Here is a 225461-nt window from a genome sequence, read left to right on the forward strand (position 1 = left end):
CCCGTGCGCCTGGTGCGCGACGACAAGGAAAAATCCGTCTTCGTGCAGGACATCGTCAGCCTGGCGCCGAACTGGAAGCTGCATGGCGGCTTGCGCCATATCGACGTCGATGGCTACCAGTATGTGCTCAAGGCCGACACGGAAATCCGCGCCAGGCACGACTTCCTGCTGCCCAACGTCTCGCTCGTCTACACCCCGCTCGACAATGTGTCCGTGTATGCGGCCTATTCGCAGGGCATGGAGCATGGCGGCACGGCCAGCATCTATGAGAATAACGCCAACGTGGAACTGTCGCCGAGCCGCTCGAAGCAGATCGAATTGGGCGTGAAGATGGATGTGACGCCGGACTTCATGCTGGCGGCCAGCCTGTTCCAGATACGCAAAGGTCTCGAATATGTGAATGCCGAGAATTATTTCGTCCGCAATGGCCAGGCCCAGCACCGCGGCCTGGAATTGTCGGCCCAGGGCAAGGCAACAGCCAACTTGAGCCTGGGCGCGTCCGTGACGGCCCTGAACAGCCAGCAGTCGGGCACGAGCGATGTGAATTACGATGGCAAGCGCGTACCGAACGTGCCCGCCTTCAAGGCGGCCGTACATGCGGACTACGCCGTGCAGCAAATGGCGGGCTTAAGCGTCAATGGCAGCTGGGAATTTGCCAGCAAGAAAGCGTTTGAGTACAACAACACCACTTTCGTGCCGTCGTACAACGTGTTCAACCTGGGCGCCGCCTACGCCATGCGCGTTGCCGGCAAGACAGCCGTGCTGCGCGCCGCCGTCAACAACGTGGCAGACAAGTTCTACTGGCGCGACGTGACGCCGGAAGCAGGTGGCTACCTGTTCCCGGGCGCCAGCCGCACCTTCAAGCTTTCCGCGCAGTTCGACTTTTAATTGAGGGAAATGGCAGGCGCTGCAGCTAGCGCCTGCTGCAGCAAAGGCGTCGCCTGTTCCAGGCGCGCCTCCAGGCTGTCGTGCAGCACGTGGTACACAATGCCGCGCGCGTCAAGCTCGTCGAGCAGGTAGCGGTAGATCAGCTGGCGCACGGTTTCCGACTCGCGCTGCAAGCCGTCGGCTACCCACGGGCTGTCGGGCGCCGTCACCAACGTCAGATCGTACCGCGTGGCATCGGCCAGCGCCGCCAGCTGCGCGTCGGCGCCATCAAAATAATGGCGGCTGTAGACGGCCGTCATCAGCGGCGTCGTGTCGCAAAACAGGAAGTTGCGCGCTTGCGCAGTGGCTGCCGCCTCGCGCTCGACTTGCGTGCGCGCAATGCCATACTGGTCGGCCGCGACGGGCACCCTGCCCTCGGTCTCGACAAATTCACGTAAATATTCCGGTACCCAGACGCTGCCATAACGCTCGGCCAGGGCGGCCGCCAGGGTCGACTTGCCCGACGATTCCGCGCCCAGGATGGCCACGCGCACGCAATGCGCCATCACTTGAGGACCATCGCGCCCGGCGCGGCCGGTGCCGATTTTTTCCACGCCAGCAAGCCGATGATGGCCATCACGACGAAGAAGCCATACAGCACGGCCGTCAGGGTCAGGCCCTTGTGCAGGTACAGCCAGACATACAGCACGTCGACGACGATCCAGGCGATCCAGTTTTCCAGCTTCTTGCGCGACAACAGGAATTGGCCCACCAGGCTGCCTGCCGTGAGAAAACCGTCCGCGTGGGGCACATCCGTGTCCGTCGTCGTCAGCAGCCAGGCGATCAGCAGGAAACCGATCAGCCAGCCCGCGGCGCAAGCCAGCCAGCCGCGGCCGTTCAGGCGCGTCACGGGCAGCGTCTTGCCGCCGCTGGCTGGATGCAGCCACTGGTACCAGCCCCAGAACGAGACGCTGATGAACAGCAGTTGCAAAGCCATGTCGCCGTACAGGCGCGACTCGAAAAACACGACACCGTAAGCGGCCGAGGAAATGATGGCGAACAGCCACGCCCAGTGGTTCTGGCGGATGTTCAGCGCAACGGTTGTCAGTGCCAGGACAAAGGAAATCAGTTCAAGCGGCGTGGTGGCAAAACCCAGCAGGAGAAGCGTATCGTTCATGGGAATCGTGATGAGGCTGGTGGTGCAGTATGCAATACCAGCCCTGAATAAGCAAGATTGCCCGCTCAGTGCGCTTAGGCGAAGCCGCCCTTGACGGCGCGCGCCAGCGAGCGCTGCACGATCAGCTTGTGGAAAGGCCGGATCACCAGGATGTAGGCGCGCCCCACCGCATTATGGCAATGCACGACGCTGGACATGGTGATGCGGCCATGCGGTCCCGCGTCGCGGTGGCGCAGCACCGACAGGCGAAAATCGAGGTGGCTGTCATCCTCGCCCACGATGATTTCATCGTCGCTGACGGCAAAGATGCGGAAGATGCCGATGCGCTTGCCTGGCCGGGCTTCCATCTGCTTTGCCGTGCGGATACCGAAGCGCGCCACGATGGCGTCGCGCACCACCATCAGCTTGCGCGCCCAGCCCGGCTGGCTGCCCAGCAGGATGCGCGCCAGGCTTTCCATATCCATCTGGCGCGCCTGCGCAGTCGGCAAGTCGACGGCATACGCATCGGCCAGGTTGCTGCCAGCATAAAGCGGGGCGATGCTGGCGCCGGGTGGCATGGCCACTGCGCGTACAGCGTTGTTCATCTCTTGCATGTGCTCTCCATGTGTTCAGTGATAACATGGTCATCATACACGACAATGTGAACAGCGATAACATAGAATGGCAACAACGAGCACCTATCATCACGGCAACTTGCGCGACACCCTGGTCGCCACCGCCATCGCGCAACTGGCGCAGCAGCACGACGCCGCCCTGTCGCTGCGCGAACTGGCGCGCACGGTGGGCGTGTCGATCGCCGCCGTGTACCGCCACTTCCCCAGCAAGGAAGCCTTGCTGGCCGACGTGGCGGCGGCCGGCTTCGCCAGCCTGATTGCCAAATGGGAGACAGAACTGCCGCCGCAGGGCAGCCTGCCCGCCGAGCAGCGCTTTCAGCTGCTGGGCCAGCAATACATCGAATTCGCCCTGGCCGCGCCGGCCCACTACCGGCTGATGTTCGAGCACCAGGACGTGCGCCAGTTCCCCGCCCTGCAGCAAGCGGCGCAAGCATGCTTCCAGTATGTGCTGCAGACGGCTGGCGCGGCCGTGCGCGAAGCGGGCCTCGATGCGCGCTGGGACAAGGCCGCCGCCAGCGCCGGATGGTCGCTGGGCCATGGCTACGTGATGCTGCTGCTGAGTGGCCGCCTGGCCATGGCCGACGGCGGCGACGAGCTGTCGCCAGCGATGGTGCCGCGCTTTTTTCAGTTGCCGGTCGAGGCGCTGCGGCAGGCTGCCTTGCCTGGCGGGACCACCGCCATCCAGTCAAATTGAAGCAGTTATCGGCAGGCGCCACCTTCAGGAACTTTCATGCACAACATATCGATAGATGCACTCTCCGTGATTGCCAGGCAATGCATGGCCGTGACGTGCCTGCAACGCTTTTGCCAGCGCTTTGACATTCAGCATCCGGCCCTCTCAGCGTTCACCGTGCATGTGTGGAAAGTGGCGCAGGTCGGGCCTGGGGATTTTGCGGCCTGGGAAAGCGGCTTTGCGTCCTTGCCCGTGACGGGCATGGGCGATCCCTGGCCGGACGAGGTACGCATGGCCATGCCCGGGCACCTGCTCGGCGCGCTGGAGCAACTTGTACAGCATGTGCTGGAAACGAGCGCCTGTACCTGGCATGGCGATGACCTGCCGGCAAGTCGGCGGCAGCTGGAAGCCGTCTTTGCCATCTGCATCCGGCACGACGTGGCCGCGCCGCAGCTGGAACACTATGTGCAGCACGATGCGGCGCTGCGCGGCGGCTGGGGACCAGTACTGACGGACGCAGAAGTCCGCGCCTGGCAAGCCTTGCTATAGCGCTTACGCCAGCAGGCTTTGGCGCACCTGTTCGAGCAGGCGCTCCTCTTCGTCCGTATCGGCATCGACTTGCGTGACCACGGTCCAGAACGGCGCGCACGTCTTAATCTGCTCGAAAGCATGGCTCGCTTCCAGCCGCACCATGGTTTTCCTCAGGCTGTGCAGATAGCCCTCTTCTATGGCGTCGAGCAATTCGTCATCGGCAGCGTCGATCAGCTCGCGCAGCGCGCCTTCGATCCCTGCATGACCCTCTTCCCACAACTGGCCAATTTCAGGCACATCGGCTTCCATGCACTCGTTCGACCAGTCCGGCGGGTAGCCACCGCGCTGCCGGTTATCGGGATCGGTGTCAAAGCTCAGCGAAATGGAGGGAAACGATACGGCATTGAAGGCAAAGGCTGAAAATGCCTGATCCTTGAATGGGGACGCGCCCAGCAGCGCCAGCGATGCGTTGGCCAGCCTGAACCAGCTTGCTTCAACGTCATAGGCCGCTTCAAACGCGTGCCAATCCGGCGGCAACTCGGGAGTCTGTGGCATGGGGGCCTGTCGAAAAAGAATAGCGGTGGATAGTGGTGGAATTATACGTGGCACAGCCAATGCCGCAGGCGGTGGCGCGTGAACAGTGCGCGCATGGGCGCCAGGGGACGGCTTATCTCTGTGGCAGACTGAATGACTTGCTGTACTTGCTCATGATCTGTTTGATCTCGCCGCTAGCCGAGAGTTGATTGAGCGCCTGTCTCAGTGCCCGAGTCGTTTCCGGCTTTGCGGTTTTCTTGGAAACAAACAAAATGAAATCGTTGCTGCCCAGGACGAGCGGAACGCCTATGTCTTCCGGTTTCACGCCGGCCATGTACGCGCCGTAAAACAGGCCCAGGCTGGATCCCACTCCCGCGTCCAAACGTCGCATTGCCAACATTTTTGCCATGGTGACATAATCATTGACGGGATACTTCTGGATCGCATTGTCGGTGTCGAATTGCTCCACATACTTGCTGGTGCGTACCACGCCGACGGTCTTGCCGCGCAATTCGCTCAGCTTGCTATAGTTTTTGCCGGAGGGGCCCACGAGGATGACAGGCATGGACACGACGACGCCTGCCGGCACGGCGCCGCGCGTCATTTGATCGTTGCCGAAGCGTATGGTCATGTCGGCGCTCCCGTTTTCAATATCGGCGGCGGTTCTGGGATAAGGGACCAGGGAATTGGTATGGCGCAGCCCGGCAACTTCCGCGATGCGATTGCCGATTTCGTACATCATGCCGGTGGGCTGGCCGTCACGCCCAATAAATCCCCATGGCGGACCGAGGATGGTGGCAATCCTGAGTGGTTCGCCGAGCGCCTGGCCAGGCAGCGCCAGCAAGGTCGCGAGAATGGCAAACAACCTGACAACTTTCATTTCGATTACTCTTTTAGATGCGTGGATTCAGCTGATCCCGCGCATAGTGTATGCCCGATTGGCCTGGATGCCTTACATGCCGATCAATTTTCCATCAGCTTTGTGCTGCTGGAAGGGACATATCCATCAAATGCCACGTCACCTCGTCGTCAGGCAAATCGAGCAGCCAGTCGCGGCGCGGTCGCGGGAATGGCGCGCCCTGGGTCAGCCAGGCCTGGCGCCAGTACTGGTTGACGATCGCCTGCAGCGGATCGTCGCCCGCTACCCACGGTTGCCAGACGCCGCTGACCGGACAGGCTTGCCCGCAAGCACAGCTCAACCATGGCTCGGGCCGCGCCACATCGCGCAGCAAGCCGCGCACCGCGCGCGGTTCCACTGCCCCTTGGTTATGCCGTATCGTCAGGCACTGTTCCCACGTCACGGGGCCGTAACGGCTCTTGCCAGCGGCATCGAGCACGCTGAAATGTCGGAACTCTTCGCCTTTGCGCAGCAGCCGGGCCGGCTCCGTCAAACCTTGCCCAGCGGCGGGTTGCCAGTATGCGGAAAATGGCGCGGTCGGCGCGTCGCTGTGCAAGCCGGTGGGGCGCAGCGCATAGTCGGCTGCCAGGAAATACGGTTTTTGTAACAGCGAGGCGGCACTTGGCTGCGGGATGGCGGGCGGCGGGCGCACGCCCATGGCAGCGTCGAGCAGGCTCTTTCGTTGACCATCCCACGCCGGCAGATCGGCCGGTGGCAATGGCAAGATTTTATCGAGGTTGGGGAAGCGGCGATTGGGGTTGAAGCCGAGGGCATTACTAATTACCCAACGACTGGCATTTCGGACTCAAGGCGCATATCGGCGTGGACTCGGCATCGGGCCTTGTGCATACCCTCATCGGCACGGCCGGCAACGTGTCCGACGTGGCGCAAGCACACGCGTCGCTGCATGGCGACGAAGTCGCGGCACTGGGTGATGCAGCTACCAGGGCGTCGAAAAACGCGAAGAAAATCTTGGAAAAAGCGTGACCTGGCACGTCGCGATGAAACGTTCCAAACGCAAGGCGCTGCCCAACAACAAACTGGGCCGCATGGCGGAAAAGCTAGAGCACTGAAGGCCAGTGTCCGGGCCAAAGTTGAGCATCCGTTTCATGTCGTGAAGAACCTCTTTCGTCATCGGAAGGCACGGTACCGTGGCCTGGAAAAGAACACGGCACAACTGTTCACGCTGTTCGGCTTCGCCAATCTGGTGCTGGCTGGCCGACAATTTACTGTCTCAGAAACCCGAGCTCCGTCTTGAGGGCCGTCTTGAGGGCGAGAAATGGCTAAAAATAGGTCTGAATTGGCAAAATTTGCCAGTCTAATTGCTTAAAACTGAACTTTCCGTTTGCTGGAAAAGCTCGGCGCAGCTGACTGCATCAGTTGCGCAGAAATCATTGATTGATCAGCGTTTCCTTAAGGGAAACTATACTTGTAGAAGAAGAATATATTCCATGAGTCAACAATTTTTCTTTGATGACGCTCAAATCAATATCACATTGAAAAATATTCGACATAGATTAGCCTATACTTTCGATAATATTTAAGTGGCACCTCATGGATTCTAGCAAACGAAAGTTGGCACATAATAGTTTGTTTGGCGCATTGAAAACTGTGCTCCCGGTTATCATACTTGAGGCGATGGCTGCTGATGCTCCAACTCCTGAAACTCTTGCTGATACAGTCGCCGCCCTAAATGTTAACCGTGCAAAACCTTCTCCGGTTGTATTCGACGATGATAGACCAGGAAAGATTTCTTTCGAGAAAACCGGAGAAAAATTAAAGGCATTTAAATTACCTGCTGTCAATAATGGCCCTAAGGAGCGACTATCTGATGGTGAATACGTTTTAGGGAAAATGGGGAAATTCTCAGTGCGGGATGGGCTTGTAAAATCTTCAAAGATCAATCCACTGGCACTAGAGGGAAAGTGGTCAGAACACGCTGAGGTTACGGTAAAGTGGCGACAAGCACAAGACTTAATAAAAACAAATCAATTAAAGGTTTTGAAGAATATAGAAAAACTTGAAAGAGAACATATTGCGTTTAATTTCATTTCTGCAATTGCCCCCACACTGCTTTGAAATCTCATGAATTGTACGACTTCTTTTCCTTAAGCGGCATTGACTTTCGTGCTTTAGCACTAAAGTCCGGCCCGTACGAATATGAAAATCCGTCAGCTATCTTCACCAACGAGGGCATATTTGAAGGATTGTATAATATATTCGTTCGAAAAATGGAAAGCAACAACCAAGTTAATGTTGATCCGATTAACGGATATTCACAAACTGTCTTACTAAAAATGGCAGGATTAGCCAGACAGAAATATTTTAGAAGTGAACATGGCGACAAGGTTATTATCGTCAATACAGATGGAAAGCTCTACCTGCGCCGGGATGCTTACACCACGACAATAGGGGATTTGAACGGTACATCCATTGAATATATGTATTAATTTAAAAATAACGTTCCATTGCATGTTCATAACCTACTTCTAAGCTTGTATTGTTTTTTTGAACACGTATTTATTTTTCTGCAAGCATGTCATCGTACAGCTTGCGTACACGCAGGCTTTCATCCATTTTTTAGCCGAGGTTCGCATGAATCGACACAGTTCACCGTTCAAACGCCGTCAGTGCGGCCAGGGAATGATGGAGTACGTGATCATCGTTGCCCTGATCGCCGTGGCCGCGATTGGCATTTATTCCGCCTTTGGCCGCACCGCGCGGGTCCAGACCGCCGGCATGGCCCAGGAAGTTGCCGGCATCAAGGCCAGTACCGAGAACGCGACCGACGCTTCCAACGCGGCGGCCGGACGCGCCAATGACCCGAAAAAATCGGGCATGGGTCAATACAACTACAGCAACGACCAGAAGTAAGAATATGTCGGCGAACGCCGGCGACGACGTTCGGGCATTTGCAGTGGCAGTCCCTGTGTAGTGGCAGTCCCCTTAACCTCACCTTTAGGAGAAACACCATGAAATTGATCAGCAAACGCAAGCAACTTGGCCAAGGCATGATGGAGTACGTGATCATCGTTGCACTGATCGCCGTGGCCGCCATTGGCGTCTACAGCCAGTTCGGCACCACGATCCGTAACCAGACCGCTGGTCTGTCGAAGGAAATCTCGGGCGAGAAGGCCGATGGCGCACTGGCCAACGCCGTCAAGTCCGGTAGCGAAGCGCAAACCCGCGCCAATGAGAAAAAAGGCATGGGTACCTACAACGCCAAAAACGATCAGAAGTAAACGGGTAACGCGATGACTCGGACCGCCGCCTGGTTGCCAACATCACGCACACTGCGCCGTGCCGGACAACGGGGGCAGGCGATGCCGTTCACCCTGCTGTTCGCCGGCGTGACGGCGCTGATCTGCCTGGTGCTCTACAACAGTGGCATGCTGGCCAATACCAAGACACAGTTGCAGAACGCCGCCGATGCAGGGGCGTACAGCGGCGCGGTCTTGCTGGCCCGAGATCATAATTTTTCCGCCTATACCAACCGCGCGATGGTCGCCAATCAGGTGTCCGTCGCGCAGTTGGTTAGCCTCAAATCGTACACGATGGACGCTGCGGCGACCCACAAGCGCATCAACAGCGCCCAGCACAGCGGCTGGGCCAAGGTCATTCCGGTCTTCAAGCCGACCTGGGAATTTGCCCGCATGCTGCCGATGCAGCAACTGGCCGCGGCCTACGCCAACGTCGCGCCGAAGGTGGTGGTCGGCCTGGACAAGCTGATCCGCGCATTCGAAGCGGCGCAGCAGGCGCACCACACCGCCACCGCCCTGAATGTCGCCTTCACGGCCAATGAGGTGGTCAAACGCAACGACCCCAAGGCGAACATCGAGGTGCTGTCGTTCCAGACCGCTTACACCGCCAAACAGATCACCGCCTGGAAAGCCTACGCCGTCCAGCACCGCGCCAACGATCCGTCCAAAGTGGCCGACCGCTTCGCCAACGTCGTCGTCAGCGACCAGTCCACCGATGAATTGGTGCGCAAGCGCAGTTCGGCACTGGTGGCAGGCTGGGCATCGTTGCCTACCTCGATCGCCTGTCCGCCGCCCTCGATTCCCATCTTCACGATCTATGGCTTTGCGCAAGCCGGCGGCACCATCCTGAGCGCCAACAAGCAGCGCTGGATGGCGCTCGACGCAACCCAGGGCGCGGGCGGGGTCGCTTGCATCGGGCCACCGCCGGCATCGATTCCGTTTGGCTATCTGCTGGTGCAGGACCTGAACGGCGGCTCGGGCGGCGCCCTGGCCGGCAGGAACGGCGGCTACGGCAGTAAAGTCGGTTTCAAGGGTAACCCGGACGAGGCCAAGCACTACGGCGACGCCTTGAACGGCCTGACCGCGCTGCCTGCCGGCAAGCGCTACAAGCAGGGCCCGGGCGCCAGCATGGACGCCGCGACTGGTGGCTTGCAGAACTATTACCGCGACGTGGTCGATCCGCTCGGCGCCAAGCCGGCCAACCAGACGGCCAACGAAAATGGCGGCAAGATGGCGTTCACCATCGAAGTGCGGCATGACGCAGCCGATATCCGGACCTCGTCCAAAGTGCTGGGCAACGCCGCCGCCACCGTCAAGGCGCAGGAGACGCTGAAGAACGACACCATGAAAACGCTGGCCTCGGCGCATGCCTATTTTTACCGCGCCAATACCGATTCGACCGCCTTCACCAAAACCGGGTGGGCGCGCGACGACAAGAAGACCGAGCTGGCCAACCTGTTCAATCCGTACTGGCAGGCGCAGCTGATTCCGAATCCCGATTCTGCTTACATTTTGTCGAAGGCACCATGAACCTCACCCTTGCGCGCCACTGCGGGCGCGCCACCGAGCGCGGCCAGGCAATGGTCGAGTTTGTCGTGGCGGCCACCTTCTTCCTGGTTCCGCTGTTCCTGGCCATCGTCGCCATGGCCAAGTTCAGCGACGTCCAGCACACCACCAACATGGCCGGGCGCTATGGCGCATGGGAACGCACGGTCTGGTATGACGACGCCGGCACCAAGTTCGGCGCGATCAACGGTTCGAACCAGAAGAGCGCGGCCCAGATCGACAATGAAATCGCGGTTCGCCTGCTCAATGACCGCTCGCAGCCGACCAGCGTGATCAAAGATACCGACCGCGCCGCCACCACCTATGCCAACGGCACCGATCCGATGTGGCGTGACAACCAGGGCAAGGCCTACCTCGACCAATACGACCAGCACACGCTGGCCGTGTCGAAACAAGGGGCCAAGACCGACATCGCCGGGCAAGCACTGGCGCTGATCAGTAAGGTCTCGATCGACGGCTTCACCGGCAATATTGTGCCGCCAGTGCATGCCGACACCCTGGCGGTAGCCGACGTCCAGTTCAAGCGGATTGCCCAGAACAGCGAGGCTTACCAGCGGCTCTGGCCGAAGGGCACGGTGTGGGGCGCCAACTGGACTGGCCTCGATTTCAAGTCGACCGGCGCGATCCTGTCGAATACCTGGTACGCCAACGGCTCGGGCGCCACGCGCGACATGGTGAAGGAATCGGTACCGATGGCCAATGGGCTGGGCAACGTCGTGGGCAACGCGGCGGTGCTCGGCATGAAGGCCTGGGTCGTCGACAGTCCGAAAGCCGAAATCGGCAAGATCACCCCCGATGTGGTGCCTGAGGATCGCCTGAAATGAGGGCCGCACTGGTCTTCCTGGCGGGCGCGGCGGCGCTGTGCTTGACGAGCGGCGCGGCCCTCGCCTGCCCGCAAAAACTGCCGAGCGGGATGGCGGCGGTGACGGTGGCCGACGCCCTGGTCGTCAACGGCATGGGCCTGTCGATCCTGCAGGTGGAAAGCCGCGAGGACGGCGCCAAGCTGCTGGAGCGCCTTGAGAAAGAGTGGAGCGAAGCCGGCTTTGCCGTCAAGCGCAACCAGGCGCAAGGCTGGACGGTCCTGTCGGCGCTCAGCGACAAGTGCCTGACCACGCTGCAACTGACCGGCCAGGGCGCCGCGGCCGGCTACCTCGCGGTCAACCGGTTCGACAAACCGCGCCTCTCCAAACTGCCGACAGCGCCGCAGCCGAGCGGGGCCAAGGTGCTCTCGAGCGTACTGAGCGACGACGCCGGCCGCATGGGCAGCACCACCATGCTGTCGGCGCCGCAGTCGATCGATGAACTGGCCGATTTCTACACGCGCCGCCTGCGCTCGGAGGGCTGGGAGGCGGTGCGTCCCATGGGCATGATGGGACGCGGCAACAAGTATTCCAGCATGACCGTCAGCGCCCAGCGCGGGCGCGAGCGCATCGATGTCGTCATCGTCAACAACGAAGGCAGCAAAGTCGCGGTCAACCTGGCGAGCGCGTTATGAGGCGCCAGCGTGGGCAGGCCATGTCGGAATACCTTGTCGTGGCCGCATTTTGCGTGATGGTGCTGGTGCTGATCTCTCTTGGACCGTCGCCGATCCAGGAACTGATCGATGCCATCAAGAAGTATTTCTCTGCTTATTCCTATGTCATTTCCATCACACCTTGAAAGTGAAGAAGAAACACATGGCGACGTCTCCCTCGGCAAAACTTAAAAGTCCCCTGGTTCTCCTGCTGATCGCGGCCCTCATGGCCGGCGCAGTTTCGTGGGTCGCATACTATTACCTGCAGCAGCGTGAAGCGGCGATGAAAGAAGAAATCGTGGCCAGGGACAAGGCCAGCGAAGTGGTCAGGGTGGAGGTCGCCGTGCCGGTCGCGGACGTGCCGATCGGCACCGTGCTGAACCAGACCAACTTCGTCGCCCGCCCGGTCGAGGCCGACCTGGTGTATCCCGACACGGTGCTGGCGGCCGACTTCCCGGGCTTGGAAGGGCTGCGGCTGGCGCGCCCCTTGCTGCGCGGGCGCCCGTTGCGCCTGTCCGACCTGGTCGCGCCCGAAGTCAACGATGTGGCGTCGATCCTGCCCGCAGGCAAGCGCGCACTGACCATCGAGATCGACAACATCAACTCCATCTCGCAGACGCTGCGCCCGAACCACCGCATCGACCTGTTCCTGCTGAGCAAAGGCGTCAAGCGCGAAGGCGCGCCCGAGCAGGAGGACGGCACGCTCGAACAGGCCAGCCTGTACATGCAAGACATGCTGGTGCTGGCCACCGGCACCGAGTTTCATGACATCAGCAAGGGCGAGGCCGCCGCCGCCACGAAGATGGTGCGTCCGGGCCAGGTCGAGGGCAAGGACAAGAGCTACGATACGGTGACCTTGCTGGTCACGCCGAAAGAGGCGGCGCGCCTGATGATCGGCCAGAAAATGGGCTCCTACCGGGTGGCGCTGCGCGGCAGCGCCGACCGCGCGCCGGTGGCGCTGGCCACGCTGCGCGCGGGCGACCTGCTGCCGTCGAACGGCAGCAGGGGCAACCGCGGCATCGAATTCATCGTCGGCGGCAAAGACCAGATCGTCTCGGAATTGGCCGTGCCGCCTTCCCAGCAACAGCAGCTCATACGCGCCTTCCAGGGCGCGCGCCCGCCGCCGGTGCCCGGCGCGGCTCCCGTTGCCCAGGCCGACACCGTCCCGGCCGGCATGCCGCTGCCGACCCAGCGCGCCGGCAACCCGCGCTCCGAGCCATTCTGAGACGACCACCCTCTCCGCATACTCACCAAGCAGCCAATGAAAAACGTCGCCCTGTCGTCCCCTGTTGCCAGTACCTGTTGCCTGACCCTGTTCTGTCTGGCCACCGCCCACGGCGCCCAAGCCCAAAACGCCGCCGCGCCGCCGCCGGTGGTGCTGAGCGTGACGCCCAAGACCGCGGTCCTGGTGCCCGCCTCGGCCAAGCCGGCCGTCGTCATCGCCGCCCCGGCCAAGCCCGCCGCACCCGTGGTCACGCCCGCGCCGGCGCGCCTGGCGCCGCCGGCCGGCTCCGACCTGGCCTGCGGTCCGGCGGTGGCCACGCCGCTCAACGGTTGCGCGGCCCCTGCCCCGGTGCGCCGCGTGGCGCGCGTGCGCCGTGCGCCAGCGCCGGCCCCGGCCCCGGTGGTCTACGGCGAAACCCAGCAGCTGACCATCGCGATCGGTGAAATCAAGCTGCTGCCGGTGAGCGGCAAGGTGACCCGGGTCGCGCTCGGCAGCGGCACCGTGCTCAGCGCCACCTCGATCGACAAGCACCTGCTGCTGATCGCCGAACAAGCCGGCGAGACCAGCCTGATGGTGTGGAGCGGCAATACGGTCCAGAGCTACCGGGTGCAGGTGGTCCCGGTCGCACTGCGCGCCGTGCGCGACAAGGTCGAGGCGCTGATCGGCGACAACAAGAGCATCACGGTCAAGCAGGTCGGCCCGAACCTGATCCTGTCGGGGGTGGCCCACAGCGACGTGCTGGTGCGCCTGAACACCATGCTCGCCGGCACCCCGAACGTGATCAACAATATCGCCGAAGACCAGGGCAGCTCGGTGACGCGCTCGGTCCTGTTCCGCCTCACCTTCGTCGAGGTCAAGCGCTCCCTGCTCGAACAGATCGGGGTCGACTGGGCCAAATCGGCGCAGGGGCCGACCTTCGGCGCCAGCAAGGTGCTCAATGCCAGCGGCAAGTTCCGCGGCATTCCGCCGTCCGAGCCCGGCGATAACCTGCTCGACAACGAACCCAAGTTCATTTCGCGCAACGGCACCTCCGGCGGCGTCTTCTTCGGCCTGGCCACCACCATCACCTCGCGCCTGAACCTGGGCGTCAACGACGGCGACGCCCGCGTGCTTGCCTCGCCCGAACTGACCGCGCGCAGCGGCGGCAAGGCCAAGCTGCAAGTGGGCGGCGAAGTGCCGATCCCGCTGGCCGGCGCGTTCGGCGCGACCTCGGTCGAATTCAAGCCCTATGGCATCCTGTTCTCCATCGAGCCGCATGTCGACGCCAGCGATACCATCACCGCCAAGCTGTCCACCGAGTTGTCCCAGATCGATCCCTCGGTGTCGGTCAGCGGCTTTCCCGGCTTCATCACGCGCAACACCTCCACCGAAATCAGCGTCAAGCCGGGCGAGATGGTGGCCCTGTCGGGCCTGATCAACAGCGAACTGTCGAGCAGCATCGACCGGGTTCCCGGCCTGAGCCGCATTCCCCTGTTCGGCCGCCTGTTCCGCTCCGACGATTTCCGCAATCGCAAGACCGAACTGGTGGTGTTCGTCGAAGCCGAAATCATCAAGGCCGGCGATGGGCTGGCGGCCCAGCTGCGCGAGCGCGGGCTGCAGTCCAAGCGCGAATTCGAAGCCAGGCTCAAACAGGAGGCGCGTCCCGCCTTCCCGCCGGCCCAGGCCACCCCTGACAACAAGGAGCCATGATGATCCGCGTACAACTGTTTCGCCGTGAAGAACTGATCGGTGACGTCACCAGCGACAGCGATACCTGCTTTCTCGGCAAAGATGGTGACAGCCTGCTGCCCCTGTCGGGCTGGCGCGTGGGACGGCGCCAGCTCCAGCTGAGCGTGCGCGAGGGCCAGCTGTTCCTCAAGGATGGCGGCGGGATCGCGCCGCTGCGCGTGAACGGCGACGCCATCAACGAGTACGGTCCGGTGACCAGCACCGACGTCATCGAACTGAACGACTACAGCGTGCGCGTCAGCCTGGCCGAAGCGACGTTTACGGCGCCGGCCCCGGCGCCGGCGGCCGCACGCGCCGTGCCCGCCGCCGGACCGGTCGCCGTGCCCGCCCTGAGCGCGGTTCGGGTCGAACGGCGCCTGGTGCCGCGCGCCACGGCGGCCGAGGCCGGAGAGTGTCCGCTGGAGAAGCCCGAAGGCATCGCCGCCCGCGGCGCGCTGCACAAGAAGCTGATCGGGGCCATGGATTTGCGGCGCGTCAACGTCTCGCGTATGGGCGACGGCGAACTGCGCGGCACGGTGCACAAGATCATCGACGAGATCATCGACACCGACCCGGTGTTCCGCCCGATGCGCCACTGGCGCAGCATGCTGCGCGACGTGGTGCTCAACGAGGTGGTCGGGCTGGGGCCGCTCGAGGCGCTGCTCAACGACGACTCGGTCACCGAGATCATGGTCAACCGCCACAACGACATCTTCATCGAGCGCGAAGGCCAGCTGACCCGCTCGACGGTTTCGTTTTCGAACGACGCCTCGGTTCTGGCGGCGATCGAGCGCATCGTCTCGCCGCTGGGCCGGCGCATCGACGAGAGCTCGCCGATGGTCGACGCACGCCTGAAAGACGGCTCGCGCGTGAACGCCATCATCCCGCCGCTGGCGATCAAGGGCCCGAGCGTGACGATCCGGAAATTCGCCCGTAAAAAGCTCACCGGCGACGACCTGATCGGCTTCGGCGCCATCCATCCGGCCATGATCGCCTGCCTGCGCGTGGCCGTGGAAAAACGCGCCAACATCGTCATTTCGGGCGGCACCGGCTCGGGCAAGACCACCTTGCTCAACGTCCTGTCAAGCTTCATTCCGGACGACGAACGCATCGTCACCGTGGAAGACGCGGCCGAGCTACAGCTGTCCCAGCCCAATCTGGTCTCGCTCGAAGCGCGCCCGCCCAACATCGAAGGGCGCGGCGCGGTCACGATCCGCGACCTGGTCAAGAACTGCCTGCGGATGCGGCCCGACCGCATCGTGGTGGGCGAGTGCCGCGGCGGCGAGGCGCTCGACATGCTGCAGGCCATGAATACCGGCCACGACGGCTCGCTGACCACGGCCCACGCCAACAACCCGCGCGACTGCCTGTCGCGCCTGGAAGTGATGACGCTCATGAGCGGACTGGATATTCCGATGCAGGCCATCCGCGAGCAGATCTGCTCGGCGGTCAACCTGATCGTCCAGCAAACGCGCTTTTCGTGCGGCACCCGGCGCGTGACCTACATCACCGAAGTCACCGGGATCGAGAACAACATCATTTCGATGCAGGATATCTTCCGCTTCGAGCAGGATGGCTTTACCCCCGAAGGCAAGGTGCGCGGGCGCTTTTCGCCGACCGGGCACGTGCCCGACTTCATCCAGGACCTGGTCACGCGCGGCATCGAGGTCGACATGTCGATCTACTCGCGCGAGGCGCCGGCGCTGCCGCAGTCGGTCAAGCGGATGTTCTGAGCATGGACAATCCCGCCATCATCATCGCCGTCTTCTTTATCTGCGGCCTGGGCCTGATCTGGATGCTCCTGTACTTCGGCAGCCGCTGGTTTTCCAAGCGCCAGGATCGCCAGGCCAAGAACGCCAAGTCGGACCTGGAAGACATGTTCATCTTCACCGACGCCAACCGCCTGATGGTGATCAATGTCAGCGTGCTGATCGCGCTGCCCGTGGTGGCCTGGTTCGCGACCGGCAATATCCTGATCGTCGGCTTTTGCGTGGCGCTGGCCTTCATCGCGCCGCGCTACGTGGTGCGCTTCATCGCCTTCCGCCGCCTGCGCCTGTTCGAGCAGCAGCTGCCCGACGCGCTGATGATGATCACCGGCGCGCTGCGGGCCGGCGCCAGCCTGCCGATCGCGCTCGAAAGCGTGGCCAACGAAGGCAAGCCGCCGGTGTCGCAGGAGTTCGAGCTGCTGTTGCGCGAGATGCGGCTGGGGATCGACTTCGGCGTGGCCCTGCAAAACCTCGAACGCCGCGTGCCGCTGCAGGACCTGGCCATGGTCACGACCGGCATGGCGCTGGCGCGCGAGGTCGGCGCCAACCTGGCAGAAACGCTCGAATCGATCGCCAGGACCATCCGCGCCAAGCTGCAAATGGAAGGCAAGATCCGCAGCCTGACGGCGCAGGGCAAGATGCAGGGCGTGGTCATGTCGGGCCTGCCCGTGTTCCTGATCGTGATCTTGCGCATCATGGAGCCGGAAGCGATGGAACCCATGTTTACCGAGTGGTACGGCTGGTGCACGCTGGCGGTAATCGCGCTGGCGGTGGGCGTGGGCTATCACTTCATCAGCAAGATCACCAAGATCGATGTGTAATTTCGCGCCGAAAGGGAGTCAATGGGACAATTAGCCGTTGCCATGCTGGTCGGGCTGGCCTTTGTCAGCTTTGCCGCCGCCGTGATCTATAGTGCGGTGCGCCTCAAGGAGGAAGTGCCGGACGAGGACCGCGAATACCTCGACCCCTTGCCCAAGGGCCTGCGCCTGCTATGGCCGCTCCTGCGGCTGGTCGACTACCACGTCTGCCAGCGCCTGCCGCAGCGCCTGCTGGCCGGGCCGGCCGAGTCCCTGCGCCTGTCAGGCCTGCTGTACCTGATGAGCCCCACGCAATTCCTGGCGCTGTGCTTGGTGAGCATGGCCGGTTTCCTGGGCCTGGCCATCGTCGCCTTCCACGTCATCGACTTCGACAGCGCACTGGCGCTGGCCGCGGCCGCCGGCTTCGGCTTTATCTACCCGCGCGTGTGGCTCAAGGATTCGCTCAAGAAGCGCCAGAAGCTGATGGTCAAGGCGCTCCCGGTGTATCTCGACTTCCTGACCATGGGAGTGGAAGCGGGACTGAACATGGCCGGCGCGATCGGGCAGGCGGTGGCCAAGGGGCCCTCCTGCCCGCTGAAGAACGAATTCGCCTTCGTGCTGCGCGACCTGCGTTCGGGCCTGACCCGCGCCGAGGCGCTGCGCCGCATGGACGAGCGGGTGCGGATCGCGCAGGTGACCAGCTTTATCAGCGCGGTGATCCAGGCCGAGCGCATGGGCGCCAGCCTGGGACCGACCTTTCGCAGCCAGGCCGACCAGCGCCGCACCGAGCGCTTCCAGCTGGCCGAAAAGCTGGCCATGGAAGCGCCGGTCAAGCTCATTTTCCCGCTGGTTGCCTTCATTTTTCCCGTGACGTTCCTGGTCCTGATGTTCCCGATCGCAGTCAAGTTCATGCAGTCGGGCGCCTTTTAAGGAGTACAAGATGCATCACTACACGCTGAGCTTTACCGGGGCCGCCGGCCCCCAGGCGGTCGAGGTGCAGGTCGCCACCACCGCGCGCGAGCGCATGCGCGGTCTGCTCGGGCGCGCGCCGCTGCAAGCCGCGCAGGGCATGCTGCTGCTGTCGTGCCGCCTGATCCACACCTTCGGCATGACCTACCCGCTCGACCTGGTCTACCTGGCGCGCGACGGGCGCGTGCTCAAGGTCACCAGCGCGCTGGCGGTGCGCCGCATGGACGGCCACTTGCGCGCCCATAGCGTGCTCGAAATGGCGGCCGGCCAGGCCGGCGCGTGCGGCATCGTGGCCGGCCTGCACCTGCCGCTCGACCAGGCGCGCCAGCGCGGCGCGTGTCCGGCATGAGCGCCGGCGGCATGGCGCCGGCGCGGCGCGCGGCGGGACAGTCGACCACCGAGTTCCTGATCGTGTTCCCGCTGCTGGTGATGCTGGTGTTCGGGATCATCCAGTTCGCGCTGATCTACCAGGCGCGCGCCACCCTGAACTACGCCACCATGCTGGCCGCGCGCGCCGGCGCCCTCAATAACGGCGACGAAACCAAGATGCGCCTGGCGCTCGGTTCCGGCCTGGCGCCCCTCTTCGCCACCGACCCCAGCTATGCGGGCTATGGCAAGGCGCTCGGGCTGGGCGTGATCGAAACCTCCAAAATCAGCAACATGGTGCGGGTGGACGTCCTCAATCCGACCAAGGCCGCGATGTCCGACTTTGGGCGCCAGCGGCTCGATGGCCTCAAGGGCATGGAGCTGCCCAGCGACACGCTCAGCTACCGGACCAGCACGGCGGGGGCCAAATCCAAAATATCGGTCCAGGACGCCAACATCCTGCATGTGCGCGTGAGCTACTGCTTCCGCCTGGTGGTGCCGGTGATGGACCGCATCATCTACGCCGGCTACCGCGCCATCACGCCGAATGCCGCGGTGCTGTCGGCCAACGGCATGAGCGATCCGTTCGGCACCGGCGGCTTCCAGCTGCCCACCACCGAATGCCTCAATCCGCTGATGCGCGGCCCCCGCATCACCATTCGCAGCGAAGCGATGGTGCGTATGCAGTCACCCTTCTACGAAACCAACATGAAATGACCAAGTTCCTTTGCCTGCTACTTTTGCTGGGCGGCGCGGGCAGCGCCAGCGCCCAGATTTCAGCCACCCGCTACATTGACGCCCAGGGCGTGGAAGTGATCCAGAGCCGCAGGGCCGCCGTGCGCGGGACGGAGGCGGGCGCGCCCCCCGCGCCGGTGCCGGCGGCGCCCGCCGCACCGGCCAGGAAAGTAAAAACCGACAATCTGATGTACGATCCGAAACTGCAGGTCAGCGCCGCCGAACAGGCACGGCGCGATCGCGACCGGGTCGCGATCCTGCAGCAGGAACTTGATGTGGAAGCGCGCAAGTACGAAGCGGCCTTCCAGCGCGCCCAGGGCGGCGGACCGGATAATAAACCCAACGCTGACGATGCGCAGCGTATCAATGAGGAGTTATATGAGCGTCAAAAAAATATCCAGGCACTCACCGCCGAACTGCGGCGCGCGCGCAGCGAGCGCTAGCGTCCTCGCGCTGATGGCGCTGCTGGGCGCGGCAGCGCAGGCGGCCGACACCTACAACAGCGACCGCCCCGGCGGCGCCGACCACCGCCTGCTGTCGCGCTACCAGGGTTCGCTGCTGTACATGTACGGCGAAGAAGCGCTCGGCAAGGCCGACATGCTGTTCGATGACAAGGGCAAGCCGGTCATGCGCCCGGTGGAAGGGCGCATCAGCAACCGCATGTACTGGGGCCCCAAAAAGAAAAGCCCGCTCGAGGTGTACCGCAATTACCGCCACGCGCTGGAAACGGCCGGCTTCAAGACCATTTACGCCTGCGAAACCAAGCAGTGCGAAGCGGGCGCGGTGCAAGACGCGGTGCAGGACCTGCCGCGCAAGGTGGTGTGGAAGGACAGCGACATCTTCGTCGAAAATACCTTCAACAGCGCCAACCAGCCCGGCTTTCACTACTACAGCGGACGGCGCACCGGACCGGACGGCGACACCTATGTGTCGGTGGCGCTGGCGGGCGGCTACGAAGATGAGCCGGTGTTCGGACGGGTGCGCCAGTTCGTTCAGATCGTCGAGCCGGCCACTGCCGAACTGGGCAAGGTGAGCGTCGACGCCAAGGCCATCGGCGGCGCGCTCAAGCGCGACGGCAGGATTGCGCTGTACGGCGTCAAGTTCGACACCGGCCAGGCGGTGTTGCGCCCCGAGTCCACTGCGCAATTGGCCGAAATGGCCGGTGCGCTCAAGGCGGCGCCGGCGCTGAAGGTCTACATTGTCGGCCACACCGACAACCAGGGCGAGCTGCAGGGCAATTCGACGCTGTCGCAAAAGCGCGCCGACGCCGTCGTGGCCGCGCTGAGCAGCAAGTACGGCATCGCCCCCGCGCGCCTGCTCGGGCGCGGCGTCGCCAACCTGGCGCCGCTCGCTTCCAACGACAGCGAAGCGGGACGCGCCCAGAACCGCCGCGTCGAGCTGGTTGTTCGCTGAGCCGCATCCGTTTTTTCTCTAGGAGTCACCATGCCATTGCCGTCCATTTTCCTGCCGCGCGCCGCACTGCTGGCAGCCGCCCTGCTCCCCTTGAGCGTGCGCGGCGCGCCGCACGACCCGCTCCCGCCGCCCGGCCTGTACCAGGTATCGACCGACGCGACCATCAAGGTCGGCGAACAGCAAGTGCGCATGTCGCCGCAGGCTGGCGGCAATGCCACTTTGCTCGAAGGCAAGCGCGCCGGCAAAGCGCCGGAACAGCGCATCATCCCAGGGCTGGCCGGGGGCACCGTGTGCATGGCCGCGCGCCAGCCCAACGCCGCCTTCGTCCCGCCCACTGGCAGCTGCAGCGGGCCGCCTGGCGTGTCCGGCCCCGACGGCACGACTTTCCAGCTCAGCTGCGGCAGCATGGACATGACCACTCTGATCCGCAAGATCGACAGCAAGAACTGGGAATACCGGGTCACCACCGTCGAGTACCAGGGCGGAGCGGGGTCCGCTGGAGGGGTTGATTTCACCACCCAGAAAGCGATCATGAAGCTACAGGCCAAGACCGGCGCCACTCCGGAAGACCGCGCCGAGGCGGTCAAGGCGCTGGCCGACTGGCCCGCGTACGAGGCAGAGGTGCGCGCCATGCTGGACCACAGTGACGACGAGGATGGCGCCCCGCCCAAGAAAGCGGCCACGCCCGCCACCCGCAAGGTGCTGCGTAAAAGCACCTCGGTGACCCGGCTGACCCGTGTCGCCGACACCTGCAAGCCGGCCACCGACGCATTGCCAGCGCCGCGCTAGCGCGCGGCGCCGCCGGCGTCGCCCCCCTCTCCTTTTTTTGAAAGAGTCACGCATGAAAAAAATTCTGATCGGCGCTTGCGCCATGGCCCTGCTATCGGCCTGCGGTCAGCGCGGCGCCGCCGACACGGCCGCCGAAGCGCCCGCCCAGGCCGCGCCCGCGCCGGTGTCCGGCGCCAGCCCGGAGGCGAACGCCAAGCGCATGCTCGGCTACGCGGCAGCGCTGTTTCCCCTGGTCGCCGGCACCTATGGAGGCAACTGCGCGACCGTGGCCGGCCCTGCACCCAAGGAAGGCATTGTCATCAGCGGCGCCGGGCAAGCCAGCGCGCCAGGCTTCGCGCGCAACCTGGCGGACGCTGAACACTCGTTCGGTGTGTCACGCACGGCACAGGGCGGCACGACCGAGACGGCAATCTTGTACGCGGAATCGACGGAGCCGAAATGGGCCGTGCACATCAGCAGCGGCCCGCGGTCAACGGCCATGTTCGGCGATGGCGATGCGCAGACCAGTTGCCAGCAAGTGCCGCCGCTGGGCCTGATGCAGGCCAAGGACATTTATACGACGGTCGCCCCGTTGTTCACTGGCGAAGCCGTCACGCTCAGCTGCACAGTCGAGCTCTTGAGCGTACGCGACCTGACGGTCAAGGCCGGGCCGGACGGGGTCAGCGTGGACGGCAAGCTGATTTCGCTCAAGCGCCCGATGAAGAAAGAAGTTGCGGACGTCGAGTGGCGCGCCGGGAAGCTCACCTACAGCGCCCTGTTCGACGACGGCAGCCAGCTGAACATGAGCGTCGACGACAGCGGCAAGATCACCGACCTGTCGTCGTCGAGCGCCGGGAAAGTGGCGTATATGTGTTCCAAGGGATCAGCCTAACCGGTGCGGCAGCGATCAAGGCTGTGCGGCACTGGCTCCCCCGCCGGTGCCAGGTCTGACATTCGCGAGGCTAAACGGTATACATGGTATTCAACGTTTCAAGTACAAATGAACGCCATCGCGCGGCTTGCGGCCCGCTTGGTTTGGTGTTGATGTTGATGCGACTAGCATTTATTTTCGAGCGGGTACTTAGATCCACAGCACTCTGCGGTGGTCAAGTAATTTCGGACACAACGATAGGTTCACGTTCTGCCATTTTCTGTTCGTAGACAGAGGGTGGCAGATTGCCCAATGCTGAATTGATGCGCTTGCAGTTGTAGAAGCCGACGATGTAGTCGGTGATGTCGGCTTTGGCCTCGGCGTGGTTAGCGTATTGACGCTGCCAGACCCGTTCCATCTTGAGGTTCAAGAAGAAGCGTTCAGCGACGGCGTTGTCCCAGCAGTTACCTTTGCGGCTCATGCTGCAGACGAAGCCGTGGCTGGCCAGCAGGTCCTGGTAAAGCTCGCTGGCATATTGACTGCCCCGGTCGGAATGGACGATCAATCCGGCTGCCGGCCGGCGCTGTTGGATGGCCATCGTCAACGTATCGCAGACCAGCTTGGCTGGCATGCTTGGCGCCATGGCCCAGCCCACCACTTTGCGCGCGTACAGGTCCAGCACGGTTGCCAGATACATCGCTGTCAGGGGAACGTGGAGATTGTCGGACAGCAGTTCGACGTCGAAGCGAAAGTCGCGTGACATTTCCTCGTGTGCCCGCAAACTGTTGACCAGCAACGCGGTATCGGGCGGAGCATCGTCGCGCGGAAAATCCATGCGCAGCAAGCGGCTGTCCTGGGTTCTCCAGCTCGCTCAGAAAAGGCGCGCCAGATCGGCTGCCAGCTCGCCATCATCCATATCGGCTCCTTAGTTTCCCAGGCTTATGCTAACCATGGCGAACGCTGGCATATTGATGGAACTCAAACTAGTTGCCCAAACGTAAAAAAGCCGCATCGGCCCTGCGGCGGATGCGGCTTTTATCCCAGCTGGGAAAAATTACTTCTTCGCAGCTTTCGGATACTTGATCGTCATTTCCTTGAGCAAGTTATCCGCGTGGTCCACTTCCTTCATCACCCACAGCATGTAGCGGATGTCGAGGTGGATGGCGCGCGTGATGGCCGTGTCGAAGTACCAGTCCTTGGTGATCGATTCATACGTCGAATCGAAGTTCAGGCCGATCAGCTCGCCACGCTTGTTCATCACGGCCGAGCCGGAATTGCCGCCCGTGGTGTCGGCGCTGGTCAAAAAGTTGACGGGCACCGTACCCAGGGCCGGGTCGCGGAACTGGCCGTAGCGTTTTTCCTTGACGGCATCAATCAAGCCTTGCGGCGCTTCGAACGGGGCCTTGCCCGTGACTTTTTCAACGATGCCTTCCACGGTCGTGAATGGTCCCTTGGTCAGCCCATCGCGCGGCGAATACGGCGACACCGTGCCATACGTCACGCGCAGAGTCGAGTTGGCATCAGGATAGACCGGCTTGCCTTGCGACTTCTTCCACGCGACCACGGCTTGCATGTATTGCGGAATCACGCGTTCCAGGTTGCCGTCGATTTCCTTGCGGCGCTCTTCCAGCGCCAGTTCCACTGGCTGCAGCTTGACAGCCAGCGCCATGAAGGCGTCGTCGGACCGGGCAACGGCGGCCTGGTCCTTTTCCAGCCAGGCCAGGCGCTTGGCCGTGTCAGCCAGATGCGTCTGCTGGTACAGGGCCGCCACGGCGCTTGGGGCCGGCAGCAGCGCGTCGAGGCCTTGCGGATGGCTCTTCGCGGCCAGTTGCGCGTAACGCTTCAGGCCGGCTGCAAAACGCGCCTGGTCGACCTGGTTGACGTACGACTGTTCCAGGCGGGCCAGACGGGCCTTGATAAAGGCCAGGTCGCGTTGCTGGAAGCCCGATTCGCGCTCGGCGTCCGGCTTCTGGCGCTCCAGCGACAAACGGTAGATGGTGCGCGCGCTTTTCAGCAAGTCGCTGTTGGTGGCCACGGACCAGGCGAACTCTTCTTCGCTCAAGGCCATGTCGCTGGCGATCGCCGCGTCAAGTTCGGCCAGCAGGGTCGTCGACACATTCGGCTGCTTCGCATACCAGGCGCGGAATTCGGCATCCTGCACGTCCTTGATGGCGGCGATGTCCTTGCGGGCGAAACCGTCGAGCAAGCCCTGGGTTTTCTTCAGCACGTTGTTGATGCTTTTGACCACGCTCGCATAGCGCACGGCAGCGGCAGCGTCGCCCTGCGTCGCCTCGGCCATCACGGCCAGGTCGGCTTGCAGTTCGGATACTTTCAGCGGGAAAGCCGTATCGCGCGCGAAGCGGATTTCCGCCGGCAGCTTGTAGCGGCTGGTGCGGCCGGGGTAGCCCGCCAGCAAGATGCCGTCGCCGGCTTTCAAGCCTTCGGCCGAGACCACCAGGAAGTCCTTCGATTTGTACGGCACGTTGTCGGGCGACGGGTCGGCCGGACGGCCATCCTTGCCCACGTAGGCGCGCAGGAACGAGTAGTCGCCCGTGTGGCGCGGCCATTCGTAGTTGTCGATGTCGCCGCCGAAGTTGCCGATCTTGTCCGATGGCGCGTAGACCAGGCGCACGTCGCGTATCATCATCTGGCGGATGCGGTAGTACTCGAGGCCGCGGTGGAAGGCGGGCACGGAGCAGCGGTACATCTTGTCCGTTTCGCATTCGGCGATCAAGTCCTTGACGCGCTTTTCCACCGCTTCGTGGCGCGCGCGGCCCGTCATATCGGCCGTCAAGCCTTTCAGCACGCGCTCGCTGACGTTCTCGACCTTGTCCGTCACATACACGAGGCTGTTCGGACCGCCCGGCAGCTCGCTAGCGCGTGTCTTGGCCAGGAAGCCGTTGGTGATGTAATTGTGTTCCGGCGTGGAATTGCGCTGCACGGCGCCATACGCGCAGTGGTGGTTCGTCACCACCAGGCCGGCGTCGGAGACGAAAGCGGCCGAGCAGCCACCGAGCGAGACGATGGCACTCATCGGGTGCTTGCTCAGGTCAGCCAGTTTTTCTGCAGGTATGTCGATACCGACCCGTTTCAGTTCGGCTTTCAGCTGTGGCAGTTGGTGTGGTTGCCATTGCCCTTCGTCGGCGTGTGCGCCGGCGAACGCGCCCAACAAGGCGACTGGTAAAACGATTGTTTTGAACAAGATATGCCCCTCCATAAATAGCAGGCGAAAGTATAGCCTGTCACAGGGGGCCTGAGTCGGCAAAAATTAACGCATTGCAATTTCTGTATCAGGCGGCCGGCCGCCCCGCTCCCGGCAAGGGAATCTGCAGGGACAAACGGCAACCGGCGCCCGAGGCCGGCATGCCCACCTCGAAGTGGCCGCCCAGCGCCGTCACCCGCTCGGCAATGCCGATCAGGCCAAAGCACTGCTTCTTGCGCTGCTGCAGCGGCGTGATGCCGATGCCGTTGTCGCTGATGACCACATACACGGCGCAGGCATCCGAGCTGAGCTCGATCTCGGCCTGGCTGGCCTGGGCATGGCGCATGACGTTGCTGAGCGCTTCCTGCACGATGCGGAACAGCACGATCTCGACCTGGCTGCCGATGGCGGCAAACAGGGCCTCGTCGCGTATCAGCAGGCGGCAAGCGACGCCGCTGCGCTTGCGGAAGTCGCCTACCTGCCACTCGATGGCCGCCTGCAAGCCCAGGTCCAACGCCATCGGGCGCAACTCGTTCATGATGCCGCGCACGCTCTTGATGGTGGTGTCGACGTTGCTGAGCACGGCGCCGACCCGGCGGTGCAGGCGCGGATGGGAGCCTTCCGTGCGGGCGCTGAGCATGGAAATATCGATGCGCAGCGCCAGCAGGTTTTGCCCCAGTTCATCGTGGATATCGCGCGAAATGCGCTTGCGCTCGTCTTCCTTGGCCGTTTCCAGGTGCAGCGCCAGCTGGCGCAGCTGCGCATGCGACTGGCGCAACGCGCCATCCATCAGCTTGCGCTCGGTAATGTCCGTGTGCGCCACCACCACGCGCAGCGGCCCTTCACCGAGGAAACGGCTGATCCTGGCCTGCGACCAGCGGGGGCCTGAGCGCGTGGCAAATTCATACTCGAGCGCAAACGTGTCGGCCGTGCCGGCAATCACGGCGCGGATGCCGGCGGACAGCTCGCGTCCCGCGCTGCGCTGCCAGCGCGGGTCCGTCTCACAGAATTCCAGGTACTGCAGCGGCCGTGGCGTTTGCCCGACGAAAGCCAGGCAAGCCTGGTTGGCATGCACGAGGCTGCCCGCCTGGTCCAGCACCAGCACCCGGTCCGTCAGCGAATCGATGGTGGCGTGAAAGAAACGCTCGGCATCGCGCAAGGCTTCCTGTGCCCGCTCGCGCTGCTGCACTTCCAGCTGCAGATGCTGGTTGGCGCGCAGCAATTCAGCCGTGCGGTCGATGACGCGCTGATCCAGTTCGCGGTGCAGTTCGCGCAAGTCCGCTTCGGCCAGCTTGCGTTCCGTGATATCGGAAAACACGCCGACAAAGTGACTGATGCTGCCATCCGGGCTGCGCATGGGCGTGATCGACAGCGATTCGACGAAGCGCTCGCCATTCTTGCGCCGGTTCACCAGTTCGCCATACCAGCTGCCATCCTGGTGCAGGCTGCGCCACATGGTTTCATAAAAATGCGGCAAATGCGTGCCGCCGCCGAGGAAGGACGGATCGCGCCCGATGGCTTCCTCCGCCTGGTAGCCGGTGATGGCGGTGAAGGCGGGGTTGACGGAAATGATGCGGTTGGCGCTGTCCGTCACCAGCACGCCTTCGCGGATGCTGTCGAGGATGACGAAGGCGCGCCGCAAGGCCGATTCGCGCGCATGCTCGTCGCCCAGGTCCGTCACTAGCATGCGCGCCGTGGCGCTGGCCGCATCGAAATTGGCTTCGATGCGCACCATGCGGCCCATGCCGCCCGCCTCGCCTTCGAACAGTTGCGCCTCGAACACCTGGCGCGCGCCGCTGGTAAAGACGGCATCGAGGAAGCGGCGGAAGCCGCCCTGCGCCTGCGGCGCGACGAATTGCTCGAAGCGCAGCCCCAGCAGCTGGTTCTTCTCGCGCTGCAACAAGCCGCAGGCCGCCACGTTGACACGCGTGATGACGCCCTCGCGCGCCAGCGAAAAATAGCTGACGGGCGCCTGTTCATACAGCTGCGCATAACGGTCGCGGCTGCTTTCAAACTCATTCTTCAGCTGTTCCAGCTCGGCCAGGGCCGCACTCTGCATTTCCAGCTCGATCTGGCTGACCTGCAACTCATGCAGCTGGCGCATCACCTCTTCATTCGACCGCGGTGGCGCTACGGACTGACGCTGCTGCGCCGCCAATTGCTCGGCCTGCTCTCGCAACCTGGCCAGTCCGCCCCCGTCGTCGAATGGTTCGCTCATGACACGCTATCTCCCGCTTTCCCGTCGGCCACGGCGCCGAACTGGATCTGGCGCAACTGGGCTTCCAGCAGTTTCGATTCCGTGATGTTGATGAAGGTCACCACCACGCCATCGATCACGTTTTCGATCGTGCGGTACGGCATGATGCGTACGTTGTACCAGCGTCCCGTCTTGGTTTCCACTTGCCGCTCGCAAAACACGAGGCTGCGGATCACTTCCAGTGCGTCCACTTCCAGGTTCGGGTAGGCCAGGTCGTTGACGATGTCGCTGAGCGGGCGGCGCAAGTCGGTCTGGATCAGCTTGTAGATTTGCGTGGCCGGCGCCGTGAAGCGGCGGATGCGCAGGTCGCTGTCGAGGAAGATGGTGGCGATGTCCGTGCTGTTGAGCAAATTCTTCATATCGCTGTTGACCAGCGACAAATCATCGACCTTCGATTGCAGCTCGGCATTGACGGTGTACAACTCTTCGTTGAGCGACTGCATTTCTTCCTTCGACGTCGTCAGTTCCTCGTTCGTCGATTGCAATTCTTCATTGGTCGACTGCAATTCCTCGTTGGCCGATTTCAGTTCCTCGCGCGAGGTCTGCATCTCGTCGCGCACGGCCTGGATTTCATTGCGCGCCTGGATCAGCTGCTGCTCCAGTTCCAGCACCTTCGGGTTCGGCGAGCGGCCGCGGCGCACTTCGGCCACGAGCGGCACGCTGGAAAACGTGACGAACACCATGCCACGCAAGGATTCAGGCTGGCTCAGCGCTTCCGCGCTCAGGTCCACGCCCAGCGATTGGCCCAAATGGTCCCTGACCACCAGGCCCTTCAGGCGCACCACGCTTTCGCTTTGCAGCGCTTGCTTGATGAGTCCTGCCAACTCATAGCGCAAGCCTTCGCGCGCCATCGCATGGATATTCCAGTTGGCCTTGCCAGCAGCCGGCTCCAGAAACGCGCCCGTGCGGCCGTTGATGTACAGGATGTCCCCATCCTGGTTCAGCAGCGCGGCAGCCGGTGAATATTTCTGGAGCAATAATTGCTCGACATGCGATTGTATCTTTCCGGTCATGCTGACTTCTCTCGTGTCGCTAGGTGTAGGGGGGGATGCCAACGATACCTTGGTAGGAAAATACGTGGGCAGGCGCTGGCGCGCCAGGTTGTCGAGGCGGCGGTACAGCCGGGTCGACGTGGTCAGGGGCGAAAACAGGTCGGAAAAATGACCGGGCGTGTCTGCGCTGCCCAGCAACAAAATTCCGTCCCGGTTCAGGGCGTAATGAAACAAGGGTATCAAACGCTGCTGCAGCTTGGCATTGAGGTAAATCAACAGATTGCGGCAGCACAAGATGTCGAGCTTGGTGAAAGGCGGGTCGGAAATGATGTTTTGCTGGGCAAAGATGATCGAATTGCGGATCTCTTTTTTCACGTGGTAGTCGTTCTTGTCGCGCAAGAAGAAACGCTCCAGGCGCTCGGCCGAGACATCGCTGCTGATACTGTGCGGAAAACGCCCCTGGCGCGCGCGGTCGATGGCGTCGCCCGACAGGTCAGTGGCAAAAATCTGCAGGCTGTACTTCGACGGCGGGTTGCTGCTGGCCACCACTTCATGGAAGACCATGGCCAGCGAATAGGCTTCCTCTCCCGTCGAACAGGCGGGCACCCAGGCCTTGAAGGCGCGCCCGTCCGGATGGGCCGCCAGCATTTGCGGCAAGACCACCATCTTCAGGTACTCCCACACCTTCTGGTCGCGGAAGAAGCTCGTCACGCCGATCAGCAATTCCTTGAACAATAAATCGATTTCAGCGGGATTGGCGCGCAAATACGGCACGTATTCTTCCATCGACGTCATTTGATACAAGCTCATACGCCGCTCGATGCGGCGCAGCACCGTATTGATCTTGTAGTCGGTAAAGCTGTTGCCCGTGTGCGCCGACAGCAAGCCCACAATTTCCTGCAGGGAATTGCGGCCGCCCGGTTCGTGACCCGGCAAGCTGAGAAAGCTGCTGCGGAACAGATAGCTGATGATCTTCTCCGGCATCTTGTCGGGAAAGTCGATCAGGTCCACCACTTCTGCGGAAATTGCGCTCTGCGGCATCATGTCGAACTTGGCCGTATCCGGGTGCTGCGCCAGAGTCAGGCCGCCCACCTGCTTGATCGCCTGCAAGCCGCGCGTGCCGTCGCTGCCCATGCCGGAAAAAATCACGCCCACGGCCAGTTCGCCCAGTTCACTGGCGAGGCTCTCGAAAAAAGTATTGATGGGCAGGCGGTGCCCGCGCAGCTGCAGCGGCTCGCTGAGCAGGAAACGCCCCCTGGACAGGCTCAGGTCCGCGTTCGACGGTATCACATAGATATGGTTGGGCCGCAATTCCGCCTGGTGCGTGATTTCCGTGACGGGGATGCTGGTGGCGCGCTGCAGTAATTCCGGCAGCATGGCCTTTTGCGTGGGATCAAGGTGCTGGATCACCACATAGGCTATCCCGCTTTCCTGCGGCACGTTCGCCAGGAAGGCGACGATGGGATCGAGTCCACCGGCGGATGCGCCGATGGCCACCACAGGGAAAACGATGGCGGCCAACTCGGGAACGGAAGTATTGCTGTGTTTGCTGCGTGTCATCTTCGGCAAGAATGCAGCGCGGCACGTGCGCCAGGCTGGCGGATGGATAATATTCCATTCTAGCATCCAAGACGCACGGCAAAACGCGAATTTGGCGCAGGGATTTCACCTGCGCCAGCCTGCCGCGTTGCTACTTCCCTTACTGCGCCTGCGGCGCATGCCAGCCGCCGCCCAGCGACTGGATCAGGGCCACGGCCGTCGTCTGGCGGTCCGCCTGCGCCTGCACCAGCGAACGGCGCGCCGACAGGGCCGTCACTTGCGCCGTCACCACATCCGTGTAGCCGACCTGGCCCGCGTTGTAGCGGTTCAGCATCTGCTGCTCGACCTGATCGGCGGCGGACGACGCCTGCTGGCGCAAGGCCAGCTGCTCGGCCAGCGCGCGCGTGGCCGACAACTGGTCTTCCACGGCGCCAAAGGCACTGAGTACCGTCTGGCGGTAACGGGCCACGGCCGCTTCATGCCCCGCCTTGGCCGCATCCACGCTGGCCGTGGTGGCGCCCGCGTTGAACAGCGTTTGCGCGGCCGACACGCCCAAGGACCACAGGCTCGACGATGCATTGAACAGGTCGCCCACACGGCTGGCGCCGGAACCGTACGATCCCGTCAGGTTCAGGCTCGGATAATAGGCCGAGCGGGCGATGCCGATCTGCTCGTTGGCAACGGCCACCCTGCGCTCGGCGGCCGCGATGTCGGGACGGCGTTGCAGCAGGGTCGACGGCACGCCCAGCGGCACCTCCGGCACGGTCATGGTCCACGGCGCCACGGCCAGGCTGAAGTCGGACGGCGCGCGGCCCAGCAGGATGGCGATCGCGTGTTCGAGCTGGGCGCGCGCACGCGTCTGGCTCGACAGGTCGATCTGCGCATTGGCCAGCTGCGTCTGCGCCTGCAGCAGATCGGACTTGGCGGCGATGCCGGAGTTGAAGCGGTTGCTGGTGATCTCGAGCACGCGCTTGTAGCCGTCGATGGTGGCAATGAGCAGCGCGATCTGCGCATCGCTCTGGCGCAGCGAAAAGTAATTGGTGGCCAGTTCGCCCTGCGCCGACAGGCGCGCTGCGGCCAGGTCGGCCGCGCTGGCGGCCGCGCTGGCGTCGGCCCCCGTCACGCCGGCGCGCAGCTTGCCCCACACGTCCGGTTCCCACGAGGCGCCGATGGCGGCCTTGAAATTGTTGTTCGTCTGCTGCTCGCCCCCGCCGCCGGAGCGGGCGCCGCTGCCCGTCAGGTTCACCGTCGGGAACAGCGAGGCGCGCTGTTCGCGCACCAGTGCGCGCGCCTGCTCGTAGGAGGCGATGGCGGCGGCCACGTTCTGGTTCGATATGTCGATGCCTTCGGCCAGCTGGTTCAGCTGCGCGTCGCCGAACAGGGTCCACCACGGCCCCCGTTCCAGGGTATCGGCCGGCACGGCGGGCTGCCAGCCGGCCGCCTCCTTGAACGTTTGCGGCGCGGCGGCCGTCGGCGTCTCATACGCGGGGCTGACGGCGCAGCCGGCCAGGAGAACTGCAGCCGCCGCCAATGCCAGCAGGTGGCGTGCGGGGACGGCGGATGGAATAGGTTTTACTTGCTTCATGATTGTGTGCTCGGGTTATCTGGCCCAGGAATGCGGCTCAATTGCTGCTCGTCGGCGCTGCGCGTGCGCAGCTTGTCGAGCAGGATGTAGACCACCGGGGTGGTCAGCAATGTGAGTAACTGGCTGGCAATCAGGCCACCGATGATGGCGACCCCCAAGGGCTGGCGTAGCTCCGACCCCTCGCCGAAACCGATCGCCAGCGGCAAGGCGCCAAGCGCCGCCGCCAGGGTGGTCATCAGAATGGGGCGGAAACGCAGCAAACATGCCTCGCGCACCGCCTCCACCGCTGTCAGGCCGCGCGAACGCTCGGCCTCCAGCGCGAAGTCGATGATCAATATAGCATTTTTCTTGACGATACCGATCAACAGGAACACGCCGATCAGGGCGATGATGGAAAACTCCATGCGGAACAGCAGCAGCGCCAGCACGGCGCCCACCCCTGCCGACGGCAAGGTCGACAGCACGGTGACCGGGTGGATCAGGCTTTCGTACAAAATGCCCAGCACGATGTAGATCACCACGATGGCCGCCAGGATCAACAGCGGCTGCTCCTTGTTGCTGTCCTGCGCGCTCTTCGCCGAACCCTGGAAGCTGCCGCGCACGTTGACGGGCATGCCGATTTCCGACTCTGCCTGGGCCACGGCCGCCTGGCCGTCGCTGAGCGGATAGCCGTCGGCCAGGTTGAACGACACGGTGGTGGCCAGTTCGCCGCCCTGGTGGTTGATGGAGGTCGCCGTCGAGCTTTCGGCAAAGCTGCTGAACGACGACAGCGGCACCATGTGCGCCAGGGTCGTGGACAGGGCCGAGCCGCTGGACGGATCGCGCGCTGCCGTCGTGCTGGACGACGTCGCAGCGACGGCGCTGGTGGTGGCGGTCGTGGCGGTGGCGGCAACGGCCGCCGCATTCGACGCCGGCACATACACGGAGCGCAGCGCTTCCGGGCTTTGCGCATAGCGCGGCGCCACTTCCATGATCACGTGGTACTGGTTCAGCTCATCGTAGATGGTCGCCACCTGGCGCTGGCCGAAGCTGTTGTACAGCGCATTGTCGATGTCGCGCACCTGCACGCCCAGCTGCGTGGCACGGTCCTTGTCGATGCTGACAAAGGTTTCCACGCCGTTTTCCGCCTGGTCCGTGTCCACGTCGATCAGGGCCGGCTGCAGCTTCATCTGGTCGGCCAGTTTCGCCGCCCATTTCTTCAGGTCCGCCTGGTTATCGCTGATCAGGGTGTACTGGTAGGTCGAGTTGCTGGAGCGCCCGCCCATGCGCAAGTCCTGCACGGGGTTGAGGAACAGCGAAATGCCCGTCACCTTGGCCAGCTGCGGGCGCAGGCGCGCGATCACGGCCTGGCCCTTGTCCGTGCGCTGCGACGCCGGTTTCAAGTCGATGAACATGAAGCCGCCGCCTGCCCTGCCGCCGCCCGTAAACCCCACGACGGTAGCGACGGCCGGATCGTCCTTGATGATGTTGACCAGCTGGCGCAATTTACCCTGCATGGCCTGGAACGAGATGCTCTGGTCGGCGCGCATGCCGCCATTGATCTGGCCCGTGTCCTGCTGCGGGAAGAAGCCCTTGGGCGCGGCCGCGAACAGGTACACGTTCAGGCCGACGACGAACACGAGGATGGCCATCACGAGCGCGGCGCTGGACAAGGCCCAGTCCAGGCAGTGCTCGTAGACTGTCAGCATGCGTTCGAAGCCGCGCTCGAACCAGCGCGCGACAAGACCTGGCGGCTTGTGCTGCTGCCCGCTTTTCAGCAGCCAGGCGCACATCATCGGCGTGGTGGTCAGTGAAATGACGAGCGAAATCATCACGGCGGCCGACAGGGTCACGGCAAACTCGCGGAACAAGCGCCCCACCTGCCCGCCCATGAACAGCAGCGGGATAAAGACGGCCACCAGCGACAGGCTGATCGACAGCACCGTAAAGCCCACTTCGCGCGCGCCCAGCAGGGCCGCCTTGAAGCGGTCCATGCCCGCCTCGATGTGGCGCTGCGTGTTTTCCAGCACCACGATGGCATCGTCGACGACAAAGCCCGTGGCCACCGTCAGCGCCATCAGGGACAGGTTGTTCAAACTGAAGCCCAGCACGTACATGACGCCAAAGGTACCCAACAGCGAGACGATGGTGGCGACGGCCGGGATGATGGTGGCGCGCACGCTGCGCAAAAAGGCGCTGACCACCAGCACGACGAGCACGATGGACAGGATCAAGGTGAACTCGATCTCGTGCAGCGAGGAGCGGATGGAATTGGTGCTGTCGGACGCCACCTGCAGCTTGATGTCGCCCGGCAGCTGCGCCTGCAGTTGCGGCAGCAGCGCGCGCACGCCGTCCACCGTGGCGATGACGTTGGCGCCCGGCTGGCGCGTGATCAGCACGATGACGGCCGGGTCGCCATTGAACAGGCCCAGGGTATTGTTGTTTTCCACGCCGTCGACCACTTCGGCCACGTCATCGAGGCGGATGGCGGCGCCGTCGCGCCAGGCCACCACCAGGCTGCGGTAGTCGGCCGCGCTGCGCCCGCCCGAGGCCGTGCTGGCGCCCGAATAGATCTGCAGGCTGCGCGCGTCGCCGGAAATCGCCCCCTTGGGACGGTTGGCGTTGGTCGCCTGGATGGCCGCGCGCACGTCTTCCATCGACACGCTGTAGTGATTGAGCTGGTAAGGCAGCAGTTCCACGCGCACGGCCGGCAGCGAGCCGCCGCCCAGTTCCACGTCGCCCACGCCTTTGACTTGCGCCACCTTCTGCTGCACCAGGTTCGACACGGCATCGTAGATCTGGCCTGGCGTGCGCGTTTTTGACGTCAGCGCCAGGATGATCACGGGCGCGTCGGATGGATTGGCCTTGCGGTAGGTGGGGTTGCTGCGCAGGGTGGCCGGCAAGTCCACGCGCGCGGCGGCAATGGCCGCCTGCACTTCGCGCGCGGCCGAATCGATCTTGCGGTTCAGGTCGAACTGCAGGTTGATGCGCGCCGAACCCGTGCCCGACGACGACGTCATCTCGTTCACGCCCGAGATCACGCCCAGGCGCCGTTCCAGCGGCGTGGCCACCGACGTGGCCATGGTCGCGGGGCTGGCGCCGGGCAGGCTGGCGCTGACGGAAATGGTCGGATAGTCGACCTGCGGCAGCGGCGAGACGGGCAGCACGAAGAAGGCGCCGATGCCCGCCAGCGCGATGCCGATGGTCAGCAGCACGGTGGCGATGGGACGCTTGACGAACGGTTCGGACAAGTTCACGCGGCGCTCCCCGCGTTATCGGCCGGCTTGTCCAGCTTGACGCCCCGCGTTCTGGAGGCGAAGCGCTGGCCCAGGCGGTCGAAGCCCAGGTAGATGACGGGCGTGGTAAACAGGGTCAGCACCTGGCTGACGATCAGGCCGCCGAAAATGGCCAGGCCCAGCGGACGGCGCAACTCGGCGCCCTCGCCCCAGCCCAGCATCAGCGGCACGGCCGCGAACAGGGCCGCCAGGGTCGTCATCAAAATAGGACGGAAACGCAGCAGCGCCGCCTGGTGGATGGCTTCCTGCGGGCTTTTCCCTTCATCGCGCTCGGCCTCGATGGCGAAGTCGATCATCATGATGGCGTTCTTTTTCACGATGCCGATCAGGAGGATGATGCCGATGATGCCGATCACGCCCAGGTCCTGCCCGGAGATCATCAGCGCCAGCAAGGCGCCCACGCCGGCCGACGGCAGGGTCGACAAGATCGTCAGCGGGTGGATATAGCTTTCGTACAGCACGCCCAGCACGATGTAGACGCAGACGACGGCGGCCAGAATCAGCCACAGCTGGTTCGACAGCGAATTTTCATACGCGCCGGCCGCGCCGAGGAACGTCAACGTCACCGATGGCGGCAAGGCGATGTCTTTCGCCGCCTGGCGGATGGCGTCGACGGCGCTGCCCAGCGCCACGTCTTGCGTCGTGTCGAAGCCGAGCGTCGTGGCCGGGTATTGCGCCACGTGCGTGATTTGCAGCGGCGCCTGTTTTTCGCTGACGCTGGCAAACGCGGACAGCGGCGTCGACTTGCCGGACCCCGTGCGCACCTGCAGTTCCGACAGGTCGGCCGGCGTGGTGACGATGCCCGGTTGCGCTTCGAGAATCACGCGGTACTGGTTGGTTTCCGTGAAAATGGTCGAAATGATGCGCTGGCCGAAGGCGTTGTACAGCGCGTCGTCGACGGTTGCCGTGGTGACCGACATGCGCGCGGCGCTGTCGCGGTCAATCGCCACCGTGACGGCGGCGCCCGTGGCGCCCGCATCCGTGACGACGTTGCGCAGCTGCGTTTTTTCACGCATGCGCGCGGCCAGCTTGCCGGCCCACTCGGTGACGGTGGCCGTGTCGGCCCCTTCGAGCGAGACGCGGTACTGCGTCGGGCCCGATTCCGCATCGATGGTGAGATCCTGTGTAGGCTGCAGATACAGGGTCACGCCGGCCACCTTGGCCACGCGGTTGCGCAGGCGCTCCATGATCTCGTCCTGGCTGCCGCTGCGCGGACGCTTCAGGTTGATCAGCATGCTGCCCGTGTGCAGCATGGTGTTGTTGGCCGCATCGACGCCGACGAGGGAACTCAGGGTATCGACAGCGGGGTCTTCCAGCAGCGCGCTGGCGGCGGCCTGCTGCAAGCTAGCCATGCGTTCGTAGGAAACGGCTTGCGAGGTTTCGATGCGCGCCTTCAGCTGCCCCGTGTCCTGCGTGGGGAACAGGCCTTTCGGAATGGTGACATACAGGATAACGGTCAGCAGCAAGGTGGCCAGGGCGACGAGCAGGGTCAATCCCTGGCGTTTCAATACCCACACGAGCGCATGGTCGTACTGCACGATGACGCGGTCGAGGAAAGCCTGGATGCGCTGGCCCGTGGCGCTGACTTTTTCATCGGCGTGGCTTTTCAGCCAGCGCGCCGACATCATCGGCACCAGGGTCAGCGAGACCACGGCGGAAATCAGAATCGTGATGGCCAGGGTCATGGCAAATTCGCGGAACAAGCGGCCCACCACGTCGCCCATGAACAGCAGGGGAATCAGCACGGCGATCAATGACACGGTGAGCGAGATGATGGTAAAGCCGATCTGCGACGCGCCCTTCAGGGCGGCGGCCATCGGCGTTTCGCCCTCCTCGATGTAGCGGGCGATGTTTTCGATCATGACGATGGCGTCATCGACGACAAAGCCCGTGGCGATCGTCAGGGCCATCAGGGAGAGGTTGTTCAGGCTGTAACCGAGCAGATACATGACGCCGCAGGCGCCGATCAGCGAGATCGGCACGGACAGGCTGGCGATCACGGTGGCGCGCATGCTGTGCAAAAAGGCGAAGATCACCAGCACCACCAGCAGCACGGACAACAGCAGTTCCATTTCCACGTGTTCGACCGAGGCGCGGATGCCCGTCGTGCGGTCGCTCAGCACGTCGAGCTTCATGGCCGCCGGCAGGCTGGCCTGCAGGTCGGGCAGCAGGGCCTTGATGGCGTCGACCGTCTTGATGACGTTGGCGCCGGGCTGGCGCTGCACGTTCAGGATGATGGCTGGCTGCTTGCCCGACCAGGCACCCAGGCGCGTGTTTTCCGCGCTGTCGACGACGTTGGCCACATCAGCCAGGCGCACGGGCGCGCCGTTTTTATAGGTGATGATCAGGCGCTTGTAGTCTTCCGCCGTCACCAGCTGGTCATTGGCATTGATGGTAAACGAACGCGTGGGGCCGTCGAAACTGCCCTTGGCGCTGTTGACGTTGGCCGCCGCGATGGCCGTGCGCAGGCTGTCGAGGCCCAGGCCGTACGAGGCCAGCAATTTGGTGTCGCCCTGGATGCGCACGGCCGGACGCTGGCCGCCCGACAGCGAGACGAGGCCCACGCCGTTGACCTGGCTGATTTTCAGCGCCAGGCGCGTGTTGACGATGTTTTGCACCTGCGTCAGCGGCATCGTGTCCGAGGTAATCGCCAGGGTCAGCACGGGCGCGTCGGCCGGGTTGATCTTCGCGTACACGGGCGGCGCCGGCAAGTCGGTCGGCAGCAGCGAGCCGCCCGCGTTGATGGCCGCCTGCACTTCCTGCTCGGCCACGTCCAGGGTCTGGCCGAGCGTGAATTGCAGGGTGATGAGGGAGACGCCGGCCGCGCTGGTGGAACTCATGCGCTGCAGGCCCGACATCTGTCCGAACTGGCGCTCCAGCGGCGCCGTGACGGTCTGCCCCATGACTTCCGGGCTGGCGCCCGGGTACAGGGTCTGCACCTGGATGGTGGGGAAGTCCACCTGTGGCAAGGCGGCCAGCGGCAGGAACTTGAAGCCGACCAGCCCCGCCAGCACGATGGCCAGCATCAGCAGCGCCGTGGCGACGGGGCGCTGGATGAATGGCGTCGATGGACTCATTGCGCTGCGCCCTTCGCTGGCGCGGTAGCTGGCACTGCGGCTGGCGCGGATGCGGAAGCCGAGGCCGAAGCACTGGCCGCGCCGTCAGCCGGCTGGCGGCGGTGGCGGCGTTCGCCATTCGCTCCGGCGCCACCGGCGCCTGCACCGCGCGCGCCGGCCGGCTTGTCGCCCGCCAGCGTGACTTTCGCGCCTTCCTTCAGGCGGTCGGCGCCTTCCGTGATGACTTGCTCGCCCGCTTCCAGGCCGGCGCGGATTTCCACCATGTCGGTGGTGGCCTGGCCCCGCGTGACCATGCGCACGGTGACGGTTTTATCCGCTTTCAGCACATACACGAAGTCGCCGTTGTTACTGTGGCGCAGGGCCGTCACGGGCACCAGCACGGCGCCCGTGATGTTGCCCAGTTCCAGGCGCACGTTGACGAACTGGCTGGGGAACAGCGCCATCTTGTCATTCGCGTAGCGGGCCTTGGCGCGCACGGTACCCGTCTGCACGTCGACCTGGTTGTCCAGCGCGCTCAAGCTGCCCTGGTCCAGCGTATGCGTGCGCGTGCGGTCCAGCGCCAGCGCCGCCAGGGCCGAACCGGCATTCAGGCGCTCCTGGATGGTCTGCACTTTATCCTGCGGCACGGAAAACTGCACGTCGATGGGCGACAGCTGCGTCACCACCACCACGCCGCCCGCGTCGCTGGTGCTGACCAGATTGCCGATATCGACCACCTTCAGGCCTGCGCGGCCACTGATCGGCGACACCACTTTCGTATAACCGAGGTTCAGTCTGGCCGTGCCTTCGGCGGCGCGGTCCGTCATGACGGTGCCTTCCAGCTGTTTCACCAATGCGGCCTGCGTATCGACATCCTGGCGCGCGATGGAATCCTGGCCCAGCAGGGTTTGATAGCGTTTCAGGGTCAGGCGCGCGTTTTCCAGCTGCGCTTCATCGCGCTGGCGCTGGCCCGTGGCCTGCATCAGCGCCATCTCGAACTGGGCCGGGTCGATCTGCGCCACCACCTGGCCCGCCTTGACCATGCCGCCTTCCTTGAATTTCAGCTCTTTCAAAATACCCGACACTTGCGGGCGCACCGTCACGGTGGATGCGGCCGTCACCGTGCCCAGCGCATCGAGCACCACGGGCAGGTCGGACTTGACGGCCGTGGCCACGCCGACGGTGGTCGAAGGGCCGCCGCGGCGCCCGCCCGGGCCACCGGGCCCGCCTGGGCCGCCCATGCCGGGGCCGCCCTGGGCGCTGGCGCCCGAGTGGGTCAGGTACCAGGCACCGCTCCCCAGCGCCGCCATCACGGCCAGCGCGATGACCGTGCCGACGATTTTCGAACGGCGGCTGCGCCGTGGGGTATTGGGTGTTGTCTGCGAATCCATCGCTTATCCTTGTATATGCCGCTGGCACGGCGAGTCTGTGGCGCCGGCCGAGGTGGGACACACTCAGGCCGGACGACCGTTTTTCGGGGTTGAATGAGCTACAAAGCGTCAGGGAGTCAAGAGCTGAAAATCAGCTGAAAAAACATCGTTCCCCAAGGTGAAACGACTCTAGCATAGTCATGTATCTGTTTCATTTCTGCTTGAAACAATTACACACAGCCAGGCTGGGATGGGAAGATCAGGAGGACCGGCTGGCGTGCCTGCGCCGTGAGGGAACGCTGGAAAAATCAGGCTTGCGGAGCCTCGCGCCCCGGCGCCAGCGGCGCGCGGGTGACTCGCATGCAGATACAAACTCGCTACAAATCTCCCGCCATCGGCCTTGACCTGGCGCCACGCGGGCCGTTTGCGCTTACAAGGTCATGCCGAGGATGACATCCTGGTAATCGGTGCGGCCCACGCGGAAGGTGCGCCGGCCCAGCTGTGCAAAGCCGCAGCGCGCATAGAACGCCAGCGCATCGTGGTTTTCCGCGTACACGCCCAGCAGCACGCGCCCTGCCCCGCCGGCGCGTGCCTGATCGAGCGCCGCCTGCATCAAACGCTGGCCCACGCGCAGGCCCTGGAAGCGGTGCAGCAGGTAGATGCGCTTGATTTCCAGGTCTTGCGGATGCGGGTCCGCCACCGGCAGGCTGGCGGGACTGAGCACCAGGTAGCCGACGGGTGCGCCGCCGGGCGTGGCTTCGGCCAGCCACAAGCGCATGGCCGGCAGCGCCAGCCAGTCGCGGTACAGCTGCACGTCGTGCTGGCGCTGGCAATGGGCGATGACGTCGGCGCCGTCGAGGATGCCAGCGAACGCTTCAAGAAAAGTGGCTTGCCCCACCAGCGCCAGCGCTGCTTCGTCGCCTTTGGCGCAGGGGCGGATGGTGATCGCGTTGTCGGTGTGTGTGCTCATGTCGCTTGCCATGCTGTGCTTCAGTATGGGGTCGGACCCGTCGGGTCCGACCCCGGCCGCTTTACCTTACTTGCCGCCCAAAGGCACCTCGCACAGGCAGTGCGTGAGGGCCATGAACGGTTTGTGTTCGCGCGTGATGCCCGACAGCCAGGAGAGATCCTGCGCCATGCCCAGCGCCGCGTCGGCCGGCAAGCCCGTCGTGGCCAGGCCCAGCTTCACGTGCTCGCCCAGGCCCAGCGAGGCCATGGCCTTGGAGCCGAACATGCCGATCAGCCGGTCCACGTTCGACGTTTCCTGCTCCAGGTACGTCACGCGGTAATCGCTGCCCAGCTTGGCGCGCCTGGCGGCCGAAGCCAGCGCATCGCCATAGCTGCCGATGCGGTCGACCAGGTTGCGCTCTTTCGCCTGCAAGCCCGTCCAGACGCGGCCCTGCGCCACTTCATCAATCTTTTCCGGCGTGGTCTTGCGCGCCTTGGCGGCCAGGTTCAGGAAGTCGCCATACACGTGGTTGATCGAGCCCTGAATCACTTGCGCGAAGCGCGGGTCGAGCGGACGCAATGGGTTGCCCGCGTCGGCCAGCCAGGTGGTCGGCGAACCGGCCGTGTGGATGCCCAGCTTTTCCACCACCTTGTCGGCCGTCGGCAAAATCGCGAACACGCCGATGGAACCGGTGATGGTGGCCGCGTCGGCGATCACTTCATCGGACGAGGTGCTGATCCAGTAGCCGCCGGAAGCGGCCACGTTGCCCATCGAGACGACCACCGGCTTGCCGGCGGCGCGCGTCAGTTCCAGTTCGCGGCGGATCAGTTCCGAGCCGAAGGCGCTGCCGCCCGGCGAATCGACGCGCAGCACGATGGCCTTGATCGATTTGTCTTCGCGTGCCTGGCGGATCAGGCGCGAGGTGGACAGGCCGCCGATGGAACCCGGTGCCGCGATGCCGTCGCCGATTTCACCGGAGGCGATGACCACGCCGACGGCGTCGCCGATATGCACGGGGCGCAGGCGCGCCAGGTAGTCCGTGTAATTGATCTGGCGGAAGTTCGTGCCTTCCGTATTTTTGGCGCCGCGCGCCATCATGAACTGGCGCAGTTCATCGCGCGTTTTCAGGCCGTCGACCAGCTTGCCATTGAGCGACAGCTTGGCAATATCGCCACCGGCGGCCGTCATCATGGCGGGCAGGTTATCGATCGTTTGCATGATGGCGCCGGCCGGCAGCTTGCGCGATTTTTCCACGTCGGTGGTGTAGGTGGTCCACAGGCCGTTGTTCAGGTAGCGGTCCGCTTCGGCCGCCGCTTCGGACGGGCCGTTGGCGATGAACGGCTCGGCCGCGCTCTTGTACGTGCCCACTTTCAGCAGGTTCACCGTCACGCCCACTTTGTCGAGCGCGTCGCGGTAGTAATTGCGGTAGCGGCCAAAGCCTTCCAGCATGACGCCGCCCATCGGGTGCAGGAACACCTCGTCGGCCTTGGCCGCCACCAGGTACTGGCGCTGGTTGTAGCTCGAACCCCAGGCCGTCACTTTCTTGCCCGTGGCGCGGAAGCGTTCCACGCCAGCCGCCACTTCGCGCAGCGACGCCAGGCCGCCGCCCTGCAGCTCGTCGAGCAGGATCACCATGGAGCCGATGTTCTTGTCCTTGGACGCCGTGTCGAGCACCGCCAGCACGTCGCGCAACTGCACGTTTTTCTTGACTTCGCCGCTGACATTGGCCAGCACCGCCTCGCGCACGCCGCCCGGGGTTTCCTCAACCAGCGGGCCCTGCAAGTCCAGCACCAGCGTGGTCTTTTCCGCTAGGGGCTTGGCGCCGCCGCCAAAGATGGCGATCAGGATGGCGATGACGATCAGCAGGAAAATCAGGTTGATGACCGCGCGGCGGGTGGCGTCCAGCGCGCGCCAGAATGCGCCAAAGCCGCGGCGCAGCGGCGGGAAGGGGTTGAGTGACATTGATGCTCCGTGGGGTTATGTACCGAAAGGAAATCAATATAACTGAAAACGGGCTGAATCGTCTTATTTTGACAAGTGTGCCGCGCCTTGGCCGCCCTGCCCTGCCGGTGTGGAAATGAGGAACAGGCCGCCCAGCACCAGGGCGCCATTCAGGATCAGCAACTCCAGGCCGATGCGGTAATGTTCGAACAGCCGCGCCTGCTCCTGCTCGACCAGCGCGCACAGCAGTGGCCCCGCCACGGCCACCAGCGGCACCCAGCGGTCGCGCACGCCGCGCTGGCTCAGCAGGCCGAAGGCGAACAAGCCCAGCAGCGGACCATAGGTATAGCTGGCCAGCTTCAGGATCACGCCTATCATGCTGGGATCGTCGAGCCACTTGAAGGCCATGATCAGGATCAAAAACAATGCGGCAAACCCCAGGTGCACGCGGCGGCGCCAGCGCATCTGCGCGGCCGCGCTCAAATCCGGCCTGCGCTGCACGCCCAAAATGTCGATGCAAAACGTGGACGTCAGGGCAGTGAGCGCCCCGTCCACGCTGGGAAACAGGGCGGAAATGAGGGCGATGAAAAAGATCAGCTGCACCGCGGCCGGGAAGTGCCCGAGCACGACGGCGGGGAAGAGTTTATCCCCCGTGGCCGTCACGCCCGCCTGCGGCGCGTACAGGTGCAGCAAGCCGCCGAGGAACAGGAACAGCAGCAGCACGCCCGTCAGTACCACGGTCAGGCTGAGCATGTTCTTTTGCGAGTCGCGCAAGGTCCGCACGGAAATGTTCTTTTGCATCATTTCCTGGTCCATGCCCGTCATGGCGATGGTAATGAACATGCCGGCAAGAATGTGCTTCCAGACATAGGCAGGGCTGTCGGGGTCCGTGGTGAAGATGCGCGTGAGGCCCTGCGCGCGCATGCGCTCCAGGCTGTCGACGAGGGACAGGTCCATTGCGCGCAATAAAAACACGCTGCAGATGACGAGACCGGCCAGCATGCACGCCGTTTGCAGGGTATCGGTCCAGACGATGGTTTTGACGCCGCCTTCATACGTGTAGAGCAGGATCAGCAGCAGCACGGCGCACGACGTCAGCCAGAACGGCACGCTCAGGCTGTCGAGGATGGTCGCTTGCAAGATATTGACCACCAGATACAGCCGCGCCGTGGCGCCCAGCAGCCGCGAGACGATGAAAAACGCCGCCCCGCTCTGGTAGGAGCGCCGTCCCAGACGCAGTTCCAGAAAACGGTAAATCGAGGTCAGCTGCAGCCGGTAGTACAGCGGCAGCAAGATGAAGGTGATGGCCAGGTAACCGAGTACATAGCCGATCATCAGCTGGATGTAGCCGAAACCGTTGCTGCCCACGGCGCCGGGCACGCTGATGAAGGTCACGCCCGTAAGCGTCGTGCCCACCATGCCGAAGGCCACCAGCATCCAGTTGCTGTCTTTGTTGCCGATGAAAAAACTGTCATTGGTCGCATGGCGCGAAGTGCGCCATGCCACGCCCAGCAGGATCAGGAAATACGCGAGGACGACGGCAAACAGGATGGCTGGGGACATGGCAGATACGGCACTGAGCTAAGGTGGGCGGCAATATACACCGGATTGCCGCGCCCGTTGCTGGAGACGGCTAAAAGCGCCCCCAACCAGCCGCCACGCTAGCCGCCCGAGGCGCGCCGCGCGGCATGCAGCGCGGCCAGCGCCGTTCTGAAGTGCACATTCGGCGTTTCCTGGCAGAAATTGTCCACCGCGCCGCTGCCGCCCAGCAACGGGCTCACCAGCGGCGCATAATGCATGCCATGGCGCAATGGGCCAAGCTGGCTTTCCACGGCCTGCAGGCGCCGCGCATCGACCAAGGCAAAGCGCTCGGTCAGCACCTGTGCAAACAGTTCCTGTGCGCTATGCGCAAGCACAAACGATTCGAAGGTATCGATGGCGAACAGCAAATAGAGCACGCTGTCGCCATCGTGGCGGTAGCCGAGCTGATCGCCAAAACAGGTCTCGGCAAAGAACACGGGACCGCCCTCGGCCGGGCACGGGAAAATCTCCGTCCAGAAATCTTGACGGTTCCACTCCTGCAGGCAATCGCGCGGTGCCGGCGTTGCACCGTCACCAAAAAAATACAGATCGTTGCGGCCGAAATAGCCGCCGCCCACCTGCCGCAGGAATGCCGCGAGGTCGTCGGGCAAGGCCACGCCCAGTACGTGCTCCGTAAAGGCGGCCAGCTTGCCGGCATCGGCGCTCACGCGCTGCGCCGGTGGAAACGCGTGTAAAAACGCTTGGTATTCGACATCCATGTACATTACTCCATTAGTTTTCGGTACGGTCATTGACGGTGGACAACTCAACAGCCGCTCGGCTTGACTTTCTCCACTTCCAGGCCGAACCACGGACGCAAACGCGTGCCAATGACGTTGCCCAGGAAAGCGCAGACCAGCCACAGCCAGCCGTGCAAGCTGCCCGAGACGATGCCGCTGAAATACGCGCCGATATTGCAGCCGTAGGCCAGGCGCGCGCCGTAGCCGAGCAGCAAGCCGCCGACGACGGCGGCGATGATCGAGCGGCGCGGGATGCGCCACACGGGTGCATAGCGGCCGGCCAGCGCCGCCGCCAGCATGGCGCCGAGCACGATGCCGATGTCCATCACGGAAGTCTTGTCTTGCGTCAACGGCGCCGCCAGCGCGGCCGCATTCGCCTTGGTTGACCAGTAGGCCCAGCTGGCCGTGTCGATGCCGACCACGGACGCCGCTTTCGCGCCCCACAGGGCAAACGCGGACGTCACACCCCACGGCTTGCCCGACAGCGCCAGGGTGGCGAAGTTCAGCACAACGAGGGCGACGGCGCCCGCCACCAGCGGCCACGGGCCGTGCAGCCAGGGCGACGACAGCGCCGGGCGCAGCGGCGTCGCGACAAGCTTGCCATGGCGGCGCTTTTCAACGAAAACCGTGAGGCCGGCGATCAAGGCGAAAACGAGCCAGTTCAGGGCCAGCGCAGGCACCAGGCCCAGGGTCGTGACGAGAGAAATCGGCTGGAGCTGCGGCAGCGCCGTCCAGAACGGCATGTGCGCCGTGCCGATCACGGAGCCGACGATGAAGGCGGCCAGGGTGATGAGCATGCGCGTGCTGCCCCCGCCCACCGTGTACAGGGTGCCGGACGCGCAGCCGCCGCCCAGCTGCATGCCGATGCCGAAGATGAAGGCGCCGACGATGACGGAAGTGCCGGCGGGAGACACCAGGCCCGCGACGGGCGTGCCGAACAGAGTACCGGCCGACAGCGCAGGGAAGAACAGCGCCACGCCGACGGCCAGCATCAGCATTTGCGCGCGCAAGCCGTCGCCGCGGCCATCGGCGATGAAAACGCGCCAGGCGGACGTAAAGCCGAAGGCCGCGTGATACAGGGTGACGCCGAGCAAGGCGCCCACCACGTACAGCGCGGACAGCGTGGCGCCGACGGTTTGCGCCAGATACCAGGCGCCGAGCACGATGAGCACCAGCGCGACGCCCAGCGGTTTCGGGTTGATGGCGGCGCGCAGGCGCAGCGGTGACGTTGCTGTATCGGACATGGGGAGTATGGGCCAGAGAAAGGTAAGCACTATTGTAAACCCTGGCAGATCAGGCTGGCTTAATGCCCCACCGCATGCATCGACTTGGGTCAGCGCGAGCAAGGCAATGGGCAGGGCAAACTCCGATCAATGATGTTGGCATGCAGTATCGGGGTTTCTTTATGACGAAAAATACCTCCATGGGAAGAAGATATTTGCGAAAAAATCAACAATGCAATGGTCTGCTACACTGGCCGCACCAACACGGGGTCACCACCATGAATTCAGAAAAACTGGCGCTGCTGCTCACGCGCGAAATGCCATATGGGAAATATCAGGGGCGCTTGCTGGCCGATTTGCCGGGACACTACCTGGGCTGGTTCGCGCGCGAGGGCTTCCCCTCGGGCGAACTGGGCAGTTTAATCGCGCTGATGTACGAGCTCGACCACAACGATCTGCGCGGCTTGCTCGACCCCTTGCGCACGCGCAAATCGCAGTGGCGGCCGGGAGAGTAAGGCGGGTCTTAAAACTGGCGCACCTTCTTCGCCAGCATGGCGCTGAACTCGCCATTTTCCACCAGTTTTTGCAGCTCACTGGCGCCACCGATCAGCACGCCATTGATAAAGACCATGGGGAACGTGGGCCAGCCCGTCCACATTTTCAAGGCATTGCGGCGGTGCCACTGGTTCAGATAACTGCCGTACTGCAAGTACTGGTAGGGCGTGCCCAGCACGTCGAGGATCTTGCGCGCCTTGCGCGGGAACGGATTGAGCGCCATGCCGACCACCACCACCTGGTGCGCGGCGATGGCCGCCTGCACTTCGCGCACGATGTCCTGGTGCTTGCTGCCGATCAAAGGGCGGGCGGCGGGATGGATCTGGGCTTCGTCGAGGATGGCGCGGGTCATGAAAGTCCTGGGATGAGTGGCACGTGGCGTGCGGGTCACGCATTGTGACACGCACTTGTGCCACGCGCACAGGTCGGCGTGGGCGACACGGGCGCGCGGGACAGATAGCCCTGCAGCGCCGATCACTCTATCCCAGCGGCACGTGCAAGCCCATTTTGAGGCAGGTCAAGGCCACCGAGGTGCGGTAGCGGCGGATATTGTCGTCGCCGCCGAACAACCGCTCCGTCAGCGCCTCATACTCGGCCATGCTGCTGGCCGTGATCACCAGCAGGTAATCGGCCTCGCCCGTAATCCCATAGCACTGCTGAATGGCGGGCTCGGCCATGATGCGCGCGCGCATGCCGGCCGTGCGCTGCGGGTGCTCGTCGTGCAGATGCACTTCCACCGTGAGTATCAAGGGGCGGCCCAGGCGGCTGGCGTCGAGCACGGCCACTTCCTGACGGATCACGCCGCTTTCGCGCAGGCGGCGGATGCGCCGCTGCACGGCCGGCGCGGACAAATGCACGGCCTGGGCGATTTCGCGCTGCGACGTCGTGTTATCGCGCTGCAAAATGTCGAGGATCGCCAGGTCGAAGGCATCGAGGTCGGGGGAAGGCGTGAGCGAAAGTTGCGTCATGAGGGTCAAAATGCAGTACAAAACTCGGAGCAGACACAATAAACTTTCACTATTCCGATATCAAGCCTTTTATCACCATGCCATTACGCCGCTATTCCTCGCTGATTCCCCTGCTCGCCATCCTCGGCTCTGTCACCTGCCTGGGACTGGGCACCTCGTGGGCCAAGCACAGCCTGTTCCCGCTCGTCGGCGCACAGGGCACGACGGCCGTGCGCGTGGGCTTTTCCGCCCTGCTGCTGTTGCTGTTCTGGCGCCCTTGGCGCTGGCAGCTGAGCCGCGCCGACCTGCGCACGGTGGCCCTGTACGGCGGCGCGCTGGGCTTGACCAATCTGTGTTTTTATATGGCGCTGCGCACGATTCCGTTCGGCATCGCCGTGGCGATCGAATTCTCCGGCCCGCTGGCCGTGGCCCTGCTGGCTTCGCGCCGCCCGCTCGACTTCGTCTGGGTGGCCCTGGCCGTGGCGGGACTGGCGCTGCTGCTGCCGCTGGGCCACGACGTCAGCAAGCTCGATCCCACGGGCGTGCTGTTCGCCCTGGGCGCGGCCGTCTGCTGGGCTTCGTACATCGTCTTCGGCAAGCGCGCCAGCCATCTGCATGCGGGCCATTCCGTGTCGCTGGGCCTGGCGATGGCCGCGCTGGTGGTCGTGCCCGTGGGCGTGATGCACAGCGGCGCCGCCCTGCTCTCGCCCGTCGTGCTGGCCGTGGGGCTGGGCGTGGCGCTCATTTCCAGCGCCATCCCGATTTCGCTGGAAATGGTGGCCCTGAAGCGGCTGACGCCGCAAGCGTTCGGCATCATGAGCAGCATGGAACCGGCCGTGGCCGCCATGCTGGCCTACCTCCTGCTCGATGAGCGCCTCGGTGCCGGGCAATGGCTGGCGATTGCCATGATCATGGCCGCGTCGATGGGCAGTTCGTACATGGCGCAGCGCATGAAGAAACCGCCGTCCAGCCAGTGCGCCCTGCACTCATGAGCCAGCACGCACGGCTCACCTTGTCTGCGACCCGTGCAAGCGGGAAGTCCACAGGGCCAGCAGCGCCGCCAGCACGAGCAGCGCGGCGCTGGCCGTGAAGGTGGCGCGAAAACCGTAGCCGTCGAGCAGCATGCCGCCCACGGTGGAACCGAAGCCGATGCACAGCTGGACGACGGCCACCATCAGGCCGCCACCGGCTTCGGCATCATCAGGCAAGGTCTGCGCCAGCCACGACCACCAGCCCGTGGGCGCGGCCGTCGCCAGCAATCCCCACAAGCCCAGCAGCACAAAGACGGGCGTCAGCTCGTCGCCGAACGCCAGCAGGGCCAGCGCGATGGCCGCCATCAGCAAGGGAATGGCGACGAGCGTGCGGTACAGGCCGCGCCGCAGCACGACGCCGATCAGCGCCGTGCCGATGAAGCCGGCCACGCCGATCGCCAGCAGCAGCATCGACAAGGTGGGCACGCCGACGCGCGTGACGTTTTCCAGGAACGGCCGCACATAGGTAAACAGCACGAACTGCCCCATGAAAAACGCGCCGACGGCCAGCATGCCGAGTGCCACCTGGCGGCGTTTTAGCAGGCGCAAGAGCTGGCCGAAGCGGGCCGAATGCGCCGAACGCAGCGAACGAGACGGCGCTGGCATCGATGGCAGGCTGCGCCACTGCCAGGCCAGCGCCAGCAGCGCCACCGGCGCCAGGCACAGGAAGGCGCCGCGCCAGCCGATGCTGGCACCCAGATAACTGCCCAGCGGCGCGGCCACCACGGTCGCCAGCGCATTGCCGCCATTGAAGATGGCCAGCGCCCTGGGCACGCTATCGCTGGGCACGAGGCGCATGGCCACGGCCACCGACATCGACCAGAATCCCCCCACCACCACGCCGATCAGCGCGCGCCCAGCCATGTACATCGCATAGTTCGTCGCCAGTCCCACCACCAGCGCGGACGCGCACATCAGGCCCGTCAACAGCAGCAGCAAGGTCTTGCGGTTCATCGCTGCCGCCAGGGTAGCGATGGACAGGCTGGCCAGCACGGCAAAGGCGCCCGAGATGGCGATGCCATAGCCGGCCAGGCCTTCGCTGACGCGCAAGTCCGCCGCCATCGGCGTGAGCAGGCTGACGGGCATGAATTCGGAAGCGATCAGGGTGAACACGCACAGGGTCATGGCAAAGATGCCGCCCCAGAACGCGGGCGCCGCCGCCTCGCTGCGGACCGCGCTCATGCCGCCAGGGCGCGCTGGAAGAACGACGCCAGCTTGTTCCATGGGATCAGGGTCACGCGGTCATACAGGTCGACGTGGCCGGCGCCGGCAACGTAGTGCAGTTCCTTCGGCTCGGCGGCGCGCCGGTAGGCATCTTCGCTGAACTCCTTCGAGTGCGCCTGGTCGCCCGTGATGAACAGCAGCGGACGGGGCGAGATCGTCTCGATATCCATGAAGGGATAGAAATTCATGAACTTGACATTGCTGCTCAAGGTGGGACGGGTGGCGCGCTCGGGCAGCTGGCCGGCCGGGACGTAGGCGCCGCGCGGCGTGCGGTAAAAGTCGTGGAATTCGCGCTCGATGGCACTGGGGTTGGCGCTCAGCTCGGGCAAGGTGCCGCTCGTGTACGCGGTGGCGCCGCCGGCAAACTCCACCTGGCGCTGGCGCGCGGCCGCGGCGATATAGACCTGGCGCTGCGCCAGCGTTTGCGACTGGCGCAAGCCGTGGCGGCTGGCGCTGCCCATGTCGTACATGCTCACCGTGGCGACGGCCTTGATTCGCGGGTCGATCTTGGCCGCGCTGATGACAAAGCTGCCGCTGCCGCAAATGCCGATGGCGGCGATGCGTTCGCTGTCGACCAAGGCTTGTGCGCCGAGAAAATCGACGGCCGCGCTGAAATCCTCGGCGTAGATATCGGGCGAGACGGCGTTGCGCGGCTGCCCTTCGCTGTCGCCCCAGAACGACAGATCCAGCGACAGGGTGACGAAGCCCTGCTCGGCCATTTTGGTCGCATACAGGTTCGCGCTTTGCTCCTTGACTGCGCCCATCGGGTGGCCAACGATGATGGCGGCGTGCCGGCGAGCGGGGTCCAGCTGCGCCGGCAGGAACAGATTGCCGGCAACCGTCATCCGGTACTGGTTGTGGAAGCGCACCGGCTGCACCGTCACCTTGCGGCTCTGGTAGAAATTGTCGGCGCCATCGGGCATGGCTGGCAAGGCCGGCGCGGCGGCGGCGAAAATGGGTGCGCCCAGGACGGACAGGACGCCCAGTGCCGCCATGCCCGTGCCGGCGGCCTTGACGAATTCGCGGCGGCCAGCGGTCGTTTTCATGCGTGTTGTCTTCATGCCCATGCTCCTTTAAAAGTCAGGGCACCATCTTGACGCAGGCAAGCTCTTTTGATTAGCGGGTACAATCTTGATGTAGTTATGAGAAAAATTCAGCAATGAGCCAAAACAAAGTCAACGACCTGCAAGCCTTCCTGGCCGTGGCGCGGGAACGCAGCTTTACCAAGGCCGCCGCCAGGCTGGGCATCACCGCGTCCGCCCTCAGCCACACCATCCGCACCCTGGAAGAACGGCTGGGCGTGCGACTGCTGGCGCGCACCACGCGCAACGTGGCGCCCACCGATGCGGGCGAAAAGCTCATGCTGGCCATCGCGCCCCTGTTCGAGCAGATCGCCGCCGAGGTCGAGGCGCTGGGCGCGCTGCGCGACAAGCCGCGCGGCACCATCCGCGTCACCTGCACGGACGACCATATCGAATTGCTGCTGCGGCCCATGCTGGCCGGCTTCCTGCGCGACTATCCCGACATCACCCTGGAACTGGTGGTCGACTATGGCTTTACGAACGTGGTCGAGCAGCGCTTCGACGCCGGCATCCGCCTGGGCGAAGCCATCAGCAAGGACATGATCGCCGTGCGCATCGGTCCCGACTGGCGCCTGGCCGTGGTAGGGTCGCCCGCGTTTTTTGCGCGCCATGGCGCGCCCGCGACGCCGCATGCGCTGACGGAATACGCCTGCGTGAATATCCGCCACCGGCCCGCCGGCGCCATCTACGCGTGGGAATTCGAAAAGGATGGCCAAGCCTTTGCCGTCAAGGCCGAGGGCCAGCTGGTCTTCAACAGCATCATGCACGTGCTCAATGCGGCGCTCGACGGCATCGGCCTGGCGTATGTGCCCGAGCCGCTGCTGGCGCCCTACCTGGCCGATGGACGGCTGGTCGAAATCCTCGCCGACTGGTGTCCCACCTTCCAGGGCTACCATCTGTACTACCCGAACCGGCGCCAGGCCACGCCCGCGTTTTCAGCCTTCGTGGAGGCGCTGCGCTACCGCGCCTGACTTGGGCACGCTATGGCCACATTTTTGCGCGCCAGCCAGGCCAGCGGCAGCAGCGCCAGCAAGGCAGCCGCCACGCCTGCCCACGGCGACGACGCCATCAGCTGGCGCGACACCATCAGCGCACCGAGCAACGAGCCGAAGGAAATACCAAGATTGAACGCGGAAATATTCAGGCCCGAGGCGAAATCGACGGCTTGCGGCGTGTAGCGCTCGGCCGTGGCCAGCATGCCGGCCTGCAAGGCGGGCGACAGGCCGAAGGCGAACACGCCCCAGACGAACAGCATCACCGTCATCATCCAGGGCGAACTGATGCTCAGCGCCACGCCCGCTTGCGTGACGGCCAGCAACAGCAGCATCACACGCAAGGCCTTTTGCCAGCCCAGGTGGCTGGTCAGGTAGCCGCCCGCCAGGTTGCCGGCAAAGGTGGCGGCACCAAAGACGATCAGCAAGGCGCTGGCCACGGTGGCGGAAAAACCCGTCACGTCCGTCAGGATGGGCGTGATGAACGTGAAGGCGGCAAAGCTGCTGCCGAAACCGAACGTCGTCACGGCCATCATGGTGATAATGGGACCGCTGCCCAGGGCCGCCAGTTGCGTCATGGCCTTGCCGCCCTTGCCCTGCTGTAAGCCGGTCGGCAGCCAGCGCGCCATCGCGCCCAGGCCCAGCGCGGCCAGGACCACCACGGCGAAGAAGGGCAAGCGCCAGCCCATCAGGTTGCCCAGAAAACTGCCGAACGGCACGCCGATCACCATGGCCAGGGTCAAGCCTGCAAACATCACGGAAATCGCCCTGCCCGCCTGTGCCTTGCTGACCAGGCTGGCGGCCACGGTGGCGCCGATGGCAAAGAAGGTGCCGTGCGCCACGGCCGTGATGACTCGCCCCAGCAGCAACAGTTCAAACGTGTGCGAGAAGGCGGCCAGCAAGTTACCGGCCAGGAACACGCTCATCAGCCCCAGCAAAGCCGCCTTGCGCGGCAGGCGCGACATCAGCAGCACCAGCAGCGGCGTGCCGATGGCCAGCGCCAGCGCATACAGGCTGACCAGCGAGCCGGCCGACTCGATGGAAATCCGCAAATCTTTCGCAATGGTGGGCAGGATGCCGACGACGATGAATTCGGTGACGCCGATGGCAAAGGCGCCGACGGCCAGCGCCAGCACGCCGGGCGGCATGGTGCTGGCTGGAGTGGAAACAGGGCTTGCGGTGGTCATGGTTTTTCTCCGGCTGAGTTCAAGCCAGCCAGTGTATCGATGCAAACGCTTTTGATATAGACTCTAATAATGGAAACACCTGTGAAATGGATTCAATAATGGCCAGGCAAGACATCAACCGCGCGTTCGAGATGGGCGTGTTTGTCGCCGTGGTGGAAACGGGCGCCTTTTCCGCCGCCGCGCGCCGCCTGGCCTTGACGCCGTCGGCCGTCAGCAAGCTCGTCAATCGCCTGGAAGCGCGCCTCGGCGCACGACTGCTTCAGCGCAGCACGCGCCAGCTGCACACGACGCCCGAGGGCGACGCTTTCTTCGTGCAGTGCAAGCGCATTCTCGACGATATCGATGGCGCCGAGCGTGAAGCATCGCAGGGCGCGGCGCCGCGCGGACGCTTGCGCATCAACTGTTTCGTGCCGTTCGGCGTGCGCCACCTGCTGCCCATCCTGCCCGAGTTCGCGCAGCGCTATCCCGACATCGTGCTTGACGTCGTCGTCAGCGATGCCATCGTCGACTTGCTGGAAGACCGCACCGACATCGCCATCCGCACGGGCAAGCTGAAGGAATCGAACCTGGTGGCGCGCAAACTGGGCGAAGACGCGATGGTCGTCGTGGCGTCGCCCGCCTACGCGGCCCGGCACGGCTTGCCGCGCACGCCGCAGGAGTTATCCACGCACAATCTGCTGGCCTTCAATTTCCGCTGCCAGAACGAAACCTGGCCCTTCCTCGATGGCGCGGGGGGAACGCTGCAGGTGGCGCCGCAGGGCAATACCTGCGTCAGCGATGGCGAAAGCATGCGCCAGCTGGTGCTGGCAGGCATGGGACTGGGACGCTTTTCACGCCAGCACGTGCTGCGCGACATTGCGCAAGGTCAGTTGCTAGAAGTGCTGCAAGACTACAATCCCGGCGACAAGGAACTCGTGCATGCCGTCTTCGTGGGACCGGGCCTGCAAGTGCCGGCCAGGGTGCGCGTGATGCTCGATTACCTGCTGGAAAAGGTCAGGCTGGGGTGAGCGCCGCGTGCCCGCATCGCGCCTTATAATCGGCAATATCATTGAACTTCCAGTGAGGCGCACCATGCATGATGACTTGATCCACACCTTGCAAACCCGCTTTTTCCAGCACATGCCTCGCCATGCGGGATTGGCCTGGGACCAGGTGCTGGCGCGCCTGCACGCTGCGCCAGCCAGCCTGGCGGTATTGCAGCAAATGGAAGACACGGGCGGCGAACCGGACGTCATCGGGCACGCCGGTGACACGGGCGCCGTCACGTTTTGCGATTGCTCGGCAGAAAGCCCCATCGGCCGGCGCAGCCTGTGTTTCGATGCGGCGGCCCTGGCCGCGCGCAAGGCGAACAAGCCGGCCGGCAGCGCCATGGCCATGGCGCAAACGATGGGAGTCATACTGCTGACGGAAACCGAGTACCGCCAATTGCAGGAACTGGAACCGTTCGACCGCAAAACCTCGAGCTGGATCGCGACGCCGGACAGCATCCGGGCGCTGGGCGGCGCCCTGTTTGGCGACCGCCGCTATGAGCAGGTCTTCGTCTACCACAATGGCGCCGAATCGTATTATGCGAGCCGGGGTTTCCGTGGGCGACTAACCGTCTGACAATCGCCGGCTCAGGCCAGCTCTTCCAGCCGCAACTGGCGGCCTTCATCGAGCATCAGTTCGAACTCGGCCGCCGTCACGGCAGGACTGAACAGATAACCTTGCAGCTGGTCGCAGCCGAGTTCGCGCAGGAAGCGCATCTGCTCGGCCGTTTCCACCCCTTCGGCAACGATTTCCTGGCGCAGCTGCTGCGCCATGGTGACGATGGCGCGGGCGATGGCGCAATCGTTTTCTTCGAACGGCAAGCCGATGACGAAGGAGCGGTCGATTTTCAGGGTGCTGATGGGGAATTTCTTCAGGTAGGCCAGGCTGGAATAGCCGGTGCCGAAGTCGTCCAGCGCCAGCGCCAGGCCCATGGCCACGAGCTGGTTCATGATGTCGATCACCTTGTCGGCGCCGCGCATCAGCAGGCTTTCCGTAATTTCCAGCATGATCTGGTCGGGCCGCACGCCGTAGCGTTCCAGCACGGCCGCTATGCGCGCCGGCAACTGTTCATCGAACTGGCGCGCCGACAGGTTGACGGCGATGGCCGGCATGTGCAAGCCGCGGTCCTCCCAGCTGCGGATCTGGCGGCAGGCCTCGTCCAGCACCCAGGTGCCCAGCTCCAGGATCAAGCTGGTTTCCTCGGCGACGGGGATGAAGAGGCCGGGCGAGACCATGCCGCGCATCGGATGCTTCCAGCGCAGCAGGGCTTCCGCGCCCACGATGCGCCCGCTGGCCAGGCTCACTTTCGGCTGGTAATGCAACTCCAGCTCCTTGTCGCCCAAGGCCAGACGCATTTCGCTTTCCAGGCGCAAATGCTCCTTGGCCCGCCGGTTCATGTCTTCGCGGTAAAACAGGAAGGTTGATTCAATCGTCTGGCTTGCCTTGGCCACGGCCACGTCGGCAAAGCGGAACAGGGCCGGCGCTTCCAGGCCGTCTTCCGGATACACGGTGATGCCGATGCTGGCGCCCACGTGCAGCGCGTGCGCATCGATATTGATGGGTGCTTCGAGCAGGTTGAGCAGCTTTTGCGCCACGTTCGCCGCATGTTCGCGCTTTTCGATATGCAACAACGCCACGACGAACTTGCTGTTGTCGACCCGCGCCAGGATGTCCGCGTCGCGCAAGGCGCCACGGAACAGCTGGCCGATGGCGATCACCAGCTGGTCGCCCACTTCGTGGCCCAGGGTGTCGCTGATGGAACCGATGCGGCTGATGTCGATGACCATCAGCGCGCCATGCGTGCCTTGCCGTTTCGCTTCGGCCAGGCCCTGGCCCACCAGCTGGTTCAGCAGGCAGCGGTTGGGCAAGCCCGTCAGGCTGTCGTAATTGGCCATGCGCTGCATGCGCGCCTCGGCATCCTTGTGCACCGAAATATCGGAAAACAGGGAAAACACATGGCTGATCTCGCCATACTCGTCGCGCACGACGCTGATGGTGACGTCTTGCGGGAACAGTTCGCCATTCTTGCGCTTGCCGATGATTTCGCCGCGCCAGGAGCCGTGTCCGCGCATGGCGGCGCGCACCTTGGCGCGGAAATCGGGGTCGTGCACGCCCGAGCGCAGCAAGTCCGGCGTGCGGCCGATGGCTTCGGCCGGCGAATAGCCGGTGATGCGGGAAAACGAACTGTTGATGGAGACGATGCGCTCTTCCGCGTCCGTGATCAGCACGGCTTGCTCGCTGTCTTCGATGATGCGCGCGTGCAACCTCACCTTGTCCACGTCGGACAGCGGTTCGCTCATCACCGACAGGCGCACGGCCATGCCGCACGCCTTGCCCGCCTGGTCGTGGATCACGTGGCGGTGCATGCGCAGCCACGTCACCATGCCCGACTTCTTGCGCCGGCGCACATCGGTGGCCACGTCGCCCTCGGTGAAATGCAATTCCAGCACGCTCGCTTCCGCGTCGTCTTCCGGATACAAAAACAGGATGTGCTGGCCCAGCGCTTCCAGTTCGGAATAGCCGAACATCTGCTCGGCGCCATGGTTCCAGCCGATCAAAAAGCCATCGGGATCGATTTCCAGCAAGGCGTCGGGTGGCGCCACGCGCACCATGGGCCGGCTGACGCCGCGCAGCCGCTCCAGCTCTTCCTGCAGTCGCGCCAGGGTGGCGGCCTGCTGCGGCCCCGCCTGTTCACGGGCGTCCTGGGCCAGGCGCAGGCACAGCGCGACCTTTGCCTCAAGCATGGCAACCCCGCGCGCGTGCCAGGTCAGGGAAACATTTGAGGGGCGCTGCGGTGTGTGTCATCATCAAAATCCCACTATGGGGCATGCAAGTCGGAGCAGAAAGACGGTCGAAATACTATGATTATGGTAACTTAAAAATGTTGGCATATGTCAACATTTTAAGACCTACGCCGAATGGCACGGCAGATGCTGCGCCAGGCGGGCAAACACATCCGGTTCGCGCATGCGCGCCATCCACCAGCGCAGCGCGGCGCCATCCTCGCCCACGCGCCACGCCAGGTAAAACGTTTCCGACGGTTTTGGCTCTTCCACGGCCTTTTCCACCAGCTGGCCGCGCGCGATGGCGGCGCGCGCACACGGCCCCGGCAGGAAGCCAAAGCCCAGTCCCAGCACCTGATAATCGAACTTGACCTGCATGCTCGGCACGCTCAAGGCATCTTGCCCCAGCAGCAGCCCCACCGTGCGCGGCGCCATCTGGCGCGCCGAGTCGGCCACCACCACGGCCCGGTGCTGCTGCAGATGGCCGCGCGACAACGGTCCCTGCACCTGGGCCAGCGGATGCGTGGGCGCCACGGCAAAGACGAAGTCGAGCATGCCGATCGGCTGCGCGATATAACCGCCGCCGGCCGGCCCGTCGCCGGGCGCGCCCACCAGCAAATCGACCCGGCGGGCCAGCAACGCTTCCCAGGTGCCCGACAGGGTGTCTTGCGACAGGCGCAAGCGCGTCTGTTGCGCCACCTCATAGAAGGCGCGCACGTCGTCGGCCAGGGCAACGGCGGAAAACATGGAATCGATGCCGATGGACAATTCCGTTTCCCAGCCGGAAGCCACCCGGCGCACGCGGTGTTCGAGGTCCTGCGCCGCCTTCAATAAATAGCGGCCCTCTTTCAGCAATTCCTGGCCGGCCGCCGTCAGCATGACTTTCGGACCATTGCGCTGGAATACTTGCACGCCCAGGTCGTCTTCCAGCTTGGCCACCGTATAGGAAATGGTGGACGGCACTTTATGCAACTCCTTGCCGGCCGACGAGAACGATCCGCGGCGGTCGATGGCGTCGACGATTTGCAAGGCTTCCAGGCTCAGTCTTAACATTCGATTTTTTCGATCATAGGTCGCAAGATTTTCCGTTTTTCTTTCGCCGAACAGGGGCCTATACTTTGTTCATCGTACAGCGAGGGGAAGAGGCCACGGCGCAGCGCCAGGCAACGACCCTTCGAAATTATCGCACATTAACTTATAGAAACGGAGTCCACCATGTTACAGATTCGTCATAGCGAAGAACGCGGCGCCGCCAACCACGGCTGGCTCAATTCCCACCACAGCTTTTCCTTCGGCAGCTACCACGATCCGCTGCACATGGGCTTTGGCCCCTTGCTGGTGATCAATGAAGACAGGGTCACGCCAGGCCAGGGCTTCGGCACGCACGGCCACCGCGACATGGAAATCATTTCGTATGTGCTCGACGGCGCGCTGGAACACAAGGACAGCATGGGCACCGGTTCCGTGCTGCACTACGGCGATGTGCAGCGCATGAGCGCCGGCAGCGGCGTGCGCCACAGCGAGTTCAACCATTCCGCCACGGATGGCTTGCACTTCCTGCAAATCTGGATACAGCCGAACGTGACGGGCATTCCGCCCAGCTATGAAGAGAAACATTTCACGCCGGAAAGCAAACGGGGCAAGCTGCGCCTGATCGCCTCGTCCGACGGGCGCCAGGGCTCCGTGCTGATCCACCAGGATGCGGCCATCTACGCCAGCATCCTGCAGGACGGCGAACAGGCCGAACATGCGCTCGACGAAGGCCGCCTTGCCTATGTGCACCTGATCCGCGGCAGCCTGGTGGTCAACGGCACGCCCTTGAAAGCGGGCGATGCGCTGAAATTGACGCAGGAAGCGGCCGTGACCATTACGCAACCGGAAGATGCGGAATTTCTGCTCTTCGACTTGCCTGAATGAGGGTACTGGCCATCTTCGGCGGCATGCTGTCGCTGGTGGAGCGCGGTTGTCGCCAGACCAAGTAAGACCAAGGCTGCCTGACCGGACGGGCCCGTCACCGACGCGGCCCGCCCGGCCGGCAGCCTGTCATCGTGTTGTCATCAAGCTGACATGGCGCTGTCACATTCGACAACTATCATGCGGTTGCCATTTAATCACGCAACCACAGGACATCGCAGCCCATGAACAAGCCCAACGATCTGGCCATCAGCGCCACCGATCTGAACGACATTGACAGCAACGCGTCCCACGACAACCATTTCAACAGCATCCTGAACGCCCGCCTGAGCCGCCGCAACTGGCTGCGCGGCGGCGCCGTCACGGCCGCGACCGCCGTCATGGGTTCGATGGGCCTGTCCGCCTGCGGCGGCAGCAGCGATGCGGCCACCGTCACGCCGACGCCAACGCCGACGCCAACCCCAACGCCCGAAAAACTGCTGGCCTTCACGGCCGTGCCGAAAAGCCTGGCCGACATCGTGTCGGTGCCCGCCGGCTACACGGCCACGGCCCTGTACGCGCTGGGCGACTCGCTGCGCGCAGCCACGCCAGCGTACAAGAACGACGGCAGCGACACCGATTTCGACAACCGCGCCGGCGACCACCACGACGGCATGGAATACTACGGCCTGTCCGCCGCCGGCGCGCCGCTGGCGTCCGGCGCCGAGCGGGGCTTGCTGGCGATGAACCACGAAGCGACCACGGACGAAAAACTGTCCTCGCACTTCCTGCACGTCAATGGCGGCACCACCACGCTGCCGCGCCCCGCCGCCGAAGTCGACAAGGAAGTGGCCGTCCACGGCCTGAGCGTGGTGGAAGTCAAGAAGACGGGCAGCGCCTGGGCTACCGTCAACGATTCCGCCTTCAACCGCCGCGTCACGCCGCTGACGGACATCGAGCTTGCCGGCCCCGTGCGCGGCAACGCCCTCGTCGTGACCAAATATTCGCCGACCGGCACCAAGACGCGCGGCACCATCAACAATTGCGGCACGGGCAAGTCGCCTTGGGGCAGCTACCTGTCCGGCGAAGAAAACTGGGCCGGCTACTTCACGCGCTCGTCCACCGACAATGCCGCGCGCGGCGACAAATCCGTCGTGTCGCTGAACCGCTATGGCCGCAGCCAGGGCGGCGCCTCGCGCCACGGCTGGGAAACGGGTGGCAGCGACGACAAGTACGCGCGCTGGAACCTGAGCAAGATTGGCGCATCAGCCGATGGCAGCGACGACTACCGCAATGAATTGAACGGCATGGGCTACATCGTCGAGATGGACCCGTACGACAAAACCAAAGCCATCCGCAAGCGCACGGCGCTGGGCCGCTACGCGCACGAAAGCGCCGCCTTCAGCGTGCCGGCCGTGGGCCAGCAGCTGGCCGTCTACATGGGCGACGATTCGCGCAACGAATACATCTACAAATTCGTCACGACGGCCGTCTGGGCCGCCGCCGATGCCAACTCGCTTGACCGCATCGCCACCGGCGACAAATACCTCGATTCGGGCAAGCTGTACGTGGCCAAGCTGGCCGCCGACGGCACGGGCCAGTGGATCGAACTGGCCCTGTCGAACGCGCTGATCCAGGCCTACAGCGCCTACAAGTTCGCCGACCTGGCCGACGTGCTGGTCAACGCCCGCCTGGCGGCCGACGCCGTGGGCGCAACCAAGATGGACCGCCCGGAATGGTGCTCGGTCAACCCGGCCAATGGCGAGATCTATTACACGCTGACCAACAACTCGAACCGCACCGTCAATCCGAGCGGCTCGTCGCAGCTGGCGCCAGACAGCGCCAACCCGCGCGCCTACACGGACATGAAGGGCAGCAGCGCGCAAAACGGCAATCCGAACGGCCACATCATCCGCTTCAAGGAAGGCACGGGCGCGGCCGCGGCCACCAGCTTTACGTGGGACGTCTACCTGTTCGGCGCCGAGAGCGGCGCCGACGCCAGCAAGATCAACCTGTCGAACCTGACGGCCGACCAGGATTTTTCAAGCCCGGACGGCCTGGCTTTCAGCCCCTACACCGGCATCTGCTGGATCCAGACGGACGATGGCGCGTACACGGATGTGACCAATTGCATGATGCTGGCGGCCATTCCCGGCAAGGTCGGCGACGGCGCCAAGTCCACGTTGAACTACGCCACGGCGGCCGGCGGCAGCCTGGCCGTCGACACCTTCATCGGCAAGAAACCCACGGCCGACACGCTCAAGCGCTTCCTGGTGGGCCCGGTCGGCTCGGAAATCACGGGCATCAGCGAAACGCCCGATGGCAAGACCATGTTCATCAATATCCAGCACCCGGGCGAAAACACCTCGCTGGCGAATATCGGCGATCCGTCCAAATACACGAGCCAGTGGCCGGCCAACGCCGGTTATGGCGCCGGCAAGCGCCCCCGCTCGGCCACCATCGTGATCACCAAGAACGATGGCGGACGTATCGGCAGCTGATGGACCGTGCCTGGCGGAGGCATCCGCCAGGCAAAGCCAGCAACTCACCTTGTAAAAGGAGGAAGTGCCCTTAAGTAAGGTTCATCACCAGACATTGCAACGACCGAAAGACAGCCAGGGAAAACGTTTCCCTGCTTTTTGGTATGATGGCAAGGCGCGCCGGCACCGCAGTGGTGTCGCGCGCCTTTTATTTTTGATAATTACTTATATGAGCACAACCATGCAAAGCGGCGCAGACATCCTGGCGACAGGCGAATTGGATTACACGACTTCCTGCGCACTGCCGACGCCGTGGGCCCAGTTCACCTTGCACGCGTTTGTCGAGCACGCGACTGGCAAGGAACACCTGGCCATGGTGCTGGGCGATATCGGCAACGGCGAACCGGTGCTCGCGCGCGTGCATTCCGAGTGCCTGACGGGCGACGTGCTGTTTTCGCAGCGCTGCGACTGCGGCGCGCAGCTCGAGGGCGCCCTGAAACGCATCGCCGAGGAAGGCCGCGGCATCTTGCTGTACCTGCGCCAGGAAGGACGCGGCATCGGCCTGATCAACAAGATCCGCGCCTACCGCCTGCAGGAAGCGGGCGCCGACACGGTGCAGGCGAATGAACAGCTGGGCTTCAAGGCCGACGCGCGCAACTACACCTTGTGCAAACCCATGTTTGCGCAATTCGGCATCGACAGCCTGCGTCTGATGACGAACAATCCGCGCAAGATCGCCGCCATGGAAGCGCTGGGCATCACCGTGGCCGAACGCGTGCCGCTGCTGGTCAACCGCAACGCCTTCAACCAGCACTACCTGAATACCAAGCAAAGCAAGCTCGGTCACATGATGACGCCGGAAACGGCGCCGGCGCTGGAAGACGGCGCGCTGTAATTGCTGCCTCGGCTTGCCGGGCCGGCGCATGCCGGCCCTCGCCCGCCGCGCTCCTGCTCACGCACAAAGGATGCATGAAATTATCTGACTACGCCTTCCTGCTGGCCAGCCTGTGCGCTGGCGCAGGCGCCCACGCGGCCCCGGCACCTGCGCCAGCCGCGGCTCACACCGCCTCGACTCCCCCCATCAAACCGCCGCCGGCCACCGCCGCGCCCGCCGCGACCGAACATGCAACATTGCCGCCGCCCTCGTCGGCCGCGCAAAAACTGTACACGGCCGCGCGCGCCGACATCCTGCAAGTGCGCGTGCTGCTGAAAAACGGCCGCACGCAATCGTCGGTGGGCTCGGGCTTCTTGATCGGCACGGGCGACCTGGTGGTGAGCAACTATCACGTCGTGTCGCAATTCGCGCTCGACCCCGATACCTATGTGGGCGAGTGGGTCGACACGAGCGGCCAGCGCGGCAATGTGGAATTGCTGGCCGTCGACGTACTGCACGACCTGGCCGTGCTGCGCGTCAACCGCCGCGGCACGGGCTTTTTCAAGATGCCGGAACCGCTGGCACCGCTGACCCAGGGCCAGTACCTGTATTCGATGGGCAATCCGCTGGACCTGGGTTTTGCCATTTCGGAAGGATCCTATAATGGCGTCGTCACGCGCAGCTTTTACGACCAGCTGATGTTTACGGGCCCGATCAATGCCGGCATGAGCGGCGGCCCCAGCGTCACGGCGAATGGCGACGTGGCCGGAGTAAACGTCTCGAAACGCCTCGATGGCGAACTCGTCAGTTTCCTCGTGCCGGCCCGCTATGCCCAGCAATTGCTGGCCAGGGTGGCGCAGCAAGGCAAGGCGCCGAAAGACTTCAAGCCGCTGGTGACGGCGCAGCTGCTGGCGCACCAGGAAGTGATGCTGGCGCGCCTGCTGGGCACGCCCCTGAGCCTGAAAGCCATGGGCCCGTACCGCGTGCCCGTGCGCGAGTCCGACCAGATGCGCTGCTGGGGCCGCTCCAACGTCAAGTCCGACAAGCCCTACATGCTCGACAACACCAGCTGCGCCATGGAATCGGCGATCTTCATCTCGGGCGCCCTGCAGACGGGGCAAGTGTCGATGCGCCACGAATTTTTGCGCAGCAGCGAACTGGGCGCGCTGCGCTTTTCCGAGCTGGCCAGCGCCTCGTTCAAGAATGAAAGTTTCGGCAGCTACAAGAGCGTGAACCTGACCGGCCCGCAATGCACCGAACAGTTCGTCAAGAACAAGACGCTTCCCCTGCGCGCCGTGCTGTGCGTGCGCGCCTACCGCAAGTTTACGGGACTGTACGACTTTGCCCTGCTGGCCGCCAGCACCGACGAGCCACTGATGAGCCTGCAAAGCCGCATCGACGCGCGCGGCGTGTCGTACGCCAACGGCATGCGCGTCACGCGCACCTTCCTCGAAGCGCTGTCGCGCGCGCCCTCCACCACCAGCAGCCGCAAGCCATGAAGCCGCCCTATTACCTTGAAATCCTCGCCGAGAATGGCGAAGTGCGGCAGCGCCAGCGGATCGAGTCCCTGCCGATCCGCATCGGCCGCGGCTACGACAACGACTTCATCCTCGACGACGCGCATACGGCGGCCCAGCACGCCATCGTCGAGGACGACGGCGCAGGTGGCCTGCTGCTGCGCGACCTGGGCAGCCAGAATGGCGTGATCCACCGGGGACAGCGGCAATTGCAAGTGGCCATGAGCGGCAACAGCATCGTGCGCCTCGGCCACACGCGCCTGCGCGTGCGCGCCAGCGACCATCCGGTGGCGCCCGAACTGGGCGACACGACCCGGCACGACTGGGAAGGCTTGCGCCCGGCCGTCGCCGGCCTGGCCATGATCGGCGCCTCGGCCGCCTTCAGCAACTGGCTCAGTGATGCGGATGCCTTCGAGCCGATTTCCTACCTGATGGTCATCGCCACCGCGCTGGCCGGCGGCCTCGTGTGGGCGTCGGTCTGGGGCGTGGCAAACCGGCTGTTCGGCCATGTGGCGCGCTTCGGCCGTCACCTGTTCATCATCGGCTGCGGCTTGCTGGCCATGGAAGTGTGGGAACTGGGCAGCAACGTGGCGGCGTATGCGCTGTCGCTGGAAGCGCTTACGCGCTACGGACGGCATATGTTCATCGTCATCATCTGCGTCATGATCTACTACCATTTGTGCACGATCAAGCCGCAGCATCCGCGCCGCTTCGGCCTCGTCGCCGTCGTGCTGGCGATCATTGGCTCGACCCTGATCCTGCTGAGCAACCTGCAGATCAGCGGCCGCCTTGCCGACGAGACATACATGTCGGTCATTTACCCTCCGGTCCTGCGTGTGAGCCCGGATCACACGACGGACGCCTTCTTCCGCGATGCGGCCGGCTTGCAGCGCGCCGTCGATGCCGAGCGGGGCAAGGCAGCCAAGGGCGCCGACGACGACGAAGACAGCGGCGATGCATAGCCCGATATGCAAAAAGCCCGCCGTGTCCTGACAGACCGGCGGGCTATTGCCTGGAACTTGCGCTTAGAACTTGGCTTCCTGCTTGCGGCGCGCCGTAAAGCCCAGCAGGCCCAGGCCGATCAGCAGCATGGCGTAGGTAGTCGGTTCCGGCACGGCCGAGACCAGGCCATCGGTGCTGGAAAAGCTGGCGAAATTGCTGTTGCCCGCCTTGAACTGCGCTTGCTGGCCGCCATCGCAGCAGCCTTCCAGGCCATAGATGCTCAAGGTATGGTTGCCGGCCGCCAGCGAGCTCGAACCGCTGAGGAACTGGCTGCCATTGTTGTAGTTGCCTGCCCACCACATGTCGTTGCTCTTGAAGTCCAGCGCCACGCCGTCGAGGAACAGGGCGCCGCCCTTGCCGAAATCGACGCCGCTACGGAAGCTCCAGGCGCCCGCATCGGCCGTGCTGACGCCAAAATTGATCACCGACTTGAAGGCGATGTTCGCACCACTGCCGAACAGGCTGCTGTTCGTGACATTGTTGTAGCTGGCAATCGTCTTCGTGCCATAACCGGCGCCCGGCGTGGCCACGGCGGCATTCACCACGGACTGGTAAGCGGCGGCCGAAGTCTGCGCGCTGGCGTTCGAGAAACCGGTGGACACGGTGACGGTGCTGGCGTTCGCGTGGGCAAACACACCGACAGCGATCAGGGACAGGGCGATTTTAGGCAAGTTCTTCATGATGGTATCCAGTCAGTAAATATTCAGTGGGCAGTGGGCGCGGCAGGCGGGCACTGGTGCCGAACGCACGCTGCATTGAGGCGTTCCGGCATAGCGCCAGGCATGGCAAATAGAGCGGTCGGGAGCGTAACTTCCGCGTAACAGCGCGGACTTGCGGCGTGCCATGGCGGCACTGCAAGCGTCCTGGAAAGGGGGCGGGTTCCCGGGACAAAGCCAGACGATTGACGGGTCAGGTAAGACGTTGACGCTATTTTATCTTAAATTCCACACAAGCAAAGTATTTTTCTTTTAACCATGAAAGATACTATTTTAACAATCACTTTCCCGGCGGGTAAAACGCGCCATATGCCAAGCTGATGCCGGGGCTGCGCACCCAGGCGGGCGGCGCGTGGCATGTCGCGGCGGCACCACAGACGGGGCCGCTACTGTCGCATGGCGCGCATTTCTTTTCGCATGCCGCTGCACCACGGGGCGAAACAGCATGGCAAAATGCATACATGCAGCTATCTGTCCGATGAGGGGGAAAGAGGAAATGGTCGACCTGGAAGAACTACGCTATCTGGCACTGTCGTTTCCCGACACCACCGAGGAAGAACACCACGACCGTCCAGCCTTCCGCGTGGGCGGGAAGATCTTTGCCACCCTGCCCGACGACGAGCACATCAACGTGCTGCTCGATGCGGAAGCGGCGCATATCGCCACCGTCATCACGCCGTCCGGCTGTCAAAAGCTGTGGTGGGGCGAACGTCTGGCCGGCATCACGGTGCGCCTGGCGGATGCCGAGCTGGACATGCTGGCCGCCGCCCTGACGGCCGCCTGGCGGCGCAAGGCGCCCAGCGACCTGGCCAAGACCATCGCCCCGACCGGATAGTTACATCGGCCAATTGCGCAGCAGCAAGCCCACCATCTGCTGCAATTGCTCGCGCGAGACGCCCGCCGCCGCCTGGATGGCCATGCCCTGCGACAAGGTCACGACAAAGCGCGCCTGCTGCTCAGGGCAGGAATCGGGCGGCAAATCACCCTCTTCCCTGGCACGCCGCAAGCGGTCGCGCAGCTTGATTTCACCGCGCAGCCGGCGCGCAAACAATTCATCGCGGATCGGCAAGGCGTCGTCGCTGCAGGCGAGCGCCGCATTGACGCCCATGCAGCCGTGCGGGCCGTCCGGCATGGTTTGCGCGTCGACATACTGCGTCAGCAAGGCTTCCACCACCTGGCGCGCCGTCGGCTGCTCCAGCGCCGCATCGAAAAACTGCATGCGCGTGTCGCTGTAGCGTTCGAGCGCCTTGTGGAACAGCTGCTCCTTGTTGCCGAAGACGGCATACAGGCTGGGCCGGTTCATGCCCATGGCTTTCGTCAATTCCGGCAGGGAGCTGCCTTCATAGCCTTTTTCCCAGAACACTTTCATGGCGCAATCGAGCGCTTCGTCCGCGTCGAACGTGCGTGGCCGACCCGTTTTCGCCTTGGGCGCTTCCTCTTTTTTATCTTGTTTCATACCGTTCGGTAAAAAATTATTGACAACACTGTCTGCCTGCCCTGATTATATACCGACCGGTTAAAAACATCTCGGCTTTTCAGGAACCTCACATGCAAACACCTTCCAACACTGCTGGCGACGATACCACCGTGGCGCCCTGGCTGGCCGTCTTATCGGTCGGCATCGGCGCCTTCGCCCTCGTCACGTCCGAATTCCTGCCCGTCGGGCTGCTGCCGGCCATGGCCGCGGAACTGGCCATCAGCAAGGGCCAGGCGGGACTGATGATCACCACGCCCGGCATCGTTGCCGCATTTGCCGCCATCTTCGTCACCGTCGGCTCGGGCCGCCTGGACCGCCGCATCGTGCTGCTGGCGCTCACCGCCCTGCTGGTCGCGTCGAACCTGCTGGTGGCGATGGCCCCCTCGTATGCATGGATACTGCTGGGCCGTGCCATGCTGGGCGTGGGCGTGGGCGGCTTCTGGGCCATCGGCAGCGCCATCGGCCCGCGCCTGGTGGCGCCGCAGCATGCGTCGCGCGCCATGTCCATCATCTTTGCCGGCGTCTCGCTGGGCACGGTGGCGGGCGTGCCGGCCGGCGCGCTGGTGGGCGAGCTGGTCGGCTGGCGCGTGGCTTTCGGCGCGGCCAGCGCCATCGCCGCGCTGGTCTGCCTCGGCCAGCTGTTGCTGTTGCCCAAGCTGCCGCCGACGCAGGCCATCCGCCTGCGCCAGCTGCCGATGATCTTCGGCATCCGCAAGGCCAGGCTGGGCTTGATCGCCACGGCCATGCTCTTCACGGGCCAATTCGCCGCCTACACGTATATCGCACCCTTCCTCACGCAGATTTCGCACCTGGCGGCCGGCACGGTCAGCGCCATGCTGCTGGTCTACGGCGCTGCCGGCTTCATCGGCAATCTGGTGGGCGGCTGGGCCGCCGGCCGCTACGAACGGGCCGCGCTGATGCTGACGGGCGCCGTGCTGGGCCTGTCCACCCTGGCGCTGGCCGCGCTGGGTAGCCATTCGGTGACGGCGATGCTGCTGGTGGCCGTGTGGGGCTTCGGTTTCGGTGCCATGCCGATCGCCGTGCAGACGTGGATGTTCAAGGCGGCGCCGGAGCTGATGGAAGGCAGCAGCGCCCTGTTTGTCGCCATCGTGCAAGTGTCGCTGGCGTCGGGCGCCTTGCTCGGCGGCATGGCCGTTGACCGGCTGGGCGTGGCCAGCGCCATGGTGCTGGGCGGCGTGTTCGCCCTCGGCTGCGCCTTGACGATCGCGCTCTTCGGCAAGCCGCGGGCCAGCGCCAAGGCTGGCGCGGCCTGCATCACATCGTAGGAATCAGATGCGCCCGCGGCGAAATTCGCCAAGGAATTTCGTCACTTCGGCCGCCGTCATCGGCACATCCGCGTCACCGTGATACGCATACAGGAACGGCGTGCCGCCCAAACGGTCCGTCAGCTTGGCAAACAGTAAAAAGCGGCTGCCCAACGGATAGCGCTGCAGGTCGACGAGGCGGCGCGAGCACTGCACGGCCAGCTCGGGCGAAAAGGCCTGGCCCGGCACGGGACGGATTTCCACGCGGCCATTGATCGCGCGCGATTCGACGGCAACGTGCCGGTATGCATAAGTATCACGGGCCATGCCGCCACCTTGAATGAAGTAAAGGCGCCATCTTAAGCGAAGTGGGCGCCCGCCGTGCTACTGCGCCACGATGCGCAGCAGGCGGCCATTGTCTTCATCGGTCAGCGCATACAGATAGCCGTCCGGCCCTTGGCGCACGTCGCGCACGCGCGTGCCGATGGCCAGGCGGTCCTGTCCCGTCACCTTGCCGTTCGCATCGACGGCGATGCGGCGGATATCCTTGGCCGCCAGGCCGCCGCTGAAGATGCTGCCGCGCCAGGCGGCGATCTTGTCGCCCGTATACACGGCCAGCCCCGACGGCGCCGGCGACGGCACCCAGGCCACGCTCGGATTGAGCATGCCGGCCACTTCGTGCTTGCCGATGGGTTCATGCGTCTTGTAGTCGGCGCCATAGCTTTGCAGCGGCCAGCCATAGTTGCCGCCCGCTACCACCAGGTTCAGCTCGTCGCCGCCGTACGGGCCATGTTCCGTGGCCCACACGCGGCCGGACACGGGATCGAGCGCCAGGCCCTGCACGTTGCGGTGGCCGTAGGACCAGATTTCCGGCAAGGCGCCCTTGGCCGCCAGCGGATTGCCGGGCGCCGGCTTGCCGTCTTGCGTCAGGCGCAGGATGGAGCCCTGGTGCGTGGCCAGGTTTTGCGCCTGCTCGCGTGCCAGGCGGTCTTTGATGCGCAGCGGCGGATTGCCGCCATCGGCCACGCTCATCAGCAAACTGCCGTCCGGCAGCCACAGCAGGCGCGAACCGAAATGCTGGCCGCCGCTCTTGTCGTCAGCCACCTTGAACAGGGTCACGATGCCCGTCACTTTCTTGCCGTCGAACACGCCGCGCACGAGGGTCGTGCGATTCGCGTCATTCGTGCCCGTCGATACCGTCATGTAGACGCGCGGATTCGGCTTGCCCGCATCCTGCGGGTGGATGACGATATCGAGCAAGCCGCCCTGCCCGCCCGTGAAGACTTTGGGCATGCCTTCCAGCGCCACGTCCTCGAACTTGCTACCATTCAGCAGGTGCAAAGTGCCCTGCTTGCTGGTGACGAGCGCACGGCCCTCGCCCAGCCAGGCGATACCCCACGGCTGGCGCACCCCCTGCGCGACGGTCTCGGCCTTCCAACCCTGTTTCGCGGCAGGCGGCTCGCCCGTGGCCGCCAATTCGGCCCAGGCCGATGGCACGGCGGCCAGTGCGAAGGCAAACACAATGCTGGTACGGCATAACTGGAACATGGCTACTCCTGTCGGTGGTCGATCAATGATTGGCGGTTCAGGCGCGCAGCAGCAAGGCCACGGCTTCGGCCGCGATGCCTTCTTCACGGCCCAGGTAGCCCAGCTTTTCATTCGTCTTGGCCTTGATGTTGACCTGGCCCACACTCACGCCCAGGTCGTCGGCCACGTTGGCGCACATGGCGGCGATGTGCGGCGCCATTTTCGGGCGCTGGGCGATGATGGTGGCGTCGATATTGCCGATGATATAACCGGTCGCCTGCACGCGGCGCACGGCTTCGCGCAGCAGGGTGCGCGAATCGGCGCCCTTGAATTGCGCATCCGTGTCGGGGAAATGGCGGCCGATGTCGCCCAGCGCGGCCGCGCCGAAGATGGCATCCGTGATCGCGTGCAGCAATACGTCGGCATCGGAATGGCCGAGCAAGCCCAGGTGATGGGGGATGTTCACGCCGCCGATGATCAGGTCGCGGTGTTCCACCAGCGCGTGGCAGTCATAGCCCTGGCCGATGCGAAATGGGAGGTCGGGTGTCGTTGTGTGCATGCGGGTCTCTCTGGAATTCAAGGATTAGCCAAGTACAGCTCGGCCGTGTGTATGTCGCGTGGCAAGGTCACCTTCAGGTTGCGCGGGTGGCCTTCGACCAGTCTGGGCGCCAGGCCCAGCGCTTCGACGGCGCTGGCGTCGTCGGTAATCGCTTGCGGATCGGGTGCTTGCGACAGGGCCCGCTGCAGCAAGGCATAGCTGAACATTTGCGGCGTCTGCGCCAGCCACAGGCCGTCGCGCGGCACCGTCTGCGCCGACAGGCTGTCCGGCCCCGCCCGCTTGACGGTGTCGACCACGGGCAAGGCCAGCAAGCCGCCGGCCGGATGTTCTGCGACTTCGGTAATGAGCTTTGCGATCAGCGCCGGCGTCAGGCCGGGACGCGCCGCATCGTGCACCAGCACCTGGTCGTGGGCAGCGATGCTGCCATGCAGCGCCTGCAGGCCATTCAAGGTCGTTTCCATGCGCGTGGCGCCGCCGCAGCGCAGTACAGTCACGCCGCTGTTGTTCCCTTGCGGCACTGCGCCATCGATCTGGCCATCCTCGGCGCTGACGACGATGTACGTATGCGCGATCAGGGGACTGGCGAGAAAGGCGTCCACGGCGTGGCGCAGCATGGGCTTGCCGGCAATGGGCAGGTATTGCTTGGGGCTGCCCGCTTCCATGCGCGCGCCCACGCCGGCGGCGGGGATCAGCGCAAAGTAACGGACGGTGTTCGGTGCTGCTGTCATGCCATTCCTTGTCTAGTTGGCGGGCGCTGCCTTGCCCGCCAGGATGTTCTGGATCTCGCCTTTGCACGCCTTGCCCAGGCGCGCATATTCTTGTGGAGAATCAATGGCCGCCTGCAAGGTTTCCACCTTGCGCATTTCAGCCTTGATGTACGGCAACCAGCCCGTGTCGATCTCGCGCGCCAGCGCCGCCTTGGCCGTGCCGCTGGGCGCGTACAGGGGGCGCGCCTCGAAGCGTTTGGCCAGCGCTGCGCGCACGGTCTTTTCCACGCGCGGCAAATGTTCCATATAGGTCTTCATGTGCCGCAGTTCGTGCGCGAGTATCTCATCATACGCGCAAGTGCCGGGAGCAAATTCACGGCCGATATAGATCACCACGGGCGCATACGTGAGGGTCACGGTAATCTGCGGCGCCACGCATTCATAGCCGCTGGCCGCATCTTGCAGCATGGGGCCGGCCAGGGCGATGGCCACGCGCGAATCGGTCTTCGTCAAGCCCAGTACCCAGGTATTGGCGCGCGCCATTCCTTTCATTACCGTCAGCGCCTTGTACGGCAGATGCGTATCGATGCTGTAACCGTTCTGCTGCGCCGTCAGCACGGACACCGTCTTGCTGATCGTGTCTTCGCAGCGCACCTGGAACGGCGTGCGCGCCTGCGCCTGTGCACCCAGGGTGGCACAGGCAAGCAGCAGGAAGATTGCCGTGCGCATGCGCAAGATCAAGCCGCTTGCCAGGCGCCGCTGGTGATCTTGTCGAGCCAGAAGATGCCGATGACGGTTTTCACGTCCGTGATCGTGCCATCCTTGACCCAGTCCAGCAGCTGCGGCACGGTGGCCGTAAATGTCTCCAGGAATTCGCCCTCGTCCAGGCGGCGTTCGCCGGCCACGAGGCCGCGCGCCAGAAACAGTTCCAGGTGCTCGTCGGAGTACGCGATGGCGTTATGGATGGTGGAGACGAATTGCCAGTCGCTGGCCGTGTAGCCCGTTTCTTCCAGCAACTCGCGCTGGGCGCACGCCAGGTGCGATTCGCCCGCATCGATCTTGCCGGCCGGGAATTCAATGAAGACACGGTCCAGCGGATAGCGGTACTGGCGTTCCATCAGCACCGTGCCATCGTCGAGCAGCGGCAGGATGACGACGGCGCCCGGGTGCAGGATGAATTCGCGCGCCGTGATCTTGCCGTCCGGCAGAGTCACGCGGTCGCGTTGCACGCGCAGGAAGCCGCCCTGGTAGACGAGCTCGCCGTCCACCTTGGTTTCAGTCAGATTCGTATCCATGGGATTCCTTTATTCAATAAAAAACGGCGCCAGAGGCGCCGCTTTCGGAGGATGGTGCCTAGCGGCGCTTACGCAGATAACGAGTCACGAAACCTGGGAAAGCCAGCACCAGGAACAGGCATCCGGTGATGGCATAGAACTCCCACGTCTGCGGGAAGCCGTTGCCGATGCGCGCTTCGAGCGCGAACGCCACGGCGCCGACGATGAAATACAGAATCACCATCTCCAGCAGGCGCAGCGCCAGCGGCTTGCGCCAGCCCTGCTCCGCCTGCGCCGCCTTTTTCAGGGGCACGGCGGCAAACAGCTTCTCGTTCAGGAAAGGCAGGTTGGCGCCCAGGATACCCAGGGCGATCACCAGCCAGCTCGAAGCGGTGACATCCATCGGTCAGGACGCCAGGGTCTTGGTGATGGCCGAAGCGCAAGCCGCCAGGATGCCTTCAGGCATCACACCGAGGGCCAGCACCAACACGCCGTTCAGTGCCAGCACGACGCGCATGTCGCCATGCACCACCAGTGCGTTGGAGTCCAGAGGCTCGTCGAACCACATCATCTTCACGACGCGCAGGTAGTAGAAGGCGCCGATCAGCGAGAACAGCACGGCGGCGATGGTCAGCCACAGCTGGCCCGTGGCCAGCACGGAAGCGAGCACCGAGTACTTGGCCATGAAGCCCATCAGTGGCGGCACGCCGGCCAGCGAGAACATGAACAGGGTCATCACCAAGGCGAAGATCGGGCTGCGTTTGCCCAGGCCCTTGAAGTCGGCCAATTCTTCTGCTTCAAAACCATTACGTGCCAACAACATGATCACGCCAAAGGTACCCAGGGTAGTGAACACGTAGGTGATGACGTAGTACATCGAAGCGCCATAGGCGGTGGCTGCGCCAGCCGCGTTCAGGGTGTTGTTCGGTGCGTCGACGGTACCGGACAGCAGACCCAGCAGGACGAAGCCCATTTGCGCGATGGTCGAGTACGCCAACATGCGCTTCAGGTTCGTTTGCGCGATGGCGGTGAAGTTACCGATGGCCAGCGACATCACGGCCAGTACCAGCAGCATTTGCTGCCAGTCATGTGCCATCGGCAGCAAGCCCTCGCCCAGCAAGCGCAGGGTGATGGCAAACGCGGCCAGTTTCGGCGCGCCGCCCAGCAGCAGGGTCACGGCCGTTGGCGAACCTTGATACACGTCAGGCACCCACATGTGGAATGGCACGACGCCCAGTTTGAAGGCCAGGCCAGCGACGAGGAACACCAGGCCGAAGACCATGATGGTGCCGTTGGTCTTGCTGTTTTCCAGCGCTACGCGCAGTTCGCCCAGGTCCAGCGTGCCGGAGGCGCCGTACAGCATCGAGATACCGTACAACATGAAACCGGAAGCCAGCGCGCCCAGGATGAAGTATTTCATGGCCGCTTCCGTGGCCTTGGCATTGTCACGGCGCAGAGCGATCAGCGCGTACAGCGACAGCGACATCAGTTCCAGACCCAGGTAGATGATCAGGAAGTTGTTGGCCGAGATCATGATCATCTGGCCCAGCAGTGCAAACAGGGCCAGCACGTAGAACTCGCCGCCCAGGTTACCCGACAGCATGTTGCGGTCGGTAGCGTAGGCACGCGAGTAGATCAGGGTCAGCGCCACGGCGCCGTACGAGAACAGTTTCAGCAGCTGCGACATCGGGTCCGACACGAACATATTATGGAACGTGTAGACGGTGGTGCCCGCGTTGAAGTCGCCCACGGTCAGCAAGGCGCAGCCGGCCAGGGTCAGCAAGGACAGCGCATAGGTGATCGAACGCTTCGCCGCAGGCAAGAACATATCGATCAGCAAGAGCGCCGACGTGGCGATCAGCAGAAAGATTTCCGCGTACAGCGGTACCAGATTAGGTGCATTAGTCATGTTATCGGTCTTCTATTTAAGGCAACTTGCTGGTGGCGACATGCTGCAGCAGGTCAGCAACCGAAGTTTGCATCGTGTCGGTGAACGGGGCTGGGTACAGACCCATCACGAGCACGGCGATGGCCAGCACGGCAAGCATGAAGAATTCACGTTTGTTGATGTCGGTCAGTTCGGCCACATGCTTGTTCTTGATCTTGCCGAACACCACGCGCTTGGCCATCCACAGCGAGTACGCCGCGCCCCAGATCAGTGCCGTTGCAGCCAGCAGACCGATCCAGAAGTTGTATTGCACCGCGCCCAGGATCACCATGAACTCGCCGACGAAACCGGACGTGGCTGGCAAGCCGCAGTTGGCCATCGAGAACAGCACGAAGAAGGCGGCAAATTTCGGCATGCGGTTCACGACGCCGCCGTAGTCGGCGATGTTGCGGGTATGCATGCGGTCATACAGCACGCCGATGCACAGGAACATCGCGCCGGAGATGAAGCCGTGCGAGACCATCTGCACGATACCGCCCTGTACCGAGATGTCGTTGAACATGAAGAAGCCCAGGGTGACGAAACCCATGTGCGCGATCGACGAATAGGCGACCAGTTTTTTCATGTCGGTTTGCACCAGGGCAACCAGACCGATGTAGATGACGGCGATCAGCGACAAGGCGATCATGAAGCCCGACAGGTAGTGGCTGGCATCCGGCGTGATCGGCAGCGAAAAACGCAGGAAGCCGTAGGCGCCCAGTTTCAGCATGATGGCGGCCAGCACGGCGGAACCACCGGTAGGCGCTTCCACGTGGACGTCGGGCAACCACGTGTGGACGGGGAACATCGGCACCTTGACGGCAAACGCCATCAGGAAGGCCAGGAAGATGAAGATCTGCTCGTTCATCGTCAGCTTGAACGCATGCCAGGCCAGGATGTCGAAGGTGCCCGACACATTGCGCAGGTAGATGATGGCAACGAGGGTCAGCAGCGAACCGAAGAAGGTGTACAGGAAGAACTTGAACGACGCGTACACGCGGTTCGAGCCGCCCCAGATGCCGATGATGATGAACATCGGGATCAGGGTTGCTTCAAAGAAGAAGTAGAACAGCAAGCCGTCCAGCGCGCAGAACACGCCGATCATCAGGCCCGACAGGATCAGGAACGATCCCATGTACTGGGCGATGCGCTTCTCGATCACTTGCCAGGCCGAAATGACGACGATGACCGTGATGAACGCCGTCAGTGGCACGAACCACAGCGACAGGCCGTCGATACCCAGCGAGTACCAGATATTGAAGGTTGCTATCCACGGTGCTTTTTCGACGAATTGCATGCCGTGTGCGGCGTTGTCGAAATGCTGGATCAGCGGCAAGGTGCACAGCATGCTGAGCACGGCGCCAGCCAGCGACAGCCAGCGGGTAAAGCCCGCTTTGCTGTCACGGCCAAGAGCCAGGATCAGGACGCCGCAAATGATCGGCACCCAGATCGACAGACTCAGGTAAGGAGGTAGTGTAGAAATCGTAGACTGCATCATGGTTCTCAGTATTCTTTTATCAGGTCAGCTTACTTAGCGGGCCAGAATGGCAGGAAATAGATCAGGAAGCCCAGCACGCCCAGGATCATCACGAATGCATAGTGATAGATGTAGCCGGTCTGCAACACTCGCGACAGCGAGGACAGCCAGGCGACGACCTTGGCGCTACCGTTGACCAGCAGGCCATCGATCAGCTTCTTGTCACCGAAGTTCCACAGGCCATTACCCAGCAAGCGGGCACCGCCGGCGAACACGACTTCATTGAACTTGTCCATGTAGTACTTGTTGTCCAGCAGGGTGTGGATCGCGTGGAACTTGGCAAAGAACCAGGCTGGTACACGCGGGTTGACCATGTAGCAGTAGTAGGCTGCCACCACGCCGGACAATGCCAGCCAGAACGGTGCCGTCGACAGGCCGTGGATCGCCATCGCCATCGCGCCGTGGAATTCATGCGACAACTCTTCCATTGCTGGATGGTTTTCGCCCACAAAAATCACGCCCTTGAAGAAATCGCCATGCAGCATCGGGCCGATCGTCAGGTAACCGATCAGCAGCGAAGGAATCGCCAGCATCACCAGCGGGAACCAGACGACGAATGGGGATTCATGCGGCTTCTGACCAGGTTCCAGACCGTGGTGCGCGTGGTCGTCTTCGTCTTCTTCATGATGGTCGTCATGTGCATCGCCGTGCGCGCCATGGGCCGCTTTCGGTGCGTGATGGTCGTCATGGCCGTGCGCATGCGCCTGGCCGAAACGTTCCTTGCCATGGAAGACGAGGAAATACATGCGGAACGAATAGAAGGCGGTGACGAACACGCCAGCCAGCACGGCGAACTGGGCAAAGCCAGCACCCCAGATGTGCGTCGCTTCGACGGCTTCGATGATGCTGTCTTTCGAGTAGAAACCGGAGAACAGCGGCGTGCCGATCAGGGCCAGCGAACCGACCAGTGACGTGATCCAGGTGATCGGCATGTACTTGCGCAGGCCGCCCATGTTGCGAATGTCCTGGTCATGGTGCATGCCGATGATGACGGAACCGGCGCCCAGGAACAGCAGTGCCTTGAAGAAGGCGTGCGTCATCAGGTGGAACACGGCCACGGAGTACGCGGACGAACCCAGCGCCACGGTCATGTAACCGAGCTGCGACAGGGTCGAGTAAGCGACGACGCGCTTGATGTCGTTCTGGATGATGCCCAGGAAACCCATGAACAGCGCCGTGATGGAGCCGATCACCAGGATGAAGGACAGCGCCGTGTCGGACAGTTCGAACAGCGGCGACATGCGCGAAACCATGAAGATACCGGCCGTCACCATCGTCGCGGCGTGGATCAGTGCCGAGATCGGGGTAGGACCTTCCATCGAGTCAGGCAGCCACACGTGCAGCGGGAACTGCGCCGACTTGCCCATCGCGCCGATGAACAGGCAGATGCAGGCGACGGTCAGCAGGGCCCAGTCGGTACCTGGAAGGCTCAACAGCGCCAGTTCGTCTTTTTTGGCGAACACTTCCTGGTAGTTCATGGTGCCGGCGTAGGCCAGCAGCAGGCCGATACCGAGAATGAAGCCGAAGTCGCCCACGCGGTTGACAAGGAAAGCCTTCATGTTGGCCACGATGGCCGTCGGACGCTGGTACCAGAAACCGATCAAGAGGTAAGAGACCAGGCCCACGGCTTCCCAACCGAAGAACAGTTGCAGGAAGTTGTTGGCCATGACCAGCATCAGCATCGAGAACGTGAACAGCGAGATGTAGGCGAAGAAGCGGTTGTAGCCTTCGTCGTCCTTCATGTAGCCGATCGTGTAGATGTGCACCATCAGAGAAACAAAAGTGACCACGCACATCATCATCGCCGACAGCGAATCGATCTGGAAGCCCACTTCCATCTTCAGGGTGCCGATCGTCATCCAGTTATAGATCGTGCCGTTGAATGTCGCGCCATCCATCACTGCCAGCAGTGTCTGCACGGACAGGATGAACGCAATCAGTACGCCCAGGATCGTCGCGGTATGCGACGTCTTGCGTCCGACCAAATTACCCAGGAACTGGGTGCCAAGCAAGCCTGCAATCGCGGCACCGGCCAGCGGCGCCAGCGGTACGGCAAGAAGGAGGTTAGGGTTGAGGAGTTGCCCCGCCATGATGAACCTTAATCGTTATTATTCGAGAGATCGAGTCTGAAAAACATCAGCCTTTGAGGCTGTCCAGGTCTTCGACGTTGATGGTATCCAGATTACGGAACATCACCACCAGAATAGCCAGACCGATAGCCGACTCAGCGGCGGCAACCGTCAGGATGAAGAAAACGAAGATCTGACCGGCCGCGTCGCCCATGAAATGGGAGAACGCGATGAAATTCATATTCACCGCCAGCAGCATCAATTCGATTGCCATCAGCAATACGATGATGTTCTTGCGGTTCAGGAAAATACCGACGATCGAGATTGCGAACAGGATCGCGCCCAGGACCAAAAAATGTGTGAGCGATAATGTCATGGTGCCTCCTTAACTTCCGGCTCAGCCGCAGGACGCTCGACCACCGCGTCCATCTTGATGATCTTCAGGCGGTCGTTGCGCTTGACGCGCACGGCATCGCCCGGAGCAAAATGCTTGGTGTCCTTGCGTTTGCGCAGGGTCAGTGCAACCGCGGCAACGATAGCCACCAGCAGCACGACGGCAGCGATCTCGAAGGCGAACACATATTCCGTGTAGATCAGCAAGCCCAGTTCCTTGGTGCCGCCCAGGTTGACGTTGACCGGCGCGATGCTAGGCGTAAAGTTGCGGAAACCGTGCCACAGGACGGCGGCCATTTCCAGCACGATGATCACGCCCACCGTCACCGACAAAGGCAGATAGCCCCAGAAGCCTTCGCGCATGCGGTCGATATTGATATCGAGCATCATGACCACGAAGAGGAACAGCACCATCACGGCGCCGACATACACCAATACCAGCACGATGGCCAGGAATTCAGCTTGCAGCAGCATCCAGATGCCCGCTGCGGAGAAGAAGGACAGTACCAGGAACAGTACTGCGTGGACCGGATTACGGGCCGTGATGACGCGCGTCGCTGCCAGAATCAAGATCAGCGCGAAGGCGTAAAACAAAATTGTTTTAAAGTCCATAAAAAACCCAATAGACGTACAGATGAACGAGGGGCGCGCCGCAGCCATTGGCTACGGCGCATCCATCAGCGATAAGGTGCGTCGGCGGCGCGCGCAGCGGCGATGTCATTTTCATAACGATCACCCACGGCCAGCAACATCTCTTTCGTGTAATACAAATCCCCGCGTTTCTCGCCGTGGTATTCCAGGATTTGCGTCTCGACGATCGAATCGACCGGGCAGGACTCTTCGCAGAAACCGCAGAAGATGCACTTGGTCAAGTCAATATCGTAACGCGTGGTGCGGCGCGAGCCGTCGTCACGCTGTTCCGATTCGATCGTGATGGCCATCGCCGGGCAAACCGCTTCGCACAGTTTGCAGGCGATGCAACGTTCCTCGCCGTTCGGGTAGCGGCGCAGCGCGTGCAAGCCACGGAAACGCGGCGAGATCGGTGTCTTCTCTTCCGGGAATTGCACCGTGATCTTGCGCGAAAACATGTACTTGCCTGTCAGCGCCATGCCCTTGATCAGCTCGCCTAACAAGAGGCTGCTGAAGAAATCTTTTACCTTATCCATTCGTATGCACTCTCTTACTTCCAAATATTCCAGGATGTCTGCATCCAGGCAGCGACGAAGACCAGGTAGACCAGCGTCAACGGGATAAACACTTTCCAGCCCAGGCGCATGATCTGGTCATAACGGTAGCGTGGGAAAGTACCGCGCACCCAGATGAACACCGAGACGATGAAGAAGGTTTTCGCGAACAGCCAGAAGAAGCCGCCGAAACCACCCCAGAACTCAAGGAAAGCAAATGGTGCGGACCAGCCACCGAGGAACATGAGCGAAGCCAGCGCGGCGATCAGGATCATGTTGGCGTATTCGGCCAGCATGAACATGGCGTAGGCCATGCCCGAGTACTCGACCATGTGGCCGGCGACGATTTCCGACTCGCCTTCGACGACGTCGAACGGATGGCGGTTGGCTTCAGCCAGGCCCGATACCAGGTAGATGACGAACATCGGCAGCAGCGGCAGCCAGTTCCACGACAGGAAGTTCACGCCCTTGTCAGCGAAGAAGCCGATTTGCTGGCCGCCGACGATGTCGATGAAGTTCAGGCTGCCCGAGACCATCAGCACGATGACCATCACGAAGCCCATCGGGATTTCATACGAAATCATCTGCGCCGAAGCGCGCATGGCGCCCATGAACGAGTACTTCGAGTTCGAGGCCCAGCCGGCGATGATGATGCCGTAGACTTCCATCGAGGTAATCGCCAGCAGCATCAGCAAGCCCGCGTTGACGTTGGCCAGCACGGCTTGCGGACCGAACGGCACGACCGACCAGGCGGCCAGGGCCGGCATGATGGTCATGATCGGGCCGATCACGAACAGGCCTTTGGCGGCCTTGGACGGGATGATGATCTCTTTGAACAAGAGTTTCAGCGCATCGGCGATCGGCTGCAGCAAGCCCAATGGTCCCACGCGGTTCGGGCCGACGCGGATCTGGATCCAGCCGATCAGCTTGCGTTCCCACAAGGTCAGGTAGGCAACCAGGCCCATCAGCGGCAACAGCACACACAGTATCTTGATCAGGGTCCAGAAGAACGGCCACGAGCCGCCCAGCAAATCCTGGCCACTGCTGTTGATGACGTTTACAAATTCAGGCAGAGCCATCAGATTTTCCCCTCTGCTGTTTCAACTGTGATGTCACCGAACATGCCGCCCAGGCCAGCCGTCGAGGCATGCGCCGCCGACACTTTGACCACATTGGCTGGCAGGCCGGCGTGAATGGCCGCCACCAGGATGGCGCTGCCGGAGCCTTGCGCCACTTTGACCTTGTCGCCCGCCTTGATGCCCAGCTTTTCAGCCAGCGCCAGGGACAGGTGCGCTTGCGGCGCGGCGCCATCGACCGTGCGTTGCAACGGTTCGGAGCGGCGTACCAGCGCGTCGGCGAAGTAGATCGGCACGTCGGCGATGCGTTGCAGCGCAGGCGACGCCGGTGCGTAGCTTGCCGCTTCCGGCGCGTTCTTGGCGATGTTGTTCAGCTGTGCCGACAGATCGGTCACGCCGGCACCGAACGCTTCGTCGCGGATCGCTTCGGAGGTGTCGTAGTCGAAACCGGCCAGGCCCAGGATGTTGCCCAGGACGCGCAGCACTTTCCAGGCTGGACGGGTATCGGCCAGCGGTTTGACGGTGCCGTTGAAGCTTTGCGCGCGGCCTTCGCAGTTGACGAAGGTGCCCGAGGTTTCAGCGAACGGCGCGATCGGCAGCAAGACATCGGCGTACTCCATGCCGTGCTTGAAGGCGGACATGGCCACGACCATGTCGGCGCCATCGAGGGCGGCGCGGGCCGCTTGTGGATTGGCGGCATCGAGTTCCGGCTCGGCGTGCAGCAGCACGTAGGCTTTTTTCGGCACGGCAAAGGCAGCTTGCACATTCGTGCGCGGCTTGGCGACCAGGTGCGCGCCAACCGTGTTGGCCGCTTCCGTCAGGTAGCCGAGCTTGGCGCCCGTCTGTTCGGCGATCCATTGCGCGGCAGCGTGCAGTTGCGACGCTTGCGGGTGTTGCGTTGCCGCGTTACCCAGCAGCACGGCACCATGGTCGCCGGCCATCAGGCTCGCGGCGATGGCCACTGCCACGTCCGAAGCAACAACTGCTTCAAAACCGGCTGGCGCGGCAATTTCTTTGGCTTTGGCAACAGCGACGACCACTTCCGACAAGGCCGCCAGCCAATCGCCTGGCGCTGCGATCATCTTGTTGGCGATGGTGATCAGTTGATCATCGTCCGAGGCGTGCAGGATCGACAGCTTGGCGCCGCCCTTGACGGACGCGCGCAAACGCGTGGCCAGCAATGGGTGATCCTTGCGCAGGAACGAGCCGATGACGAAGGCGCGCTTGATCTGGCCAAATTCGCTGATCGGCATGCCCAGCCATGGCTTGACGTTCGCGTCGAGCGCGAAGTCGGTCTGGCGCAGGCGGAAGTCGACGTGCTCGGTACCGAGACCGTGGGCGACTTTTTGCAGCAGGACCAGCTCTTCGACGGTCGAATGCGGGGTGGCCAGCGCGGCGATGGCGTCAGCGCCATGCTCGTGCTTGATGTTTTTCAAACCGTGCGCCACGTATTCCAGCGCCGTTTGCCAATCGACTTCTTTCCACTCGTTGCCTTGTTTCAGCATCGGGGTCGTCAGGCGGTCAAAGCTGTCCAGCGCTTCATACGAGAAACGGTCCTTGTCCGAGATCCAGCACTCGTTGACGGCTTCGTTTTCCAGCGGCAATACGCGCTTGACCTTGCCAGCTTTCACTTGCACGATCAGGTTCGTACCGAGGCCGTCATGCGGGCTGACCGATTTGCGGCGCGACAGTTCCCACGTACGGGCGCTGTAGCGGAACGGCTTCGAGGTCAGTGCGCCAACCGGGCACAGGTCGATCATGTTGCCCGACAGTTCCGAGTCGACCGACTGGCCGACGAAGGACACGATTTCCGAGTGTTCGCCGCGGCCGATCATGCCCAGCTCCATCACGCCGGCCACTTCCTGGCCAAAGCGTACGCAACGGGTGCACTGGATGCAGCGCGACATCTCTTGCATGGAAACCAGCGGACCGGCTTCCTTCGGCGTCACAACGCGCTTGTCTTCCTTGTAGCGCGATTCGCTCTTGCCGTAGCCCACTGCCAAGTCTTGCAACTGGCATTCGCCGCCCTGATCGCAGATAGGGCAATCGAGCGGGTGGTTAATCAGCAAGAATTCCATGACCGACTTTTGCGCCTGCACAGCTTTATCGCTGGCGGAGCGCACGATCATGCCGGCACTGACCGGGGTCGCACAAGCGGGCAAAGGCTTGGGCGCCTTTTCCACTTCGACCAGGCACATGCGGCAGTTCGCTGCGATCGACAATTTCTTGTGATAGCAGAAGTGCGGAATGTAGGTTCCCAATTTGTTGGCGGCGTCCATCACCATGCTACCAGCAGGGACTTCGACTTTTTTGCCGTCTATTTCGATTTCAACCATGGTGATCGTTACCTGACGCAGCTTAGATATATGCGGGCACTAAGCAATGCTTGTGCTCGATATGATATTCAAATTCTTCACGGAAATTCTTAATGAAGGCCCGTACCGGCATGGCAGCCGCATCGCCCAGCGCGCAAATGGTGCGGCCCTGGATGTTGTCGGCGATCGAGTTGAGCATGTCCAGGTCGTCTGGACGACCCTGCCCCTGCTCGATGCGGTGCACCATGCGGTACATCCAGCCTGTGCCTTCACGGCAAGGCGTACACTGGCCGCACGATTCTTCAAAATAGAAGTAGGACAGGCGCTCCAGCGCCTTCACCATGCAGCGTGTTTCGTCCATCACGATGACGGCGCCCGAACCCAGCATCGAACCGGCTTTCGCGATCGAGTCGTAGTCCAGGTCGGTCTGCATCATGATGTCGCCGCGGATCACCGGCGCGGACGAGCCGCCAGGAATCACGGCCTTGATCTTTTTGCCACCGCGCATGCCGCCTGCCAGTTCCAGCAGGGTTGCAAACGGGGTGCCGAGCGGTACTTCATAGTTGCCCGGTTTTTCCACGTCGCCCGAGATCGAGAAGATCTTCGAACCGCCGTTGTTCGGCTTGCCCATCGCCAGGTATTTCTCTGGACCGATGTTCAGCACGAAAGGCACGGCCGCGAAGGTTTCCGTGTTGTTGATCGTCGTCGGCTTGCCGTACAGGCCAAACGAGGCAGGGAAAGGCGGCTTGAAGCGCGGCTGGCCTTTCTTGCCTTCCAGCGATTCGAGCAGGGCCGTTTCTTCGCCGCAGATGTAGGCGCCATAACCATGGTGCGCGTGCAACTGGAACGAGAACTCGCTGCCCATGATCTTGTCACCGAGGAAACCGGCGGCGCGCGCCTCTTCCAGCGCTTCTTCGAAACGCAGGTATTCCTGGAAGATTTCACCGTGGATATAGTTGTAGCCCACGGTGATGCCCATCGCATAAGCGCCAATAGCCATGCCTTCGATCAGCGCATGGGGATTGTAACGAATGATGTCGCGGTCCTTGAAAGTACCCGGCTCGCCTTCATCTGTATTGCAGACGAGGTATTTCTGGCCCGGGAACTGGCGCGGCATGAAGCTCCACTTCAGGCCGGTCGGGAAACCCGCGCCGCCACGGCCGCGCAAGGACGACGCCTTGAGGTCGGCGATGATCTGTTCCGGCGTGATTTTCTCTTCCAGGATACGCCGCAGGGCGCTATAGCCGCCGCGGTTCACATAATCTTGCAAATGCCAGTTCTTGCCATCCAGATCCTTCAGGATCAATGGATCGATATGGCGGTTGTGGAGTGACGTCATTTCTTGAGTTCCTCCAGCATGGCGTCGATCTTCTCGTTCGACATCCAGCTGCACATGGTTTTATTACTGACCAGCAAGACCGGCGCATCGCCGCAAGCACCCATGCACTCGCCTTCAACCAGGGTGAACTGGCCGTCTGCGGTGGTTTCGCGGAAATCGATGCCCAGTTTCTGCTTCAGGTACTCTGCAGCGCGCACGCCGCCCGACAGGGCGCATGGCAGGTTGGTGCACACGGTGATCTTGTGCTTGCCCACGGGTTTCACGTTGTACATATTGTAGAACGTGGCCACTTCCTGCACGGCAATCGCCGGCATGCCGATGTAATCGGCCAGTTCCTTCATGGTGTCCGGCGCCAGCCAGCCCAGTTCATCCTGGGCATGGGCCAGCGCGGCCATGACGGCCGACTGACGCTGGTCGGCCGGGTACTTGGCCAGCTCGCGGTCAATTTTCTTATAGCATTGCTCTGATAACAACATACTTTTTGCCTCTTAGCGGTCAATACTGCCGAACACGATGTCTTGCGTCCCGATGATGGTCACGGCGTCGGCAAGCATGTGCCCACGCGCCATTTCGTCGAGCGACTGCAAGTGGGCGTAGTCTGGCGCGCGCAGTTTCATGCGGTACGGCTTGTTGGCGCCATCGGACACCAGGTACACGCCGAACTCGCCCTTCGGATGCTCCACTGCGCTGTAGGCCTCGCCTGGCGGCACGTGGAAACCTTCCGTAAACAGCTTGAAGTGGTGAATCAAGGACTCCATGTTGGTCTTCATGTCGACGCGGCCCGGAGGCGCCACCTTGCGGTTGCTGGTCATGACAGGACCTTCATTGTTGCGCAGCCACTCCACGCATTGCTTGATGATGCGGTTCGACTGGCGCAGCTCTTCCACGCGGACCAGGTAGCGGTCGTAGCAATCGCCGTTGGTGCCGATAGGAATGTCGAAATCCATCAGGTCGTACACTTCGTACGGCTGTTTCTTGCGCAAATCCCACTGCACGCCCGAGCCGCGCAGCATGGCGCCCGTAAAGCCCATGGCCAGCGCATCTTCCGGCGAAACCACGCCGATGCCAACCGTGCGCTGTTTCCAGATACGGTTGTCGGTCAACAGCGTCTCGTACTCGTCCACCGAGTTCGGGAAACGGCGCGCGAAGTCTTCGATGAAGTCCAGCAGCGAACCCTGGCGGTTTTCATTGAGTTTGCCGATGGCCTTGGCGTTGCGGATGATCGAGGCCTTGTGCTGCGGCATCGCGTCCGGCAGGTCGCGGTACACGCCGCCCGGACGGTAGTAGGCCGCGTGCATGCGCGCGCCCGAGACTGCCTCGTAGGCGTCGAACAAGTCTTCGCGGTCGCGGAAGCAATACAGGAACGGGCCCATGGCGCCAACGTCCAGCGCGTGGGTGCCGAGCCACATCAGGTGGTTCAGGATGCGCGTCATCTCGTCGAACATGACGCGGATGTATTGCGCGCGCAGCGGCACTTCCAGGCCCAGCATCTTTTCGATGGCCATCACGTACGCATGTTCATTGCACATCATCGACACATAGTCGAGACGGTCCATGTACGGCACGGATTGCAAATAGGTCTTCTGTTCGGCCAGCTTTTCGGTGGCGCGATGCAGCAGGCCGATATGCGGGTCGGCGCGCTGGATGACTTCGCCATCCATCTCCAGCACCAGGCGCAGCACACCGTGCGCGGCCGGATGCTGCGGCCCAAAGTTCAGGGTGTAGTTCTTAATCTCAGCCATTATTTCATCCCGTAATGTTCTTCGCGGATCACGCGCGGCACGTTTTCCCGCGGCTCGATCGTCACGGGCTGGTAAATCACGCGCTTTTGTTCCGGATCGTAACGCATCTCGACATAGCCGGAGACGGGGAAATCCTTGCGGAACGGATGGCCGATGAAACCGTAGTCGGTCAGCAGGCGGCGCAAGTCGTTGTGGCCTTCGAAGAGGATGCCCAGCAGGTCGAATGCTTCGCGCTCGTACCAGTTGACGGCGCGCCAGATGCTCACCACGGAGGGCAGCAGCGGCATGTCGTCGTCCGGTGCGAACACGCGCACGCGCACGCGCCAGTTGTGCTTGACCGACAGCAAGTGCGAGACGGCCGCGAAACGCAGACCATCCCAGCTACCGTCGCCATAGGTCGAGTAGTCGACGCCGCACAGGTCGAGCATTTGCTCGAAATGCAGGGTCGGATCGTCGCGCAAGGTCAGCATCACGGCCAGGTAGTCCTCGGCCTTGACGACCAGGGTAACTTCGCCCAGTGCAACCGTCGTGCTAACGCGATCGCCCAGGGCAGTGCCGAGGGCGTTTTGCAATACTTCTAAATGTGTTGTCATAATCTGAAGCGGCCCGGTTAGCGTGCGATCGTGCTGGTACGCTTGATCTTGTTCTGCAACTGCATGATGCCGTACAGCAAGGCTTCAGCGGTCGGAGGACAGCCAGGCACATACACGTCGACGGGCACGATGCGGTCGCACCCGCGCACCACGGAATAGGAGTAATGGTAGTACCCGCCGCCATTGGCGCAGGAACCCATCGAGATGACCCAGCGTGGCTCTGCCATCTGGTCGTAGACCTTACGCAGGGCCGGCGCCATCTTGTTGCACAGGGTGCCGGCAACGATCATGACGTCGGACTGACGCGGCGACGGACGAAACACGACGCCGAAACGGTCCATATCGTAGCGGGCTGCGCCCACATGCATCATTTCGACCGCACAGCAGGCCAGACCGAACGTCATCGGGAACATAGACCCGGTGCGCGCCCAGTTGATCAGCTTGTCGGCCGAGGTGGTGATGAAACCTTCGCTTAATACGCCTTCAATAGCCATGGCTTATTCCCAGTCAAGGGCACCTTTCTTCCAAATGTACCAAAATCCGACCACGAATTCAGCGATGAACACCATCATCGTGACGAAACCGGCCCAGCCCAGGTCGCGCATTGCAACGCCCCATGGGAAAAAGAATGCCGTTTCCAGATCGAACAAAATAAACAGGATTGCGACCAGATAGTAGCGCACATCGAATTTCATGCGCGCGTCTTCGAATGCTTCAAAGCCACATTCGTACGGGGAGAGTTTTGCTGCGTCAGGCTTGTGAGGGCCTAACAGGCGCCCCAGGAGCTGGGGAGCGATACCGACACCAAGGCCGATAATAATGAACAGCAGGACGGGGAAGTAATTTTCGAGGTTCACGATTGATGAGCTTATATTGAACGATCGGTTAAATGAGGACACTGCGATCATTTGCAGCGTATCTAACGCACGACCCCAATCAAAGCTAAGACCAGGATCGAACGACACATCCTCGTAAAAAAAGCCAGCAACTTTGTACGAGCCATGGCCCGTGCGCCGTTGCTGGCTTCTGATTTCTGGTGCCGACGACGAGACTCGAACTCGTACAGCTTGCGCCACTACCCCCTCAAGATAGCGTGTCTACCAATTTCACCACGTCGGCGGTAAGGCCCGTATTCTACTCTGCTTTGCCGCTAAAGTTAATGCACAAATGCATCAAAACACAGATAAAAACGATAAATTTTTACATCTTCCAGCGCGCCACGATTTTTTCCTGCCGCGCTGCCAAAACATTGAGCAATAATCTGCCCGTAATGAGAACTACTCTCGATGAGGTGTCGAGTTATTACTCAGTAAATACCAAATTACTTCGGAATCGCGCCGGCCGGGGTGCTGGCAACCGGTGCCGCCGCTGCCGGAGCGCTGGCGGCCGGAGCTGCAGGCACCGTCGTCGGGATCGCGCCCGCGCCGGTGACCGGCACTGGCTTGACGACTTTGTCCATCACGCCGCCGCCGACCGTGGTGGCGCGCTGATTGGCCATCAGCGACAGGGCCAGGGTGGCGCCGAAGAAGATCGCGGCGGCAACGCCCGTCGACTTCGACATGAAGTTCGACGAACCCGTCGCACCAAACAGGCTGCCCGAGGCGCCCGAACCGAAGGCGGCACCCATGTCGGCGCCCTTGCCGTGCTGCAGCAACACCAGCGCGATAATCGACAAAGCCGAGATAACCTGTACTACCACTACCAGATTGAACATCATGTTCATTGCAATTCCATTCTTAGTTTAAATTAATTCAATCAGCGGCGTGAATAATCGCCAGGAAATCCGCCGCCTTCAATGCCGCTCCACCGATCAGACCGCCATCGATATCCGGCATCGCCATCAATTCTTTTGCGTTCTCCGGCTTCATGCTGCCGCCGTACAGGATCTGCACGCCGGCCGCCGCTACCGCATTCTTTGCCGCCAGCTGGGCGCGCAACACCTGGTGCACGTCCTGCGCCATTTGCGGCGTGGCCGTCTTGCCCGTACCAATGGCCCAGACCGGCTCATAGGCCAGCACCAGTCTCGCCACGTCGTCGGCGGAAATCGCCGCCAGCACGGCGCCCAGCTGCTGCGCCACCACTGCGTCGGTCTGACCCGCTTCGCGCTGCGCCAGCGTTTCGCCGATGCAGACGATAGGCGCAATGCCCGCCGCCAGCGCGGCAACCGTCTTGGCCGCCACCTGCGCATCGCTCTCGCCATGGTAGGCGCGGCGCTCGGAATGCCCGATCACCACATAGCCGCAGCCGAAATCCTGCAGCATGGCAACCGAGATTTCTCCCGTGTAGGCACCGCTGGCATGCGCGGAAACATCTTGCGCACCCCAGCCGAGAGCCGTGCCTGCCAATTGCGCCTGGCACTGCGCCAGATATGGCGCGGGCACACAGACGGCGCTGGCGGCGCCGGAGGCAGCCAGGCCAGCCACTATTTCAGACAATAACACCGCGTTCGAGGTGCGACTGCCGTTCATTTTCCAATTTCCGACGACGAGTTTGCGACGCATAGTAGCCTAAATTCTAATAACCCGTCATTCTAACCCCGGCACCGATGCCGGTCAAACCGGCAGCGCCCCGTTTCAAACAACTTGCAACATGATCTTGCCCACGTGCGTGCTCGCTTCCATCAAGGCATGCGCCTCGTTGGCTTTTTCCAACGGGAAAGTCTGATAGATGACAGGCTTGATCTTGCCCGCCTCGATCAGCGGCCAGACGGTCGTGCGCAAGTGCTGCGCGATGGCCGCCTTGAAGGCGACCGAACGGGGACGCAAGGTGGAACCCGTCACCGTCAGGCGGCGGCGCAGCAAGGTGCCCAGGTCCAGCTCCGTCCTGGTGCCGCCCTGCACGGCGATCAGGCCGATGCGGCCGTCGTCGGCCAGGCAGCTGATCTCGCGCGGCAGGTAGTCGCCGCCCACCATGTCGAGGATGACGTCGACGCCCTTGCCATCGGTCAATTCCTTGACGACGGCAACGAAATCTTCCGTGCGGTAATTGATACCCCGTTCGGCGCCCAGCGCTTCGCAGGCGCGCGCCTTTTCGTCGCTGCCGGCCGTGGCGAAGACGCGATGACCGAGCGCGGCCGCCAATTGAATGGCCGTCACGCCGATGCCGGACGTGCCGCCCTGCACCAATAACGTTTCACCATCGGCCAGCGCGCAGCGGTCGAAGACATTGCTCCACACGGTAAAGAAGTTTTCCGGCAAGGAGGCGCCTTCCAGCGCCGTCAAGCCTTGCGGCAAGGGCAGGCACTGCCCGGCGGGCGCGGCGCAGTATTCGGCATAGCCGCCACCCTGCACCAGCGCGCAGACCAGGTCGCCTTTTTTGAATTCAGTATTGCTGAAATCGCCATCGACGACTTCGCCCGCCACTTCCAGGCCCGGCAAGTCGGATGCGCCCGCTGGCGGCGCATACTTGCCCAGGCGCTGCAGCACGTCGGGACGGTTGATGCCGGCCGCGTGCACCTTGATCAGCAGCTCACCGGCTTTGAAGGCGGGAACGGAACGCTCGGTGATCTGCAAAACGTCGGCGGGACCTGGCTGGCTGATGGCAACTGCACGCATGGCGGGACTCTTTCAAGGGAAAACGGCGATTGTACGCCAAGCCGTCCACCCTTGCAGGGAGCCTCCCGCCCTAGGCGCCACCCGTCTTCGACTGGCGCGGCAAGGGCGTGCCCGGCTTCCATTTGGCCGACAGGGCTTGCCCTTCCTCGACTTGCTCATGCGTCATCTTGCGCACCACGGCGGCGCGCTGGTCGGCCGCATTCGCGTTGCCATTCGCGGCCGCCAGGTTCCACAGCATGTAGGCGATGACGTTGTCCTGCTGCACGCCGCCCATGTGGTAGCGGTACATCAGGCCCAGCACCTGCTGCGCCTCCGCATGGTTCTGCTCGGCCGCCTTGCGGAACCAGCCGACGGCCTGCTTGTGGTCCTGCAGCACGGCGTTGCCCGTGTAATACATGGCGCCCACGACGTACTGTGCATCGGCCTTGCCCTGCTCGGCCGCCTTGCGGTGCCAGAACATGGCTTGCTTGTAATCCTGCGGCAAACCCCGTCCCATGTAGTACATCAAGCCCAGCAAATGCTGGGCATCGGCGCTACCGGTCTTGGCCAGTGGCAGGATTTCCTTGTAGGCGAGCACGTAATTCTTGTTGTTGTAGGCGCTGGCGCCTTCGGCGAAACCAGCCCGCGCGGGTAGCTGTATCGTCAACAGCATGAGTAATGTAATGATCAGTTTTTTCATCGGAATGGGATGTGGTCTGACTACTTATTCTTGTCCTGCCGAAGGCCTGCGGCAGGATGCTTTTACTTCCAGCTGACTTTGCCCAGGCCCTCGACGCTGACATCGCGGTTGGCCGGCTTGCCGTACACCACCACGGAACCGAGTCCGCTCAGGTTCAGCCTGGCATTCGTATGGGCATTCACCGTGGCATTGCCGAGGCCGCTCAATTCCAGGTTCACGGCATCCGCTTCGAATTGCTGCGCATTCAGGCTACCCAGGCCGCCCAGGCTGGCTTTCAGGATGCGCCCGCGTCCGCCCAGCACCACCGAGCCGGCGCCCTGCAAGTCCAGCTCGGCCCGCTCATTGTTGCCTATCCATATTTGCATGCTGCCCACGCCGCCCAGGCTGGCATTGAGCTTGCGGTAGTCGCCCACCAGCTTGATGCTGCCCGCCCCTTCCAGCGACAGGGTCAGTTCCTCACCCTTGAAACCCGTGATGTCCGTGCTGCCAAAGCCTTCCGAACTGACTTCGCGCAAATTCGGCAGAACCAGGTCGGCGCGGATCGACGAAGGGCCGAGCTTGAAGCCCCGTACTTCCGTTTCGATGTGCAGGGTGTCGCCGCTTTGCGCCGTGCTGACATCGGCGATGTAGCGCTTGTCGGCCGTGATGCTCAAGGACGCCACGTTGCCCTGGCGAATGCGCACTTCCATCACGCCGTCGAGCTTGACGCGTACCACGCGGGCGTCGACGTTGCGCATTTCCAGCAAGCGGGTCTCGGCCGCCACGCCGCGCACCAGGCCAAAAGTCGCCAGGAACAGCAGCGCCAGTTGCAGTATCTTTTTCATGTAGAGCATCCTCGGTATCTTGTTTTTATGTGTCGCGGCGCCCTCGTGGGGCTTGCCCGCATTGCCATTGACCACCACTGTAGCAGCGCAGAAAAGGGCTGACAATCGGGCTGACAATCAATCAGGCGAAACGGGCTTTTTCGGCAGCGCTCAGGCGCTTGGCCTTGACCACCACCACGTGCATGTCAGCCTTGTTCGCTGGCGCGGCCACGGTGGCCGTGGAGCTGGCCACTTGCAGGGCCGGAGCGGCCGGGGCGATGGCGTAGCAGCCGGCGCCGAGCACGATGGCGACGGCAACGGCAATGACTTCCATGTTTTTAGCGACGTTCATGTTGGTTCTCCTCGGGTGTCTGGCAGTGGGCTTGCGGTATGGTGTCACTATAGCCATACCGCCCCCGGCCAACACGCCGATTGCGACGAACTGCGCTTTTGGCAGGCTGGCCTGACAAAAACGCGGATGAACGTGCAGATCGCTAAGAGTCTTCTTAAAACTCTTCCCATTCGTCGGCGCCGGACTTGGCCGCCTTGACGGGCTTGGCCGGCGATGGCGCGTGGACCGGCGCACGCGGCGCAAGGACACGAACGGCTGGCTTCGCCTTGAGGCGCGCCACCGGCGCGGATGCCGGCGCTGCCGCAGGCGTATCGCCCAAGCGGAACATGCCGACGGCTTGCGCCAGGTCCACGGCCTGCTCCTGCAAGCTTTCCGCGGCAGCGGCCGCTTGCTCGACGAGAGCCGCGTTTTGCTGCGTCATGGTATCCATGTGCGTGACGGCCGTATTGATCTCGCCGATGCCGGCGCTCTGTTCGCGGCTGGCCACGGTGATCTCGCTCATGATGGTCGTCAATTGCTGCACCGAGGCCACCACCTGATCCATGGTCTGGCCCGCTTCATTGACGAGGCGCCCGCCCGCATCGACTTTTTCCACCGAGTCGCCGATCAATTCCTTGATTTCCTTCGCCGCGCCTGCGGAGCGTTGCGCCAGGCTGCGCACTTCGGACGCCACCACGGCAAAACCCCTGCCCTGCTCGCCCGCGCGCGCCGCCTCGACGGCCGCGTTCAGGGCCAGGATGTTCGTCTGGAAAGCGATGCCGTCGATCACGCCGATGATGTCGACGATCTTGCGCGAGCTTTCCTGGATGCCCGCCATCGTACCGACCACCTGCTGCACCACGCGGCCGCCCTTGGCCGCCACTTCCGAGGCGGACACGGCCAGCTCATTGGCCGCGTGCGCGTTTTCCGCATTCTGCTTGACGGTCGAGGTCAGCTCATCCATCGAGCTGGCTGTTTCTTCCAGCGCGCCCGCCTGCGCTTCCGTGCGCGACGACAGGTCGGCATTACCGGCGGCAATGTCGGCCGATTCGCTGCGCACCAGGGTGCTGATGCTGCGGATCTGCACCAGCACGGTGGCGATCTTTTCCACGAACAAGTTGAACGCCTTGGCGATCTGCGCCAGCTCGTCCGTACCTTCCGCGTCGAGGCGGCTGGTCAGGTCGCCATCGCCCGTGGCGATCGCTTCCATGGCATCGCGCACCACGCCCAGGCGGCGCAAGGCGCGCGCCACCAGCACGCTCAAGACCGTGGCGGCCAGGGCCAGCACGAGCAAGGCCGTCAGGGCCGAGGCGCGCAGCATGGAACTCAGGGCTTGCGTCGCTTCGGCGCGGTCGAGCACGGTCGCCAGCAGCCAGTCGCTGCCCGGCACTTTACTTACATGCAAGATGCCGTTACGCTCGCCGAGGCGAATGGTGGCGCCGTCGCCGCTCTTTTCGATATCGGCCAGCGCCTGCGCGCTCAGGCCAGGGTCCAGCTCAGCCAGCGGTTTCAGGGTCAGCTTGCCGTCCGGGTGAGCGATGATCTTGCCGCCGCCATCGACGAGGAAAGCATAGCTGGACGCCGTCGGCTTGATCGAGGCGACGTTTTGCACCACCGCATCCATCATCACGTCGGCCGCCATCACGCCCGTCACGCTGCCCTTGCCGCCCAGCGGCTCGGCAAACGTCACCACCAGCTTGCCCGTGCTGGCGCCGATATACGGCGCCGTAATGATGGGGCCGCCCACTTCGGACGCCAGCTTGTACCAAGGGCGCGCCGTGGGATCATAGTCGGCGGCGCGCTTGCGCTCCTGCGAAAAGACGGCGTGCTTATCGGCAAAGCCGATATACGCCATGTCGAAGGTACCGGCCTGCTCGGCCGCCTTCAGGGCCGGCAACGGATCGGCCGCCGTGGCGCCCTGCTTGAGCGAAGCGACGACCGCTTGCTTGGAACGCAGCCATTCAGCGATGGCTTGCGCGTGGCTGTGCGACAACTGCAGCATCTGCGTGTCGAGCGCCGCCAGGGTGCTGGAGCGCGTAGTGAAGAAATTGGCGATGGCCACAGCCAGCATGGCCAGCACGACGATGGAAACGGCGATGGCGATCAGCCGCGCCTTAAGGGAGGACAACATGGAGCATCCAATAAAAAAGAGAAAATCGGGAGGGATGCACCATGGTCGGGGAATAAGATTTTGTCGTCAAGCAATACTAACAGTCAATTACCCATAAACAACAATTGATACCATATAGTTCATGTCTCGCCGCGCAGCTTGCGCAAGGCCGGCGAGTCGCCACCCGTCGCCTCAATGCGGAAGCGGGCAAACGCCTGCTCCAGCTCAGGGTAGCGGCGCAGACTGCCTTCGCTAAAGTAGCGCCCGCCAGGGATATCGCCCCATGGCAGCGGTGCGCTCAAGCCCCCGCTGCCCGCCAGGGCCAGCAGCGGCTCGAGCGCGCTGCGCAGGTCGGCCACTTCCGTATCGGCGCCCGCCAGGCGGGCCAGCAACTGTTCCAGTTCGGCGGCACGCGCCTGCAAACGCTGTTGATCCATCATCGCTCCTCAGTTCTTGATCGTGCCGATCAGCACGGGCGCCGACCACAGGCTGCGGTTGGGCAATAGATACTGTTGCGCCCCGCCACGGCGCCGCACCAGCCCGCCCAGCTCTTGCGTGGGCGCCACCATGCTGACGAAGACGTTCACCGTGCCCTTGGGCATGATCTGGTACACATCATACAGCGGCGCCTCGCTCTTCAAGGGCAAGCCGAAACAGTCGGCCAAGGTAGTGCAGCGGCCAGATGCCAGCTGCAATTGCGCGCTGGTGGTGAAATACGGCGAATATGGCGATACATTCTGGCCATGCGGCACGATTTTGACCAGCGCGGCAGCCATCGGCTGCAGGTACGGCACGGTGCTGCCGGACGCCAGCTGCTCCACGGCCCGCGCATAAATGGTGTCGGCCGGAGCGGCAGGGTCGGCCGCGCGCAGTTCGCGCAAGAACTGCTGTCCTGGTCCGCTATCGAGATAGGAGTCGATAGCTTGCCGCGGCAATCCCGCCGTCCTGAAAGTGCTGAGGTCATTGATTTCGCGCGCATGCACGGTGCGCAAAGCATCGAGGTCCTGCGCCGGCATGGCCGCGGAGGCGGCGGCAATGGGAATGGGCAATGGCACCGGCGTCGGTGCGTTGTCCAGCTGCGCCCAGGCACCGGGCGCGACGGCAAGCAGAAAGGCGGCGGCCAGCCCGCGGAATGTGCGCATGCTGCATCTCCTTGGAAGACTCGTTCAGGGGAGGATCCCCTCCCGAATCTACAAGGCGTCAAACTGGCCAATGCGAGCTGGATCAAGGCCGACGCGCAAAACGGCATCTACCTTGACGCAGCGCAAACGCGGCGCAAAAAAACCGCCAGGGCTTGCGCGCTGGCGGTTTTGATCATGCGGCCGAGGCCGCAGTCAGGCGAATCTGAAGGACATTAAGCGGCTGGCGCTTCGTTGCCTTCAGCAGCTTTCATCGACAGTTTCAGACGGCCGCGGTCGTCCGTTTCCAGCACTTTGACGCGAACCAGCTGGCCTTCTTTCAGGTAGTCGGCCACGGCGTTGACGCGCTCGTTGGCGATCTGCGAGATGTGCAGCAAGCCGTCCTTGCCTGGCATGACTTGCACGATGGCGCCGAAGTCCAGCAGTTTCAGCACGGTGCCTTCGTAGGTCTTGCCCACTTCGACGGAAGCGGTCAGTTCTTCGATGCGGCGCTTGGCTTCCTGGCCGGCAGCTGCGTCGACGGAAGCGATGGTGACCACGCCTTCGTCGCTGATGTCGATCTGGGTGCCCGTCTCTTCGGTCAGCGCGCGGATCACGGCGCCGCCCTTGCCGATCACGTCACGGATTTTTTCCGGGTTGATCTTGATGGTGATCAGACGCGGTGCGAAATCGGACAGTTCGGTTTTGACGTGCGGCATGGCTTTTTGCATTTCGCCCAGGATGTGCTCGCGGCCTTCTTTGGCTTGCGCCAGTGCCACTTGCATGATTTCCTTGGTGATGCCCATGATCTTGATGTCCATCTGCAGCGCCGTGATACCGTTGCGGGTACCGGCTACCTTGAAGTCCATGTCGCCCAGGTGATCTTCGTCGCCCAGGATGTCGGACAGCACGGCAAACTTGCCGCCTTCCTTGATCAGGCCCATGGCGATACCGGCCACGTGTTCTTTCATCGGCACGCCGGCGTCCATCAGTGCCAGGCAGCCGCCGCACACCGATGCCATCGACGAGGAACCGTTCGATTCCGTAATTTCCGATACCAGGCGCACCGAGTAGCTGAACTCTTCAGCTGCTGGCAGGGCGGCGATCAGCGCGCGCTTGGCCAGACGGCCGTGGCCGATTTCGCGGCGTTTCGGCGTACCGACACGGCCCGTTTCGCCGGTGGCGAACGGAGGCATGTTGTAATGCAGCATGAACGAATCGGTGAACTCGCCCATCAACGCATCGATCTTCTGGCTGTCGCGGGCGGTGCCCAACGTTGCCACGACCAGTGCCTGCGTTTCGCCGCGCGTGAACAGGGCCGAACCGTGGGTGCGTGGCAGCACGCTGGTGCGGATCGAGATCGGACGCACGGTGCGCGTGTCGCGGCCGTCGATGCGTGGCTCGCCGTCCAGGATTTGTGTACGCACGATTTTCGCTTCGATGTCGAACAGAATGTTGTTCACTTCTGCGCTGTCGATGGACGCGCCACCGTTGGCGGCGGCTTCAGCCGACAGGTCGGCGATCACTTCCGACGTCGCTGCTTTCAGCTTGGCCGTACGCTCTTGCTTGTCCTTGGTTTGATACGCATCATTGATCTTGGCGTTGGCGAAATGCGCGACGCGGGCGATCAGTGCTTCGTTTTTCGGCGCAGGCGCCCATTCCACTTCCGGCTTGCCGCCGTCACGCACCAGGTCGTGAATCGCGTCGATGACGACTTTCATCTGGTCGTGGCCAAAGACCACGGCGCCCAGCATGATTTCTTCGGACAGCTGTTTCGCTTCCGATTCGACCATCAGCACGGCCGTTTCGGTACCGGCGACCACCAGGTCCATTTCCGACGTTTTCAGTTGCTGGACGGTCGGGTTCAGGATGTACTGGCCATTCGCGTAACCGACGCGCGCAGCGCCGATAGGACCGCTGAAAGGCACGCCCGAGACGCACAGGGCAGCCGAGGCGCCGATCATGGCGGCGATATCCGGATCGATTTCAGGGTTGACCGACAACACGTGAATGATGACTTGCACTTCATTCAGGTAGCCTTCCGGGAACAGCGGACGGATAGGACGGTCGATCAGACGCGATGTCAGTGTTTCTTTTTCGGAAGGACGGCCTTCGCGCTTGAAAAAACCGCCCGGGATTTTACCGGCAGCATAGGTTTTTTCAACATAATCTACCGTCAAAGGGAAGAAATCCTGGCCTGGCTTGGCATCTTTGCGTGCCACCACCGTTGCCAGAACGACGGTATCTTCGATCGACACCAGCACTGCGCCGGATGCCTGACGTGCGATTTCGCCGGTTTCCAGGGTCACTTGATGTTGACCGTACTGGAAGGTTTTCGTAACTTTGTTAAACATGGGGTATCCCTTTTCTAATTGCCGACAGATTTTCAGGGGCTGTCGTTCACCTCACCACAGGCGGTGGAAAAACCGTTGCCGCCTTTACTACTTTACTTTTAAAACATGATATCGGTAGAGAATACTGCACTTGCCGACATAAATCCGGAATTCAAATGACAAAATGCCCGCGTCAGCGAACTGGCGCAGGCATTTCTGTATAAACCTTGTACGGCAAAAATTACTTGCGCAGACCAAGTTTAGCGATCAGGTCGCGATAACGGGTAGCGTCTTTCGACTTCAGGTACGACAACAGGCTCTTACGACGGTTGACCATCATGATCAGGCCGCGGCGGGAGTGGTGATCTTTCGAGTGGGCTTTGAAGTGGCCGTTCAGTTCGTTGATGCGAGCTGTCAGCAGTGCAACTTGCACTTCAGGGGAGCCGGTGTCGTTTTGACCACGTGCGTTGTCCGCGATGATAGCGGCTTTGTTGATGTTTTCTACTGTCATGATAAACCTTTCACATGCGGTGCACAGAGTCTGAACCCTATCCACCGTGAACTACGATTATTAAAAGACTGGCCTATGCTTCCAACCAGACGCGCAAGTATATCGGAAAAATGCCCGTCTGTATCCTGCCGCGCGCGCTTTTCTCGGTGCATGATAGGATTTCCCCGCATTTCAGGAGGATAAACATGAAAACACTGCTCAAATCAGCAACACCGCTGCTGTTTGCCACGCTGGCCGGCTGCGCCAGCTGGAACGTCCCGCCGCCCCAGCCGGGCGAACCGCGCGCCGCCGTGGAAGCGCGCCTGGGCCGGCCAAGCAATATCTATCAACTGCCCACCGGTCCCGAGCTTGAATACGCCACGGGGCCGTACGGCCAGTACACCTACATGGCCCGTTTCGGCCCCGACAACAAGCTCATTTCCTACGAGCAGGTGCTCGACACGCCGGGCTTTGCCCGCATCAAGGTAGGCGTGTCGACCCAGCAAGACGTGCTGCACACCCTGGGCCGCCCGACGGAAACCTCGTACCTGTCGCTGCCAAAATTGCACGTCTGGTCCTACCGCTACAAGGAGTCGGGCGTGTGGGATTCCATGATGCACGTGCATTTCGACCACGACGGCATCGTGCGCATGATGATGAACGGGCCCGATCCGGCCAAGGAAGAGCGGCGGTTTTTCTGGTGAAGGCAGCCTTATGGTTGAGGGTCGATACGCTCATCCTTGGCGTGCAATTTATTGAGCGCCGACAAATACGCCTTGGCCGACGCCACGATGATGTCCGGGTCGGCGCCCACGCCGTTGACGATGCGCCCGTCGCGCGACAGCCGCATCGTCACTTCGCCCTGCGACTGCGTGCCCGTGCTGATGGCATTGACGGAGAACAAGACCAGCTCCGCGCCGCTGGCGGCTGCGCTTTCGATGGCGTTGACGGTGGCGTCGACGGGCCCGTCGCCCTGCCCTTCGCAGCTGCGCTGCACGCCGCCGACGAGAAACTCCACGCGCGCATGGGGCACGGCGCCCGTCGTCGACTGCTGTGCCAGGGAAATGAAACGGTAGTGCTCACTCTCCTGCGCCTGCTGTTCTTCGCTGACGAGGGCCATGATGTCTTCGTCGAATATCTCGGATTTCCGGTCCGCCAGCTCCTTGAAGCGCAGGAAGGCCGCGTTGACTTCCGCCTCCGATTCGAGCGCGATGCCCAGCTCGTGCAAGCGCTGCTTGAAGGCATTGCGGCCCGACAATTTACCGAGCACGATCTTGTTGGCGGTCCAGCCCACGTCTTCGGCGCGCATGATTTCATACGTTTCGCGCGCCTTTAAAATGCCGTCCTGGTGGATGCCGGACGCGTGCGCAAAGGCGTTCGCGCCGACGACGGCCTTGTTCGGCTGCACGGCAAAGCCCGTGATCTGCGACACCATTTTCGAGGCCGCCACGATTTGCGTCGTATCGATGCCCACCGTCAAGTTGTAATAGGCGGCGCGCGTGCGCAGCGCCATCACCACTTCTTCCAGCGCCGTGTTGCCGGCCCGCTCGCCCAGGCCATTGACCGTGCATTCGATCTGCCGCGCGCCGCCGATCATGACGCCGGCCAGCGAATTGGCCACGGCCAGGCCCAGGTCGTTATGGCAATGCACGGACCAGATGGCCTTATCGGCATTCGGTATGCGCTCGCGCAAGCGCTTGATGGTATTGCCGAAGATTTCGGGCACGGCATAACCGACCGTATCGGGGAAATTGATGGTGGTGGCGCCTTCGGCGATCACAGCTTCGAGCACGCGGCAGAGGAAATCCTCGTCGGAGCGGCTGCCGTCTTCGGGGCTGAATTCGATGTCGTCCGTGAACTGGCGCGCATAGCGCACGGCGTTCTGCGCCTGCGTCAGCACTTGCTCTGGCGTCATGCGCAGCTTGATCTGCATGTGCAGGGGCGAGGTGGCGATGAAGGTGTGGATGCGCTTGCGCTCGGCAGGCGCCAAGGCTTCGGCGGCGCGGGCGATGTCGCGGTCGTTGGCGCGCGACAGCGAGCAGATGGTGGACTCGCGCACGGCGCCGGCAATCGCCCGTATCGATTCGAAGTCGCCTTGCGAGGCGGCGGCGAAGCCCGCTTCGATCACATCGACCTTCAGGCGTTCAAGCTGCCTGGCGATGCGCAGCTTTTCCTCGCGCGTCATGGACGCGCCCGGCGATTGCTCGCCGTCGCGCAAGGTGGTGTCAAAAATGATGAGTCGGTTGCTGGTGTTCATGGCTGCTCCTGGCTGGCTGAAGACTGGCGACGCTACCGACTCAGCGCATTAATGCTCGGGGTCGGTCTGGATGATGCTGACGGGCTTGCCCTTCGCCATGCGCCAGAAAAACACGGCGTAGCCGGACAGGCCATAGGCGACGAAAATCGGGAACAGCACTTTCGGCGGGTCGATGGAAATGAGCGCGAAGAACAATGCCAGCAGGAATACCACGATGAAGGGCACGGACTTGCGGAAATTTACATCCTTGAAACTGTAGAACGGCACGTTCGTGACCATGGTCAGGCCGGCGAACAGGGCGATCGTCCACGATACCCAGGCCAGCTGGTTGCCGGCAAATTCCAGGTCGTTCATCAGCAGGATGAAGCCGGCCACCATGGCGGCCGCCGCCGGGCTGGGCAAGCCCTGGAAGAAGCGCTTGTCGACGACCTGGATATTCGTGTTGAAACGGGCCAGGCGCAAGGCGGCGCCGGCGCAATACACGAAGGCGGCCAGCCAGCCCAGTTTGCCCATGCCGCGCAGCGACCATTCATAGATCACCAGCGCCGGCGCGGCGCCGAACGAGACCATGTCGGACAGGCTGTCGTACTGGGCGCCGAATTCGCTCTGCGTATTCGTCAGGCGCGCGATGCGGCCGTCGAGGCCGTCGAGGATCATGGCGATGAAGATGGCCCAGGCCGCATGTTCGAATTTCTGGTTCATGGCCATGACGATGGCGTAGAAGCCGCAAAACAGGGCTGCCGTCGTGAAGGCGTTCGGCAACAGATAGATGCCGCGGCGGCGCAAGGTTTTCTTGCCTGTGCCATCGCTCACCGGCTGGCGCACGAATTTGCTGAAGCGGGACGCTTTGGAGACTGCGGGAGTGCCGTTCTTGCCTCTACGACGGGGGAAGTTTGCCATGTTGTTCCATATCTTGTGTGCTGCGGGGGAATCGGTGCCAGATGGCGGGGGCATGACTGTCACGGCATGCGCCCGCCGATGTTGTCATTATAGAGGAGCCACCGCCAAAGAAAAGCGCGGCGGCGTCAAGCTGGCAAGATTGACGCCTGTTCAAGCATTATTTGAACTTGATCTTGGCCACCAGGCCCATGTTCAGGGTCGTTTCGCCCGCCTCGAAACTCGGTTCGGCCACCTGGTTGCCGCCATAGCCCATGGCGTCGGCGCTCATGTTGCGCGCACCGGTCACGCTGACGCGCTGCGCGTAGTTGCCCGAGCCTTCGAAATCGATGGTGTCGATCACGGCCTCATTGACGTTGCGGCCCATGGCGCCGGCGATGGCGGCGACACGCTCGTTCAGGTTTTTATAGGCGGCGGCGATGCGCTGATCGTCGAGCTTGCGGATGGTGGCGGGCGCCAGGCCGAAGTTCAAACGGTTCAGGGTCAGCACGCCTTGCGCCGCTGACACGGTTTTCGGCAAGGCGGCCAGATTCGTCGTCGTCACCTGCAGGTATTGGCCCACTCGCCAGCCCGTTGGTACGCGTGGCTTGGCGGCGACGCCTGGCGGCAAGGGCGCCGTTTCCGGGTAGACGGCATACGTGTAATAGCCCTGGGTCTTCAGCACGGCTTGCGGATCGGCCTTCTTGACGATGGCCGCGCCCTGATTCATCTTCTGGTTCACGCGCGAGGCGGCGGCGGCCTTGTCCTTGTCCTGCTCTTCGATGGCCAGCGTGATGGTCACCTGGTCGTTCGCATGCACCACTTCGCCATTCGCCGGCACCACCACGAGGGTGCCGGAGGTGGGCAAGGCCTGGGCATGTGCGCCCAAGGCAACGGTAGCGGCGGCGGCGGCCAGCAGCGATTTCATGACGGTCATAGTGTTCTCCAGGAAAATAATGGGGCAAAAACAAGCATGGGGCCAACAGCCCCATGATTTTCAAAACAGTCTATCGCGGAAATATTTCCACGCTGGCGCTTACTTGAACTTGACCTTGCCGACGACACGCATGTCGAGCGTCGTTTCGCCCGGCTCGAAGCTCGGCTCGGCGACGACACTGCTGTCTTCGGCCATCTTGGCGCTGCGCATCATCATCGGTGCGGCAGCAGCACGGCTTTCGGTGGCGTAGTTGCCCGAACCTTCGAAGTCCACCGTATCGAGCACGGCATCGGACACGTTGCGGCCCATGGCCTTGGCGATGGCGGCCACGCGCTCATTGAGGTTTTTGTACGTGGCGGCGATGCGCTGGTCATCGAGCAGGCGGATGGTTTCCGGCTTCAGGCCGAAATTCAAACCGTTCAGGGTCAGCACGCCTTGCGCTGCCGACACGGTTTTTGGCAAGGTCGCCAGGTTGGCCGTCGTCACTTCCAGGTACTGGCCAACGCGCCAGGCCGTTGGCAAACGTGGCTTGGCCACGGCGCCAGCCGGCAATGGGCGCTCTTCCGGATACACGGGATAGGTGTAGTAGCCGTACGATTTCAGCGCTGCCGATGGGTCGGCCTGCTTGACGATGGCGATGCCCTTGTTCATCTTCTGGTTGACTCGCGACGCGGCGGCAGCCTTGTCCTTGTCCTGTTCTTCGATGGCCAGGGTAGCGACCACCTGGTCATTGACATGCTTGACTTCGCCAAATGCGGGGACGACCACCAGGGTGCCGGAAGTGGGCAAGGTTTGCGCTTGTGCGCTCAGGGCAACGGTGGCTGCGGCGGCAACAAGGACGGATTTCATCACGGTCATGGGGTACTCCTAGCTAGTTAATGTGGCTGACAGCCAGCGAACGGGATGCTTTTGCCATCCCTTTCACCTGAGAAACTTGTCAAACTGTGTAGATTCTAACGCCTCGTTCATTCCTGTGGCGCAAATTAACAAATCGTCACAAAATGTGCTTGCCAGTCACATCTGCTCACATTTCAACACACTGCCATCATAAATAACAATGTTATTAGTGACCAATCACCGCGCCGCCGCTGCGCCGGCCCGGCTTGAAACTGTGGCGGTGCGCGCGCCAGGCGATAGCCAGCGCCACCAGCAGCAAGGTCAGCATGGCCCACGGGAACGATGCCGCGCCATAGCCGTCGAGCAGCATGCCGCCCGCCAGGCCGCCGCCCGCGATGGCCACGTTCCAGATGGTTGCCACCATCGCTTGCGCCACGTCCATGCCATCGCCGGCAGCGTCCGCCGACGCCGTCTGCAGCAAGGTGCCGGCGCCGCCGAAGGTGATGCCCCAGATGGCCATGCTGACATAGATGACGATGGGGGAATCCATCGCCAGGCCCAGCGCCACCATCACGAGGGCAAAGGCGGCGATACAGCCCAGCACGAGCGGGCGCAGCCAGCGGTCGATCAGCTGGCTGACCAGCCAGATGCCGGCCAGCGATCCCACGCCATACACGAGCAGCACCAGGTCGACGCGGGGGCGCAAGCCGGACGGCGCCAGGAACGGCGCGATATAGGTATACAGAATGTTATGCGCCAGCATCCAGGCGACGATCACCGCCAGAATCGGCCGCACGCCCGGCGTCAGGAACACCTGGCGGATCGACAGCCGTTCGCCATTCTTTTGCCCAGGGTAATCGGGCACGACCAGCAGCACCCACGCGACCAGCACCACGGCCATGCCGGACATGATGCCAAAGATGCTGCGCCAGCCCAGCACGCCGCCCATCAGGGTGCCCAGCGGCACGCCCAAGGACAGGGCCAGCGGCGTGCCGATCATGGCAATGGCCATCGCCCTGCCCTGCTGCTCGGGACGCACCATGCGGCGCGCATAGCCCGCCATCAAGCCCCAGGCCAGCCCGGCGGCCATGCCAGTGACGAAGCGCGCGATCAGGGCGACGGCATAGTTGGGCGCCAGGACCGTCGCCGTATTGAAGATCAAAAAGCCTATGATGGCCAGCAACAAGACATTGCGCCGGCGCCAGGTGCTGGTCAGCGCCGTCAGCGGGATCGCCGTCAGGATGGAGCCGATCGCATAGACGGTCACCAGCTGGCCCGTCATGACTTCGGAAATATTCAGGTCACGGGCAATCTGCGGCAGCAAGCCGGCCGGCAAGGTTTCCGACAGGAGGGCAAGGAACGCCGTCATGGCCAGGGCCAGCAAGGCCAGGATGGGGATGGAAGAGTCAACAGCAGCCTGCGAGGGCGCCGTGGCGGTGATACGGTCAGTCATGGGGGTCCTTCTACTTGCGCAAGCGGTTAAGAAACTCGCGCCTGGCGTGTGACAAAAACGGTGATGCGCGTTGCGGTCGGCAGATACCGAAACAGATGCAGTCCATAGGAAACTGCAAAGGAAGGGCGGGATTATATAGGAGACGGGCAAAAACCGTGCGTGCTCAAACAACCGTGCTCACGCTGGCGTCATGCAGGCATCGTTGGCCGCCTTGCGTGGCGAAAACCAGGCATTCGATTTCGGACTGTACAGCAAGGCGCAGATGACGGCGAACAGTAGCGCGCCAGGCAAGACGTGCATCTTAAGCGGCAAGGTCGCCAGGCAGATCGCAACGTCGATCACGCCCCACACCAGATACACGGTGCGTGCGCCACGCTGCCTTTGCAGCATGGCCAGCGCTGCCACCAGGTTAATGCCCATGCTAAAAAACAAAATCGCGTATTGCACCTCGGCGGGAATCACGCTGTGCCCCGTTCCGCCCAGCATGGCGGGATCGTTGCGGCCGAAGTAAGCCGACACCAGCGCTGACAGCGAGCCGAGGATCAGAAACCAGCAGCTGATGGTCACCAGGAAGGGGCGCTTGAGCACATGAAGATTCCCGACAAAAACTTTAGAAAAAACAAGCATGGTGCTCACGGTATGGTTGAATGGCCCTGATTGTAATGAAAAAAGCCGGCTTGCGCCGGCTTCTTGCAAAGAACGATAAATGCTTAGTTCTTCGACTGGTCAACCATCTTGTTCTTGGCGATCCAAGGCATCATGGCGCGCAGTTTCGCGCCCACTTCTTCGATCTGGTGCTCGGACGTCAGGCGGCGGCGCGAGATCAGGGTCGGTGCGCCTGCCTTGTTTTCCAGAATGAAGCTCTTCGCGTATTCGCCCGTTTGAATGTCTTTCAGGCATTGACGCATCGCATCCTTGGTGGCCGAGGTCACGACTTTAGGACCGGTCACGTATTCGCCGTATTCAGCGTTGTTCGAGATCGAGTAGTTCATGTTGGCGATGCCGCCTTCATAGATCAGGTCGACGATCAGTTTCAGTTCGTGCAAGCACTCGAAGTACGCCATTTCAGGCGCGTAGCCCGCTTCCGTCAGGGTTTCGAAGCCGGCCTTGATCAGTTCCACGGCGCCGCCGCACAGCACGGCTTGTTCGCCGAACAGATCCGTTTCGGTTTCTTCACGGAAGTTCGTTTCGATGATGCCGGCGCGGCCGCCGCCGTTGGCCGAGGCGTACGACAAGGCGATATCGCGGGCGATGCCCGATTTGTCCTGGTACACGGCGATCAGGTGGGGCACGCCGCCACCCTGGGTGTAAGTGGCGCGCACGGTGTGGCCCGGGGCTTTCGGCGCGACCATGATCACGTCCAGGTCGGCGCGTGGCACGACTTGGCCGTAATGCACGTTGAAGCCGTGGGCGAAGGCCAGCACGGCGCCTTGCTTGGCGAACGGCGCGATGTTTTCGTTGTAGACCTGGGCGATGTTTTCATCTGGCAGCAAGATCATGATGACGTCGGCCGCTTTCACGGCGTCGTTGACTTCCGCTACTTTCAGGCCAGCTTGCTCGACCTTGGTCCACGAAGCGCCGCCCTTGCGCAGGCCGACGGTGACGTTGACGCCCGAATCGTTCAGGTTTTGCGCGTGTGCATGGCCTTGCGAACCGTAGCCGATGATGGCAACGTTTTTACCTTTGATCAAGGAGAGGTCAGCGTCTTTGTCGTAAAAAACTTTCATGGTATTTCCTATATATTTGATGATGCGTTGTTGTTTTAAATGCGGCCCGTGGGCCGCGTAGTGCTGCTATGTGCTTTTATACTTTGAGGATGCGTTCGCCGCGGCCGATGCCGGAACCACCCGTGCGGACGGTTTCCAGGATGGCGGCGCGGTCGATCGAATCGATGAACGCGTCGAGCTTGACCTTGTTGCCGGTCAGTTCGATCGTGTACGTCTTTTCGGTGACATCGATGATGCGGCCACGGAAGATATCGGCGGTGCGCTTCATTTCCTCGCGCTCCTTGCCCACGGCACGAACCTTGATCAGCATCAACTCGCGTTCGATATGCTGGCCTTCGGTCAGGTCCACCACTTTCACCACTTCGATGAGGCGGTTCAAGTGCTTGGTGATCTGCTCGATGATATCGTCCGAACCGCTGGTGACGATGGTCATGCGCGACAGGGTCGAGTCTTCCGTCGGCGCCACGGTCAACGTTTCGATGTTGTAGCCGCGTGCCGAGAACAGGCCCACCACGCGCGACAGGGCGCCCGCTTCGTTTTCCAGCAAGACAGAAATAATATGGCGCATGATTAGAGATCCTCCGAGCCAAGCATCATTTCGGACAGGCCTTTGCCGGCTTTCACCATGGGCCACACGTTTTCGGACTGGTCGGTAATGAAATTCATGAATACCAGCCTGTCTTTCATGCCAAACGCCTCTTTCAGGGCGCCGTCGACGTCGCCCGGTTTTTCAATTTTCATGCCCACGTGGCCATACGCTTCCGCCAGCCTTTCGAAGTCGGGCAGCGAATCCATGTACGACTCGGAATAGCGCGAACCGTAATCGATTTCCTGCCACTGGCGCACCATGCCGAGGAAACGGTTGTTGAGCATGATGATCTTCGGCGTCAGGTGATACTGCTTGCACGTTGCCAATTCCTGGATGCACATCTGGATCGAACCTTCGCCCGTGATGCAGGCAACGGTGGCGTCCGGATTGGCCATCTGCACGCCCATGGCGTACGGCAAGCCGACGCCCATGGTGCCCAGGCCGCCGGAATTGATCCAGCGGCGCGGCTTGTCGAAGCCATAGTATTGCGCGGCCCACATCTGGTGCTGGCCCACGTCGGACGTGATGAAGGCGTCGCCCTTGGTGATCTGGAAGACTTTTTCCACCACCGACTGCGGCTTGATGACCAGGTCGGAAGTCGGATATTTCAGGCATTCGCGACCACGCCATTCGGCGATCTGCTTCCACCAGTTGCTCAGTGCATTGACGTTTGGCTTGGCTTCGGCCGCGTCCAGTTGCGCGAGGAACTCGATCAGCACGTCCTTGACGTTGCCGACGATGGGGATATCGACCTTGACGCGCTTGGAAATCGACGATGGATCGATGTCCACGTGGATGATCTTGCGCGGATGCGAGGCGAAATGCTTCGGGTTGCCGATCACGCGGTCATCGAAACGGGCGCCGATGGCGATCAGCACGTCGCAATTCTGCATCGCCATGTTCGCTTCGTAGGTGCCGTGCATGCCGGGCATGCCGACATACTGCTCGCTCGATGCGCGGTAGCCGCCCAGGCCCATCAAGGTATTGGTGCACGGGAAACCCAGGCGGTCGACCAGCTTGTTCAGCTCGGGAGCCGCATTCGCCAGGATCACGCCGCCGCCCGTGTAGATCATCGGGCGTTCGGCTTGCAGCAACAGCTGCACGGCCTTGCGGATCTGGCCCGAGTGGCCCTTGTCGACGGGACGGTAGGAACGCATCTCGACTTCCTTCGGATAGTCGAAATGGCATTTGTGCATGCTGATATCCTTGGGGATATCGACCAGCACGGGTCCCGGACGGCCGGTACGGGCGATGAAGAAGGCTTTCTTGATCGTCGCTGCCAGGTCCTTGACGTCCTTGACGAGGAAGTTGTGCTTGACCACGGGGCGCGTGATGCCGACCGTGTCGCATTCCTGGAACGCATCCTGTCCGATGGCGTGGCTCGGCACCTGGCCGGAGATCACGACCATGGGAATCGAGTCCATGTACGCGGTCGACAGGCCCGTGACGGCATTCGTGACACCCGGACCGGACGTGACGATGGCGACACCGACTTTGTTCGAGCTGCGCGAATAGGCATCGGCGGCGTGGATCGCGGCCTGCTCGTGGCGTACCAGGATATGCTGGAATTTGTTTTGCTGGAAGATGGCGTCGTAGATGTAGAGTACGGCTCCGCCCGGGTATCCAAAGACGTGCTCGACGCCCTCTTCAGCCAGACAGCGCACGACAATTTCTGCGCCGGTAATGGGTCCTGCTGCTGCTTCGGTATTCATGAAACATTCCTTTCAAGGTCCATTGGAGATTGATCGGATGTTCTTTCCTGACGAAGTTCGCCGTGCGCGACAGTGCTCCTGCTTCCCTTTTCATGCGGTCACGCCATTTCTTTGGGCACCCATAGATACCTTACAAAACAACGCTTAACGCAACTCGTTTGGCCGGAGTTTCTGTGGCGCCTGTACGAACCGCTCGCGCTTGTGGCACGGGTTAGAACAAACTGCCTACAAATGAAAGCGCGTCTTGCCGCGGATGGCCTTGTGTGCCGGTCGCGACCTGACCATAGGGCTTTGGGGTGTTCAAAGCGTCCCATACGTTATCGCGTTGCACCATTATGGTCAAGGAAAATGTCGGCCTCGCTGCATTTTTGCTCGCACGCCGTGCAAAAACCCTGCGGAAACGCACATTTTTTGCTAGCATGCACGGGGTTGCAAAAAGCATACCCGCCCCAATTCGCCCACCGCACCCGCAGCCCGCTAAGATCCCCATACCGCATGGCAACAGACAAAGAATTATCCGACTTTCTAGAAAATGTCGAGCGGCGCGCTTTCAAGCAGGCCGCCTACGCGGTCCGCAAGGAAGAATCGGCACTCGACATCGTGCAGGATGCCATGATCAAGCTGGCCGAGAAGTACGGCGACAAGCCGGCCGCCGAACTGCCGATGCTGTTCCAGCGCATCTTGCAGAACACCATCCTTGATTATTTCCGACGAGAAAAAGTTCGCAACACCTGGGTCAGCCTGTTTTCCGGCATGAAGCCCTCGGGCGACGAGCATGAAGATTTTGATATACTTGACACGTATGAATCGGAACAGGGTTCGAGCGCTGCCGAATCGTCGGCCGACCAGGTCGAACGCGCGCAAATGCTTGATTTGATTGATGCGGAGGTACAAAAACTGCCGTCACGTCAACGCGAAGCCTTCCTCATGCGTTATTGGCAGGACATGGATGTGGCTGAAACAGCGGAAGCGATGGGTTGCTCCGAAGGTAGCGTGAAAACACATTGCTCCAGAGCTACCCACACGCTCGCCGAATCGCTGAAAGCCAAGGGAATAAAATTATGAACACCGACGATCTCAATTTCGCTTACAAAGTGCGCCATGCACTGAACGAAAAACTCGACGACCTGCCCGCATCGGCCACCGATCGCCTGGCAGCGGCACGCAAGCTGGCCCTGTCGCGCAAGAAGGCGGACGCGCCCGCCGCCGTTGCCGTGCGCAAAGACGTGTTCGCCGGTATCGCCAGCAGCCTGTTTGTCGAGCCGCTGTCGTGGCTGGGCCGCATGAGCGTGATCATCCCCCTGCTGCTGCTCGTTGGCGGCCTGGTGGGCATCTATCAGTTTGAGCAGGAACAACATATTGCCGAACTGGCAGAAATCGATGCCGCCGTGCTGTCGGACGAATTGCCGCTGTCTGCGTACATGGACCATGGCTTCAACGCCTACCTGACGAAACGCGAGCAATAAATGGCACGCACGAGCGTACGCAAAGGCTGGCTGGCTGGCGGCATCGGCCTGGGCGCCTGCGCCCTGGCGGGCGCCGCCTGGGTAGGCGCGCAACAACATCCTGCGCCCGCGACCACTGCCATGGCGGCAGCGTCCGTGACGGCGCCGGCCCCGGCCGTCAAGCCTGGCTCGCCCCGCACGGCCGGCAAAGGTGGCACGCCGCCCAAGGCCGGCGACAACCCGTCCTGGAACAAGCTGTCGCGCGCGCAGCAGGAAGCCCTGCAGCCGCTGGCGGGCGAATGGAACAAGCTGGAACCGCTGCGCAAGCAGAAATGGCTCGATATCGCCAACCGCTTTGCCTCCATGTTGCCCGACGAACAAACCCGCGTGCATGAACGCATGCGCGAATGGATCAAGCTGACGCCGGAACAGCGCCGCCTGGTGCGCGAAAACTATACGCGCACGAAGAAGATTGATCCTGGTCAAAAAACCGCACAGTGGGAGCAATACCAGCAATTACCGGAAGATCAAAAGAAAAAGCTGGCGACGGAACTGGTGCCGAAAAAACCGCTGGGCAAGGTGCCGGCGATCAATTCGAATACCAGCAAACCGCCCGTGATCGTGCCACCCGCCATGCCGGCAGCGCCTGCCGTCGCCGCGCCCGTCTTGCCGCCAGCTCCCGCAGCGGCCGCCGTGCCAGCCAGCGATCCTGCTGCAGCCCCCGCCACCGTGCCCGTCACGCCACCTGCCACGCCTGCCCCACTGCCGAACTATGCCAAATAGCACCAATAGCACGCCTGCCGCCAGCATCACTTCCCATCCCACGATCAAGCGCCGCCTGATTTCCATGGTGTACGAATCACTGTTGGCCCTGGCCGTGCTGTTCTTGCCTTTCCTGCTGTTTGAACTGGCCGTGCAAGGCGCGCATACGCCGTTGACGGAACACATGCGCCAGTGCCTGGCCTTCCTCATCATGGGTGCATATTTCATCCATCAATGGAGCCGCGAAGGGCAAACCCTGGCCATGAAGACGTGGCGCTTGCAACTGGTGCTGGCAGGCCACGCCCACGTGCCGCTGCGCGTGGCCGCCTACCGCTACATCCTGTCATGGATGTGGCTGCTGCCGGCGCTGCTGGTGTCGTATGCATTCGATTTGCAGCACTGGACTGCCCTGGGCGCCATCGGCGTCGGCATCCTGGCCTGGTCGGCCACGGCCCTGTTCACGGGCAATGGACAATTCCTGCACGACAAGCTGGCGGGTACGCAGATCGTGCAATTGCCAGCCCCCGCGAAAAAGTCGAAAAAAGTCGCCGCCTGAGTTTTTACGCGGCTTGACCTGGGTCATTGAAGCGCCACGGGGGCTCTGCGATCATGGCATGCCATGAATAATACCGCCCCCCTCCCCCACACACGCTTCGCGCCCTACCGCGAGGAAGTCTGCAGCGAAGACGACGTCAAGCACCTCGTCCACACCTTTTATGCGGCCGCGCGCGATGACGCCATGCTGGGCCCCATCTTTGCCGCCGAGGTCAAGGATTGGGATGCCCATCTGGCAACTCTGGTCGATTTCTGGTCAGGCTTGCTGCGCGGCACCATGCGCTACCACGGCAAGCCGCTGGCCCAGCACGCGAACATGGAAAACCTGACGCCGTGCATGTTCCGCCGCTGGCTGACCCTGTTTTTTGCGACGACCGAGAGCATGGGCAACCCGGCCCTGCAAGAGAAAGCCGATACCATCGCCTTGAATATCGCCGAACGGCTCTGGAAAAGCTTTGCGGAAAGCCACGCCATCGTGGCGCCGCAGCTTTAGAATCGCTCGTAGCCTTGCAGATAGCGCCATTGCCCCACGGGCATGGCGCCCATCGAAATACGGCCGATGCGCAAGCGCTTCATGGCGACGACGTCCAGCCCCACCATCTTGCACATATGGGCGATCTGACCCGGCTGCACGTTTTTCAGGGCGAAGCGCAAGCGCGTTTCATTTTGCCAGCTGACCTTGATCGGCGGCAAAGGCTTGCCATTGAAGGGCAAGCCGTGATTCAGCAGCGCCAGGCCGTTCTCCATGATGTCGCCCGACACTTCCACGATGAATTCCTGCTCCACCGTTTTCGCTTCGTCGACCAGCTTGCGGGCGACGCGGAAATCCTGCGTAAACACCAGCAAGCCGGATGCCATGGTTTCCAGTGGATTGGTGATCGTCAGTCCAATCAGATGGCGCTTGAGGAAGCGCGTGACGGAACTGGGCGCCACATTTTCCGGAGTGAAAATCTCTTCGGGACGCAAACAGCTCAATGCCGGCTTGCCTTCGCTGCCCACGCCGCCGTTGATCCCGGCCGGCTTGTGCAGCAAGATCGTCACGGGCGGCATTTCGTCGAGGGTGGCGTTCGGCAGCAGCACCACCGCCTGATTGTCGGCCACGCGCGCGCCCGACTCTTCCACCAGCACGCCATCGACCGTAACCCAGCCGCCCTCGATATACAGCTCGGCCTCGCGGCGCGAACAGGGTACGTCTTCAGACAGGCGCTTGGCCAGGCGGACGGTGGGCATTTCGTGTGGTGTGGTCATGGGGAGGCGCAAAAAGCAAGAGGAGGAGAAAGCCGGTATTGTAACCGACCCGCTCCTCCCCTTTTGTTGACGTTGTTGCTGATTGCCTGGTGATTGTCGGATTACGCGCTTGCGCGCTAATCCGACCTACGCGGCCTGCGCGGCGGTCGCGAATATGGTAGGTTGGATTAACGGAACGCGTAATCCAACAAGTCAGGCCGTCGCCTTGGCCAATTCCTCGGCAAAGAAGCGGTGCCCCATCTCTTCCAGGCCCAAGGTCTGCAGTACTTCCTGCAGGCGCTCCGTCGGACGCTGGCGCGGCAAGTTTTTATAACTGGCGATGATCAGTTCATTCTTCATCGAATGCTCCCAGCCCACCAGTTCCGTCACGCTGACCTGGTAGCCATGCGCTTCCAGCTGCAGACAGCGCAGCACGTTGGTGATCTGGCTGCCGAACTCGCGCGTGTGCAGCGGGTGGCGCCACAGTTCCGTCAAGACGTTCTTGCCCAGGCTCTTGCCCTTGTTCTTCTTCAGCACGGACGCCACTTCCGCCTGGCAACACGGCACCAGCACCATAAATTTCGCCTTCTTTTTCAAGGCAAAGTGGATCGCGTCATCGGTGGCCGTGTTGCACGCATGCAAGGCCGTGACGATGTCGATCTGCTGCGGCAGCAAGTTCGACTCCGTCGATTCGGCCACGGACAGCGGTAAAAACGACATGCCGGGGAATTTGAATTTCTTCGCCAGCTCTTGCGAGCGCTGCACCAGCTCTTCGCGCGTCTCGATGCCGTAGATGTGCGAACCGTCGTTGCCGTTCTTGAAGAACAGGTCGTACAGGATGAAGCCGAGATACGACTTGCCTGCGCCATGGTCGACCAGCGACACGCCGGGGTGGTCGAGCTGCACTTCGCGCAGCAGCGGTTCGATGAACTGCGTCAGGTGGTACACCTGCTTGAGCTTGCGGCGGCTGTCCTGGTTCATCTTGCCGTCGCGCGTCAGGATGTGCAATTCCTGCAGCAAGGCGACCGACTGGCCATCCTTGATCTCGGGCATGTTGCTGGCGGCCGTGATGACGTCTTTCGGCGCAGCGACTGCGGTGGCGGCGGCTGCCGCGCCCTTAGCGCGCTTCATCGATCCACGCCATCTGTATCGCTTCGAGCACTTTTTCGCCGCCGCGCGAGTGGTCATCGTCGAAGCCGTCCAGTTCCACCACCCAGTTATGCAGGTCGGTGAAACGCACGGTCAGCGGGTCGATGTCAGGATGCGTGTCGAACAACGCTTCGGCGATCGCGGTGATGTCGGACCATTTCATGTTAGTGACTGCCTTCGCTGACCTGGTTGATCGTGTATTTCGGGATTTCGACGACGAGGTCGGCGTCGGCCACGATGGACTGGCACGACAGGCGCGACACGGCTTCCAGGCCCCAGGCCTTGTCCAGCATGTCTTCTTCCAGTTCCGTCGCTTCGTTCAAGGACTCGATGCCTTCACGCACCAGCACGTGGCACGTGGTGCAGGCGCACGATTTTTCGCAGGCGTGCTCGATGTCGATGTCGTTTTCCAGCAGGATGTCACAGATGGACTTGCCGGCAGGGGCTTCGATGACGGCGCCGTCCGGGCAAAGCTTGGCGTGCGGCAGGATAACGATTTGTGGCATGGTTTCTTCTTTCAGTCTGTCATTCGGAGCGCGGCCGCCGCAGTCTATGCTCGCGGCGGCGCGCTGTTCAATTAGTCTTGTACGACCTGGTCCAGCGATTTGCCCGTGAGAGCCGTGCGCACACTGCGGTCCATGCGGCGCGAGGCGAAATCCTCGGTGCCGTCGGCCAGCGCCTCGATCGCCAGTTTTAATGCCTGGTGGTCGATGGCGCCGCTTTGCGATTGGGCTATGGCGTCGCGCACGCGCTGCATCAAGGCGTCGACGGTGGCGCGCTCGGCGTCATCGAGCAAGCCGCCGTCTTCATCCAGCGCCGACTGCGTGGCCAGCAGGATGCGTTCCGCTTCCACCTGCTCTTCGCGCAGCGCGCGCGCCACCATGTCGATGTCGGCCGACGTGTACGAATCTTGCAGCATGCGGGCGATGTCGTCGTCACCCAGGCCATACGCGGGCTTGACGCTGATCGACGCTTCCACGCCCGAGCGCAGTTCGCGCGCCGAGACGGACAGCAAGCCATCCGCATCGACCTGATACGTGATGCGGATGCGCGCAGCACCCGCCACCATCGGCGGAATGCCGCGCAGCTCAAAGCGCGCCAGCGAGCGGCAATCGCTCACCAGTTCGCGCTCGCCCTGCAGCACGTGCACGGCCAGCGCCGTCTGGCCATCTTTAAACGTCGTGAATTCCTGCGCACGCGCGCACGGGATCGTCGAATTGCGCGGGATGATCTTTTCCACCAGGCCGCCCATGGTTTCGATACCGAGCGACAGCGGAATGACGTCCAGCAGCAGCCAGTCGTCGCCGGCGGCGCGGTTGCCGGCCAGCAAGTTCGCCTGGATGGCGGCGCCCAGCGCCACCACTTTATCCGGGTCGATATTCGCGTGCGGCGTCGTGTGGAAGAATTCGCTCACGGCGCGCTGCACGTGAGGCATGCGCGTGGCGCCACCCACCATCACCACGCCGTCGACGTCGTCAGCATCCACGTTCGCGTCGCGCAAGGCTTTCTTGATGGCGTTCATGGTCTTGGCCACCAGGTGCTGCGTCATGGCGGCAAAGTCGGCTGCCGTGATGCGCAGGTGGATTTCTTCGTCCGAGTTCAGCTTGGCGTCGATCATCGTTTCCGACTTGGTCGACAGCGTTTCCTTGATTTCGCGCGCCTTCACCATCAGGATGGCCGTGTCTTCATCGGACAGCGGCGCCAGCTTGGCATGTTCGCTGATCCAGCAGAACAGGCGGCGGTCGAAATCGTCGCCGCCCAGGGCCGAATCGCCGCCCGTGGACAAGACTTCAAAGACGCCCTTGCTCAGCTTCAGGATCGAGATGTCGAAGGTGCCGCCGCCCAGGTCATACACGGCGTACACGCCTTCGGAGGCGTTGTCGAGGCCATACGCGATGGCGGCGGCCGTCGGCTCGCTCAAGAGGCGCAAGACATTGATGCCGGCCAGCTGCGCCGCATCTTTCGTTGCCTGGCGCTGCGCGTCGTCAAAATAGGCCGGCACGGTGATGACGGCGCCGACCAGGTCGTCGCCCAAGGAATCCTCCGCGCGCTGGCGCAGGGTGGCGAGGATTTGCGCCGACACTTCGACCGGGCTTTTCACGCCGGCCACGGTTTTCAGCTGCACCATGCCAGGCGTATCCTGGAAGTCGTAGGGCAGGTTTTCCGCGTAAGCGATGTCGGCCAGGCCGCGGCCCATGAAGCGTTTCACGGAAACGATGGTGTTCTTCGGGTCGGTGGTTTGCGCGGACAGGGCCTTGTAGCCGATGTTCGCGTGGCCGTTCGGCAGGTAGCGCACGACGGAAGGCAGCAGGGAGCGCCCGTCTTCGTCGTTGAGCACCTCGGGAATGCTGTTGCGGACGGTGGCGACCAGGGAATTGGTGGTACCCAGATCGATGCCGACGGCCAGGCGGTGCTGGTGCGGCGCGGTCGACATGCCTGGTTCGGAAATTTGCAGAAGTGCCATTGTATTCGTGCCTCGATTAATTTTGTGCGTGGTGCTGCTGATGCCTGTCGCGCATTATAAGACGCGCGCCAGACTGGCGCTTGGCACGCCGGTCAAGCTATCCGGAGATCAGGCTTCGATCGCCTCATAGGCAAAACGGACTTCCTCGCCGAATTTGTCGAGGAACATCAGGGCGCGCACGCTTTGCGCTGCATTCACATAGTCGGCGGCGTCGAGCTGGGCCGCCACCTGGGCCAGCAAGGCCTTGCGTTCGCCGCGCAGCTGGCGGTCCAGGGCGTCGAGCGCGTCGGCATCCTTGCCCGCACGCGCGTCGCCCAGCTCTTCGCGCCATTCCATCTGCTGCATCAGGAAGCTGACCGGCATGGCCGTGTTCGACTCCGTCTGCAGGTCGACGCCATGGAGTTCGCACAGGTATTGCGCGCGCTTTTGCGGGCTTTTCAGGGTTTGGTAGGCTTCATTGGCGCGCGTGGCCCATTGCATCGCCACGCGCTTTTCAGCGCTGCTGGCGTTGATGAAGCGGTCCGGGTGGACCTTGCCCTGCACGTCGCGGTAGGCCGCATCGAGCGCGCTCATGTCGAGCCCGAACTGCGCCGGCAACTGGAATAATTCGAAGTGATTTTGCATAATGGTCAGTGGTCGCTGTACCGCAATCGATGGGTACAGCGCACCGACCGGGGTCTTGCCAGCTGTTTAAATCCTGAAGGACTCGCCGCAGCCGCAGGCGTCTTTTTCGTTCGGATTGTGGAACTTGAAGCCTTCGTTCAAGCCTTCGCGCGCGAAATCGAGTTCCGTGCCGTCGATGTAAGGCAAGCTTTTCGGATCGACGAAGACTTTCACGCCGTGCGATTCAAAGACGCTGTCTTCGGCCGCCGCTTCATCGACATATTCCAGCTTGTAGGCCAGGCCCGAGCAGCCCGTGGTACGCACGCCAAAGCGCAAACCCATGCCCTTGCCGCGCCGTTCGATATAACGGTTGATGTGTTTCGCCGCTTTTTCGGTCAGTGTGATCATGTATTTCTCCGCAACGGCCCCGGCCTTGCGGCTGGGGCGGGCTGCCAACGTTTAAGCTGCTACTGGATGGCGGGTCTGGTAATCCAGCACTGCCGCCTTGATGGCGTCTTCCGCCAGGATGGAGCAGTGGATCTTCACTGGCGGCAGGGCCAGTTCTTCGGCGATCTGCGTATTCTTGATGGCCAGTGCCTGGTCCAGGGTCTTGCCCTTGACCCATTCGGTCACCAGCGAGCTCGACGCGATGGCCGAACCGCAGCCGTAGGTCTTGAATTTCGCATCTTCGATCAGGCCATCGGCGCCGACCTTGATCTGCAGTTTCATCACGTCGCCGCAGGCAGGCGCGCCGACCATGCCGGTGCCGATGGTTTCATCACCCTTGTCGAAAGCGCCCACGTTGCGCGGGTTTTCGTAGTGATCGAGTACTTTGTCCGAGTAAGCCATTTTGATGCTCCTTTAATATTCTTGCCGGCCCCGTTCAAGGGGCCACGGTGTTGGTTAGTGGGCTGCCCATTGAATCGAATTGATATCGATTCCGTCCTTGAACATGTCCCACAGCGGCGACAGTTCGCGCAGCTTGTGTACTTTCGATTTCAGCAGGTTCACGGCGAAGTCGATGTCTTCCTCGGTCGAGAAGCGGCCGATGGTGAAGCGGATCGAGCTGTGCGCCAGTTCGTCGCTGCGGCCCAGGGCGCGCAGCACGTACGATGGCTCCAGGCTGGCCGAGGTGCAGGCCGAACCGGACGACACGGCGATATCCTTGATCGCCATGATCAGCGACTCGCCTTCGACGTAGTTGAAACTCACGTTCAGGTTGTGCGGCACGCGGTGGTCCATGTCGCCGTTGATGTAGACTTCTTCGATCTCTTGCAAGCCCTTGGCCAGGCGGTCGCGCAAGGCCAGGATGCGGCCGATTTCGCTGTCCATTTCTTCCTTGGCGATACGGAACGCTTCGCCCATGCCGACGATCTGGTGCGTTGGCAGGGTGCCCGAGCGCAGGCCGCGCTCATGGCCGCCACCGTGCATCTGCGCTTCCAGGCGCACGCGCGGCTTGCGGCAGACGTACAGGGCGCCCACGCCTTTCGGGCCGTAGGTTTTGTGCGCCGTGAAGGTCATCAGGTCGACCTTGGTCTTTTGCAGGTCGATGACGACCTTGCCCGTCGCTTGCGCGGCGTCGCAATGGAAGATGATGCCTTTCGAGCGGCAGAATACGCCGATCTCGTCGATCGGCTGGATCACGCCGATTTCGTTGTTCACCAGCATGACCGACACGAGGATGGTGTCCGGGCGCACGGCCGCGGCCAGCTGCTCGACGGTGATCAGGCCGTTGTCTTGCGGTTCCAGGTACGTCGCTTCAAAACCGATGCGTTCCAGTTCGCGCACCGTGTCGAGCACCGATTTGTGCTCGGTCTTGACGGTGATGATGTGCTTGCCCTTGGTCTTGTAGAACTGCGCCGCGCCCTTGATGGCCAGGTTGTTGCTTTCCGTCGCGCCGGAGGTCCAGATGATTTCGCGCGGATCGGCGTTCACCAGGGCCGCCACGTGGCCGCGCGCCTCTTCCACGGCTTTTTCCGCCGTCCAGCCATACATGTGGCTGCGCGATGCCGGATTGCCGAACTGCTCGCGCAGGTAGGGAATCATCTTGTCGGCGACGCGGGGATCGATCGGCGTGGTGGCCGAGTAATCCATGTAGATCGGGAAATGCGGTGCGGTTTCAAAGTGCACTTGGCCTACGTTTTTTTCTGGGGCGTTCATCAATAACTCCTGCAATCAGCAACTTGGTATTTTGTATTTATCAACCGATGGCGGCCTGGTTACGGTGCATCACCATCACGCTTTGTTCGGCATTCTTTTGTCTCTGCTGGTCGACCAGGTCCTGCAAGGACACAGAATCCAGATAATCGACCATTTTTTCGTTGAGTGTGGACCACAATTCATGCGTCATGCAGCGCGCACCCGTGGCCGCGTCAGCGCCGTGGCAATGTTCCTTGCCGCCGCACTGCGTGGCGTCCAGCGGTTCGTCGACGGCGATGATGATGTCGGCCACCGTCACTTTGTCGGCACGGCGCGCCAGGCTGTAGCCGCCGCCGGGACCGCGGATCGATTCGACGATCTCATGGCGGCGCAGCTTGCCGAACAGCTGTTCCAGGTAGGACAGGGAAATCGACTGGCGCTGGCTAATGCCGGACAAGGTGACCGGCCCCTTGCCCTGGCGCAGGGCAAGATCGATCATCGCAGTCACGGCAAAACGACCTTTTGTAGTCAGACGCATACATCCTCGGCTCAACTGTTCAATAACTGGTTTAAAATATTGCGGCTTTTCAACTTCTCAAACCCTGAGTAGTTGAATGATTTAGTCAAGTATAACAAATTCGGCGGGGTTTGTCAGAGCGCCCCTCGATGACCACAGGGCTGGCAGGGGCATAGCCGGCCGCGCCAGGCGCGGCGGCATCAGGAAAACAACAGTACCGCTCAAGCACGTAAAGCGCTGCGTACTTTCATCAGTTCAAAACCCAGCAGGTTCAAGCCGTCCCAGGTGGCGGGATCCAGGATGCGCGAATTGTCCGACGCCAGGCCCACGCCCCAGATGCGGTCGACGGGACTGGCTTCGACGATGACGCGTTCGCCCGTGCCCAGCAGAAACTTGCGCAGCGCGGCCTTTTGCGAGAACTTGGCAAAGTTGCCATCGAAGACGATGCCGGCGCGCGCCGCCTCCCACACCTTGGCGTCGAAGTTCGCCACTTCGCGCCCCAGTTTTTTGACTTCCGAGGGTCGCCCGGCCGCCACGATGCGCGCCTGCACGGCCGTGTCGCCAAACAGGGCCGCCTTTTGCGCCATCATGTAGTGCTCGGCCGTCGCATACGTCACGCCGGCCAGGCTGAATGGCGACGGGAACCACTGGCTGAAGCAGCTTTTGTCGGGCACCTGCGGCTGGGCCGGCGTGTGGCCCCAGAAATACAGATAGTCGGGCACGCCGCCCGCCGCGATCCACGCCTTCAATTCTTCCACGTTACTGATTTGCATATTCCCCGCATTTCCGCCAGACAGGCGATCATTCAAGCTCAAGCACGCAATAGCTGCATCGGACCAAACAAGGCCTGCATGTCACGATTGCCGATAAAGGACAGATTATACGGATGTTCCGCCGTCACCTGCGGCAGCATTGCCGCCACCGGCAGACGTTTGATGAGTTCGGCAATCTTGCCCCACAGCACCAGCTGCGGCGCGGCCGCCCCGCCCTGGCGCGCCAGCGCTTCGAGCACCACCTGCAGGAAGGGCAGCCAGCCGCGCGCATCCTGCACGGGCGGCACGTGAGCACGGAACACCAGCGCCGCGTTGAGCAGCAAGAAGCCCTGCTCCGTCATCTTGCGCTGCAGGTCGGGCAGGGTCTGGATCACGCCGCTGCCGGCTTGCAGCGCGGCGGCCGCCACGGGCGCCATGGCCGCGCCGGACGTGTCGCCGTCCTGCAACTGGCCATCGGCCACCAGCAGCATTTTCATGAAGTTGCGCAGGGACGTGGCGCGGTTGACGGGCTTCGACAGCCCCGTCGCCGACCACAGACTGCCGACGGCGCCATCCATGAAGCACACGCCCGTGGCGCTGTCGGCGCGCGGATACGGCCCCTCGCCCACCAGCACGTGACGCACCTGCGCCAGCGGCAGGGCAAAGGCGGCGAACAGCCGGCCCTGCGTAGGCAGGTAATCGTCGACGGCCAGCGCCGGCAGATAGGCGGGATCGGCCGCCATCACGGCCTGCAAGCCGCGCAGCAGGATGGGACGCCAGGAAGCGTGCGCCAGGGACAGGGCATCGGTGATGCTGGCAGGAACGGTGGTTGCGGTCATGAGGCGTGAAGTATTTGGGCAAACGCAAATTGTAGCGCACCGATACGCCTGCGTTGTTGAATGGGCACCATTCCCACATTCCATAGCAATACCAATAGCGCAACAACCGTATCAAAAATTGCACGCCACCTGCGCCAAGCGAGGCCGGCAATGCTAGACTGGGCTCCTTGGAACTTGAACCACATCAAGAAATAGTGCTTGCCGGCTTCTTCGATCCACTAACGCTCATTGCGCTTGGGCAAGTTCTCAACACACTGCCCCGTCCATGCCCTGTCCCTGCCTCACACGATTGCGCGCCGCGATACGCCTGCCCTGCCTGAGTTTTCTGCTATGGCTATGCTGCAACGCCCCCGTCCATGCGCAAGACCCGGCGCAGACCAGCGCACCGCGTTTTGCGCCAAGGCAAGTGCTGGTACTGTATTCGCTGGGCAGCGATGCCTCCTCGCAGTGGCAAACGCTGATCCACAAGGGCATGAGCGTTGAACTGGCCAACGAGAACTGGCACGTCGCGCCCGGCATCTATGAGGAGCGGCTCGATTCCGTGCGCGTGGGCGAACAGCCTGCCGTCGCCGGACTGGAAACCTATCTGCAAACCAAGTACAGGATGGTGCAGTTCGACGCCATCATCACGGAAAACTACCTGGCGGCACAGTTCCTGAGCCAGCATCCGCAGCTGTTTCCCGGCGTGCCCCGCTACTATGTGAATCAGGGGCGGCAGGACTGGACGCCTGCCGACGGCATCAATCTCGATGTGCGCCACGATTTCGGCAAGGCCATCGCCGTCATGCTGCAAGTGACGCCAGGACTACGCCATATCGCCGTCGTCGGCGATGGCAGCGCACGCGGCCAGGCGTGGATCGCCGCCATCCGCGCCGCCATTGCGCCCTACCAGGATCGTCTCAAGGCTGATTTCTGGGATCACCTGAGCCAGGAAGAGTTATGGCGCCGCAGCGGCACGCTGGGACCGGGCAGCGCCATCTACCTGCTGCCCGTGTATCGCGACATGCTGGGGCAGCGCACCACGCCGCCCGCCATGGCGCGCGACCTGGCCTCGCGCAGCGCCGTGCCCATTTTCACCAGCGTGGAATCGCTGATCGTGCCCGGCGTGGTGGGCGGCTATGTCATCAGCGGGGAGAAAGTGGGGCGCACCATTGCGCGCATCCTGCTGGGCAGGACGCCCGACGCGGACGGCATGCAGGCAACTATCTTCGACGATGCCGCGGTACAGCGTTTCGGCCTGCGCAACCTGCCCGACGAGGCGCGCATCCTGAACCGGCCACAGGGAGTATGGGCGCAATATCACTGGCAGATCATCGCCGGGCTGTCGCTGATCGCGCTGCAAGCGGCGCTGATCACGGCCCTGCTGCTGGCCCGGCGCAGCCGCCGCGCCAGCGTGGCGGCGCTGCATGCGGAGCGTGACATGCTCGAGGAACGGGTCTTGCAGCGCACCCTGGAACTGCTGGTGGCCAATTCCCGGCTGGAGCAGCAAGCCACGACCGACCCGCTCACGGGCCTGGGGAACCGCCGCATGATGACCCTGCGGCTGACGGAGGAGCTTGAGCGCGCCCAGCGCTTCGGCCACACGCTGTCGCTGCTGATGATCGATATCGACCACTTCAAGCGCATCAATGACGGCCATGGCCACGACGCGGGAGACCGCGCCATCGCTGCCGTCGCGCAAGTGCTGCGCAGCTTCACGCGGGGCATGGATACGGCGGCGCGCTTCGGGGGCGAGGAATTCGTGCTGCTGATGCCGGAGACGCCGTTGCCAGTGGCGCTGGAAGCGGCCGAGCGCCTGCGCCTGGCGGCAGCCGGCTTGCGCGTGGAATGCGATGACGGCCAACTGGTCAGCCTGACCATCAGCATCGGCGTGACATCCAGCACGCCGCAATCGACCGCAGCAAGCAGGCAGGAAGCGGACAACTTGACCGATCTGCTGATCCGCGCCGACCAGGCCCTGTACCGCGCCAAACATGGCGGACGGGACAGGGTTGAATGGAGCTGAACCTGCTCCCCTTATTGAGCTGATGCCCTATTCGGCGTCAGGCTGCTGCGACGGATGGGCGGCCGCAAACGCCGGCAAGCCGGCACAATGCGCGTGGATGCGCGCCACGCGCGGATACGGCGCCAGGTCGATGGCGAAACGCTGCGCATTGAACACTTGCGGCACCAGGCAGCAGTCGGCCATCGTCGGGCTGACGCCATGGCAAAACAGGCCCGTGCCGGCCGGATCGCCCTGCGCCAGCAGCGCTTCGACGGCCGCCAGTCCCTCGGCCATCCAGTGGCGGTACCACTCCTGCTTGGCCTCGTCCGACAGGCCCAGCGTGTTTTTCAGGTATTTCAACACGCGCAGATTCGTCAGCGGATGGGCGTCGCAGGCGATCGCCAGCGCCAGCGCGCGCACGCGGGCGCGTCCCAGCGCGTCCGTCGGCAGCAGCGGCACGTCAGGGCGCGTCTCGTCCAGATACTCGAGCATGGCCAGCGACTGCGTCAGGATGGCGCCGTCGTCATCGAGCGCCGGCACCAGCGCCGACGGGTTGACGGCGCGGTAGGCCGGCAGCAGTTGCTGGCCGCCATCCTGCAGCAGATGCACGGGGATGCTGTCGTAGGCGATGCCCTTGAGATTCAAGGCAATGCGCACGCGGTAGGCGGCCGAACTGCGAAAGTAGGTGTACAGCTTCATGCTCATGGCGGGGCGTCCTTTCAGGCGCGGCCGGCGTACAGCGCGACCGTCTGCTCGATGCTGCCGAAGATGCTGGCGCCGGCCGCGTCGCGCATTTCGATGCGCACCGTGTCGCCGAACTGCAGGTACGCCGTCTTGGGCGCGCCGTGTTCGATGGTTTCATACATGCGCACCTCGGCAAGGCAGCAGTAGCCCACGCCGCCATTTTCGATGCTGGAACCGAACAGGTTGCCCTGCTTGTTCGACACGGTGCCGGAGCCAACGATGCTGCCGGCGCCCAGTTCGCGCGTCCTGGCCGCATGGGCGACGAGCTGGGCAAAATTGAAGGTCATGTCTTCGCCCGCATTCGGCTTGCCGAAAGGCTTGTCGTTCAGGTCCACCAGCAGCGGCAAATGCAGCTTGCTGTCGGCCCAGTGGCCTTCAAGTTCATCGGGCGTGACGGCGACGGGCGAAAACGCGCTGGCCGCCTTCGACTGGAAGAAACCGAAACCCTTGGCCAGCTCGCCCGGAATCAGGTTGCGCAGAGATACATCGTTGACCAACATCACCAGGCGAATCGCTTGCGCCGCGTCGTCCACGCTGGCGCCCATGGCCACGTCGCCCGTAATCACCGCCACTTCCGCTTCCAGGTCGATGCCCCACTCTTCCGACAGGGCGAAGATCGGGTCGCGCGGGCCGATGAAACTGTCCGAGCCGCCCTGGTACATCAGCGGGTCCGTGTAGAACGAGGCCGGCACTTCCGCGTTGCGCGCCTTGCGCACCAGTTCCACATGGTTGATGTAGGCGGAACCGTCGGCCCACTGGTAGGCGCGCGGTAGCGGCGAGTGGCACAGCTTGGCATCAAACGGCTGCGCATCCGGCGCCTGGCCCGCGTTCAGGTCGGCGTAAGCCTGCTCCAGTTTCGGCGCCACGGCGTCCCAGTTGTCGAGTGCCGCCTGCAGGGTGGGAGCGATGGCGGCCACGCGCTGGTACTGGCGCAGGTCGCGGCTGACGAGGATCAGGGCGCCGTCGCGGCTGCCGTTTTTCAGGGTTGCGAATTTCATGGTGTTCCTTGTCCGGTGTGTGTTTCAGAGAGTGTTGGTGCGGGACGCTCAGGCGTCGGCCGGCGCGTGCATCCAGGCGGCGTGCTTGGGCGCGCGGCGCGTCTGCGACCATTCTTCCAGCATTTCCCATTTGACGGCGTCCAGTTTGGCCATCATCTCGGGCGTGCCCACGTTGGCCGCCAGTTCCAGGCGGTGGCCGTTCGGGTCGAAGAAGTAAATCGACTGGAAGATGGCGTGGTTGACGGGGCCCAGCACCTCGATGCCAGCGGCTACCAGGCGCTCCTTGGCCGCCAGCAATTCCTCCATGCTGCCCACTTCCAGCGCCAGGTGCTGCACCCAGGCCGGGGTATTGCGGTCGCGGTCCATCGGCGGCTGCGTCGGCAATTCAAAAAAGGCCAGCACATTGCCCTGGCCCGCGTCGAGGAAGACGTGCATGTACGGGTCCGGCGCCTTGGTCGACGGCACCAGGTCTTCGGCGATGGCGAGGACGAAATTCATGTTCAAATGCTTGACGTACCACTCGACGGTTTTCTTCGCGTCGATGCAGCGGTAGGCGACGTGGTGGATTTGCTTGATTTTCATGTGCTTGTCTCCAATGGATGGCGCCCGAGGCGCAATGGCTGGCCTGTTTTTCAGCTTTTCACCATTAGAATCGAGTTACAGCTATCATACAAACAATTTTTAACCATTGATTTATCGGATTATCTTATGAGTCCCAGCCTGCGACAGATGCGCGCCTTCGTGGCCCTGGCCAAGACCGGCAGTTTTACCCTGGCCGCCGAATACCTGCACGTGACGCAATCGGCCTTGAGCGGCTTGATCAAGGAACTCGAAAGCGTGCTGGGCGTGCGCGTGGTCGAGCGCAGCACGCGCAAGACGCAGCTGTCGGAAATCGGCCGCGAACTGTATCCGCTGTTTGAAAAGATGATCGAGGACCTCGACGGCGCCATGGCCGGCATCGCCCAGCGCAAGGCGCTGAAAACGGGCATGGTGCGCATCGCCGCGCCGCAGATGATGGCGTGCACCCTGCTGCCGGAAGTGATTGCCGCCTACCGCCAGGCGCACCCGGAGGTGCAGCTGCGTCTGGTCGACTGCCCCGTGGAGAATGTGTCGGCGCGCGTCTTCAGCGGCGAAGTCGATTTCGGTATCGGCCCCGAACGCGACCCGACGGCGGAAATTGCCGCGCAAGTGCTGTTCGAAATGCCCTTCGTGCTGGTCTTCCCCGAGCAGCACCCGCTGCAGCAGAAAGAGCGCGTCACCTGGGCCGACGTGGGCGACTACCCGTTCATCTCGCTGCAGGGCCAGTTCACGGAACGCCTGCTGCGCGACATGCACGGCAGCTTCCGCGAGCTGTCGCTCAATCCCTACAACGAGGTGACCTTCATGACGACGGCGCTGGCCATGGTCAGCGCCAACCTGGGCATCACGGTCTGCCTGCCGTACGCGGAACCGATGGTCAAGCTATACAAATTGCACATGCGCGCCCTGCACGAGCCGGAACTGACGCGGCGCTTTTTCGTCTACACGAAGACGGGGCGTTCGCTGTCGCCGGCCGCCGAAAGCTTCATGGCCTTCCTGTTCCAGTTCGTCGAGACGCACGAGTGGAACGTGGGAGCGGGCGGCCCCGCTGCCCGCGACGCGCTGCCGGCCGGCGGCCCCGCTGGCGCCGCTTTATAATAGGGTACCGCCCCTTGCCGCCAACGCCATGACCCAGCCTGACCAGCACGCCCTGTCCGCCACCGACGCCGCCACCATCGCCATCAACCAGCGCATGAACAAATTCGACGGCCATGCACAGGTCTGGCTGTTCGGCTACGGCTCGCTGATCTACAAGGCGGACTTCCCCTATATTGAACGGCGCCCCGCCAGCATCGCCGGCTGGACGCGGCGCTTCTGGCAAGGCTCGCACGATCATCGGGGCACGCCGATGGCGCCGGGCCGGGTCGCCACCATCGTGCCGCAGGCGGGCGCCGTGTGCGACGGCATGGCTTATCTGATCACGCCCGAAGTCTTCGCCCACCTCGACCACCGCGAAAAGAACGGCTATTTGCGCCTGGCCACCGACATCACCTTCGACGATGGCGGCAAGGTCGAAGGCCTGGTGTACATCGCCAACGAGGAAAACGCCGCCTTCCTCGGCGCCGCGCCGGAACTCGATATCGCGCGCCAGATCGCCCGATCAAACGGCCCCAGCGGCCCGAACAGCGAATACCTGCTGCACCTGGCCAGCGCCCTGCGCGAACTGGGCAAGAGCGATCCGCATGTCTTTGCCATCGAGCAACATCTGGCGCAGTTCCAGACAGCTGCCCGGGACAGCGCCGCAACGTCCCCCTGCGGCATCAGCGCTGGCGCTGCTTTAACTTAAAACAAATCCAGCTGCCCCGCATTGCCCCCTTTTGCCGAGTTCCCCAGCGGCGGCACCACCAGCGGGCGGCGGAACTGCGTGCAATCGAGCTGTTTGAAGCGGCCACCCTTGCCGTGCAGCCCCAGCCGGTCCACGGCTTTTTCAAAGCGCTGGCGGATGAGGTCGGCCCACACGCCTTCGCCCCGCATGCGCGTGCCGAACGCGCTGTCGTAATCCTTGCCGCCGCGCATTTCACGCACGCGATTCATCACGCGCTGGGCCCGCTCCGGGAAGTGCGCTTCCAGCCATTGCTGGAACAGGGGGCTCACTTCCCACGGCAGGCGCAGCACCACGTAATGGGCGTGGATGGCGCCCGCGTCGCGCACGGCTTCGAGCAGCTGCTCGATTTCCGGCTCCGTCACAAAGGGAATGATGGGCGCGATGCTCACGCCCACGGGGATGCCCGCCTCCGTCAGGGTGCGGATGGTGCGCAGGCGCCGCGCCGGGGCGGCCGCGCGCGGTTCCAGCGTGCGCGCGATGGCCGGGTCGAGCGTGGTGACGGTCACGGCCACGGCTGCCAGGCGCTTGGCCGCCATGGGTGCCAGAATGTCGATGTCGCGTTCGATCAGCGACGATTTCGTGATCAGCGCCACGGGATGCTCGCACTCGTGCAACACTTCCAGCACGCGCCGCGTCAGTTGCCGTTCGCGTTCGCACGGCTGATACGCATCGGTATTGACGCCCACGGCGATCGGCTCGGGCACATAGGACGGCTTGGCCAGTTCGCGCCGCAACAGTTCGGGGGCATTCACCTTGGCATAGATGCGGCTTTCGAAGTCCAGGCCCGGTGACAGGCCCAGATAGCTGTGCGTGGGACGGGCAAAGCAGTAAATGCAGCCATGTTCGCAGCCGCGATATGGATTCAGCGACACATTGAAGGGCAAATCGGGCGAAGCATTGCGCGTGAGGATGGTGCGCGCCTGCTCATCGCTGACCTGCGTTTTCCAGGTCGGCGCCGCTTCCTCCCCATCTGCCGCATCCAGGCCGCCCACGCTCCAGCCATCATCGAAACCGGCGCGGGCGTGCACTTCGTAGCGCCCCTGCAGGTTCGACACGGCACCGCGCCCCTTGTGGGCTTTCAGCGATTGCGGCGGCAACATGGCTTGCCCGGCGTAGCTGTCATCGTGCTCTGGAATGATTGCTTTCATGAACGGCCCCATCAACTGTATATACGTACAGTATACTATGCCGCCGTCCGGCCAATATCAAGGGCTGCCATGGTGCCATTTCAAGCTTTTTCACTATGCGGCATGACATAACTCAACTGCTGTGCGACAAAGCCATCAAATGCCGTGATCAGGGGAACGAAGCGGGACGCGTCCTGCTCCAACTGCATCAGGGCATAGCAGGTCGCTTCCAGTGTCGATAACTGGTCCGGCGCGTGTGCCTTGCGGATCAGGTAATGGGAAGCGGGCGTGTCGCGCAGTGGCAGGCGCGGCAGCTGTTGCAACAGGGGATTCAGGTACAGCATCTTGCGGCTCTTGCGCCAGGTGGCGTCCAGCACCACCAGCCGCAATAGGGAGGGATCGAGCAAGATGGCGGAGTCGAGCGCGGGCGGCGGCGCAATGCCCAGCGAACGGTCGCCCGGCGTATCCGGGTATAGCAGCACGTTGTGCTTGTCGGCCAGCACTGCGGCGAGCGTATCGGGGGCAAACTGCTCGCCCGTCAGCATGCGGCTGTTGGGCAGGCTCAGGTGCAGCAAGCGGGCGCTGCCCTTGGCGTTGTGGACTTCCAGCGGATGCTGCAGGATCAGCACTTCCACCGCGTGGGCAACGGGGGCGATCCAGCGGCAGATGCAGCTGGATGCGGCACGCAGGCAGGCAGGGCAGCGCGCGCGTTTGGCGGGTTCAGCCAAGGAGGACGATGCAGCGGAAGAGCTAGGGGTAAGGCTGGAGGTACGGCGGGTGGTCATGGCGGAGCGCGTTCGCGGCTGTCTTCAAGCCGCGATTGTAGCGCCCGCGCCATGCCATGGGGAATCTGCGCTTAAAACTGCGCTTAAAACTCTTCCCATTCGTCGGCGCCCGATGCCACCGGTGCCTTCGGCGCGCGTGCGCGCACAGCTTCCGCTGGCGCCGCCGTGCCCGGCGTGGGCGTGGGCGTGGTCACGGCAGGCGCCGGTGGGCGTCGCTTGGCAGGCTGAAGGGCGGGACGCATGGCAACTGGTGCACGCGCCGTCATGGACGGAGCGGCACTGGCGGCAGCATATTGTTGCGTTGCATCGAGCTTGAACACGCCCACGACCTCGGCCAGCTTGGCCGCCTGTTCCTGCATGGATTCGGCCGCTGCGGCAGCCTCTTCCACCAGGGCCGCATTTTGCTGCGTCACCTGGTCCATCTGGCCGATGGCCTGGTTGACTTGCTCGATGCCGGCGCGCTGTTCATCGCTGGCATCGGTGATCTCGTTCATGATCTGCGTCACGTGGCTGATACTTTGCACGATTTCGTCCATGGTGCGACCCGCCTTGTCCACCAGTTGCGAACCGGCCTCGACCTTTTGCACGGAATCGTCGATCAAACCCTTGATTTCCTTGGCCGCCGCGCTGGAGCGCTGCGCCAGGTTGCGCACCTCGGAGGCCACCACGGCAAAACCGCGGCCCTGCTCGCCGGCCCTGGCCGCTTCCACGGCCGCGTTCAGGGCCAGGATATTCGTCTGGAAGGCGATGGCGTCGATGACACTGATGATGTCGACAATCTTGCGCGAGGAATCGTTGATCGAGCCCATGGTGCTGACCACTTCCGACACCACCACGCCGCCCTTGCTGGCGATCTGCGAGGCGTCGATGGCCAGTTGATTCGCGCTGCGCGCATTGTCGGCATTGCGTTTCACGGTCGAGGTCAGCTCTTCCATCGAAGACGCCGTCTCTTCCAGCGAGCTGGCCTGCTCTTCCGTGCGCGATGACAAGTCCAGGTTGCCGGCGGCAATTTCGCTCGACGCCGTGCTGATCGATTCGGTGCCGACGCGCACCTGGCCGACGATACTGACCAGTTTATCGTTCATGTTTTTCAGCGCATGCATCAGCTGCCCCGTTTCATCGCGGCTGTCCACCACGATATGGCTGGTCAGGTCGCCGGCGGAAACGGCTTGCGCCACCTCGACGGCGCGCGTGATGGGACGCGTGATCGAGCGCGTGATCCAGTAGGCGCAGGCGATGCCCAGCAAGATGGCAACCGCGCCCAGCGAGATCAGCAGCAAACGGCCGTTTTCGTAGCGCGCACGGATTTGCGCGGCCGCGTCATCGAGCAATCTGGCTTCCAGCACGGCCAGCTTTTTCAGCGACGCCAGGTAAATGTCGCGCTTGACGGCCATGTCGCCTTCGTACAGGCGCTTGCCCAGTTCCAGGTCGCCCGCGTTCTTGGCTTTGAACACGTTCTTGCGCACTTCCGTGTAAGCCTTGCGCGTGCTCAGCACTTCCTGGTACAGCGCTTGCTCTTCGGCGTTCAGCTCGCTTTTCCCGATGTCGTTCTGGATTTCCGTGGCGCGTGCGGACGAGACCGCCATTTCCTGTTCAAACTGCTTCTGGTGTTCGGGATCGCTCACTTTCCATGCGGCCGCCGTGCGCGCCGCGTTCACCTCGATGACCTTGGTCCACTCACCGATCAGGCGTTCATTGCGCACCTTGACGTTGACGAGCGCATCGGTTTCCTTGCTGGCGCTTTGCATCTGCGCGATGCCCACCACGGTGAGGGTCGTCAACAGCAGCAGGACGGCGGCAAAAGCGCCGCCGAGGCGTACGCCGATTTTGAGGTTTTTCATTACGTGATTCCTATCTGAAAAAAACAATGCACAGACGCCACGAAACCGACTTGCTGCTACGTACCAATATAGCAGGCATCTGCCGTGCGGCAATCACGAGCGGCGACGCAACGCTACCCAGGTCGCCAGAATGGCAGCGCGCCGCAGCGCACCACTTTGGAGCAGATTGTGAGTGAATCAGGATGGTATTGCAAGAAATAACATGCAGAAAAGCAACAATTGCAAGGCGCTATGCCGCCACGCACGGGCGGCAGGCAAGCATCGTCAGTTTTGCTTCACATAGATCAATTTTGACGTATCGAAACCCAGTCCGCGGGCTTTCTCGACCAGGCGCTGCTGCAAGGCAGGGTCCATGGTCGGCGTGCGCGACAGCAACCACAAATATGACTTGTCGGGGCCGCTGATCATGGAATAGCTGTAATCTTGCTGGTCCAAGTCAAACACGATGTAGGAACCATAGAAGGGACCGAAAAACGACACTTTCAGGTAGCCCACGTCTTTCTTGTCGACGAAATACGCCTTGCCTTCCGCTTCCTTCCACTGCGCGTCCGCCTCCTTGTAGCCGCGGTTGAGCACTTTCAGGCCGCCATCCTGGCGCAGGCTGTAGTCGGCCGTCACACGGCTCAGGCCCCGTTCGAACGAGTGGTCGAGGCGCGCGATCTCATACCACTTCCCCAGGTAGCGGGTAGTGTCGAAGTTGCTGACGGGGACAATGTTATCGGGCCGGCCGACACAGCCGGCCAGCACGAGCACACTCAGGAACAACAGTTTTTTCATGTTTTTCTCCATCTGCTTGAATCAGGATTGTAAGGTCAGGGTAGCAATGCGTGATCGACGATGCGGCGGATCGCGCCACTGGTTTGCATGCGCACGATGGCGGCATTGAATTGCTCGATAAAGTCATCGCGATAAGGGTAGGCGACAGGCCGGCGCGCCGTAAAGCCCAGGTGGCCCTGCTGGCCGGTCAGCTGCGCGGTTTCCTCGATTGCCTGGATCGATGTGCCCGGCGGATTCTCGCGCCGGATGCGCTGCAATTCCCACTGCGCCGACAGGCGGTCGCTGACATAGCAGTCGATGCGCCCGCGCATCAGCTTGAGCAGGTTCGTGCGCGTACCCTTGGCCGGGTCGAGCACGATTTTTTCGGCGCGCAAGGCAGCCATCAGCGCCGCATCGCCGGGCAGAAACCCCGCATTCACGCCGATGTGCAGGCCGCCGTAATCGGCGGGCCACTGCCGCAGTGTGCGTTTCGCCAGCACGTCCTGGCTGCACAGCACTACCAGCTGTTCCATCAGCAGCGGCACGGAATAGCGCACATACGGCCGCTCGCTGCGCCACGAATACGGCGGATACAGGGCAAACGCCTCGCCCGTCTGCAGCATCAGCACGCCCCGTTTCCAGGGCACGGGGCGTAGCTGCACCGCATACTGCGGCATCGCTTGCAGCGCTTCGCGCACGATCTGCGTGTAGATGCCTTTCAGCTGGCCATTCTCGACGTAGGAGTACGGCGGATAATCGTCGTCGCCATAGATCACCACTGGCGTCGGCGCCTCGGCCCGCGCGCTGGCCGCGATGAGCAGGCATAGCGCGGCAGGCAACATGGACATTCTGGGCATGCCCGCAGATTAGCATGGAAGCGCGACAAGCGGTCATCCGTTCGCGCTGTTCGTCCCCAGCATCTCGTCGAGCTGCGCCAGGGTGCTTGAATCCTTCACGACGGCGCGCAGCCACAGGTGCAGCGGCAGCTCGCCCCAGCTGGCGGCCTTGTCTGCCAGGTAGGCAACGGGGCTGTGCGGCTCCGTGCGGCGGAAAAAATCGGCCACCTGGCGCAGCTGGGCCAGCGCCTGCTGGCGCTGCACGATGGCGCCTCCGCTGCTGCCGGCACCCTGGCCGGCGGCGGCCGGCGCATCAGCGAAGTCCGCGCCGGGCGACAGCGGCGCGATGAAATGAATGACGTTTTCCAGCGCTTCGCGCGCGGCGCGAAAACTCGGGCCATCGGCACCGAAACGCGCATCGACGCTGCGTTCGAACGCCAGCAGCGACTGCATGCAGTACTGTGCATCGGCCAGCAAGGCGTCGGAAAAGGCACGCGTATTCCTTTGCCGCGCCGCCTCCATCTGCGCCAGGGTCGCTGCGTCGTCGTGGCGCGTATCGCCCCAGCCCTGCTCCGCTGCGCCCTGCGCCAGGCTGGCCGCCGCGCGCTGGCGCGCCGCATCGAAATCCTGCAGTGAAAACAGGCCATCGGCGCCCTCGGTCAGCGGGATCTGGCGCAGCAATTGCGGCGTGCGCGACAGCAGCCAGAAGACATTGCCGATGCGCTGTTCCTGGTCGCCCTCTTCCGCCGGCGGATACAGGCCTTCCCAATAGCGCTCGCACAGGCCGGCCAGCAGCGCGTAGCCATCGCCCAGGCCACGGAAGTGGCGCGTCTTCGCGTGCGCCTCAGCCAGCCACACGGCCACGCGCAAATCCTTGCTGCGCGCGGCGATCAGCTGTTCGCAGCGCGTCGCCACGAAAGGCCAGTCGGCTTCCTTCAGCGCCGTCACCCACTCGCCCTGGTCCAGGCTCGGGTCATCGTGCTGGCGCGCGCGCGCGATGGCATCGAGCTCCTGGCTGAAGGTGATGTCGTCGCCGCATGGGCTGACGGCGCTGACGGGATGCAGCAACTGCTCCAGGTTGAACATGGCGCTCTCCGGAAGGTGGATTATCGGATCGTGTACTTGAACTGCCCCTGCTTGCCGGCGCTGACGCGTATCGAGGCAATCGGCTCGCCTTCGGCCATGCGCGCCAGCACTGCTTCGGCAATCGCCGGCAGCAGGCTGCCGTTGAGAATCTGATCGACATTGCGCGCGCCCGAATCGACCTCGGTGCAGCGCGCCAGCACGGCGTCGACCAGGCCCGCGTCATGGCTGAACTGCGCCTGGTGGTTGCGCGCGATGCGCGCGCCGATATGCGCCAGTTTCAGCGCGATGATCTCGGCCAGCACCGCGTCGCTCAGGGGATAGAACGGCAGCACCTTCAGGCGCCCCAGCAAGGCCGGCTTGAAATGCGCCACCAGCTGCGGGCGCACCAGTTCTTCCAGCGCGGCCGGCGTGGGCAAGTCTTGCGCCGCCCGGTTCAGGCAAGCGGCCATCATGGCGCCCGAACCCAGGTTCGAGGTGGCGATGATGATGGTGTTGCGAAAATCGACTTCACGCCCTTCCGCATCATCGAGCACGCCCTTGTCGAAGACCTGGAAGAACAATTCGAGCACGTCGGGGTGGGCTTTTTCCGCTTCATCGAGCAGCACCACGCTGTAGGGCTGGCGCCGCACGGCTTCCGTCAGCACGCCGCCTTCGCCATAGCCGACATAGCCGGGAGGCGAGCCTTTCAGGCCGGCCACGCTGTGCGCCTCCTGGTATTCGCTCATGTTGATGGTAATGAGCTTGCGCTCGCCGCCGTACAGCAGGTCGGCCAGCGCCAGCGCCGTTTCCGTCTTGCCCGTGCCGGACGGCCCAGTGAATAAAAATACGGCTTGCGGCTTGTTCGGGTCGTCCAGGCTGGCGCGCGCCGTGCGCACGCGCTGCGCCACCGCCGCGATGACGTGGTCCTGTCCCAGCACCCGTTCGCGCAGCGCGCCGTCCAGGGTCAGCACCGTGCGGATTTCGTCCTTGAGCATTTTCCCCAGCGGGATGCCGGTCCAGCCGGCGACGATGCCGGCCACCACCTGCGCATCGACTTCCAGCGGCGACAGCGGGGTTTCTCCCTGCAGGGCCGCCAGTTCTTCCTTCAGCGCCAGCAGGCGTGCCGCGCCGATCTCGCCCGGCCGCTCGCCGCGCAACTGCGCGCGCAAGTCGCCGATCTGCGCCACCAGCGCCTTTTCACGCTCCCAGCGCTGCGCCAGCGCCGCGACCGCCGCCTGCCCCTCCTCATGCTCGCGCCGCAGCTGCGTCAGGCGCGCGGTGCCAGCTTTGTCGGGCACTTCGCCATCGGCCGCCTCGCGGGCCAGGGCAGCGATTTCCGCGCCGATGCGTTCCTGGCGCCGCTGCGCGTTTTCCAGCTGCGCCGGCGTGGTGCGCTGGCCCAGCGCCACCTTGGCGCAGGCCGTATCGAGCACGCTGATGGCCTTGTCGGGCAGCTGGCGTCCGCTGATGTAGCGGTGCGACAGGCGCACGGCATCGACGATGGCGGCGTCGCGCACGCGGATGCCGAAATGGCGCTCCATCAGCGGCGCCATGGCGCGCAGCATGGCGCAGGCGATGTCCTCACTTGGCTCTTCCACCTTCACCACCTGGAAGCGCCGCGCCAGCGCCGCATCCTTCTCAAAATACTTTTTGTACTCGCTCCAGGTGGTGGCGGCAATGGTGCGCAGGGCGCCGCGCGCCAGCGCCGGTTTCAGCAGATTGGCCGCGTCGTTCTGCCCCGCCTGGCCGCCGGCGCCGATCATGGTGTGTGCCTCGTCGATGAAAAGGATGACGGGGTGCGGGCTTTTCGTCACCTCGTCGATGACGTTTTTCAAGCGGCTTTCGAATTCTCCCTTCACGCTGGCGCCGGCCTGCAGCAAGCCCATGTCGAGCGCGTGGATGTGCGCGCCCTGCAGCACCTCGGGCACGTCGCCCGCCGCGATGCGCAAGGCCAGGCCTTCCACCACGGCCGTCTTGCCCACGCCCGCCTCGCCGGTGAGTATCGGATTGTTCTGGCGCCGGCGCAGCAGGATGTCGACGGCCTGGCGTATCTCGCCCTCGCGGCCGATCACGGGATCGAGCTTGCCGTCGCGCGCCAGTTGCGTCAGGTCGGTGGTGAACTGGTCCAGCGCCGGGGTCTTGCTGGCCAAAGTCGCAAGCGCATCGTCCGGTGTCTCGGAAAGCTGCGGCACGGCCGCGCTTTCCTCTTCGGAGCCGGCCGTCAGCTTGTCCGGATGGTGCTTCAATTGCTCCACGCTGAAGCGGGCGAACAGCTTCGAGCCACGGTACGCGAGCTGCGACAGTTCCGCTTCCGTCAGCAGCGCCAGCAACAGGTGCCGGCTGCGGATGGGTCCCGGCTGCGCCGTGTCGAGCGAAGCGACCAGCCAGGCGTGCTCGAACAGCAGCGGCAAATGGGGAGAGAAGACGGGCGTGCGCGCGCTGCCCGTGCGGAAGCTGCCGATCTCGCGGCGCAGGTCCGCCTCCAGCGCCGTCAGGCTGATTTCGCTGCGCCGCGCGATGGTGACGAAATCGCTGCGCTCCTGTTCCAGCAGCGCCAGGAACAGGTGTTCGATATCGACTTCATACTGCCCCAGTCCCATGCAAATGCTTGCGGCGCGGGTGGCGGCCGTGCGCGACGTGTCATTCAGTTTGGCGATCAAGGTCTTGAGGTTATTGCTCATGCGGCGGCTCCCTTGCGGTTGATCGAATAGCGCAGCGACGACGGCTGCAGCACGGCGTCGAAATTGACCGTCTCGCCACCGGACATCACGGCCAGGGTGCCGCTGATGACGAAGCCGACGCGGTTGATGCTGCCCGCTTCGCGCTCCAGGCGGGCGCGCACATTGCGCAGGCGCGGTTCGTGGCGTTCGATGGCCGCCTTCAGCGCGGCGCAGATCCGGGCGCGGTCTTCGCTGCTGGACAAACACATGCCGGCGAAATCGATCAAGCCATAGTTGACGATGGACGCCGCGCATTCCGGATAGGCGTCGAGCGCGCCGGGCGGCAGGGCCACGCGCGTGTTGAGCAGCTCTTCCAGGTCGCGCGCCACCGCATCCTTCAATTGTTCCAGCGACAGGCGCGCCGCCACGCCGCCCGCCGCACTGCCGTCGCCCATCAGGCGGTCGAACAGGCCGGGTACATAACTGTCCATGCGCTCTCCTGAAAGTCGGCGCGGCGCGCGGGCGAAGATGTCCGCCGCGCGCCGCGCAAGGATGGATCAGGCCACGCGGTTCGCGGCCAGGTCCCAGCCGCCCGAGGTATTGCCGCCGGCGCCGCCCGTCACTTTTTGCTGCGTGTATTTCCACTTCACTTTCGAGAACTTGAAGCCGACGTGTTCACCGAGGATGTCGCCTTCTTCCACGTTCGGCGTGACGGCGCCGATCAAGACATTTTCGATTTCGATTTCAAAGTACTTGACGCGCTCGCCCTGGCCGTCGGCGCGCATGAATTCGAAGCGCGCCTTGGGAATGGTCTTGCCGGCCGAGCAGGTCTGCAGCAGCACCGGCGAGGCCAGGTCGGCCAGCTTGGAGATGACGATGTCCTTGTGCTCGCAGCGTTCGGCCGTATGGCCGCCGCCCGTCGAGGCGGTGGCGGACTTCGGCTGCTCGACGCTCCAGCTGACCGATTTGCACTCGATCCAGTCCTTGTGCTTGTCATCGGTGGACTCGCCCTTGATGCCGTCTATCTGCAGATATACATCGATTGCCATGGTGTGCTCCTCTGGTTGAAAGATGGGTGGATCATGAATTGGTCGACTTCGGCAACTCCGCGACCAGTCGGAGCGAAACGGATAATTCATCGAGCTGGAAGTGCGGCCGCAGGAACGACACGGCGCGGTACACGCCGGGCCGGCCCGGCACTTCATGCACCTGCACGGACGCCTCGCGCAGCGGGAACTGCGCCTTCTGCTCCTGGCTGGCGTTATCGTCGAGCAGCACGTACTGCATCAGCCAGCGGTTCAGAAAATCTTCCACGTTGGAGGCGGCGGCAAAGCTGCCGATCTTGTCGCGCATCATGGCCTTCATGTAGTGGGCGATGCGCGAGACGGCAAAGATGTACTGCAGCTGCGACGACAGCACCGCATTCGCATTGGCCGCGTCGCTGTTGTACTTGCGGCTTTTCTGCGCCGACTGCGCGCCGAAAAACGCCGCATACGCCGTGTTCTTGCAGTGCACCAGCGAGATGAAGCCCAGGTCCGACAATTCCTTTTCCCGGCGGTCGGTGATCGCCACTTCGGCCGGGCATTTCAAGGCCACGTCGCCCTCGTCCGTCTTGAAGGTGTGGGTCGGCAGGTCGTCCACCAGGCCGCCGCCCTCCACGCCACGGATGGCGGCGCACCAGCCGTAATCGGCAAAGGCACGCGTGAGCTTGCTGCCGAACGCATATGCGGCGTTACACCACAGGTATTTGTGATGGTCGCTGCCGTCGACGTCCTCGACAAAATTGAAGCCTTCGACCGTGGTGCCGTCGACGGGATTGAAGGGCAGCCGGCCCAGGAAACGGGGCAAGGTCAGGCCCACGTAGCGCGCATCCTCGGATTCGCGGAAGGCTTTCCATTTCGCGTACTCGATGGTGTCGAATACCTTGGCCAGGTCGCGCGGCTTGCCCAGGTCGCCGTAGCTTTCCAGGCCAAACAGTTCCGGCGCGGCCGAGGCGATGAACGGTGCATGCGCGGCGGCCGCGATGTGCGACATCTGCTCGACGAAATACATGTCTTCCGGCTGGCGCGAAATGGCGAAGTCGCCCAGCAGCGCGGCGAACGGCGCGCCGCCGAAAGTGCCGAATTCCTCTTCATACACCTTCTTGAACATGCTGCTCTGGTCGAACTCCAGCGCGGCCTGGAAATCCTTCACCAGTTCGCGCTTGGTGGCGTTGAACATGCGGATCTGCAGGCGCGTGCCCGTGTCGGAATTGCCGACCAGGTAGCGCAGCCCCGTCCAGCTTTGTTCGAGCTGCTGGAACGGCGCCGCGTGCATGATTTCGCTGAGCTGGACGGAGATCAAACGGTCGATTTCCGCCACGCGCGCATCCAAGGTCGCCGACAGGCTGGTCGACATCAGCACCGTGCCGTCAAGCACCTGCGCCACCAGTTCCGAGATCAGGTCGCGCGCGCGCGCATGCTCGGCGCCGGACTTGGCGACGCGGCTCTGTTCGACGATCTGATCGAGCAAATCGGTCTCGGCCGGGGCATCGGATGCGGATACCGCGAGGACTTCTGGGACTTCTGCCTGGGCGCTCATCTCAATCCTCCTGCGCTGGGAACTGCGGTTTCAGGGTAGCCAGGCTGTCCGTGTTGTTCAGCACTTCCGTCAGCAAGTCTTCCAGCTTGTCGTTGCCGGCCAGTTTGTTGCGCAGGTCGGCCAGCTTGGTGCGCGCCTCGAGCAGCTTGCGCAAGGGATCGACCTGGCGCACCACCGATTCCGGGCGAAAGTCATCCATCGAGCGGAAGTGCAGGTCGACGGCGAACGTGCCGCCCGCCTCGCTGATGCGGTTCGGCACGGTGAAACGGGACACCGGCTCCACGCCGGCCAGCACTTCGTCGAAGTTGTCGCGGTCGATGGCGACGAACTTGCGGTCCTTCAGGCGTTTCTTCTCGCTGTCCGGATTGCCGCCAAAGTCGCCCAGCACGCCGACCACGAAGGGCAGCTCCTTGTTTTCAATCGCGTCGCCAATCTCGACGTCATAGGTCATTTGCACGCGCGGTGCGCGTATCTTTTGCAGGCGTTTTTGCACGCTGTCGGACTTGGGCATGTCGCTTCCTTTGCAAAGGGATGGTGGGGATGCTCGCTTATTTCAGGCCGCTGAACGGGTCGGCCGCGCTGCCTGGCGCTGCCGCGCCTTTCGCCGCCGGCGCGCCGACGCTGGAACTGGAGCTGGCAGCGCGCTTGCCGGCCGCCGGCTGGCGCCTGGCAGGCGGCACCAGCACGTCTTCGCCGATGCTGGCACGCAGCAGCTTGGCCAGCTCCTGCGCTTCCGAGCGCAGCGAACCATTCAGATTGTTTTGCCGCGACAGGTCGGCCAGCGCCTTGCCGGACAGGCGCAAACCGCTGACGGCGACGATGCTGTTGGCGACCTTGTCGTCCGGATCGCGTTCCAGCGCTTCGAGCGCATGGCCGATGGCGTCGCCGTACTGGGCGCGGTCGAACTTCATCTGCGCCATTTGCAGCCACGGCGCCTTGTCGGCCGGGTAGCTGCTGCCGCCGCCCTGAAGCAGGGTCATGGCGCGTTCGTACTGGCCGGCGCGCGCGGCCGCATCGGCCTCGCTCATCACTTGCGCCAGGGTCGGCGCGGCAGGTTTTTTGGGCGCCGGCTGGTCTGGCGTGGCGCAGGCGGCCAGCAGCAAGGCGCTGGCGAGGCAGGCAATACGGGGCAACATGGTGGCTGGCTTCATCGGGCATTCCTTCACGTGGAGGACGCTACCGCTGGGAAAGATGGGCGGCGCCTTGGTGGAGGCCATTATTGATCGCCAATTTTTTTGCCAGATTGAGATTAATCAGCAAAGAAGAAGTTCCACATCACAGCCGCGTACAGCGACATGAAGCCTGATCTGGCGCAGTAATTGTCTTGATCGCGGGCGGATCTTGCGCCAACGCAAGTAGGTCGCCCCTGCATGCGTTTAAATGACTGCAGCACTTTTATTTCCACCCTTCACCTTGCAAAAGATCAGCCATGCCTCCTGACGCCCCGCTCCGCCGCCTGGTCCGCGCCACCGCGCCAATGCTGCTGGTGCTGCAGCCGCTGCTGCTGGCCGGCTGTGCGGGCGGCGCCATCGGCACCCTCGCCAACGCGGCACTGCAAATGGCCGGCGTGGCCAAACCGCCGCCCGAACTGCCGGACGCGCAAAAACCGCCGCGCAACGTCAGCATCCGCCTGCACGCGGCGCAGCGCCTCAACACCGATGCCGAAGGCCAGCCGCTGGCGCTGGTGGCACGCATCTACAAACTGCGCCAGAGCGCCGCCTTCGAGCAGGCGCCCTATGACAGCTTCCTCGACGCGCAGCGCGAAAAGGCCGCGCTGGGCGCCGACCTGATGGAAGTGAAGGAGGTGCTGCTGGTGCCGGGCCAGCGCTACGAAGTGCAGGAAAAAGTCAGCAAGGAAGCGTATTTCATCGGCGTCGTGGCCCTGTTCCGCGCGCCTGCGGCGCAGCGCTGGCGCGCCACCTTTGGCGCCGCCGACGCGGAACGCGGCGGCATCACCGTCGGCCTGCACGCCTGCGCGCTGAGCGTCAGCGGCATGCCCGCGCTGTCGGCCCCGCGCTGCCAGTAGCGTACACAAACACGCCACACATACAAGGAGAAGCGAGATGGGCATGGCAGCGAAAGTCTTGTGGGGAGAGGGCCTGTTCCTGCGGCCGCAGCATTTCCAGCGCCAGGATCAATATCACGAAGCGCGCCTGCATCACACGGCCAGCGCGCTGCATCCCTACCTGTGGGGCGTGGCGCACATGGAATGGGATCTGGCGGCACTGCAGACGGGAACCCTGCGCCTGCAGGCCCTGTCGGCGATCTTCCGCGACGGCGAAGTGTTCGAGGCGCTGGGCGACGGCGCGCCAGGCAGCGATACCCTGCCCCCGCCGGTGGATCTGGAAGCGCTGCCGCCGGCGGTGCAGGAAGTGACGTACTACGCGGCGCTGCCCATCCTCAACCGCGAAGGCATGAATTACACGGCGCAGGCGTCAACGGCAGGCACGCCGGCGGCCACGCGCTTTGCGCATGCCATGCGCGCCACGCCCGACCTGTTTACGGAGTCCGCCGTGGCCGACGTGGCGTACCTGAAAAAGACGGTGCGCCTGATTCCCGACAGCGAGGCGCGCGGCTCCTACGACTGCCTGCCGCTGATCGCCCTGCGGCGCACGGTGTCGGGCGGCTTCGAGCCCGTACCCTCGTTCATGGCGCCCAGCCTGGCGATCGCCGGCGCGCCGCGCCTGCAAGGCGTGCTGGAACACCTGCTCGACGCGCTGCAGGCGAAGGTGAGCGCGCTGCACGGCCACCACCGCGAGCCAAGCCGCAACGTGATCGAATTCCGCTCTGGCGACGTGTCCTCGTTCTGGCTGCTGCACACGGTCAGCACGGCAGCCGCCGCGCTGATGCACTATGTGCGCCATCCGGCCCTGCATCCGGAGCGCCTGTACGAGGCGCTGCTGGGCCTGGCGGGTGGCTTGCTCAGCTACTCCAAGCACTACACCCTGGCCAGCCTGCCCGCCTACGACCACGCGCAGCCGGGCGCCTGCTTCGACGCCATCGACGCGATCATCCGCGAACTGCTCGACACCGTCATCTCGTCGAAGTATTTTTCCATCGCCCTGCTCGAAGACAAGCCGTCGTACTACCTGGGCAAGCTCGATTCGGGCAAGATCGACCAGCACACCACCTTGTACCTGGCCATTCGCGCCGCCATGCCCGCCATCGAGCTGGTCGACGTGGTGCCGCTGCGCGTGAAAGTGGGGGCGCCCGACGACGTGGAAAAATGCGTGCTCACGGCCATGCCCGGCCTCAAATTGTCGCATGCACCGCAAGTGCCGGCGGCCATTCCCGTGCGTCCCGACACCTATTATTTTGCGCTTGAAAACCGCGGCGCGTTGTATGAGCAGATGCTCAAGGCGCAGTCGATTTCCGTCTACGTGCCGGCCGGCATACGCGACCTGCAGCTGGAACTGATCGCGGTGACGGCATGAGCCAGCTCATCGAACGGCGCGCGGCGCCCTCCCTGCTGGGTCCACGCGGTGCCGCCCCTGCAGGCAACAACCGGCATGCGGGCAGCGCCCTGCTGGACCTGATGCACGAAGGCTTTTACATGCTGTTCATGCTGAAGCACGGTTCGGCGCCCGGCGACGAGCAAAGCTTCATGGAGCGCATCACAACCTTTCTCGACGACTTCGAACGCGAAGCGAAAAAGATCCGCGCCGATGGCGATGATATCGAGGCGGCCAAGTATGCATTCTGCGCGGCCGTCGATGAAATCATCCTGGCCTCGCCTTTCACGCTGCGCAAGCAGTGGGAGCGGCGCCCGCTGCAGTTGCTGATCTTTGGCGACCAGCTGGCCGGCGAACACTTTTTCGACCGCCTCGACGCCTTGCGAGGCAAGGGTGCCATGCGCGTGCAGGCGCTACAGGTTTTCCACATGTGTCTATTACTGGGATTCCAGGGCAAGTATGCGATCGACGGCGGCGAAAAACTCAGCTACCTGACGGCGCGCCTGGGCGACGAGATCGCCCACATCAAGGGCAAGAGCCGTGGCTTCGCGCCACGCGCGGAACGCCCCGACCAGGTGGTCAACAAACGCGGCAGCGACGTGCCGCTGTGGGCGCTGTCGAGCTTTTTCGCCCTGCTGGCCATCTGCGCCTACCTGGGCCTGAAAACGCATCTGACGCGCGGCACGCAAACGACCCTGGCCGCGTATGCGGACTTGGTAAAACTGGCACCAAGCCCGGCGCACCTGACCATCACATTACCCTGATCATTGCGCCTGTCCCATTACGCGTGCTTCATTGAGCAATGCGGAACTCGATGCGCCGGTTTCTCGCCCGGCCATCGGCCGTGGCGTTGCTGGCCACGGGGCGGTCCGGACCCTGGCCCGACACCAGCACGGACTCGGCCACGATGCCCTTGCCGGACAGGTAGGTGCGCACGGCTTCGGCGCGCGCCTGGCTCAGGGCCACATTGCTGGCGCGCAGGCCCGTGTCGTCCGTGTGGCCGATCACCTCCACCTTGCGGCCCCGCAGCCTGAGCATGGCGGCCGCCATCTCGTCGAGGATGGCCAGGCCGGCCGGCGTGATCGACGCCTTGCCGCTGTCGAATTCGATGATGCGTTTATCGAGCGCCGCATCGAGCAAGCCCTGCTCGGCCTCGGCCGCCTTGACGCGCAAGCCGTTGTTGACGGTGTAGGTAGGATTGAGGCTGGTGGCGATGTCGCTGGCGATCTGCTGGCGCTGCGCCTCGTTCGCCACTTCGCCGCGCACGCTGACGTTGTTGCCGGCGATGCTGATCTGCCCCCGCGAAATGAGCTTCAGGTTCGGCGCGATCAGTTTTTGCACGTAGGCGTTCCAGTTGGCCGGCACGGCCACGTTGCCGATGGCGATCTGGTCGACCACGCGCTCGGCGCCATACAGTTCGCGCAGGCGGGACAGCACGGCCGCCTTGCCCGCCTCGTCGGCCAGGGTACCCGTGACGAGGATCTGTCCCGGCATCGGCGTCTGGGGCGCCTGCACCTGAACTTGCGCTTGCACGTGGCAGGGAACGGCAGCGGCAAGCAGCAACAGGAAAATGGCAGGAGATTTCATCGCAATCCTTCAGGCAAAGGTGTCGGCAAACATGGCGCAGGCCGAGCGCAGCGACAGCTGCTCCTGCTGCAGGCAGGCGGAAAACTGGCGCAGCGCCGCAGCGTCTCCCAGCTGCTCCTCGACCCAGTCGAGCTGGTCGAACACGATCAGCCGTTCGCTGCCCGCCTGCGGATCGATCAGCGCGCGCAAGCCGTGCGGGTCGGCGCCGCAAAAACCGATCACCAGCACGGGCGCCTCGTCGAGGTGGGAAAAAAACAGCGCCAGTTCGAAATCGGCCTGGCGCAGGAAAGGCGCGATCAGGTGCAGCCAGAAGCTGGCCACCAGCTCGCGCAGCTGTGCCGCGTGCGGCAGCGGCAGCACCAGGCTTTTCTCCAGGCGCGGCAAGCCGCTCTCGCGCACCGGCTGCAGCAGCAGGCCCAGACCCAGCAGCAATTCACGTACCGTCACGGGGAACGCGGGCGAAGCGAGCAGCGTTTGCAGGCCATGCACGGTCTGCGCCTGCAAAAAGGCGGCCAGCCGCGCCGCGTGGCACGGGGCGGCCGGTTCGACTTCGACCACGTTGCCGGCCAGCGCCAGCAGCGCCGGCCCCGGTTCGGCGCTGGTCAAGATGCCTTGCGAGAGCTGCTCCACGCGTTGCCACAGGGGCGCCAGCACCAGCGGGCTGCAAGCGACAAAGGCTTCGGCGTCATCGATTTCCAGCGCGCCCATGGCCATGAAGGGAAAGCGCCGCAGCGACTGGTCGTTGCTCGCTTCCAGGCGTCCGGCGATGGCGCGCCGGCTGCGCGTGCCGACAAAGGCGAAGCGCAGCGGCGGCAAGGCGTCGTAATTGAGCTTCCAGCGCGGTTCCACCGTCAGGGCGTTCATGACCTGCGCCAGCCAGTCGTCGAGCAGCTGCACCAGCGCGTGATTGTCGCAAGCCTTGATGAAATCGCCGCGCGCGGGGATCTTGCCGAAGTAGCCGAGGCGCACCTGCTGCGGCGCGCGCATCATGGCGACACTCCCGCTGCAGCGACAGCAACGGTGGCAATGGCCGGCACGGCTGCTGGAGCGCCGACGATGGTCTCGGGCAGCTGCATGCCGCGAAAGCCCTGCTCCTGCAGCGCCGCAGTTCCGCCCGCACCCGTCGCCGTCGTTTCTGCGCTGCTGGTGATTTTCAGGTCGACCGCCACGGCCACCTCGCCGCGCGCCCAGCGCAGTTCGAACACGCCGCCCTCCTTGCGTTTTTTGCTCGCCGCATCGATCATGCGCTTCAGGCCGAATTGCCCCGGCTCGTTGAACAACTCCACCGTGCGCCCGTCGAAGGTGACGGCCGTGATGCGCGCCCCTTGCATGCCCGATGCGCCTTGCGGGCCGGGATGCACCATGTTCGTCCACTGCGCCGGCGTGTTGCGGTAGCGCAGCTGCTGGCCGTCGATTTCCACCGTGTATTCCAGGGTGCCCGGCGCGGGCGACGGCTGGATCTGGAAGACGGTTTGCGCCGCCGTCGAGGTGGCCGCCACGCCGCCCGCGCCCAGCGGCGCGATCCAGCCTGGAAAGCGCGCCACCACCTGCGGCGACAGGCTGATGCCCATGTCGGCCCAGGTGCGCGGCGCCAGCACGTCGCCGCGCCGCACCACCAAGGGGCCCATCGATGTGGTGACGAATTTCGCCACCAGGCCTTCCGGGCCGAAGAACTGGCCGATTTCCAGATTGCTCGCCTCGATGCGCGCCGTGGGTGCGAACGGATATTTGTTGGCCAGCGATTTCTGGAACGGCTCGTACACTTGCGCCGCCCAGGTCTTGTTGATATCGAGTTCGGCCGGCGCGACGATGACGGCAAAGGTCTGTATCAGCGGGCGCACGAGGATGGGGCGTATCGCCTGCTTTTGCGCGTCGCTCATCCCCGTGAGCATCTGCTCGTCGACCAGCTTCAGGGCGTCGGCCAGCTCGGAACCGCTGCCCTCCAGCGTCTGCTGCATGAACTGGCGCGCACCCGGCCCCGCGTCGCCCTGGTTCTTCAGCAAGTTCAAACGGCTGCGCAGTTTCGACAGCGCTTCCAGGTAGGCGCGCATCAACGTGGCATTGTTGTCCCTGGCCGCCACCAGCTTGCCCACGCCGGCAAATTCACGGCCCACGGGGCCCATGGGTTTATCCAGGCGGGCCGGGTCGAGCTGTGCATTGAGGCCGGGATTGGCCGTCAGCGGCGACGGCGCGCGGCGCAGCACGGTTTCCTTGAACCAGGCGATGATGCCCCGCTCGGCCTTGCGCAATTGTGCATTCTGCAGCGCCGGATTGTCCCACGAGGTTTCATCGTAGATGGTCGTCAGCAGTTTGGCGATCGGCGACGACTGCGGGTCGCCCAGGCGGTTCATCGCCTGCACGGCGCCGTCAAAGCCTTTCAGGTCGGCGACGGCGACGCCCTGCACGAATTTCTGCCACTCGCGCGCATAGTCGGCCTTGTACATGGCCACCAGGTTTTTCTCGATCTGCTCCGGACTGCCTTCCAGCGTCAGGTCGTCGGTGGAGGCGCTTTTCAGCACCCAGTCGGCGCTTTGCAGCTCGCGGTTGGCGGCGTCGCGAAAGGCGCCCTCGACGAACTTTTCCCACGCTTGGCGCGTAAAGGCGCCGGAGACGGCGTAACTGCCCGCCAGCAGCGCCTGATCCTGTTCGCCGACGATGCGCGCCACCGTCATGCCGGGAAAGCGCGTCGAGGCGCGCGCGCGAATGTCGGCATACACGCGCTCGCGCGCCGGCATGCCGCGCACCACGCGGCGCAGGTTTTCGCGCGCCTGGTCGACCAGCGCCAGCTTCTGCTCGATGCGCGGCCAGGACGGATCGCCGATCTGCGCCAGGTAAAACGTCAGCAGCCGTTCGGCGCTGCGTATCATCTGCTCGCGCGGCATGGCGCCCCGGTTGCCCTCCAGCCAGCCGCGCCAGAAACGCGTCAGCTGGTCGTTCAGGTGGCTGCTTTCCGCATGCGATTTATCAGCCAGCATCAGATAGGTTTTCAGCGCGTTGTAGGCGTCTTCCACATTCGTCGCGCTGGCCGCCTGGTACTGGACATTGCGTGGCGCAGAGGATGCGGCGGCCGGCGTCTGCGGCGTGCGCGCCGTGGGCTGCAACTGCTCGGCGCTGGCGTTCATTTCGAACAGCAAGGCTTCCAGCGCACCCGCCACGGGGGCCAGCATGACCTGGCGCGCGCCGGCAAAATACTCTTCGCGCAGCTTGCGCTCAAGCAGTTCACCTTGATACAGGCCCAGGCGCAAGGACCAGGGACGTTGCGTGCGGTACGCTTCCAGCTGCTCGATGCGGTCCTGCAATATTTCAAGCGCTTCGAGACGCGACTGCAAGTCCAGGCGCCGCTCCTGCAGCTTCACCACTTTGTTTAAATCGGCCTCGACATTGGCCACCAGTTGCCGGTTGCCCAGGTAGGACCAGCTCCAGCCGCCCAGGCAGGCGCCCAGCGACACGGTGGCGGCAAAGAACACGGCATATTTGTAGCGCAGCCTGGCGCGGTTGGCATAGTTGGCCACCAGGTGCTTGTCGGCAAAAATCACCTTGCGGAACAGCTCCAGCAGGAAATAGCCATGCTGGCGCCCGCCAGAAGGTGCGGCCGCCGGGGCCGGCGCGAAGGCCAGGTCGAAGCGGCGCGCCACCTGCTGCGAAGAGGCGCTGACGGGCTCGCCCTCCTGCAGCGCGCTGGTAAAGTAAAAGCCGCGGAACACGGGCTGGAACTGGAACGGGTTTTCCTCGAACAGGGTGGCAATAAAAGCGCGCAGGGCCGGCTTGATGGCGGCAAACTCCAGCGGAAAGGTAAATACGCCGGGCGCCATCGTCTTGCGTTGCCGGTGCGCCATGTTGGCCAGGCTCAGCTCCGTCAAGCCATCGTGCAATTCATCGAAACTCTGGTCGAAAAACGCCAGCAGGTCCGCCGTCGGCAGCTTGCGCTGGTAGGGCATGGTGGCGCCCCAGACGCGCTCGCGTTCGCTGCGTTCGGCGTCGGCAAAAAACTCCGTGAAACCGGCGATCAGGTCCGCCTTGGTAAACACGATGTACAGCGGTGCAAACACTTCCAGGCGTTCGATGACGTCCTGCACGCGCTTGCGCAGGCTGCGCGCCAGTTGCATGCCCACGTCGGGGTTGCCTCCCAGTTCGGCAATGCTGACGGCGATGAGGATGCCGTTGACGGGTGCCTTGCGCCGGTATTTTTTCAGCAGGTCGAGAAAGCCGAACCACTCGCCGCGATGCTCGTCGACGACAGAATAACGCCCCGCCGTGTCGAGCACGATGCCATCCGTGGTGAAAAACCAGTCGCAGTTGCGCGTGCCGCCCACGCCTTGCACGACCTTGCCGTCGGCGAAAGGGAATTGCAAGCCAGAATGCAGGATGGCGCTGCTCTTGCCGGCGGCCGGATTGCCGATGATCATGTACCACGGCAATTCGTACAGGGCGGCGGCGCCCGATTTGAGGCCCAGCTTGGACGTCTTGATGGTCTCGATGGCGGCCAGCATGCCCGTGCGCACTGCGTCGAGCTCACCCTGCTGGGCGTTGTTGGCCGTCGAGGCCGAGGCCGCTTGCGCGGCGGCGATCTCGGCTTCGTTGAGGATGGCTTGCCCCAGCGCCTGGGCATTGCGCCGCGCGCGGCGCCGGCGCCACAGCCACAGGCCCAGCCAGGTGACAAAGGCCAGCAACAGCAAGGCCAGGGCCCAGATCAGCGCCACTTCCAGCACCTCGGCGCCCAGATACAGGAACACGGCCAGCGCCACGAAGCCGAGGATGGTCAGTTGGCGGCTGTCGGTGAGGAAATGCCAGATTCGTCGCAGCATGATGAGCCCAAGGTGAGGTCGCAAAGCAAGGCGGATTCGGCCCATGCTGACAGCAATGGGGCGAGCCTTTGTTGACATACGACAAGTACCGGGCGCCAGCGCGCGGCAGGCACCGGCAGGCCATTGACGCTGCGCAAGCAAGCTTGCAGCTGTGAAATTCGAGGCCGCATGCGGCGCTAGAATAGCTGGCGCGGCTTACTTGCCCAGCACTCGCGGTTGCGGCAATTCCGTGTGGCCAAAATCCATCATGGTCCAGCGTCCGCCCCAGCGCAGGCCCACCGATTCGGCCGTCACGCCATATAAACGGTAGCCGCGCATGGCCCAGGCATTTTTTTCAGAAATGATGAGCTTTCCTTCATGCATGAATGCGCAATCGGCCGCCAGGCCATACTGGTGATAGCTTTGAAACGCCCTGGCGTTGGTCACGTTCGGGCCGGCCGCCGCCAGCTGGTCCTGGCGCGCGGGGCTGCGGTAGCCTTCCAGCAAGACCATGTCGTAGCCATGCACGTCCTTCATGATCTTGAAGACCAGCAGCAGGCGCTGCGCGTAGTCGTGGTCGAGCAATTGCCAGTTGCGGCTGGCGCCGCCCAGCAGCGGGCGCAGCTGCGTCACTTCCGCCGTGGAAAACAGCAGCGGCGGCAAGGTTGGCGGCGGCACCAGCTGCTCGCCTTTCAGCAAGTCGCTGACCTGGTCGTTGATGACGTGTTGCCGGTCGGCATAGCCACGCAGGGCGATGCGGTCGCTGGACAACCACGCCAGCAAGGGCGGCACGATGACCAGCACGCTGCCTGCCAGGCTCAGCCAACGATGCCGCAACAGCAGCTGCCAGGCGCGCGCCATGCCCGAGCCCGAGTGCTGCCGCATGCGCTGCCACTGCGCGCCGCTGCCGCCCTTCAGGTGCTGCGCGCGCCGCTGCACGCGCCAGCCCAGGTTGACGAGCGTGTGCAGCACGATGGCGCGGCCGCCGGGAAACAGCAGCAGCCAGCAGGCAAAACAGCCAAGCAGGAAATACATCAGGACCAGGGCGACGAACATGGGGCGCTCCGTGACAGGGGTAGTCTGGGCCGGACAGCAATTTCCCGGCGGTATCGCTAGATCGTAGGCGTCCGCGGCCCGCATGAGCGCGGTTTACATCAAGGTCAGTCGAGTTTGATCCATTGCGGAGGTGATATTTTGTCTCTATTGAAAACTGGGGATGGCCAGGCGCACGGTCCTGACCTGCTGAGCAAGGCCGGCGCGGCTGGCGCGCACAGCGACGGCAAGGGCATCCTGTCGCAGCTCGAACACGGCGTCGCCGCGCCTGCGGCCAGGCCCGCCCTGGGCTGGCGCCCCGGCTGGCGGCACTGGGCCGCTGGCGCGCTGTGCCTGGCGGTGCTGGTCACGGCCATGCTCGCCTATGACACGAGCAGCATGCCGCCGGCGCCCGCCACGGCCGTGACTGTGGCGCCGCCCGCACTGCCGGCGCCAGCCGCACCAGTTGTGCCCGCGCACGCGGCGCAAGCGGCCACCATCGTCAATACGGCGGCCCCGCCCTTGCCTGCGGTCGCTGCCACAACGGCAAGCGCGCGCGCCAGTGCGCCACGCAAGGCAGCACCGCCCGCGCGCCCGCAGGGGCCGAGGCCGGCTACAGCGCCCGGCGACAGCGACGTCGCCTTGCTGACGGCAATGGTGGCCCATGCGCACCGGCAGGAAAGCACGGCAAAGCCCGTGCGCGACGTGGTGCTGCGCAGGCAGGAGCAAGAACAGGAAACGGCGGAACTGTTGCAGCGCTGCAAGCAGCTGGGCCTGATCGAAGGCATGCTGTGCCGCTCGCGCATCTGCTCGGGCCGCTGGGACAGCGATCCTGCCTGTCATTGAGAAACTCAGGTGTTTCGCGGCTGAGTGGCCGCGTCCATGCGACCTTGCAAAAAGCCTTCCATCAGCGCCAGCAATGCCTGCGGCTGCTCCTGGTGCGGTGCATGCCCGCATTGTTCCACCATGGCGGGCACGGCGTTGAGGGCCTGCGCCACGATCGTGTCGACCTGGGCCGCGCTGCCGTACTGGTCCTCGCTGCCCTGCAGCACCAGCGCCGGACATTCGACGGAAGGCAGCAGGTATTCGATGTTCCAGAACTGGAAACCGTAGCTGAGCCAGGTATCCGACCAGGCCTTGAAGATGGATTCCGTCTTGTCGCCATGGTATTTCGCCAGCGCGCGCAGCTTGCCCGCGCTAAACGCCGCGTCCGCCACGCGGATGCCATCGAGCGTGACACCCTCGACAAACACGTGCGCCGCTTCGGTGATGATGCCGCGCAAGCGCGGTGGCTGCTGCGCCGCATAAATGAGGGCGATGCTGCCGCCATCGGAGTGGCCGATGAGAAAATGGTCCTGCCCCGGCAGCAGTGCGGCCAGCACTTGCGGCAACTCGCACAGCGCGTAATCGTGCAAATAATGGAGCTGGCGGCGCGCCGCCAGCGGCGACGATTGCCCATAGCCGTGGCGGTCATACAGCAAGCCGCGGCAGCCCGTCGCCTGGCATAGCTGCGCGGGAAAATCTTTCCACATCGCACAGCAGCCGAGCCCCTCGTGCAGGAATACCAGGCAAGGCTTGGCGGGGTCGCCTTCGATCAATTCGTAATAGATATCGGTTTCGGCACTCAGGTTCAGTATCGGCATGGGCTAGGCTCGCAACGGGTTGCGTATCGACAGGTCGGCTGCGCCTATTGTGCCATTGTCCTGCGCGGCATGCGTGGCGGCCCCATAAAAATAGCCTGCGGGAAAAGATCTTGCCCCTTGCCTGCAAGGTGTTTGCGCCAGCACAAGTTAGCGCCGTTTTTCCCGTGGTCTTGCGCGCTTTTTGCCCGCGCGTTTGCCTAGAATGGCTTACTCCAACAGCATGGAGCAGGCGGCTACCTTATCAGCCAGGACGTGACACTGGCCGTCACGGCAACAGATAGGGCGTCTTGCCACGCGACGTCAGGCGCGGCGTCCAAACTATCGATCAGGAGTACATCATGGAAATGAAAGTAGAACATCGCACCGGCAGCAACCTGGCACTGGAAGAAACCGATGCGCCGATGGAGCAGGAAGGCAAGAGTGCAAAAGGCGCGGCAGCACAGGATCTGAATTTGAGCGCCGCCGCCTTCACCACCTATTACACGTGGACGGCCAATGGCGTGCATCCTTCGGTCAACTTCGCCAATGCCAACGTGAAGGCCAATTCGCGCGTATTGCTCAACATCAGCGAGTACGGCGCGACGCCCCAGGACCGTTTCATCGGCGCCGCCCGCATGGCCGTGTACAACATCGCGCCATACAACGGTGGCTTCCGTGCCTGGGTGGATATCTCATGGGGCAGCCCGCTCAAGGTGCGTTTCGACGTGTTTGTCGATCCCTGATCCGGGAACACTAAGCATGCCCCTGCTACCGGCAGACCGGCACCGCGCATGTCGCTAAGACACTGATGGAAGGGCAAGCGTGAACGGGAAACCGTGCGCGCAAAACAAAAGGGCCACGTGTTGCCACGTGGCCCTTTGCTACTGCTTGTTCTGGCTCCCCGACCTGGACTCGAACCAGGGACCTGCGGATTAACAGTCCGTCGCTCTACCAACTGAGCTATCAGGGAAAGGAGGCCGAATTATATACGTCAAAATTTCTCATGTCCAGTTTCAATCTGCATGGCCAGCAAAATGCGCCGCCAGGGAACTAAGTAACCCCCAATAAATTATTGTGATTTCTGACTTCCATAACCGGCGCTCTGCGGCGTTGCCCGCTGCTAGCAGTGCTCGCACTGCGTCGCAGCGGGCGCCTTGCATAGCATCCGGTTCTGTTCGTCATAAATTCACAATAATTTCCTGAGGATTACTTAGCCTTGCCAAGTGGCTGCGTCCGTCTGCGCGGCGCCACGCAAGATAGTAGAATAGCCAGGCCTTGCCGACACGCAAGGCACTAACGGCATGACGGCAGCGGGGCGTCGACCACCACGCTGCCGGCATGCGCTTGCAAGGCTCATCCTTGCCCCTGGCTGACTGCTCTCACCCGACATGACAGAATCAAGCGCATCCCTGGTGGACAAGCCCGGCAGCGGCGACAGCTCGGCGGAAATTGCCGAGCATATGGCGGCGGCCATCGTGGCGCGCCAATTGCCGCCCGGTACGCGGCTGCGCGAAGAGGCGCTGTGCCGGCTGTATGGCGTCAGCCGCACCAAGATCCGCGCCGCCCTGCTGATCCTGTCCAAAGACAAACTCATACGCATGGTGCCCGACAAGGGCGCCTTCGTCAGCCAGCCCACGGAAGCGGAAGCGCGCGACATCTTTGCCGCGCGGCGCGTCATCGAGGCGGCCCTGGCGCGCGAATTCGTCGCGCGGGCCAAGCCTGCCGACTACCGCATGCTGGAGCGGCACCTGAAAGCGGAGCGCCTGGCGCTGGCACAGGCGACGCCGCTGCGCTCGCAACTGCTGGGCGACTTCCACGTCTTGCTGGCCGACATCGCCGGCAACGCCGTGCTGCGCGATATCGTGCGCGAACTGGTGGGGCGCAGCTCGCTGATCACCATGCTGTACCAGTCCGGCCACGCTGCCGCCTGCTCGTACGACGAACACGGCCGTTTTCTTGAGGCAGCGCGCAGCGGTGACGCGGACCTGGCGGCGCGCCTGATGGTCGAGCACCTGGCGCATGTGGAAGCGGCCTTGCGCTTCGATGGCAGCGCCGGCGACGCCAAAAAAGATCTGGTGGCGGCACTGCTGATGTAAGCGGCGCCATCATCAAAAAAGGCCGCCCCTGCGGATGCACGGGCGGCCTTGTCATTGCGGCGGCAAACGCGCTATTCGCCCACGCTACTCACCCAGGTAGATAAACTTGAACAGGAAGATGGCGGCGATGATGTAAGCCACCACGGATACCTGCTTGCCCTTGCCCGTCAACAGCTTCAATACGGCATAGGTGATGAAGCCGAACGCGACGCCGCTGGCCACGGAATACGTGAATGGCATCATCAAGGCCGTGATGGCGGCAGGAATGCTTTCCGTGCTGTCATCCCAGTCGATGAAGGTCAGTTCGCGCAGCATCAGGCACGCCACGTACAGCAGCGCGGGCGCCGTCGCGTACGGCGGCACCGTGTGCGCCAGAGGGGCGAAGAACAGGCTACCCAGGAACAGCAGCGCGACGGCCACGGCCGTCAAGCCCGTGCGGCCACCCGCTTGCACGCCGGCCGCGCTTTCCACGAAAGCCGTGGTGCTGGACGTGCCCAGGCAGGCGCCGGCGGCGATCGCCGTGCTGTCGGCCAGCAAGGCCTTGTTCATGCGTTCCATCTTGCCGTCTTTCAGCAGGCCGGCGCGGTTGGCCACGCCCATCAGGGTGCCCGTCGCATCGAACAATTCCACCAGGAAAAACACCAGCACCACGTTGACGATGCCGATCGACAGCGCGCCCATGATGTCGAGCTTGAACAGGGTCGGCTCGATGGCGGGCGGCGCCGAAACGATGCCGTTGAACTGGTTGCCGCCAAAGAAGAAGCTGGCAATCGTGATGGTGAGGATGCCGATCAGGATGGCGCCCGGCACTTTCAGGCGGTCCAGCGCGACGATGATGAAGAAACCGAGGATGGCCAGGATGGGCGCCGCCTGGTGCAAGTCGCCCAGCGCGATGATGGTGGCGGGGTTCGATACCACGATACCGGCGCTTTTCAGCGAAATGATGGCCAGGAACAAGCCGATACCCACCGTGATGGCCGTGCGCAGCGCCGGCGGGATGCTGTTGATGATCATCTCGCGCACCTTGAACAGGCTGACCAGGATGAACAGGCAGCCGGAAATGAAAACGGCGCCCAGCGCCACTTCCCAGCTCATGCCCATGCCCTTGACCACCGTGTACGAGAAATACGCATTCAAGCCCATGCCCGGCGCCAGCGCGATCGGATAGTTCGCGTACAAGCCCATGATCAGGGTGCCGATGGCGGCCGCCAGGCAGGTGGCGACAAAGACGGAATCCTTCGGCATGCCGGCGTCGCCCAGGATGGACGGGTTGACGAAGATGATGTAGGCCATCGTCAGGAATGTGGTCAGGCCGGCCAGCAGCTCCGTGCGCACATTGGTTCCGTTGTCCTTCAGTTTGAAATAGCGTTCCAGGAACTGCATGATTAACCCCTTGTTTTTGTAAAACCGCACGCCAGGTCTTGGCCTAGCGCATTTTTCTTGCAACTATTTACTTGGTCGCTGCGTCGGCCGGCTTGAAGGCCCACCAGCGGCTGCCCGCAAAATTCCAGACCAGCCCGATACCGGTCGCCAGCACCTGCGCCAGCCAGTAATACCAGCCCAGCTGGTGTACCAGCAGCCACATCAGGCCCGTATTGATGCACCAGCCGATGCCCAGCAAGGTGAAATACTTGGACGCCGCCTCGCCGTGGCCCTTGTCACTCTTGAACGTGAAAAAGTAATTAAGAATGTAGTTGACGACGGAACCGAGGATGTAGCCGATGCCGGACGCGGCGGCGGCGCTGATGCCGGCCCATTCCACGCCGCCCCACAGCACGCTGTATTGCACGGCCGTGCCGGAAGCGCCGACGGCGGCGAAACGCAAAAATTGCTGATGCAGGGAATGGGACATTGTCAATTTTCAAATGAGCGAAAGCAGGATCGGACCAGAATAAAAAATGGCTACGATTGCTCGTAACCATTTTTCAGCCTGCATTTTACTGCAAGTTGCGCCCAACGTTCATATTCGCCGCCGATACTCCACGGCTCCGACGCCTATTTCTTGACTTGGCGGCGCCGGCGCAGCCACACCAACAGCGCGATCAGCAGCAAGAGGCCCACGATGCCGCCCGGCAGCATGAACGGCTGCGCCCGCGCAAGCACGGGTTTTTCGCCGCCGCTGCGCGCCTGCGCCACATACGCCGCGGTGACGGACACGTCCGGGTTGCCGTACTGTTTCAATACGTAATTGGCGATCGACGCGATCTGCTCGTCCGTCAACGGTTGCACGTACGAGCGCTGGTCGAAACGGGGCATGAATGCTTCGTGCTCCTCTCCTTCGATCTTGCGCTCGACGCCAAACAAAATGGCCGATACCAGATTGGCCGGCGTGTTGCCGCCCGTTGCCGTGTTGTTGAACAGGGCGGGATAGCTTTGTCCCGTGCTGCCGGCGCCGCTGGCCGAATGGCAACTGGCGCAGTAGCCGGAAAACAGCACGGCGCCGCTGTTGAGCGAATGGTGCTCGGTGGAACTGGCCATGCCGCGCAGCAGCGATTCTTCGCTGGCGGCGCTGCCGTAACTGAAAGCTGCCTTGCTCTGCCCCGGCGCGCGTACGGCCGGCACCGTGCGCAGCCAGGCCACGATGGCGGCCACGTCGTCGTCGCGCAAAAATTGCAAGCTGTTCTGGATGGCTTCGGCCATGCCGCCCGCCGCCTGTCCCTTGCCTTCCACGTGACCTGTTTTGAGGTAGGCGGCGATTTCCGCATCCGTCCAGGCGCCGATACCGCTGACCTTGTCAGACGTGATGTTCGGCGCATGCCAGGAACCGAGCGACGCGCCGGCCAGCGTCTGGCTGCCGATTTCCGCCATCAGCGCATTGCGCGACGTGTGGCAGGCGCTGCAGTGCGCCAGGCCTTCGGCCAAATAAGCGCCGCGGTTGATCTGCGCGCTCTTTGCCGGATCGGGCACGAAGCGTTTATTGTCGAGGAACAAGGTGTTCCAGCCCAGCATGGACAGACGCACATTGAACGGGAATGGCAGGGCCGTCTGGCGCGCCGGTTCATCGACGGGCTGGACGGCCTGCATGAAGTAGTAATACAGGTCGCCTACGTCCGCATCCGTCAGCATCGCATAGCTGGTGTAGGGCATGGCCGGGTACAGGTGGCTGCCATCGGCGCGCACGCCTTCGCGCAGCGCGCGCGCAAAGTCCGCTTCCGTGTAATGCCCGATGCCGCCTGTTTTCGATGGCGTGATGTTCGTCGCGTAGATCGTGCCCAGCGGCGAGTCGATGGCGTAGCCGCCCGCATACGGCTTGCCGCCCGCAGCCGTATGGCACGCCATGCAGTCGGCGGCGATGGCCAGATAGCGGCCCCGCTCCAGCCGTGCATCGGGCTTGGCGGCCACGGGGGCGGCCGGACGGTCCGGCGTCAGGGTGACGGGCGGAACAGGTGGCATCGGTGGCACAGCGTGCGCCGCCAGCTGCAAGCCGGCCGCCAGGGTCAGCGTCAGCAAGAGGCGGCGCATCATGCGGCCTCCCTTGCCAGAGTCCGGGCGATGTCGTCGGCCGCGCGCAAACCGAGCGCGGCCATGCTGAGGGTCGTGTTGACGACGCTGGCCGACGGCATGGCGCCGCCGCCCGGCAGCCACAAATTGGCGTGATCGTGCGCGCGGCAATTGCCGTCAACCACGGAGTCAAGACGATTCGACCCCATGATGACGCCGCCCATGATGTGGTTGTTCGCGTTCAGGCTGTCGGTGATATGGAATTCCACGGCGCCGAACAGCTTGCCGATGTGCTTGAGCTGCGCATGCGCGGCCTTCGCGCCATCGCGCACGTAATCGCCCACGTCATAGTAAATGTCGGGACAGGCCAGGCCCAGCGGGTCCTTGCGCGTCTTGCTCAAGGTCAGACGGTTGTGCGCTTCGGGCAGCGGTTCCAGGCTGATCGACAAGTCCACGCCAAACGCGGCGCGGCGGCGGATTTCATCGTCGAGATCCTTGCCCACCAGGCCCAGCTTCAAGGATTGCTGCGTGGCAGGTCCGACCCTGGTGATGTTATTCAGGATCATCTTGTTGGCCGAATACTGGCCACGGAAGGTGCCGTCGCGCGGCCCCACCAGGCAGCTGCTCTGCGCCGGACCGCGGCCCGTCCAGATCGGTTCATTGGCGAGGAAGGTACAGTGGAAACCGGAATGGTCCATCATGTTGCGGCCGACCTGGTCCGAACTGTTGGCGATGCCGTTCGGGTTGTTCTTGTTCGCCGCCAGCAAGAGCAAACGCGGCGTTTCGATGCCATTGCAGGCAATCACGAAGGCCTTGCCGGTCGCCATGTGCGACTGTTTCTTGGCGTCGTACCAATGCACGGCGGTGACTCTGTTGTTGTGGTCCGTGTCGATGCGGTAGACGACGGCCTCGGCCAGCACGCCCACCCCTTTCAGCTCGGCCCGCTCCACGTGGTGGATGCCGTTGTACATGGCGCCGATGGGGCAGATCGGCTGGCAATTGTTGTTGCCGCAGCAGGTGGGACGGCCCTGCCATGGGCGCGTCGAGCGGCCTTGCGGGATCGGTACGGAGCGGTAGCCGTGCGGGTTGACGACTTCGGCGAAGCGCTTGTCGCCATAGCCCCAGGGCACCATGTCCATCGGATACGGTTTGCTGCGCTCGCTCGGCGACTGCTGCGCCGGATCGTTGGGGCCGGCCACGCCCATTTCCTGCTCGGCGCGGCAATAGTACGGTTCCAGCTCATCGTAGGAAATGGCCCAGTCGCGCCCTACCCCGTAATCGCTCTTCATGCGCATGTCGGTCGGCAAATGGCGCCAGCACGATGCGGCCCAGTGCCAGGTCGTGCCGCCCACCGTGCGCAGATAGCCCTGCTGGAAACTGCTGCCGTTGGGGCCGGACACTTCCACATAGTTATTCTTCGGGAAATACAGGGGCGCGGGCGCGTTTTCCGCTTGGGGATACAGGCCCTGGAAGTCGGAGCCGACGCGGTTTTCGAACGGCATGTTGCGCCAGTTTTCCACGGCTTGCCCGCGCTCGATGCGCAAGCCCGCTTCCAGCATGATCACGGAATGGCCTTGGGCGGCCAGCTGGTCGGCCATCATGGCGCCCACGACGCCCGTGCCGACGATGACGACATCGGCGACGACGTCGCCATTACTCTTGAATTGGGGTGATTTCATTTTGCTTGCTTGCCTTTAGTTTCAGGGGTGCCGGTGGTGGCCGGGGCCGGCACGGGTTTCGCTTCCACGGGTGCGGAAACGCGCACGGCCGGCGGCGCCTTCAGCCACCACAGGGGGCCGTAGTTGCAATAGGTGGGCACGACCTGGCCATCGGCCACCGTGCGGTACATCAAGGCCTCGGCGTAGGCAACGACGATGGACTTCGTGCCCTGCGCCGCGTTGCCGGCGACGGTGCCCGTGTACCAGGCGGCAACGATGGCCAGCGCCAGCTCGCGCAGACTCGCATCCGCGGCGCTGGCCGCCGCCAGCAAGGCTTTCGCTTCCTGGCCCGTGACGAGCAGCGCGCCCAGCTGCGGCAAGCGCTCGGCAAAGCCGGGCACGTTGCTGCGCATGGCTTGCTCGATGCGCGCCGCCGTCGCGGCGGACAAATCGCGGTGGCCCGTGATGGTTTGCGACAAGGTATAGAACAGCATGGTGGCGGGCACCACGCCGGGCGCCGGCGCGCTGGCCGGCGCCGGCATGGCGGCCGACAGGGGATTGCTCCAGAAACCGGCCTGCGCCAGCAAGGCGGCCAGGCCGATCAAGGCGTGGCGGCGGCTGATACGGGGAAGGGATGACACGGATGTTGCAGATGGATCGCTGCCTGGATGGTTCATGAGACTCCCGCAAGACTTGTTGTTTTGTTGACTTGGATGATTGCGCCACATTGCATTTGCGCATATATGGAACCGGTTCCATAATTATCCTACAGAACTGAATTGTTTGCTGATGGAGTATGACTAGCGCAACAGGTGCGGGCGATTACTTAGCTGACGTCCACGCCGGCACGCTGTAACAGCAACTCATTGCGTTTCGAGAGGTGCACCACTTGCAGATGTTTACCCACCTTCTCGTAGCGCTCGTACAAGCGCTCCAATGCCGCTATCGCGGAATGGTCAGCCATGTGCAAGTGGCGGCAGTCGAGCACCACGCGCGCCGGGTCTGTCGAGGGTGCGAACAAATCCAGGAAGTGGGCTGTCGATGCGAAGAACAGCGTGCCATGAGGGCGATACGTTCTCAGACCAGTTTCTGTGTCGTCGATGTCGGCGCGGACGTCCAGTGCATGCTGCCATGCGAAGGCGAGCGCGGCAATAACAATGCCGCACAGGACAGCCGTCGCCAGGTCGGTGAAAACGGTAATGATGGTCACGGCGACAATCACCAGCGCATCCTGCGGCGGGACCTTGCCGAGCACCCGTAGCGAGCCCCAGGCGAACGTTTCGTGCGCAACGACGAACATGACGCCGACCAGCGCCGCAAGCGGGATTTGTGCGATCAGCGGCGACAGGAACAGAATGAACAACAGGATCATGATGCCGCTCGTGACGCCGGAAAGGCGCGAACGGCCGCCGGAGCTCAAGTTGATCATGGTCTGGCCGATCATGGCGCAACCGCCCATGCCGCCAAACAGACCGGAGACAACATTGGAGGCGCCGAGGGCGATGCATTCACGGTTCGGTTGGCCCCGCGTTCCCGTTATCTCATCGGTGAGATTGAACGTCAGCAGCGTTTCAAGCAGGCCGACCATGGCCATCAAGGATGCGTAGGGCAGGATGATCTGCAGCGTTTCCAGGCTCAGTGGCACAGTGGGAAAATGCAGGACCGGCAAGCCACCGGCCATATGCGCCAGGTCACCCAAGGTGCGGGTAGGCAAGTTCAAACCGTAACTGAGCAGCCCGACACCGAGAATGGCGACGAGCGCCGGCGGCACCGCTTTGGTGAAACGCGGCAGCACATAAACGATGGCCATCGTCAACGCGACCAGGCCGCACATGATCAGCAAAGGCGTTCCCTGCAGCCATTGATCGCCTTGCGGCGTTGCATGCCGAAAGTGCTCCAGTTGCGCCATCGCAATGATAATGGCCAGTCCGTTCACGAAACCCAGCATCACTGGATGCGGCACCATGCGGATCAGCTTGCCCAGGCGAAGCAGGCCAAAAAGGGCCATCAAGATACCGCTGAGAACAACCGTCGCCAGCAGATACTGCACGCCATGCCGGGCGACGAGTGCCACGATCACCACCGCCATCGAACCGGCGGCGCCGGAAATCATGCCGGGTCGGCCACCGAAGATAGCCGTCATCGCGCAGATGATGAAGGCGCCGTACAGCCCCATCAGCGGGTTGACTTGGGCGACCAAGGCAAAGGCGATGCACTCGGGCACCAGCGCGAACGACGATGTCAGGCCGGCGAGCACGTTTTTTTGTATGTTCGAGAACCATTCTTCCCGAAAGGTATTACTTAACATTGGTGTCTATCCGAAGTCGCAACGTACGTGGCCTTGGGGCCGTGCACAGTCGTTTATTGAGCGGCTGCTCTCAAGCAAAGCTCCGCGCAGCATGGCGTGACACGCCCCCCAGGACGGCAGATGCCATGACATTCAATAAACAGTGAAATGTTTGCGCGATATGCAACGATTACGCGCCCCCATGCCCAAGAACCTCCGAACAGGAAGCCGTGTTGAACGGTTGGAAATTCGTCAGCAGTTACAGGGGTGTAGTGAAATGAAGTAAATCAACAACTCAGGCTATCTTGCTTATCCTGTTGAGATTATACAAGATTGCGCGAAATCCGCCGCCGGACAGTTTTTCGGAGCATGCAGCGTCACGCATGCACCCGGAATCAAGCGCTGGCGACATGGGCGTTTCACGCCCCCCCTGCCCCTGAAACGCAAAAAAGCCCAACCGGTCAAGGCTGGGCTTTCTGCTGCTACGTGTTCTGGCTCCCCGACCTGGACTCGAACCAGGGACCTGCGGATTAACAGTCCGTCGCTCTACCAACTGAGCTATCAGGGAAAAGAGGCCGCATTTTATAGGGTAAATTTTGCGATGTCCAGATCTCCCCCGGAAAAAGGTGTCTTTTCCGGCCTCACCTTGCCCGGCGGTCAGCCCGCATGCTCTTGCGGGTAGTAGTCAAATACCAGCACGCGACCCAGCCATGGCTTGAGCTGTTCGACAAAGGCCAGGTGGGCCGGATGGGTCAGATACACGTCGCGCGCGCCGGCATCGTCAAAGGTCAGGGTAAAGCAATCGGTAAAGCCATCATCAAGGCCTTCCGGGCTGACGTTCGGCCCCCATTCAAATTGCCGCACGCCAGGAATGCGGTGTTTCAGCTGGGAAAACTCGTAGACGAGTTCGGCATGCCTGGCGGAGGTGATGCCATCGAGGAAGTCGCACAAAACGATATGGCGCAAGGCGGAGGTACAAGTCATGGGAAGGGGCTCCTGAAGTGATGCATTCAGGATAGCGCAAAACGCGATCAGGCACAGGCCAGCCCTGCTGACGGCGCCGGAAAACAAAAAAGGCCATGTTTTTCAACATGGCCTTCCGAATTCTGGCTCCCCGACCTGGACTCGAACCAGGGACCTGCGGATTAACAGTCCGTCGCTCTACCAACTGAGCTATCAGGGAAAAGAGGCCGTATTATATAGGCCAAACCTGAGGCTGTCCAGATTTCCATAGGGGAAATCTTATCTTGCTCATCTGGCCCCAAGCTACGTGCCGGCGGCGCAAAAACAAAAAAGGCCACGTTTTTCAACGTGGCCTTTCGAATTCTGGCTCCCCGACCTGGACTCGAACCAGGGACCTGCGGATTAACAGTCCGTCGCTCTACCAACTGAGCTATCAGGGAAAAGAGGCAATATTATATGTCGGTTGTTTCGTATTTGCAAGACTCATACTGCATCTCGAAAAACACGGCCTTCGCCGACTTTCCACTGCCATCAGCGCCACACTTGCATGCAGCGCCGAAGAAGCAAGATCTTAAAGCACTTTGGCGATCGCGTCAATGACGATGTCGATATTGCGCGAATTCAATGCTGCCACGCAGATACGGCCCGTGTCGACGGCGTAGATCGATTGCTCGCGCAAGGTCGCCACCTGCTCCTTGGTGAGGCCCGAATACGAGAACATGCCGATTTGCTGGCGCACGAATTCGAAGTCGTGGCCTGGCGCCTTGGCTTTCAGTTTTTCCACGAAGGCATTGCGCATTTCGCGGATGCGCACGCGCATGCCGGCCAGTTCCTCTTCCCACAGCTGGCGCAGTTCCGGCGTGGCCAGGACGGTGGCGACCACCTTGCCGCCGTGCACTGGCGGGTTCGAGTAGTTGGTGCGCACGACGCGTTTCAACTGAGACAACAGACGGGCCGCTTCATCGGCGCTCGATGCGACGACGCTCAGGGCGCCCACGCGCTCGCCGTACAGCGAGAACGATTTCGAGAACGAGTTCGATACCAGCAGCGGGCCGCCCGCGTCGGCGAAGCGGCGCACCACGGCGCCGTCTTCGGCGATGCCGTTGGCAAAGCCTTGATACGCCATGTCCAGGAACGGCACCAGGCCGCGCGAGGTCACCACGCTGATGATCTGATCCCACTGGGCCACGCTCAGGTCGGCGCCGGTCGGGTTGTGGCAGCAGGCGTGCAGCACGACGATGGAGCCGGCTGGCATGGCGTTCAGGCTGGCCAGCATGCCGTCGAAGTTCACGCCATGGGTGGCGGCATCGTAGTAGGCGTAGTTGTTCACGACGAAACCGGCGTTCTCGAACAGCGCGCGGTGGTTTTCCCAGCTTGGGTCGCTGATGTAGACTTGCGCACCCGGCGCGAAGCGCTGCAGGAAGTCGGCGCCGATCTTCAGTGCACCCGTGCCGCCGATGGCTTGCACGGTCACGGCGCGGCGCTCTTGAATAACGGCGCTATCGGCGCCAAATACGAGTTCTTGCACCGCCTTGTCGTAGGCAGCGAGGCCTTCGATCGGCAGATAGGTGCGTGGCGCCGCCTGTTCGATCAGGATGGCTTCCGCCTTGCGTACGCAAGCTAACAGAGGCACTTTACCGTTGTCGTCATAATAGACGCCAACGCCCAGATTGATTTTGGCGGGATTCTGGTCCGCGTTAAATGCTTCGGTGATGCCCAGGATCGGGTCGCGTGGGGCCATCTCGATGGCGCTAAACAGACTGGCAGAAACAGTTGGGTTCGTCATGATAAGATTGGATTCGATTGGAAGCAGGTTCACAGCGGAGTTGTAGACAGCGCCCCAAAATACAACGCCAGGGCCGCCAGCAGAGCACTATTCTAACAAAGGTCTGATTCACATGCCCGAATTATCTACCGCCAGCGAGGCGGAAAGCGCAATTATCTCTTTCCCGGACTCCCCCTTCAAGCTGCACCAGCCCTTCCCTCCGGCCGGCGACCAGCCCACGGCGATCGCCCAGTTATCCGAAGGCGTTGCCGATGGCCTGGCCTTCCAGACCCTGCTGGGCGTGACCGGCTCGGGCAAGACCTATACCATGGCCAACGTCATCGCGCGCATGGGCCGGCCCGCCATCGTCTTCGCGCCGAACAAGACGCTGGCCGCGCAGCTGTACAGCGAGTTCCGCGACTTTTTCCCGCAAAACGCGGTCGAATACTTCGTCAGCTACTACGATTACTACCAGCCCGAAGCCTACGTGCCGCAGCGCGACCTGTTCATCGAAAAGGACTCGTCGATCAACGAGCATATCGAGCAGATGCGTTTGTCGTGCACCAAGTCGCTGATGGAACGGCGCGACGTCATCATCGTCGCCACCGTCTCGGCCATCTACGGTATCGGTAATCCCAACGAATACCACCAGATGATCCTGACGTTGCGCGTAAAAGACAGAGTCAGCCAGCGCGACGTCATCGCGCGCCTGATCCAGATGCAGTACACGCGCAACGAGGTCGACTTCGGCCGCGGCACCTTCCGCGTGCGCGGCGATACCATCGACATCTTCCCCGCCGAGCATGCGGAACTGGCCGTGCGCCTGGAAATGTTCGACGACGAGATCGAATCGATCCAGCTGTTCGACCCGCTGACGGGCAGAGTGCGGCAAAAAATCCCCCGCTTCACCGTGTACCCGGGTTCGCACTACGTGACGCCCCGCTCCACCGTGCTGCGCGCCGTGGAAACCATCAAGGACGAGCTGCGCGAACGCCTCGAATTCTTCCGCAAGGAAAACAAACTGATCGAAGAACAGCGGATCGAGCAGCGCACGCGCTTCGACCTGGAAATGATGGCGGAAATCGGTTTCACCAAGGGCATCGAGAACTATTCGCGCCACCTGTCCGGCGCGCTGCCGGGCGAACCGCCGCCGACCCTGGTCGACTATCTGCCTGCCGACGCGCTGATGTTCCTCGACGAGTCGCACGTGCTGACGGGCCAGCTGAGCGCCATGTACAACGGCGACCGTTCGCGCAAGACCAACCTGGTCGACTACGGCTTCCGCCTGCCGTCGGCGCTCGACAACCGCCCCTTGAAATTCGAGGAATTCGAACAGAAGATGCGCCAGACGGTGTTCGTCTCGGCCACGCCGGGCGACTACGAAAAAAACCATTCCGACCAGGTGGTCGAACAGGTGGTGCGCCCCACGGGCCTGGTCGACCCGCAGATCATCGTGCGCCCCGCCAGCACGCAGGTGGACGACCTGATGTCGGAAATCGTCGAGCGCATCAAGAAAGATGAGCGCGTGCTGGTCACCACGCTCACCAAGCGCATGTCGGAGCAATTGACGGAATACCTGGGCGACCATGGCATCAAGGTGCGCTACCTGCACAGCGATATCGAGACGGTGGAGCGCGTGGAAATCCTGCGCGACCTGCGCCTGGGCACCTTCGACGTGCTGGTGGGGATCAACCTGCTGCGCGAGGGCCTGGACTTGCCGGAAGTGTCCCTGGTCGCCATCCTCGACGCGGACAAGGAAGGCTTTTTGCGCTCCGAGCGCAGCCTGATCCAGACCATCGGCCGCGCCGCGCGTAACCTGAACGGCACGGCGATTCTGTACGGCGACCGCATCACCGATTCCATGCGCCGCGCCATCGACGAGACGGAACGCCGCCGCGCCAAGCAGATCGCCTTCAATACGGCCAACAACATCATCCCGATCGGCGTGAAAAAATCGATCCGCGAAATGATCGATGGCGTCTACAGCCCGCAGGAAGCGCGCGACAACCTGCAAGTAGCACAGGAAGCGGCGAAGTTCGAAGCCATGAGCGAAAAACAGGTCAGCAAGGAAATCAAGCGCCTGGAAAAACTGATGCTCGACCACGCCAAGAACCTGGAGTTCGAAAAGGCCGCGCAGGTGCGCGACCAGCTGCACATCCTCAAGCAGCAGCTGTTCGGCGCGCCTGGCACGGACAATGTGGCGTCAATCCTTGGAAAATGAATACCACGCCTTGCGTAGGTCGGATTAGGCCCTGCGGGCCGTAATCCGACAACATTGTTGGCGCTGGTGGTGGCGTCGGATTACGCGCGGAGCGCTAATCCGACCTACGCGACGACCCCACATTTCACCGCCCCTGAACAAACGCCGTCACCGCGTCGACCAGCGCGGGCGCCAGCGGCAGCGCTGGATCGCCATACGACGGCATCTGCTGCGCCAGATCGCCACTGGCCATTTTCAGGACATGGTTCATGCCAGGCACGATCACCAGCCTGGCCGATGGCGCGGCGGCCGACAAGGCCTTCGCATCGGCCACCGACACCTGCAAATCGGTCGCCCCCTGCAGTATCAAGACGGGCATGCGCAAGGCGGCCACCGCCGCGCGCGGATCGACCTGCATCGATGACATCAGATACGGCTGCACCGAAGGCCGGTACAGTGCCAGCAAGGCTGGCGGTACATCGCTGGCCTCTTCGCCGCGTTTGAGCGCCAGCAGGATGCGCTCATTTTGCGCGTAAAGCTCTGGCGGCAGGCGCGGCTTCAATTGCGCGCGCAAGACGTCATCGAGCGCGCTGCCCGCACCGGCGATCAATATGCAACCATCGGCCTGCGCCTGCCGGCAAGCGACCATCGCGATCAACGCGCCCTCGCTATGCCCGGCCATCATCACCTTCGCAAAGCGCGGATCGGCACGCAGTTGCCGCAGCCACGCCGAGGCGTCATCGATATAGTCGTCCAGCCGCAGGTCGGCCTCGCGCACGCCAGCCATGGCACTGGCGCCGACACCGCGCTTGTCATAGCGCACCGAAGCGATGCCGGCATGCGCCAGCGCGTCGGCCACCATACGCAGCGAATTATTCTGCCCCGGCAGCATGGCGCTGTTGCCATTGCGGTCGGTCGGACCGGAACCCGCGTGCAGCAGCACCACCGGCACTTTCCCCTGCCCATCGGGCAGCGACAAGGTGCCGTGCAGCACACCACCGTGCACTGCCAGCGTCGCCTCCTGTTCGCTACCGGCGGCATGCGCAGGCAAGGCCAGCATCATGACAACTACGCTGCATATCCATCGCATCATTGCTCTTCTCCCTGTGAACGAATGTCCAGCCGTTTGTACTGCAGCAGCGAGTACAGCACGGCCACCGGTACCCAGGCTATCGCCGGCACGAGCAGCAGCCATCCGGGCACGCCCGCCGCCAGCATAAAGAAGCCCAGCAGCCCGCTACCCACCATCAACCTGGCCGCAAAACGATGCGTTACATACCAGACCCGTTCATTGGACAAGGTCCACGGCGTGCGGATGCCGAGGTAAAAATTGCGCCGCACCTTGCCCATGGGATTGCCAGCCAGGACCAGCATCACGAACAGCCCGGCCGGCACCGCGCGATCGATCGGCACCGCCATGCCGATGGCGCTGGCCAGCACCAGACACTGTACATACGCCAGCAGCAACAGCCCGACACCGAAGTTATAGTAGTAAGTCGCCTCGAAGGGCTCTACCTCATGGTGTCGCGGTGACAGCGACGGCAGCAGCAAGGCCAGCAGCATGATAAAAGCCATCAGCCCCGGCCCCAGTAGCCACAGCACCGCGCGCGGCGCATAGCCATCGGCCTCGCCGCGCCAGTTCCAGTGCACCGCCACCACCTCGGGCAACTGCGGCCAGGCATACACGATGGCAGCGCTGACGGCCGCAATCATCAGCAAGCCCAGGACGATAAAGCGCGCTTTCATCATTTGCTCTCCTTGCGGTCAACATCGGTCAAATCCAGCATCCACGCCAGCACATCCTGCAGAACGGTGGTATTCAAGCCATACCAGATGGTCTGCCCTTCGCGCCGGCGCGTGATCAAATCCGCGTCGGCCAGCACGGAAAAATGGTGCGACATGGTTGGCTTGCTCATGTCGAACCGGGCGGCCAGGTCTCCGGCCGTCATCTCGCCGGACCGCAGCAACCGCAATATCTCGCGTCGCGCAGGGTCGGCGATGGCCTTGAAGGCGCCGTTGGTGGCATTCATATTAGGCAAACATCTAATTAGACAGTTATCTAAATATAATGACTGGCGCGACAGGGGTCAAGCGATTTCCGAAGCTCTCGCCCCCCACCACATCGCCCTACTCCGGCAACGAATAGTCGATGTCGTAGAAATGCTGGCCATCGACGATGCGGATGGCCAAGGTCCCGCTGATGCCCGTCAGCTGCCCCGTGCCGGAATGGGGCACGATGACGATGGACAGCTGCTGCTGGCCATCGGCCATGGTACCCGCATGCTGCGCCACGAAGCTGCCTTCCCTGCCCTGCAGCACGCCCGTGATGGCTTCCATCGCGACATACCCGGCCGCGCCCTTGGTGTCGGTGACGGCGCTGAGCATCTCGCCCTTCGCCGTGGCGACCAGGTCGCCTGCATAGACTTTATCGAGCAGCACCCTGCCCAGGGTCGTGCGCCCCGCGCGCTGCGACGCCGCAGCTGGCGTCATGGTGATGCTGAAACTTCCCGTAGCGTGCACTTGCATGCGATGATCTCCCTCTGCAGATGAAGCGGCGCAGGACGGCGCCACCGATAGACAACAGGCGGCCAGCATCAGGCCCGGCAAACTGTATGATTTCATGATTCCCTTTCAATCGATGCGAGAGAGCCATCCTAGTGCCGCGCAGGAGACAAATATTGGATAAAGCCGACAGCACGATGAATCTGCTCGCCACGCGCGGCCAGGCGCCGAAAGGCATCGTCGACCCACGGGCGGCGGCGCGCCGCATACGGCTGGCGACCTATCCGCCGGCTGGCGCGCTGGCGCCGTTCGTCGAGTATTTCTGGGTCGTCGAATGGGACAGGCGGGGCTGCGCGCCGCAGACGCAGCGCGTGCTGCCCTACCCGAATGCCCATCTGGTGTTCGACCTTGGGCGCACGGCCATCCATGGCGTGGTGCGCGGTGCCTTCGACCGGCCGTTGACCGGTGCGGGCAAGGTGCTGGGCGTGCGTTTTGCGCCGGGCGGCCTGCGCCCGTTCATCACGCAGCCACTATCGAGCTTCACCGACACGACCATCGCGGCCGATGCGCTGCTGGGCATGCCGGCAGGCGAGGCCGAGGCGCGCGTGTTACGCGAGTCCGACGATCTGGCCATGGTGGCGCAGGCACAGGCATTGCTGCTGGCAAGGCTGCCGCAGGTCGATGACGCCGCCTTGCTGGCCGCCAGGCTGACCGCGGCGGCGGCGGCGCACAACGGTCCGGCGAGCGTGGCGCAGCTGTGCGAAACCATGGGCATCGGCGAACGCCGGCTGCAGCGCCTGTTCGCCAACTACGTGGGCGTGCCGCCGAAGTGGGTGATCCAGCGCTACCGCCTGCAGGAAGCGATCTGGCGCCTGGCGCAGCCCGATGCGCCCGACCTGGCCAGCCTGGCGCAGGCACTGGGCTTTTTTGACCAGGCCCATTTCAGCCGCCATTTTGCGGAACTGGTGGGCAGCACGCCGCTCGACTATCGCCGCTCGCAGCGAGAGGCAGCTGCCTAGCACTGCGCTCATGTCCGCCGCCCCTGCTTGCCGATGCTCGCGCTCATCATGTCGAACAGGGTGCGCGACGCGGGCGGCATCGCGTGCTGATGCCGGCTGATCAAGCCCAATGTCCGCTTCACGGCGGGATTGACGAGCGGCACGCCAACCACCGTGCCTTGCCGCTCCGGCAAAATCGACAGCCCCGGCACCGCCGCCACGCCCAGGCCTGACTCCACCAGCGCCAAGATGCCTGACACGTGGTTGATCTCGCACGAGATCCACGGATGCTTTTCCACGCCAGCCAGCGCCGCATCGAGCACGCTGCGGTTGCCGCTCGACTTGGCCACCGAGATGTAGCGTTCGTCGACGGTATCCTTCCAGCTCAGCTTCTTGCGCTTGGCCAGCCGGTGATCGTTGCGCATCGCCAGCACGTAGGTTTCGACATAGATGGGCTGGAAATGGATCTCCGGATTTTCCGCGCCCGTAAAGCTGATGCCGAAATCCGCCTCGCCCGTCAGCACAAGATTGAGCACGTCCTGCGCGCTTTCGTCATGCACGCGCACGCGGATTTTCGGAAACTGCGCGCTGAAGCGCTTGAGCACGTCCGGCAGGAAGTGCCACACGGCCGAAGGAACACAGGCGAACGTCACCGTCCCGGTGCGGTGCGCGGCCAGGTCGGCGACACCGAGCACGGCATCCTCAAGGCCGTTGAGCGCATCGCGCACGTTCACCAGAAACACCTGCCCCACATTGGTCAGCTGCACGCGCCGGGTGGTGCGTTCGAACAGCTTGACGCCCAGCGCATCTTCGAGTTTTTCAATGCGGCGGCTGAGCGCCGGCTGCGACAGGAACAGGTCGGCCGCAGCCTGGCGAAAGCTGTTGCGCTCGGCCACGGCCACGAAGGCCTGCAAATCATGAAGTTCGTAATTGATGCGCTGCATGCATGAATCCCCGGAAAAATTGCAATTATCAAATTATGCCATTTCAACGATGATGGGGTCTTAATGCTGAGCCTCGCCAAGAAGGCACCAAGAAGGCATCCCCCAAAAAAAATGGAGACACCATGCGACATTGTTCCACGTTCGCCCTGTTGTTCGCGGCCAGCGGCACCTGCCTGGCCCAGAGCGGCGCGGTTTTGTATGGCATCGCGGATGCCGGCATCCGCTATGGTAAAGGCTTGAACGCCGCCAACGCACCGACGCCCGGCGGCGCCACGCCCGCCGTCAGCAGCGGCATCAACAACACGAGCCGCTGGGGCTTGCGCGGCCAGGAAGACCTCGGCGGCGGCTGGCAGGCGCTGTACCGCCTCGAAGGCGGGCTGAATCTGGATACGGGCAGCGCGGCCAAATCCGACAAGCTGTTCGACCGGCAAGCGTGGGTCGGCCTGAAGTCGCCGCTGGGCTCCGTGACCCTGGGGCGCCAGGCGACCTTGCTGGCCGACGCCATCGCGCCGGTCGATCCGCTGGGCATCCGCTACGCTTCCTTCAATCCGAACGTCAACATCACGGGCTTGAGCAATACGGCTTTTGGCCGGCATGCGTTCGGCCAGCAATACGGCAGCAGCGGCTATGCCGACAACTTCTACCGGCTCGACAACATGCTGAAAACCAGCGCCAGCCTCGGGCCGGTGGTGGCGCGCGCCGCCTATTCCTTCGGCGAGGTGGCGGGCGCCACGTCGCCATTGTCGACCTGGGGCGGCGCCCTGACGTACCAGCAGGCGGGGCTGGCCGTCTCCGGGGCGCTGATGCGCTTTCGCAACCGCGACAACCGCAGCCTCGACGCCGCCACCGTGGGCGCCGCCTACAAGGTGGACGCCTGGCAGTTCAAGGCCAATCTCGGCGTCAACCGCGCCGACGTGGGCGCCGGCAAATCCGTCCGGCAAGGCGTGCTGTCCGCCGGCGCAAGCCGGCAAATGGCGCCGGATCTGCTGCTCACGACCGCCTACTACAAGGTACGGCGCAGCGCCACGGGCCACGTCGACGACGGCTTCCAGCGCGCCTTCGCCTACCTGGAAAAAACGCTCTCGCCGCGCTCGACCCTGTACCTAGAATCGGACTACACCTTGTGGCAAGGCGATGCGGCCGGCGTCACCGGTACGCGGCCCAACGACCGCCACGGCATGGGCTTGACGCTCGGCCTCATGCACAAATTTTAACGACAGGAGAAACAACCATGCTTCAACATATTCTGGTACGGCGATCAGCCCCCATACTGGCCGGCGTCATGCTGCTGGCAGCTGGCGCGGCCCATGCCGCCGACATCCGCGTGGTCAGCTCGGGCGGTTTCGCCCAGGCCTACAAAAACCTGGCGCCCGCCTACGAGCGCGCCAGCGGCGACCATCTGCTCTCCGAATGGGGACCGTCAATGGGCACGACAAAAAATGCGATCCCGGCGCGCCTGGCGCGCGGCGAGCAAATCGACGTCGTCATCATGGTGGGCGACGCGCTCGACAAGCTGATGCAGCAAGGCCGTTTGGTCCCCGGCAGCAAGGTGGTCCTGGCCAATTCGCCGATTGCCTGCGCCGTGCGGCGCGGCGCGGCCAAGCCCGACATCAGCACCACCGAGGGCTTGCGCAGCGCCTTCCTGAAGGCGGACAAGGTCGCCTATTCGGACAGCGCCAGCGGCGTCTACATCGAGACGCAGCTGATGAACAAGCTGCATATTTCGGAGCAGATGCAGGGCAAGGCCGCAAAAATTCCCGCCACCCCCGTCGGCGACATCATCGCCCATGGCCAGGCCGATTTCGGCTGCCAGCAGCGCAGCGAGCTGCTGCCGGTCGAGGGCATCGACATCGTCGGCCTGTTGCCGCCGGAAGTGCAGCAGATGACCGAATTTTCGGCCGCCCTGGTGCGCGATGCCAGACAACCGGAAGCCGGCCGCGCCCTGCTGCGCTTCCTCGCCGCCCCTGCCAACGCGGGCGCGATCGAAGCGACCGGGCTGGAACCGGCAGCGGCGCACTAGGCGACGTCACTCATCTTTCATCAATAGGTAAATCATGGCCATTCCTTCCACCGCCACGCCCGTCGCCGAGGCCGCACCGCCGCGCGCGCACGTGCGTCCTCCCTCGCGCATCGCCACCGTCATCCGGGTGACGAGCGGGAACTTCATCGAAATGTACGATTTTTTCCTGTTCGGCTTTTACGCCACGTACATTGCCAAGGCCTTCTTCCCCGCCACCAGCGAATATGCGGCTCTGATGATGACGTTCGCCACCTTCGGCGCGGGGTTTTTCATGCGGCCGCTGGGCGCCATCATCCTCGGCAGCTATATCGACCGCATCGGCCGCCGCAAGGGCCTGGTGCTGACCCTGGCCATCATGGCTTCCGGCACGGCGCTGATCGCCTTCGTGCCAGGCTATGCCACCATCGGGCTGCTGGCGCCGTTCCTCGTGCTGATCGGGCGTTTGCTGCAAGGCTTTTCCGCCGGCGTAGAGCTCGGTGGCGTATCCGTCTACCTGTCCGAAATGGCGACGCCCGGCAACAAGGGATACTACGTCAGCTGGCAGTCGGCCAGCCAGCAGGTGGCCATTATCTTTTCCGCCGCGCTCGGCTACTATCTCAACGAAACCCTGAGCAAGGAATTCATCGCCGACTGGGGCTGGCGCATCCCGTTCTTCATCGGCTGCTCCATCATCCCCGTGGTGTTCTACATCCGCCGTTCGCTGCAGGAGACCGAGGCTTACCTGACGCGCAAATCGCATCCCACGTTCCGCCAGATGCTCAAGACCATCAGCCTCAACTGGCCGCTGGTGGTCACCGGAACGATGCTGATCGTGCTGACGACGGTCGCGTTCTACCTGATCACCGTCTACACGCCGACCTTCGGCAAGAACGTGCTCAAGCTGAGCACCGAGGAAAGCCTGCTCGTCACCTTGTGCATCGGCCTGTCGAACTTCCTCTGGCTGCCCGTCATGGGCGCGCTGTCCGACCGTATCGGGCGCTGGCCCATCATGGCCGTGTGCTCGGCGCTGACGGTATTGACGGCGTATCCGGCCCTGTCCTGGCTGGTCGCCCATCCCAGTTTCGAGCACATGCTGATGGTGGAGCTGTGGCTGTCCTTCCTGTACGGCAGCTACAACGGGGCCACCATCGTCGCGCTGACGGAAATCATCCCGGCCAGCGTCAGGACCACGGGCTTTTCGCTGGCCTACAGCCTGGCCACGGCGCTGTTCGGCGGCATGACACCACTGGTATCGACCTTGCTGATCGAGAGCACCGGAGACAAGGCAGCGCCAGGCTACTGGATGGCGGGCGCCGGCGCCATCAGCCTGCTGGCGACGTGGCTGATCTATCGCGGCATCGTCAGGGAGCGCCATCCGCACCCGGCGTGATGTTACGGCCAGGGGGGCCGGCGCATGTGGAACAGGCTGTCCGGCCCGATCTCGAAAAAGTCGGCCGGGCCGCCGCCGCGCAAGATCGGCGCGGCGGCGGCCGTGTCGTAAACGCCCTCGTTGAGCAGATGGCGCGCGATATGCACGCCCACCACTTCCCCCAGCACCAGCCAGCTGCCGACGCCGTCCCCATTCAATCCTTGCAGCTCGATGATCTGTGTGCGCCGGCATTCGAAGGACACGGGACTTTCCGCCACGCGCGGCACCTTGACAATGCGCGCGGCGGCCGGCGTCAGGCCGGCCAGCGCAAATTCGTCGACCTCGGGCGGCGCTGGCGCGCAGCTGGTGTTCATCGCCCCGGCCAGTGGACGCGTCGCCAGGTTCCACACGAATTCACCCGTCTGTTCGATATTGCGCAAGGTATCCTTGCGGCCGATGCTGGAAAAACCGATCAACGGCGGCGTGTAATTGAAGGCGTTGAAAAAGCTGTAGGGCGCCAGATTGAGCACGCCTGCGCTGCTGCGCGTGGCGATCCAGCCGATGGGCCGCGGCCCCACGATGGCGTTGAACGGATCGTGCGGCAGACCGTGGCCCTGCGCAGGTTCATAAAAGTGAATGGGGTCAAGCACGCGCGTTCCTGAAGTCAAAAGAAGTCAAAGGCACCCGGGGATGGAATGCCTGGAACGACAGCTTACTGGAATTGTCCCCGACCAGCCACCCTGCCCCATCAAAGCTCAGGAACATGTTTGACAGCCCATTCATGGGCTTGGGCGATGTCGAGATGCAGACTGGCAAACGACATCTTCAGCAAGCGCTCTGGCAGCGCCCAGTCCCATTTCGCGCGCCGTAAATTATGTTCCTTGTGCAGCAGAAGCTCAACAGCTGGCGGTGCCTCGCTGGCGAAGGCCAGCAAGCACCCAGCCACACGCTGTTCGCTTGCATCGTCAACCTTGACGGCAGGGCCTTGCGCTGTCGCTGCCAATCCCTGCGATTTCAGCACCAAAGCAATCGCCTCATTGGCATGGTCTCCCAGCCACGTAAAAACAAAAACACGACCACCGATCATCAACAGCGGCTTACGCGCCAGTCCGCAACGTTGAAACGTTTGACAACCTTCCAGCATGAGCTTTTTCGCACCCTCATCCATAAAGGATGGCGGCAAGCCTGACTGGTACAATTCGCGCATGCGTTCTCTGACCTTGGTATGGACATGTCCGCCACTGCCATTGAACAAGGGCGCACGACCTGTATTTGTTTTACCAACAAGAATAGTCTTGCTATCGTCGTCTATATCTTCCACCACCCAAGTCCTGCCCGCAAAAAGTATGTAGTCGCCAACACTGACCGAACTCGATACCGGCAAGGAACCAAGTACCCGGCTTGCATTGACGATACGGAACTCATCCTCCGTGGCGAACGCCGCATAAAAAGTGTAGTGATTAACTAGCCGTTCTCCCTTGGAACCATGCAATAGCAGGCCGGATGCCTCCTGCTGTAATAGCTCCATTTTCCCCAGGTGGCGCAACAACTCGGCAAAATCCTTTTTTTCGGTACTCGCAAAAGGCCCTCTGGCGCAAAGGATATGGTAGGCATCGGCTGCCTGGATGCCACCGTGCTGGGCAATCAGCGACAATAACTGCTGGATCAGTGTCGACAAATGCAAGCCATGTGTTTTTGGCGGCTCGATCCAGCCGTCCAGCATCAAGCTGACCATCGCGCCAAATTCCAGCGTTCCTTCCCTTAATTGGTCCATCAGCTCAGATTCAACATGCAATTCACGTTCGGTAACATAACCGCGCAAGATGGCAGATTCCCCCGCACGCCGCCCGGAACGCCCCATGCGCTGGCGCATGCTGGCCACCGATGGCGGCGAGCCGATCTGCGCCACGCTCTTGACAGCGCCTATGTCAATACCCAGCTCGAGGGTATTGGTACAGATGGCAGTGGCGCAACCTTCCTTGTTTTTCAAGGCCGCCTCTGTTTCCTCGCGAATTTCACGCGACAGGCTGCCATGGTGGGGCCAAAACTCATTGGGCGCCTTGGCGGCCTCGCATAGCCGGCGCAACGCATAGGTGTATTGTTCGACTTTGCCTCGGCTATTCGGAAAGATCAGGTTATTGGATCCTCGCAGCTTGGCAAACAGGTCTTGTACGATCGACAGCTCGGAGGCGGACCCGCCATCCGGATCTTCGTCCGGTGGCGGCCCCACGTCGAGATAACCCTTGATACGTATGTTTAACGCGCCACGGTCGGCTTTTGATTCGATGATATCGACCGCTATGCCAGCATGCGGGCGCAAAAATTCTGCTCCCAGCCGCAGTTCGCCCAGCGTGGCCGACAAGCCTATGCGCGGCACCGTACGTCCGGCAGCCTGCTCGATGCGCAGCATCAGCGACTGCAGTTGCTTGCCTCGTTCCGTACCGATAAAAGCATGCAGTTCATCAACCACGATGTAACGCAGGCGTGCAGCGATGCGCGGCATCTGGAAACCGCGATTGCACAGCATGGCCTCCAGCGACTCTGGTGTGATCAACACCACTCCGGAAGGCTGTTTGAAAAACCGCGTCTTGGACGACGAAGAAATATCGCCGTGCCATGGCCAGACGGGTATTTCCAGCGTCGCGCACAAGCGCTCCAGCCTGCCGAACTGATCGTTGATTAATGCCTTGAGCGGGCTGATATACAGGCACAGTCCATGCTCTTCGCCAGCCTTCAACATATTGCTCAGCACAGGAAAAAAAGCCGCTTCCGTCTTGCCTGCGGCAGTGGCGGCAGCAATGATGACATCGCTTCCACCACCGCTGATCGCAGCGATCGAACGCTCTTGTACATCGCGCAACTCGCTCCAGTTCTCCGCCCAGATCCAGCGCTGGATGCGCTCATCGAGTAGGGAGAACGACGACGAAAATGGGGCAGTCATGTGCGTCAGAGCTTGAACGACGCGAACTCGTCGTCGGCTTCGACCTCGCTATCAGACACCCCGGCCATATCAGGCATGACTTCAATGGCACCTAACAATTGCCGCCATGAAGCACCAGGATTTTGCTCCAGCACCGCCAGCAAATTGACAAAGGCTGTGATGGTCGTGCGCGGCGTACGGAAGTAACTGTCGCCGAGGCGCCGCGCGCAATGTTCCATGAAAGCCGGTAACGCTTCATCGGGCAGCAGATATTTCTCAGCGATGCCATGTGCGTGCACGTGACGCAACTTGTCCAGCAGCACATAAAAGTCTTCGGGACGCAAGCTCGCCAACCTCAGCACGGGGCCGCTGTAATCGACCAGACCGGCTACGGCAAAGGTATTTTCCGCCAGCCGGCTTTGCAGGGCAGGATAGCTGAACAGGCCGCGCCGCGTATCGAGAAGAAATTCCGGCGTACCGCCCAGAATGAATCCAAGTCCTACCGCCGTACCTTGCAAGGTGTCGTTCAGGATACGCAGTATCTGCTCATAGTTGGCGTTGCGCGCCGGCGTATTGGCCAGCTTGTACAAATTGACCAGTTCATCAAGACAGACGACAAAGCCGGCGTAACCAGCCAGTCGCACGAAGCGGGCGAACAGCTTCAACTGATCGTAAAAAGAGGCATCGTCCACAATGGAACGCACGCCCAATGCCTGGCGCGCTTCAGTCTTGGTATTGAATTCACCGCGCAGCCAGCGGATCGCATCGGATTTCAATACCTCGTCACCTGCCTCGAACCCACGACAGTATGCCGCGATCACATCAGCAAAATCAAAACCGTTGACCATCTCCGTCAAATGTTCAAGCTTTTGCCGTATCACTTCCTCAGTACTGGCACCTTGCGCCAGCGCCTCGGTTTTGGCGTTGGCAATAAACCGTTCCACGATACCCGCCATAGCGCCACCATCAGGCTTGGTGCGGGTCGACAGATTGCGCATCAATTCCGCGTACAACGAGCGTGCCTGGCCGCCGGTCGCATGCAGGCGCCGGTCGGGATTCAGGTCGGCGTTGGCGGTCACCAGTTTTTTCTCCATCGCCACAGAACGTATCAAGTTGAGAAAAAAAGTCTTGCCAGCGCCATATTCACCGATAACGAAACGTATCGTCGAACCACCGTCAGCGATACGATCAAGATCTGCCACCAGCGTCTCGATCTCTGGTTTGCGACCAACCTGGATCAGGTGTTGGCCAGCACGTGGCACCACGCCCGCACGCAAGGATTGGATCACCGCGTCGCGGTCTTTGGAACGAATGGCTGGAGCGTTCATTGTGCAAGTCTTTCAAGAATGTCGGGGTTAATATCGATCGGGTCATCGCCTTCGGTGCAGGGCATATCGAACGCGTCGAAGCAGGCCTCATTGAGCCGCTCCAGGGCGCCATCGAGCATGACGCCTGCATCGTGGGCAACGGGTTCCAGTTCAGAGCGCCGCCACGAAGCGCGCGACAGCAGGTGGCGGGAAAACGCGGCGTGCATTGCATCAAGACCAAGTAATCCGTCTTGACTGTCGAGTGGCGGCAGCGTGACTTCAGAAGTCGCTTCGTCCTGAAAGATATCGCCCAATAGCGTTGCCACCTGTTGACTGTCTTTTTGTAATGCCGCAATGCGTGCGAGATCCAGCACAAAGCCGCCTGACGACACACTTGAACCGTTTGCTGGCGGATGTGCTGTCGCGGCAGCATGTACTTGACTGTACATTTTTTCATGCTCAACGCCCAACAGTGTGCAGACCTTTTCCAGCACCGCGATTTCCTGGCGTGTCGCAGGTGCTCCTACCATCGTGATGATGCAGTCGGCACAAGCATCCCGTGCGGTCAGTGGGAGCGCCGCAATACGACGTTTGAAGGAACTCAGCGAGACTGGTTGCAGCAGAATAAGGCGCGCCATCAGGCGCTGCTGCTGGTGGGGCGTCAACTGGCGCCAAGTGGTGATCTGTGCCTGGCAAATTGGCCATTTATGGTCAGAATACACACCTTCCGACTGCGCCATGGCAATCAGCAACTCCAGGCTCAGCAAGGCAGTATCGTAAAACGGTGCACCATCGCCTGCTTCGTCCGACGCCACCACGCGGTACAGCGCCACCCGTTCGGTCAAAGCTGCGTTGCCGGCCATGGACAAGATGTCCGGCTCCATGGCAATCTGCTGCGCCAGCAATGCCGCCGCCAAAGCACGCAAACTGTCTTTGCCAATCCCGTCCGATGCACCAAAATGCCGTGCCAGTTCATTAACAGACATCACCAACACCGCCTCGCCCAGGCTCGCATTCACGTAACAAAGAGCTTGCTTCGCCGCCTCCGGCCATAGCGAATATGGCAATAGCACCCAGGCATCCAAGGTTGTTCGTCTATCAGGACGATGTTCGATGAAACGACTATAAGCGTCCAGTTCAGCCGAGCAGGTATCGATCAACTTTTGCAGCATTTGCCGCGGAGCGCTGGCCACGGTGAGATCGGGAATATCGCCTAGCACCACACTCCTTCCAGCGCCGTCTTTCAATCCAGGTGATGCGGGCGAATACGGCAGGCACAGCTTGTGCGACGTCGAAACAAGCGCGATACCATCGCCATACAGCCGCCTATAAGTCAGGCGAAACAAGCTTTCAAATTCTTCAGGACAGCGGCTTGCCGCCGTGCGCAACATCAGCGCCGAATCGTAACGGACCCACGCCCAAGCCATATCTACGGTCAGTAGCGTCTTGTCGCGACATGCTTGCCCAAGCGCCACCCGCAAATGCAGGGGCATGCCATCTTCAGGACGCAGATCTGGTATCGGCTGCAGATATAAGCGCTCTGGATTGCTTGCCAATTGCAGAACTTCTAAAAGTGACATGCAGTGACGCGAAAATAATCCGGACTTGCCGCCATAATGTTTATGCAGCCGTGTGAGCTCCTTGATAATCTGCGGTATTTCCACATCAATGGCACGGTGATTTTCCGCATCGATCAATACTCGCCGTTCCAGTCCATAAAAGAAGGCGAATACATAAACGATATCGGCGTCTGGACTACTACGCCCATCGGCAAGCCAACGCAAGTAAGCGCCGCGCTGCTGAGGCAAGGCATCCGAATAACTCGACCAGTAGAAATTCACGGGAGTTGCATAGTCGCTTCCAAAATCGACACTCTTGCGAGGATCGATCAGGGCGGGATCAACCTTACCGTTATTTCCTGGCAAGCTTTGTCCAACATAAATCATCCCGCCAGAAATCACCAGACCGCCAATCTCCACACTTTCATGACGCCCTATCCATTGAGCGACAGGGGTATACAAGGGCGGCGGCGGGGGAATGCGGTAGCCAGATGGATCAGCCAATAGAACCTCGCTTGTTTTGTCCTGATATGTTGATGCTGGCGGCACAAAATCACTTACGATGCTTGCCACGGGCAAAGATGCGGTCGATGAAACTGCCGCCTCTGTCGGGGGCGGTACGAAACAGGATAGCAACTCAGGCGGCGGAGAGCGCTGCAATTTCAAAGTGCGCGCGCGATAGCGGCATCCTACATACAGTGCACCGGCAATCAACGACAGCAGCAAAGCTGGGCTCATCAAATGGTAAGCGGCAAATGCTAGCAATACAATGAAAAACATCCAGTGCCATGATGAGACACGCTCTAACAAAAACCGGAGTCTTTTCTTCCACCTCACATGCTTCTTTCGGCCATGAATTCAGGTAAGTTAAAGGTAATGCAATGAAAATAGGATGCTTTATTGTATAGAAATGTTTGCATTAGCGAATGCTTATCTTGCCTTGCGGATTTTTTTGCAACGTCACATCAACTGCCCGCAGGTTATACAAGCACCAGTGCGACTTTTGCCTACCGCCTCGCGCACAGACTACCAGCGCGACAATTGTATGGCGCGCCGCGCCGCGCCTCGCTTATGATGAGACAACTCAACCCTTGTCATTACGCCACCGCCCATGCCTACCCTCACGCTGCACCAGAAAGTGTTCTTGCTCCTCCTGAGCACCGTCACCATCGGCTTTGGCTGGATACTGGCGCCGTATGCGGGCGCCATCTTCTGGGGCGTCATCCTGGCGATCCTGTTCGCGCCCGTGTACCGCTGGCTGCTGCTGAAAACCAAGGGCCGCGCCGGCCTGGCGTCGCTGCTGACCTTGCTGCTGATCATCGTCATCGTGATCCTGCCGCTGTCGCTCATTTCCGTGTCGCTGGTGAACCAGGCGGCCAGCGTCGTGGAGATGGTACGGTCGGGCGAAATCACGGTCGCCATGTTCTTCAATAAAATCATGGCGGTGCTGCCGCAATGGCTGATCAATTTGCTCGACCGCTTCAACCTGACCAGCCTGGCCAGCCTGCAAGACAAGCTGGCCGAGGGCGCCACGCAGGTGAGCCAGGCGGTGGCGGTGAAAGCCATCAACGTGGGCCTGTACACCTTCGAGTTTCTCACCAGCCTGTGCATCATGCTGTACCTGCTGTTTTTCCTCATGCGCGACGGCTCGGCCCTGTCGGCCCGCATCAAGGGCGCCGTGCCATTGAGCCGCAAGTACAAGCAGCGCCTGTTCACCAATTTCACCACCGTGATCCGCGCCACGGTGAAGGGCAATATCCTCGTGGCGATCGCCCAGGGCGCCCTTGGCGGGCTGGCGTTCTGGTTCCTCGACGTGCCCGCGCCCCTGCTGTGGGCCGTGCTGATGGCCTTCCTGTCGCTGCTGCCGGCCGTCGGCGCCGCCCTCGTCTGGGCGCCCGTGGCCGCCTACTTCCTGGCCACGGGCGCCGTCTGGCAAGGCGCAGGCCTGGCCGCCTTCGGCGTCTTCGTCATCGGCCTGGTCGACAACGTGCTGCGCCCCATCCTGGTGGGCAAGGACACCAAGATGCCCGACTACGTGGTGCTGCTGTCGACCGTGGGCGGCATGGCCCTGTTTGGCCTGAACGGCTTCGTCATCGGCCCCGTGGTGGCGGCGCTGTTCATCGCCTCGTGGGATCTGTTCGTCTCGGCCAGGGAATTTCAGGCCGAAGATTGAGGCGTGGCGACCTGACCCGGCGGGAAACAGATGCGCATCGACCTTGCACGACGGGAGCATGATTTTTCTCTCGGCCAGCGTCCCCATGGCCGGTACATCGCCGCGACTATCGTGCTGCACCTGGCGCTGTTCTGGGCGGCGACGCGGCCCGTGCACATGAGAATCGAGCACGATGCGCGGGTCTGGCTGCAGCTGGCGCCGCCACTGCCGCCAACAAGAAGGCTCATTGTCCCCGCCAAGCCCGATCCGGCGCCGGCACGTGCGCCAGCCCTTCCGTCGAGCGCGGCAAGCGTGTCGCCACCGAAGGAGGCGACGGCACCGGAGCAAGACCAGCCGCAAGACGATGCCCTGCCGGCAGAACCTGCGCCTGCCGCACCCAAGGCCGCTCCCCTCACCCTGGCGCAACGGGCGCTGCAGGCAGCCGGCGCCATCGACCGCCAGCTGCGCGCAGAGCATCCGCAGGAATTCGTGGCGCCGCCCGAGACGGCGCACACGCGCCTGGCGAAAGGCTTCGCGCAAGCGCATGCGGCGGTCAAGCCGAAGTGGTTCGAAGCAGCGCGCATCGAACTGTGGAGCGCACCAAACGATCCCAAACGCATCTACCGCGTCATCACGGCGACCGGTGAATACTGCATCTATTTGCCGGACAAAGGCAACATGACGCTGAATCTCAGCGCGCGATCCGGCTACGCCGGCTTTGGCGAAGGGACTGCGGCGCCTTGCCCCATCCGGTTTTAATAACGGCCGATAGTGGGCAAGCGCGCCGTTTCAGGCAAACACGGGGCGGAAAAAACTGCGCTCATAACTGATGATGCAGCGCGTTTCTTCGGCGTAGCGGAAGGCGGCCTGGCACTCGGCGTCCAGCATCGAGTCGCTGCGGTACTGTTCATACAGGGCCAGGCTGGGAAACGAGAACATGGCCAGCGCGACGTTGCTGGCGCCTTCCGACGGCAAAAAGTAGCCGTGGTGCTGGCCGCCGAAGCGTTCCACCAGCGGTATCCACAGCTTGCCGTAGGCTTCGAATTCCCGCAATTTATACGGGTCGATGATGTAACGCAAATAACAGGTGATCATGCGGTTTCCTTGTAAACGTTCAACTCCATCAGCATGCCAGCTTCCCGCAAGCCGATGGCGGCCAGCTGGCCCGAAAACCGCACGCCGCAGCTGCAGCCCAGCTTCAGGGGTTTGTGCATTGCCGTCATGGGCGCGCCAGGCGGTACACCACGCTGTCGAGGTCGTAATGGCGTTCCATGCCCACGTATTGCATGCCCAGGCGCGTCATGACCTTGATCGAGGCGGCATTGTCCGGGTGCGCCACGGCCACCACTTCGGGTGCGCCGACGACGTCGAACGCATGCGCGACGATGGCTCGCGCCGCTTCGCTGGCGTAACCCTGGCCCCAACTGGTCCGCGCCAGGCGCCAGCCGATTTCCAGGGGATTGGCCCTGTCGCCGGAGAGGTGCTGCAGGCATGCCATGCCCACCAGTTCACCGTCATCGAGGCGTATCATCGCCCACCACGAATAACCCCACTCGGCCCAGCGTCCCATGGTGCGGGCGATGGCCGCGCGCGTCACATCTTCCGTCTCGGGCTGGCCCGCGTTCAGATACGTCATCACCTCCGGATCGGTATTGAGCGTGCGCATGCGCTCGTAATGGCTCTCATTGATCGGTTCCAGGCGCAGGCGCGCCGTCGTCAGTATGGTCATCGCATTTCCTTGGACGAAAAAAAAGACGATACACGATCGTCTTTTTTTTGCAAGCGCGCACGCAATTACTTGCCTGCTTCGCCCTTCTTGATCCACGCCGCCAGCTGGTGCGGACGCAGGCCGTCGTAGTCTTCGAACGGCTGATGGATCCACGGGTTGTGCGGCAGTTCGTCGAGGAAGTAGTCGGGACGCACGACGGAGCAGCCCTTCAGCCAGATCACGGCCGATTTGACTTCGGTCACGTCAGGGAAGTTTTCCTTCAGGTGACGCGTGACCTTGTCCAGGGTGACGCCCGAATCGGCCAGGTCGTCGACCAGCAGGATGCGGCCGGCCAGCGGGCCCTTGGTCATGGTCATGTACTTGGCGATATCGAGGTCGCCGCGCACGGTGCCCGCATCTTCGCGGTAGGAACTGGTCGACAGGATGGCCAGCGGCAAATCAAAAATGCGCGAGAACACGTCGCCGGGACGCACGCCGCCGCGCGCCAGGCACAATACCTGGTCGAATTTCCAGCCCGATTCGTAGACCTTGAGCGCCAGGCGCTCGATCAGGCGGTGATACTCTTCCCAGTTGACCCAGAGATGTTGATCGTTCGATTGTGGGGTAGTCATGATAGTGCAATCTTATTATTAGCGTGATTAAAAAAATCCGCCTTGCGGCGGATTGTGTCCAGCAGCTTACTCGAATGGATGGCGCAGCACGATCGTTTCTTCACGATCAGGACCGGTCGAAACCATGTCCACCGGTACGCCGACCAGTTCTTCGATGCGCTTGATGTAAGCGCGCGCCGTTGCCGGCAGCGCCGCCAGCGATTTCGCGCCGACCGTGCTTTCCGTCCAGCCTGGCATCTCTTCGTACACCGGCACGCAACGGGCGGCTTCTTCAGCGCCCGATGGGAAGATGTCCGTGGCCACGCCGTCGATGGTGTAGCCGGTGCACAGCTTCAGCGTGTCGATACCGTCGAGCACGTCCAGCTTGGTCAGGCACATGCCCGTCACGCCGTTGATCTGCACGGAGCGGCGCAGCAAGGCGGCGTCGAACCAGCCGCAGCGGCGGGCACGGCCCGTCACGGTGCCGAATTCATGGCCGACTTGCGCCAGGTGGTGGCCGACGCCCGCATCCGTTGGCAGTTCCGAAGGGAACGGGCCGGAGCCGACGCGCGTCGTGTAGGCCTTGGTGATGCCCATGATGTAGTGCAGCATGCCTGGGCCCACGCCCGAACCGGCGGCGGCATTGCCGGCCACGCAGTTCGACGAGGTGACGAACGGATAGGTGCCGTGGTCGACGTCGAGCAGGGAACCCTGCGCGCCTTCGAACAGCAGGTTCGCGCCGGCCTTGTGCGCCTTGTACAGCGCGCTCGACACGTCGGTCACCATCGGACGCAGGCGCGGCACATAGGCCAGCGCGTCGTCGAGGGTCTTCTGATAGTCGACTTTCGGCGCCTTCAGGTAGTTTTCCAGCACGAAGTTGTGGTAATCGAGGTTTTCCGCCAGCTTTTCAGCGAAGCGCTTCTCGTTGAGCAGGTCGGCGATACGGATCGCGCGGCGCGCCACTTTGTCTTCGTAGGCCGGGCCGATGCCCTTGCCGGTGGTGCCGATCTTCGCATCGCCACGCTTGGCTTCACGCGCCAGGTCGATCGCGGTGTGGTACGGCAGGATCACGGGTGCCGCGTCCGACACTTTCAGGCGCGAGGCGACTTCAACGCCGACAGCTTCAAGCTTGTCGATTTCGCGCAGCACGTCCGGCACGGAAACGACGACGCCGTTGCCGATGTAGCAGGCGACGCCTGGGCGCATGATGCCCGACGGGATCAGCTGCAGCGCGGTTTTGACGCCGCCGATGACCAGCGTGTGGCCTGCATTGTGGCCACCCTGGAAGCGCACCACACCCTGGGCGTGATCGGTCAACCAGTCGACGATCTTGCCTTTACCTTCATCGCCCCATTGGGTGCCGATGACAACGACGTTCTTTGCCATAATTTTCTTTGACATCACTCAACCTAAGTTTTTAAGAATCCAGCTACTACCATTATCGGCAAGTACCAGCACGCGATCGCACTCGAACTCGTCTTGTTCATTACTGTGACCCGGCATACTCTGGATCACGACCTCGCCCGCCTTGCGCAACTCGGCGATTTTTTCCTTCAATTCTGGCGCGCTGCCCCACGGCGCGCGGATCGAATGCTTCCGTTCCGCGGTCGGCAACAGGCGCGCCAGTTCGCGCAAATCGAGCGAGAAGCCGGTCGCGGGACGAGCCCGGCCGAACGCTTCGCCGACGTGGTCATAACGGCCGCCGCGCGCAACCGCGTTCGGCAAGCCAGGTACATACAGCGCAAACATCGCGCCACTTTCATATTGGTAGCCGCGCAGGTCGGCCAGGTCGATCGCCACTTCGGCGCGGCCCAAAGCAGAACCGGCTAACGCCGCCAGTTCAGCCAGCGCTTTCAGCACGCCCGGCAGCGGCGGCAGCACTTCGCGCGCACGCGCCAGCACGTCGATGTCGCCGTACAGGTTCGGCAAGGCCAGCAGCGCATCGCGCGTGACGGCATCGTAGGCAGCGGTCAGGGCGCGCAGGCCCGGCGCATCTTTCGCGCGCAGCAAGGTGTACAGCGCAGCTTCGTCGCGCACGGCAGCGGCGTCTTGCGCAATGATAGCGCGCAACAGGCCGACGTGCGACAAATCCAGGCGGACGCTATCGAAACCGGCCAGTGCCAGCGAAGCGAGCGCCAGTTCCTGGATCTCGGCATCGGCTTCCAGGCCGGCGTGACCATAGATTTCGGCGCCGATCTGCAGCGGTTCGCGGGTGGCGTGCAGACCCGACGGACGGGTATGCAGCACGCTGCCGGCGTAGCACAGGCGGGTCACGGTGGCACGGTTCAGCAGGTGCGCGTCGATGCGCGCCACTTGCGTCGTCATGTCGGCACGCAGGCCGAGCATGCGGCCCGACAGCTGGTCGACCAGTTTAAAGGTGCGCAGGTCGGTATCCTTGCCAGCGCCGGTCATCAGCGATTCCAGATACTCGAGCAGCGGCGGCATCACCAGTTCATATCCGTACAGACGGAAATTATCCAGCATGAGGCGGCGCAGCTCTTCGATCTTGCGCGCTTCCGACGGCAGAACATCGGCAATATTTTCGGGCAAAAGCCAATTCGGCATGAGGGAGCGAGATACGGAAGAAAGTTGAAAAAATGCATCATGCGAGGCAGCGGCGAGCGCGCCAGGCAAGAGGCCGAACCTGATATTTTACGCGAAAACACGGGTCTTTAGGGACAAGTTCTCCGAATAGCTGCCGCACAACCCTAAAAACACCGCATTTTACGCCTTCCCGCAACAGCCTGGCGGGCACAAAAAAACGGGGCCGGCATCGATGCCGGCCCCGCTGCCGCCACCCGGTCTTGCGGCCGGGGGCAGTGTCGATGCTGTTTTACTTCTTCGACGGAGCGGCCGTGCCGTTACCCTTGAAGTACTTGAAGAATTCCGAACTCGGATCGACCACCATCACGTCGCCCTTGTCCTTGAAGGTCGCGCGGTAGGCTTCCAGGCTGCGGTAAAACTTGTAGAACTCCGGATTCCGGCCAAACGCTTCCGCATAGATCTGCGATGCCTTGGCGTCGCCCTCGCCGCGGATCTTCTCGGCTTCGCGGTACGCTTCGGCCAGGATCACCGTGCGCTGCTTGTCGGCGTCGGCGCGGATTTTCTCGGAGTCGGCCGAACCGGTCGAACGCAGCTCATTGGCCACGCGCACGCGCTCGGACTTCATGCGCTCGTACACCGAGTTGTTGATCTGCTCGACGTAATCGACGCGTTTCAGGCGCACGTCGACGATGCCCACGCCGATGGCCTCGGCCTCGGCCGCCACCTTGGCCTTGATCGCCTGCATCACCTTGCCGCGCTCGCCCGAGATCACTTCGCGCACCGTGCGCTTGGTGATTTCATCGTTCAGCGCGGCCTTGACGATTTGCGACATGCGGTTGCGGGCGCGGCTTTCATCGCCGCCGAAGCTGCGGAAATAGGTCTTCGGAGTGACGATGCGCCACTTCACATACGCGTCGACGAGGATATTCTTCTTTTCGGCCGTGATGAAGCGCTCCGGCTCCGGCGTGTCGAGCGTCAGGATGCGCTTGTCCAGGTAGATGACGTTCTGGAACGGCGGCGGCAGCTTGAAGTACAAGCCTGGTTTGCTGATCTCGTCCTTGACTTCACCGAGGGCGAAGACGATGGCGTATTTACGCTGATCGACGACGAACACGGTCGAGGACAAGAGCATGATCGCGATAAAGCCCGCGATCAGGGCGGCGACGATACGGTTCATTAGCGGCTCTCCCGTTCACGCGAAGAGCGGCTGTCGCGACGCTGGTTGACTTCTACTGTCTGCATGGCTTCCTGTGGCATTACGGTATTGGCTGCGGGTGCGGCCGCTGCGGCGCGCGCTGCCGCGGCCGAGGCGTCCGACGCCGCCTGCTGGGCGATCAACTTGTCGAGCGGCAGATACAGCAGATTGCTGCCCGTCTTGGCGTCAACCATGACCTTGCTGGCACTGCTGAACACTTGCTGCATCGTTTCCAGGTACATGCGGTCGCGCGTGACGGCCGGCGCCTTCTGGTACTCGACCAGCACCTGCTTGAAGCGCGACGCGTTACCTTCGGAGTTCTCGGTCACCATGGCCCGGTAGGCCTCGGCTTCCTGCACCAGGCGGAATGCCGCGCCGCGTGCTTTCGGAATGACGTCATTGGCGTAGGCCTGGCCTTCATTCTTCTGGCGCTCACGGTCCTGGCCTGCCTTGACGGCATCGTCGAAGGCGGCTTGCACCTGCTCCGGCGGCTGCACGGCCTGCATCGTCACGTTGTTGATCAACACGCCAGCCTTGTAATCTTCAAGAATCTGCTGCATCAATTTCTGCGTGTCGAAGGCCACTTTTTCGCGGCCTTCATACAGCACGAAGTCCATCTTGCTGCGACCGACCACTTCGCGGATCGCCGTCTCGGCGACCTGGCGCAAGGTGTCTTCCTGATCGCGCAGGCTGAACAGCCATTCCACAGGATCTTTCAAGGTGTACTGCACCGCGAACTGGATATCGATGATGTTTTCATCGTCCGTCAGCATCAGCGACTCGCTGGCCTGCTTGTTGCGCAGCGACGTGCGATAGCCCACTTCCACCGTGCGCACTTGCGACACATTGACGGTTTCATCGGTCTGGAACGGATACGGCCAGCGCCAGTTGAGACCGGCCGGCGCCGTGCGCGCGTATTGGCCAAACGTCAGCACGACGCCGCTCTGGCCCTCTTGCACGATGAAGGCGCCGCTGGCGAGCCAGATGAAGACGGCGATCACGCCGACCACGCCGGCGGTGATGCCGGCGCCCTTCATGTCGGGACGCGGGCCGCCGCCGCCGTTGTTATTGCCGCCGTTGTCGGGACGGTTCTTCTGTCCGAAAAAGGCGTTCAGGCGCTGATTGAAATCGCGCCACAACTGGTCGAGGTCCGGCGGACCTTCGCCGGGCTTTTTGCCTTCTTGGGCTTTCTTGCCGTCGTCCTTGCGATTGCCCCAGCGGGGATCGTTCAGGGACAACTTCAAGCCTGTTTTTTTGAGTAGGGAGACAAGCATAACTATCGTGTTCCGACTTGGGAGTGGGTGGAAATCCTATCGTCCTCGCCAGGCTCTTCGTCCTGGTCCGGGGCGGCGCCATCGTGCTGTTCGTACTGACCGTCCAACTGATCTTCCTGCGGTGCTGCGTCGTTCTGATACAGGTGCGCCGAACCAGGCGCCTTCCTGGCCATTTCGACGATCGCATCGCGCAGCAGGTCGAGCCCGCTGCCCTTCTGCGCACTGACGAAGACGCGACTGATCGTAGCATATTCGTCGCGCTCCACCGAAGGTTCCAGCCCGGCCGCGTCGATCTTGTTCCACACGAGGATTTGCGGAATGTGATCGGCGCCGATCTCTTTCAAGACCAGGTTGACCTGCTCGATCTGCTCCATGCGTACCGGCGACGCGGCGTCGACGACGTGCAGCAGCAAATCGGCATGGATGGTTTCTTCGAGCGTGGCGCGGAAAGCGGCCACCAGCTGGTGCGGCAATTCGCGCACGAAGCCGACCGTGTCGGAGATCACCACGTTGCCCACTTCCTGGCCCAGGTAAACCCGGCGCGAGGTGGTGTCGAGCGTGGCGAACAACTGGTCGGCGACATACACGCTGGCCTTGGTCACGGCATTGAACAGGGTCGACTTGCCGGCATTGGTATAGCCGACCAGGGACACGGAGAATGTGTGATTGCGGCCCCGCGCGCGGCGCTGCGTTTCGCGCTGCTTGTGCAGCTTTTCCAGACGGGCGCGCAAGGCCTTGACACGGTCGCCGATCAGCCGGCGGTCGGTCTCGAGCTGCGTCTCGCCGGGACCGCGCAAGCCGATACCGCCCTTTTGCCGCTCAAGGTGGGTCCAGCCGCGGATCAGGCGCGTGGCCAGATGCTGCAACTGGGCCAGCTCGACTTGCAGCTTGCCCTCGTGGCTCTTGGCGCGCTGCGCAAAGATGTCGAGGATCAGGCTGGTACGGTCGAGCACCCGCACATTCAGGCGCTTTTCCAGATTGCGCTGCTGGGCAGGTGAAAGGGCATGATTGAAGATGACGATTTCCAGGCCATCGTTGACGACGATGTCGCCAATTTCATCGGCCTTGCCGCTACCGACGAAATACGCGGAATCGGGACTGGAACGCTTGGCCGTGATGGTGGAAATCGGGTCCGCGCCAGCCGAACGCGACAACAGCATGAGTTCTTCCATGCTGGCGGCGAAGTCGCTGTGACCGAAGTCAACCCCGACTAGTACGGCGCGCATGATGGCATCAGACAAGTTGCGGCGGACGCCGACGCCGATGCAAACGCATCAGCGCCGCTGGCGCGGACGGGGGCGATGGAGGGTGAAAGGCGCTGGGCCTTCAAGCTCAACGCTTTACTCCGCTTCAGATTCAATATTGAGATTGACGGCACGGGCCGGCACCACTGTCGAGATGGCATGCTTGTACACCATCTGTGTCACCGTATTGCGCAGCAATACGACATATTGATCGAACGATTCGATATGGCCCTGCAATTTAATGCCATTGACCAGGTAGATCGAGACAGGAACATGCTCTTTGCGTAATGCATTGAGGAATGGGTCTTGTAACAGTTGCCCTTTGTTGCTCATAACAGCTCCGTTGTTTATGTTGTTGTGTAAGAATTGGAGGCGACTCGCTTGATTTCAAGTGCTCTCACACCTTTCAAAGAAAGAAAGATGCGTCATAGCTACTGTAACCTGTTTTCACGATCGCTGTCGCGCATGGCGCATTAACACTTTATTATTTCCGTGCAAACAGCCATGAATGGTTGTCGGCGCCGCATTATCTCTGCGGCGCCTTAATCTGCACTTAATTCAGCCGTTAATTCAGCCGTTAACTATTTACTTGCTCGGCGTGCGTGCAAACGGGTTTTTACCCGTGCGCAGTTCGATGCGCAGCGGCGTGCCAACCAGCGCAAACGTATCGCGGAAATGTTTTTCCAGATAGCGTTTGTACGGATCGCCGACGGCGTCGAGCGCATTGCCGTGAATGACGATCACCGGCGGGTTCATGCCGCCCTGGTGGGCGTAGCGCAGCTTCGGACGGATCGAGCCCTTGCGGCGCGGCTCCTGCTTCTCCACGGCCTCGATCAGGGCGCGCGTCAGCTTCGGCGTCGACAGGTCGCACATGGCGGCCGCATACGCGGCGTTGAGCGACTTCATCAGTGGACCGATGTTGGTGCCCTTCAGCGCCGAAATGAAATGCATCTGCGCGAACGACAGGAAATCGAGCTTGCGGTCGATATCGATCTTGATCTCGTCGCGTTCGTGCGATTGCAAGCCATCCCATTTGTTCACGGCCACGACCAGCGCGCGGCCCGATTCCAGGATGAAGCCGGCGATGTGCGCGTCCTGCTCGGAAATATCCTGCTGCGCGTCGAGCATCAGCACGACCACGTTGGCTTCGGAAATCGACTGCAGGGTTTTCACCACCGAGAATTTCTCGATCGCTTCAAACACCTTGCCACGGCGGCGGATACCGGCCGTGTCGATCAGCGTGTATTGCTGGCCATCGCGCTCGAACGGGATCTCGATCGAGTCGCGCGTCGTGCCCGGCATGTCGAAGGCAATCACGCGCTCTTCACCCAGCAAGGTGTTGATCAAGGTCGACTTGCCCACGTTCGGACGGCCAACCAAGGCGATCTTGATGCCGCGGTCGGTCTTTTCCAGCTCTTCAGGCTCATCCGGACGCTGCGCGAACGCCAGGTCCAGCATCACTTCGACGAGGTCGTTGACGCCGTCGCCGTGCGCCGACGAGATCGCATACGGATCGCCCATGCCCAATTCATAGAATTCGGACACGACGGCCGTATAGCGCATGCCTTCGCTTTTGTTCACCACCAGCAAGACCGGGCGACCGCTCTTGCGCAGGAAGTCGACGATGGTCTTGTCATGCGGGGTCAGGCCTTGACGGCCGTCCACGATGAACACCACCACGTCGGCCTCGGCCACGGCCTGCTTGGTCTGCAGTGCCATCTGGTGCATGATGCCTTCCTTGGCGACGGGTTCGAAACCACCCGTATCGATGACCAGGAAGGGACGTTCGCCGACACGGCCTTCGCCATAGTGACGATCGCGCGTCAACCCAGGCAAATCCGCCACCAGCGCATCGCGCGAGCGGGTCAGACGATTGAATAAAGTCGATTTCCCAACATTGGGTCGACCTACTAGTGCAATTACCGGCTTCATTGTATTACTCGACCGCGAGAGCGGTCACTGTCCCTGATTGGGTTTGAAAAATCAAATTCGAACCGGCAACAACGGGAGCCGAAACAATCGGGCTTCCGTCGGTGCTGACACGACCTATTAATGCGCCATCTTCCCGTGACAGGAAGTGGATATAACCTTGATAGTCACCGACGGCGACGCTGCGGCCGTAAGAGGCCGGCGTCGACAGGCGGCGGCGCGCCAGCGCCTCATTCTTCCACGCGCTCTGGCCGCCTTCGCGGCTGAACGCCACGACAGCGCCCTGGGCGTCGGCAACAAACACGAAACGCTGGTCGACGGCCACGCCCACATCGGACGAGATCGGCTTGGTCCAGCGCGGCACGCCCGTGGCCGCGTCGAAGCAGCCCGCCTTGCCCTGGTACGTGACGGCGCACACTTCGCCCTCGAACACCACCGGCGTGCCGGCGATGTCGGAGACGCGCTCCAGTTCGGTAGCGCCGCGCGGTTCGCTGACGACGATCTCCCAGCGTACCACACCGGTCGCTGCCGTCAGTGCCAGCAGCTTGCCGCCCGGTTGGGCCACGTAGATGTTGGCGCCGCCCAGCACCATGCCCGGCGCATTGCGCAGGGTCAGTGCCGGCGTGGCGCGCTGCACCGTCCACTTGCGCTCGCCCGTCTTCGCGTCGAAGCCGACGATGCGGTTGTCGACGCTGCGCACCACCACCACGCCCTGGCCCACGACGGGCGCCGTCAATACTTCGCTGGACGCCTGCGCCTTCCACAGCTGCTTGCCATCGGCATCGAACGCCAGCACGGCGCCCTTGGCGGCACCCACGGCCACGACCGTGCCATCGCTGCCGGCGCCGGACGTGATGTCGCTGCCGGCCTTGACGCGCCAGGTTTCACGGCCGCTGGCCGCATCCAGGCGCGCCAGCGCGCCATCGGCGCTGACCACGTACAGGCTGCTGCCGGCCAGCGCCGGCGTGAACGCGTACACGCCGGCCTTGCCGATCGAATACTTCCAGGCGTCGCGCACGGCGATGCTCGATTTTAACTCGACCAGCTTGGCCGGTTCGACTTTCGGATCTTTCGAGGCGAACGGATTCCAGGACGAGCAACCGGCCATCAGGGCCAACAGACTTGCAGCTACCAGCTTTTCAGTGACACGCATAAGTGATATCCAACCTTTTTCTTGTACTTGTAAGGGCAAGGCAGGCGGCGGAAACGCCGCGCAGCACAACCATCAGTGTTCGTGTCAGGCGGCAGCCTTGTCAGCCTTGGCCTTGTCTTCCGGTACCGTACCGCCAATCGCTTCCAGCTTGACCTGGATCAGTTGACGGCCTGGATTGTTCTTGTCCGTCGCGGCTATCGCGGCCAGATAAGCCGTGCGCGCATCGGCCAGCTTGTTTTGCGCCACCAGGATGTCGCCCTTGCGGTCGGCCACGGCGCCGGCAAATTGCGCCACGGAAGCCGTCGCCAGCACCTTCAACGCTTCATCGTAGGCTTTTTCGTCCAGCAGGACGCCAGCCAGACGCAGCTTGGCGATGGCCTTGTACTCTTCCGTGCCATGCTCGGCCACCCATTGCAGCTGGGTCTTGGCCGTTTTCAAGTCGTTCGCGTCGAACGCCACCTTGGCAGCGGCCAGCGCGCTCATCTGCGCATACGCCGTGCCGCCGAAGCGCGATTGCATGTCGCCGGCAGCGCGCATCACCTTGGCCGTGTCCTTGGCGGCGATGGCGTTTTGCAGTTCGTCGTACAGCTGGCCCGCTTGCGCAGCCTGCGTCCGCTGGTAGTACTGCCAGCCAGCCCAGCCGCTATAGCCTGCCAGCGCCACGATCAGGACCCAGGAGGTCAGATTGCCATTGCGCTGCCACCAGGCCTTGAGGGTTGCCAGTTGCTCTTGTTCTTCGTGATCGTATGCCATGGGTCGTCAGTTTTAATGAGTAGTTGATCGAGGGTAGTACGGTCTTGCTTCAAATCAATGGTGGTGATGCACGTGGCCGCCAGGACCGTGGTCGTGGCCGCAATCGTGGTCGCCGATGATCTGGTCCACCACGTAATCGACGACATCGTCGAACGGCACCGTGTTCTGCTGCGCGCCGGCATCGGCTTCGCGCATGGCTTTCACCGTCGCGACATTGTTGGCGATTTCATCGTCGCCCATGATCACGGCAAACGCCGCACCGCTGGCATCGGCCTTTTTCATTTGCGTCTTGAAGCTGCCGCCACCGTTGCTCGCTGCGCAATGTAGCACAACGTCGAGGCCCGCATCGCGAATCCGCTCGGCCAGCACGAAGGCTTGCAAGCCTGCCTGCTCGCCCTGGTGTACCAGATACACGTCGCACTGGGCCGGCGCTTCCGGTTCAGCCGCATCCTTCATCAGCAGCACCAGGCGTTCGACGCCCATGCCGAAACCGACGGCGGGCGTCGATTTGCCACCGAACATTTCCACCATGCCGTCATAGCGGCCACCGGCACACACCGTGCCTTGCGCGCCCAGCTTGTCGCTGACCCACTCGAACACCGTGCGGTTGTAATAATCGAGGCCGCGCACCAGGCGTGGATTGATGGTAAACGGAATGTTGTTGTGGTTCAGGATCTTCTGCACGCCGTGGAAGTGGGCCAGCGATTCTTCGCCCAGGTATTCCAGCAGCTTCGGCGCGCCATTGACCAGGTCCTGCATGGCAGGGTTCTTGGTGTCGAGGATGCGCAGCGGATTGCTGTGCAGGCGGCGCTTGGCTTCTTCGTCGAGCAGCTCGCTGTGACTTTCCAGGTAGGCGATCAGATCGGCGCGGTGGCGCAGGCGCTCGTCCGCGTCGCCGATCGAGTTCAGTTCCAGGCGGATACCTTCCAGGCCCAGGTCATCCCACAGGCGGCGGGTCATCATGATCAGCTCGGCGTCGATGTCCGGGCCCGTGAAGCCGATGGCTTCCGCGCCGAACTGGTGGAACTGGCGATAGCGACCCTTTTGCGGGCGCTCGTGGCGGAACATCTGGCCCTTGTACCACAGGCGTTTCGGGCCTTCGTAGACGAGGTTGTGCTCGACCACGGCGCGCACCACGCCTGCCGTGCCTTCAGGACGCAAGGTCAGGTTGTCGCCGTTCATCGAATCGGTGAACGAATACATTTCCTTTTCCACGATATCGGTCACGGCGCCGATGGCGCGCGCGAACAATTTCGTTTCTTCCACGATCGGCGTGCGGATCTGCTGGAAGCCATAGCTTTGCAGCACGGATTGCGCCGTATTTTCAAACAGTTCCCACAAGGGGGCGTCGGCGGGCAGCACGTCATTCATGCCTTTGACGGCGGTGATTTTGTCGAGCTTTTTATTTTCGGACATAGTGTTCTCTTTAACTTGATTGTCGGATTACGCGCGTAGCGCTAATCCGACCTACGCTGCTGCGCCATAATGGCTTTTAACATAATTGAGGACGATGTCCTGGAATTCCTCGACGATGCGTTCGCCGCGCAGGGTGACGACTTTTTCGCCGTCGACAAACACGGGCGCGGCAGGCGACTCGCCCGTGCCGGGCAGGCTGATGCCGATGTTCGCATGCTTCGATTCGCCCGGGCCGTTGACGATGCAGCCCATGACGGCCACGTTCATCGCTTCCACGCCCGGATACGATTTCTTCCACTCCGGCATCTGCTCGCGCAGATACGTCTGGATGTTGTCGGCCAATTCCTGGAAAGTGGTCGACGTCGTGCGGCCGCAACCGGGGCAGGCGATGACCATGGGCGCGAACTTGCGCAAGCCCATGGTTTGCAAAATTTCCTGGCCGACGATGACTTCGCGCGTGCGGTCGCCGCCCGGCTCGGGCGTGAGCGAAATGCGGATGGTGTCGCCGATGCCCTCTTGCAGCAGCACGGCCAGCGCCGCGGTGGACGCCACGATGCCCTTGCTGCCCATGCCCGCTTCCGTCAAGCCCAGGTGCAGCGGATAGTCGCAGCGCTGCGCCAGTTCGCGGTACACGGCGATCAGGTCTTGTACGCCAGAAACCTTACACGACAAGATGATCTTGTCGCGCCCCAGGCCCAGCTCTTCGGCGCGCACGGCGTTTTCAATCGCCGACGTCACGAGCGCTTCATACATGACGGCTTGCGCCGGCCATGGGTCGGCGCGGCCCGCGTTTTCATCCATGATGCGCGCCAGCAAGGCCTGGTCCAGGCTGCCCCAGTTCACGCCGATGCGCACCGGCTTGTCGTAGCGGCAAGCCGCTTCGATCATTTGCGCAAATTGCGTGTCACGCTTGGCGCCCTTGCCCACGTTGCCCGGATTGATGCGGTACTTCGACAGCGCGCGCGCGCAATCGGGGTAATCGTTGAGCAAGGTATGGCCGTTGTAATGGAAGTCGCCCACCAGTGGCACGTCGATCTCCATCTTGTCGAGCTGCTCGCGGATATACGGCACGGCCGCGGCCGCTTCCGGACGGTCCACCGTCAGGCGCACCAGTTCCGAACCGGCACGCGCCAGTTCCTTGATCTGGATCGCCGTGCCGATGGCGTCGGCCGTATCCGTGTTCGTCATCGACTGCACCACCACGGGGGCGTCGCCGCCCACCCAGATCTGGCGCTGGCCGTGCGCGATCAGCACCTTGCGGCTGTCGCGGCGGCCGGATGGACCGGAGCCGATCGCTGTTTTCGAGGTAGCCATAATATTATCTTCTGAGTTTGCTTGAACGGTTACTGCACTTATTTGATGCTGACGCGGGAAATGGTGCCGCCGGCAACGGTCGGCAACTCCAGCTTGGCACCGCGCAAGGTTGCCTGCACCACGCCAGGCTTGCCCACCACCAGGGTGGCGGGTCCCGTGATATCGAACGTTTCCGTGCTGCCCGCCTTGACCATGCGCGAAATCAGCGGCGTGCTGCCTGGGCGGCGAATTTCCACCCAGGAATCCTGCTCCACCTTCAGCACCAGCGTATTCGCGCCCACGGCAGCGGCAGCAGTAGCCGCAGGCGGCGTGACGGCGGCCGTGGCCGCTGTCGCCGGGGCAGGCACGGCGGCTGGCGGCACGTCGGCAACGGCCAGCGCCGAAACGGCGGCGGCCGGTGCGCCCGTCTGCGTATCGTTGCCTGGCGGCGGCGGTACGGAAATCAGCGGCACGGACGGCGACTGCACCGGCGTCAAGTCCTGACCTGGCTTGATCAGGGTCGTTTCCACGGGGCCCACGTCCGCATGCGCCGTTTCTTTCCCGGCCTGCGAGGACATCAGGCTGGCCGGTACATAGCCGAGCTTGTAGGCGCCAAAGGCGGCCGCCACGACGACGGCCACGGCGCCGGCGATCCAGAGCGGAGTCTGGTTCGACGAGCGCTGCGTCATCGACGGGAAGCGCGATTCGGAAAACGTGGCGGAAATTTCACGCCGCACGGGCGCGGCCGGGTCTTGCGCCGGCGCCGGATGGACTTCGATCATGGCCACCAGCGGCGCCGCGTCGAGACGCACCACCTTGGCGTAGGCGCGCACGAAACCGCGCACCACGGCGACGTTCGGCAAGGCCGCCATGTCGCCCGCTTCCAGCGCGATCACCTGGCGCGGCGCCAGCTTGAGCTGGTCGGCCACCTGCTCCACCGGCCAGCCCAGCGCTTCGCGTTGCGCCTTCAACTGTGCGCCTGCCAACGCAAGATTGCCCTGGGGCTGCTGCTGAGGCGTTTCTGCCCACTCTGAATTCATTGGTATCCCTGTCTCACTCATCAAACGCCCCATTTTGATAAGCAGCATATTCGGGGGAGCCGGCATGGTGGTTGCGCAAATGCGCCCCCAGGCCAGCTTCCGCACCCGCATCCCCGAGCTTATGCTGCACCTTGATCCCGAGCCACAGCACATCGGCCGTCTGGCTCTCCATTGTCGCTGCTTTACCGAGCCGCTCAAGATAATGAGCCGCTTGCCGGTAGTCTTGCTGTTGGTAATACACGCGCACCAGGCCGGCATACGTGATTGCCGCGCCAGGTGCGATGCGCTCCGCCTTGAGCCAGTAGCCGGCGGCACGCGGGTAATCTTTCATGATCAGGCTGCACGCGGCCGCATTATGCAGCGCCAGTTCAGGCGTGCCATACGCGGAATCTTGCAATGCGGCATCAAAATACGCCAGCGACTGCGCCGCGCGCCCGGTCTGGCACAGAAACAGGCCATAATTATTGCTCAACTCGGGATTGTGGGGCGCAAGGCGCAATGCGTAAAGAAAATCTTTTTCAGCAGCGGCAGGTTGACGCAGGGCAGCAAAAATCAGGGCGCGCATGCCGCGCACCTGGGCGTTGCCCGGCAGCAGCTGCACCGCCTGATCCGCTTCTGTCAACGCCACCGCAAACTGGTCTTGCATATAATAGGCGCTGGCCAGCTGCAAGCGCAAGGCGGCGCGCTGCTCGACCGATGCGGCTTGCTGCTTGTCCGCGGTGGAAGCACAGCCGGCCAGCAGCACGCCCAGGCTGACAACAGCCGCGGCAAGTACGCCAGGATACGCCATGCGTCCCCGCATCAGGAGCGGATCTCGACGATCTTGCCGAAATTGGCGCCGAATTTCTGTTGATACTCGGTCATCTTTTCCATGCGCTCCTGCACCCGGGTGCGATCCTTGACTTCGCCGGCCAGCTGGCCGCAGGCCGCATCGATATCGTCGCCGCGCGTCTTGCGCACGGTGGTGATGATGCCGCCATCCATGAGGACTTGGGCAAAGGCCTTGATGCGGGGGTTTTTCGAGCGGAACAGGCCCGACTCGGGGAAAGGATTGAACGGAATCAGGTTGAACTTGCAGTTCACGCCGAACTCGCGGTCTTGCACCAGCGCCAGCAATTCGCGCGCGTGCTCGTCGCTGTCGTTGACGCCGTCGAGCATGCAGTATTCAAAGGTGATGAAATCGCGCGGGGCGAATTCCAGGTAGCGCTTGCAGGCCGCCATCAATTCCTTCAGCGGGTACTTCTTGTTCAGTGGAATCAAACCGTCGCGCAAGGCATCGTTCGAGGCGTGCAGCGAGACGGCCAGGGCCACCGGCACTTCCTGCGACAGCTTGTCCATCATCGGCACCACGCCCGAGGTCGACAGGGTCACGCGGCGGCGCGACAAGCCGTAGGCGTTGTCATCGAGCATCAATTTCAGGGCTGTGACGGTCGGCTCAAAGTTCAGCAGGGGCTCGCCCATGCCCATCATCACCACGTTGGTGATCTGGCGCTCGCCTTTCGGGCCCGGCTCGATGCCCTTGGTACGGCGCAATTCGAATTCCGCCATCCACAGCTGGCCGATGATTTCGCCGACACTGAGGTTGCGGTTGAAGCCTTGCTTGCCCGTCGAACAGAAACGACAGTTCACGGCGCAGCCAGCCTGGGTCGAGATGCACAGGGTGCCGCGGTTTTCTTCCGGAATGAACACGGTTTCCACGGCATTGCCATTGCCCACGTCAACGAGCCACTTGCGCGTGCCATCCGTCGACGTGTGGTCGCTGATGATGGCCGGGGCGCGCACTTCGGCGCGCGTGGCCAGCTTGTCGCGCAGCGACTTGGCCAGATCCGTCATGGCGTCAAAGTCGGAGGCGCCGAACTGGTGTATCCAGCGTTGCAATTGTTTCGCACGAAACGGTTTCTCTCCCAACTCGGCGCAATAAGCGATGAGTTGCGCGGGATCGAGGTCCAGCAAGTTGGTGAGGGTCGTCGTATTCATGATCTTGTCTATTCTAAAAATCCGTCCCCGCGCGCATCCGGAGCGAAAACTCCACAGCGCAGCGGGAACAGGGGGTGATAAGTTATTTCACAGATAACGCCAGGAAATAACGTTATCTAAGGCAATTAAGCCTTCAGTTCTGGGAAGAAGTAAGCGATTTCCACTTTAGCAGCTTCGACAGCGTCGGAACCGTGTACGGCGTTAGCGTCGATCGAATCGGCGAAATCGGCGCGGATCGTGCCTTTTTCTGCTTTCTTCGGATCGGTCGCGCCCATCAGGTCACGGTGGGCCAGAACGGCGTTTTCGCCTTCCAGAGCCTGGATCATGACTGGACCGGAAACCATGAAGTCGACCAGATCCTTGAAGAAGCCGCGCTCTTTGTGCGCTGCGTAGAAGCCTTCAGCTTGTTCGCGCGACAGTTGGGTCATGCGTGCTGCAACGATTTTCAGGCCAGCGTTTTCAAAACGCGAGTAGATTTGACCGATTACGTTTTTTGCAACTGCGTCTGGTTTGATGATCGACAGGGTGCGTTCGATTGCCATGTGTGAAAACTCCAATAAAAAGTAAGGTTTAAAACGGTAAATTGAGAACTCAATCAACCTTTGATTTTACCATACTCCACCCCATATCACCCAGAGAGGCAGGGGGTGTCTTGCCGCCCCACCCCCGTTTAATGAAATCTTAAGCTGCTTTTTTGGCAAATTCCGGCCCTCATGCTATCCTTGAGTAAAGCAGTAATTTGAATTGACAACACGGAGGCACTATGAATCAGAACATGCAACGCACCTTTGACCTGTCGGGGGGCATGCAGCAAGTCCGCCATCAGGTCTTGCGCAACACTTACTGGCTGCTGGCGCTGTCCATGATACCGACCGTGCTGGGCGCCTTCATCGGCGTGCAAATGCACTTGCCGATGCTGACCGGCGGCATGGGTTTCATCATCTTCATGGCCGTCGCCTTCGGCTTCATGTACGCGATTGAAAAAACCAAGAACTCGGGCCTCGGCGTCGCCGTCCTGCTGGGCTTTACCTTCTTCATGGGCCTGATGCTCACGCCTATCCTGACGCGCACGCTCGGCTACTCGAACGGCGGCATGCTGATCATGACCGCGTTCGGCGGCACGGCCACCATCCTGGCCGTGATGGCGACGATCGCCACGGTCTCGAAGCGCGACTTCTCGGCCATGGGCAAATGGCTGTTCGCCGGCGTGATCGTGCTGATCCTGGCATCGGTGGCGAACATTTTCCTGGGCCTGTCGGCACTGTCGATCGTAATCTCCATGGTCGCCATCGCCATCTTCTCGGCCTACATCCTGTATGACGTGCAGCAAATCATCAACGGCGGCGAGACCAACTACATCTCGGCCACCCTGCGCATCTACCTGGACGTGTACAACATCTTCACCAGCTTGCTCTCTTTGCTGGGCTTCGCCGGCGGCAGCCGCGACTAAGCGCTGCGCTTAAACAAAAAGCCGACCCTCGGGTCGGCTTTTTTACGTCTGTCGCATCTACTTGATCTTCTCCGCCACTTCCAGCAGGCAGGCGCGGGCGCGGTCCAGGGTCGGGTTGTCGCGCTGGGCCGCGTAGACGGCGTAGGCGGAATGCGAGAATTCGGGCGCGTCGCGCACGCGGTGCAGCAAACCGGCATCGAGATAGGGTTGCGCGCTGCCGATGCGAAAATAACTGGCGCCGCCCACTTCCAGCAGATACACGAGCGCCAGCGGTCCCAGCGAAATCGAGACGGGCGGGCTGCTCAGCTCCGGATACGTCGCCTGGTGGTTGGCCGCGAAGCTGGGTCCCCAGTCCACATACACATACGTATCGGCATGCATCTGCCCGTCGGCGCGCGTGGTCACCATCACGAGCTTTTCCTCGGCCAGCAATTCGCTGGCCAGGCCCGGGCGCTGCGGCGGGTTGTACAGCACGGCCAGGTCGAGCGAGCCGTCATGCACGGCGTCGAGCAGGCGCGCCGGGCTGTCGACTTCCGCGCGCAAGGCGATCTCGGGGCAATCGCGGCTCATGCGTATGAGCCAGTCTCCGAGCAGCGGCTGCCACAGGCTCAGTTCGCAGCCGATGCTGACGGCGTCATCGCGCCCCGGCGGCAAGGCTACCTGGTGGCGCGCCCGCTCCCACACCTGCACCATGGTGGCCGCATGGCGCATGAAGCGCTCGCCGGCCGACGTCAGCCGCGCGCCCGCCTTGTTGCGCACGAACAGCTGGCGCCCCAGTTGCTGCTCCAGCGTGCGGATGCGGGCGCTGACGGCCGTCTGCGTCACGTGCATGCGCTCGGCTGCCATGATGAAGCTGCCGCAGGACGCCACTTCGAGGAAGGTACGCGCTTGATTGATATCCATCAAGCCATGATATCAGCTGCCGCGCAGATCAACTGACACGCTCGTAACCGCCCAGCACGCCCTGCTTCGACAAGACCCATTGCCACAGCTGCAAGTCGCGCGCGCGGAAGGCACCGGCGCAAGACAGCAAATAATACGACCACATGCGGTGAAAGCGCTCGCCCAGCTGGCCAGCAAAGCGCGGCCACGCCTGCTCGAAATTGGCGCGCCAGGCCATCAGGGTCTTGTCGTAGTCGGCGCCGAAGTTGTGCAAGTCTTCGGCGACAAACAGATCGTCCATGGCGTCGCCGATCTGGCCGATCGACGGCAAGTCGCCGTTCGGGAAGATGTATTTGTCGATCCACGGGTCGCACGCGGATTGGCGCTTGTTCTTGCCGATCGTGTGCAGCAGGAACAGGCCGTCGTCTTCCAGGCAGCGGTGCGCCACTTCCATGAAGGTGCGGTGGTTCTTGTGTCCCACGTGCTCGAACATGCCGATGCTGACGATGCGGTCGAATTTTTCATCGGTGTCGCGGTAATCCTGCAGGCGGAAGTCCAGCTGCTCGCCGCCCGGCATGCCGCGCGCATAGGCGGCCTGCTCTTGCGAGATGGTCACGCCCACGCACTGCACCTGGTATTTTTCCGCCGCATAGCGCATGAAACTGCCCCAGCCGCAGCCGATGTCGAGCACGCGCATGCCCGGCTCCAGCCTGAGCTTGCGGCAGATCAGATCGAGCTTGGCTTCCTGCGCCTCGGCCAGATTGGCCGCATCCTTCCAGTAGCCGCAGGTATAGGTCATGCGCGGATCGAGCATGGCCGCATAGAAGGCGTTGCCCAGGTCATAGTGCTCCTTGCCCACCATCCACGCGCGGCGCTCCGTCTGCAAGTTGAACAGGCGCGCGGTCAGGGCGTGGAAGACCAGGCGCATGGGGCGCACGTCGTCGGCCACCCTGGCGCGCAACAGATGGCAAAAGAATTCGTCGAGCTCGCTCGCATCCCAGTCGCCATCCATGTACGCTTCGCCCAGGCCCAGGTTGCCGCTGGCGAAGGCCCGTTCCGGCACGCCCGGTTTGCGCAGCTGCATATCCCAGGCGGCGCGCCCGTTCAGGTGGATGTCGGCCCTGGCCAGCAATTCGGCCGCTTCGCGCGTCAGCCGCGTGTCGAGCCGAAGTTCCGTACTAGCTGCTGGTGCTTGGTGTAACTGTGTCATTTGCTGCGTGTTCATGCCCTGCCGCCTCCGGATGGTTGTCGGTGCTGGCGCCGCGCCAGCCATCAAATTATCCGCCCGCCATCACCATCTGGATAATGAAACATCGTGGCCATTCATATCAAAATAATTGCTGTAAAATGATTTGAATCAATTATTTTATGGAAATATCTTATACAAGAAGCGCGCCGCAGCATGAAAAAGCCGCCTGTACGGCGGCTGTTCGCGGTAGATGAGCCCGTCAATCAAAAGTCGTGATTCGGCGGATACTTGCTGTAAAAATCGTTATCCCATTTGAAGTTGGTAAACGCCACCGTCATCGACACGTCGAGCGCCTCGACGAAATGCCAGCAGCCGACGGGCAAGAACAGGATCTCGCCCGGCGCCAGCACGCATTCGCGCACCTGCACGTCGGCCATCAGCGGATAGCGCCGCACGTCGATGTCGCGCCCGTCGACGGGGGTAAAACAGTGGCGCTGGTTGTACACGCGCGCTACCTCGCAGGCGGCCATGATGCGCAGGCGCTTGCGCCCTTGGACCTGCGCCATGAAGTTGTTCGTCAAGTCGTGGTGGAATGGCGTCACCGTGCCGGCCGGGCCAAACCATAAAAAACCCGTGGGGCCGCCACTCTGCTCCAGGTATTCGGGCAGCTGGCCGATATCGTCCCACAGCTCGCGCAAGGCTTGCCGGTTCTGCGAATCGTTGTTCGCCGTCATATAGAAATCGTTGGTCGCGCCGCTGCCCTCGACCAGGCTGGCGTACTCGCCGAAGGCCATCTTGCGCTTGTGCGCCACGCTGTTCATTTCGTACTGCGCGTCCGCTTCGCGGCCGAACTGCACTTCCACTTCGCGCTGCGCATAATGTTCGCGGAAATAGGCGGGACTCCACTTTCGGATCGCCGGCCAGTCGTCCATCATGCCCGTGATGATGACGGGCTGGTTGGTGGAGTAGTACTCGTCGAGGAATTCCTGCGCGGAGAGCTTGTCGCGACGCGGTATCTCGGGCGAACGCAGCTGATTGAGCTTGCGCTGAATGTCGATCACCCAGTCGCGCTTGGCCAGGCGGTTCGACAGGCGCACGGCGCCGGCCAGGTAGGGACTCTGCAGCGCCAGCTCGATTTCGCGGCGCGCCAGCGGCTCCGCGATGCCGGCCTGCTGCAGCACCGGCATCAGCGCCGACGGATGACTTCCCAGCATGAGGTTTTCCGCGATCCAGCTGCGCCACTCGCGGCTCAGTTCCTGTTCCGGATGTTTTACTCCGAATGTCGATACCGCCGCCATCGCCCGTCTCCTGTTTTTTATGTGAACAGGCGGCCGGACAGCACTGCCGCCCGGCCGCGTCTTGCTCTACTCCAGTGTTACCGCACTTTCCACACTTCGGTTGCCAGCACGCCATTCGCATCGCCATCGAGTTCCCACGAGAACGCGCCGCGCAAGCCCTGGTCCTTCACATATTTCACCTTGGTGCCGATGACGGTCGGATCGTCGTAGCTCCACCACTGGCCACCCGCGCCCGTGTACAGGTACAGCTGCTTGGTCACGGGATGGTAGTAGCGCGTGCCGGTCTTGGCGACGAGGATTTTATAGTCCTCGATGCCCGACTCGTAGGTGCCCGGCGCCGTGCCCGTCGCTGCCTGGTACAGGCCATCGCCGTTCGGTCCCGGCGCCACGCCCGTCCAGCCGCGGCCATAGAACGGTATGCCCAGCAGCAGCTTGTCGCGCGGCACGCCGGCGGCAATCATGTACTGCACCGCCTTGTCGCCCACGTATTCGCGCGCCATGCCCGTCGACGGATCGGCAGGGTCGGCAAACAGCTGGGCGTTGAAATTGGTGCTGTTTTCCCAGCCGCCGTGGAAATCGTAGGTCATCAGGTTGATCCAGTCCATGTACTGCGAGTACAGGGCCGGTTCCGTGTTGTCGATCTTGTCCTTGCCGGCACCGACGGCCGCCGTCAACAGGTAGCGCTTGCCGTTGGCTGCACCGAGCGCATCGAGCTGGCTGCGAAATTCCGCCATCAGCAAGGTGAAGTTGCGCTTGTCATTCGGGCTGACCGTGTTGTACGGCTGGCCGCCGCCGACCGGATACTCCCAATCGATGTCGATGCCGTCAAAGATGTTGGCCGCCGCGCCCACGCCGCCGCGACCGCCCTGCACCGGCAGGTTGCCCTTGATGTAGATGTCGATGCACGAGCGCACCATCTGCTTGCGCAACGCATCGGTGGCCGAACCGACGGAGAAGTTCTTCGACCAGCTCCAGCCGCCCAGCGAGATGAACAATTTGAGGTTAGGGTGCGCCGCCTTGAGTTTTTTCAGCTGCAGGAAGTTGCCCGACAAGGGAGCATCCCAGGGAATCGCCTGGCCATCGACGGTGCGCTTCGGCGTGCGGATGTAGTCGGCCTCGGCATCGCCGCCCGTGCCCGCATCGGGCGAATTCGGATTCGTCGCGCCCGGCTCGGCCTTGGTGATCATGCCGCATTCATAACCGCCGTTTTTCGGGTAGATATTGCCGAAGGCGTAGTTGATGAAGGTCAGCTTGTCGGCCACGCCGCTCGTGTGCACGTTCGCCACTTCATAGTCGCGGCCATACACGCCCCACTGCGCGAAATAGGAACCGACTTCGCGGCCCGTTGGCGTTGGCGTCGGTGTTGGAGTTGGTGTTGGAGTCGGTGTCGGTGTTGGAGTAGGCGTCGGGGTCGGCGTGGTGCTGCAGATCTCCAGGCTGGTCCACGGCTTGCCCGTGCCGGCGGCGCCGCTGCTGGTCGAGGGGTTGTCGCCCTGCGTCCAGTAGTTGGCGCGGTAATTCGTGCCCGCATGGCTGACGGTGGCGCCCGCGCTGTAGGCCGTGCCGGCCACCCATGCCAGCGCGCAGGTGCCACCGGTTGGCGTCGGTGTCGGGGTGGGCGTCGGGTTCGGCGTGGGCGCCGGTGTCGGAGTCGGAGTGGGCGTCGGTGTCGGCGTCGGCGTTGGGGTCGGCGTAGGAGTTGGCGTAGTTCCGCCATCGCAAGTGCCGCCCGCGCTCCACAGGCTAGGCGTGGAAACGGGATTCCAGCCCGAGCCCACGTGATCGGTCTGCGTTACCAGGGCCGTGTAATTGGCGCCCAGGTAAGTGACCACCGTGCCGGCGTTATACGTACCGCCCTCTTGCCACGGCACGCAGGCGACGACCGCGCTGGCCGCCAGCAATTGCGAGCCGCCCGGCGCGCTGGCGTCGCCGCCACCGCCGCATGCCGCCAGCACGCCACCGCTGGCCAGACATACCATCATGTTCCTGATTGTTTTTTTAAGTATTAAGTTTTCCACGCTGTCTCCTGTTCAGGTTTGTGGAGTGCCACTCTGCTTCGTCAATAGTTACCCTTGATCTGGTTTTTGCAGTTGCAAGAACAGCATGCTGCTGAAAAAATAGGCGGTCAAGTGGTTTTGAAGTGGCCTCAAAGTGGGCAATACCACTTCGAGCAGAAAGCGCAGCAGAGGGGGTAGACGGCGTGTTGTCCTACTGGACAAGCAAAAAACGGCAGAGGGAGGGCAAAAAAAGACGCTGAATCTGGAAAAGACAGACCAGTTTTATAACACGCTGTAACTGGTATTAGCGCGGAAGCAGGGCCAGCACATGGGGGAGCTTCAGCGCGCCTGAAAAACGTTCAGAGCAAGGCGCCTTGCCGAAGACAGTACGAATAGTACGGCGAGGCAAGGCAACGCAGCTATGGACGTTTTTCTACGTTCAGGGCAAGACGCCTTGCCAAAGACAGTACGCAGGTACGGCGAGGCAAGGCAACGCAGCTATGGACGTTTTCTCAGGTGTGCCCTCAGATCAGATCAAACACTGCCATCGATTCGACGTGCGAAGTGTGCGGGAACATGTTCACCACGCCCGCCTTGCTCAGCACATAGCCCGCTTCCAGCGCCAGGATGCCGGCGTCGCGCGCCAGGGTCGACGGGCTGCATGAGACGTACACGATGCGTTTCGGCAGCAGGTCGGGACGCACTTGCGACAGGCCGACCAGCGCCTGGCACAGGGCCATGGCGCCATCGCGCGGCGGGTCGACGAGGATGCGATCAAAACGGCCCAAGGCAATCAGGTCTTCCGTCGTCACTTCGAACAGGTTGCGCGTCGAGAACGAGGTTTTTTCCGCCAGGCCATTGGCCAGCGCGTTTTCCAGCGCCCGCTCCGTCAGCGTGGTGCTGCCTTCGATACCGACCACTTCGCTGCCCTGCGTGGCCAGCGGCAAGGTGAAATTGCCCAGGCCACAGAACAGGTCGGCCACGCGGTCCGTCGGCTGCACTTCCAGCAAACGCAGGGCTTTCGATACCAGCACGCGGTTGATGTGGTGGTTCACCTGCGTGAAATCGACAGGCTTGAATGGCATCTTGACGCCGAATTCCGGCAACAGGTAATGCAATTGTTTGTCGAGCGGATAGAATGGCACGGCCGTTTCCGGCCCTTTCACCTGCAGCCACCATTGCACGCCGTATTCGTCGGCAAAGGCTTTCAGTTTCGTTTCGTCGTCCGCCGTCAATGGCGCCATGATGCGCAAGACCATGGCGGTCACGTCTTCGCCCACGGCCAGCTCGATCTGCGGCATCTGGTCGAAGATCGACAGCGAAGCAATCAATCCACGCAGCGGCAGCAGCATGGCGGAGATATGCGGTGGCAAGATTTCGCAGCTATCCATGTCGGCAACAAACGCCGATTTCTTTTCATGGAAGCCCACCAGCACAGCGTCTTTCTTCTTGACGTGGCGCACCGACAGACGCGCGCGGTAGCGGTAGCCCCACGTCGGGCCATACATGGGGCGCATGATGCTTTGCGGACGCACCTTGCCGATATGCCACAAGTTATCTTCCAGCACGCGCTGCTTGATCGCCACCTGCGCCGACGGTTCCAGGTGCTGCATCGAGCAGCCGCCGCAATTGTCGAAATGCTTGCACTTGGGCGTCACGCGCATAGCCGATTCGCGGTGCAGCACCGTCATGCGGGCCATTTCCCAGTTTTTCTTCTTCTTGTACGTCACAAAGCTGACGCGCTCGCCTGGCAATGCGCCTTCGACAAACACGACCTTGCCCGGCGAGCCGTCTTCGTTTTCAATATGGCCAACGCCACGGGCGTCCATGTCGAGCGATTTGATTTCGATGATATTTTCTTGCATAGCGATCAATAGGTAAGAGTGGGCCAGGACGCAGGGCCGCGCTGGAACTTGAAACAATGGGGGAAAGGTCAGGCGCCGCGAGCGGGGCGTATGATAGCAGATGCGCACTGGCTTCAGCCCGCGGCGCAGCCGAACCGATTCAGCGGGCTACAAAAGGGAGTCGCGCACGACGCCACGCGCCGCCATAGCGCGTTTGAGCTTGATCAGCGCTTCCTGCTGGATCTGGCGCACGCGCTCGCGCGTCACGCCCATTTCCTCGGCCAGGGTTTCCAGCGTGGCCGGGTCGTCGTTGTCGAGGCCGAAACGGCGCATGATCACCACGCGCTGCTTGTCGGGCAGCTTGGTCAGCCAGTCGCGCACCAGCACCGTCATTTCATGGTGTTCGGCGCGCGCGTCAGGGCTGTCTTCGCTGGCGCCGGGCAGCATGTCCATCAGCGACGATTGCGGATCGTTGTCGAGCGGCGCGTCGAGCGAGGTGGCATGCTCGGACAGAGCCAGGATATCCTGCACCTCTTCCACGGGACGGCCCACCAGGTGGGCGATGTCTTCCGCAGTGGCATCCTTGCCATCGTGGTGCTGGGCTTCCAGGTGGTATTTGCCGCGCAGAATTTGATTGAGTTCGCGCACCATGTGCACGGGCAGGCGCACCGTACGCGCCTGGTTCATGATGGCGCGCTCGATGCTCTGGCGTATCCACCAGGTCGCATAGGTAGAGAAACGGAAACCGCGTTCGGGCTCGAACTTGTCGATGGCCCGCATCAGGCCGATGTTGCCCTCCTCGATCATGTCGAGCAAGACCACGCCCCGGTTGATGTAATGCTTGGCGATCGACACGACCAGGCGCAGATTGTGCTCGATCATGGTTTGCCGGGCTTCGAAGTTGCCCTGCTTGGCGAGCGTGGCGTAATGCACCTCTTGCGCCGCCGTCAGCAGGGGCCGCGTGCCGATCTGGTTCAGATAGTGCTGCGTGGTATCGGTCGACAGCTCCGCCGCCAGCACTTTTTTCAGTTCATCGACACTTTCGACCAGCACGCTGACGCTGGCCACCTCGCCGCCCTCGCCCGCGTCGACGGCGTCAATGCCGTCGAGTTCGCCGGCATCGTCCGTCACGACTTCGTCCGCCCCGTCTTCCGGCAGTTCCGGGTCATCATCCAACTGGTCGTGCGGCGCGTGTGTCATTGCTTTACCTAACGGTTAGGCAGGAATTTCGAAGGATCGACAGGCTTGCCCTGCTGGCGAATCTCAAAGTGCAGCTTCACGCGGTCGGCATCGGAATCGCCCATTTCAGCGATGGCCTGGCCTTTGTTGACGTTCTGCCCTTCCTTCACCAGGATGCTGCGGTTGTGCGCATATGCCGACAATAAACTATTACTGTGCTTCACGATGACAAGATTACCATAACCACGGATTCCGCTCCCGGCATACATGACTTTTCCCGATCCGGCCGCCACCACCTGCTGGCCCGCCTTGCCGGCGATATCGACGCCCTTGTTCTTGCCTTCGTCGAAAGTGCCGATGACCTTGCCTTCGGAAGGCCACATCCAGCTGATCTTCTCGTCGCCAGGCACCGAGGCCGCAGGGGCTGCCGCGGCGGCGGCCGGTGCAGCGGCGGCTGCCGGCGCTGGCGCCGGCTTGGCGTCGCCGTTGCCGCCATCGGCGCGCAGCTCGGCCAGGGTGGCGTCGGAATACGCGCGCTTCTCGCCGCGCGGACCGGTTTTCTTCGGCACGACAGGCGCGGCCGGCTTGACTTCCGTCACCGGCGGCATGACGATGGCCGATGTTTGCGCGCCGCCCGTGTCGCCATTCGGCGGCAGCACGCGCAATACCTGGTCGACCTTGATGTCGTTCGGGTTGCTCAAGTCATTCCAGGCCACCAGGTCGCGGTAATTCTGGCCGTGTTCCAGGGCGATGCGCAACAGCGTGTCGCCGCGCTTGACCGTGTAATAGGCCGGGTCGCGGTCGCGCGGATCGCTGGCGGCGGCGCTGCTGCTCGATGGATGGCGCTCGACGACGGGCGCCTGGACGCCCGTGGTGCCGCAACCGCTCAACAGCGCGGCCAAGGTGATGCTACATAGAAGTATGTTACTTTTCTTAATCATTCGCATGTAATTGTATGTCCTGCTTGCTAGCTGATCCGGGGATCATATGGTGCCCGGGCGCAAAGGCACGAAATGGCAGTCTTCCAGGGTCTGGCTGGTCCATTCCATTTTCCCCACCCGGGTAATGAGTTGTAAGTGTTGCAATTTAGCCCCCACCGGCGCAACCAGACGCCCGCCGGGTGCCAGCTGTTCCAGCAAGGCTTGCGGGACTTCCAGGCCGGCTGCGGCAAGGATGATGCCGTCGAAGGGCGCCGCCTGCGGCAGGCCAAGCATACCATCTCCGTACTGCAAGCGCAGATTTGACACGCGCAGCGGGCGCAGATTGGCCTTCGCCAGCTCGTGCAGGGGCCGGATGCGCTCGATCGAATACACCTCTTTCGCCACCAGCGACAGCACCGTCGCCTGGTAACCGCAACCGGTGCCGATCTCCAGCACGCGCTGCAAGTTGCCGCCCTGGCGCATCACTTCGATCATGCGCGCCACGATATACGGCTGCGAAATGGTCTGGTGGTGGCCGATGGGCAAGGAGGCGTCGATATACGCCTGCGACGCCAGCGCCTCGTCCATGAACAGATGGCGCGGCACGGCTTGCATGGCGTCGAGCACCACCTGGTCCTTGACGCCCTGTTTCGCGATGCGCGCCACCATGGCCCGGCGTACGGCTTCCGACACCAGCGGATTTTGCCGTGGCGGCGACTGCACCGGCGGCTGTGCCCGCTCATTGGCGATGGCCTGGGCACGCGACGGCGCGATGGGCAGCGTGGCAGCGTGGTACGGCGCGCCACCCCTGGCCGCATTTTGCGCCGCATTCTGTGTCGCCGTCTGCGGCGTGGCAATGCGCGACTGCGCCAGCGACTGCCCCCCGCCCTGCCTGGCGGGCTTGCCGGCCAGCGAATCGAGGGTCAGGGGGAAGGTACGCGGCTTGTCAGTCATAGTGAGCGGTCATGCCAGGCCTTTTGCCAGTGCATCGAGTTGGGTGGTATGGGTCAGGTCGATCTGCAGCGGCGTGATCGAGACTTGTCCATGTTCAACGGCGTAAAAGTCCGTGCCCGGCCCGCCTTCCTTGGCCGTGCCGGCGGGGCCGATCCAGAAGATTTCACGGCCACGGGGATCGAGCGCGCGGATCACGGGCTCGGCCGAATGGCGCTTGCCCAGGCGCGTGGCCACCACGCCCTGCATTTGCTCGTAAGGAATGGCGGGAATGTTCACGTTCAGCAGATACGGTTTCTGCAGGGCGTCAAACTGGCGCTCGACGATTTCCCGCGCCACGCGGGCGGCCGCGTCCAGATTGGCCCAGCCGAACTGCGACTGGGAAAAGGCGATGGCGGGAATGCCGAACAGATAGCCTTCCGTCGCGGCCGCCACGGTACCCGAATACAGCGTGTCGTCGCCCATGTTGGGGCCGTTGTTGATGCCAGAGACCACCAGGTCGGGGCGCTCGATGAGCATGCCCGTCAGCGCCACGTGCACGCAGTCGGTGGGGGTGCCGTTGACAAAATAAAAGCCGTTGGCCGCCTTGTGCACGGACAGGGGCCGGTCCAGGGACAGCGAATTGGACGCGCCCGATCGATTGCTGTCAGGCGCCACCACGACGATTTCCGCAATGGGCGCGAGCGCGTCGGCCAGGGCAGCCAGGCCTGGCGCCAGGTAACCGTCGTCGTTACTGATAAGAATTCTCATAACGAGATTTTACCTGAAGCAATGCCAACACTGCGCATGCCACACACCGAATGGCAGCATTATTTATGCCGCCGCGCCGACACGGCGCAAGGCGTCAGCGCTGCTCGATGCGCGCTTCCGATAGCGCCCCTTCCAGCGCCTGCACTTCATCCTCCTGCAAGGCCAGCAAGGCATTCAGGTCGCCTTGCAATTTATACATTCTTTTCAACTGCGCCATGCCGCGCCTGCGCAGCTTGCCCGGCACGCCAGGGCGCAGCAGAACGGATTTCAAATGTTCGGCCAGTTCGCCCGCCTGCGCATACTGTTCCCGCTCTATCATGCCTTGCAACATCGAGATCATGCTGGCCAGGGTGTCCGGCTCGGCCGCGTCCTGCCCGCTGGCGCGGCCGGCCAGGATGGTTTCCTGCAAATGCCGGGCGCCGTCCAGCACGCCGTCCGCATGCCCCGTGACGGGCGCATTCAGCAACCGGTCGCTGCCGCTGAGCACCGCGTCTTCCAGCAGGCGCGCCGCCTCGCTGTCGCCCTGCTGCTGCAGGGTACCGGCCAATTGCTTCTTGCTGTGCAAGGTATCGAGATGGTCTTCGCCCAGCAGGCGCGCGTGCACTTCCAGCACCTGCTCCTGCACGCTGCGCGCCGCATCGAGCTCGCCACGCCGCAGCAGCGCCTCGGCCAGCTTGCGCTGGCTCATCAGGGTTTCAGGATGGTCGAGCCCGTGCGTGCGCTCGCGCGCCGCCACCTGGTCTTCCTGCAGCTGGCGCGCGCCGGCCCAGTCGCCCTGCCCGGCCACGATGTCGGCCAGCAAGTCGCGCGTGGCCAGCGTGACCGCATGGTCGCTGCCCAGGCGCCGCTCCTGCACCTGCAGCACGGCAGCGAGCAGGCGCCGCGCGCCTTCCAGGTCGCCTGCGCGCCCCAGCGCCTGCGCCAGGGCCAGCTTGCTGCGCAAGGTATCGCCATGCTCGGCGCCAAACAGGCGCTCGCGCGCCGCCACCACCGTACCCAGCACTTGCTGCGCCTGCGCCAGCCGCCCCATGCGCAGCAAGGTGGCGGCGCGGCGATCCATCGCTTCCAGGGTCAGCGGATGCTCGCCGCCCAGCTGGCGCGCGTAACTTGCCAGCACGGTATCCTGCAGCAGCAGCGCCGCCGCCAGTTCCCCCTGCAGCAACAGGGTTTGCGCCAGGCAGGCCCGAGCGGCCAGGGTGTCGGGATGCTCGCTGCCCAGCACGCGCTCGCGCACATCGAGCACGTCTTCTTCCAGGAAGCGGGCTTCATCGAGCTTGCCCAGCTGGCGCAGCAGGCGCGCCATGCCGCTCTTGCACGCCAGGCTGTCGGGATGCTCCTCGCCCAGCAGGCGTACGCGGATCTCGACGCTCTGGCGAAAGGCATCGAGCGCCTGCGCGCTGCGCCCCTCCTTGCGGTACAGCTCGCCCAGGCGGGCCAGGTCGCGCGCCAGCGGCAGGGCCACGGCGCGGCCCGGCTCCAGCGACAAGGCCTGGCGCGCTTCGCTGATGGCGCCCAGCAAGGCGATTTCACGGCTCGATTGCCAGGGGAAATACCCGCCCGTCAGCCAGTGCAAAAAGGCTTCGAAGGTGCGCGTGAGGGAAAAGCGGTCGCCGCCCTGGTCGATGCGCACGGCCAATTGCTCGCCATACGCAAAGGTTTTCGTCTGCTGCAGCTGGACTTCGTCGAAATAGCTGTCGAGGGCGATCTGCGACAAGCCGTAGGACGTGCGCAGCAGGCGCTCGAACATGGGCTGGAAGCCGGCGATGCCCTTGTGCGCGTCGCCGCGGCGCCACTCGGCGCGCTGCGCGCCATCGCCCATTTCTATGCGCGAGGGCAAGGGGTAGACGAGTAGCGGACGCTGTTCGTCTTCATGGCTGCGGCGGTACTCGATGGCCCGGGTGACGAGCGCATCGACGCCTTCCAGGCTTTGCCGGTTCGGCGTGAAGACCACCACCAGCTTTTTCGGCAGCAAGGTGGTGCAGATGCCGGCACTGTCCGTGCGGCCCGTGCGCGAATCGACGAGCACGTAGCGGAAATGCTGGGCCAGCGTATCGGCGAAGCAGCGGAACAGGGCTGGGCAGGTGTCGAACAGCTGATCCCAGCGCATCTGCGCCAGCCGTTCGCTGTAGCTGGCATCGAAACGCCCCGCGCGCATCAGGTACAGCGGGCTGCCCTGATCGACGCGCACCACGTATTGCTGCCAGTCGATGGCGTCGAGCACGCGCTGCGCCAGCGCCGCATCGTCGCGGCCGGCATCGTCGCGCCCCCGGGCCTGCCCGCCGCCACTTTCCAGGCTGAAGCGTTCCAGCTGCTGGCGGCAAGCCTCGAAGAATTCCAGTACGCCGGGACGCTCCTCGTGCTGCTCGAAATAATGGTGCAGGCCCGGCGCTTCCATGTCCCAGTCCAGCATCAGCACGGGCACGCTGGCGTTTTCACGGCGCGCCAGCAGGACGGCGATGTTCGACAGGGCCATGGTGCGGCCGGTACCGCCCTTGTAGGAATAGAAGGTGACGACTTCGCCAGGGGCGCTCAAAGGCGGCAGGGAGAGGCGTTGGCATTCCATGACAGGACCTTTTACGTGATTAACGCGGAAAGTGGGGAGGCGGAATGGCGCGCCATTCCGGTGGAATATCGGGCAACACGAAACGGCTGCAATCGTGGCCGGGCGGTGTCGACCGCTTGAGCAAGTGGTAATGCGTGGCGATGCGCTGCACGATGCGGTCGATGTCGGGCAGGTATTGCGGATTCGACTTCAGGTCGCCGCTGGCCAGCGTATAGCCGGAGAAATCGACGTACAGCCCCGACTCCGTGATTTGCGGCGGCAAGCCGTCCGGATGGCGCGTCATGATGATGGGGATGATCAGGTGGCTGGGCAGTTCATACCAGGCGCGCCGCTCCTGTTCGATCAGCTGCATGGCAGCAAATTCACGCCGCGTGTAGCCATGTGCTTCATATTTGGGCGTGTACAGCACGATCATGCAGACGCTCTGGCACATGGCGCGCGCCACGCGCAGGTCGATATCGTCGCCGCCGCCCAGTTGCTCGCTGTCGATGAACAGCACTTCTTCACGGTCGAGGTGCGGTTCCAGATAACAAGCCAGCGCCTCGATGAGATCATTCTTGAACTTGTTCATGAACGCATATTGGCCGTGTGCATAGCTCAAGAAACAGCCGTAGCGGATCTCCATGGCATCCCCCTGTTCCCCTTGCGGCCCTGCCAACGCCGCGCCTTGATCCCACAAGGCATGAGTTCACTGTAGACCGCTGAGCAACGGCCTGTTTGCGCTGGCGCAAAGATGTGTCTGGCGTCCTGGACATGACAGAAAAAGCCAGAAACTGGCACGATCACGCCCATTTCTGGCATGCCAGGCGCGCAAGCGGGCGGCGCGCAGAAAGCGCTACTCGCTTGATAACAAAGGGAAATATGCCGGCGCGCGGAAGGCGCCGGCAAGCAGGACTTAAGCGAGGACTTAAGCGCCCTTGGCGGGCAGGTTGCGGAAGAACTCGACCACTTCTGCGGTGTCGCGCGTGCGCTTGAACGGTGGCAGGCTTTGCCAGATGCGCTTGCCGTACGGCTTGGAAATGAGGCGTGGATCGCAGATCATCAGCACGCCGCGGTCGCCCTCGTCACGGATCAATCGGCCCGCGCCCTGCTTCAGGTTGATGATGGCTTCCGGCAGCGAATGGTGCATGAAGCCGTTCTTGCCCTGCTTTTCCATCACTTCGATGCGCGCGGCCAGCACGGGATCGTCGGGCGGCGCGAACGGCAGCTTGTCGATGATCACCAGAGAGAGCGCATCGCCGCGCACGTCGACGCCTTCCCAGAAGCTCTGGCTGCCGATCAGCACGCCATTGCCGGCGGCGCGGAACTGGTCCAGCAATTCCGTGCGGCCCTTGTCCCCCTGCACGAACAGGGGGAAGTTCAGGCCGCGCTGCTTGAATTCGTCGGCCAGGCGCTCGGCCGCGCGCTTGACGGCGCGCAAGGTGGTGCACAGGAAGAAGGTGCGCCCGCCCGCCGCCTCGATGATGGGCAAGGCGCAGTCGATGACGGCATCCGTGTAGCCCAGCGAGTTCGGTTGCGGCAGGTTTTGCGGCACGAACAGCAAGCCTTGCTGGCCATAGTCGAAGGGGCTCGGCCACGTGTGCGACGGCTCGCCCGTCAAGCCCATCTGTTCCGAAAAATGCTTGAAATCGTTTTTCACGGCCAGGGTGGCGGACGTGAAAATCCAGCTGCGCGGCGTGCCTTCGCGCTGGTTGTTGAAGATCGGGGCGATCGACAATGGTGTTTTATGCAATTGCAAGGAGCTGGAAAACGCTTCCACCCAGAATACGGCTTCTTCGCCAGCCGCGACCTTGGCCTTCGGATCGAACTTCCAGCCGCTCAGCTGCTGTGCCAGCTCGACGCCGCGCACTCGGCACTGTTCCAGCGTTTCCGCCCGTTCCGCCTGGGTTTCCAGCACGGCCACCATGCCGTCGAGCTCATCCTTGAGCGTATCGAGCGCGGGAAAGAAATCGCTCGACGGGGCGATTTGCGGCAGCGACATGCGCACGATATCCTGCGAAAAAGTCAAACGCAGGTCGCGCGCGGCCTTTTCCACCACCGTCACCGTCTTGGCCCAGTCGATGCCGCGCGCATGCGCCAGGCCCTCGGCCAGCACGTCACGGCACAGTTCCAGGATTTGCGAGGTCGACACCGTGTTGCCAAAGAACAAGGTGGCCGTATCGGGCAGCTGGTGCGCCTCATCGAAGATGATGGTGTTGGCCGACGGCAGCAATTCCGCCACGCCCGTATCCTTCAGGGCCACGTCGGCAAAGAACAGATGGTGGTTGACCACCACCACGTCGGCCTGCTGGGCTTCCTTGCGGGCCTTCATCACAAAACAATCCTGGTAGTACTGGCACTCGGCGCCCATGCAGGTGTCGCGCGTGGACGTCACCAGGTTCCAGATCATGGCGTTTTCCGGCACCTTGGCCAGTTCCGCCTTGTCGCCGGAACTGGTCATCTTGATGAAACGCGAGATTTCGCGCAAATGGCCCACGTCGTCGCGCGAGGTCATGCGGCCGTTTTGCAGTGTGCGTTCCAGGTGATAGTGGCAGACGTAATTCGAGCGGCCCTTGAGCAGGGCGACGGAAACGGGTGCCTGCAGCGCGGCGCGCACGGTGGGAATATCGCGCAAGAACAATTGGTCCTGCAAGTTCTTCGTGCCGGTAGACACGATGGTCTTGCCGCCCCACATCAGGGCCGGCACCAGGTAGGCAAAGGTTTTACCTGTGCCCGTGCCCGCCTCGGCGATCAGCGTGGTCTGGCTGTCGATGGCGCTGGCGATGGCCTTCGCCATGTCCGTTTGCGAACGGCGCGGCTTGTAGCTGCCCACGGCGGGACCGAGCGGGCCGCCCGCGCCGAACAGGCGCTCGATGTCGGCGTCGTGCTTGCCAGGGGCCGCCTGGGGTTCGCCTGGCACATCGGCTGGCAAGGCAGCAGGCTGGCCATCTGGGTTTACTGGCAATAAATTGTGATCGGTCAAAATATACTTAAGTGAAGGCTGGACTGGACGCTACTGGCGCCCCTCAGGCGGGAACGTCGGGCACCAACTGCATTTTCAGCAAGGTGATGTGATCCTTCAATTGCAATTTGCGCTTTTTCAGGCGGCGCAGTTGCAGCTCGTCATGGTGGCCATCGAGTATCAGCAACTCGATGACGGCATCAAGGTCGCGGTGTTCCACGTTGAGTTCAATCAGGCGCCGCTGTATTTGCTGTGCATCGCTCATGTGTTGCGTTCCAGGCAGTGTTGGTAACGGTGTTGGGAAACCGGCGCGCGCAGCATACGCAGGCAGCCATGGTGCATAGTTTAACCTGCCGCGCGCCTTAGGGCACGCCATTTCCGACTTGCTCCGGCGCGGCAGTGTTATTTGGCCGGCGTGCTGGCAGCGGCGGCAGCCGCCTTGGCAGCCTTGGCCTGCGCTTCGGCCTGGCGTTCGGCCAGGCGCTGCGCCACCCGCTTCTGGCGCGCCACGGCGTCAGCCTGCTTGCGCGCATAGTCTGCCTCGCGCGCTGCGCGGCGCGGCGCTTCGGCGGCGGCAGCAGCGGCCTGCTTCGCCACCTTCGCTGCATGCTCAGCTTCGCGCTCGGCAAGGCTCTTGCCTTCCGGCTTGGGCGGCGCCGGCTCGGGCGTGACCACTTTCACGGGCTTGGGCATGGCCGCGGCGCGCTGCTCGGCGTCGAGACGCGCATCTTCCTGCGTCCTGGCCAGGTCGATATCGCGCAGGCGCACGGATTCGGCCCGCTTGAAGTAATTCGCTTCCGCGTCGACGGCGCGCAGGCGCACGAGGATCAGGCGGCGCTTTTCCTTGGCCTGGTCGAGGCAGTTATTCACGAAAAACTTGTTGTAGCACTCCAGTTCGCGCGCGGCAAACTCGTTTTCGGCCGCTTCGCGCTCGCTGGCTGACTGCTTCAGCTTGGCGTCCGCTTCCTCCACCGACAAGGTCGCGGGCACCTGCGGCGCGCCAACCTCATCCAACGCCGCCACCCCTTGGTGCGCGCAGGCGGACAACGCCAGGACCAGGCCCAGCGCCGCACCCAGCTTGTATAGTGTATTTGCCATCATGTTCCTTATCCCTGCCTCAAACGATCGCGTCGGCCGCGCCGCGCTGTTCTTTTTCCATGTATTCGCGCGATTGCATCTCGATGATACGCGAAACGGTGCGGTGAAACTCGTTGGCCAGCATGCCGTTCGTGTACAGCTGCTCGGGAGCCACTTCGGCCGACATGATCAGCTTGACCTTTTGATCATAAAACACGTCAATCAGCCACGTGAAGCGGCGCGCTTCGGACGACTGCGCCGCCGACATGGACGGTATGCCGGACAATATCACCGTATGGAAGCGGCTGGCGATTTCCAGGTAATCATTTTGCGAGCGGGGGCCGCCGCACAGGGTGGCAAAATCGAACCAGATGATGCCGCCGGCGCGGCGCAGGCAATGGATTTCGCGGCTCTCGATGCGGATGCGCGCGTCTTCGTCGGCCGTCTCGGCGATGCGCGTGTAGGCGTCGCGCAAGGCCTGGTCCGTGTCCGCACCGAGCGGGGTATAGTAACTTTCTACCTGCTCCAGCGCGCGGCCGCGGTAATCGACGCCCGCGTCGACGTTCATCACGTCGAGCTTGTCCTTGAGTAGCGCGATGGTCGGCAGCATGCGGTCGCGGTGCAAGCCGTCCGGATACAGCAGGTCGGGGTCGTAATTCGAGGTCATGATGAAGGACACGCCATTGGCGAACAGGGCCGACAGCAGGTTGTACAGGATCATCGCATCGGCGATGTCGGAGACGTGGAATTCATCGAAACAGATCAGGCGGTATTTCTTGGCGATGCGCTTGGCCACTTCGTCGAGCGGATCGGCCACGCCCTTCAATTCATCGAGCTGCTGGTGCACGCCGCGCATGAATTCGTGAAAGTGCAATCGCGTCTTGCGCACCAGGGGCACGACCGAGTAAAAACTGTCCATCAGGAACGATTTGCCGCGTCCTACCCCGCCCCACATGTACACGCCTTTCGGCACGGCGGGACGGTTGATCAGGCGCTTGAAGGTGCTCGAACGCTGGCCCTTGTAGGCCACCCACTCGTCATAGCACAGCTGCAGGCGGTCGACCGCACGCCGCTGGGCGGCATCGGCCTTGAAATCACGCTTCTGCAACGCGTGCTGGTAAAACTCTTCTACGTTCATGGGATTCGCTTTAACGCACAAGGGCGCCGGCGGAAAAAATCCGCGAGCGCCCCTGCAGGACTAACTACAATTAAAAGTTCAACGTACGCTTGTCAACCGCCAGTGCCGCTTCCTTGGTCGCTTCCGACAGCGATGGGTGGGCGTGGCAGATGCGCGCGATGTCTTCGGCCGAGGCCTTGAATTCCATCGCCACGACGGCTTCGGAAATCAGTTCGGAGGCCATCGGGCCGACGATGTGCACGCCGAGGATTTCATCGGTGGTCGCATCGGCCAGGAATTTCACCATGCCCGAAGTGTCGCCCAGCGCGCGCGCACGGCCATTGGCCATGAACGGGAAGGTGCCGGCCTTGTAGGCGATGCCTTCGGCCTTCAGGGTTTGCTCGGTCTTGCCGACCCACGCGATTTCCGGCGAGGTGTAGATCACCCACGGAATCGTGTTGAAGTTGGTGTGGCCATGCTGGCCGGCGATACGCTCGGCCACGGCAACGCCTTCTTCTTCGGCCTTGTGCGCCAGCATCGGGCCGCGCACGACGTCGCCCACTGCCCACACGTTCGGCAGGTTGGTCTTGCAGTCGCCGTCAACGGCGATGAAGCCGCGTTCGTCCAGCTGCAGGCCGACTTTATCGGCGCCCAGGCCATTCGTGTTCGGCGTACGGCCGATCGAGATGATCAGCTTGTCGAACACGGCTTTTTGCGCTTCGCCCTTGGCGTCCACGAATTCCACGGTGACGTCTTTCTTGCCTGGCGTGATGGCGCCGATCTTGCAACCGAGGTTGATCTTCAAGCCTTGCTTGATGAACAGCTTCGACGCTTCCTTGGCGATCTGCTCGTCGACGGCGCCCAGGAAGACCGGCAGGCCTTCGAGCACGGTGACGTCAGCACCCAGGCGGCGCCATACGCTGCCCATTTCCAGGCCGATCACGCCGGCGCCGATGACGCCCAGCTTGGCTGGTACGGCGTCGATGGCCAGTGCGCCCGTGTTCGACAGGATCAGTTTCTCGTCGAATGGTGCGCCCGGCAGTTCGCGCGCGTTCGAACCCGTGGCGATGACCACGTGCTTGGCCGTCAAGGTTTCGTTGGCTGCGCCCGTCACGCTGATCTCATACGCGCCAGCGGCGGCGGCGGCGAAAGCGGCGCGGCCGTGGAAGAAGGCGATCTTGTTCTTCTTGAACAGGTACAGGATGCCGTCGTTGTTTTGCTTGACGACGGTGTCTTTGCGCTTGAGCATCTGGCCCAGGTTCAGCTTCAGGCCGGCGACGTCGATGCCGTGCTCGGCGAAGCTGTGGCCCGCGTGTTCGAAATGCTCGGACGATTGCAGCAGCGCTTTCGACGGGATGCAGCCGACGTTGGTGCAGGTACCGCCAGGCGCGGCGCCGCCCTTGGCGTTCGACCACTCGTCGACGCACGCGACGGAAAAGCCCAGCTGCGCTGCGCGGATGGCGGCGATGTAGCCGCCAGGGCCCGCACCGATGACCACTACGTCAAATTGTTTAGTACTCATGTTTTGTTATTCCAATCTCTTCGTCTGGTACGAAAATCCACAATAGAAGGTAAATCACCACGCCGAAGCCGAAGGTCAATGTAAACAGGACGAAGACGAGGCGCCAGATCCACGCTTCCATGCCGGAAGCGCGGCCCAGGCCGCCGCAGACGCCACCGAGCCAGCGGTCGTTGCGCGAACGGCGCAGGCGGTTGAATTCCTGCACCAGGTCGTTCGATGCGTTCGACGGGCCGGAGTCGGAGGGACTCTCAGATTTGTCCAGGTTGATATTGCTCAGGAGCTTGGCTTTCGCTTGCGCGAATTCCGCGTCGCTCAGGGCGCCCGCCAGGTGCAACTCGTGCAGACGCTTGATTTCTTCAGAGATGTTCATAGAATCCTCTTTCATTGAGATCAGCCAGCTGCGTCTTCTGGCAAGGGGTATCAGCTACATTGCCCCGGCGGCGACGCCGGGGGACTACGGTGCTTACAGGTCCAGCAGCAGGCGTGCAGGATCTTCCAGCGCTTCTTTCATCGCCACCAGGCCCAGGACGGCTTCGCGGCCGTCGATGATGCGGTGGTCGTAGGACATGGCCAGGTAGTTCATCGGACGTACCACGATCTGGCCGTTTTCGACAACAGCGCGGTCCTTGGTCGCATGCACGCCCAGGATGGCCGATTGTGGCGGGTTGATGATCGGGGTCGACAGCATGGAGCCGAAGGTGCCGCCGTTCGAGATCGAGAACGTGCCGCCCGTCAGGTCGTCCAGGGTCAGCTTGCCTTCCTTGGCTTTCGCGCCGAATTCACCGATTTTTTTCTCGATGTCGGCGATCGACAGCTGGTCCGCGTTGCGGATGATAGGCACGACCAGGCCGCGCGGCGAACCGACAGCGATGCCGATGTCGAAGTAGCCGTGGTACAGGATGTCGTTGCCGTCAACGGAGGCATTGATGATCGGGTACTTTTTCAGCGCGGCGACGGCGGCCTTGACGAAGAAGGACATGAAGCCCAGCTTGACGCCGTGCTCTTTCTCGAACTTGTCCTTGTACTTGTTGCGCAGATCGATGACCGGCTGCATGTTCACTTCATTGAACGTGGTCAGGATGGCGTTCGTCGATTGCGATTGCAGCAGGCGCTCGGCGATACGTGCGCGCAGGCGGCTCATCGGCACGCGCTCTTCAGGGCGGTCGCCCAGGCTGGCTGCCGATGGCGTGGCAACTTGCTGCAACGCTGGCTTGGCGGCGGCTGGCGCCAGAGGCGCGACAGCTGGCTTGGCGGAAGCGGCCAGGGCGTCGCCCTTGGTCACGCGGCCGTCTTTGCCCGAACCGGCGACGTCGCCAGCGGACAGGCCTTTTTCGGACAGGATCTTGGCAGCGGCAGGCATGGCGACATCGCCTTTGGTCGCAGCGGCAGGCGCCGACGCGTTAGCGGTGTCTTGCGCGGCGGCAGCCAGGGCTGGTGCAGGCACGGCCGACACTTCCATCGGGCTGACCTTGGCCGAGCCGTCGGTGTCGATGATGGCGATGACTTCGCCGGCAACGACGGTGGCGCCGTCAGCCTTGATGATTTGCACGATCACGCCAGCGGCAGGCGCCGGCAGTTCCAGCACGACTTTGTCGGTTTCGATATCGATCATGTTTTCGTCGCGCGCAACTGCTTCGCCGACTTTCTTGTGCCATGCCAGCAGGGTCGCTTCTGCAACCGATTCCGACAACTGGGGAACTTTGACTTCGATTTGTGCCATGTAAAACTCCGTTTATTTTGTTATTGCGGCGCCGCCCCTGCGTAGCAAGGGCGGCGCTCCGTCATGATGTATGCAAGCAGGCGCCATGCATGTGCATGGCGCCCTTATCCTGCCGCTTACTTGGTCAGGATAAAACCCTTCAGCTTCGAGAATGCCGTTTCCAGCAGATCTTTTTGCTGGGCGTAGTGCTTGTCATAGTAACCGACAGCAGGCGACGCCGAAGCAGGACGGCCGGCGTAAGCCAGACGCTGACCCGATTCCAGGCCTTCGAAGATGTTGTGCTGGATCTGGAACCAGGCGCCCTGGTTTTGCGGCTCGTCCTGCGCCCAGACGACTTCGACCAGGTTCGGGAACTTCTTCAGTTCAGCAGCGAACGACTTGTGCGGGAACGGATACAGCTGTTCCAGGCGCACGATGGCCGTGTCGGTCTGGCCACGGGTCTTGCGTGCGTTGACCAGGTCGTAATAGACCTTGCCCGAGCAGGCGACGACGCGCTTGACTTTCTTGGCATCGATTTTGTCGTCGACTTCGCCGATGACGGTCTGGAAACCACCCTTGGACAGGTCGGTCAGCGGCGAACCGGCATCCTTGTTGCGCAACAACGACTTCGGCGTCAGGATGACCAGCGGCTTGCGGAACTGGCGCACCATCTGGCGGCGCAGCAAATGGAAGATCTGCGCAGCCGTCGTCGGTTGCACCACTTGCATGTTGTTGTCTGCGCACAGTTGCAGGAAACGCTCTGGACGCGCGGACGAGTGCTCAGGGCCCTGGCCTTCGTAACCGTGCGGCAGCATCATGACCAGGCCAGAAGCGCGGCCCCATTTCACTTCGCCGGAGCTGATGAATTGGTCGATCACCACTTGCGCGCCGTTGGCGAAGTCACCAAACTGGGCTTCCCAGATCGTCAGCGTGTTCGGTTCAGCGGTCGAGTAGCCGTATTCGAAGGCCAGTACGGCTTCTTCGGACAGCACCGAGTCGATGACGGTGAACGGCGCCTGGTTGTCCGACACGTTTTGCAGCGGAATGTAGGTACCGGCATCCCAACGCTCGCGGTTTTGATCGTGCAGCACGGCGTGGCGGTGCACGAAGGTGCCGCGGCCGGCATCCTGGCCCGTCAGGCGGATGGCGTAGCCGGACGATACCAGCGAAGCGTAGGCCAGGTGTTCGCCCATGCCCCAGTCCAGGTTCATTTCGCCACGGCCCATGGTGCCACGGTCGCCCAGTACTTTTTCAACCAGCGAATGGACCTTGAAGTCTTCCGGCACGGTGGTGATGCGGGTGGCCAGGCGTTTCAGTTCCGTCATCGGCACGGCGGTGTCGGCCGAATCGGTCCATTTCTTGTTCAGGAACGGCAGCCAGTCGACGGCGTACTTGTTCTTGAAGTTCGAGATGACCGGATCGACGGTGTGCTTGCCGGCGTCCATGGCGTCGCGGAAAGCGGCCACCATCTTGTCGCCGCCATCGGCAGGGATCACGCCTTGCGCTACCAGCTTGTCCGCGTACAGCTTGCGGGTGCCTGGATGCTGGCCGATCTTCTTGTACATCAGCGGCTGCGTCAGTGCCGGCGTATCTTGCTCGTTGTGGCCAAGTTTACGGTAGCAGATGATGTCGAGGACGATGTCCTTCTTGAATTCCATGCGGTAGTCGAGCGCGATCTGCGTCGCCAGCACCACGGCTTCCGGATCATCGGCGTTGATGTGCAGGACCGGTGCTTCGATCATCTTGACGACGTCCGAGCAGTACAGGGTCGAGCGGGCATCGCGCGGATCCGAGGTGGTGAAACCGATCTGGTTGTTGATCACGATATGCACCGTGCCGCCCGTATGGTAGCCACGGGTTTGCGCCAGATTCAGCGTTTCCATGACCACGCCCTGGCCGGCGAAAGCGGCATCGCCGTGCACCAGGATAGGCAGCACTTGCGCGCCCTGCGCGTCGCCGCGGCGATCCATGCGGGCCTTGACGGAACCTTCGACCACAGGGTTGACGATTTCCAGGTGCGACGGGTTGAACGCCAGCGACAGGTGGACCGGGCCGCCCGCGGTGGAGATGTCCGACGAGAAGCCTTGATGGTACTTCACGTCGCCGGCAGGCAGGTCGTCGCCATGCTTGCCTTCGAATTCTTCGAACAGTTCCTGTGGCGCCTTGCCCAGCGTGTTGACCAGCACGTTCAGGCGGCCGCGGTGGGCCATGCCGATGACGATTTCCTGCACGCCTTTTTCGCCGGCGCGCTGGATGGTTTCATCCATCGAGGCGATGAAGGTTTCGCCGCCTTCCAGGGAGAAGCGCTTCTGGCCCACGTAACGGGTGTGCAGATAGCGTTCCAGGCCTTCAGCCGCGGTCAGGCGGTCGAGGATGTGGATTTTTTTCTCTGGGGTGAAATTCGGGGTGGAGCGGATCGATTCCAGTTTCTCTTGCAGCCAGCGCTTTTCGGCCGGGTCGGAGATGTACATGAATTCGGCGCCGATCGAACGCGTGTAGGTGTCGCGCAGATAGTTGAGCAGATCGCGCAGGGTGGCGGTCTCGGGGCCAAAATAGGTATTGCTGATGTTAAACACGGTGTCCATGTCCGCGTCGGTGAAACCGTAGAAGCTCGGCTCCAGTTCCGGGATCATCGGGCGTTCCTGGCGTTGCAGCGGATCCAGATTGGCCCAGTGCGAACCGAGGTAGCGGTAAGCGGCGATCAGTTGCGTTGCAGCAACACGCTTGCGGCCCATTTCAGCATCGAAGGAAGCGGTCACTGTGCGGATCGGACCTGCTTTTGCGCGCTCGGCGAACGAGGCGACGACGGAGGCATGCGCCACGTCAGGCTTGTTGCTGCCATCGACGGCAGGCACGTGCTGCATGGCGTCGAAATAGGCGCGCCAGTTGTCCGGCACCGAACCTGGGTTATTGAGATACGCTTCGTACAGATCTTCCACGTACGGAGCATTCCCACCGAACAGGTAGGAGTTGGACGTAAATTGTTGCATCATATTGCTCACCTTTCTTCGCGT

General features: G+C 62.7%; 213 protein-coding genes, 5 tRNA genes and 1 pseudogene (1 of these 219 only partly in view). 58 read left to right on the forward strand and 161 right to left on the reverse strand.

Translation table 11 applies throughout. The features are described from left to right. A protein-coding gene (locus CLU91_RS07985) for a TonB-dependent siderophore receptor (RefSeq protein ID WP_100873726.1) crosses the window boundary here: on the forward strand, positions 1-888 show its 3' portion. Its footprint begins 1257 nt before the window's first position; the window shows 888 of its 2145 coding nt (coding positions 1258-2145); its start codon lies off the left edge, out of view; its stop codon occupies positions 886-888. Here CLU91_RS07985 and CLU91_RS07990 read toward each other — a convergent pair. From CLU91_RS07990 to CLU91_RS08000, 3 genes are all read right to left on the reverse strand, one after another. After that, complete coding sequence (locus CLU91_RS07990) at positions 885-1433, reverse strand: AAA family ATPase (protein ID WP_100873727.1); 549 nt, start codon at positions 1431-1433, stop codon at positions 885-887. The two genes, CLU91_RS07985 and CLU91_RS07990, sit on opposite strands and share 4 nt — an antisense overlap. After that, positions 1433-2044 carry a nicotinamide riboside transporter PnuC gene (pnuC, locus tag CLU91_RS07995; protein ID WP_100873728.1) on the reverse strand — a complete coding sequence of 204 codons (612 nt, stop codon included), beginning with the start codon at positions 2042-2044 and terminating at the stop codon, positions 1433-1435. Before pnuC ends, CLU91_RS07990 begins: the two co-directional genes overlap by 1 nt. Before the next feature lie 74 nt (positions 2045-2118). After that, positions 2119-2637, reverse strand: a complete 519-nt coding sequence (locus CLU91_RS08000) for a DUF2867 domain-containing protein (protein ID WP_100873729.1) — start codon at positions 2635-2637, stop codon at positions 2119-2121. A 67-nt stretch (positions 2638-2704) separates the two neighbouring features. Here CLU91_RS08000 and CLU91_RS08005 point away from each other — a divergent pair, with 67 nt between their 5' ends. Continuing rightward, positions 2705-3352, forward strand: coding sequence for a TetR/AcrR family transcriptional regulator (locus CLU91_RS08005; RefSeq protein WP_100873730.1), 648 nt, complete (start codon positions 2705-2707; stop codon positions 3350-3352). Positions 3353-3388: 36 nt separating this feature from the next. Then, complete coding sequence (locus CLU91_RS08010; RefSeq protein ID WP_157814646.1) at positions 3389-3880, forward strand: hypothetical protein; 492 nt, start codon at positions 3389-3391, stop codon at positions 3878-3880. Between the two features lie 3 nt (positions 3881-3883). Here CLU91_RS08010 and CLU91_RS08015 read toward each other — a convergent pair whose 3' ends face one another. The 3 genes from CLU91_RS08015 to CLU91_RS08025 form a co-directional block, all read right to left on the reverse strand. Beyond that, complete coding sequence (locus CLU91_RS08015) at positions 3884-4417, reverse strand: DUF4303 domain-containing protein (protein WP_157814647.1); 534 nt, start codon at positions 4415-4417, stop codon at positions 3884-3886. Between the two features lie 112 nt (positions 4418-4529). Further along, positions 4530-5276: a substrate-binding periplasmic protein gene (locus CLU91_RS08020; protein WP_100873733.1), complete on the reverse strand. Its 747-nt coding sequence runs from the start codon at positions 5274-5276 to the stop codon at positions 4530-4532. Between the two features lie 94 nt (positions 5277-5370). Continuing rightward, positions 5371-6075, reverse strand: a complete 705-nt coding sequence (locus CLU91_RS08025; RefSeq protein ID WP_269800649.1) for a DUF6396 domain-containing protein — start codon at positions 6073-6075, stop codon at positions 5371-5373. A gap of 62 nt (positions 6076-6137) precedes the next feature. On the opposite strand from CLU91_RS08025, the pseudogene CLU91_RS08030 reads away from it, so the two are divergent. The 20 genes and pseudogenes from CLU91_RS08030 to CLU91_RS08110 all read left to right on the forward strand — a co-directional run bounded on the left by CLU91_RS08030 (position 6138) and on the right by CLU91_RS08110 (position 22271). After that, a pseudogene (locus tag CLU91_RS08030) lies at positions 6138-6552 on the forward strand (transposase). Positions 6553-6848: 296 nt separating this feature from the next. Then, positions 6849-7373 carry a hypothetical protein gene (locus tag CLU91_RS27830; protein WP_157814649.1) on the forward strand — a complete coding sequence of 175 codons (525 nt, stop codon included), beginning with the start codon at positions 6849-6851 and terminating at the stop codon, positions 7371-7373. An 11-nt stretch (positions 7374-7384) separates the two neighbouring features. Further along, the gene (locus CLU91_RS08035) at positions 7385-7744 is read left to right on the forward strand and encodes a hypothetical protein (protein ID WP_100873735.1); all 360 of its coding nucleotides are present in this window, start codon (positions 7385-7387) and stop codon (positions 7742-7744) included. Positions 7745-7889: 145 nt separating this feature from the next. Then, entirely contained in the window at positions 7890-8168 is a 279-nt protein-coding gene (locus CLU91_RS08040; protein WP_100876635.1) for a Flp family type IVb pilin, read from the forward strand. A 98-nt stretch (positions 8169-8266) separates the two neighbouring features. Next, complete coding sequence (locus CLU91_RS08045) at positions 8267-8536, forward strand: Flp family type IVb pilin (RefSeq protein WP_100873736.1); 270 nt, start codon at positions 8267-8269, stop codon at positions 8534-8536. Between the two features lie 81 nt (positions 8537-8617). Beyond that, complete coding sequence (locus CLU91_RS08050; RefSeq protein ID WP_157814650.1) at positions 8618-10084, forward strand: pilus assembly protein TadG-related protein; 1467 nt, start codon at positions 8618-8620, stop codon at positions 10082-10084. Next, the gene (locus CLU91_RS08055) at positions 10081-10944 is read left to right on the forward strand and encodes a TadE/TadG family type IV pilus assembly protein (RefSeq protein WP_100873738.1); all 864 of its coding nucleotides are present in this window, start codon (positions 10081-10083) and stop codon (positions 10942-10944) included. Before CLU91_RS08050 ends, CLU91_RS08055 begins: the two co-directional genes overlap by 4 nt. Continuing rightward, positions 10941-11615 (forward strand): hypothetical protein, encoded by a 675-nt coding sequence (locus tag CLU91_RS08060; RefSeq protein ID WP_100873739.1) that lies wholly within the window; start codon positions 10941-10943, stop codon positions 11613-11615. The genes CLU91_RS08055 and CLU91_RS08060 overlap by 4 nt, the downstream gene beginning before the upstream one ends. Before the next feature lie 20 nt (positions 11616-11635). Then, positions 11636-11779 carry a hypothetical protein gene (locus tag CLU91_RS28230; protein ID WP_198521520.1) on the forward strand — a complete coding sequence of 48 codons (144 nt, stop codon included), beginning with the start codon at positions 11636-11638 and terminating at the stop codon, positions 11777-11779. Between the two features lie 17 nt (positions 11780-11796). Next, a complete protein-coding gene (gene cpaB, locus CLU91_RS08065; RefSeq protein WP_100873740.1) occupies positions 11797-12858 on the forward strand; it encodes a Flp pilus assembly protein CpaB in 1062 nt (353 codons plus the stop codon). Positions 12859-13017: 159 nt separating this feature from the next. Further along, on the forward strand, positions 13018-14547 hold the full coding sequence (locus CLU91_RS08070; protein WP_157814651.1) for a type II and III secretion system protein family protein: 1530 nt from the start codon (positions 13018-13020) through the stop codon (positions 14545-14547). Continuing rightward, the gene (locus CLU91_RS08075) at positions 14547-16298 is read left to right on the forward strand and encodes an ATPase, T2SS/T4P/T4SS family (protein WP_100873742.1); all 1752 of its coding nucleotides are present in this window, start codon (positions 14547-14549) and stop codon (positions 16296-16298) included. The genes CLU91_RS08070 and CLU91_RS08075 overlap by 1 nt, the downstream gene beginning before the upstream one ends. A 2-nt stretch (positions 16299-16300) precedes the next feature. Beyond that, the gene (locus CLU91_RS08080) at positions 16301-17152 is read left to right on the forward strand and encodes a type II secretion system F family protein (protein ID WP_100873743.1); all 852 of its coding nucleotides are present in this window, start codon (positions 16301-16303) and stop codon (positions 17150-17152) included. A 21-nt stretch (positions 17153-17173) separates the two neighbouring features. Then, the gene (locus CLU91_RS08085) at positions 17174-18058 is read left to right on the forward strand and encodes a type II secretion system F family protein (protein WP_232730671.1); all 885 of its coding nucleotides are present in this window, start codon (positions 17174-17176) and stop codon (positions 18056-18058) included. Positions 18059-18068: 10 nt separating this feature from the next. Continuing rightward, positions 18069-18446, forward strand: coding sequence for a DUF192 domain-containing protein (locus CLU91_RS08090; protein WP_100873745.1), 378 nt, complete (start codon positions 18069-18071; stop codon positions 18444-18446). Continuing rightward, complete coding sequence (locus CLU91_RS08095; protein WP_100873746.1) at positions 18443-19180, forward strand: TadE/TadG family type IV pilus assembly protein; 738 nt, start codon at positions 18443-18445, stop codon at positions 19178-19180. The genes CLU91_RS08090 and CLU91_RS08095 overlap by 4 nt, the downstream gene beginning before the upstream one ends. Beyond that, the gene (locus CLU91_RS27835) at positions 19177-19641 is read left to right on the forward strand and encodes a hypothetical protein (RefSeq protein ID WP_157814653.1); all 465 of its coding nucleotides are present in this window, start codon (positions 19177-19179) and stop codon (positions 19639-19641) included. The genes CLU91_RS08095 and CLU91_RS27835 overlap by 4 nt, the downstream gene beginning before the upstream one ends. Then, a complete protein-coding gene (locus CLU91_RS08100) occupies positions 19577-20611 on the forward strand; it encodes an OmpA family protein (protein WP_157814654.1) in 1035 nt (344 codons plus the stop codon). The genes CLU91_RS27835 and CLU91_RS08100 overlap by 65 nt, the downstream gene beginning before the upstream one ends. A 30-nt stretch (positions 20612-20641) precedes the next feature. Continuing rightward, the gene (locus CLU91_RS08105) at positions 20642-21400 is read left to right on the forward strand and encodes a hypothetical protein (RefSeq protein ID WP_100873748.1); all 759 of its coding nucleotides are present in this window, start codon (positions 20642-20644) and stop codon (positions 21398-21400) included. 52 nt (positions 21401-21452) lie between these two features. Then, entirely contained in the window at positions 21453-22271 is an 819-nt protein-coding gene (locus tag CLU91_RS08110; RefSeq protein ID WP_100873749.1) for a hypothetical protein, read from the forward strand. A 214-nt stretch (positions 22272-22485) separates the two neighbouring features. Here the strand turns inward: CLU91_RS08110 and CLU91_RS08115 are convergent, their stop codons facing one another. The 13 genes from CLU91_RS08115 to CLU91_RS08175 all read right to left on the reverse strand — a co-directional run bounded on the left by CLU91_RS08115 (position 22486) and on the right by CLU91_RS08175 (position 45981). Continuing rightward, positions 22486-23085 (reverse strand): IS3 family transposase, encoded by a 600-nt coding sequence (locus CLU91_RS08115; RefSeq protein WP_332870904.1) that lies wholly within the window; start codon positions 23083-23085, stop codon positions 22486-22488. Positions 23086-23304: 219 nt separating this feature from the next. Continuing rightward, on the reverse strand, positions 23305-25452 hold the full coding sequence (locus CLU91_RS08120; RefSeq protein ID WP_442906425.1) for a S46 family peptidase: 2148 nt from the start codon (positions 25450-25452) through the stop codon (positions 23305-23307). 88 nt (positions 25453-25540) lie between these two features. Continuing rightward, complete coding sequence (locus CLU91_RS08125; RefSeq protein ID WP_232730672.1) at positions 25541-27670, reverse strand: PAS domain-containing sensor histidine kinase; 2130 nt, start codon at positions 27668-27670, stop codon at positions 25541-25543. Beyond that, positions 27667-30261, reverse strand: a complete 2595-nt coding sequence (locus tag CLU91_RS08130) for a chemotaxis protein CheB (protein ID WP_100873752.1) — start codon at positions 30259-30261, stop codon at positions 27667-27669. Before CLU91_RS08130 ends, CLU91_RS08125 begins: the two co-directional genes overlap by 4 nt. 139 nt (positions 30262-30400) lie before the next feature. Then, positions 30401-31825: an efflux transporter outer membrane subunit gene (locus CLU91_RS08135; protein WP_100873753.1), complete on the reverse strand. Its 1425-nt coding sequence runs from the start codon at positions 31823-31825 to the stop codon at positions 30401-30403. Then, the gene (locus CLU91_RS08140) at positions 31822-35061 is read right to left on the reverse strand and encodes an efflux RND transporter permease subunit (RefSeq protein WP_100873754.1); all 3240 of its coding nucleotides are present in this window, start codon (positions 35059-35061) and stop codon (positions 31822-31824) included. Before CLU91_RS08140 ends, CLU91_RS08135 begins: the two co-directional genes overlap by 4 nt. After that, on the reverse strand, positions 35058-38177 hold the full coding sequence (locus tag CLU91_RS08145) for an efflux RND transporter permease subunit (RefSeq protein ID WP_100873755.1): 3120 nt from the start codon (positions 38175-38177) through the stop codon (positions 35058-35060). The genes CLU91_RS08140 and CLU91_RS08145 overlap by 4 nt, the downstream gene beginning before the upstream one ends. After that, the gene (locus CLU91_RS08150) at positions 38174-39547 is read right to left on the reverse strand and encodes an efflux RND transporter periplasmic adaptor subunit (protein WP_100873756.1); all 1374 of its coding nucleotides are present in this window, start codon (positions 39545-39547) and stop codon (positions 38174-38176) included. The genes CLU91_RS08145 and CLU91_RS08150 overlap by 4 nt, the downstream gene beginning before the upstream one ends. 409 nt (positions 39548-39956) lie before the next feature. Next, positions 39957-40496 (reverse strand): GNAT family N-acetyltransferase, encoded by a 540-nt coding sequence (locus tag CLU91_RS08155; protein WP_100873757.1) that lies wholly within the window; start codon positions 40494-40496, stop codon positions 39957-39959. 66 nt (positions 40497-40562) lie between these two features. Continuing rightward, positions 40563-42437 (reverse strand): signal peptide peptidase SppA, encoded by a 1875-nt coding sequence (gene sppA / locus CLU91_RS08160; RefSeq protein WP_100873758.1) that lies wholly within the window; start codon positions 42435-42437, stop codon positions 40563-40565. Between the two features lie 63 nt (positions 42438-42500). Then, positions 42501-43979 (reverse strand): sodium:solute symporter, encoded by a 1479-nt coding sequence (locus CLU91_RS08165; RefSeq protein WP_100873759.1) that lies wholly within the window; start codon positions 43977-43979, stop codon positions 42501-42503. 98 nt (positions 43980-44077) lie between these two features. Then, positions 44078-44716, reverse strand: coding sequence for an SMI1/KNR4 family protein (locus CLU91_RS08170; RefSeq protein ID WP_100873760.1), 639 nt, complete (start codon positions 44714-44716; stop codon positions 44078-44080). 47 nt (positions 44717-44763) lie between these two features. Beyond that, a complete protein-coding gene (locus tag CLU91_RS08175; RefSeq protein WP_100873761.1) occupies positions 44764-45981 on the reverse strand; it encodes a YeeE/YedE family protein in 1218 nt (405 codons plus the stop codon). 257 nt (positions 45982-46238) lie between these two features. Here CLU91_RS08175 and CLU91_RS08180 point away from each other — a divergent pair, with 257 nt between their 5' ends. After that, on the forward strand, positions 46239-46475 hold the full coding sequence (locus CLU91_RS08180; RefSeq protein ID WP_100873762.1) for a DUF3820 family protein: 237 nt from the start codon (positions 46239-46241) through the stop codon (positions 46473-46475). 8 nt (positions 46476-46483) lie between these two features. Here the strand turns inward: CLU91_RS08180 and CLU91_RS08185 are convergent, their stop codons facing one another. Both CLU91_RS08185 and CLU91_RS08190 read right to left on the reverse strand, forming a co-directional pair. Next, positions 46484-46867 (reverse strand): glutaredoxin, encoded by a 384-nt coding sequence (locus CLU91_RS08185; protein ID WP_100873763.1) that lies wholly within the window; start codon positions 46865-46867, stop codon positions 46484-46486. A 127-nt stretch (positions 46868-46994) separates the two neighbouring features. Continuing rightward, complete coding sequence (locus tag CLU91_RS08190) at positions 46995-47483, reverse strand: Lrp/AsnC family transcriptional regulator (RefSeq protein ID WP_100873764.1); 489 nt, start codon at positions 47481-47483, stop codon at positions 46995-46997. Positions 47484-47560: 77 nt separating this feature from the next. Here CLU91_RS08190 and CLU91_RS08195 point away from each other — a divergent pair, with 77 nt between their 5' ends. After that, positions 47561-48454, forward strand: coding sequence for an EamA family transporter (locus tag CLU91_RS08195; protein WP_100873765.1), 894 nt, complete (start codon positions 47561-47563; stop codon positions 48452-48454). Between the two features lie 15 nt (positions 48455-48469). Here the strand turns inward: CLU91_RS08195 and CLU91_RS08200 are convergent, their stop codons facing one another. Together CLU91_RS08200 and CLU91_RS08205 are read right to left on the reverse strand one after the other, a co-directional pair. Beyond that, the gene (locus CLU91_RS08200; RefSeq protein ID WP_232730673.1) at positions 48470-49675 is read right to left on the reverse strand and encodes an MFS transporter; all 1206 of its coding nucleotides are present in this window, start codon (positions 49673-49675) and stop codon (positions 48470-48472) included. Continuing rightward, positions 49672-50778: an alpha/beta hydrolase gene (locus CLU91_RS08205; RefSeq protein WP_232730674.1), complete on the reverse strand. Its 1107-nt coding sequence runs from the start codon at positions 50776-50778 to the stop codon at positions 49672-49674. The genes CLU91_RS08200 and CLU91_RS08205 overlap by 4 nt, the downstream gene beginning before the upstream one ends. A gap of 98 nt (positions 50779-50876) precedes the next feature. On the opposite strand from CLU91_RS08205, the gene CLU91_RS08210 reads away from it, so the two are divergent. After that, positions 50877-51770: a LysR family transcriptional regulator gene (locus CLU91_RS08210; RefSeq protein ID WP_100873767.1), complete on the forward strand. Its 894-nt coding sequence runs from the start codon at positions 50877-50879 to the stop codon at positions 51768-51770. Here the strand turns inward: CLU91_RS08210 and CLU91_RS08215 are convergent. Then, complete coding sequence (locus CLU91_RS08215; protein ID WP_198521282.1) at positions 51758-52978, reverse strand: MFS transporter; 1221 nt, start codon at positions 52976-52978, stop codon at positions 51758-51760. The two genes, CLU91_RS08210 and CLU91_RS08215, sit on opposite strands and share 13 nt — an antisense overlap. Before the next feature lie 86 nt (positions 52979-53064). On the opposite strand from CLU91_RS08215, the gene CLU91_RS08220 reads away from it, so the two are divergent. Further along, positions 53065-53985, forward strand: a complete 921-nt coding sequence (locus CLU91_RS08220; protein WP_232730675.1) for a LysR family transcriptional regulator — start codon at positions 53065-53067, stop codon at positions 53983-53985. 64 nt (positions 53986-54049) lie between these two features. Continuing rightward, on the forward strand, positions 54050-54583 hold the full coding sequence (locus tag CLU91_RS08225; protein WP_100873770.1) for a DUF4256 domain-containing protein: 534 nt from the start codon (positions 54050-54052) through the stop codon (positions 54581-54583). An 11-nt stretch (positions 54584-54594) separates the two neighbouring features. Here CLU91_RS08225 and CLU91_RS08230 read toward each other — a convergent pair whose 3' ends face one another. Beyond that, the gene (locus CLU91_RS08230; RefSeq protein WP_100873771.1) at positions 54595-56751 is read right to left on the reverse strand and encodes a putative bifunctional diguanylate cyclase/phosphodiesterase; all 2157 of its coding nucleotides are present in this window, start codon (positions 56749-56751) and stop codon (positions 54595-54597) included. A gap of 165 nt (positions 56752-56916) precedes the next feature. Further along, entirely contained in the window at positions 56917-57843 is a 927-nt protein-coding gene (locus tag CLU91_RS08235; protein ID WP_100873772.1) for a LysR family transcriptional regulator, read from the reverse strand. A gap of 162 nt (positions 57844-58005) precedes the next feature. On the opposite strand from CLU91_RS08235, the gene CLU91_RS08240 reads away from it, so the two are divergent. The 5 genes from CLU91_RS08240 (at position 58006) to CLU91_RS08260 (ending at position 64516) form a co-directional block, all read left to right on the forward strand. Beyond that, the gene (locus CLU91_RS08240) at positions 58006-58707 is read left to right on the forward strand and encodes a pirin family protein (RefSeq protein ID WP_100873773.1); all 702 of its coding nucleotides are present in this window, start codon (positions 58006-58008) and stop codon (positions 58705-58707) included. A gap of 221 nt (positions 58708-58928) precedes the next feature. Continuing rightward, positions 58929-61184 carry a PhoX family protein gene (locus CLU91_RS08245; RefSeq protein ID WP_100873774.1) on the forward strand — a complete coding sequence of 752 codons (2256 nt, stop codon included), beginning with the start codon at positions 58929-58931 and terminating at the stop codon, positions 61182-61184. A gap of 220 nt (positions 61185-61404) precedes the next feature. Then, a complete protein-coding gene (gene ribA, locus CLU91_RS08250) occupies positions 61405-62058 on the forward strand; it encodes a GTP cyclohydrolase II (protein WP_100873775.1) in 654 nt (217 codons plus the stop codon). A gap of 74 nt (positions 62059-62132) precedes the next feature. After that, positions 62133-63536 carry a S1 family peptidase gene (locus tag CLU91_RS08255; RefSeq protein ID WP_100873776.1) on the forward strand — a complete coding sequence of 468 codons (1404 nt, stop codon included), beginning with the start codon at positions 62133-62135 and terminating at the stop codon, positions 63534-63536. Further along, complete coding sequence (locus tag CLU91_RS08260; protein WP_100873777.1) at positions 63533-64516, forward strand: FHA domain-containing protein; 984 nt, start codon at positions 63533-63535, stop codon at positions 64514-64516. Before CLU91_RS08255 ends, CLU91_RS08260 begins: the two co-directional genes overlap by 4 nt. A 63-nt stretch (positions 64517-64579) precedes the next feature. Here the strand turns inward: CLU91_RS08260 and CLU91_RS08265 are convergent, their stop codons facing one another. Further along, positions 64580-65236, reverse strand: coding sequence for a CCXG family PEP-CTERM protein (locus CLU91_RS08265; RefSeq protein WP_100873778.1), 657 nt, complete (start codon positions 65234-65236; stop codon positions 64580-64582). A 532-nt stretch (positions 65237-65768) separates the two neighbouring features. On the opposite strand from CLU91_RS08265, the gene CLU91_RS08270 reads away from it, so the two are divergent. After that, positions 65769-66107, forward strand: a complete 339-nt coding sequence (locus tag CLU91_RS08270; protein WP_096236640.1) for an MmcQ/YjbR family DNA-binding protein — start codon at positions 65769-65771, stop codon at positions 66105-66107. Here the strand turns inward: CLU91_RS08270 and CLU91_RS08275 are convergent, their stop codons facing one another. Continuing rightward, entirely contained in the window at positions 66108-66728 is a 621-nt protein-coding gene (locus tag CLU91_RS08275; RefSeq protein ID WP_100873779.1) for a TetR/AcrR family transcriptional regulator, read from the reverse strand. A 92-nt stretch (positions 66729-66820) separates the two neighbouring features. On the opposite strand from CLU91_RS08275, the gene CLU91_RS08280 reads away from it, so the two are divergent. Beyond that, entirely contained in the window at positions 66821-68035 is a 1215-nt protein-coding gene (locus tag CLU91_RS08280; protein ID WP_100873780.1) for an MFS transporter, read from the forward strand. A 3-nt stretch (positions 68036-68038) separates the two neighbouring features. Here the strand turns inward: CLU91_RS08280 and CLU91_RS08285 are convergent, their stop codons facing one another. The 33 genes from CLU91_RS08285 to rpsO all read right to left on the reverse strand — a co-directional run bounded on the left by CLU91_RS08285 (position 68039) and on the right by rpsO (position 97695). Further along, positions 68039-68341, reverse strand: a complete 303-nt coding sequence (locus CLU91_RS08285) for a hypothetical protein (RefSeq protein ID WP_198521284.1) — start codon at positions 68339-68341, stop codon at positions 68039-68041. A gap of 57 nt (positions 68342-68398) precedes the next feature. Further along, a complete protein-coding gene (locus CLU91_RS08290; protein WP_100873782.1) occupies positions 68399-69562 on the reverse strand; it encodes a PQQ-dependent sugar dehydrogenase in 1164 nt (387 codons plus the stop codon). 37 nt (positions 69563-69599) lie between these two features. Then, a complete protein-coding gene (gene ispF / locus CLU91_RS08295; protein ID WP_100873783.1) occupies positions 69600-70100 on the reverse strand; it encodes a 2-C-methyl-D-erythritol 2,4-cyclodiphosphate synthase in 501 nt (166 codons plus the stop codon). Positions 70101-70117: 17 nt separating this feature from the next. Beyond that, positions 70118-70828 carry a 2-C-methyl-D-erythritol 4-phosphate cytidylyltransferase gene (gene ispD, locus CLU91_RS08300; RefSeq protein ID WP_100873784.1) on the reverse strand — a complete coding sequence of 237 codons (711 nt, stop codon included), beginning with the start codon at positions 70826-70828 and terminating at the stop codon, positions 70118-70120. 12 nt (positions 70829-70840) lie between these two features. Then, positions 70841-71536 (reverse strand): hypothetical protein, encoded by a 696-nt coding sequence (locus tag CLU91_RS08305; protein WP_198521285.1) that lies wholly within the window; start codon positions 71534-71536, stop codon positions 70841-70843. A gap of 8 nt (positions 71537-71544) precedes the next feature. Continuing rightward, positions 71545-72102: an NUDIX domain-containing protein gene (locus CLU91_RS08310; protein ID WP_100873786.1), complete on the reverse strand. Its 558-nt coding sequence runs from the start codon at positions 72100-72102 to the stop codon at positions 71545-71547. A gap of 58 nt (positions 72103-72160) precedes the next feature. Beyond that, complete coding sequence (locus CLU91_RS08315) at positions 72161-72484, reverse strand: DUF2818 family protein (RefSeq protein ID WP_070288753.1); 324 nt, start codon at positions 72482-72484, stop codon at positions 72161-72163. A 3-nt stretch (positions 72485-72487) separates the two neighbouring features. Beyond that, positions 72488-73990, reverse strand: a complete 1503-nt coding sequence (gene nuoN / locus CLU91_RS08320; protein WP_100873787.1) for an NADH-quinone oxidoreductase subunit NuoN — start codon at positions 73988-73990, stop codon at positions 72488-72490. A gap of 16 nt (positions 73991-74006) precedes the next feature. After that, a complete protein-coding gene (locus CLU91_RS08325) occupies positions 74007-75506 on the reverse strand; it encodes an NADH-quinone oxidoreductase subunit M (RefSeq protein ID WP_100873788.1) in 1500 nt (499 codons plus the stop codon). Between the two features lie 29 nt (positions 75507-75535). Then, the gene (gene nuoL, locus CLU91_RS08330; RefSeq protein ID WP_100873789.1) at positions 75536-77635 is read right to left on the reverse strand and encodes an NADH-quinone oxidoreductase subunit L; all 2100 of its coding nucleotides are present in this window, start codon (positions 77633-77635) and stop codon (positions 75536-75538) included. A 46-nt stretch (positions 77636-77681) separates the two neighbouring features. Beyond that, entirely contained in the window at positions 77682-77990 is a 309-nt protein-coding gene (gene nuoK, locus CLU91_RS08335; RefSeq protein ID WP_010399724.1) for an NADH-quinone oxidoreductase subunit NuoK, read from the reverse strand. After that, entirely contained in the window at positions 77987-78619 is a 633-nt protein-coding gene (locus CLU91_RS08340; RefSeq protein WP_071076364.1) for an NADH-quinone oxidoreductase subunit J, read from the reverse strand. Before CLU91_RS08340 ends, nuoK begins: the two co-directional genes overlap by 4 nt. A gap of 65 nt (positions 78620-78684) precedes the next feature. Further along, the gene (gene nuoI / locus CLU91_RS08345; protein ID WP_010399726.1) at positions 78685-79173 is read right to left on the reverse strand and encodes an NADH-quinone oxidoreductase subunit NuoI; all 489 of its coding nucleotides are present in this window, start codon (positions 79171-79173) and stop codon (positions 78685-78687) included. Positions 79174-79187: 14 nt separating this feature from the next. Continuing rightward, complete coding sequence (gene nuoH, locus CLU91_RS08350; RefSeq protein WP_100873790.1) at positions 79188-80270, reverse strand: NADH-quinone oxidoreductase subunit NuoH; 1083 nt, start codon at positions 80268-80270, stop codon at positions 79188-79190. After that, complete coding sequence (nuoG, locus tag CLU91_RS08355; RefSeq protein WP_100873791.1) at positions 80270-82603, reverse strand: NADH-quinone oxidoreductase subunit NuoG; 2334 nt, start codon at positions 82601-82603, stop codon at positions 80270-80272. Before nuoG ends, nuoH begins: the two co-directional genes overlap by 1 nt. Before the next feature lie 22 nt (positions 82604-82625). Beyond that, entirely contained in the window at positions 82626-83921 is a 1296-nt protein-coding gene (gene nuoF, locus CLU91_RS08360) for an NADH-quinone oxidoreductase subunit NuoF (RefSeq protein WP_010399729.1), read from the reverse strand. After that, positions 83918-84397, reverse strand: a complete 480-nt coding sequence (nuoE, locus tag CLU91_RS08365; RefSeq protein WP_071076360.1) for an NADH-quinone oxidoreductase subunit NuoE — start codon at positions 84395-84397, stop codon at positions 83918-83920. Before nuoE ends, nuoF begins: the two co-directional genes overlap by 4 nt. A gap of 12 nt (positions 84398-84409) precedes the next feature. Beyond that, complete coding sequence (locus tag CLU91_RS08370; protein ID WP_034749992.1) at positions 84410-85663, reverse strand: NADH-quinone oxidoreductase subunit D; 1254 nt, start codon at positions 85661-85663, stop codon at positions 84410-84412. Continuing rightward, positions 85663-86256: an NADH-quinone oxidoreductase subunit C gene (locus CLU91_RS08375; protein WP_100873792.1), complete on the reverse strand. Its 594-nt coding sequence runs from the start codon at positions 86254-86256 to the stop codon at positions 85663-85665. The genes CLU91_RS08370 and CLU91_RS08375 overlap by 1 nt, the downstream gene beginning before the upstream one ends. A 17-nt stretch (positions 86257-86273) precedes the next feature. Continuing rightward, on the reverse strand, positions 86274-86750 hold the full coding sequence (locus CLU91_RS08380) for a NuoB/complex I 20 kDa subunit family protein (protein WP_010399733.1): 477 nt from the start codon (positions 86748-86750) through the stop codon (positions 86274-86276). 3 nt (positions 86751-86753) lie between these two features. Further along, complete coding sequence (locus tag CLU91_RS08385) at positions 86754-87113, reverse strand: NADH-quinone oxidoreductase subunit A (protein WP_071076971.1); 360 nt, start codon at positions 87111-87113, stop codon at positions 86754-86756. Positions 87114-87290: 177 nt separating this feature from the next. Continuing rightward, positions 87291-87375 (reverse strand) — tRNA-Leu (locus CLU91_RS08390). Between the two features lie 202 nt (positions 87376-87577). Next, complete coding sequence (gene secG, locus CLU91_RS08395; RefSeq protein WP_035820525.1) at positions 87578-87979, reverse strand: preprotein translocase subunit SecG; 402 nt, start codon at positions 87977-87979, stop codon at positions 87578-87580. Positions 87980-88007: 28 nt separating this feature from the next. Then, positions 88008-88757: a triose-phosphate isomerase gene (tpiA, locus tag CLU91_RS08400; protein WP_100873793.1), complete on the reverse strand. Its 750-nt coding sequence runs from the start codon at positions 88755-88757 to the stop codon at positions 88008-88010. 72 nt (positions 88758-88829) lie between these two features. Then, the gene (locus tag CLU91_RS08405) at positions 88830-89810 is read right to left on the reverse strand and encodes an NAD(P)H-quinone oxidoreductase (protein WP_100873794.1); all 981 of its coding nucleotides are present in this window, start codon (positions 89808-89810) and stop codon (positions 88830-88832) included. A 70-nt stretch (positions 89811-89880) separates the two neighbouring features. Beyond that, entirely contained in the window at positions 89881-90489 is a 609-nt protein-coding gene (locus CLU91_RS08410; RefSeq protein ID WP_100873795.1) for a tetratricopeptide repeat protein, read from the reverse strand. 62 nt (positions 90490-90551) lie between these two features. Continuing rightward, positions 90552-91313: a GIN domain-containing protein gene (locus CLU91_RS08415; protein WP_100876637.1), complete on the reverse strand. Its 762-nt coding sequence runs from the start codon at positions 91311-91313 to the stop codon at positions 90552-90554. Between the two features lie 121 nt (positions 91314-91434). After that, positions 91435-91644 carry a hypothetical protein gene (locus CLU91_RS08420; RefSeq protein WP_100873796.1) on the reverse strand — a complete coding sequence of 70 codons (210 nt, stop codon included), beginning with the start codon at positions 91642-91644 and terminating at the stop codon, positions 91435-91437. A gap of 154 nt (positions 91645-91798) precedes the next feature. Continuing rightward, on the reverse strand, positions 91799-93754 hold the full coding sequence (locus tag CLU91_RS08425) for a methyl-accepting chemotaxis protein (RefSeq protein WP_198521286.1): 1956 nt from the start codon (positions 93752-93754) through the stop codon (positions 91799-91801). A gap of 119 nt (positions 93755-93873) precedes the next feature. Then, on the reverse strand, positions 93874-94170 hold the full coding sequence (locus CLU91_RS08430; RefSeq protein ID WP_100873797.1) for a hypothetical protein: 297 nt from the start codon (positions 94168-94170) through the stop codon (positions 93874-93876). 9 nt (positions 94171-94179) lie between these two features. Further along, positions 94180-94875: a hypothetical protein gene (locus tag CLU91_RS08435; RefSeq protein WP_100873798.1), complete on the reverse strand. Its 696-nt coding sequence runs from the start codon at positions 94873-94875 to the stop codon at positions 94180-94182. A 212-nt stretch (positions 94876-95087) separates the two neighbouring features. Continuing rightward, positions 95088-97205: a polyribonucleotide nucleotidyltransferase gene (pnp, locus tag CLU91_RS08440; RefSeq protein WP_071076349.1), complete on the reverse strand. Its 2118-nt coding sequence runs from the start codon at positions 97203-97205 to the stop codon at positions 95088-95090. Positions 97206-97425: 220 nt separating this feature from the next. Further along, entirely contained in the window at positions 97426-97695 is a 270-nt protein-coding gene (rpsO, locus tag CLU91_RS08445; RefSeq protein ID WP_071076969.1) for a 30S ribosomal protein S15, read from the reverse strand. A 185-nt stretch (positions 97696-97880) separates the two neighbouring features. Here rpsO and bamE point away from each other — a divergent pair, with 185 nt between their 5' ends. Continuing rightward, the gene (bamE, locus tag CLU91_RS08450) at positions 97881-98378 is read left to right on the forward strand and encodes an outer membrane protein assembly factor BamE domain-containing protein (RefSeq protein ID WP_100873799.1); all 498 of its coding nucleotides are present in this window, start codon (positions 97881-97883) and stop codon (positions 98376-98378) included. Positions 98379-98386: 8 nt separating this feature from the next. Here the strand turns inward: bamE and CLU91_RS08455 are convergent, their stop codons facing one another. The 9 genes from CLU91_RS08455 to CLU91_RS08495 all read right to left on the reverse strand — a co-directional run bounded on the left by CLU91_RS08455 (position 98387) and on the right by CLU91_RS08495 (position 108062). After that, positions 98387-99931 (reverse strand): 2-isopropylmalate synthase, encoded by a 1545-nt coding sequence (locus CLU91_RS08455; RefSeq protein ID WP_100873800.1) that lies wholly within the window; start codon positions 99929-99931, stop codon positions 98387-98389. Positions 99932-99979: 48 nt separating this feature from the next. After that, positions 99980-100831: a CDP-diacylglycerol--serine O-phosphatidyltransferase gene (gene pssA, locus CLU91_RS08460; RefSeq protein ID WP_100873801.1), complete on the reverse strand. Its 852-nt coding sequence runs from the start codon at positions 100829-100831 to the stop codon at positions 99980-99982. A 157-nt stretch (positions 100832-100988) separates the two neighbouring features. After that, positions 100989-101744 (reverse strand): SIMPL domain-containing protein, encoded by a 756-nt coding sequence (locus CLU91_RS08465; protein ID WP_100873802.1) that lies wholly within the window; start codon positions 101742-101744, stop codon positions 100989-100991. Between the two features lie 99 nt (positions 101745-101843). Beyond that, complete coding sequence (locus CLU91_RS08470) at positions 101844-102602, reverse strand: SIMPL domain-containing protein (RefSeq protein WP_100873803.1); 759 nt, start codon at positions 102600-102602, stop codon at positions 101844-101846. Positions 102603-102807: 205 nt separating this feature from the next. Then, the gene (locus CLU91_RS08475; RefSeq protein WP_100873804.1) at positions 102808-104034 is read right to left on the reverse strand and encodes an MFS transporter; all 1227 of its coding nucleotides are present in this window, start codon (positions 104032-104034) and stop codon (positions 102808-102810) included. Between the two features lie 177 nt (positions 104035-104211). Beyond that, entirely contained in the window at positions 104212-104622 is a 411-nt protein-coding gene (locus CLU91_RS08480; RefSeq protein WP_100873805.1) for a hypothetical protein, read from the reverse strand. 122 nt (positions 104623-104744) lie between these two features. Further along, complete coding sequence (gene ilvC, locus CLU91_RS08485; protein ID WP_034750044.1) at positions 104745-105761, reverse strand: ketol-acid reductoisomerase; 1017 nt, start codon at positions 105759-105761, stop codon at positions 104745-104747. A 76-nt stretch (positions 105762-105837) separates the two neighbouring features. Further along, complete coding sequence (gene ilvN / locus CLU91_RS08490; protein WP_010399754.1) at positions 105838-106329, reverse strand: acetolactate synthase small subunit; 492 nt, start codon at positions 106327-106329, stop codon at positions 105838-105840. Positions 106330-106331: 2 nt separating this feature from the next. Continuing rightward, positions 106332-108062, reverse strand: coding sequence for an acetolactate synthase 3 catalytic subunit (locus tag CLU91_RS08495; RefSeq protein ID WP_100873806.1), 1731 nt, complete (start codon positions 108060-108062; stop codon positions 106332-106334). A 495-nt stretch (positions 108063-108557) separates the two neighbouring features. On the opposite strand from CLU91_RS08495, the gene CLU91_RS08500 reads away from it, so the two are divergent. The 5 genes from CLU91_RS08500 (at position 108558) to CLU91_RS08520 (ending at position 111317) form a co-directional block, all read left to right on the forward strand. Beyond that, positions 108558-109127, forward strand: a complete 570-nt coding sequence (locus tag CLU91_RS08500; RefSeq protein WP_034750048.1) for an RNA polymerase sigma factor — start codon at positions 108558-108560, stop codon at positions 109125-109127. Beyond that, a complete protein-coding gene (locus tag CLU91_RS08505) occupies positions 109124-109528 on the forward strand; it encodes a DUF3619 family protein (protein ID WP_035820561.1) in 405 nt (134 codons plus the stop codon). Before CLU91_RS08500 ends, CLU91_RS08505 begins: the two co-directional genes overlap by 4 nt. Next, the gene (locus tag CLU91_RS08510; RefSeq protein WP_100873807.1) at positions 109529-110290 is read left to right on the forward strand and encodes a DUF3106 domain-containing protein; all 762 of its coding nucleotides are present in this window, start codon (positions 109529-109531) and stop codon (positions 110288-110290) included. Beyond that, complete coding sequence (locus tag CLU91_RS08515; protein ID WP_100873808.1) at positions 110280-110825, forward strand: RDD family protein; 546 nt, start codon at positions 110280-110282, stop codon at positions 110823-110825. Before CLU91_RS08510 ends, CLU91_RS08515 begins: the two co-directional genes overlap by 11 nt. A gap of 63 nt (positions 110826-110888) precedes the next feature. Then, positions 110889-111317: a group III truncated hemoglobin gene (locus tag CLU91_RS08520; protein WP_100873809.1), complete on the forward strand. Its 429-nt coding sequence runs from the start codon at positions 110889-110891 to the stop codon at positions 111315-111317. On the opposite strand, the gene CLU91_RS08525 is transcribed toward CLU91_RS08520, so the two are convergent. From CLU91_RS08525 to CLU91_RS08580, 12 genes are all read right to left on the reverse strand, one after another. Beyond that, entirely contained in the window at positions 111314-112072 is a 759-nt protein-coding gene (locus tag CLU91_RS08525; RefSeq protein ID WP_100873810.1) for an rRNA pseudouridine synthase, read from the reverse strand. The two genes, CLU91_RS08520 and CLU91_RS08525, sit on opposite strands and share 4 nt — an antisense overlap. Positions 112073-112264: 192 nt before the next feature. Beyond that, positions 112265-113182 (reverse strand): class I SAM-dependent methyltransferase, encoded by a 918-nt coding sequence (locus tag CLU91_RS08530; RefSeq protein ID WP_100873811.1) that lies wholly within the window; start codon positions 113180-113182, stop codon positions 112265-112267. Beyond that, complete coding sequence (iscX, locus tag CLU91_RS08535) at positions 113169-113363, reverse strand: Fe-S cluster assembly protein IscX (protein WP_100873812.1); 195 nt, start codon at positions 113361-113363, stop codon at positions 113169-113171. The genes CLU91_RS08530 and iscX overlap by 14 nt, the downstream gene beginning before the upstream one ends. A 1-nt stretch (position 113364) precedes the next feature. Then, positions 113365-113706, reverse strand: coding sequence for an ISC system 2Fe-2S type ferredoxin (gene fdx / locus CLU91_RS08540; protein ID WP_035820570.1), 342 nt, complete (start codon positions 113704-113706; stop codon positions 113365-113367). A gap of 71 nt (positions 113707-113777) precedes the next feature. After that, a complete protein-coding gene (gene hscA / locus CLU91_RS08545) occupies positions 113778-115664 on the reverse strand; it encodes a Fe-S protein assembly chaperone HscA (RefSeq protein ID WP_100873813.1) in 1887 nt (628 codons plus the stop codon). A gap of 108 nt (positions 115665-115772) precedes the next feature. Beyond that, complete coding sequence (gene hscB / locus CLU91_RS08550; RefSeq protein WP_100873814.1) at positions 115773-116288, reverse strand: Fe-S protein assembly co-chaperone HscB; 516 nt, start codon at positions 116286-116288, stop codon at positions 115773-115775. Positions 116289-116354: 66 nt separating this feature from the next. Continuing rightward, entirely contained in the window at positions 116355-116675 is a 321-nt protein-coding gene (gene iscA, locus CLU91_RS08555) for an iron-sulfur cluster assembly protein IscA (protein ID WP_034750079.1), read from the reverse strand. Between the two features lie 51 nt (positions 116676-116726). Continuing rightward, on the reverse strand, positions 116727-117116 hold the full coding sequence (gene iscU / locus CLU91_RS08560) for a Fe-S cluster assembly scaffold IscU (RefSeq protein WP_076567031.1): 390 nt from the start codon (positions 117114-117116) through the stop codon (positions 116727-116729). Between the two features lie 54 nt (positions 117117-117170). Next, positions 117171-118427 (reverse strand): IscS subfamily cysteine desulfurase, encoded by a 1257-nt coding sequence (locus tag CLU91_RS08565; RefSeq protein ID WP_035820576.1) that lies wholly within the window; start codon positions 118425-118427, stop codon positions 117171-117173. Positions 118428-118467: 40 nt separating this feature from the next. Then, positions 118468-118944 carry a Fe-S cluster assembly transcriptional regulator IscR gene (gene iscR / locus CLU91_RS08570; RefSeq protein ID WP_092710141.1) on the reverse strand — a complete coding sequence of 159 codons (477 nt, stop codon included), beginning with the start codon at positions 118942-118944 and terminating at the stop codon, positions 118468-118470. Between the two features lie 200 nt (positions 118945-119144). Beyond that, entirely contained in the window at positions 119145-119696 is a 552-nt protein-coding gene (locus tag CLU91_RS08575) for an NADAR family protein (RefSeq protein ID WP_100873815.1), read from the reverse strand. A 38-nt stretch (positions 119697-119734) separates the two neighbouring features. Beyond that, entirely contained in the window at positions 119735-120514 is a 780-nt protein-coding gene (locus CLU91_RS08580) for a uracil-DNA glycosylase (RefSeq protein ID WP_100873816.1), read from the reverse strand. Between the two features lie 265 nt (positions 120515-120779). On the opposite strand from CLU91_RS08580, the gene CLU91_RS08585 reads away from it, so the two are divergent. Next, positions 120780-122519, forward strand: a complete 1740-nt coding sequence (locus tag CLU91_RS08585; RefSeq protein ID WP_100873817.1) for a GGDEF domain-containing protein — start codon at positions 120780-120782, stop codon at positions 122517-122519. A gap of 27 nt (positions 122520-122546) precedes the next feature. On the opposite strand, the gene maiA is transcribed toward CLU91_RS08585, so the two are convergent. Genes maiA through CLU91_RS08600 form a run of 3 tightly spaced genes read right to left on the reverse strand, consistent with a single transcriptional unit; the run spans position 122547 to position 124822 of the window. Next, entirely contained in the window at positions 122547-123197 is a 651-nt protein-coding gene (maiA, locus tag CLU91_RS08590) for a maleylacetoacetate isomerase (RefSeq protein ID WP_100876639.1), read from the reverse strand. Between the two features lie 20 nt (positions 123198-123217). Beyond that, entirely contained in the window at positions 123218-124240 is a 1023-nt protein-coding gene (locus tag CLU91_RS08595) for a fumarylacetoacetate hydrolase family protein (RefSeq protein WP_100873818.1), read from the reverse strand. Positions 124241-124288: 48 nt separating this feature from the next. Continuing rightward, the gene (locus CLU91_RS08600) at positions 124289-124822 is read right to left on the reverse strand and encodes a VOC family protein (RefSeq protein WP_070311278.1); all 534 of its coding nucleotides are present in this window, start codon (positions 124820-124822) and stop codon (positions 124289-124291) included. A gap of 126 nt (positions 124823-124948) precedes the next feature. Between CLU91_RS08600 and CLU91_RS08605 the strand changes: the two genes are divergently transcribed. Then, positions 124949-125917, forward strand: coding sequence for a LysR family transcriptional regulator (locus CLU91_RS08605; RefSeq protein ID WP_100873819.1), 969 nt, complete (start codon positions 124949-124951; stop codon positions 125915-125917). A gap of 28 nt (positions 125918-125945) precedes the next feature. After that, positions 125946-126605: a gamma-glutamylcyclotransferase gene (locus tag CLU91_RS08610; protein WP_100873820.1), complete on the forward strand. Its 660-nt coding sequence runs from the start codon at positions 125946-125948 to the stop codon at positions 126603-126605. Here the strand turns inward: CLU91_RS08610 and CLU91_RS08615 are convergent. The 12 genes from CLU91_RS08615 to CLU91_RS08670 all read right to left on the reverse strand — a co-directional run bounded on the left by CLU91_RS08615 (position 126602) and on the right by CLU91_RS08670 (position 139445). After that, positions 126602-127744: a PA0069 family radical SAM protein gene (locus CLU91_RS08615; protein ID WP_100876640.1), complete on the reverse strand. Its 1143-nt coding sequence runs from the start codon at positions 127742-127744 to the stop codon at positions 126602-126604. The two genes, CLU91_RS08610 and CLU91_RS08615, sit on opposite strands and share 4 nt — an antisense overlap. A gap of 128 nt (positions 127745-127872) precedes the next feature. Next, positions 127873-128556: a tRNA-uridine aminocarboxypropyltransferase gene (locus tag CLU91_RS08620; RefSeq protein WP_100873821.1), complete on the reverse strand. Its 684-nt coding sequence runs from the start codon at positions 128554-128556 to the stop codon at positions 127873-127875. Between the two features lie 83 nt (positions 128557-128639). Next, complete coding sequence (locus CLU91_RS08625) at positions 128640-130397, reverse strand: methyl-accepting chemotaxis protein (protein ID WP_100873822.1); 1758 nt, start codon at positions 130395-130397, stop codon at positions 128640-128642. Between the two features lie 264 nt (positions 130398-130661). Then, complete coding sequence (locus CLU91_RS08630) at positions 130662-131174, reverse strand: lipocalin family protein (protein WP_100873823.1); 513 nt, start codon at positions 131172-131174, stop codon at positions 130662-130664. A 35-nt stretch (positions 131175-131209) separates the two neighbouring features. Next, positions 131210-132001, reverse strand: coding sequence for a substrate-binding periplasmic protein (locus CLU91_RS08635; protein ID WP_232730677.1), 792 nt, complete (start codon positions 131999-132001; stop codon positions 131210-131212). A 42-nt stretch (positions 132002-132043) separates the two neighbouring features. Next, positions 132044-133075 (reverse strand): type VI secretion system protein TssA, encoded by a 1032-nt coding sequence (gene tssA, locus CLU91_RS08640; RefSeq protein ID WP_100873825.1) that lies wholly within the window; start codon positions 133073-133075, stop codon positions 132044-132046. A gap of 20 nt (positions 133076-133095) precedes the next feature. After that, a complete protein-coding gene (tssH, locus tag CLU91_RS08645) occupies positions 133096-135735 on the reverse strand; it encodes a type VI secretion system ATPase TssH (RefSeq protein ID WP_100873826.1) in 2640 nt (879 codons plus the stop codon). Beyond that, positions 135732-136205 (reverse strand): type VI secretion system baseplate subunit TssE, encoded by a 474-nt coding sequence (gene tssE / locus CLU91_RS08650; protein ID WP_100873827.1) that lies wholly within the window; start codon positions 136203-136205, stop codon positions 135732-135734. The genes tssH and tssE overlap by 4 nt, the downstream gene beginning before the upstream one ends. Before the next feature lie 66 nt (positions 136206-136271). Continuing rightward, positions 136272-136763, reverse strand: coding sequence for an Hcp family type VI secretion system effector (locus CLU91_RS08655; protein ID WP_034750126.1), 492 nt, complete (start codon positions 136761-136763; stop codon positions 136272-136274). Between the two features lie 31 nt (positions 136764-136794). Continuing rightward, positions 136795-138294 (reverse strand): type VI secretion system contractile sheath large subunit, encoded by a 1500-nt coding sequence (gene tssC / locus CLU91_RS08660; RefSeq protein WP_100873828.1) that lies wholly within the window; start codon positions 138292-138294, stop codon positions 136795-136797. Position 138295: 1 nt separating this feature from the next. Next, positions 138296-138805, reverse strand: coding sequence for a type VI secretion system contractile sheath small subunit (gene tssB / locus CLU91_RS08665; RefSeq protein ID WP_100873829.1), 510 nt, complete (start codon positions 138803-138805; stop codon positions 138296-138298). A gap of 37 nt (positions 138806-138842) precedes the next feature. Then, complete coding sequence (locus CLU91_RS08670; protein WP_232730678.1) at positions 138843-139445, reverse strand: hypothetical protein; 603 nt, start codon at positions 139443-139445, stop codon at positions 138843-138845. Between the two features lie 278 nt (positions 139446-139723). Between CLU91_RS08670 and tssJ the strand changes: the two genes are divergently transcribed. The 3 genes from tssJ to icmH are packed head-to-tail and all read left to right on the forward strand — an operon-like array spanning position 139724 to position 142510. Further along, a complete protein-coding gene (tssJ, locus tag CLU91_RS08675) occupies positions 139724-140320 on the forward strand; it encodes a type VI secretion system lipoprotein TssJ (protein WP_100873831.1) in 597 nt (198 codons plus the stop codon). Between the two features lie 37 nt (positions 140321-140357). Beyond that, positions 140358-141728: a type VI secretion system baseplate subunit TssK gene (gene tssK, locus CLU91_RS08680; RefSeq protein ID WP_100873832.1), complete on the forward strand. Its 1371-nt coding sequence runs from the start codon at positions 140358-140360 to the stop codon at positions 141726-141728. Continuing rightward, a complete protein-coding gene (gene icmH, locus CLU91_RS08685) occupies positions 141725-142510 on the forward strand; it encodes a type IVB secretion system protein IcmH/DotU (protein WP_100873833.1) in 786 nt (261 codons plus the stop codon). The genes tssK and icmH overlap by 4 nt, the downstream gene beginning before the upstream one ends. Before the next feature lie 28 nt (positions 142511-142538). Here icmH and CLU91_RS08690 read toward each other — a convergent pair whose 3' ends face one another. From CLU91_RS08690 to CLU91_RS08705, 4 genes are all read right to left on the reverse strand, one after another. Further along, complete coding sequence (locus CLU91_RS08690; RefSeq protein ID WP_100873834.1) at positions 142539-143333, reverse strand: OmpA family protein; 795 nt, start codon at positions 143331-143333, stop codon at positions 142539-142541. 9 nt (positions 143334-143342) lie between these two features. Beyond that, the gene (gene tagF, locus CLU91_RS08695; RefSeq protein ID WP_100873835.1) at positions 143343-144323 is read right to left on the reverse strand and encodes a type VI secretion system-associated protein TagF; all 981 of its coding nucleotides are present in this window, start codon (positions 144321-144323) and stop codon (positions 143343-143345) included. Continuing rightward, positions 144320-148138 (reverse strand): type VI secretion system membrane subunit TssM, encoded by a 3819-nt coding sequence (gene tssM / locus CLU91_RS08700; RefSeq protein WP_100873836.1) that lies wholly within the window; start codon positions 148136-148138, stop codon positions 144320-144322. The genes tagF and tssM overlap by 4 nt, the downstream gene beginning before the upstream one ends. Before the next feature lie 195 nt (positions 148139-148333). Continuing rightward, entirely contained in the window at positions 148334-149173 is an 840-nt protein-coding gene (locus tag CLU91_RS08705; RefSeq protein ID WP_100873837.1) for a M15 family metallopeptidase, read from the reverse strand. Positions 149174-149311: 138 nt separating this feature from the next. Between CLU91_RS08705 and CLU91_RS08710 the strand changes: the two genes are divergently transcribed. After that, positions 149312-149995, forward strand: coding sequence for a hypothetical protein (locus CLU91_RS08710; protein WP_232730679.1), 684 nt, complete (start codon positions 149312-149314; stop codon positions 149993-149995). Between the two features lie 5 nt (positions 149996-150000). Here CLU91_RS08710 and CLU91_RS08715 read toward each other — a convergent pair whose 3' ends face one another. Next, positions 150001-150792 carry an alpha/beta fold hydrolase gene (locus tag CLU91_RS08715; RefSeq protein WP_100873838.1) on the reverse strand — a complete coding sequence of 264 codons (792 nt, stop codon included), beginning with the start codon at positions 150790-150792 and terminating at the stop codon, positions 150001-150003. A gap of 338 nt (positions 150793-151130) precedes the next feature. On the opposite strand from CLU91_RS08715, the gene CLU91_RS08720 reads away from it, so the two are divergent. Continuing rightward, positions 151131-151514: a hypothetical protein gene (locus tag CLU91_RS08720; RefSeq protein ID WP_232730680.1), complete on the forward strand. Its 384-nt coding sequence runs from the start codon at positions 151131-151133 to the stop codon at positions 151512-151514. A 151-nt stretch (positions 151515-151665) separates the two neighbouring features. Here the strand turns inward: CLU91_RS08720 and CLU91_RS08725 are convergent. Then, a tRNA-Asn gene (locus CLU91_RS08725) sits at positions 151666-151741 on the reverse strand. A gap of 418 nt (positions 151742-152159) precedes the next feature. Between CLU91_RS08725 and CLU91_RS08730 the strand changes: the two genes are divergently transcribed. After that, positions 152160-152867 carry a GntR family transcriptional regulator gene (locus CLU91_RS08730; RefSeq protein WP_100873840.1) on the forward strand — a complete coding sequence of 236 codons (708 nt, stop codon included), beginning with the start codon at positions 152160-152162 and terminating at the stop codon, positions 152865-152867. An 84-nt stretch (positions 152868-152951) separates the two neighbouring features. Here the strand turns inward: CLU91_RS08730 and CLU91_RS08735 are convergent, their stop codons facing one another. The 11 genes from CLU91_RS08735 to CLU91_RS08785 form a co-directional block, all read right to left on the reverse strand. After that, positions 152952-154250, reverse strand: coding sequence for an NCS2 family permease (locus CLU91_RS08735; protein ID WP_035820652.1), 1299 nt, complete (start codon positions 154248-154250; stop codon positions 152952-152954). Between the two features lie 67 nt (positions 154251-154317). Beyond that, a complete protein-coding gene (locus tag CLU91_RS08740) occupies positions 154318-154719 on the reverse strand; it encodes a GtrA family protein (protein WP_100873841.1) in 402 nt (133 codons plus the stop codon). A 143-nt stretch (positions 154720-154862) separates the two neighbouring features. After that, positions 154863-156332, reverse strand: a complete 1470-nt coding sequence (locus CLU91_RS08745; protein ID WP_332870886.1) for a c-type cytochrome — start codon at positions 156330-156332, stop codon at positions 154863-154865. Beyond that, on the reverse strand, positions 156329-157987 hold the full coding sequence (locus CLU91_RS08750; protein ID WP_100873842.1) for a GMC family oxidoreductase: 1659 nt from the start codon (positions 157985-157987) through the stop codon (positions 156329-156331). The genes CLU91_RS08745 and CLU91_RS08750 overlap by 4 nt, the downstream gene beginning before the upstream one ends. Further along, positions 157984-158643: a sugar dehydrogenase complex small subunit gene (locus tag CLU91_RS08755; RefSeq protein WP_100873843.1), complete on the reverse strand. Its 660-nt coding sequence runs from the start codon at positions 158641-158643 to the stop codon at positions 157984-157986. Before CLU91_RS08755 ends, CLU91_RS08750 begins: the two co-directional genes overlap by 4 nt. A gap of 149 nt (positions 158644-158792) precedes the next feature. Then, positions 158793-160274, reverse strand: coding sequence for a SulP family inorganic anion transporter (locus CLU91_RS08760; RefSeq protein WP_100873844.1), 1482 nt, complete (start codon positions 160272-160274; stop codon positions 158793-158795). Between the two features lie 471 nt (positions 160275-160745). Continuing rightward, a tRNA-Asn gene (locus CLU91_RS08765) sits at positions 160746-160821 on the reverse strand. An 89-nt stretch (positions 160822-160910) separates the two neighbouring features. Continuing rightward, entirely contained in the window at positions 160911-161237 is a 327-nt protein-coding gene (locus CLU91_RS08770) for a Dabb family protein (RefSeq protein ID WP_100873845.1), read from the reverse strand. Between the two features lie 123 nt (positions 161238-161360). Beyond that, positions 161361-161436, reverse strand: a tRNA-Asn gene (locus CLU91_RS08775). Between the two features lie 144 nt (positions 161437-161580). Then, positions 161581-161656, reverse strand: a tRNA-Asn gene (locus CLU91_RS08780). Between the two features lie 131 nt (positions 161657-161787). Next, the gene (locus CLU91_RS08785) at positions 161788-163002 is read right to left on the reverse strand and encodes an amino acid aminotransferase (RefSeq protein ID WP_198521287.1); all 1215 of its coding nucleotides are present in this window, start codon (positions 163000-163002) and stop codon (positions 161788-161790) included. A gap of 112 nt (positions 163003-163114) precedes the next feature. On the opposite strand from CLU91_RS08785, the gene uvrB reads away from it, so the two are divergent. After that, on the forward strand, positions 163115-165202 hold the full coding sequence (uvrB, locus tag CLU91_RS08790) for an excinuclease ABC subunit UvrB (RefSeq protein WP_100873846.1): 2088 nt from the start codon (positions 163115-163117) through the stop codon (positions 165200-165202). A gap of 124 nt (positions 165203-165326) precedes the next feature. Here the strand turns inward: uvrB and CLU91_RS08795 are convergent, their stop codons facing one another. The 4 genes from CLU91_RS08795 to CLU91_RS08810 all read right to left on the reverse strand — a co-directional run bounded on the left by CLU91_RS08795 (position 165327) and on the right by CLU91_RS08810 (position 167803). Further along, the gene (locus CLU91_RS08795; RefSeq protein WP_232730681.1) at positions 165327-166274 is read right to left on the reverse strand and encodes an alpha/beta hydrolase; all 948 of its coding nucleotides are present in this window, start codon (positions 166272-166274) and stop codon (positions 165327-165329) included. Then, positions 166271-166930: an SdpI family protein gene (locus tag CLU91_RS08800; protein ID WP_232730682.1), complete on the reverse strand. Its 660-nt coding sequence runs from the start codon at positions 166928-166930 to the stop codon at positions 166271-166273. The genes CLU91_RS08795 and CLU91_RS08800 overlap by 4 nt, the downstream gene beginning before the upstream one ends. Beyond that, positions 166927-167211 carry an autorepressor SdpR family transcription factor gene (locus CLU91_RS08805; protein WP_100873847.1) on the reverse strand — a complete coding sequence of 95 codons (285 nt, stop codon included), beginning with the start codon at positions 167209-167211 and terminating at the stop codon, positions 166927-166929. The genes CLU91_RS08800 and CLU91_RS08805 overlap by 4 nt, the downstream gene beginning before the upstream one ends. A gap of 97 nt (positions 167212-167308) precedes the next feature. Further along, complete coding sequence (locus CLU91_RS08810; protein ID WP_232730683.1) at positions 167309-167803, reverse strand: DUF3224 domain-containing protein; 495 nt, start codon at positions 167801-167803, stop codon at positions 167309-167311. A gap of 56 nt (positions 167804-167859) precedes the next feature. Here CLU91_RS08810 and CLU91_RS08815 point away from each other — a divergent pair, with 56 nt between their 5' ends. Continuing rightward, the gene (locus CLU91_RS08815) at positions 167860-168702 is read left to right on the forward strand and encodes a helix-turn-helix domain-containing protein (RefSeq protein WP_232730684.1); all 843 of its coding nucleotides are present in this window, start codon (positions 167860-167862) and stop codon (positions 168700-168702) included. 8 nt (positions 168703-168710) lie between these two features. Here the strand turns inward: CLU91_RS08815 and CLU91_RS08820 are convergent, their stop codons facing one another. Next, positions 168711-169625 carry a LysR family transcriptional regulator gene (locus tag CLU91_RS08820; protein ID WP_100873849.1) on the reverse strand — a complete coding sequence of 305 codons (915 nt, stop codon included), beginning with the start codon at positions 169623-169625 and terminating at the stop codon, positions 168711-168713. A gap of 122 nt (positions 169626-169747) precedes the next feature. Between CLU91_RS08820 and CLU91_RS08825 the strand changes: the two genes are divergently transcribed. From CLU91_RS08825 to CLU91_RS08835, 3 genes are read left to right on the forward strand one after another with little or no spacing between them, the layout of a single operon-like run. Beyond that, the gene (locus tag CLU91_RS08825; RefSeq protein ID WP_100873850.1) at positions 169748-170839 is read left to right on the forward strand and encodes a porin; all 1092 of its coding nucleotides are present in this window, start codon (positions 169748-169750) and stop codon (positions 170837-170839) included. 17 nt (positions 170840-170856) lie between these two features. After that, a complete protein-coding gene (locus tag CLU91_RS08830) occupies positions 170857-171645 on the forward strand; it encodes a substrate-binding domain-containing protein (RefSeq protein WP_100873851.1) in 789 nt (262 codons plus the stop codon). Between the two features lie 34 nt (positions 171646-171679). After that, positions 171680-173014, forward strand: coding sequence for an MFS transporter (locus tag CLU91_RS08835; RefSeq protein ID WP_100873852.1), 1335 nt, complete (start codon positions 171680-171682; stop codon positions 173012-173014). Positions 173015-173016: 2 nt separating this feature from the next. Here the strand turns inward: CLU91_RS08835 and CLU91_RS08840 are convergent, their stop codons facing one another. The 4 genes from CLU91_RS08840 to CLU91_RS08855 form a co-directional block, all read right to left on the reverse strand. After that, positions 173017-173643, reverse strand: a complete 627-nt coding sequence (locus CLU91_RS08840) for a flavin reductase family protein (protein ID WP_100873853.1) — start codon at positions 173641-173643, stop codon at positions 173017-173019. A gap of 98 nt (positions 173644-173741) precedes the next feature. After that, entirely contained in the window at positions 173742-175934 is a 2193-nt protein-coding gene (locus CLU91_RS08845; RefSeq protein ID WP_100873854.1) for a DEAD/DEAH box helicase, read from the reverse strand. 5 nt (positions 175935-175939) lie between these two features. Continuing rightward, positions 175940-177241 (reverse strand): ATP-binding protein, encoded by a 1302-nt coding sequence (locus CLU91_RS08850; protein WP_100873855.1) that lies wholly within the window; start codon positions 177239-177241, stop codon positions 175940-175942. Next, the gene (locus CLU91_RS08855) at positions 177238-179559 is read right to left on the reverse strand and encodes a tellurite resistance TerB family protein (RefSeq protein WP_100873856.1); all 2322 of its coding nucleotides are present in this window, start codon (positions 179557-179559) and stop codon (positions 177238-177240) included. Before CLU91_RS08855 ends, CLU91_RS08850 begins: the two co-directional genes overlap by 4 nt. 331 nt (positions 179560-179890) lie before the next feature. On the opposite strand from CLU91_RS08855, the gene CLU91_RS08860 reads away from it, so the two are divergent. Further along, complete coding sequence (locus CLU91_RS08860; protein WP_100873857.1) at positions 179891-180952, forward strand: AI-2E family transporter; 1062 nt, start codon at positions 179891-179893, stop codon at positions 180950-180952. Positions 180953-180982: 30 nt separating this feature from the next. Further along, positions 180983-181690 (forward strand): hypothetical protein, encoded by a 708-nt coding sequence (locus CLU91_RS27840; RefSeq protein ID WP_157814655.1) that lies wholly within the window; start codon positions 180983-180985, stop codon positions 181688-181690. Between the two features lie 30 nt (positions 181691-181720). Here the strand turns inward: CLU91_RS27840 and CLU91_RS08870 are convergent, their stop codons facing one another. From CLU91_RS08870 to ndk, 19 genes are all read right to left on the reverse strand, one after another. Further along, positions 181721-182026 carry an NIPSNAP family protein gene (locus CLU91_RS08870; RefSeq protein ID WP_100873859.1) on the reverse strand — a complete coding sequence of 102 codons (306 nt, stop codon included), beginning with the start codon at positions 182024-182026 and terminating at the stop codon, positions 181721-181723. Continuing rightward, positions 182023-182154 carry a hypothetical protein gene (locus CLU91_RS28695; protein WP_269800628.1) on the reverse strand — a complete coding sequence of 44 codons (132 nt, stop codon included), beginning with the start codon at positions 182152-182154 and terminating at the stop codon, positions 182023-182025. The genes CLU91_RS08870 and CLU91_RS28695 overlap by 4 nt, the downstream gene beginning before the upstream one ends. After that, entirely contained in the window at positions 182151-182660 is a 510-nt protein-coding gene (locus CLU91_RS08875; protein ID WP_100873860.1) for a GNAT family N-acetyltransferase, read from the reverse strand. Before CLU91_RS08875 ends, CLU91_RS28695 begins: the two co-directional genes overlap by 4 nt. A gap of 65 nt (positions 182661-182725) precedes the next feature. After that, positions 182726-183271: a phosphoribosyltransferase gene (locus tag CLU91_RS08880; protein WP_034752020.1), complete on the reverse strand. Its 546-nt coding sequence runs from the start codon at positions 183269-183271 to the stop codon at positions 182726-182728. Positions 183272-183337: 66 nt separating this feature from the next. After that, the gene (locus CLU91_RS08885; RefSeq protein WP_100873861.1) at positions 183338-184651 is read right to left on the reverse strand and encodes an adenylosuccinate synthase; all 1314 of its coding nucleotides are present in this window, start codon (positions 184649-184651) and stop codon (positions 183338-183340) included. Between the two features lie 3 nt (positions 184652-184654). Next, positions 184655-185815, reverse strand: coding sequence for an ATP phosphoribosyltransferase regulatory subunit (locus tag CLU91_RS08890; protein WP_100873862.1), 1161 nt, complete (start codon positions 185813-185815; stop codon positions 184655-184657). A gap of 268 nt (positions 185816-186083) precedes the next feature. Beyond that, positions 186084-186971 (reverse strand): protease modulator HflC, encoded by an 888-nt coding sequence (gene hflC / locus CLU91_RS08895; RefSeq protein WP_100873863.1) that lies wholly within the window; start codon positions 186969-186971, stop codon positions 186084-186086. After that, the gene (gene hflK / locus CLU91_RS08900; protein ID WP_100873864.1) at positions 186971-188263 is read right to left on the reverse strand and encodes an FtsH protease activity modulator HflK; all 1293 of its coding nucleotides are present in this window, start codon (positions 188261-188263) and stop codon (positions 186971-186973) included. Before hflK ends, hflC begins: the two co-directional genes overlap by 1 nt. A gap of 2 nt (positions 188264-188265) precedes the next feature. Beyond that, positions 188266-189489: a GTPase HflX gene (hflX, locus tag CLU91_RS08905; protein ID WP_100876647.1), complete on the reverse strand. Its 1224-nt coding sequence runs from the start codon at positions 189487-189489 to the stop codon at positions 188266-188268. Positions 189490-189603: 114 nt separating this feature from the next. Then, positions 189604-189840, reverse strand: coding sequence for an RNA chaperone Hfq (gene hfq, locus CLU91_RS08910; protein ID WP_008450615.1), 237 nt, complete (start codon positions 189838-189840; stop codon positions 189604-189606). 252 nt (positions 189841-190092) lie between these two features. Further along, positions 190093-191439, reverse strand: a complete 1347-nt coding sequence (gene der / locus CLU91_RS08915; protein ID WP_034752028.1) for a ribosome biogenesis GTPase Der — start codon at positions 191437-191439, stop codon at positions 190093-190095. Positions 191440-191443: 4 nt separating this feature from the next. After that, positions 191444-192589, reverse strand: a complete 1146-nt coding sequence (gene bamB, locus CLU91_RS08920) for an outer membrane protein assembly factor BamB (protein ID WP_100873865.1) — start codon at positions 192587-192589, stop codon at positions 191444-191446. 84 nt (positions 192590-192673) lie between these two features. Beyond that, positions 192674-193342, reverse strand: coding sequence for a YfgM family protein (locus CLU91_RS08925; RefSeq protein ID WP_100873866.1), 669 nt, complete (start codon positions 193340-193342; stop codon positions 192674-192676). Positions 193343-193396: 54 nt separating this feature from the next. Continuing rightward, a complete protein-coding gene (gene hisS / locus CLU91_RS08930) occupies positions 193397-194758 on the reverse strand; it encodes a histidine--tRNA ligase (protein ID WP_100873867.1) in 1362 nt (453 codons plus the stop codon). A gap of 51 nt (positions 194759-194809) precedes the next feature. Beyond that, positions 194810-196072: a flavodoxin-dependent (E)-4-hydroxy-3-methylbut-2-enyl-diphosphate synthase gene (ispG, locus tag CLU91_RS08935; RefSeq protein ID WP_100873868.1), complete on the reverse strand. Its 1263-nt coding sequence runs from the start codon at positions 196070-196072 to the stop codon at positions 194810-194812. A gap of 38 nt (positions 196073-196110) precedes the next feature. Further along, on the reverse strand, positions 196111-197022 hold the full coding sequence (locus tag CLU91_RS08940; protein ID WP_332870887.1) for a helix-turn-helix domain-containing protein: 912 nt from the start codon (positions 197020-197022) through the stop codon (positions 196111-196113). A gap of 82 nt (positions 197023-197104) precedes the next feature. After that, on the reverse strand, positions 197105-197836 hold the full coding sequence (gene pilW / locus CLU91_RS08945) for a type IV pilus biogenesis/stability protein PilW (RefSeq protein WP_157814656.1): 732 nt from the start codon (positions 197834-197836) through the stop codon (positions 197105-197107). A gap of 56 nt (positions 197837-197892) precedes the next feature. After that, positions 197893-199068, reverse strand: a complete 1176-nt coding sequence (rlmN, locus tag CLU91_RS08950; protein ID WP_034752035.1) for a 23S rRNA (adenine(2503)-C(2))-methyltransferase RlmN — start codon at positions 199066-199068, stop codon at positions 197893-197895. 125 nt (positions 199069-199193) lie between these two features. Next, entirely contained in the window at positions 199194-199610 is a 417-nt protein-coding gene (gene ndk / locus CLU91_RS08955; RefSeq protein WP_034752036.1) for a nucleoside-diphosphate kinase, read from the reverse strand. 221 nt (positions 199611-199831) lie between these two features. Between ndk and CLU91_RS08960 the strand changes: the two genes are divergently transcribed. Further along, positions 199832-200518 carry a Bax inhibitor-1/YccA family protein gene (locus tag CLU91_RS08960; RefSeq protein ID WP_034752039.1) on the forward strand — a complete coding sequence of 229 codons (687 nt, stop codon included), beginning with the start codon at positions 199832-199834 and terminating at the stop codon, positions 200516-200518. Between the two features lie 57 nt (positions 200519-200575). Here CLU91_RS08960 and CLU91_RS08965 read toward each other — a convergent pair whose 3' ends face one another. The 19 genes from CLU91_RS08965 to CLU91_RS09055 all read right to left on the reverse strand — a co-directional run bounded on the left by CLU91_RS08965 (position 200576) and on the right by CLU91_RS09055 (position 225440). Then, entirely contained in the window at positions 200576-201421 is an 846-nt protein-coding gene (locus tag CLU91_RS08965) for a LysR family transcriptional regulator (protein ID WP_100873871.1), read from the reverse strand. 28 nt (positions 201422-201449) lie between these two features. After that, positions 201450-202610, reverse strand: coding sequence for a cyclopropane fatty acyl phospholipid synthase (gene cfa / locus CLU91_RS08970; RefSeq protein ID WP_100876648.1), 1161 nt, complete (start codon positions 202608-202610; stop codon positions 201450-201452). A 242-nt stretch (positions 202611-202852) separates the two neighbouring features. Further along, positions 202853-203887: a cupin-like domain-containing protein gene (locus tag CLU91_RS08975; protein ID WP_100873872.1), complete on the reverse strand. Its 1035-nt coding sequence runs from the start codon at positions 203885-203887 to the stop codon at positions 202853-202855. A 77-nt stretch (positions 203888-203964) separates the two neighbouring features. Next, positions 203965-205869 (reverse strand): glycosyl hydrolase family 18 protein, encoded by a 1905-nt coding sequence (locus CLU91_RS08980; RefSeq protein ID WP_269800630.1) that lies wholly within the window; start codon positions 205867-205869, stop codon positions 203965-203967. A gap of 539 nt (positions 205870-206408) precedes the next feature. Beyond that, positions 206409-207749 carry a 23S rRNA (uracil(1939)-C(5))-methyltransferase RlmD gene (gene rlmD / locus CLU91_RS08985; RefSeq protein WP_100873873.1) on the reverse strand — a complete coding sequence of 447 codons (1341 nt, stop codon included), beginning with the start codon at positions 207747-207749 and terminating at the stop codon, positions 206409-206411. 147 nt (positions 207750-207896) lie between these two features. After that, entirely contained in the window at positions 207897-208928 is a 1032-nt protein-coding gene (rpoS, locus tag CLU91_RS08990) for an RNA polymerase sigma factor RpoS (protein WP_077407335.1), read from the reverse strand. Positions 208929-208936: 8 nt separating this feature from the next. Then, complete coding sequence (locus CLU91_RS08995; RefSeq protein ID WP_100873874.1) at positions 208937-209848, reverse strand: peptidoglycan DD-metalloendopeptidase family protein; 912 nt, start codon at positions 209846-209848, stop codon at positions 208937-208939. 42 nt (positions 209849-209890) lie between these two features. After that, positions 209891-210781, reverse strand: coding sequence for a protein-L-isoaspartate(D-aspartate) O-methyltransferase (locus CLU91_RS09000; protein ID WP_100873875.1), 891 nt, complete (start codon positions 210779-210781; stop codon positions 209891-209893). 9 nt (positions 210782-210790) lie between these two features. Continuing rightward, positions 210791-211528, reverse strand: coding sequence for a 5'/3'-nucleotidase SurE (surE, locus tag CLU91_RS09005; RefSeq protein ID WP_100873876.1), 738 nt, complete (start codon positions 211526-211528; stop codon positions 210791-210793). 94 nt (positions 211529-211622) lie between these two features. Further along, positions 211623-214091 (reverse strand): tetratricopeptide repeat protein, encoded by a 2469-nt coding sequence (locus tag CLU91_RS09010; RefSeq protein ID WP_100873877.1) that lies wholly within the window; start codon positions 214089-214091, stop codon positions 211623-211625. A gap of 19 nt (positions 214092-214110) precedes the next feature. Next, positions 214111-214716 carry a toll/interleukin-1 receptor domain-containing protein gene (locus CLU91_RS09015; protein ID WP_100873878.1) on the reverse strand — a complete coding sequence of 202 codons (606 nt, stop codon included), beginning with the start codon at positions 214714-214716 and terminating at the stop codon, positions 214111-214113. 282 nt (positions 214717-214998) lie between these two features. Continuing rightward, positions 214999-217053, reverse strand: a complete 2055-nt coding sequence (locus CLU91_RS09020) for an ATP-dependent DNA helicase (protein WP_442906427.1) — start codon at positions 217051-217053, stop codon at positions 214999-215001. Positions 217054-217096: 43 nt separating this feature from the next. After that, positions 217097-217297, reverse strand: a complete 201-nt coding sequence (locus tag CLU91_RS09025) for a YdcH family protein (protein ID WP_100873880.1) — start codon at positions 217295-217297, stop codon at positions 217097-217099. A gap of 137 nt (positions 217298-217434) precedes the next feature. After that, positions 217435-218130 (reverse strand): hypothetical protein, encoded by a 696-nt coding sequence (locus tag CLU91_RS09030; RefSeq protein ID WP_100873881.1) that lies wholly within the window; start codon positions 218128-218130, stop codon positions 217435-217437. Between the two features lie 19 nt (positions 218131-218149). Continuing rightward, positions 218150-219247 (reverse strand): cell division protein ZapE, encoded by a 1098-nt coding sequence (zapE, locus tag CLU91_RS09035; protein ID WP_100873882.1) that lies wholly within the window; start codon positions 219245-219247, stop codon positions 218150-218152. Positions 219248-219317: 70 nt separating this feature from the next. Further along, positions 219318-220748 carry a dihydrolipoyl dehydrogenase gene (gene lpdA, locus CLU91_RS09040; protein ID WP_100873883.1) on the reverse strand — a complete coding sequence of 477 codons (1431 nt, stop codon included), beginning with the start codon at positions 220746-220748 and terminating at the stop codon, positions 219318-219320. Next, positions 220738-221118 (reverse strand): PspC domain-containing protein, encoded by a 381-nt coding sequence (locus tag CLU91_RS09045; protein ID WP_100873884.1) that lies wholly within the window; start codon positions 221116-221118, stop codon positions 220738-220740. The genes lpdA and CLU91_RS09045 overlap by 11 nt, the downstream gene beginning before the upstream one ends. 93 nt (positions 221119-221211) lie before the next feature. Then, on the reverse strand, positions 221212-222468 hold the full coding sequence (gene odhB, locus CLU91_RS09050; protein WP_100873885.1) for a 2-oxoglutarate dehydrogenase complex dihydrolipoyllysine-residue succinyltransferase: 1257 nt from the start codon (positions 222466-222468) through the stop codon (positions 221212-221214). A 116-nt stretch (positions 222469-222584) separates the two neighbouring features. Beyond that, positions 222585-225440, reverse strand: a complete 2856-nt coding sequence (locus CLU91_RS09055; RefSeq protein ID WP_100873886.1) for a 2-oxoglutarate dehydrogenase E1 component — start codon at positions 225438-225440, stop codon at positions 222585-222587. Positions 225441-225461 lie beyond the last annotated feature (21 nt).

This window comes from Janthinobacterium sp. 64 (genome assembly GCF_002813325.1).
Lineage (GTDB): Bacteria > Pseudomonadota > Gammaproteobacteria > Burkholderiales > Burkholderiaceae_D > Janthinobacterium.

What these genes read in the sequence shown, in the direction of transcription:
- CLU91_RS07990 (WP_100873727.1), bottom strand. Translation starts at nt 1,433, where the DNA reads ATGGCGCATTGCGTGCGCGTGGCCATCCTGGGCGCGGAATCGTCGGGC.
- pnuC (WP_100873728.1), bottom strand. Translation starts at nt 2,044, where the DNA reads ATGAACGATACGCTTCTCCTGCTGGGTTTTGCCACCACGCCGCTTGAA.
- CLU91_RS08000 (WP_100873729.1), bottom strand. Translation starts at nt 2,637, where the DNA reads ATGCAAGAGATGAACAACGCTGTACGCGCAGTGGCCATGCCACCCGGC.
- CLU91_RS08005 (WP_100873730.1), top strand. Translation starts at nt 2,705, where the DNA reads ATGGCAACAACGAGCACCTATCATCACGGCAACTTGCGCGACACCCTG.
- CLU91_RS08010 (WP_157814646.1), top strand. Translation starts at nt 3,389, where the DNA reads ATGCACAACATATCGATAGATGCACTCTCCGTGATTGCCAGGCAATGC.
- CLU91_RS08015 (WP_157814647.1), bottom strand. Translation starts at nt 4,417, where the DNA reads ATGCCACAGACTCCCGAGTTGCCGCCGGATTGGCACGCGTTTGAAGCG.
- CLU91_RS08020 (WP_100873733.1), bottom strand. Translation starts at nt 5,276, where the DNA reads ATGAAAGTTGTCAGGTTGTTTGCCATTCTCGCGACCTTGCTGGCGCTG.
- CLU91_RS27830 (WP_157814649.1), top strand. Translation starts at nt 6,849, where the DNA reads ATGGATTCTAGCAAACGAAAGTTGGCACATAATAGTTTGTTTGGCGCA.
- CLU91_RS08040 (WP_100876635.1), top strand. Translation starts at nt 7,890, where the DNA reads ATGAATCGACACAGTTCACCGTTCAAACGCCGTCAGTGCGGCCAGGGA.
- CLU91_RS08045 (WP_100873736.1), top strand. Translation starts at nt 8,267, where the DNA reads ATGAAATTGATCAGCAAACGCAAGCAACTTGGCCAAGGCATGATGGAG.
- CLU91_RS08050 (WP_157814650.1), top strand. Translation starts at nt 8,618, where the DNA reads ATGCCGTTCACCCTGCTGTTCGCCGGCGTGACGGCGCTGATCTGCCTG.
- CLU91_RS08055 (WP_100873738.1), top strand. Translation starts at nt 10,081, where the DNA reads ATGAACCTCACCCTTGCGCGCCACTGCGGGCGCGCCACCGAGCGCGGC.
- CLU91_RS08060 (WP_100873739.1), top strand. Translation starts at nt 10,941, where the DNA reads ATGAGGGCCGCACTGGTCTTCCTGGCGGGCGCGGCGGCGCTGTGCTTG.
- CLU91_RS28230 (WP_198521520.1), top strand. Translation starts at nt 11,636, where the DNA reads ATGTCGGAATACCTTGTCGTGGCCGCATTTTGCGTGATGGTGCTGGTG.
- cpaB (WP_100873740.1), top strand. Translation starts at nt 11,797, where the DNA reads ATGGCGACGTCTCCCTCGGCAAAACTTAAAAGTCCCCTGGTTCTCCTG.
- CLU91_RS08075 (WP_100873742.1), top strand. Translation starts at nt 14,547, where the DNA reads ATGATCCGCGTACAACTGTTTCGCCGTGAAGAACTGATCGGTGACGTC.
- CLU91_RS08080 (WP_100873743.1), top strand. Translation starts at nt 16,301, where the DNA reads ATGGACAATCCCGCCATCATCATCGCCGTCTTCTTTATCTGCGGCCTG.
- CLU91_RS08085 (WP_232730671.1), top strand. Translation starts at nt 17,174, where the DNA reads ATGGGACAATTAGCCGTTGCCATGCTGGTCGGGCTGGCCTTTGTCAGC.
- CLU91_RS08090 (WP_100873745.1), top strand. Translation starts at nt 18,069, where the DNA reads ATGCATCACTACACGCTGAGCTTTACCGGGGCCGCCGGCCCCCAGGCG.
- CLU91_RS08095 (WP_100873746.1), top strand. Translation starts at nt 18,443, where the DNA reads ATGAGCGCCGGCGGCATGGCGCCGGCGCGGCGCGCGGCGGGACAGTCG.
- CLU91_RS27835 (WP_157814653.1), top strand. Translation starts at nt 19,177, where the DNA reads ATGACCAAGTTCCTTTGCCTGCTACTTTTGCTGGGCGGCGCGGGCAGC.
- CLU91_RS08100 (WP_157814654.1), top strand. Translation starts at nt 19,577, where the DNA reads ATGAGCGTCAAAAAAATATCCAGGCACTCACCGCCGAACTGCGGCGCG.
- CLU91_RS08105 (WP_100873748.1), top strand. Translation starts at nt 20,642, where the DNA reads ATGCCATTGCCGTCCATTTTCCTGCCGCGCGCCGCACTGCTGGCAGCC.
- CLU91_RS08110 (WP_100873749.1), top strand. Translation starts at nt 21,453, where the DNA reads ATGAAAAAAATTCTGATCGGCGCTTGCGCCATGGCCCTGCTATCGGCC.
- CLU91_RS08115 (WP_332870904.1), bottom strand. Translation starts at nt 23,085, where the DNA reads ATGGATTTTCCGCGCGACGATGCTCCGCCCGATACCGCGTTGCTGGTC.
- CLU91_RS08125 (WP_232730672.1), bottom strand. Translation starts at nt 27,670, where the DNA reads ATGAGCGAACCATTCGACGACGGGGGCGGACTGGCCAGGTTGCGAGAG.
- CLU91_RS08130 (WP_100873752.1), bottom strand. Translation starts at nt 30,261, where the DNA reads ATGACACGCAGCAAACACAGCAATACTTCCGTTCCCGAGTTGGCCGCC.
- CLU91_RS08135 (WP_100873753.1), bottom strand. Translation starts at nt 31,825, where the DNA reads ATGAAGCAAGTAAAACCTATTCCATCCGCCGTCCCCGCACGCCACCTG.
- CLU91_RS08145 (WP_100873755.1), bottom strand. Translation starts at nt 38,177, where the DNA reads ATGAGTCCATCGACGCCATTCATCCAGCGCCCCGTCGCCACGGCGCTG.
- CLU91_RS08150 (WP_100873756.1), bottom strand. Translation starts at nt 39,547, where the DNA reads ATGGATTCGCAGACAACACCCAATACCCCACGGCGCAGCCGCCGTTCG.
- CLU91_RS08155 (WP_100873757.1), bottom strand. Translation starts at nt 40,496, where the DNA reads ATGAGCACACACACCGACAACGCGATCACCATCCGCCCCTGCGCCAAA.
- sppA (WP_100873758.1), bottom strand. Translation starts at nt 42,437, where the DNA reads ATGTCACTCAACCCCTTCCCGCCGCTGCGCCGCGGCTTTGGCGCATTC.
- CLU91_RS08165 (WP_100873759.1), bottom strand. Translation starts at nt 43,979, where the DNA reads ATGTCCCCAGCCATCCTGTTTGCCGTCGTCCTCGCGTATTTCCTGATC.
- CLU91_RS08170 (WP_100873760.1), bottom strand. Translation starts at nt 44,716, where the DNA reads ATGGATGTCGAATACCAAGCGTTTTTACACGCGTTTCCACCGGCGCAG.
- CLU91_RS08175 (WP_100873761.1), bottom strand. Translation starts at nt 45,981, where the DNA reads ATGTCCGATACAGCAACGTCACCGCTGCGCCTGCGCGCCGCCATCAAC.
- CLU91_RS08180 (WP_100873762.1), top strand. Translation starts at nt 46,239, where the DNA reads ATGAATTCAGAAAAACTGGCGCTGCTGCTCACGCGCGAAATGCCATAT.
- CLU91_RS08185 (WP_100873763.1), bottom strand. Translation starts at nt 46,867, where the DNA reads ATGACCCGCGCCATCCTCGACGAAGCCCAGATCCATCCCGCCGCCCGC.
- CLU91_RS08190 (WP_100873764.1), bottom strand. Translation starts at nt 47,483, where the DNA reads ATGACGCAACTTTCGCTCACGCCTTCCCCCGACCTCGATGCCTTCGAC.
- CLU91_RS08195 (WP_100873765.1), top strand. Translation starts at nt 47,561, where the DNA reads ATGCCATTACGCCGCTATTCCTCGCTGATTCCCCTGCTCGCCATCCTC.
- CLU91_RS08200 (WP_232730673.1), bottom strand. Translation starts at nt 49,675, where the DNA reads ATGAGCGCGGTCCGCAGCGAGGCGGCGGCGCCCGCGTTCTGGGGCGGC.
- CLU91_RS08205 (WP_232730674.1), bottom strand. Translation starts at nt 50,778, where the DNA reads ATGAAGACAACACGCATGAAAACGACCGCTGGCCGCCGCGAATTCGTC.
- CLU91_RS08210 (WP_100873767.1), top strand. Translation starts at nt 50,877, where the DNA reads ATGAGCCAAAACAAAGTCAACGACCTGCAAGCCTTCCTGGCCGTGGCG.
- CLU91_RS08215 (WP_198521282.1), bottom strand. Translation starts at nt 52,978, where the DNA reads ATGACCACCGCAAGCCCTGTTTCCACTCCAGCCAGCACCATGCCGCCC.
- CLU91_RS08220 (WP_232730675.1), top strand. Translation starts at nt 53,065, where the DNA reads ATGGATTCAATAATGGCCAGGCAAGACATCAACCGCGCGTTCGAGATG.
- CLU91_RS08225 (WP_100873770.1), top strand. Translation starts at nt 54,050, where the DNA reads ATGCATGATGACTTGATCCACACCTTGCAAACCCGCTTTTTCCAGCAC.
- CLU91_RS08230 (WP_100873771.1), bottom strand. Translation starts at nt 56,751, where the DNA reads ATGCTTGAGGCAAAGGTCGCGCTGTGCCTGCGCCTGGCCCAGGACGCC.
- CLU91_RS08235 (WP_100873772.1), bottom strand. Translation starts at nt 57,843, where the DNA reads ATGTTAAGACTGAGCCTGGAAGCCTTGCAAATCGTCGACGCCATCGAC.
- CLU91_RS08240 (WP_100873773.1), top strand. Translation starts at nt 58,006, where the DNA reads ATGTTACAGATTCGTCATAGCGAAGAACGCGGCGCCGCCAACCACGGC.
- CLU91_RS08245 (WP_100873774.1), top strand. Translation starts at nt 58,929, where the DNA reads ATGAACAAGCCCAACGATCTGGCCATCAGCGCCACCGATCTGAACGAC.
- ribA (WP_100873775.1), top strand. Translation starts at nt 61,405, where the DNA reads ATGCAAAGCGGCGCAGACATCCTGGCGACAGGCGAATTGGATTACACG.
- CLU91_RS08255 (WP_100873776.1), top strand. Translation starts at nt 62,133, where the DNA reads ATGAAATTATCTGACTACGCCTTCCTGCTGGCCAGCCTGTGCGCTGGC.
- CLU91_RS08260 (WP_100873777.1), top strand. Translation starts at nt 63,533, where the DNA reads ATGAAGCCGCCCTATTACCTTGAAATCCTCGCCGAGAATGGCGAAGTG.
- CLU91_RS08265 (WP_100873778.1), bottom strand. Translation starts at nt 65,236, where the DNA reads ATGAAGAACTTGCCTAAAATCGCCCTGTCCCTGATCGCTGTCGGTGTG.
- CLU91_RS08270 (WP_096236640.1), top strand. Translation starts at nt 65,769, where the DNA reads ATGGTCGACCTGGAAGAACTACGCTATCTGGCACTGTCGTTTCCCGAC.
- CLU91_RS08275 (WP_100873779.1), bottom strand. Translation starts at nt 66,728, where the DNA reads ATGAAACAAGATAAAAAAGAGGAAGCGCCCAAGGCGAAAACGGGTCGG.
- CLU91_RS08280 (WP_100873780.1), top strand. Translation starts at nt 66,821, where the DNA reads ATGCAAACACCTTCCAACACTGCTGGCGACGATACCACCGTGGCGCCC.
- CLU91_RS08285 (WP_198521284.1), bottom strand. Translation starts at nt 68,341, where the DNA reads ATGGCCCGTGATACTTATGCATACCGGCACGTTGCCGTCGAATCGCGC.
- CLU91_RS08290 (WP_100873782.1), bottom strand. Translation starts at nt 69,562, where the DNA reads ATGTTCCAGTTATGCCGTACCAGCATTGTGTTTGCCTTCGCACTGGCC.
- ispF (WP_100873783.1), bottom strand. Translation starts at nt 70,100, where the DNA reads ATGCACACAACGACACCCGACCTCCCATTTCGCATCGGCCAGGGCTAT.
- ispD (WP_100873784.1), bottom strand. Translation starts at nt 70,828, where the DNA reads ATGACAGCAGCACCGAACACCGTCCGTTACTTTGCGCTGATCCCCGCC.
- CLU91_RS08305 (WP_198521285.1), bottom strand. Translation starts at nt 71,536, where the DNA reads ATGCGCACGGCAATCTTCCTGCTGCTTGCCTGTGCCACCCTGGGTGCA.
- CLU91_RS08310 (WP_100873786.1), bottom strand. Translation starts at nt 72,102, where the DNA reads ATGGATACGAATCTGACTGAAACCAAGGTGGACGGCGAGCTCGTCTAC.
- CLU91_RS08315 (WP_070288753.1), bottom strand. Translation starts at nt 72,484, where the DNA reads ATGGATGTCACCGCTTCGAGCTGGCTGGTGATCGCCCTGGGTATCCTG.
- nuoN (WP_100873787.1), bottom strand. Translation starts at nt 73,990, where the DNA reads ATGACTAATGCACCTAATCTGGTACCGCTGTACGCGGAAATCTTTCTG.
- CLU91_RS08325 (WP_100873788.1), bottom strand. Translation starts at nt 75,506, where the DNA reads ATGATGCAGTCTACGATTTCTACACTACCTCCTTACCTGAGTCTGTCG.
- nuoL (WP_100873789.1), bottom strand. Translation starts at nt 77,635, where the DNA reads ATGGCGGGGCAACTCCTCAACCCTAACCTCCTTCTTGCCGTACCGCTG.
- nuoK (WP_010399724.1), bottom strand. Translation starts at nt 77,990, where the DNA reads ATGACATTATCGCTCACACATTTTTTGGTCCTGGGCGCGATCCTGTTC.
- CLU91_RS08340 (WP_071076364.1), bottom strand. Translation starts at nt 78,619, where the DNA reads ATGGACTTTAAAACAATTTTGTTTTACGCCTTCGCGCTGATCTTGATT.
- nuoI (WP_010399726.1), bottom strand. Translation starts at nt 79,173, where the DNA reads ATGGATAAGGTAAAAGATTTCTTCAGCAGCCTCTTGTTAGGCGAGCTG.
- nuoH (WP_100873790.1), bottom strand. Translation starts at nt 80,270, where the DNA reads ATGGCTCTGCCTGAATTTGTAAACGTCATCAACAGCAGTGGCCAGGAT.
- nuoG (WP_100873791.1), bottom strand. Translation starts at nt 82,603, where the DNA reads ATGGTTGAAATCGAAATAGACGGCAAAAAAGTCGAAGTCCCTGCTGGT.
- nuoF (WP_010399729.1), bottom strand. Translation starts at nt 83,921, where the DNA reads ATGACGTCACTCCACAACCGCCATATCGATCCATTGATCCTGAAGGAT.
- nuoE (WP_071076360.1), bottom strand. Translation starts at nt 84,397, where the DNA reads ATGTTGTTATCAGAGCAATGCTATAAGAAAATTGACCGCGAGCTGGCC.
- CLU91_RS08370 (WP_034749992.1), bottom strand. Translation starts at nt 85,663, where the DNA reads ATGGCTGAGATTAAGAACTACACCCTGAACTTTGGGCCGCAGCATCCG.
- CLU91_RS08375 (WP_100873792.1), bottom strand. Translation starts at nt 86,256, where the DNA reads ATGACAACACATTTAGAAGTATTGCAAAACGCCCTCGGCACTGCCCTG.
- CLU91_RS08380 (WP_010399733.1), bottom strand. Translation starts at nt 86,750, where the DNA reads ATGGCTATTGAAGGCGTATTAAGCGAAGGTTTCATCACCACCTCGGCC.
- secG (WP_035820525.1), bottom strand. Translation starts at nt 87,979, where the DNA reads ATGAACATGATGTTCAATCTGGTAGTGGTAGTACAGGTTATCTCGGCT.
- tpiA (WP_100873793.1), bottom strand. Translation starts at nt 88,757, where the DNA reads ATGCGTCGCAAACTCGTCGTCGGAAATTGGAAAATGAACGGCAGTCGC.
- CLU91_RS08405 (WP_100873794.1), bottom strand. Translation starts at nt 89,810, where the DNA reads ATGCGTGCAGTTGCCATCAGCCAGCCAGGTCCCGCCGACGTTTTGCAG.
- CLU91_RS08410 (WP_100873795.1), bottom strand. Translation starts at nt 90,489, where the DNA reads ATGAAAAAACTGATCATTACATTACTCATGCTGTTGACGATACAGCTA.
- CLU91_RS08415 (WP_100876637.1), bottom strand. Translation starts at nt 91,313, where the DNA reads ATGAAAAAGATACTGCAACTGGCGCTGCTGTTCCTGGCGACTTTTGGC.
- CLU91_RS08420 (WP_100873796.1), bottom strand. Translation starts at nt 91,644, where the DNA reads ATGAACGTCGCTAAAAACATGGAAGTCATTGCCGTTGCCGTCGCCATC.
- CLU91_RS08425 (WP_198521286.1), bottom strand. Translation starts at nt 93,754, where the DNA reads ATGTTGTCCTCCCTTAAGGCGCGGCTGATCGCCATCGCCGTTTCCATC.
- CLU91_RS08430 (WP_100873797.1), bottom strand. Translation starts at nt 94,170, where the DNA reads ATGGATCAACAGCGTTTGCAGGCGCGTGCCGCCGAACTGGAACAGTTG.
- CLU91_RS08435 (WP_100873798.1), bottom strand. Translation starts at nt 94,875, where the DNA reads ATGCGCACATTCCGCGGGCTGGCCGCCGCCTTTCTGCTTGCCGTCGCG.
- pnp (WP_071076349.1), bottom strand. Translation starts at nt 97,205, where the DNA reads ATGTTTAACAAAGTTACGAAAACCTTCCAGTACGGTCAACATCAAGTG.
- rpsO (WP_071076969.1), bottom strand. Translation starts at nt 97,695, where the DNA reads ATGACAGTAGAAAACATCAACAAAGCCGCTATCATCGCGGACAACGCA.
- bamE (WP_100873799.1), top strand. Translation starts at nt 97,881, where the DNA reads ATGAAAACACTGCTCAAATCAGCAACACCGCTGCTGTTTGCCACGCTG.
- CLU91_RS08455 (WP_100873800.1), bottom strand. Translation starts at nt 99,931, where the DNA reads ATGAACACCAGCAACCGACTCATCATTTTTGACACCACCTTGCGCGAC.
- pssA (WP_100873801.1), bottom strand. Translation starts at nt 100,831, where the DNA reads ATGGCAAACTTCCCCCGTCGTAGAGGCAAGAACGGCACTCCCGCAGTC.
- CLU91_RS08465 (WP_100873802.1), bottom strand. Translation starts at nt 101,744, where the DNA reads ATGACCGTCATGAAATCGCTGCTGGCCGCCGCCGCCGCTACCGTTGCC.
- CLU91_RS08470 (WP_100873803.1), bottom strand. Translation starts at nt 102,602, where the DNA reads ATGACCGTGATGAAATCCGTCCTTGTTGCCGCCGCAGCCACCGTTGCC.
- CLU91_RS08475 (WP_100873804.1), bottom strand. Translation starts at nt 104,034, where the DNA reads ATGACTGACCGTATCACCGCCACGGCGCCCTCGCAGGCTGCTGTTGAC.
- ilvC (WP_034750044.1), bottom strand. Translation starts at nt 105,761, where the DNA reads ATGAAAGTTTTTTACGACAAAGACGCTGACCTCTCCTTGATCAAAGGT.
- ilvN (WP_010399754.1), bottom strand. Translation starts at nt 106,329, where the DNA reads ATGCGCCATATTATTTCTGTCTTGCTGGAAAACGAAGCGGGCGCCCTG.
- CLU91_RS08495 (WP_100873806.1), bottom strand. Translation starts at nt 108,062, where the DNA reads ATGAATACCGAAGCAGCAGCAGGACCCATTACCGGCGCAGAAATTGTC.
- CLU91_RS08500 (WP_034750048.1), top strand. Translation starts at nt 108,558, where the DNA reads ATGGCAACAGACAAAGAATTATCCGACTTTCTAGAAAATGTCGAGCGG.
- CLU91_RS08505 (WP_035820561.1), top strand. Translation starts at nt 109,124, where the DNA reads ATGAACACCGACGATCTCAATTTCGCTTACAAAGTGCGCCATGCACTG.
- CLU91_RS08510 (WP_100873807.1), top strand. Translation starts at nt 109,529, where the DNA reads ATGGCACGCACGAGCGTACGCAAAGGCTGGCTGGCTGGCGGCATCGGC.
- CLU91_RS08515 (WP_100873808.1), top strand. Translation starts at nt 110,280, where the DNA reads ATGCCAAATAGCACCAATAGCACGCCTGCCGCCAGCATCACTTCCCAT.
- CLU91_RS08520 (WP_100873809.1), top strand. Translation starts at nt 110,889, where the DNA reads ATGAATAATACCGCCCCCCTCCCCCACACACGCTTCGCGCCCTACCGC.
- CLU91_RS08525 (WP_100873810.1), bottom strand. Translation starts at nt 112,072, where the DNA reads ATGACCACACCACACGAAATGCCCACCGTCCGCCTGGCCAAGCGCCTG.
- CLU91_RS08530 (WP_100873811.1), bottom strand. Translation starts at nt 113,182, where the DNA reads ATGAAGCGCGCTAAGGGCGCGGCAGCCGCCGCCACCGCAGTCGCTGCG.
- iscX (WP_100873812.1), bottom strand. Translation starts at nt 113,363, where the DNA reads ATGAAATGGTCCGACATCACCGCGATCGCCGAAGCGTTGTTCGACACG.
- fdx (WP_035820570.1), bottom strand. Translation starts at nt 113,706, where the DNA reads ATGCCACAAATCGTTATCCTGCCGCACGCCAAGCTTTGCCCGGACGGC.
- hscA (WP_100873813.1), bottom strand. Translation starts at nt 115,664, where the DNA reads ATGGCACTTCTGCAAATTTCCGAACCAGGCATGTCGACCGCGCCGCAC.
- hscB (WP_100873814.1), bottom strand. Translation starts at nt 116,288, where the DNA reads ATGCAAAATCACTTCGAATTATTCCAGTTGCCGGCGCAGTTCGGGCTC.
- iscA (WP_034750079.1), bottom strand. Translation starts at nt 116,675, where the DNA reads ATGATCACACTGACCGAAAAAGCGGCGAAACACATCAACCGTTATATC.
- iscU (WP_076567031.1), bottom strand. Translation starts at nt 117,116, where the DNA reads ATGGCTTACTCGGACAAAGTACTCGATCACTACGAAAACCCGCGCAAC.
- CLU91_RS08565 (WP_035820576.1), bottom strand. Translation starts at nt 118,427, where the DNA reads ATGAACGCCCCAGAAAAAAACGTAGGCCAAGTGCACTTTGAAACCGCA.
- iscR (WP_092710141.1), bottom strand. Translation starts at nt 118,944, where the DNA reads ATGCGTCTGACTACAAAAGGTCGTTTTGCCGTGACTGCGATGATCGAT.
- CLU91_RS08575 (WP_100873815.1), bottom strand. Translation starts at nt 119,696, where the DNA reads ATGCAAATCAGTAACGTGGAAGAATTGAAGGCGTGGATCGCGGCGGGC.
- CLU91_RS08580 (WP_100873816.1), bottom strand. Translation starts at nt 120,514, where the DNA reads ATGACCGCAACCACCGTTCCTGCCAGCATCACCGATGCCCTGTCCCTG.
- CLU91_RS08585 (WP_100873817.1), top strand. Translation starts at nt 120,780, where the DNA reads ATGCCCTGTCCCTGCCTCACACGATTGCGCGCCGCGATACGCCTGCCC.
- maiA (WP_100876639.1), bottom strand. Translation starts at nt 123,197, where the DNA reads ATGAAGCTGTACACCTACTTTCGCAGTTCGGCCGCCTACCGCGTGCGC.
- CLU91_RS08595 (WP_100873818.1), bottom strand. Translation starts at nt 124,240, where the DNA reads ATGAAATTCGCAACCCTGAAAAACGGCAGCCGCGACGGCGCCCTGATC.
- CLU91_RS08600 (WP_070311278.1), bottom strand. Translation starts at nt 124,822, where the DNA reads ATGAAAATCAAGCAAATCCACCACGTCGCCTACCGCTGCATCGACGCG.
- CLU91_RS08605 (WP_100873819.1), top strand. Translation starts at nt 124,949, where the DNA reads ATGAGTCCCAGCCTGCGACAGATGCGCGCCTTCGTGGCCCTGGCCAAG.
- CLU91_RS08610 (WP_100873820.1), top strand. Translation starts at nt 125,946, where the DNA reads ATGACCCAGCCTGACCAGCACGCCCTGTCCGCCACCGACGCCGCCACC.
- CLU91_RS08615 (WP_100876640.1), bottom strand. Translation starts at nt 127,744, where the DNA reads ATGTTGCCGCCGCAATCGCTGAAAGCCCACAAGGGGCGCGGTGCCGTG.
- CLU91_RS08620 (WP_100873821.1), bottom strand. Translation starts at nt 128,556, where the DNA reads ATGACCACCCGCCGTACCTCCAGCCTTACCCCTAGCTCTTCCGCTGCA.
- CLU91_RS08625 (WP_100873822.1), bottom strand. Translation starts at nt 130,397, where the DNA reads ATGAAAAACCTCAAAATCGGCGTACGCCTCGGCGGCGCTTTTGCCGCC.
- CLU91_RS08630 (WP_100873823.1), bottom strand. Translation starts at nt 131,174, where the DNA reads ATGAAAAAACTGTTGTTCCTGAGTGTGCTCGTGCTGGCCGGCTGTGTC.
- CLU91_RS08635 (WP_232730677.1), bottom strand. Translation starts at nt 132,001, where the DNA reads ATGTCCATGTTGCCTGCCGCGCTATGCCTGCTCATCGCGGCCAGCGCG.
- tssA (WP_100873825.1), bottom strand. Translation starts at nt 133,075, where the DNA reads ATGTTCAACCTGGAGCAGTTGCTGCATCCCGTCAGCGCCGTCAGCCCA.
- tssH (WP_100873826.1), bottom strand. Translation starts at nt 135,735, where the DNA reads ATGAGCAATAACCTCAAGACCTTGATCGCCAAACTGAATGACACGTCG.
- tssE (WP_100873827.1), bottom strand. Translation starts at nt 136,205, where the DNA reads ATGGACAGTTATGTACCCGGCCTGTTCGACCGCCTGATGGGCGACGGC.
- CLU91_RS08655 (WP_034750126.1), bottom strand. Translation starts at nt 136,763, where the DNA reads ATGGCAATCGATGTATATCTGCAGATAGACGGCATCAAGGGCGAGTCC.
- tssC (WP_100873828.1), bottom strand. Translation starts at nt 138,294, where the DNA reads ATGAGCGCCCAGGCAGAAGTCCCAGAAGTCCTCGCGGTATCCGCATCC.
- tssB (WP_100873829.1), bottom strand. Translation starts at nt 138,805, where the DNA reads ATGCCCAAGTCCGACAGCGTGCAAAAACGCCTGCAAAAGATACGCGCA.
- CLU91_RS08670 (WP_232730678.1), bottom strand. Translation starts at nt 139,445, where the DNA reads ATGAAGCCAGCCACCATGTTGCCCCGTATTGCCTGCCTCGCCAGCGCC.
- tssJ (WP_100873831.1), top strand. Translation starts at nt 139,724, where the DNA reads ATGCCTCCTGACGCCCCGCTCCGCCGCCTGGTCCGCGCCACCGCGCCA.
- tssK (WP_100873832.1), top strand. Translation starts at nt 140,358, where the DNA reads ATGGGCATGGCAGCGAAAGTCTTGTGGGGAGAGGGCCTGTTCCTGCGG.
- icmH (WP_100873833.1), top strand. Translation starts at nt 141,725, where the DNA reads ATGAGCCAGCTCATCGAACGGCGCGCGGCGCCCTCCCTGCTGGGTCCA.
- CLU91_RS08690 (WP_100873834.1), bottom strand. Translation starts at nt 143,333, where the DNA reads ATGAAATCTCCTGCCATTTTCCTGTTGCTGCTTGCCGCTGCCGTTCCC.
- tagF (WP_100873835.1), bottom strand. Translation starts at nt 144,323, where the DNA reads ATGATGCGCGCGCCGCAGCAGGTGCGCCTCGGCTACTTCGGCAAGATC.
- tssM (WP_100873836.1), bottom strand. Translation starts at nt 148,138, where the DNA reads ATGCTGCGACGAATCTGGCATTTCCTCACCGACAGCCGCCAACTGACC.
- CLU91_RS08705 (WP_100873837.1), bottom strand. Translation starts at nt 149,173, where the DNA reads ATGTTCGTCGCCCTGGTCCTGATGTATTTCCTGCTTGGCTGTTTTGCC.
- CLU91_RS08715 (WP_100873838.1), bottom strand. Translation starts at nt 150,792, where the DNA reads ATGCCGATACTGAACCTGAGTGCCGAAACCGATATCTATTACGAATTG.
- CLU91_RS08720 (WP_232730680.1), top strand. Translation starts at nt 151,131, where the DNA reads ATGGAAATGAAAGTAGAACATCGCACCGGCAGCAACCTGGCACTGGAA.
- CLU91_RS08730 (WP_100873840.1), top strand. Translation starts at nt 152,160, where the DNA reads ATGACAGAATCAAGCGCATCCCTGGTGGACAAGCCCGGCAGCGGCGAC.
- CLU91_RS08735 (WP_035820652.1), bottom strand. Translation starts at nt 154,250, where the DNA reads ATGCAGTTCCTGGAACGCTATTTCAAACTGAAGGACAACGGAACCAAT.
- CLU91_RS08740 (WP_100873841.1), bottom strand. Translation starts at nt 154,719, where the DNA reads ATGTCCCATTCCCTGCATCAGCAATTTTTGCGTTTCGCCGCCGTCGGC.
- CLU91_RS08745 (WP_332870886.1), bottom strand. Translation starts at nt 156,332, where the DNA reads ATGATGCGCCGCCTCTTGCTGACGCTGACCCTGGCGGCCGGCTTGCAG.
- CLU91_RS08750 (WP_100873842.1), bottom strand. Translation starts at nt 157,987, where the DNA reads ATGAAATCACCCCAATTCAAGAGTAATGGCGACGTCGTCGCCGATGTC.
- CLU91_RS08755 (WP_100873843.1), bottom strand. Translation starts at nt 158,643, where the DNA reads ATGAACCATCCAGGCAGCGATCCATCTGCAACATCCGTGTCATCCCTT.
- CLU91_RS08760 (WP_100873844.1), bottom strand. Translation starts at nt 160,274, where the DNA reads ATGTTAAGTAATACCTTTCGGGAAGAATGGTTCTCGAACATACAAAAA.
- CLU91_RS08770 (WP_100873845.1), bottom strand. Translation starts at nt 161,237, where the DNA reads ATGACTTGTACCTCCGCCTTGCGCCATATCGTTTTGTGCGACTTCCTC.
- CLU91_RS08785 (WP_198521287.1), bottom strand. Translation starts at nt 163,002, where the DNA reads ATGACGAACCCAACTGTTTCTGCCAGTCTGTTTAGCGCCATCGAGATG.
- uvrB (WP_100873846.1), top strand. Translation starts at nt 163,115, where the DNA reads ATGCCCGAATTATCTACCGCCAGCGAGGCGGAAAGCGCAATTATCTCT.
- CLU91_RS08795 (WP_232730681.1), bottom strand. Translation starts at nt 166,274, where the DNA reads ATGATGCGATGGATATGCAGCGTAGTTGTCATGATGCTGGCCTTGCCT.
- CLU91_RS08800 (WP_232730682.1), bottom strand. Translation starts at nt 166,930, where the DNA reads ATGATGAAAGCGCGCTTTATCGTCCTGGGCTTGCTGATGATTGCGGCC.
- CLU91_RS08805 (WP_100873847.1), bottom strand. Translation starts at nt 167,211, where the DNA reads ATGAATGCCACCAACGGCGCCTTCAAGGCCATCGCCGACCCTGCGCGA.
- CLU91_RS08810 (WP_232730683.1), bottom strand. Translation starts at nt 167,803, where the DNA reads ATGAAATCATACAGTTTGCCGGGCCTGATGCTGGCCGCCTGTTGTCTA.
- CLU91_RS08820 (WP_100873849.1), bottom strand. Translation starts at nt 169,625, where the DNA reads ATGCAGCGCATCAATTACGAACTTCATGATTTGCAGGCCTTCGTGGCC.
- CLU91_RS08825 (WP_100873850.1), top strand. Translation starts at nt 169,748, where the DNA reads ATGCGACATTGTTCCACGTTCGCCCTGTTGTTCGCGGCCAGCGGCACC.
- CLU91_RS08830 (WP_100873851.1), top strand. Translation starts at nt 170,857, where the DNA reads ATGCTTCAACATATTCTGGTACGGCGATCAGCCCCCATACTGGCCGGC.
- CLU91_RS08835 (WP_100873852.1), top strand. Translation starts at nt 171,680, where the DNA reads ATGGCCATTCCTTCCACCGCCACGCCCGTCGCCGAGGCCGCACCGCCG.
- CLU91_RS08845 (WP_100873854.1), bottom strand. Translation starts at nt 175,934, where the DNA reads ATGACTGCCCCATTTTCGTCGTCGTTCTCCCTACTCGATGAGCGCATC.
- CLU91_RS08850 (WP_100873855.1), bottom strand. Translation starts at nt 177,241, where the DNA reads ATGAACGCTCCAGCCATTCGTTCCAAAGACCGCGACGCGGTGATCCAA.
- CLU91_RS08855 (WP_100873856.1), bottom strand. Translation starts at nt 179,559, where the DNA reads ATGTTTTTCATTGTATTGCTAGCATTTGCCGCTTACCATTTGATGAGC.
- CLU91_RS08860 (WP_100873857.1), top strand. Translation starts at nt 179,891, where the DNA reads ATGCCTACCCTCACGCTGCACCAGAAAGTGTTCTTGCTCCTCCTGAGC.
- CLU91_RS27840 (WP_157814655.1), top strand. Translation starts at nt 180,983, where the DNA reads ATGCGCATCGACCTTGCACGACGGGAGCATGATTTTTCTCTCGGCCAG.
- CLU91_RS08870 (WP_100873859.1), bottom strand. Translation starts at nt 182,026, where the DNA reads ATGATCACCTGTTATTTGCGTTACATCATCGACCCGTATAAATTGCGG.
- CLU91_RS28695 (WP_269800628.1), bottom strand. Translation starts at nt 182,154, where the DNA reads ATGACGGCAATGCACAAACCCCTGAAGCTGGGCTGCAGCTGCGGCGTG.
- CLU91_RS08875 (WP_100873860.1), bottom strand. Translation starts at nt 182,660, where the DNA reads ATGACCATACTGACGACGGCGCGCCTGCGCCTGGAACCGATCAATGAG.
- CLU91_RS08880 (WP_034752020.1), bottom strand. Translation starts at nt 183,271, where the DNA reads ATGACTACCCCACAATCGAACGATCAACATCTCTGGGTCAACTGGGAA.
- CLU91_RS08885 (WP_100873861.1), bottom strand. Translation starts at nt 184,651, where the DNA reads ATGTCAAAGAAAATTATGGCAAAGAACGTCGTTGTCATCGGCACCCAA.
- CLU91_RS08890 (WP_100873862.1), bottom strand. Translation starts at nt 185,815, where the DNA reads ATGCCGAATTGGCTTTTGCCCGAAAATATTGCCGATGTTCTGCCGTCG.
- hflC (WP_100873863.1), bottom strand. Translation starts at nt 186,971, where the DNA reads ATGAACCGTATCGTCGCCGCCCTGATCGCGGGCTTTATCGCGATCATG.
- hflK (WP_100873864.1), bottom strand. Translation starts at nt 188,263, where the DNA reads ATGCTTGTCTCCCTACTCAAAAAAACAGGCTTGAAGTTGTCCCTGAAC.
- hflX (WP_100876647.1), bottom strand. Translation starts at nt 189,489, where the DNA reads ATGCGCGCCGTACTAGTCGGGGTTGACTTCGGTCACAGCGACTTCGCC.
- hfq (WP_008450615.1), bottom strand. Translation starts at nt 189,840, where the DNA reads ATGAGCAACAAAGGGCAACTGTTACAAGACCCATTCCTCAATGCATTA.
- der (WP_034752028.1), bottom strand. Translation starts at nt 191,439, where the DNA reads ATGAAGCCGGTAATTGCACTAGTAGGTCGACCCAATGTTGGGAAATCG.
- bamB (WP_100873865.1), bottom strand. Translation starts at nt 192,589, where the DNA reads ATGCGTGTCACTGAAAAGCTGGTAGCTGCAAGTCTGTTGGCCCTGATG.
- CLU91_RS08925 (WP_100873866.1), bottom strand. Translation starts at nt 193,342, where the DNA reads ATGGCATACGATCACGAAGAACAAGAGCAACTGGCAACCCTCAAGGCC.
- hisS (WP_100873867.1), bottom strand. Translation starts at nt 194,758, where the DNA reads ATGTCCGAAAATAAAAAGCTCGACAAAATCACCGCCGTCAAAGGCATG.
- ispG (WP_100873868.1), bottom strand. Translation starts at nt 196,072, where the DNA reads ATGGCTACCTCGAAAACAGCGATCGGCTCCGGTCCATCCGGCCGCCGC.
- rlmN (WP_034752035.1), bottom strand. Translation starts at nt 199,068, where the DNA reads ATGAATACGACGACCCTCACCAACTTGCTGGACCTCGATCCCGCGCAA.
- ndk (WP_034752036.1), bottom strand. Translation starts at nt 199,610, where the DNA reads ATGGCAATCGAACGCACCCTGTCGATCATCAAACCAGACGCAGTTGCA.
- CLU91_RS08960 (WP_034752039.1), top strand. Translation starts at nt 199,832, where the DNA reads ATGAATCAGAACATGCAACGCACCTTTGACCTGTCGGGGGGCATGCAG.
- CLU91_RS08965 (WP_100873871.1), bottom strand. Translation starts at nt 201,421, where the DNA reads ATGGATATCAATCAAGCGCGTACCTTCCTCGAAGTGGCGTCCTGCGGC.
- cfa (WP_100876648.1), bottom strand. Translation starts at nt 202,610, where the DNA reads ATGACACAGTTACACCAAGCACCAGCAGCTAGTACGGAACTTCGGCTC.
- CLU91_RS08975 (WP_100873872.1), bottom strand. Translation starts at nt 203,887, where the DNA reads ATGGCGGCGGTATCGACATTCGGAGTAAAACATCCGGAACAGGAACTG.
- CLU91_RS08980 (WP_269800630.1), bottom strand. Translation starts at nt 205,869, where the DNA reads ATGATGGTATGTCTGGCCAGCGGTGGCGTGCTGGCGGCATGCGGCGGT.
- rlmD (WP_100873873.1), bottom strand. Translation starts at nt 207,749, where the DNA reads ATGCAAGAAAATATCATCGAAATCAAATCGCTCGACATGGACGCCCGT.
- rpoS (WP_077407335.1), bottom strand. Translation starts at nt 208,928, where the DNA reads ATGACACACGCGCCGCACGACCAGTTGGATGATGACCCGGAACTGCCG.
- CLU91_RS08995 (WP_100873874.1), bottom strand. Translation starts at nt 209,848, where the DNA reads ATGATTAAGAAAAGTAACATACTTCTATGTAGCATCACCTTGGCCGCG.
- CLU91_RS09000 (WP_100873875.1), bottom strand. Translation starts at nt 210,781, where the DNA reads ATGACTGACAAGCCGCGTACCTTCCCCCTGACCCTCGATTCGCTGGCC.
- surE (WP_100873876.1), bottom strand. Translation starts at nt 211,528, where the DNA reads ATGAGAATTCTTATCAGTAACGACGACGGTTACCTGGCGCCAGGCCTG.
- CLU91_RS09010 (WP_100873877.1), bottom strand. Translation starts at nt 214,091, where the DNA reads ATGGAATGCCAACGCCTCTCCCTGCCGCCTTTGAGCGCCCCTGGCGAA.
- CLU91_RS09015 (WP_100873878.1), bottom strand. Translation starts at nt 214,716, where the DNA reads ATGGAGATCCGCTACGGCTGTTTCTTGAGCTATGCACACGGCCAATAT.
- CLU91_RS09025 (WP_100873880.1), bottom strand. Translation starts at nt 217,297, where the DNA reads ATGAGCGATGCACAGCAAATACAGCGGCGCCTGATTGAACTCAACGTG.
- CLU91_RS09030 (WP_100873881.1), bottom strand. Translation starts at nt 218,130, where the DNA reads ATGGCAAATACACTATACAAGCTGGGTGCGGCGCTGGGCCTGGTCCTG.
- zapE (WP_100873882.1), bottom strand. Translation starts at nt 219,247, where the DNA reads ATGAACGTAGAAGAGTTTTACCAGCACGCGTTGCAGAAGCGTGATTTC.
- lpdA (WP_100873883.1), bottom strand. Translation starts at nt 220,748, where the DNA reads ATGAGTACTAAACAATTTGACGTAGTGGTCATCGGTGCGGGCCCTGGC.
- CLU91_RS09045 (WP_100873884.1), bottom strand. Translation starts at nt 221,118, where the DNA reads ATGAACATCTCTGAAGAAATCAAGCGTCTGCACGAGTTGCACCTGGCG.
- odhB (WP_100873885.1), bottom strand. Translation starts at nt 222,468, where the DNA reads ATGGCACAAATCGAAGTCAAAGTTCCCCAGTTGTCGGAATCGGTTGCA.
- CLU91_RS09055 (WP_100873886.1), bottom strand. Translation starts at nt 225,440, where the DNA reads ATGATGCAACAATTTACGTCCAACTCCTACCTGTTCGGTGGGAATGCT.